202 protein-coding genes, 1 tRNA gene, 1 other RNA gene and 2 riboswitches (1 of these 206 running past the window's edge) are annotated in these 197077 nt (G+C 61.4%); of the genes, 141 read left to right on the top strand and 63 right to left on the bottom strand.

Annotated features, from left to right (window positions below; translation table 11 throughout):
- Positions 1–259: 259 nt before the first annotated feature.
- From H8S57_RS03030 to H8S57_RS02900, 27 genes are all read left to right on the top strand, one after another.
- A complete protein-coding gene (locus H8S57_RS03030; RefSeq protein WP_186906587.1) occupies positions 260–1273 on the top strand; it encodes a M23 family metallopeptidase in 1014 nt (337 codons plus the stop codon).
- Between the two features lie 2 nt (positions 1274–1275).
- Positions 1276–1887 (top strand): site-2 protease family protein, encoded by a 612-nt coding sequence (locus tag H8S57_RS03025; RefSeq protein ID WP_186906586.1) that lies wholly within the window; start codon positions 1276–1278, stop codon positions 1885–1887.
- 257 nt (positions 1888–2144) lie between these two features.
- Positions 2145–2486, top strand: a complete 342-nt coding sequence (rplS, locus tag H8S57_RS03020; RefSeq protein ID WP_186906585.1) for a 50S ribosomal protein L19 — start codon at positions 2145–2147, stop codon at positions 2484–2486.
- Positions 2487–2713: 227 nt separating this feature from the next.
- On the top strand, positions 2714–4708 hold the full coding sequence (locus H8S57_RS03015) for an amidohydrolase family protein (RefSeq protein ID WP_243204659.1): 1995 nt from the start codon (positions 2714–2716) through the stop codon (positions 4706–4708).
- A 114-nt stretch (positions 4709–4822) separates the two neighbouring features.
- Complete coding sequence (gene ylqF / locus H8S57_RS03010; RefSeq protein ID WP_186906584.1) at positions 4823–5677, top strand: ribosome biogenesis GTPase YlqF; 855 nt, start codon at positions 4823–4825, stop codon at positions 5675–5677.
- 10 nt (positions 5678–5687) lie between these two features.
- A complete protein-coding gene (gene rnhB / locus H8S57_RS03005; protein WP_186906583.1) occupies positions 5688–6293 on the top strand; it encodes a ribonuclease HII in 606 nt (201 codons plus the stop codon).
- Positions 6290–6661, top strand: a complete 372-nt coding sequence (locus tag H8S57_RS03000; RefSeq protein WP_186906582.1) for a YraN family protein — start codon at positions 6290–6292, stop codon at positions 6659–6661. Before rnhB ends, H8S57_RS03000 begins: the two co-directional genes overlap by 4 nt.
- Before the next feature lie 17 nt (positions 6662–6678).
- A complete protein-coding gene (locus tag H8S57_RS02995) occupies positions 6679–7641 on the top strand; it encodes a dipeptidase (RefSeq protein WP_186906581.1) in 963 nt (320 codons plus the stop codon).
- Complete coding sequence (gene thrC / locus H8S57_RS02990; RefSeq protein WP_186906580.1) at positions 7629–9116, top strand: threonine synthase; 1488 nt, start codon at positions 7629–7631, stop codon at positions 9114–9116. The genes H8S57_RS02995 and thrC overlap by 13 nt, the downstream gene beginning before the upstream one ends.
- Position 9117: 1 nt before the next feature.
- Entirely contained in the window at positions 9118–9795 is a 678-nt protein-coding gene (locus H8S57_RS02985) for a metallophosphoesterase (protein WP_186906579.1), read from the top strand.
- 118 nt (positions 9796–9913) lie between these two features.
- Positions 9914–11353, top strand: coding sequence for a trigger factor (gene tig, locus H8S57_RS02980; RefSeq protein WP_186906578.1), 1440 nt, complete (start codon positions 9914–9916; stop codon positions 11351–11353).
- Between the two features lie 51 nt (positions 11354–11404).
- Positions 11405–12040 carry an ATP-dependent Clp protease proteolytic subunit gene (locus H8S57_RS02975; protein ID WP_186906577.1) on the top strand — a complete coding sequence of 212 codons (636 nt, stop codon included), beginning with the start codon at positions 11405–11407 and terminating at the stop codon, positions 12038–12040.
- A 131-nt stretch (positions 12041–12171) separates the two neighbouring features.
- Positions 12172–13491: an ATP-dependent Clp protease ATP-binding subunit ClpX gene (gene clpX, locus H8S57_RS02970; protein ID WP_186906576.1), complete on the top strand. Its 1320-nt coding sequence runs from the start codon at positions 12172–12174 to the stop codon at positions 13489–13491.
- A gap of 84 nt (positions 13492–13575) precedes the next feature.
- Positions 13576–15987, top strand: a complete 2412-nt coding sequence (lon, locus tag H8S57_RS02965; RefSeq protein WP_369807588.1) for an endopeptidase La — start codon at positions 13576–13578, stop codon at positions 15985–15987.
- Between the two features lie 10 nt (positions 15988–15997).
- A complete protein-coding gene (yihA, locus tag H8S57_RS02960) occupies positions 15998–16597 on the top strand; it encodes a ribosome biogenesis GTP-binding protein YihA/YsxC (RefSeq protein ID WP_186906574.1) in 600 nt (199 codons plus the stop codon).
- Complete coding sequence (locus tag H8S57_RS02955; RefSeq protein ID WP_186906573.1) at positions 16594–17346, top strand: fumarylacetoacetate hydrolase family protein; 753 nt, start codon at positions 16594–16596, stop codon at positions 17344–17346. Before yihA ends, H8S57_RS02955 begins: the two co-directional genes overlap by 4 nt.
- A gap of 156 nt (positions 17347–17502) precedes the next feature.
- Positions 17503–18354, top strand: a complete 852-nt coding sequence (locus tag H8S57_RS02950) for an undecaprenyl-diphosphate phosphatase (RefSeq protein WP_243204657.1) — start codon at positions 17503–17505, stop codon at positions 18352–18354.
- 74 nt (positions 18355–18428) lie between these two features.
- Positions 18429–21101: an FtsK/SpoIIIE family DNA translocase gene (locus tag H8S57_RS02945; RefSeq protein ID WP_186906572.1), complete on the top strand. Its 2673-nt coding sequence runs from the start codon at positions 18429–18431 to the stop codon at positions 21099–21101.
- Between the two features lie 181 nt (positions 21102–21282).
- The gene (locus tag H8S57_RS02940) at positions 21283–22203 is read left to right on the top strand and encodes an AAA ATPase domain-containing protein (protein WP_243204656.1); all 921 of its coding nucleotides are present in this window, start codon (positions 21283–21285) and stop codon (positions 22201–22203) included.
- Complete coding sequence (gene spoIIIAB / locus H8S57_RS02935) at positions 22197–22709, top strand: stage III sporulation protein AB (protein ID WP_186906571.1); 513 nt, start codon at positions 22197–22199, stop codon at positions 22707–22709. The genes H8S57_RS02940 and spoIIIAB overlap by 7 nt, the downstream gene beginning before the upstream one ends.
- A gap of 39 nt (positions 22710–22748) precedes the next feature.
- A complete protein-coding gene (gene spoIIIAC, locus H8S57_RS02930; RefSeq protein WP_186906570.1) occupies positions 22749–22943 on the top strand; it encodes a stage III sporulation protein AC in 195 nt (64 codons plus the stop codon).
- A 4-nt stretch (positions 22944–22947) separates the two neighbouring features.
- A complete protein-coding gene (locus tag H8S57_RS02925) occupies positions 22948–23334 on the top strand; it encodes a SpoIIIAC/SpoIIIAD family protein (RefSeq protein WP_186906569.1) in 387 nt (128 codons plus the stop codon).
- Between the two features lie 103 nt (positions 23335–23437).
- Positions 23438–24541 carry a stage III sporulation protein AE gene (locus tag H8S57_RS02920; RefSeq protein WP_186906568.1) on the top strand — a complete coding sequence of 368 codons (1104 nt, stop codon included), beginning with the start codon at positions 23438–23440 and terminating at the stop codon, positions 24539–24541.
- A gap of 4 nt (positions 24542–24545) precedes the next feature.
- Positions 24546–25037, top strand: coding sequence for a stage III sporulation protein AF (locus H8S57_RS02915; RefSeq protein ID WP_186906567.1), 492 nt, complete (start codon positions 24546–24548; stop codon positions 25035–25037).
- Positions 25034–25558 (top strand): SpoIIIAG-related protein, encoded by a 525-nt coding sequence (locus tag H8S57_RS02910; RefSeq protein ID WP_186906566.1) that lies wholly within the window; start codon positions 25034–25036, stop codon positions 25556–25558. Before H8S57_RS02915 ends, H8S57_RS02910 begins: the two co-directional genes overlap by 4 nt.
- A gap of 10 nt (positions 25559–25568) precedes the next feature.
- Positions 25569–26162, top strand: coding sequence for a SpoIIIAH-like family protein (locus H8S57_RS02905; protein ID WP_186906565.1), 594 nt, complete (start codon positions 25569–25571; stop codon positions 26160–26162).
- Between the two features lie 107 nt (positions 26163–26269).
- A complete protein-coding gene (locus H8S57_RS02900) occupies positions 26270–26656 on the top strand; it encodes an Asp23/Gls24 family envelope stress response protein (RefSeq protein WP_186906564.1) in 387 nt (128 codons plus the stop codon).
- A 115-nt stretch (positions 26657–26771) separates the two neighbouring features.
- On the opposite strand, the gene H8S57_RS02895 is transcribed toward H8S57_RS02900, so the two are convergent.
- A complete protein-coding gene (locus H8S57_RS02895) occupies positions 26772–27731 on the bottom strand; it encodes an AEC family transporter (RefSeq protein WP_369807587.1) in 960 nt (319 codons plus the stop codon).
- Positions 27732–27874: 143 nt separating this feature from the next.
- Between H8S57_RS02895 and H8S57_RS02890 the strand changes: the two genes are divergently transcribed.
- From H8S57_RS02890 to H8S57_RS02795, 20 genes are all read left to right on the top strand, one after another.
- On the top strand, positions 27875–28141 hold the full coding sequence (locus H8S57_RS02890; protein WP_186906563.1) for a YlmC/YmxH family sporulation protein: 267 nt from the start codon (positions 27875–27877) through the stop codon (positions 28139–28141).
- A gap of 87 nt (positions 28142–28228) precedes the next feature.
- Positions 28229–30070, top strand: a complete 1842-nt coding sequence (glmS, locus tag H8S57_RS02885; RefSeq protein WP_186906562.1) for a glutamine--fructose-6-phosphate transaminase (isomerizing) — start codon at positions 28229–28231, stop codon at positions 30068–30070.
- Between the two features lie 170 nt (positions 30071–30240).
- Positions 30241–30939 carry a tyrosine-protein phosphatase gene (locus tag H8S57_RS02880; protein WP_186906561.1) on the top strand — a complete coding sequence of 233 codons (699 nt, stop codon included), beginning with the start codon at positions 30241–30243 and terminating at the stop codon, positions 30937–30939.
- A gap of 2 nt (positions 30940–30941) precedes the next feature.
- On the top strand, positions 30942–31652 hold the full coding sequence (locus tag H8S57_RS02875) for a site-2 protease family protein (protein ID WP_186906560.1): 711 nt from the start codon (positions 30942–30944) through the stop codon (positions 31650–31652).
- 1 nt (position 31653) lies between these two features.
- On the top strand, positions 31654–32460 hold the full coding sequence (locus H8S57_RS02870; protein WP_352408458.1) for a segregation and condensation protein A: 807 nt from the start codon (positions 31654–31656) through the stop codon (positions 32458–32460).
- A 110-nt stretch (positions 32461–32570) separates the two neighbouring features.
- The gene (gene scpB / locus H8S57_RS02865; RefSeq protein ID WP_186906559.1) at positions 32571–33233 is read left to right on the top strand and encodes an SMC-Scp complex subunit ScpB; all 663 of its coding nucleotides are present in this window, start codon (positions 32571–32573) and stop codon (positions 33231–33233) included.
- 5 nt (positions 33234–33238) lie between these two features.
- Complete coding sequence (locus H8S57_RS02860; RefSeq protein ID WP_186906558.1) at positions 33239–33868, top strand: DUF2953 domain-containing protein; 630 nt, start codon at positions 33239–33241, stop codon at positions 33866–33868.
- A gap of 164 nt (positions 33869–34032) precedes the next feature.
- Positions 34033–34440 carry a GerW family sporulation protein gene (gene ytfJ, locus H8S57_RS02855; protein ID WP_186906557.1) on the top strand — a complete coding sequence of 136 codons (408 nt, stop codon included), beginning with the start codon at positions 34033–34035 and terminating at the stop codon, positions 34438–34440.
- Positions 34441–34480: 40 nt separating this feature from the next.
- Positions 34481–35581 carry a D-alanyl-D-alanine carboxypeptidase family protein gene (locus H8S57_RS02850; protein WP_186906556.1) on the top strand — a complete coding sequence of 367 codons (1101 nt, stop codon included), beginning with the start codon at positions 34481–34483 and terminating at the stop codon, positions 35579–35581.
- 63 nt (positions 35582–35644) lie between these two features.
- The gene (locus tag H8S57_RS02845) at positions 35645–36352 is read left to right on the top strand and encodes a pseudouridine synthase (RefSeq protein WP_186906555.1); all 708 of its coding nucleotides are present in this window, start codon (positions 35645–35647) and stop codon (positions 36350–36352) included.
- Positions 36353–36458: 106 nt separating this feature from the next.
- On the top strand, positions 36459–37328 hold the full coding sequence (locus H8S57_RS02840) for a MurR/RpiR family transcriptional regulator (RefSeq protein ID WP_186906554.1): 870 nt from the start codon (positions 36459–36461) through the stop codon (positions 37326–37328).
- Positions 37325–38572 carry a BaiN/RdsA family NAD(P)/FAD-dependent oxidoreductase gene (locus H8S57_RS02835; protein ID WP_186906553.1) on the top strand — a complete coding sequence of 416 codons (1248 nt, stop codon included), beginning with the start codon at positions 37325–37327 and terminating at the stop codon, positions 38570–38572. The genes H8S57_RS02840 and H8S57_RS02835 overlap by 4 nt, the downstream gene beginning before the upstream one ends.
- Entirely contained in the window at positions 38569–39246 is a 678-nt protein-coding gene (gene cmk, locus H8S57_RS02830; RefSeq protein WP_186906552.1) for a (d)CMP kinase, read from the top strand. Before H8S57_RS02835 ends, cmk begins: the two co-directional genes overlap by 4 nt.
- Positions 39243–39839 carry a lysophospholipid acyltransferase family protein gene (locus H8S57_RS02825; protein WP_186906551.1) on the top strand — a complete coding sequence of 199 codons (597 nt, stop codon included), beginning with the start codon at positions 39243–39245 and terminating at the stop codon, positions 39837–39839. The genes cmk and H8S57_RS02825 overlap by 4 nt, the downstream gene beginning before the upstream one ends.
- Complete coding sequence (locus tag H8S57_RS02820; RefSeq protein WP_186906550.1) at positions 39836–41851, top strand: bifunctional 4-hydroxy-3-methylbut-2-enyl diphosphate reductase/30S ribosomal protein S1; 2016 nt, start codon at positions 39836–39838, stop codon at positions 41849–41851. The genes H8S57_RS02825 and H8S57_RS02820 overlap by 4 nt, the downstream gene beginning before the upstream one ends.
- 180 nt (positions 41852–42031) lie before the next feature.
- Complete coding sequence (locus H8S57_RS02815; RefSeq protein WP_186906549.1) at positions 42032–42508, top strand: CarD family transcriptional regulator; 477 nt, start codon at positions 42032–42034, stop codon at positions 42506–42508.
- Between the two features lie 81 nt (positions 42509–42589).
- Positions 42590–43324: a 2-C-methyl-D-erythritol 4-phosphate cytidylyltransferase gene (gene ispD / locus H8S57_RS02810; protein ID WP_186906548.1), complete on the top strand. Its 735-nt coding sequence runs from the start codon at positions 42590–42592 to the stop codon at positions 43322–43324.
- On the top strand, positions 43321–43794 hold the full coding sequence (gene ispF / locus H8S57_RS02805; protein ID WP_186906547.1) for a 2-C-methyl-D-erythritol 2,4-cyclodiphosphate synthase: 474 nt from the start codon (positions 43321–43323) through the stop codon (positions 43792–43794). Before ispD ends, ispF begins: the two co-directional genes overlap by 4 nt.
- Before the next feature lie 240 nt (positions 43795–44034).
- Positions 44035–44289: a putative Se/S carrier protein gene (locus H8S57_RS02800; RefSeq protein WP_186906546.1), complete on the top strand. Its 255-nt coding sequence runs from the start codon at positions 44035–44037 to the stop codon at positions 44287–44289.
- A complete protein-coding gene (locus tag H8S57_RS02795) occupies positions 44286–45407 on the top strand; it encodes an aminotransferase class V-fold PLP-dependent enzyme (protein WP_186906545.1) in 1122 nt (373 codons plus the stop codon). Before H8S57_RS02800 ends, H8S57_RS02795 begins: the two co-directional genes overlap by 4 nt.
- 54 nt (positions 45408–45461) lie before the next feature.
- Here H8S57_RS02795 and H8S57_RS02790 read toward each other — a convergent pair whose 3' ends face one another.
- On the bottom strand, positions 45462–47078 hold the full coding sequence (locus H8S57_RS02790) for a PucR family transcriptional regulator (protein WP_186906544.1): 1617 nt from the start codon (positions 47076–47078) through the stop codon (positions 45462–45464).
- 204 nt (positions 47079–47282) lie between these two features.
- On the opposite strand from H8S57_RS02790, the gene H8S57_RS02785 reads away from it, so the two are divergent.
- From H8S57_RS02785 to H8S57_RS02610, 36 genes are all read left to right on the top strand, one after another.
- Positions 47283–47942, top strand: a complete 660-nt coding sequence (locus H8S57_RS02785; RefSeq protein WP_186906543.1) for a hypothetical protein — start codon at positions 47283–47285, stop codon at positions 47940–47942.
- Positions 47943–47972: 30 nt separating this feature from the next.
- Positions 47973–49169 carry a thiolase family protein gene (locus tag H8S57_RS02780; protein ID WP_186906542.1) on the top strand — a complete coding sequence of 399 codons (1197 nt, stop codon included), beginning with the start codon at positions 47973–47975 and terminating at the stop codon, positions 49167–49169.
- A 14-nt stretch (positions 49170–49183) separates the two neighbouring features.
- A complete protein-coding gene (locus H8S57_RS02775) occupies positions 49184–49528 on the top strand; it encodes a Zn-ribbon domain-containing OB-fold protein (RefSeq protein WP_186906541.1) in 345 nt (114 codons plus the stop codon).
- Between the two features lie 4 nt (positions 49529–49532).
- Complete coding sequence (locus H8S57_RS17990) at positions 49533–50390, top strand: oxamate carbamoyltransferase subunit AllH family protein (protein WP_186906540.1); 858 nt, start codon at positions 49533–49535, stop codon at positions 50388–50390.
- Positions 50383–51939 (top strand): acyl-CoA synthetase FdrA, encoded by a 1557-nt coding sequence (fdrA, locus tag H8S57_RS02765; RefSeq protein WP_243204655.1) that lies wholly within the window; start codon positions 50383–50385, stop codon positions 51937–51939. Before H8S57_RS17990 ends, fdrA begins: the two co-directional genes overlap by 8 nt.
- Before the next feature lie 15 nt (positions 51940–51954).
- A complete protein-coding gene (locus H8S57_RS02760; protein WP_186906538.1) occupies positions 51955–53382 on the top strand; it encodes a YlbE family protein in 1428 nt (475 codons plus the stop codon).
- Positions 53383–53424: 42 nt separating this feature from the next.
- Positions 53425–54225, top strand: a complete 801-nt coding sequence (locus H8S57_RS02755) for a cyclase family protein (RefSeq protein WP_186906537.1) — start codon at positions 53425–53427, stop codon at positions 54223–54225.
- Between the two features lie 84 nt (positions 54226–54309).
- Positions 54310–54888 carry a hypothetical protein gene (locus H8S57_RS02750; protein WP_186906536.1) on the top strand — a complete coding sequence of 193 codons (579 nt, stop codon included), beginning with the start codon at positions 54310–54312 and terminating at the stop codon, positions 54886–54888.
- Positions 54885–55718, top strand: a complete 834-nt coding sequence (locus tag H8S57_RS02745; protein ID WP_186906535.1) for an FAD binding domain-containing protein — start codon at positions 54885–54887, stop codon at positions 55716–55718. Before H8S57_RS02750 ends, H8S57_RS02745 begins: the two co-directional genes overlap by 4 nt.
- 13 nt (positions 55719–55731) lie before the next feature.
- Complete coding sequence (locus H8S57_RS02740; RefSeq protein WP_186906534.1) at positions 55732–56208, top strand: (2Fe-2S)-binding protein; 477 nt, start codon at positions 55732–55734, stop codon at positions 56206–56208.
- Positions 56205–58526 carry a xanthine dehydrogenase family protein molybdopterin-binding subunit gene (locus tag H8S57_RS02735; RefSeq protein WP_186906533.1) on the top strand — a complete coding sequence of 774 codons (2322 nt, stop codon included), beginning with the start codon at positions 56205–56207 and terminating at the stop codon, positions 58524–58526. Before H8S57_RS02740 ends, H8S57_RS02735 begins: the two co-directional genes overlap by 4 nt.
- A 108-nt stretch (positions 58527–58634) precedes the next feature.
- On the top strand, positions 58635–59930 hold the full coding sequence (locus H8S57_RS02730; protein WP_186906532.1) for a uracil-xanthine permease family protein: 1296 nt from the start codon (positions 58635–58637) through the stop codon (positions 59928–59930).
- Between the two features lie 197 nt (positions 59931–60127).
- Entirely contained in the window at positions 60128–60604 is a 477-nt protein-coding gene (tnpA, locus tag H8S57_RS02725; protein ID WP_186906531.1) for an IS200/IS605 family transposase, read from the top strand.
- Positions 60605–60855: 251 nt separating this feature from the next.
- Complete coding sequence (gene cdaA, locus H8S57_RS02720) at positions 60856–61746, top strand: diadenylate cyclase CdaA (protein WP_186906530.1); 891 nt, start codon at positions 60856–60858, stop codon at positions 61744–61746.
- Entirely contained in the window at positions 61721–62965 is a 1245-nt protein-coding gene (locus H8S57_RS02715; RefSeq protein WP_186906529.1) for a CdaR family protein, read from the top strand. Before cdaA ends, H8S57_RS02715 begins: the two co-directional genes overlap by 26 nt.
- Positions 62966–63127: 162 nt before the next feature.
- Positions 63128–63529 (top strand): SoxR reducing system RseC family protein, encoded by a 402-nt coding sequence (locus H8S57_RS02710; RefSeq protein ID WP_243204654.1) that lies wholly within the window; start codon positions 63128–63130, stop codon positions 63527–63529.
- A complete protein-coding gene (locus H8S57_RS02705) occupies positions 63529–64407 on the top strand; it encodes a DUF5685 family protein (RefSeq protein WP_186906527.1) in 879 nt (292 codons plus the stop codon). The genes H8S57_RS02710 and H8S57_RS02705 overlap by 1 nt, the downstream gene beginning before the upstream one ends.
- On the top strand, positions 64404–65027 hold the full coding sequence (locus H8S57_RS02700; RefSeq protein WP_186906526.1) for a J domain-containing protein: 624 nt from the start codon (positions 64404–64406) through the stop codon (positions 65025–65027). The genes H8S57_RS02705 and H8S57_RS02700 overlap by 4 nt, the downstream gene beginning before the upstream one ends.
- A gap of 4 nt (positions 65028–65031) precedes the next feature.
- Positions 65032–65568 carry a hypothetical protein gene (locus tag H8S57_RS02695; RefSeq protein WP_186906525.1) on the top strand — a complete coding sequence of 179 codons (537 nt, stop codon included), beginning with the start codon at positions 65032–65034 and terminating at the stop codon, positions 65566–65568.
- 68 nt (positions 65569–65636) lie between these two features.
- Entirely contained in the window at positions 65637–66515 is an 879-nt protein-coding gene (locus H8S57_RS02690) for a YicC/YloC family endoribonuclease (RefSeq protein ID WP_243204653.1), read from the top strand.
- Between the two features lie 15 nt (positions 66516–66530).
- Positions 66531–66800 (top strand): extracellular matrix/biofilm regulator RemA, encoded by a 270-nt coding sequence (remA, locus tag H8S57_RS02685; RefSeq protein ID WP_186906524.1) that lies wholly within the window; start codon positions 66531–66533, stop codon positions 66798–66800.
- Positions 66797–67408 carry a guanylate kinase gene (gene gmk / locus H8S57_RS02680; RefSeq protein ID WP_186906523.1) on the top strand — a complete coding sequence of 204 codons (612 nt, stop codon included), beginning with the start codon at positions 66797–66799 and terminating at the stop codon, positions 67406–67408. The genes remA and gmk overlap by 4 nt, the downstream gene beginning before the upstream one ends.
- Before the next feature lie 6 nt (positions 67409–67414).
- Positions 67415–67612 (top strand): DNA-directed RNA polymerase subunit omega, encoded by a 198-nt coding sequence (rpoZ, locus tag H8S57_RS02675; RefSeq protein ID WP_186906522.1) that lies wholly within the window; start codon positions 67415–67417, stop codon positions 67610–67612.
- 74 nt (positions 67613–67686) lie between these two features.
- Complete coding sequence (gene priA / locus H8S57_RS02670) at positions 67687–70164, top strand: primosomal protein N' (protein ID WP_186906521.1); 2478 nt, start codon at positions 67687–67689, stop codon at positions 70162–70164.
- An 11-nt stretch (positions 70165–70175) separates the two neighbouring features.
- Positions 70176–70679, top strand: coding sequence for a peptide deformylase (gene def, locus H8S57_RS02665; RefSeq protein ID WP_186906520.1), 504 nt, complete (start codon positions 70176–70178; stop codon positions 70677–70679).
- Positions 70676–71596, top strand: a complete 921-nt coding sequence (fmt, locus tag H8S57_RS02660; RefSeq protein ID WP_186906519.1) for a methionyl-tRNA formyltransferase — start codon at positions 70676–70678, stop codon at positions 71594–71596. Before def ends, fmt begins: the two co-directional genes overlap by 4 nt.
- 3 nt (positions 71597–71599) lie before the next feature.
- Positions 71600–72847, top strand: a complete 1248-nt coding sequence (locus H8S57_RS02655; protein WP_186906518.1) for a glycosyltransferase family 39 protein — start codon at positions 71600–71602, stop codon at positions 72845–72847.
- A 12-nt stretch (positions 72848–72859) separates the two neighbouring features.
- The gene (locus tag H8S57_RS02650; RefSeq protein WP_186906517.1) at positions 72860–73558 is read left to right on the top strand and encodes a zinc metallopeptidase; all 699 of its coding nucleotides are present in this window, start codon (positions 72860–72862) and stop codon (positions 73556–73558) included.
- Position 73559: 1 nt separating this feature from the next.
- Entirely contained in the window at positions 73560–75530 is a 1971-nt protein-coding gene (rsmB, locus tag H8S57_RS02645) for a 16S rRNA (cytosine(967)-C(5))-methyltransferase RsmB (RefSeq protein WP_186906516.1), read from the top strand.
- Positions 75527–76558: a dual-specificity RNA methyltransferase RlmN gene (gene rlmN / locus H8S57_RS02640; RefSeq protein ID WP_186906515.1), complete on the top strand. Its 1032-nt coding sequence runs from the start codon at positions 75527–75529 to the stop codon at positions 76556–76558. Before rsmB ends, rlmN begins: the two co-directional genes overlap by 4 nt.
- A 75-nt stretch (positions 76559–76633) precedes the next feature.
- A complete protein-coding gene (locus H8S57_RS02635; protein WP_186906514.1) occupies positions 76634–77365 on the top strand; it encodes a Stp1/IreP family PP2C-type Ser/Thr phosphatase in 732 nt (243 codons plus the stop codon).
- Between the two features lie 16 nt (positions 77366–77381).
- Positions 77382–79508, top strand: coding sequence for a Stk1 family PASTA domain-containing Ser/Thr kinase (gene pknB, locus H8S57_RS02630; protein ID WP_186906513.1), 2127 nt, complete (start codon positions 77382–77384; stop codon positions 79506–79508).
- A 1-nt stretch (position 79509) separates the two neighbouring features.
- Entirely contained in the window at positions 79510–80391 is an 882-nt protein-coding gene (rsgA, locus tag H8S57_RS02625) for a ribosome small subunit-dependent GTPase A (RefSeq protein ID WP_186906512.1), read from the top strand.
- Entirely contained in the window at positions 80376–81038 is a 663-nt protein-coding gene (locus H8S57_RS02620; RefSeq protein ID WP_186906511.1) for a thiamine diphosphokinase, read from the top strand. Before rsgA ends, H8S57_RS02620 begins: the two co-directional genes overlap by 16 nt.
- Positions 81039–81119: 81 nt before the next feature.
- Positions 81120–81293, top strand: coding sequence for a hypothetical protein (locus H8S57_RS02615; protein ID WP_186906510.1), 174 nt, complete (start codon positions 81120–81122; stop codon positions 81291–81293).
- Positions 81294–81450: 157 nt separating this feature from the next.
- A complete protein-coding gene (locus H8S57_RS02610; protein ID WP_186906509.1) occupies positions 81451–82977 on the top strand; it encodes a DUF3794 and LysM peptidoglycan-binding domain-containing protein in 1527 nt (508 codons plus the stop codon).
- A gap of 52 nt (positions 82978–83029) precedes the next feature.
- Here the strand turns inward: H8S57_RS02610 and H8S57_RS02605 are convergent, their stop codons facing one another.
- Positions 83030–84151 carry a cysteine desulfurase family protein gene (locus H8S57_RS02605; protein WP_186906508.1) on the bottom strand — a complete coding sequence of 374 codons (1122 nt, stop codon included), beginning with the start codon at positions 84149–84151 and terminating at the stop codon, positions 83030–83032.
- Positions 84148–85239 (bottom strand): tRNA 2-thiouridine(34) synthase MnmA, encoded by a 1092-nt coding sequence (mnmA, locus tag H8S57_RS02600; protein ID WP_243204652.1) that lies wholly within the window; start codon positions 85237–85239, stop codon positions 84148–84150. The genes H8S57_RS02605 and mnmA overlap by 4 nt, the downstream gene beginning before the upstream one ends.
- A 266-nt stretch (positions 85240–85505) precedes the next feature.
- On the opposite strand from mnmA, the gene H8S57_RS02595 reads away from it, so the two are divergent.
- The 3 genes from H8S57_RS02595 to H8S57_RS02585 are packed head-to-tail and all read left to right on the top strand — an operon-like array spanning position 85506 to position 90283.
- Positions 85506–86162, top strand: a complete 657-nt coding sequence (locus tag H8S57_RS02595) for a vitamin B12 dependent-methionine synthase activation domain-containing protein (RefSeq protein ID WP_186906507.1) — start codon at positions 85506–85508, stop codon at positions 86160–86162.
- Entirely contained in the window at positions 86152–88518 is a 2367-nt protein-coding gene (locus H8S57_RS02590) for a homocysteine S-methyltransferase family protein (RefSeq protein WP_186906506.1), read from the top strand. The genes H8S57_RS02595 and H8S57_RS02590 overlap by 11 nt, the downstream gene beginning before the upstream one ends.
- Position 88519: 1 nt before the next feature.
- Positions 88520–90283, top strand: a complete 1764-nt coding sequence (locus tag H8S57_RS02585; RefSeq protein ID WP_186906505.1) for a bifunctional homocysteine S-methyltransferase/methylenetetrahydrofolate reductase — start codon at positions 88520–88522, stop codon at positions 90281–90283.
- 307 nt (positions 90284–90590) lie between these two features.
- Here H8S57_RS02585 and H8S57_RS02580 read toward each other — a convergent pair whose 3' ends face one another.
- Both H8S57_RS02580 and cysK read right to left on the bottom strand, forming a co-directional pair.
- Positions 90591–91880 (bottom strand): O-acetylhomoserine aminocarboxypropyltransferase/cysteine synthase family protein, encoded by a 1290-nt coding sequence (locus tag H8S57_RS02580; RefSeq protein WP_186906504.1) that lies wholly within the window; start codon positions 91878–91880, stop codon positions 90591–90593.
- A gap of 44 nt (positions 91881–91924) precedes the next feature.
- Complete coding sequence (cysK, locus tag H8S57_RS02575) at positions 91925–92857, bottom strand: cysteine synthase A (protein ID WP_186906503.1); 933 nt, start codon at positions 92855–92857, stop codon at positions 91925–91927.
- A gap of 154 nt (positions 92858–93011) precedes the next feature.
- Here cysK and H8S57_RS02570 point away from each other — a divergent pair, with 154 nt between their 5' ends.
- Positions 93012–93443 carry an RrF2 family transcriptional regulator gene (locus tag H8S57_RS02570; protein ID WP_186906502.1) on the top strand — a complete coding sequence of 144 codons (432 nt, stop codon included), beginning with the start codon at positions 93012–93014 and terminating at the stop codon, positions 93441–93443.
- A 217-nt stretch (positions 93444–93660) separates the two neighbouring features.
- On the opposite strand, the gene dapB is transcribed toward H8S57_RS02570, so the two are convergent.
- From dapB to asd, 3 genes are read right to left on the bottom strand one after another with little or no spacing between them, the layout of a single operon-like run.
- A complete protein-coding gene (gene dapB / locus H8S57_RS02565) occupies positions 93661–94425 on the bottom strand; it encodes a 4-hydroxy-tetrahydrodipicolinate reductase (RefSeq protein WP_186906501.1) in 765 nt (254 codons plus the stop codon).
- 19 nt (positions 94426–94444) lie between these two features.
- Positions 94445–95335: a 4-hydroxy-tetrahydrodipicolinate synthase gene (gene dapA / locus H8S57_RS02560; protein ID WP_186906500.1), complete on the bottom strand. Its 891-nt coding sequence runs from the start codon at positions 95333–95335 to the stop codon at positions 94445–94447.
- A 9-nt stretch (positions 95336–95344) separates the two neighbouring features.
- Positions 95345–96430: an aspartate-semialdehyde dehydrogenase gene (asd, locus tag H8S57_RS02555; RefSeq protein ID WP_186906499.1), complete on the bottom strand. Its 1086-nt coding sequence runs from the start codon at positions 96428–96430 to the stop codon at positions 95345–95347.
- Positions 96431–96589: 159 nt separating this feature from the next.
- Positions 96590–96769, bottom strand: a riboswitch (Lysine riboswitch).
- A 136-nt stretch (positions 96770–96905) separates the two neighbouring features.
- Here asd and H8S57_RS02545 point away from each other — a divergent pair.
- From H8S57_RS02545 to H8S57_RS02440, 22 genes are all read left to right on the top strand, one after another.
- A complete protein-coding gene (locus H8S57_RS02545; RefSeq protein WP_243204651.1) occupies positions 96906–98519 on the top strand; it encodes a SpoIID/LytB domain-containing protein in 1614 nt (537 codons plus the stop codon).
- Positions 98516–99571, top strand: a complete 1056-nt coding sequence (gene queA, locus H8S57_RS02540; protein ID WP_186906602.1) for a tRNA preQ1(34) S-adenosylmethionine ribosyltransferase-isomerase QueA — start codon at positions 98516–98518, stop codon at positions 99569–99571. The genes H8S57_RS02545 and queA overlap by 4 nt, the downstream gene beginning before the upstream one ends.
- Positions 99572–99617: 46 nt before the next feature.
- On the top strand, positions 99618–100190 hold the full coding sequence (locus tag H8S57_RS02535; RefSeq protein ID WP_186906496.1) for a TetR/AcrR family transcriptional regulator: 573 nt from the start codon (positions 99618–99620) through the stop codon (positions 100188–100190).
- 27 nt (positions 100191–100217) lie between these two features.
- Positions 100218–100475 carry a TfoX/Sxy family DNA transformation protein gene (locus H8S57_RS02530; protein ID WP_186906495.1) on the top strand — a complete coding sequence of 86 codons (258 nt, stop codon included), beginning with the start codon at positions 100218–100220 and terminating at the stop codon, positions 100473–100475.
- Positions 100476–100487: 12 nt separating this feature from the next.
- Entirely contained in the window at positions 100488–101618 is a 1131-nt protein-coding gene (tgt, locus tag H8S57_RS02525; protein ID WP_186906494.1) for a tRNA guanosine(34) transglycosylase Tgt, read from the top strand.
- Positions 101619–101789: 171 nt separating this feature from the next.
- Positions 101790–102086, top strand: coding sequence for a preprotein translocase subunit YajC (yajC, locus tag H8S57_RS02520; RefSeq protein WP_186906601.1), 297 nt, complete (start codon positions 101790–101792; stop codon positions 102084–102086).
- A gap of 58 nt (positions 102087–102144) precedes the next feature.
- The gene (locus H8S57_RS02515) at positions 102145–102570 is read left to right on the top strand and encodes a TIGR04086 family membrane protein (RefSeq protein ID WP_186906493.1); all 426 of its coding nucleotides are present in this window, start codon (positions 102145–102147) and stop codon (positions 102568–102570) included.
- A gap of 64 nt (positions 102571–102634) precedes the next feature.
- Entirely contained in the window at positions 102635–102775 is a 141-nt protein-coding gene (scfA, locus tag H8S57_RS02510; RefSeq protein ID WP_186906492.1) for a six-cysteine ranthipeptide SCIFF, read from the top strand.
- A 71-nt stretch (positions 102776–102846) separates the two neighbouring features.
- Positions 102847–104208, top strand: a complete 1362-nt coding sequence (gene scfB, locus H8S57_RS02505; RefSeq protein ID WP_186906491.1) for a thioether cross-link-forming SCIFF peptide maturase — start codon at positions 102847–102849, stop codon at positions 104206–104208.
- Positions 104209–104526: 318 nt separating this feature from the next.
- Positions 104527–105159, top strand: a complete 633-nt coding sequence (locus H8S57_RS02500; RefSeq protein ID WP_186906490.1) for a stage II sporulation protein M — start codon at positions 104527–104529, stop codon at positions 105157–105159.
- Between the two features lie 32 nt (positions 105160–105191).
- On the top strand, positions 105192–106070 hold the full coding sequence (gene xerD / locus H8S57_RS02495) for a site-specific tyrosine recombinase XerD (protein ID WP_186906600.1): 879 nt from the start codon (positions 105192–105194) through the stop codon (positions 106068–106070).
- Between the two features lie 157 nt (positions 106071–106227).
- Positions 106228–106761, top strand: a complete 534-nt coding sequence (gene ruvC, locus H8S57_RS02490; protein WP_186906489.1) for a crossover junction endodeoxyribonuclease RuvC — start codon at positions 106228–106230, stop codon at positions 106759–106761.
- A 173-nt stretch (positions 106762–106934) separates the two neighbouring features.
- Complete coding sequence (gene ruvA / locus H8S57_RS02485; RefSeq protein ID WP_186906488.1) at positions 106935–107537, top strand: Holliday junction branch migration protein RuvA; 603 nt, start codon at positions 106935–106937, stop codon at positions 107535–107537.
- Between the two features lie 11 nt (positions 107538–107548).
- A complete protein-coding gene (locus H8S57_RS02480) occupies positions 107549–107866 on the top strand; it encodes a DUF3784 domain-containing protein (protein WP_186906487.1) in 318 nt (105 codons plus the stop codon).
- 31 nt (positions 107867–107897) lie between these two features.
- Positions 107898–108953 carry a Holliday junction branch migration DNA helicase RuvB gene (ruvB, locus tag H8S57_RS02475; protein WP_186906486.1) on the top strand — a complete coding sequence of 352 codons (1056 nt, stop codon included), beginning with the start codon at positions 107898–107900 and terminating at the stop codon, positions 108951–108953.
- 30 nt (positions 108954–108983) lie between these two features.
- Positions 108984–110339, top strand: coding sequence for a phosphoglucosamine mutase (glmM, locus tag H8S57_RS02470; protein WP_186906485.1), 1356 nt, complete (start codon positions 108984–108986; stop codon positions 110337–110339).
- Between the two features lie 71 nt (positions 110340–110410).
- Positions 110411–111046: a sigma-70 family RNA polymerase sigma factor gene (locus H8S57_RS02465; RefSeq protein ID WP_186906484.1), complete on the top strand. Its 636-nt coding sequence runs from the start codon at positions 110411–110413 to the stop codon at positions 111044–111046.
- A gap of 73 nt (positions 111047–111119) precedes the next feature.
- Positions 111120–111398 (top strand): zinc-ribbon domain containing protein, encoded by a 279-nt coding sequence (locus H8S57_RS02460; RefSeq protein WP_007487901.1) that lies wholly within the window; start codon positions 111120–111122, stop codon positions 111396–111398.
- A gap of 311 nt (positions 111399–111709) precedes the next feature.
- Positions 111710–111916 (top strand): DUF1858 domain-containing protein, encoded by a 207-nt coding sequence (locus H8S57_RS02455; RefSeq protein WP_186906483.1) that lies wholly within the window; start codon positions 111710–111712, stop codon positions 111914–111916.
- Positions 111917–111990: 74 nt separating this feature from the next.
- Positions 111991–112695, top strand: a complete 705-nt coding sequence (locus H8S57_RS02450) for a tRNA (adenine(22)-N(1))-methyltransferase (RefSeq protein ID WP_186906482.1) — start codon at positions 111991–111993, stop codon at positions 112693–112695.
- Positions 112683–113480, top strand: coding sequence for a Nif3-like dinuclear metal center hexameric protein (locus tag H8S57_RS02445; RefSeq protein ID WP_186906481.1), 798 nt, complete (start codon positions 112683–112685; stop codon positions 113478–113480). Before H8S57_RS02450 ends, H8S57_RS02445 begins: the two co-directional genes overlap by 13 nt.
- Before the next feature lie 72 nt (positions 113481–113552).
- Positions 113553–114281 (top strand): YebC/PmpR family DNA-binding transcriptional regulator, encoded by a 729-nt coding sequence (locus tag H8S57_RS02440; protein ID WP_186906480.1) that lies wholly within the window; start codon positions 113553–113555, stop codon positions 114279–114281.
- A 288-nt stretch (positions 114282–114569) separates the two neighbouring features.
- On the opposite strand, the gene rnpB is transcribed toward H8S57_RS02440, so the two are convergent.
- An RNA gene (gene rnpB / locus H8S57_RS02435) (RNase P RNA component class A) lies at positions 114570–114959 on the bottom strand.
- 125 nt (positions 114960–115084) lie between these two features.
- On the opposite strand from rnpB, the gene murD reads away from it, so the two are divergent.
- From murD to ligA, 9 genes are all read left to right on the top strand, one after another.
- Positions 115085–116473, top strand: a complete 1389-nt coding sequence (gene murD / locus H8S57_RS02430) for a UDP-N-acetylmuramoyl-L-alanine--D-glutamate ligase (protein ID WP_186906479.1) — start codon at positions 115085–115087, stop codon at positions 116471–116473.
- A gap of 50 nt (positions 116474–116523) precedes the next feature.
- Positions 116524–117564, top strand: coding sequence for a M20/M25/M40 family metallo-hydrolase (locus H8S57_RS02425; protein ID WP_207723672.1), 1041 nt, complete (start codon positions 116524–116526; stop codon positions 117562–117564).
- Positions 117558–118580: a M42 family metallopeptidase gene (locus H8S57_RS02420; RefSeq protein ID WP_186906478.1), complete on the top strand. Its 1023-nt coding sequence runs from the start codon at positions 117558–117560 to the stop codon at positions 118578–118580. The genes H8S57_RS02425 and H8S57_RS02420 overlap by 7 nt, the downstream gene beginning before the upstream one ends.
- A gap of 11 nt (positions 118581–118591) precedes the next feature.
- Positions 118592–119587: a M42 family metallopeptidase gene (locus H8S57_RS02415; RefSeq protein WP_186906477.1), complete on the top strand. Its 996-nt coding sequence runs from the start codon at positions 118592–118594 to the stop codon at positions 119585–119587.
- Positions 119587–120174, top strand: a complete 588-nt coding sequence (locus tag H8S57_RS02410) for a GNAT family N-acetyltransferase (protein WP_186906476.1) — start codon at positions 119587–119589, stop codon at positions 120172–120174. Before H8S57_RS02415 ends, H8S57_RS02410 begins: the two co-directional genes overlap by 1 nt.
- A gap of 48 nt (positions 120175–120222) precedes the next feature.
- Positions 120223–121479, top strand: a complete 1257-nt coding sequence (locus H8S57_RS02405) for a methionine gamma-lyase family protein (RefSeq protein ID WP_186906475.1) — start codon at positions 120223–120225, stop codon at positions 121477–121479.
- Positions 121480–121609: 130 nt separating this feature from the next.
- Positions 121610–122227 carry a sporulation protein YunB gene (gene yunB / locus H8S57_RS02400; protein ID WP_243204650.1) on the top strand — a complete coding sequence of 206 codons (618 nt, stop codon included), beginning with the start codon at positions 121610–121612 and terminating at the stop codon, positions 122225–122227.
- A 22-nt stretch (positions 122228–122249) separates the two neighbouring features.
- Complete coding sequence (locus tag H8S57_RS02395; RefSeq protein WP_243204649.1) at positions 122250–123005, top strand: VanZ family protein; 756 nt, start codon at positions 122250–122252, stop codon at positions 123003–123005.
- Positions 122947–124929 carry an NAD-dependent DNA ligase LigA gene (gene ligA / locus H8S57_RS02390; RefSeq protein WP_186906473.1) on the top strand — a complete coding sequence of 661 codons (1983 nt, stop codon included), beginning with the start codon at positions 122947–122949 and terminating at the stop codon, positions 124927–124929. Before H8S57_RS02395 ends, ligA begins: the two co-directional genes overlap by 59 nt.
- Positions 124930–124983: 54 nt before the next feature.
- On the opposite strand, the gene H8S57_RS02385 is transcribed toward ligA, so the two are convergent.
- From H8S57_RS02385 to H8S57_RS02375, 3 genes are all read right to left on the bottom strand, one after another.
- The gene (locus tag H8S57_RS02385) at positions 124984–125580 is read right to left on the bottom strand and encodes a manganese catalase family protein (RefSeq protein ID WP_186906472.1); all 597 of its coding nucleotides are present in this window, start codon (positions 125578–125580) and stop codon (positions 124984–124986) included.
- Positions 125580–126044 carry a spore coat protein CotJB gene (locus tag H8S57_RS02380; RefSeq protein WP_243204648.1) on the bottom strand — a complete coding sequence of 155 codons (465 nt, stop codon included), beginning with the start codon at positions 126042–126044 and terminating at the stop codon, positions 125580–125582. The genes H8S57_RS02385 and H8S57_RS02380 overlap by 1 nt, the downstream gene beginning before the upstream one ends.
- Before the next feature lie 178 nt (positions 126045–126222).
- Entirely contained in the window at positions 126223–126687 is a 465-nt protein-coding gene (locus tag H8S57_RS02375) for a NanQ anomerase/TabA/YiaL family protein (protein WP_243204647.1), read from the bottom strand.
- A 170-nt stretch (positions 126688–126857) separates the two neighbouring features.
- On the opposite strand from H8S57_RS02375, the gene H8S57_RS02370 reads away from it, so the two are divergent.
- From H8S57_RS02370 to H8S57_RS02360, 3 genes are all read left to right on the top strand, one after another.
- On the top strand, positions 126858–127592 hold the full coding sequence (locus tag H8S57_RS02370) for an N-acetylmuramoyl-L-alanine amidase (RefSeq protein ID WP_186906470.1): 735 nt from the start codon (positions 126858–126860) through the stop codon (positions 127590–127592).
- A 6-nt stretch (positions 127593–127598) separates the two neighbouring features.
- Positions 127599–128966: a DNA repair protein RadA gene (gene radA, locus H8S57_RS02365; protein WP_186906469.1), complete on the top strand. Its 1368-nt coding sequence runs from the start codon at positions 127599–127601 to the stop codon at positions 128964–128966.
- 272 nt (positions 128967–129238) lie between these two features.
- Positions 129239–130267, top strand: coding sequence for a tyrosine recombinase XerC (locus tag H8S57_RS02360; protein WP_186906468.1), 1029 nt, complete (start codon positions 129239–129241; stop codon positions 130265–130267).
- Positions 130268–130293: 26 nt separating this feature from the next.
- Here the strand turns inward: H8S57_RS02360 and H8S57_RS17200 are convergent, their stop codons facing one another.
- The 3 genes from H8S57_RS17200 to fba form a co-directional block, all read right to left on the bottom strand.
- Positions 130294–130887: an amidase domain-containing protein gene (locus tag H8S57_RS17200; RefSeq protein ID WP_186906467.1), complete on the bottom strand. Its 594-nt coding sequence runs from the start codon at positions 130885–130887 to the stop codon at positions 130294–130296.
- Positions 130888–130919: 32 nt separating this feature from the next.
- Positions 130920–131462, bottom strand: coding sequence for a hypothetical protein (locus H8S57_RS17195; RefSeq protein ID WP_186906466.1), 543 nt, complete (start codon positions 131460–131462; stop codon positions 130920–130922).
- A gap of 61 nt (positions 131463–131523) precedes the next feature.
- Positions 131524–132459: a class II fructose-1,6-bisphosphate aldolase gene (gene fba / locus H8S57_RS02345; RefSeq protein ID WP_186906465.1), complete on the bottom strand. Its 936-nt coding sequence runs from the start codon at positions 132457–132459 to the stop codon at positions 131524–131526.
- A gap of 137 nt (positions 132460–132596) precedes the next feature.
- Between fba and H8S57_RS02340 the strand changes: the two genes are divergently transcribed.
- On the top strand, positions 132597–133832 hold the full coding sequence (locus H8S57_RS02340) for a 6-phosphofructokinase (RefSeq protein ID WP_186906464.1): 1236 nt from the start codon (positions 132597–132599) through the stop codon (positions 133830–133832).
- A gap of 57 nt (positions 133833–133889) precedes the next feature.
- Here the strand turns inward: H8S57_RS02340 and H8S57_RS02335 are convergent, their stop codons facing one another.
- From H8S57_RS02335 to leuC, 8 genes are all read right to left on the bottom strand, one after another.
- The gene (locus H8S57_RS02335) at positions 133890–134870 is read right to left on the bottom strand and encodes an ATP-dependent 6-phosphofructokinase (RefSeq protein WP_186906463.1); all 981 of its coding nucleotides are present in this window, start codon (positions 134868–134870) and stop codon (positions 133890–133892) included.
- 39 nt (positions 134871–134909) lie between these two features.
- A complete protein-coding gene (gene purB, locus H8S57_RS02330; protein WP_186906462.1) occupies positions 134910–136343 on the bottom strand; it encodes an adenylosuccinate lyase in 1434 nt (477 codons plus the stop codon).
- A gap of 206 nt (positions 136344–136549) precedes the next feature.
- A complete protein-coding gene (locus tag H8S57_RS02325; RefSeq protein WP_243204646.1) occupies positions 136550–137743 on the bottom strand; it encodes a pyridoxal phosphate-dependent aminotransferase in 1194 nt (397 codons plus the stop codon).
- Between the two features lie 170 nt (positions 137744–137913).
- Positions 137914–138498 carry an ECF transporter S component gene (locus H8S57_RS02320; protein WP_186906461.1) on the bottom strand — a complete coding sequence of 195 codons (585 nt, stop codon included), beginning with the start codon at positions 138496–138498 and terminating at the stop codon, positions 137914–137916.
- A gap of 89 nt (positions 138499–138587) precedes the next feature.
- Positions 138588–139376 (bottom strand): type III pantothenate kinase, encoded by a 789-nt coding sequence (locus H8S57_RS02315; RefSeq protein WP_186906460.1) that lies wholly within the window; start codon positions 139374–139376, stop codon positions 138588–138590.
- A 234-nt stretch (positions 139377–139610) separates the two neighbouring features.
- Complete coding sequence (leuB, locus tag H8S57_RS02310; protein ID WP_186906459.1) at positions 139611–140687, bottom strand: 3-isopropylmalate dehydrogenase; 1077 nt, start codon at positions 140685–140687, stop codon at positions 139611–139613.
- On the bottom strand, positions 140687–141172 hold the full coding sequence (locus tag H8S57_RS02305) for a 3-isopropylmalate dehydratase small subunit (RefSeq protein ID WP_186906458.1): 486 nt from the start codon (positions 141170–141172) through the stop codon (positions 140687–140689). The genes leuB and H8S57_RS02305 overlap by 1 nt, the downstream gene beginning before the upstream one ends.
- Positions 141173–141335: 163 nt before the next feature.
- Positions 141336–142595, bottom strand: coding sequence for a 3-isopropylmalate dehydratase large subunit (gene leuC, locus H8S57_RS02300; RefSeq protein WP_186906457.1), 1260 nt, complete (start codon positions 142593–142595; stop codon positions 141336–141338).
- Between the two features lie 97 nt (positions 142596–142692).
- Between leuC and H8S57_RS02295 the strand changes: the two genes are divergently transcribed.
- Positions 142693–143313 carry a Crp/Fnr family transcriptional regulator gene (locus tag H8S57_RS02295; protein WP_186906456.1) on the top strand — a complete coding sequence of 207 codons (621 nt, stop codon included), beginning with the start codon at positions 142693–142695 and terminating at the stop codon, positions 143311–143313.
- Positions 143314–143351: 38 nt separating this feature from the next.
- On the opposite strand, the gene H8S57_RS02290 is transcribed toward H8S57_RS02295, so the two are convergent.
- From H8S57_RS02290 to H8S57_RS02235, 12 genes are all read right to left on the bottom strand, one after another.
- On the bottom strand, positions 143352–144350 hold the full coding sequence (locus H8S57_RS02290; RefSeq protein WP_186906455.1) for a branched-chain amino acid ABC transporter permease: 999 nt from the start codon (positions 144348–144350) through the stop codon (positions 143352–143354).
- Between the two features lie 16 nt (positions 144351–144366).
- Entirely contained in the window at positions 144367–145200 is an 834-nt protein-coding gene (locus H8S57_RS02285) for a branched-chain amino acid ABC transporter permease (protein ID WP_186906454.1), read from the bottom strand.
- A gap of 15 nt (positions 145201–145215) precedes the next feature.
- A complete protein-coding gene (locus tag H8S57_RS02280) occupies positions 145216–145929 on the bottom strand; it encodes an ABC transporter ATP-binding protein (protein ID WP_186906453.1) in 714 nt (237 codons plus the stop codon).
- Complete coding sequence (locus tag H8S57_RS02275) at positions 145922–146656, bottom strand: ABC transporter ATP-binding protein (RefSeq protein WP_186906452.1); 735 nt, start codon at positions 146654–146656, stop codon at positions 145922–145924. Before H8S57_RS02275 ends, H8S57_RS02280 begins: the two co-directional genes overlap by 8 nt.
- Positions 146657–146748: 92 nt before the next feature.
- The gene (locus H8S57_RS02270; RefSeq protein ID WP_186906451.1) at positions 146749–148083 is read right to left on the bottom strand and encodes an ABC transporter substrate-binding protein; all 1335 of its coding nucleotides are present in this window, start codon (positions 148081–148083) and stop codon (positions 146749–146751) included.
- Positions 148084–148366: 283 nt separating this feature from the next.
- Entirely contained in the window at positions 148367–149665 is a 1299-nt protein-coding gene (locus H8S57_RS02265) for a sensor histidine kinase (RefSeq protein ID WP_186906450.1), read from the bottom strand.
- A complete protein-coding gene (locus H8S57_RS02260) occupies positions 149658–150350 on the bottom strand; it encodes a response regulator transcription factor (protein WP_186906449.1) in 693 nt (230 codons plus the stop codon). Before H8S57_RS02260 ends, H8S57_RS02265 begins: the two co-directional genes overlap by 8 nt.
- On the bottom strand, positions 150347–151654 hold the full coding sequence (locus H8S57_RS02255; protein WP_186906448.1) for an ABC transporter substrate-binding protein: 1308 nt from the start codon (positions 151652–151654) through the stop codon (positions 150347–150349). Before H8S57_RS02255 ends, H8S57_RS02260 begins: the two co-directional genes overlap by 4 nt.
- Positions 151655–151724: 70 nt before the next feature.
- The gene (locus H8S57_RS02250; protein ID WP_186906447.1) at positions 151725–153119 is read right to left on the bottom strand and encodes a B12-binding domain-containing radical SAM protein; all 1395 of its coding nucleotides are present in this window, start codon (positions 153117–153119) and stop codon (positions 151725–151727) included.
- A gap of 267 nt (positions 153120–153386) precedes the next feature.
- Entirely contained in the window at positions 153387–154865 is a 1479-nt protein-coding gene (spoIVA, locus tag H8S57_RS02245; protein WP_186906446.1) for a stage IV sporulation protein A, read from the bottom strand.
- 118 nt (positions 154866–154983) lie between these two features.
- The gene (locus H8S57_RS02240; protein WP_186906445.1) at positions 154984–155211 is read right to left on the bottom strand and encodes a hypothetical protein; all 228 of its coding nucleotides are present in this window, start codon (positions 155209–155211) and stop codon (positions 154984–154986) included.
- Between the two features lie 214 nt (positions 155212–155425).
- Positions 155426–156613, bottom strand: coding sequence for an AI-2E family transporter (locus H8S57_RS02235; RefSeq protein ID WP_186906444.1), 1188 nt, complete (start codon positions 156611–156613; stop codon positions 155426–155428).
- Positions 156614–156643: 30 nt separating this feature from the next.
- Between H8S57_RS02235 and H8S57_RS02230 the strand changes: the two genes are divergently transcribed.
- Positions 156644–156997, top strand: a complete 354-nt coding sequence (locus H8S57_RS02230; protein ID WP_186906443.1) for a hypothetical protein — start codon at positions 156644–156646, stop codon at positions 156995–156997.
- A gap of 133 nt (positions 156998–157130) precedes the next feature.
- Here the strand turns inward: H8S57_RS02230 and tyrS are convergent, their stop codons facing one another.
- From tyrS to H8S57_RS02150, 16 genes are all read right to left on the bottom strand, one after another.
- Positions 157131–158357, bottom strand: a complete 1227-nt coding sequence (gene tyrS / locus H8S57_RS02225) for a tyrosine--tRNA ligase (RefSeq protein ID WP_186906442.1) — start codon at positions 158355–158357, stop codon at positions 157131–157133.
- Positions 158344–158865 (bottom strand): GNAT family N-acetyltransferase, encoded by a 522-nt coding sequence (locus H8S57_RS02220; protein WP_186906441.1) that lies wholly within the window; start codon positions 158863–158865, stop codon positions 158344–158346. Before H8S57_RS02220 ends, tyrS begins: the two co-directional genes overlap by 14 nt.
- The gene (locus H8S57_RS02215; protein ID WP_186906440.1) at positions 158862–159155 is read right to left on the bottom strand and encodes a zinc ribbon domain-containing protein; all 294 of its coding nucleotides are present in this window, start codon (positions 159153–159155) and stop codon (positions 158862–158864) included. The genes H8S57_RS02220 and H8S57_RS02215 overlap by 4 nt, the downstream gene beginning before the upstream one ends.
- 327 nt (positions 159156–159482) lie before the next feature.
- A complete protein-coding gene (gene recN / locus H8S57_RS02210) occupies positions 159483–161177 on the bottom strand; it encodes a DNA repair protein RecN (protein WP_186906439.1) in 1695 nt (564 codons plus the stop codon).
- A 75-nt stretch (positions 161178–161252) separates the two neighbouring features.
- Positions 161253–161705 (bottom strand): arginine repressor, encoded by a 453-nt coding sequence (locus H8S57_RS02205; RefSeq protein WP_186906438.1) that lies wholly within the window; start codon positions 161703–161705, stop codon positions 161253–161255.
- Between the two features lie 2 nt (positions 161706–161707).
- Positions 161708–162571 (bottom strand): NAD(+)/NADH kinase, encoded by an 864-nt coding sequence (locus H8S57_RS02200; protein WP_186906437.1) that lies wholly within the window; start codon positions 162569–162571, stop codon positions 161708–161710.
- The gene (locus H8S57_RS02195) at positions 162568–163386 is read right to left on the bottom strand and encodes a TlyA family RNA methyltransferase (RefSeq protein ID WP_186906436.1); all 819 of its coding nucleotides are present in this window, start codon (positions 163384–163386) and stop codon (positions 162568–162570) included. Before H8S57_RS02195 ends, H8S57_RS02200 begins: the two co-directional genes overlap by 4 nt.
- Positions 163373–165220, bottom strand: coding sequence for a 1-deoxy-D-xylulose-5-phosphate synthase (gene dxs / locus H8S57_RS02190; RefSeq protein ID WP_186906435.1), 1848 nt, complete (start codon positions 165218–165220; stop codon positions 163373–163375). The genes H8S57_RS02195 and dxs overlap by 14 nt, the downstream gene beginning before the upstream one ends.
- 40 nt (positions 165221–165260) lie before the next feature.
- The gene (locus tag H8S57_RS02185) at positions 165261–165710 is read right to left on the bottom strand and encodes a divergent PAP2 family protein (RefSeq protein WP_369807584.1); all 450 of its coding nucleotides are present in this window, start codon (positions 165708–165710) and stop codon (positions 165261–165263) included.
- A 31-nt stretch (positions 165711–165741) separates the two neighbouring features.
- Positions 165742–166623 (bottom strand): polyprenyl synthetase family protein, encoded by an 882-nt coding sequence (locus H8S57_RS02180; protein ID WP_186906433.1) that lies wholly within the window; start codon positions 166621–166623, stop codon positions 165742–165744.
- Positions 166620–166859, bottom strand: coding sequence for an exodeoxyribonuclease VII small subunit (gene xseB, locus H8S57_RS02175; RefSeq protein ID WP_186906432.1), 240 nt, complete (start codon positions 166857–166859; stop codon positions 166620–166622). Before xseB ends, H8S57_RS02180 begins: the two co-directional genes overlap by 4 nt.
- A gap of 41 nt (positions 166860–166900) precedes the next feature.
- A complete protein-coding gene (xseA, locus tag H8S57_RS02170; RefSeq protein WP_186906431.1) occupies positions 166901–168094 on the bottom strand; it encodes an exodeoxyribonuclease VII large subunit in 1194 nt (397 codons plus the stop codon).
- Positions 168094–169020, bottom strand: coding sequence for a tRNA (adenosine(37)-N6)-threonylcarbamoyltransferase complex transferase subunit TsaD (locus H8S57_RS02165; protein ID WP_186906430.1), 927 nt, complete (start codon positions 169018–169020; stop codon positions 168094–168096). Before H8S57_RS02165 ends, xseA begins: the two co-directional genes overlap by 1 nt.
- Before the next feature lies 1 nt (position 169021).
- Positions 169022–169510 (bottom strand): transcription antitermination factor NusB, encoded by a 489-nt coding sequence (gene nusB, locus H8S57_RS02160; protein ID WP_186906429.1) that lies wholly within the window; start codon positions 169508–169510, stop codon positions 169022–169024.
- 337 nt (positions 169511–169847) lie between these two features.
- The gene (gene rbr, locus H8S57_RS02155) at positions 169848–170381 is read right to left on the bottom strand and encodes a rubrerythrin (RefSeq protein ID WP_186906428.1); all 534 of its coding nucleotides are present in this window, start codon (positions 170379–170381) and stop codon (positions 169848–169850) included.
- A 75-nt stretch (positions 170382–170456) separates the two neighbouring features.
- A complete protein-coding gene (locus H8S57_RS02150; RefSeq protein WP_186906427.1) occupies positions 170457–170840 on the bottom strand; it encodes a Fur family transcriptional regulator in 384 nt (127 codons plus the stop codon).
- A 198-nt stretch (positions 170841–171038) separates the two neighbouring features.
- Here H8S57_RS02150 and H8S57_RS02145 point away from each other — a divergent pair, with 198 nt between their 5' ends.
- The 4 genes from H8S57_RS02145 to vanT all read left to right on the top strand — a co-directional run bounded on the left by H8S57_RS02145 (position 171039) and on the right by vanT (position 175598).
- Positions 171039–171452 (top strand): hypothetical protein, encoded by a 414-nt coding sequence (locus H8S57_RS02145; RefSeq protein WP_243204645.1) that lies wholly within the window; start codon positions 171039–171041, stop codon positions 171450–171452.
- Positions 171453–171667: 215 nt separating this feature from the next.
- On the top strand, positions 171668–172720 hold the full coding sequence (vanG, locus tag H8S57_RS02140) for a D-alanine--D-serine ligase VanG (RefSeq protein WP_186906425.1): 1053 nt from the start codon (positions 171668–171670) through the stop codon (positions 172718–172720).
- A complete protein-coding gene (locus tag H8S57_RS02135; protein ID WP_186906424.1) occupies positions 172717–173472 on the top strand; it encodes a M15 family metallopeptidase in 756 nt (251 codons plus the stop codon). Before vanG ends, H8S57_RS02135 begins: the two co-directional genes overlap by 4 nt.
- Entirely contained in the window at positions 173469–175598 is a 2130-nt protein-coding gene (vanT, locus tag H8S57_RS02130) for a serine racemase VanT catalytic subunit (RefSeq protein ID WP_186906423.1), read from the top strand. Before H8S57_RS02135 ends, vanT begins: the two co-directional genes overlap by 4 nt.
- A gap of 41 nt (positions 175599–175639) precedes the next feature.
- Here the strand turns inward: vanT and H8S57_RS02125 are convergent, their stop codons facing one another.
- The 8 genes from H8S57_RS02125 to H8S57_RS02090 form a co-directional block, all read right to left on the bottom strand.
- Positions 175640–177634: a YgiQ family radical SAM protein gene (locus H8S57_RS02125; protein ID WP_207723668.1), complete on the bottom strand. Its 1995-nt coding sequence runs from the start codon at positions 177632–177634 to the stop codon at positions 175640–175642.
- The gene (locus H8S57_RS02120; RefSeq protein ID WP_186906422.1) at positions 177609–178775 is read right to left on the bottom strand and encodes a bifunctional histidine phosphatase family protein/GNAT family N-acetyltransferase; all 1167 of its coding nucleotides are present in this window, start codon (positions 178773–178775) and stop codon (positions 177609–177611) included. The genes H8S57_RS02125 and H8S57_RS02120 overlap by 26 nt, the downstream gene beginning before the upstream one ends.
- A gap of 32 nt (positions 178776–178807) precedes the next feature.
- Positions 178808–179131, bottom strand: coding sequence for a DUF6054 family protein (locus H8S57_RS02115; protein ID WP_186906421.1), 324 nt, complete (start codon positions 179129–179131; stop codon positions 178808–178810).
- 39 nt (positions 179132–179170) lie between these two features.
- Positions 179171–179515, bottom strand: a complete 345-nt coding sequence (locus tag H8S57_RS02110; RefSeq protein WP_186906420.1) for a DUF6054 family protein — start codon at positions 179513–179515, stop codon at positions 179171–179173.
- A 10-nt stretch (positions 179516–179525) separates the two neighbouring features.
- A complete protein-coding gene (locus H8S57_RS02105; protein WP_186906419.1) occupies positions 179526–180446 on the bottom strand; it encodes a dihydroorotate dehydrogenase in 921 nt (306 codons plus the stop codon).
- A complete protein-coding gene (locus H8S57_RS02100; protein ID WP_186906418.1) occupies positions 180439–181218 on the bottom strand; it encodes a dihydroorotate dehydrogenase electron transfer subunit in 780 nt (259 codons plus the stop codon). Before H8S57_RS02100 ends, H8S57_RS02105 begins: the two co-directional genes overlap by 8 nt.
- Before the next feature lie 123 nt (positions 181219–181341).
- Positions 181342–182265 carry an orotidine-5'-phosphate decarboxylase gene (gene pyrF / locus H8S57_RS02095; RefSeq protein ID WP_186906417.1) on the bottom strand — a complete coding sequence of 308 codons (924 nt, stop codon included), beginning with the start codon at positions 182263–182265 and terminating at the stop codon, positions 181342–181344.
- Positions 182266–182416: 151 nt separating this feature from the next.
- The gene (locus H8S57_RS02090) at positions 182417–183697 is read right to left on the bottom strand and encodes a dihydroorotase (protein WP_186906416.1); all 1281 of its coding nucleotides are present in this window, start codon (positions 183695–183697) and stop codon (positions 182417–182419) included.
- A gap of 175 nt (positions 183698–183872) precedes the next feature.
- Between H8S57_RS02090 and H8S57_RS02085 the strand changes: the two genes are divergently transcribed.
- From H8S57_RS02085 to H8S57_RS02075, 3 genes are all read left to right on the top strand, one after another.
- The gene (locus H8S57_RS02085; RefSeq protein WP_186906415.1) at positions 183873–184049 is read left to right on the top strand and encodes a hypothetical protein; all 177 of its coding nucleotides are present in this window, start codon (positions 183873–183875) and stop codon (positions 184047–184049) included.
- Positions 184050–184151: 102 nt separating this feature from the next.
- Entirely contained in the window at positions 184152–185552 is a 1401-nt protein-coding gene (gene pdxR / locus H8S57_RS02080; protein WP_186906414.1) for a MocR-like pyridoxine biosynthesis transcription factor PdxR, read from the top strand.
- A gap of 119 nt (positions 185553–185671) precedes the next feature.
- On the top strand, positions 185672–185896 hold the full coding sequence (locus H8S57_RS02075; protein WP_186906413.1) for a hypothetical protein: 225 nt from the start codon (positions 185672–185674) through the stop codon (positions 185894–185896).
- Between the two features lie 171 nt (positions 185897–186067).
- Here the strand turns inward: H8S57_RS02075 and H8S57_RS02070 are convergent, their stop codons facing one another.
- Positions 186068–187282, bottom strand: a complete 1215-nt coding sequence (locus H8S57_RS02070; protein WP_186906412.1) for an S-layer homology domain-containing protein — start codon at positions 187280–187282, stop codon at positions 186068–186070.
- Between the two features lie 226 nt (positions 187283–187508).
- Positions 187509–187754 (bottom strand): DUF3781 domain-containing protein, encoded by a 246-nt coding sequence (locus H8S57_RS02065; RefSeq protein ID WP_207723667.1) that lies wholly within the window; start codon positions 187752–187754, stop codon positions 187509–187511.
- Positions 187755–187952: 198 nt separating this feature from the next.
- Here H8S57_RS02065 and H8S57_RS02060 point away from each other — a divergent pair.
- The 5 genes from H8S57_RS02060 to H8S57_RS02040 all read left to right on the top strand — a co-directional run bounded on the left by H8S57_RS02060 (position 187953) and on the right by H8S57_RS02040 (position 192441).
- Positions 187953–188029, top strand: a tRNA-Pro gene (locus tag H8S57_RS02060).
- A 579-nt stretch (positions 188030–188608) separates the two neighbouring features.
- Positions 188609–188700, top strand: a riboswitch (ZMP/ZTP riboswitch).
- A gap of 53 nt (positions 188701–188753) precedes the next feature.
- The gene (locus H8S57_RS02055) at positions 188754–190424 is read left to right on the top strand and encodes a formate--tetrahydrofolate ligase (protein WP_186906411.1); all 1671 of its coding nucleotides are present in this window, start codon (positions 188754–188756) and stop codon (positions 190422–190424) included.
- Positions 190425–190446: 22 nt separating this feature from the next.
- Positions 190447–191064: a cyclodeaminase/cyclohydrolase family protein gene (locus H8S57_RS02050; protein ID WP_256175258.1), complete on the top strand. Its 618-nt coding sequence runs from the start codon at positions 190447–190449 to the stop codon at positions 191062–191064.
- Positions 191064–191924 carry a bifunctional 5,10-methylenetetrahydrofolate dehydrogenase/5,10-methenyltetrahydrofolate cyclohydrolase gene (locus H8S57_RS02045; RefSeq protein WP_186906409.1) on the top strand — a complete coding sequence of 287 codons (861 nt, stop codon included), beginning with the start codon at positions 191064–191066 and terminating at the stop codon, positions 191922–191924. The genes H8S57_RS02050 and H8S57_RS02045 overlap by 1 nt, the downstream gene beginning before the upstream one ends.
- A gap of 4 nt (positions 191925–191928) precedes the next feature.
- Positions 191929–192441 carry a GNAT family N-acetyltransferase gene (locus H8S57_RS02040; RefSeq protein ID WP_186906408.1) on the top strand — a complete coding sequence of 171 codons (513 nt, stop codon included), beginning with the start codon at positions 191929–191931 and terminating at the stop codon, positions 192439–192441.
- A gap of 129 nt (positions 192442–192570) precedes the next feature.
- Here the strand turns inward: H8S57_RS02040 and H8S57_RS02035 are convergent, their stop codons facing one another.
- Complete coding sequence (locus tag H8S57_RS02035; protein WP_186906407.1) at positions 192571–193428, bottom strand: acetyl-CoA hydrolase; 858 nt, start codon at positions 193426–193428, stop codon at positions 192571–192573.
- Positions 193429–193808: 380 nt separating this feature from the next.
- Between H8S57_RS02035 and H8S57_RS02030 the strand changes: the two genes are divergently transcribed.
- From H8S57_RS02030 to H8S57_RS02010, 5 genes are all read left to right on the top strand, one after another.
- Entirely contained in the window at positions 193809–194534 is a 726-nt protein-coding gene (locus H8S57_RS02030) for a hypothetical protein (RefSeq protein WP_186906406.1), read from the top strand.
- A gap of 71 nt (positions 194535–194605) precedes the next feature.
- A complete protein-coding gene (locus H8S57_RS02025; RefSeq protein WP_186906405.1) occupies positions 194606–194809 on the top strand; it encodes a 4Fe-4S dicluster domain-containing protein in 204 nt (67 codons plus the stop codon).
- 14 nt (positions 194810–194823) lie between these two features.
- A complete protein-coding gene (gene vorB / locus H8S57_RS02020; RefSeq protein WP_186906404.1) occupies positions 194824–195906 on the top strand; it encodes a 3-methyl-2-oxobutanoate dehydrogenase subunit VorB in 1083 nt (360 codons plus the stop codon).
- A 1-nt stretch (position 195907) separates the two neighbouring features.
- Complete coding sequence (locus H8S57_RS02015; protein WP_186906403.1) at positions 195908–196645, top strand: thiamine pyrophosphate-dependent enzyme; 738 nt, start codon at positions 195908–195910, stop codon at positions 196643–196645.
- 12 nt (positions 196646–196657) lie between these two features.
- Positions 196658–197077, top strand: the 5' portion of a protein-coding gene (locus tag H8S57_RS02010) for a 2-oxoacid:ferredoxin oxidoreductase subunit gamma family protein (RefSeq protein WP_186906402.1). 126 nt of this gene lie beyond the right edge of the window; 420 of the gene's 546 nt are visible here — the first part of the coding sequence; the start codon lies at positions 196658–196660; the stop codon falls past the right edge of the window.

The following is a 197077-nucleotide window of genomic DNA, read 5'->3' as shown; positions in this document are numbered from 1 at the left end:
ATGAGCACATTCAGCTAAAGACTGGAGAGGCGCCGCTTGCGCGTCGCCTCTCCACATAACACTCAATAGTTCCTGCCAGGGTCCCTTTTTGTACGGTCCGCACAACCTGGGGCAGTTCATGACAAGGCCGCTTTGGGCCGCTTCTTTTGTTTGGAGCGACGGAGGAGCGATTTCCTGCAGACCGATGGTATAGCGGGCGGCTTGGCCGCATATACATGTCCTGAACTCAAAAAGCGTTACAGAAGGGAAGGGCGCCGGTATGGAAACGACCTATCGGGAGTGGGAAAAGAAGCGGCAGGAGCAGAGCCGTGGACGCAGAGCGGCATCCCGGCGGAAAAGCGGCGGAAAAACGGTACTGGGCACGCGAGAGAGACGGAGGTTACTGCAGCTTGTGGTCTGCGTGGTACTGTTCCTCGTGGTCTTCATTGGAAAGGGCGTGTTTCCGGATAAGGTGGAGGCGGTGCGGGAGCAGCTTTTGAGCACGCTGCATTCGGACACGGATTTCCGGGCTGCCTTTGTCAGCTTGGGCCGCTCCATCTCAGAGGGGGAGCCGGTATTGGATACCCTGGGCGAGTTGTGGGTAGATGTGTTTGGCGGCGGGACGGTGACCGTCTCCGGCGGACTGACGCTGGAGCAGGCGCCTACGCTTCAGGCGCAGAATGCCTTTCTCAGCGGATATCCGCAGCGTGTCACGCCGGTATCCCACTGGCTGAACGGCGGCGGAATACAGTCGGAGCCGGGAGAGCCGGTGCCTATGCAGCCCTCCCCCAGTCCGGAGCCAACGCCCACCCCGGAGCCGGCGGTTGAGCACATGGCCTATGACGGCCCTGCGCTTCCGGACAATGCGACGATGGATAAATACAATTTAAAGGTACTCGGGGTGACCGAGACGGTCACCCCGGCACTGGGGTGGATCTCCTCTGATTTCGGCTGGAGGGAACACCCGGTGGATGGAGGCGAGAAGTTTCACAACGGCGTGGATCTGGGGGTGAACAGCGGAACGGATGTGCTGGCGTTTGCGGACGGGACGGTGGACTATATTGGGGAGAGCGAGATCTATGGCCAGTACCTCCAACTGAGGCATACGGGGGGACTGACCACCTTTTATGCCCATTGCAGCGAGCTTCTGGTACAGCAGGGCCAGACCGTGAAGGCCGGAGAGCGGGTGGCGCTCTCCGGCGCTACGGGCAATTCCACCGGGCCGCATCTCCATTTTGAGATGAAGCTCAACGGCGTGTTGCTCAATCCGGCCTATTATATCAATCCGGCCTGAGCATGCTGCGCTGGAGGCATGTGGAGATCAGCGGCGGGTTCCTGCTGGTTGCGGCGCTGCTGTTTTATCTGGATACGGAGAATCTGCTGTTCTGGGCCGCGGCGGCCTGCGCACTCCACGAGCTGGGGCACGGGCTGGCGATCCGCTGCCTGGGCGGACGGGTGGCGCTGCTGCGGCTGACCTGCGTGGGCGCGGAGCTGAAGCTGTCCGCTCGATACCCGATGGGCTATGGCAGGCAGCTCCTGGCTGCCCTGGGCGGTCCGGCAGCCAACCTTCTCTGCGCCGGCGCCGCCGTCCATATGGCAGGAGGAGGGGACGAGAGGGCCTATCTGTTTGCCGGACTCAATCTGGCGCTTGCCGGCTTTAATCTGCTGCCGGCGGCCCCGCTGGACGGCGGGCGGTGCTTGTGGTGCCTGCTGGCGTTGCTGGAAACGGAAGAGAAGGCGGAACGGATCGTGGCCGCGACCTCGTCTGCAGTATCCCTGGCCCTGACCCTGGGCAGTCTGCTGCTGACGCTGCGGGGACAGGCGAACCTGACGCTGCTGATCACGGCTTTGTGGCTGCTGCTCTCGCCTTGGACGGCGCGAAGAGGAGGCGCACGGGCAAGGGGATGAAGCGGCAGCGCACGATTGCGCCTGTGGCCGGTTCCGAATCGTTGGCCCCTTGGCGGGACGCAAGGTCTTCTGCAAATGCCCCCTGCCGGATCGCGCGGCGTTTTCCTTGCGATCTCTTTAAAATCTGCTTGCAATCCGATCCGCCGTATGGTAAACTATTACGGTCTCAATAAAGGGTGGTCCTCTGCGGCTGCCGCCCGGAACCGGGCGGCGTGAAAGAGCCGGCATGAACGCCTATAAACTAGGAGGAAACGACTATGGATCTCATGCAGGCATTCAGCAGCAAGTATCAGAAGGAAGCGCCCCCCGCGGCCAATGTGGGCGACACCGTTCGGGTGCACATCCGCGTCAAGGAAGGCAACCGCGAGCGTATCCAGGTCTTCGAGGGGACCGTTATCGCCAAGAAGCACGGCGGCATCGAGGAGACCATCACGGTCCGCCGCGTGTCTTACGGCGTCGGCGTGGAGAAGGTTTTCCCCATCCATGCGCCCACGATCGAAAAGATCGAGACCGTTCGCAAGGGCAAAGTCCGCCGAGCCAAGCTGTACTATCTGCGGGACCGTATGGGCAAGAGCGCCAAGGTCAAAGAGCGCATTTAAAACAGATCCGTCCCCCAAAAAGGAGAGGCATATGCCTCTCCTTTTTGGTTATATTGTAAATGTGACCAAAAACAGCGGGAGAAAACTGAAAAAAATTTAAAGTTATACTTGCCTAAACAACGGAAAGATGTTACGCTATAGTTACTAACCAAGAGGAAAGGAGGATTGGGGTCAGTCACGCGCAGACCAGGAAGACCAGAAAGAAGATTATAAAGGGAGGAACAACCATGTCACGCAAACGTTTCGGCAGGATTCTGGCAATGCTCTTGACTCTCACAATGCTTCTCTCCATGCTCCCTGCGATGGCGGCCGGGACGCAGGCCGCCGACAGTGTCTATCGCAACGGCAAAATTTATACTGTAGATGAAGAGTTTTCCATTGCCACCGCATTGGCAATCCAGGGCGACCGCCTGGTCTATGTGGGGGACGAGGCCGGTGTGGAGGCTTACATCGGCGCGAATACCAAGGTCGTGGATCTGGGCGGCAAGACTGTCATTCCCGGCCTGATCGAGGGCCATATGCACATCAACGGCCTGGGAGAGGACATGCTGGTTATCGACGCCTTCTGGAAGCCGAAGGACGTCATCCTGGCGGCCGTGAAGGCGGAGGCTGAGAAGGCCCAGCCCGGCGAGTGGATCCAGGGCAGCGGCTGGCTGAACACCGTGTGGGAGAACACCGACTATCCCACCAAGGAGGACCTGGACGCAGTGGCCCCCAACAACCCGGTCTACCTGAGCCGGGCAGACGGCCATATGTGCTGGGTCAACTCCATGGCCTTTGAGCTGGCCGGCATCACCAAGGACACCCCCAATCCCCAGGGCGGCGAATACCTGAAGACGGACAGCGGCGAGCTGCTGGGCTGCGTGACTGATACCGCCATGTACCCCATCAGCGGCCTGATCCCCGATTTCACTATCCAGCAGAAGAAGGATGCCCTGCTGATGGCCCAGGAGCAGCTGTTCTCCTACGGCCTGACCTCTGCCATGAACGCCGGTACCTCCGTGGAGTACCTGAACGAGGTTTACAGGCCGCTGTACGAGAGCGGACAGCTCAAACTGCGCTCCTATCTGCTGATGTCCCTGTCCTCCACAGAGGGCGAGCAGGCCGACTACCTGCGCACCACCGCGCCTCAGGGCGGCCTGTACAACAACCACATGGACGTGCGGGCGGTCAAGCTGTTCAGCGACGGCTCTCTGGGTGCCCGCTCCGCCGCCATGCTGGAGGATTACAGCGACCGGGCCGGTCATACCGGCAACAACCGCTATACCGATGACGAGATGTATGCTCTGGTGAAGCTGGCCTATGAGAACGGCTACCAGATGGGCAGCCACGCCATCGGCGACGCGGCCAACCACCAGCTTCTGGACTGCTATGAAAAGGTCTTGGCGGAGAACCCCAGAGAGGACCACCGCCTGCGGATCGAGCATTTCCAGATCCTGACCCTGGACGACATCCAGCGGGCCATCAATATGGGGGTTCTGCCCTCCATGCAGACCACCCACGCCACCTCTGACATGCTGATGGCCGAGGACCGCATCGGCACCGAGCGCATCAAGGGCGCCTATGCCTGGCGGACCATCATCGACAGCGGCAGCATTATCATCAACGGAACGGACGCCCCGGTGGAACTGGTCAACCCCTATCACAGCCTCTATGCGGCGGTGACCCGCAAGAGCCGCCTGGGCGAGCCCCCCGAGGGCTGGCACCCCGAGCAGTGCATGACCCGCGAGGAGGCCCTGCGCTCCTATACGAACTGGCCCGCCTACGGTGAGTTCAACGAGGACCTCAAGGGCTCCCTGGAGGTTGGCAAGCTGGCCGACTTCGTGGTCATCGACCGGGACTACATGACCTGCCCGGAGGAGGATATCAAGGACATCCAGGCGCTGCTGACCGTCTCCGGCGGCGAAGTGGTCTATCAGAAGGATACCTCTGTTCCCACCATCATGTGGAATGGCCTGCCCCTGACCTTTAACAGCGAGCTGATCGTAGAGCCGGGCAAGATCTATGTGCCGCTCAACGATGTGATCAACGGCATCAGCGCGGAGAAGCGCGCCGACGGCGCCAGCATGCTGGTCACCCTGAACGGCAAGTCCATCAAGCTGCCCGTCAAGACCGTAGACGGCGTGGATTATGTGGCGGTACGCGCCCTGTTCGAGGGCCTGGGCCGGAACGTGACCTGGTACGGCGACAGCCGGTGCGTCTCCATCGGTTGGCTCAAATAAGGATATTACAGCAAAAAAGCGGGGGGAGGCCCCCGCTTTTTTGCTGTTCTCCCCCTTTTCAAACCACCAGATATTGTGTATAATATTAAAATTAGCAAAAAAGGAGGCTGGAGCATGAACATCCAATGGTATCCCGGCCATATGACCAAGACCCGGCGGCAGATCCAGGCAGACCTGAAGCTGGTGGATCTGGTGGCCGAGGTCATTGATGCACGCATCCCCGTCTCCAGCCGGAACCCGGATCTGGACGAGCTGGTGGGGGAGAAGCCCCGCCTGATCGTACTCAATCGGGCCGATCAGGCCGATCCTGCGGGGACGAGGGCCTGGTGCGCCTGGTTTCGGGAGCGGGGATGGGCGGTACTGGAGACCAACGCCAGGGATGGAAAGGGTGTCAACCAGTTTTCCATTACCATAAAAAATGCAATGAAAGAGAAGCTGGAGCAGTGGAAGGCCAAAGGGATGGTAGGCCGCCCCATCCGGGTGATGGTAGTGGGGGTACCCAACGTGGGCAAGTCCACCTTCATCAATCAGGTGGCAAAGCGGAAATCCGCCAAGGCGGGGAACCGGCCCGGCGTCACCCGGGGCAGGCAGTGGGTCAGCGTGGATGCGGGACTGGATCTGTTGGATACTCCCGGAATCCTGTGGCCGAAGTTCGAGGATGAGGCCACCGGGCTGCACCTGGCCTTTACCGGTGCGGTGAAGGACGAGGTCATGGACGCGGAAACACTGGCCTGCCGCCTGCTGGAGCTGTTGGCGGCACGCTACCCCAATGCGCTGGAGCAGCGGTATCAGATCCCGGCGGACCTGTCCGGGCAGGGGTGGGAGCTGTTGGAAGCCTGCGGCCGTAAGCGTGGCTTCCTCATCTCCGGCGGCGAGGTGGATACGGAGCGCATGGCCAAGGTACTGCTGGACGAATACCGGTCTGGAACGTTAGGAAATATTACGCTGGAACTTCCGCCGGTGGAGTGAGGGAGACGCGATGGATCTGTGGGAACCGGAACGGGCCTGCTGGGCGGAAGGCGCAGCGCTGGTCTGCGGTGTGGATGAGGCCGGGGCCGGCCCTCTGGCCGGCGCGGTCTATGCCGCGGCGGTGATCCTGCCGCCGGAATGGAAGCTGGAGGGACTCAACGACTCCAAGCAGGTAAGCCCAAAGCGCCGGGAACGCCTCTTTGACCGCATCCGGGAACAGGCGTCGGCCTGGGCGGTGGCCTGGGCGGATGAACGGGAGATCGACGAGACCGATATCCTCAGCGCCCGGATACTGGCCATGCAGCGGGCCATCGACGGGCTTGCCCCGGCCGCAGACTTTGCCCTGATCGACGGAAACCGGGATCGCGGCAGGGCGGCGGCGATCACCACGCCCCACCGCGCGATTGTAAAGGGAGACAGCCTGTCGGCCTCCATCGCTGCGGCCTCGATCCTGGCCAAGGTCAGCCGGGACCGCTATATGGAGGAGATGGCCCGGCGCTATCCGGAATATGAGTTTGAGCGCCATAAAGGCTACCCAACCCGCCGTCATTATGAGCTGCTGCGGAAATACGGCCCCTGTCCCATCCACCGCAGGACTTTTTTAAAAAAGCTGTGAGCGGGGCAGAGGCAAAGCTGCTGGGCCGCTGGGGGGAGGCCCTGGTGGCGGAAGACCTGCGAAGGCGGGGCTGGCGTATCGTAGCTGCGGGCTATCGTTCCCGCTTCGGCGAGATCGACCTGATCGCGGAGGACGGGCGTTATTTGGCGTTTGTAGAGGTAAAGCTGCGGAAAAGCGGCGCCTTTGCCCCGGCGCGGGCTTTTGTGGACCGGCGGAAGCAGGAGAAGCTGCGTATCACGGCGGAGTGCTGGCTGGCAGAGCATCCGGCCGGCGGTCTCCAGCCCCGGTTTGATGTGGCGGAGGTCTACGCGCCCCGGGGCCTGGGCACGGAGCGCCCTCAAATACAATATGTCTTAAACGCCTTTTGAAAGGGGTGGCAGGGACCATGCACAGCACCATCGATCTGTTTGACGGGCACTGCGACACGATCCTTCAGCGTTACTTATACGGCGGGAGCCTGCGGAGGAACGAGGGCCATGTGGATCTGGAGCGCGCGGGCAAATACCGCCGCTACGCCCAGTTTTTTGCCCTCTTCGGCGCGGCGGAGGACTTCCCGGGCAGGGATCTGCGGCGCTTGCGGCTGGGGGAGCTGTTCCGGGAGGAGTACGCCGTGTTCCAGCGGGAGATGGCGGAGAACCGCGACCGGGTCGTCCACTGCCGCACGGCGGACCAGGCGGCGGACGCCTTTGCCGCCGGGAAGACCGCGGCCTTTTTGTCCGCCGAGGGCGGGGAACTGCTGGACTGCTCTCTGGAGCGGCTGGAGGAGGCCTGGCGTCTGGGCGTGCGGGCGGTGAACCTCACCTGGAACCACGCCAACGACCTCTCCGGGAGCAATGCCGAGGAGACGGACCGGGGCCTGTCCGCCCAGGGCCGCGCGTTTGTGGACCAAATGGGGCGGCTTGGTATGCTGGTAGACGTCTCCCACCTGTCCGACCCGGGCTTCTGGGACGTGGCGGAGCGGGTAGACGGCCCGTTTTTGGCCAGCCATTCCAATTCCAGAGCCGTATTTTCTCACCCCAGAAGCTTGACCGACGCGCAATTTACTGCCATAATAGACCACAACGGCGTGGCCGGGCTGAATTTGTATGCCCGCTTCCTGGGGGAACGGGCGGACGTGGATACGGTCGTGGCCCATCTGGAGCATTGGCTGGAACTGGGGGGCGAACAAAACGTCTGCCTGGGCGGCGATCTGGACGGCTGTTCCCTCCTGCCGGAAGGGATCAAAGGCATCCAGGACCTGGACCGGCTCTGGGAACGGCTTTTGCAGCGAAATTACAGCGAGGCGCTTTTGCGCGCTCTGTTTTTCGAGAATCTAATGAGGGTAGTGAGCGAAGTATGTACTATGTGAGCACGAGAAACAAGGAGGACCGGCGCACGGCCGCCCAGGCCATCGCCCAGGGACTGGCTGCAGACGGGGGACTGATGACCCCGGAGGTCTTCCCCAAGCTGTCCCAGAACGCCCTGGAGACCATGCGGGACATGTCCTATCAGCAGCGGGCCGTCTATGTCATGGGGAGCTTTTTGGATGATTTCACCTCTTCCGAGCTCTCGGCTTTTGCCTCCAGGGCGTATGGGCCGGATAAGTTCGATGTGAAGGCGGTGGCTCCGGTCCGGGACGTGGACGGGAACACCTACTGCCTGGAACTGTGGCACGGCCCCACCTGCGCGTTCAAGGATATGGCGCTGCAGATGCTGCCCCACCTGCTTTCCGCCGCGCTGGTGAAGAACCAGGAGGAGAAGACGGTGTGCATCCTGGTGGCGACCTCCGGCGACACGGGCAAGGCCGCGCTGGAGGGCTTCAAGGATGTGGAGAAGACCCGTATCCTTGTCTTCTATCCCAAGGACGGCGTGTCCGCCATCCAGCAGCTGCAGATGGTCACCCAGGAGGGCGAAAACGTGGGCGTGTGCTCCGTAGTGGGCAATTTCGACGACGCCCAGACCGGCGTGAAGCGTCTCTTCGCCGACCCCGCTCTGCGGGAGCAGCTGGCCGGGCGCGGCTTCTTTCTCTCCTCCGCCAATTCCATCAACTGGGGCCGCGTCCTGCCGCAGATCGTCTACTACATCTCCGCTTACTGCGACCTGATGCGGGATGGGAAGCTCCAGAAGGGCGAAGCGCTGAACGTATGCGTGCCCACCGGAAATTTCGGCAACATCTTGGCCGCCTATTATGCAAAGACCATGGGCGTGCCCATCGGAAAGCTGATCTGTGCCTCCAATTCCAACAATGTGCTGACCGATTTTCTGCGCACCGGCGTATATGACCGTAACCGCACCTTTTATAATACCATGTCCCCCTCCATGGACATCCTCATCTCCTCCAATCTGGAGCGGCTGCTCTTCGCCCTCACCGGCCATGACGACGCCGAGGTGCGGGATTATATGGCCCAATTGAACCAGGATGGCCGCTACGAGGTGAGTCCCGTCCTCAGGGATAAGCTGGGCAAGCTCTTTGCCGCCGGGTACTGCGACGACACGCGTACCCAGCAGGTCATCGGCCGCATGTGGAACGAGCATAAGTATCTGATCGACCCCCACACGGCCGTCGCCTTCGAGGTACTGGACCAGTACCGAAAGGAGACGGGGGATGCATCGCCGGCTCTGGTGGCCTCTACCGCCAGTCCGTTCAAGTTCTGCGACAGCGTGCTGGGCGCTCTGGGCGTTACGGAGCTGGAGCAGGGCACCGCCATTCTGGAACAGCTCTCCGCCCGGACGGGCGTGGCCGCCCCCGCGCCGCTGGCCGGATTGAAGGACAAGAGCGTACGCTTTGCACAGAACGTGGAGAAGGACCATATGGTGGACCAGGTCCTGGAGCTGCTGAAATAAGATGGCCCTGTACGCGATCGGGGATACCCACCTCTCTTTGGCCTCCGATAAGCCCATGGATGTGTTCGGCGGCGGCTGGGAAGGGTATGTGGATAAGCTGAGAGAGGGGTTCCGGGCAGTGCGGCCGGAGGACACGGTAGTGCTCTGCGGCGATCTGTCCTGGGCCATGGGCCTGGAGGAAGGGGCGCGGGATTTTGCCTTTCTGGACGCGCTGCCGGGCCGCAAGCTGCTGCTGAAGGGAAACCACGATTACTGGTGGAATACCTCCGCAAAAATGAACCGCTTTTTTGCGGAGCACGGCTGGAAAAGCCTGAATATCCTTCACAATAACTGCTATGAATACGGGGAATATGCCCTGTGCGGAACCCGGGGCTGGTTTTATGAGGAAAAGGGGGAACAGAAGGTCTTCAAGCGGGAACTGATCCGCCTGGAGGCCTCCCTGAAGGCGGCGGGGGAGCGGCCGAAGCTGTGCTTTCTCCACTACCCGCCCTGCTATCAGGGCTATACCTGTCCGGAGATCCTTGCCCTTCTGGAGCAGTACGGCGTGGAGCGCTGCTATTACGGCCATCTCCACGGCGGCAGCCATAAGCTGGCGGTGGAGGGGCGGTACGGCGCGGTGGAATATCATCTGGTTTCCGCCGACTACCTGGGCTTCCGCCCACAAAAAATCTGCGAATAATGCAAAAAAAGTATGGAAATTTTCCTGCATATCTGATAGTATAGAGCGGATAACGCGAAAGATGGCACCGTTGGCGCGAAAGCGGCGCTCCGGGGCCTGACAGGAGGAAGTAAACAACATGAATGTCAAGAGCGTCGAGAAACAGGAGAAGAGCACGGTCGAGTTGGTCATCGAGGTGGGCAAGGAGGAATTCGAAGCCGCCGTCGAGAAGGTCTACAAGAAGCAGCGCGGCAATATCAGCGTGCCCGGCTTCCGTAAGGGCCATGCCCCCCGAAAGATCATCGAGGGGATGTACGGCTCCGGCGTGTTCTATGAGGACGCTATCAACGAAATCTATCCTGAGGCCTATGCCCAGGCGATCGAGCAGGAGAAGCTGGACGCCGTTGCCTGGCCCAAGGTGGAGATTGTGGACGTGGGCAAGGAGGGGCTGACCTTCAAGGCTGTGGTCACCGTTCGTCCCGAGGTCAAGCTGGGCGACTATAAGGACCTGACGGCCGAGAAGAACGAGGTCACCATCTCCGACGAGGACATCGACAATGAGCTCAAGCCCTTTATCAGCCGCGCTACCCGTGTGGTCACCGTGGAGCGGGAGGCCCAAAACGGCGATACCGTGGTCATTGATTTCGAGGGCTTTCAGGACGGTGTGCCCTTTGAAGGCGGCAAGGCCGAGGGCCACAGCCTGGAGCTGGGCTCCGGTTCCTTCGTGCCCGGCTTCGAGGAGCAGCTGGTGGGCGCCAAGGCGGGCGACGAGAAGGAGCTGGATATCACCTTCCCCGAGGATTATCACGAGGATCTGGCCGGCAAGGCCGTGGTCTTCAAGGTGAAGGTCAACGAGGTCAAGGAGAAGCAGGAGCCTGCGGTGGACGACGAGTTTGCCAAGGACGTGTCCGAGTTCGATACCCTGGCCGACTTCAGGAAGGATCTGGCCGACAAGCTCAGGGAGCGCCGCCAGACCCAGGCCCAGCGGGACTTTGAGGAAGCGATCATGACCCAGGTCATGGACAATATGGAAGTGGAGATCCCCGACGCGATGGTGGACTTCCGCGCCGAGCAGCTCGTCAACGATATGGCTCAGCGCATCCAGGCCCAGGGCATCCCCTTTGAGCAGTATCTGGCCATGACCGGCATGAATATGGACATTATGCGCGAGCAGGCCAAGACCGCTGCCCTGGAGCGGGTCCGCCGTGAACTGGCGCTGAGCGCCGTAGCTGCGGCCGAGGCGCTGGAGATCACCGACGAGGAGCTGGATGCGGAGTACAAGCGCCTGGCCGAGCAGTACAAGGTCAGCGAGGAAGAGGCGAAGACCAACCTCTCCGCCGACGATGTCCGGAAGGAGCTGCTGGACCGGAAGGCGGAGCGCGTGATCCTGGACAGCGCCAAGCAGGGCAAGCCGGCTGCCAAGAAGAAGGCCGCCAAGAAGACCGCCAAGAAGGCGGAGGAAGAAGAGCCGGCCGGCGAGGACGAGGAGAAGCCCAAGAAGACCACGGCCCGGAAGAAGACCGCCAAGAAGGCGGAGGAAGAAGAGGCTTCTGTGGACGAGGGCAAGGCAGAGGAATAAGTTGCCGTACGGCGGGCATACTGTGGTGTGTGACTGCCCGCCGGTGGTGGGATGGTCAGAGCCGGGCAGCCGGCTCCGACATCAAATAAAAGGAGATCCAAAACCATGAGCTTAGTTCCCTATGTAGTAGAACAGACCAACCGGGGCGAGCGGTCTTATGATATTTTCTCCCGGCTGCTCAACGACCGCATTATCTTCCTGGGCGAGGAGGTCAACGCGACCACGGCCAGCCTGGTGGTGGCCCAGCTGCTGTATCTGGAAGCCCAGGACCCGGATAAGGATATCCAGTTCTACATCAACAGCCCCGGCGGCTCCGTCACCGACGGTATGGCCATCTACGACACCATGCAGTACGTCAAGTGTGACGTTTCCACCATCTGCATCGGTATGGCCGCCAGCATGGGCGCGTTTCTGCTGTCCTCCGGCGCCAAGGGCAAGCGTTTGGCGCTGCCCAACGCCGAGATCATGATCCATCAGCCTTCTGCCGGCACCCAGGGCCAGATCACCGATATGGCGATCCATCTGAAGCGCTTGGAGATCATCAAAAAGCGTATGAACCACATCCTGGCCGGCAACACCGGTAAAAGTGTGGAGGAGGTTACCGCCGCCTGCGAGCGGGACAACTTCATGTCTGCCGAGGAGGCCCAGGAATACGGCCTGATCGACAAGGTCATCTATCAGCGCTGATCGAATCATAGGGGAGCGGGGATGCCATCGGCCCCGCTCCCTTGCGGTCTTCTCCCGGAAACCGCCTCCGTCACCCTCCGCGCGCCGGTTGGAACGGGGGTTCCGGAACCTTTTTGAGTTGAGGTAACACAATGCCGAAAAACGACGAACGCAACAAATCGGTCCGCTGCTCTTTCTGCGGCAAGCATCAGGAGCAGGTGAACCGTATCATCGCAGGCCCGGGCGCCTACATCTGCAACGAGTGCGTCCATCTGTGCATGAGCATCCTGGACGACACCTACGACCCGGAGGAGCCGTTTTCTCCCGATATCCCGGACGTGATCCCCACGCCCCGGGAGATCCGTGATGTCCTGGACCAGTATATCATCGGACAGGAGGACGCCAAGGTCGCCCTGTCCGTTGCCGTGTACAACCACTACAAGCGCATTTACTTCGGCGGCGGGGAGGATGTGGAGCTGCAAAAGAGCAACATTCTGCTCATGGGGCCAACCGGCTGCGGCAAGACGCTCTTTGCCCAGACCCTGGCCCGCATCCTGAAGGTGCCCTTCGCCATCGCCGACGCCACCACGCTGACCGAGGCAGGCTACGTGGGCGACGACGTGGAAAACATCCTGCTGCGTCTGGTGCAGGCCGCCGACTATGATGTGGAGCTGGCGGAGCGGGGCATCATCTATGTAGACGAGATCGACAAGATTGCCCGCAAGAGCGAGAATACCTCCATCACCCGGGATGTATCCGGCGAGGGCGTGCAGCAGGCTCTGCTGAAGATCCTGGAGGGTACCGTGGCCAACGTCCCGCCCCAGGGCGGGCGCAAGCACCCCCATCAGGAATTCATTCAGATCAACACCAAAAATATCCTCTTTATCTGCGGCGGCGCGTTTGACGGGATGGAAAAGATCATCGAGCGGCGGCTGGATAAGAAGACCATCGGCTTCGGCGCGGAGATTCAGCGGAAGCGTGAGAAGGACAATACCGCTGTCTTCAAGCAGGTCCAGCCCCACGATCTGCTGAAGTTCGGTATCATCCCGGAACTGGTGGGCCGCCTGCCGGTCATCACGACCCTCAGCGCCCTGAACAAAGAGCAGCTGGTACGTATCCTCACACAGCCCAAAAATGCCCTGGTCAAGCAGTACCAGAAGCTGCTGGAGTACGATATGGTGGATCTGGAGTTCCAGCCCGCCGCGCTGGAAGCGGCTGCGGACCAGGCCATCGAGCGCGGGATCGGCGCCCGGGGACTGCGGGCCGTGTTGGAGGAGGTCATGACCCGGGTGATGTACGACGTACCTTCCGACCCCACCATTACCAAGGTCACCATCACGCCGGAGAGCGTAGCGGATCACGTGCCGCCCGCCGTCGAGCATGATCCTGAGCGCACCGAGCGGCCCCGCCTGGGCGGCGCTGCCCTGCGCGCCGAACAGGGCGGCACTGCGCTGCGGGGGAACGTATCGTAACGAAAGCCATCTGGATACCAGCGGGGCGGGGGAGGTTCCCTCGCCCCACTGTGGCATCTATTCCTGTTTTCCGAGAGGAAGTGAATGTTCATGGAATCGAATCTGCCGGTCACCATGCCTGCGCTTGCCTTGCGGGGCCTGACCGTATTCCCCAATATGCTGCTCCACTTCGACGTGGGGCGTGAGGCGTCGATCAAAGCGCTGGATGAGGCCATGACCACCGGGCAGCCGGTTTTCCTGGTCGCTCAGCGTGACCTCTCTGTGGAGAGCCCGCAGCTGAACGACCTTTACACCATTGGAACCATCTGTAACGTACGCCAGATCCTCCGCCTGCCCGGGGACAACGTGCGGGTGATGGTGGAGGGGGTCAGCCGGGGGCGGATGCACAGCCTGCCCCAAACCAGTCCCTATCTGATGGCGGAGGTGGAGGAGATCCGGCCCGAGGAACCGGTGAAGCGCTCCGCCCGGACTGAGGCGCTGATCCGCCAAACCTATGAGCTGTTTGAGCGCTATATCGAGCTGGCCCCCAAGATGACGCCGGATATCCTCCTGTCCGTATTGGCCAGCGAAGACCCGGGCTATATTGCCGATTATATTGCCCAGAACCTGGCAATGCGCACCGGCGACAAGCAGGCGGTGCTGGAGGAGCTGCGTCCCGTCCGGCGCCTGGAACTGCTCTGCCGCACGCTCCGCCGGGAGGTGGAGATCCTGGAGCTGGAGCAGGATATGCAGGGAAAGGTCCGGGACCAGCTCACCCGCAGCCAGCGGGACTATTTCCTGCGGGAGCAGATGAAGGTCATCCAGCAGGAGCTGGGGGAGGAGAATCCGGGCAGCGACAGCGAGCTGACGGAATATCGCCGGAAGATCGCCCATGCAAAGCTCCCCGGCGAGGTGGCGGAAAAGCTGCTGAAAGAAGTAGGGCGGCTGGAAAAACAGCCTTTCGGCTCTGCCGAGGCCACCGTCATCCGCAACTACCTGGACGTGTGCCTGGAGCTGCCCTGGGGCAAAAAGACCAGGGAGCGCGTCGATGTGGCCGCAGCCCGCAAGGTGCTGGACGCCGACCATTACGGCCTGGAAAAGGTAAAGGAGCGTATCCTTGAATTTCTGGCGGTCAAGCAGCTGGCGCCGGAACTGAAAGGGCAGATCATCTGCCTGGTAGGCCCTCCGGGCGTGGGCAAGACCTCCATCGCCATGAGCGTGGCACGGGCGCTGCACCGGAAGATGGCGCGGATTTCCCTGGGCGGCGTCCATGATGAGGCCGAGATCCGCGGCCACCGGAAGACCTATGTGGGCGCCATGCCGGGACGTATCATTGAGGCAGTGCGCCAGGCGGGCACATCCAATCCGCTCCTGCTGCTGGATGAGATCGACAAGCTGGGCAACGACCAGCGGGGCGATCCCTCCTCGGCCCTGCTGGAGGTATTGGATGCCGAGCAGAACAGTACCTTCCGGGATCATTTTCTGGAGGTCCCCTTCGATTTGTCCGACGTGCTTTTCCTGACTACGGCCAACACCACCGACACCATTCCGCGGCCCCTGCTGGACCGGATGGAGATCATCGAGCTGACCAGCTATACCGATGAGGAGAAGCTCCAGATCGCCAGGAACCATCTGCTGCCCAAAGAGCGCAGGCGCCACGGCCTTCGCCCCGCTCAGATGAAGGTGACCGACGACGCCATCCGGGAGATCATCCGGGGCTATACCCGCGAGTCCGGTGTGCGCGTGCTGGAGCGGCAGCTGGCCGCCCTGTGCCGCAAGGCCGCTATGCGTCTGGTCTCCAATGGTGTAAAGTCGGTTCGCGTTACAGGAGACACTTTGGAAGAATTCCTGGGCGTGCGCCGGTTCCACCCGGAGCGCCTGCCCCGTATGGAGCAGGTGGGGGTGGTCAACGGCCTGGCCTGGACCAGCGTGGGCGGCGAGATCCTGGAGGTGGAGGTCAACGTGGTCCCCGGATCCGGCAAGGTGGAGCTCACCGGCAACCTGGGCGATGTAATGAAGGAGTCCGCCCATGCGGCGCTCTCCTATATCCGCAGCCGGGCGGCCACGCTGGGCATTGAAGCCGATTTCTATAAGACCAAAGACCTGCACGTCCACTTCCCCGAGGGAGCGGTCCCCAAGGACGGCCCCTCCGCCGGCATCGCGATCACTACCGCCATGGTTTCCGCTCTCACCGGGGCTCCGGTGAAGCGTGAAATCGCGATGACGGGGGAAGTTACGCTGCGGGGGCGTGTGCTTCCCATCGGCGGCTTGAAGGAGAAGACCATGGCCGCCTACCGCAATGGGATCAAGACGGTGTTCTTACCCATGGATAACCAAAAGGACCTGGAGGAGATCGATCCGACCGTCCGCGCCGCCCTGCAGTTTATTCCCGTGGAGCAGGTGGACGCGGTGCTGGCCCAGGCGCTGGACCTGGGCGGGCGGGAGGAAGGACTGCTCCGGGCGCGGCCCGTGGAAAGCGCCGCTCAGGGGCAGAATCTCCCCAGCTTCAAGCAGTAAAGGAGCGAATATGAGCGTCAATCTGCAAAAGGCGGAGTTTGTCCGTTCTGCCGCCAAGGCGTCCGATTTCCCTCGGGACCGCCTGCCCCAGGTGGCTTTCGCGGGCCGCTCCAATGTGGGCAAGTCGTCGGTCATCAACCGGCTTTTGAATCGGAAGAATCTCGCGCGGGTCGGCGCGGCGCCGGGGAAGACCACCCACATCAACTATTTCCTCATCGATGAGAAATTCTATCTGGTGGATCTGCCCGGCTATGGCTATGCCAAGGTCTCCAAGGGGGAGCGTGAGCGCTGGGGACGCCTGATGGAGGAGTGGTTTTCCGACAATACGCTGATGACCCTGGGCATGATGATCGTGGACGCCCGGCACAAGCCAACCGCAGACGACCAGACCATGGCGGAGTGGTTCCAGGGCAGCGGCCGTCCCTTCGCGGTCGTGGCCAACAAGCTGGATAAGCTGAAAAAGAGCGAGATCGCGTCCAACCTGGCCCGGATCCGGGAGACGCTTGGCCTGGACGAAACGGTAAAGGTGATCCCCTTTTCAGCAGAAAAGGGAGACGGAAAGCAGGAGCTGCTGGAACTGATCCTGGCGCATGCGGGGGAGCATTTATGAAATACGTGAAGTTGGAGCGGGACGGCGGCAGCGTGTGGGGCGTGCTCCAGGGCGATCTGGTACGCACTCTGGCCGCGCCGCCCTTTGATGGGATCTGCTATGACGGGAAAAGCCTGCCTCTGGCGGACTGCCGTCTGATGGCCCCCTGCGCGCCCACCAAGATCGTCTGTGTAGGGAAAAACTATTATGATCATGCCGTCGAGATGGGGGACGGGGTGCCGGAACGTCCCATCCTGTTCCTCAAAGCCCCCAATACGCTCAACCGCCCGGAGGGGGAGGTCCACGCCCCTGCCTTTGTGGGGCGGCTGGACTACGAAGGGGAGTTGGCCTTTGTGATCCGGAAACAGGCGAAAGACGTGAAGGCGGAGGAGTATGCCCGGTACATCCTGGGCTATACCTGTCTCAACGACGTGACCGCCCGTGATGTGCAAAAGAGCGACGGACAGTGGACCCGAGGCAAGAGTATGGACGGCTTCGCCCCCGTGGGCCCGCTGGTCACCGATGAGGTAGACCCTTCGGCGCTGGAGCTGGAGACACGGCTCAACGGTACGGTGGTCCAGTCGGGGAACACATCCCAGTTTATGACCCGGATTCCGGAGCTGCTGGCCTTCATCACCGCGTCCATGACGCTGGAGCCCGGCGACGTGGTGACCACCGGCACCCCCGCGGGCATCGGGGCGATGAAGCCGGGCGACACGGTGGAGGTCGCGATCCAGGGGATCGGGGTTCTGCGCAGCCACGTCGTATAGAGCGCTTTGCAGCGCACGGTGCGTCCCTGACCGGACGCACCGTGCGCTTGTCTGTCTCCCGAACGGTGAAAAAGGATGGAAATATCCCGCGCCTTGTGTTAATATACTACTGTATGTCCAAAGCGGTCCGTATGCCTGATGATGGAGGTAACTGATTTGACTTATTTGATGTCGATCCTTATGGGGATCATCCAGGGGGTGGCTGAATTCCTGCCCATCTCCAGTTCTGGCCACCTGGCCCTGTTCCAGGCCTTTTTCGGCATGGAAAACGTGGAAGAAAGCCACCTGTTTTTCACCGTCCTGCTCCATTTCGGCACGCTGGTCTCCGTGTGTTTGGTCTACTGGCGGGACATCGTGGAGATGATCCGGGAATTCTTTCTCGGGATCGCCTCCCTGGCCGGGAAGAAGGGGACGGGCGCAACGCCGCCTCCGGCCCGGCGTTTGGTGATGCTCATCATCGTGGCCACGCTGCCGCTGTTCGTGATGGTCCTCTTTCAGGACGCATTGGAGTCCCTGTTCTCCAATGTGATCCTGGTTTCCTGCGCCCTGATCGCCACCGGCTTTATCCTCTTTTTCTCCGACCGGCTGGCCCATGGCCGCAAGAGTGCGAAAAATGCCACGGTGGCGGACGCGCTCATCGTGGGCTGCGGACAGGCCATCGCCGTCATTCCCGGGCTCTCCCGCTCCGGTACCACCATCTCCGTGGGCATGCTGCGGGGCTTTGACCGGAATTTTGCCGTGCGCTTTTCCTTTCTGATGTCCCTGCCCGCCGTGCTGGGGGCCAACATCCTCTCCCTGAAGAGCGCGCTGGAAACCGGTTTTGATCACAGCCTGCTGCCGGTCTACCTGGTGGGCGTTGTGGTGGCCGCGGTCGTGGGCTATTTCGCCATCCGGCTGGTGAAGCTGCTGGCCGACCAGGGCAAGTTCGGAAAGTTTGCCTATTACTGCTGGGGCGTGGGCCTTGGCAGCCTGATCGCCGGGATCGTGAAGATGGCGGTGCTCCACTGAGTTCAGCTGCGGCCCCGGCGGCCGGTATGCCGGGGCCGTTTTCGGCTCCAAATCCTCGAAAGGACTGATGCGCAATGGCCACAGCACAAAAGAAGACCACGGGCGGGAAGCGGACAAGCACTGCCGCCCGCAGTACGACCACGCGGAAAAAAGCGCCGCCGCCCCCGAAGCCCGTCCGGCGGGAGGTCGGGGCCGTGGTGTGCCTGCTGCTGGCCATTTTTGCCGCGTTCGGGTACGTTCCCATTGAGGCCATCTTCGTGGACTTTTTCTGCGGTACCGTCAAGGGACTGATTGGCTACGGCTATTGGCTGCTGTCCCCCATGCTTCTCATCGCCAGCGGTATCCTGGCGTTCCACCGGGGACGCCCGGTGCGCCTGCGGGTGTGGTGCGCACTGCTGACGCCGGTGCTGACGGGCTGTTTGCTGCACCTGATCCTGGCAAGGGGGGAATACGTCTGGAGCATGGCGCTGGTCAAGAGCCTGTGGACGCAGGGACAGGCCCTCCAGAGCGGCGGCCTGGTCAGCGGCGTCATTGCCCTGGCCCTGACGGCGGTGTTCAGCAAGCCGGGCGCGGGAGTCATTTTCGTACTGGCGGCCATCCTTATGGTGATGGCTGCCTTCCATGTGACGCCGGCGGACGTGGTGGACGCTGTGCGGTCCCGTCCCCGGGCCGAGTATGAGGAGGAAGAACTGCCTGAGCCCGTCCCCAGGGAGCGCCGCCGCCGGGTGAAAGAGACGGCCGCATCCGCTGCCGCGGGCGCCACGTCCCGGCGCAGGGCGGAGATCGATATTCCAGTGGACGACGGTCCGCTGGCAGGGAAGCCCGCTGAAGTGGAGCCGGTGGCCAAGAAGGAGCGGTTCTTCAACCGCAGGCCTTCCGTGCCGACGCCGGATCAGGTACTGGCCGGGGAGGCCTCCGTTCCGGCGGACGGGCCTGCCGCGCCCGCGGCGCCGGTCCCGCCCATGCCGCCTGCGGCGGCGGAGTTGGCTCCGGCGCAGGCGGAACCCGTGCCGGAGCATGGCCCCGCACCGGAACCGGTCCCCATGCCGCCCATGCCGGAGATCGAACGGGAGCCCGCCGTGGGCAAGGGAAAGAAGGGAGAGACCGCCCAGGCCGCCGCGGAGGTGGCCCAGGATATTGCAAAAAATCTGGAGAGCGGCCCCCCCGTCTATCAATATCCGCCGGTCTCCCTGCTGAAAGAGGGGAGCGGTCTCTCCGCCAGCGACGTAGCCGGGGAGCTGCGGGCCAACCAGGTCCGTCTGTCGGATACCATCCGCTCCTTCGGCATCGACGCCAACATTGCCAATGTGACCCGAGGACCCTCGGTGACCCGGTATGAGGTGGAGCTGGATCAGGGTGTGCGGCTGAACAAGCTGACCAATCTGGCCGACGATATCGCCCTGGCGCTGGGAGCCACCGGCGTGCGGATCGCCCCCATCCCGGACAAGATCTCCATGGTGGGCATCGAGGTGCCCAACAAGCTGGTCTCTCCGGTACACATCCACGAGGTCATCGATTCCCGGGCGTTCCGGGACACCCCCTCCAAGGTGGCCTTTGCCGTGGGCAAGGATATCGGGGGCAACTGCATCGTAGGCAACATTGCCAAACTGCCCCATCTGCTGATCGCGGGTACCACCGGTTCGGGTAAATCGGTATGCACCAACTCCCTGATCATTTCCCTGCTCTATAAAGCCACGCCGGAGGAGGTGCGCCTGATCATGGTGGACCCCAAGATGGTGGAGCTGGGCATCTACAACGGGATCCCGCACCTGCTGATCCCGGTGGTCACCGACCCGAAAAAGGCCGCCGGGGCGCTTCAGTGGGCCGTGGTGGAGATGATGAAGCGCTACCGTTCCTTCTCCGAGATCGGGGTGCGGGATCTGGCCAGCTACAACGCGCATGCCGCCAAGACCGAGGGCATGGAGAAGATGCCGCAGATCGTGGTGGTCATCGACGAGCTGGCCGATCTGATGCTGGTGGCGGCCAAGGAGGTGGAGGAATCCATCTGTCGGGTGGCCCAAATGGGCCGCGCCGCGGGGATGCACCTGATCATTGCCACCCAGCGGCCTTCCGCCGACGTGATTACCGGGCTGATGAAGGCGAATATCCCCAGCCGCATCGCTTTCGCGGTGGCCTCCAGTTTGGAGTCCCGCATCATCCTGGATACCACCGGCGCGGAAAAGCTGGTGGGCCGGGGCGACATGCTTTATTTTCCCCTGGGGACCGGAAAGCCCCAGCGGGTCCAGGGCTGCCTGATCTCCGACGAGGAGGTGGCCGCCGTGGTGGGCTTTATCAAGGAAAACAGCGGCAGCGCGGAATATTCGGATGAGATCATCCATGAGATCGAACAGCACGCCGCCGAGAAGGAGAAGGGAAGCAAGGGCGTGGGCGGCTCCGCACCCGAAGAGGTGGGGGACGATTACGACGAACTGCTCCCCGCCGCCATCGAGGTGGTGGTAGAGACCGGTATGGCCTCGGTCTCCATGCTCCAGCGGCGGCTCAAGCTCGGTTATTCCAGGGCCGCCCGTCTGGTGGATCAGATGGAGGAGAAGGGCGTCGTGGGGCCCTTTGAGGGCTCCAAGCCCCGGCAGGTGCTCATTACCAAGGAGCAGTGGCAGGAGATGCAGTTCAAGCAGGGGATGGTGGACGCTGCGCCCGAGGGCGTGCCCGACGAACTGGAGTTCGAGGGAGACGCCGTCCCCCAGGGCCGGGACCTGCCCCCCTTCGACCCGGGCGGAGACTTTTAAACCAACTGGAAGCGCCTTGAAGCCGGAGGGCGCAGACTCCTCGAAGGAGTCTGCGCCCTCCGGCTTTTGGTATACCGGCCGCCTCGCACCAGGCGGACCGGCTTGTTTTTTTGCGTGCCGGTCATAAAGTGGGACGAGCGTTCATAGGATGTGCCAGTACGAAAGAAGGACGTGAATGGTGATGTATGAGAAGGAAATCCTGCGGTTTCATCAGGCAGCGGCGCTGCTGCCGCCGGAACAGCGCCGTGCGCTGGAGCGGCTGGACGACGCCGTGAAGGCGCGGACGGAGGAAATCCGCCTGCGGGCGGGGCAGCCGGTCAGCCTGGTGCTGCCGGAGGGAGAGATCACCCTGCCCGGCTGGGAACGGCCCGTTCGGACGGCCGAACTGGCCCTGCTGCTGGAGATCGCCACCCAGGCCTCGGCCCACACGGCGCTCTCCCAGGTGCGAAGCGGCTTTTTTACCGTCCGGGGCGGGCACCGCCTGGGCATCTGCGGAAGCGGTGTGGTAAAGGACGGCGCGGTGTGGAACCTGCGGCAGGTCTCCTCGCTGGCTCTGCGGATCGCCCGGGAAGCGGTCGGGATCGCCGCTCCGATCCTGGACAGGCTTTGGGCGGGGGAGGAGCTGCTCAGCACACTGATCCTCTCGCCGCCCGGCTGGGGCAAGACCACGCTGCTGCGGGACCTGATCCGGGCGCTCTCCGATGGAGACGGGGTCCCCGCCCGGCGGGTGGGCGTGGCCGACGAACGGGGCGAGCTGGCCGGCGTATGCGAGGGTGTCCCACAATTCCGGGTGGGGCGGCGCACCGACGTCATGGACGGCTGTCCGAAAAGCGCGGGCCTTCTGATGCTCCTGCGGGGCATGAACCCCCAGGCGCTGGCGGCGGACGAGATCACCGCGCCGGAGGATATCGCGGCGCTGGAGATGGCGGCCAACTGCGGCGTGTCCCTTCTGTGTACCGCCCATGGGGCTTCGCTGGAGGATCTGCGCCGGCGTGTGCTGTACCGGCGTCTGCTGGAGGCTCAGATCTTCCGCCGGCTGGTGGTCATCCGGCGGCAGGGGAGCCGGCGGTGCTATTCGGTAGAGGAGCTGGAACGATGCTGAAGCTGCTGGGGGTGCTGCTGCTGGCTGGGGGGACCGCCGCTGCAGGCTTTTGCGCTGCGGGACAGCTGACAAAGCGGGCCCGTGCGCTTCAGGCGCTCCTGGGTGCGCTGGAGCTGATGGAGCGGGAGCTTTCCTTCCGTCTGACTCCAATGCCGGAACTGCTGGAACGGCTTTCCCGGCAGGCCGATCCTCCGGCCGACGGGCTGTTTGCCGGTTGCCGGGAGGGACTCTCCAGTCTGGGGGAGCGGTCCCTGGCCGAGCTCTGGAAGGCGGGGGTGCGTCAGCCCGCCCTGCTGCTGGAAGCGGAAGAGCTCGCCCTGCTGGACGGCCTGGGCCAGGTGCTGGGAAGCTACGATGGAGAGGGCCAGCTGGCCGCTCTGGCTCAGACCTGCGCGGCGCTGGAGCGGGCGCTGGCGGAGGCCCGGTCGGAGCGCAAACGCATGGGAAGGGTCTATCAGACCCTTGGCCTGGCGGCCGGGGCGTTCCTGGCGATCTTACTGGTGTGATACCCGGCGCAGCCGCCGGAAAGGAAAGGGTAACGGAATATGGATGTGGATTTGATTTTCAGGATCGCGGCCATCGGAATCCTGGTCTCGGTGCTCAATCAGGTGCTCTCCCGCTCGGGGCGGGACGAGCAGGCGACCATGACCACCTTGGCGGGACTGGTGGTGGTGCTGATGATGGTAGTACGGGAGATCAGCGATTTGTTCGAGCTGGTAAAGAACCTGTTCGGGCTGTAGCGGGATGGACGAGATCGGACGGGCCGCCGCCGTTGCCGTGGCCGCGGCGATCTGCGCGGTGGTGGTAAAAAAGAGCGCCGGGGAAGTGGCCGTGGTTCTTTCCCTGGCAGCGGGAGCGGCCATTCTCATCCTGACGCTGGGGGCGGTGGAGGGCGTACGGACGCTCATGGACGACCTGGCCGATGCGGCGGGGTTAGCCCCGGCGGTGCTGGCTCCTCTCATCAAGACGGTCGGCATCGCCATCCTGACCCGGGTCTGCGCCCAGGTCTGCCGGGATGCGGGGGAGGGGGGGATCGCCGCATTCCTGGAGACGGCGGGAGCGGCCATGGCGCTGTTCGTAGCGCTGCCGCTGCTGCGGGCGGTGCTGGATACGGTGATCGCTCTGCTGTAGCCATCCGCACGCACGGGCGCTGCCGCCCGCTCCGCAGCCCGGCAAGCCGTATTTCCCGGATCATCCTGCCTGTGAATCACAGGCGCTAAAACAGGAGATACCAATGAAAAAACGGATTTTGACCACAGCGGCGGCGCTGCTTTTGCTGGCCTGCCTTTGCCCGGCCCGGGCCGGCGACGTGCTCGCCGCCCAATCGGAGGCATTGGACCTGGATGGCCTGGAGGACGCGGCGGGAGATTACCTTCCGGGCACGGACAGCCCGGTGGACGCCAGCCTGGACGAGGGCATCCAGTACATATTGGACACCGGCAGCGGTCAGATCTTCGGCGTGGTGCGCAAGGCGCTGCGCAGCGGCATCCTGCTGCTGACGATCGTGCTGCTCTGCGCGCTGGCGGAGGGGGTGTACAGCGGTATCGGGGACGGCGCTACGGTAGACGTGGTGAGTCTGGTGGGCGCGCTGGCCATCACTGCAGTGGCGGTGGCGGACGCCCACTCCCTGATCGGCATGGGCCGGGAGGCCCTGGATCATATGGAGCTGTTCTCCAAAGCGCTGCTGCCTACCATCACGGCGGCGGCCGCCGCCAGCGGCTCTCCCGGCGGGGCAGTGGCCCGGCAAGTGGCGACCATGCTCTTCTCCGATGTGCTCATGACCCTCATCACGCGGCTGCTGATGCCGCTGGTGTACGCCTACATCGCCGCTAGCGTGGCCTATGCGGCAGTGGGGAACGAGGGCCTCAAGCGCATTGCAGGCGCCCTGAAGTGGGTGGTGACCAGCATCCTGACCGCCGTACTGCTGGTCTTCACCGGTTACCTGACGGTCAGCGGCGTCATCGCCGGAAGCGCCGATGCGGTGACCGTAAAGGCCGCTAAATTCGCCATGTCCGGCCTGGTGCCGGTGGTGGGCGGAATTCTTTCCGATGCGGCGGAGACGGTATTGGCCGGGGCCGGCATCCTGAAAAACGCGGTGGGCGTGTTCGGAATGCTGGTGGTCCTGTGTATGTGTATCGCCCCGTTTTTGCAGCTGGGCATCCACTACCTGGCCTACAAGCTGACCTCGGCGCTGAGCGCCACCGTCTCCGGAGGAAGGGTGGCCGGGCTCATCGACAGCATCGGCGGGGCCTTCGGACTGGTGCTGGGCATGACCGGCTCCTGCGCCCTGCTGCTGATTATTTCCATGGTGTCCGCCATTACGGCGGTTTCGGGGTGAGACTATGCTGGAACTGATACGGCAATGGCTGGTAGGCATTACCTGCGCGGCCATGGTGGTGGCCCTGGCCGAAGGGCTCACGCCGCCGGGGACCATCCGGAAGATCGGCAAGCTGACCGGCGGCCTGGTGCTGCTGGTGAGCATACTGCAGCCGGTGGTGGAGCTGGACCCCGCTGCGCTGACCCGGTCCCTGACGGAATATAAGCTGGAGCTGGGCGCCTACAGCGCTCAGCTGGAGGAGGAGAATGGGGAACTGATGAAAAGCATCATAGAGGAGCAATCCGCCGCATATATTCTGGACAAGGCGGCACAACAGGGCATCGCCTGCCAGGTGACGGTGCAGGCCGCCGGGGAAGGCGAGTGGCCCGTTCCGGAGACGGTGACCGTCCAGGGAACGCTCACCGGAGCGCAGCGGGAGGCGCTGGAGCGGCAAATCGAGGCGGACTTCGCCATCCCGGTCCAGCGGCAGTTTTACGAAAGCGGGGACGGGGCATGAAAACGGAAGCCTTGGGTGCATGGAGCAAACGGCTGCGCGGCGTGTTCGGCCGGTATAAGTTCGTGCTCCTGGTCATCCTGGCGGGGGCGGCGCTTCTTCTGCTGCCCTCGGTCGGGGAAAAGGAGACGGCGGCGGAGCAGACGGCGGAGCAGACCAGCCTGCTCCAGAGCGTGGACGCGCTGGAGCGCAGGCTGGAGGCGGCCCTTTCGCGCATGGACGGAGCGGGGGAGGTGACGGTGGTACTTACCGTGAAAAGCAGCGGCCGCCAGATCCTGGCGCAGGACGGCAAGACCACGGAGCGGGGCGAGACAACCGATACGCAGCTGACCACAGTGGTGGTGTCCCGGGGCTCCGGTTCGGAGGAGCCGGTGGCGCTCCAACAGCTTTCGCCCCAATATCAGGGCGCCCTTGTGGTATGCTCGGGCGGGGACGCGGATGCGGTACGGCTGAAAATCGTCGAGGCGGTCTCCGCCCTGACGGGGTTGGGCGCGGATAAAATATCAGTCTGTAAGGGAAAGTGAGGAAACGACGATGAAAGTTTGGAAACGCAATGCGGTGGTAGCCGCGATCGTGCTCTTCGTATGTGTGGCGGTGTACCTGAACTGGTCCTATCAGAAGGAGGGCGGCGACGCGGCGGAGACAGGCAAGACCTTGGGCGAGGCGGCCCTGGTAAGCGGTCAGACCGCCGACCCGCTTTTGGGCGGCACACAGACGGCCCAGCCGGGCGCCTCCGGGAGTCCTTCTCCCACCGGGGCGGCGCAGGCCAGCGGCAGCGATTATTTTGCCTCCGCCCGGCTCAACCGGCAGCAGGCCCGGGACAGTGCTCTGGCCATCCTTCAGGATGCTCTGGCCAATGAGGACCTGGATGAGACCATGCGCGCGGACAACAGTCAGGCCATCCAGACCCTGGCCAGCGCTACCGTGTCCGAAGCGCAGATCGAGAACCTGGTTACCGCCAAAGGATACAGCGACTGCGTGGCCTTTATCAGCGACGAGAGCGTCAGCGTGGTGGTCTCCGCCACGGAAAGCGGGCTGACCGACGCGGACGTAGCCAAGATCACCGAGATCGTCACCGACGAGACCGGCTGCGCCGCCAGCCAGGTCAAGATCATCGAGGCCTCCTGAGCCCGCCGTGCTCCGTTCAGCGGAAAATCTAGTTGTAATTTTTCGGTTTTGTGATACAATGATTACAACTGTGAAAGCAGAGTAAGCTGAGAAGGAGCGTGAAGCCGATGGCTGATGCGAAGGAGTACATTTCCCGCCCGGACGAGTTGGGAAATATCCATATATCCGAAGAGGTCCTGGCCGTGATCGCCGCCGCCGCCACCCTGGAGGTGGAGGGAGTGGGCAGTTTGTCCGCCAATCTGGGGACCGACCTGGCTGAGCTGCTGGGAAAAAAGAACCTGGCGAAAGGGATCCATATTACCGTCCAGGAAGAGAGCGTCCGGGTGGATGTCTCCATTCTCATCAAGTATGGTTATACCATCATCGATGTGGCCAAAGAGGTTCAGAATTGCGTATATAACGCCATCGAGAACACCAGCGGCCTGACGGTGGAATGCGTCAACGTCCATGTGGCCGGCGTCACCTTTGACCGCTCCGGTCCCAAAAATTCGTAACCGAACAAGCAAAAGCGCGCGCCGGCCGGCGCGCGCTTTTGCTCGTTTGAAAAAAGGCGGCTCGCCTCACGCCTCCGTACGCAGCCCGTTGAGACGTCTTCGAAGGCGGGGGCGCTCAGATCAGCGCCATGGTTTTTAAAAGATACAGCCAGGCGGTAAGGGTAAAGGCGCTGAAGAGGGTGGTGAGCATGATGATGCTGGAACTGAGGGTTCCGTCGTGCCCCAGGTTGCGGGCCATGACGAAGCCGCTCACCGTGGTGGGGCTGGCCAGCATGGCGACGGCGGCCACCAGCTTCTCACCCCGAAAACCCATGGCCACGCCCACGGGAAGAAAGGCGGCGGCGAAGATCACCAGCTTGAACACAGAGGCAGATACGGCGGGCTTCCAGCGCCCCAGGGCCTTTTTCAGATCAAAGGAGGCGCCCAGCGCCATCAGTCCCAGCGGCGTGGCGGTGGCGGATATGCTGCTGACCGTCTTTTGAAAAATGACCGGCTGGGGGATCTGCAGCAGGGACCAGGCCATGCCGATCACGATGCCGATGATGATGGGGTTGGTGACCAGCTTCCGCAGCGCGCCCAGGATGGCCGTTCCGTCCAATTTCTCCCCCGCCTCCCGGGTCGTCAGGGAGAGGGCGGCTACGGCCGCCACATTGTACAGGGGCACCGCGCCGATGATCATCAGCGTGGCCGCCTCTGAACTTCCATATAGATTTTCCAGGAAGGCCACGCCCAAAAGGGCGGTGCTGCTGCGGTAGCCGCCCTGGATGAATTCGCCCCGCAGCGGGCGCTGCTTGATGACCAGGCTGGCCACGGCCACCATCACGATGGAGAGCAGGGTGGCAAAAAAGCAGAAGAGCACAAAGGAACCGTCCCAGAAGGCAAAGAAATTCTGAGTGGACAGGTCCTTGAACAGCATGACGGGAAGGCCGATCGTGAACACAAAGCGGTTGAGCTTACCGGCGAAGGCGTCGTCAAACAGGCCGGCTTTCCGAAAAAACAGGCCAAACAGCATCAGTAAAAAAATGGGGATCGTAGCGTTCAAGCAATAAATCAGATTTTCCAGCATCTGCTCCATAGTGCGGTATCCCTCTTCCCGAAAAAGTTGGTAAGCTTGATTATAACGTCGAAATCCGGGAAGCACAAGTGAGTTACCAAATAGTAAGCCGCATAGAATGCGTCACCGGCCGCATAAAAATGAAACCATAGGGAGGGAGCGTTATGGAATGCCGGATATCCGAGCTGCGCTATAAGGAGATCATCAACGTACAGGACGGCAGCCGCTACGGCTATGTGGGGGACGTGGAAGTGGATCTGGACAGCGGGCAGGTCCTTGCTCTGGTGGTGCCGGGGCGGCTGCGCCTGTTCGGACTTTTGGGCCGGGAGGAGGATACGGTGTTTCCCTGGACGTCCGTGCGGCGCTTTGGGGCGGACACCATCCTGGTGGAGGCCGCACAGGTCCGGACCGGAACGGGGCGCAGGCGGTAATATTTGCATCTTTCCCCATTGCGGCGCGAAAGCGCCCGTGGTATACTGTGGAGGTTCCAATACCAAATACCACAGGAGGATACGCCTATGTGCGGCATCGTTGGTTTTATCGGCAGGGAGGAGGCCGCTCCGATCCTGCTGGACGGTCTGGCCCGGCTGGAATATCGGGGTTATGACTCCGCGGGCATCGCAGTCTATGGAGCGAAGGAGGGCCTGCAGGTGGTCAAGGCCAAGGGACGCCTGCGGGTGCTCGACGACATCGTGGCCGGCGGCAAGACCATCCACGGCCATATGGGACTGGGTCACACCCGTTGGGCCACCCATGGGGAGCCTTCCGACGTGAACTCCCACCCCCATGTCAGTGAGGACGGCCGGATCGCTGTAGTCCATAACGGTATTATCGAAAATTATGTGGAGATCAAGGAGTTTTTACAGGCACAGGGCGTACACTTTGCCTCCGAGACCGATACGGAGGTGGTGGCGCAGCTTCTGGAATACTACTATAAGGACGGCCAGGACGATTTGCTGGGCGCGGTGGTCAAGGTGCTCCACCGCATCCAGGGCGCCTATGCCTTCGGCATCATCTGCGCCGACCGGCCGGACGAGCTGATCGCCGCCCGGAAGGATAGTCCGCTGATCCTGGGCTACGGCAAGGGGTTCCACTTTCTGGCTTCCGATGTGACCGCCGTCATCAAGTACACCCGTGAGGTCTCCTATCTGGACGACGGGGATATCGCGGTTTTGACCGCCGACGGGATCCAGGTCTACGACGCGCTGCTCCAGCCGGTGGAGAAGGAGCGCTGCCACGTGGATTGGGAGATCTCCGCCGCCGAAAAGGGCGGTTACGAGCACTTTATGGCCAAGGAGATCATGGAGCAGCCCAAAGCCTTCCGGGATACGGTCTTTCCACGTATCCAGGATGGGCGGGTGGTCTTGGACGATTTGTCCCTTACGCCGGACTACCTGCGTGAAGTGGATAAGCTTTACATTATTGCCTGCGGCTCCTCTTACCATGTGGGGATGACGGCCAAGTACACGCTGGAGCGGCTGCTGCGCAAGCCGGTGGAGGTCACCCTGGCCTCGGAATTCCGCTACTGCGATCCCATTGTCACGGATAAGACCCTGGCCCTGGTCATCAGCCAGTCCGGCGAGACCATCGATACCCTGGCCGCCATGCGGGAGGCCAAGCGCCTCGGGGCGCGGGTACTTTCCATCGTCAATGTGGTTGGCTCCACCATTGCACGGGAGAGCGACGACGTGCTCTACACCTGGGCCGGACCGGAGATCGCCGTGGCCACCACGAAAGCCTACTCCACACAGCTGGCGTTGGTCTACCTGATCGGCCTGTACTGTGCCAGGGCGCTGGAGACCATCCGAGCGGCGGATTACGACGCTATTGTGGAGGAGCTGCTGCTCATCCCGACCAAGCTGGAGGCGATCTTGGAGAACCGGGAGGACATCCAGTACTTTGCCTCGCTGTATTTCAACCATCCGTCCATCTTTTTCATCGGGCGGAACATCGACTATGCCGTGGGACTGGAAGGTTCCCTGAAGCTGAAGGAGATTTCCTACATCCATTCGGAGGCCTACGCCGCCGGGGAATTGAAGCATGGTACGATCTCGCTCATCGAACCGGGTACGCTGGTGGTGGCTTTGGCCGGGTACCGTCCCCTGTTTGAAAAGACCATGAGCAACGTGGTGGAGGTCAAAAGCCGCGGCGCCGACGTACTGGGACTGACGACCCAATCCCGGGGCGACGAGATTCAAAAGACCGTAGACCATGCCATCCTGATCCCGGATACCCACCCCATGCTGCTGCCCTCCCTGGAGGTAGTGCCTCTGCAGCTGTTTGCCTATTACGTGGCGCTGATGCGCGGCTGCGACATCGACAAGCCCCGGAATCTGGCTAAGTCGGTCACGGTGGAGTAAAAAAACGCGCGGCCCCGGCGGTGTACTCCGCCGGGGCCGCGGCTGTTTCCGAGCGTATGCTGCCCTGCCGGGACGTCGGGCCGTGCCGGGACATCGGGCCGCCGCTTGTGTTTTGAAATGGAATTTGATATAATACTACAATCTGTATCAATCGTTGGAGTGAATTGCCTATGCTGCGCCGTATCCCTCTGGGGAATATGATGAATCTGCGGGATCTTGGAGGATATCCGCTGCCCGGCGGAGGACATACCGCCTGGGGCCGCCTGCTGCGGGGGGACAATCCCCTGGGGCTGTCGGAGGCGGACGCCGGATGGCTGCTGGAACGAGGCGTAAGGACCGTTATCGACCTGCGCAGCGATGGGGAGCTGGAGCGCAGGCCGGATGAGCTGAGCAGGATTCCCGGTTTTGCTTATCACCACGTTTCCATGGTCGGCGGAGAGAAGCTGCCCAACGAAGAGTCCGACATCGGGCGAGGCTATTTTGCGATGCTGGAACGGAGGGAAAATCCCGCCAGGGTCCTGCGGCTCATTGCACAGGCCGAGGGGGGCGTGTTGTTTCACTGTACGGCGGGCAAAGACCGCACGGGCTGCATCGCCGCATTGCTTTTGAGCCTGGCCGGCGTGGAGCGGAGCGATGTGTTGGCCGACTACCAGATGACGGAGCTGTACATACGGGAGACGGTCCGGCGCATCCGCCGGGAGCACCCGGAGGCGGCGGCGTTCATCGGCCGCTCCCGGCCGGAATATCTGGAGGAATGCCTGACCCTGCTGGAGACGCGGCACGGCACCGTTCTGGAGTATCTGCGCTGGCTGGACCTGACCGACGGAGAACTCGCGCGGCTGAAGGAAAAATTGACATTGGGGGCCTGAGCTTGAGCGCTTTCTCAGATTTTCGCAGCAATATGGACTGGTGGGGACTGGCGACTCTTCTGATCAGCGTGGCGGCGGCCCTGCTGAACATCACCCTCCACGAGCTCTCCCACGGCTTTGCGGCCTGGCGCCTGGGGGACCCCACCGCGAAAAACGCCGGACGGCTCACCCTCAACCCGATAAAACACCTGGACCCGGTAGGACTGATCATGATGGTGGTGGCCCGGGTGGGGTGGGCAAAGCCGGTTCCGGTGGACATGCGTTACTTTAAACACCCCAAACGCGGCATGGCGCTCACCGCCCTGGCGGGACCCGCCTGCAATTTTCTGCTGGCCTTCGCTGCGGTGGGGGGAAGCGCCCTGATTTATCGCTTTGCTCCGCTGAACCACGCCAGCCTGCTGGGACTGTGCGTTTTGTCCAATCTGGCGCTTCTGGGCACAGGCATGGGGCTTTTTAACCTGATCCCCATCTCCCCGCTGGACGGCTCGAAGATCCTGTTTGCCCTGCTGCCCGACCGGATCTACCACACCATTCTGCGTTATGAGCGCTATGTGATGATCGTGATGATCCTGCTGGTCGTCTCCGGCGTGTTCGATACGCCGCTGTCCTTCCTGATGACGCATGTGCTCCAGCTGTTCTGTTCGGCCACGGGCATGTCGCTGGACTGGCTGCTGGTCAGCCGGAATGCATCTGTGATTTTGAATCTGTTATGAGGTGAGCCCCATCGAAACGCCGATTTTTCATCTGGAAAAGGTGGTCCGGGCCAGGGACGAGGATCTGGAGGACTTCAACGGCCCGCTGGATCTGATCCTGCATCTGCTCTCCAAAAATAAGATGGAGATCAAGGATATCCAGATCTCCCTCATTCTGGACCAGTATCTGGCGTGGATGGACCAGCGCAAGGAGTTGGATCTGGAGGTGGCCAGCGAATTCGTCACCATGGCGGCCCATCTGGTTTTCATCAAGACCAGGATGCTCCTGTCCATCCACGACGAGGAGGCCCTGAGCGAGATGGAACAGCTCATCGCCTCGCTGGAGGAGCACCAGCGCCACGAGAATTTTGCACGGATCAAGGCGGTCATCCCGGAGCTGTCCGACCGCTACGCCATCGGCCGGGATTATATTGCCAAGGTGCCCGAGCCTATACCGGCGGACAAAAGCTACCGCTACGTCCACCAGAAGGATGATCTCCTGCGGGCGATGACGGCGGTGCTGGAGCGGGTAGACCATAAGATGCCGCCTCCCATGGCGGCCTTCGAGGGCATCGTGGGCCGGGAGCCCTATCCGGTGGCCGATAAGGCCGGAGAGATCCTCCGGCGGCTGGTCCAGTTCGGCGTGACCCGTTTTCGGACCTTGTTCCAGGGCAACCGCAGCCGTTCGGAGATCGTGGCCACCTTTATTGCCGTGCTGGAGCTGTGCCGGGCCAGGCGGCTGCGCCTGGCGGGCACAGCGTCCGACTGTACGGTTACCTGTATCGACGGGGAGGCCGACCGGACGTTGGAAGTTTCCACTGATCTTTGATCCGAATCTTCATGAAAAAGAGCTTCCGCTGTTTTTAGAGCGCAGAGCGTGTGGAATCCGTGATTTTGAAGGAAAAAAGCGTATCGAACACGCCGGATCGGGGGTAAGATATGGAATTGAAGGAGATCGAATCGGCCATTGAGGGCATCCTCTTTGCCGCCGGGGAGCCGGTGGGCGTGGAACGCATCTGCCTGGCGCTGGAGATCGACAAGGCCACGGCGGACGCCGTGTGCAAGCGCCTGGCCGACTACTACAGCTATGAGCGCCGGGGCATCCGCCTGCTGCGGATGGAGAACAGCTATCAGCTCTGTTCCGCGCCGGAGTTTGCAGCTCCCATCCGCCGGGCCTTTGAGAGCCGCAAGCCCGCCCGCCTGTCCCAGCCTGCGCTGGAGGTGCTTGCCGTCATCGCCTATTACCAGCCCGCTACGCGGGCTTATGTGGACCAGGTGCGCGGCGTGGATAGCTCCTACACGGTGGGACTGCTGTTGGAGCGGGAGCTGATCGAGGAATGCGGCCGTCTGGCAGTGCCGGGACGGCCCATTCAGTACCGCACCACCCAGAATTTCCTGCGCTGCTTCGGACTGTCCAGCCTGGAGGAGCTGCCCGAGCTGCCCAACGCCGGCCCGGAGGACGGGCAGATTACCCTGGAGATGCAGGCGGCGGTGGAGCGGCTGCGGGCCGGCCGGGCGGAAAATGCCGCCCAGACAGAGACCACGGAAGAAGAGCTGGCCCAGGCGGCTCAGGTGCTGGCACGGGCGGAGGAGGAGGCGTAAGACCGGTGAAGGCGCTGTTCATACTGGGAATCGTTCTGCTGGTACTGGTACTGCTGTCCTTCGTTCGATTGGGGGCGCAGGTGGAGTACGCCGCCTCCGGCGTGACGGTCCGTGTCAAGACGGGCCCCTTCCTGCTTACGGTCTTCCCCCGCAGAGGAAACGGGACAAAAGCCGGGTCCGCGCGAAAAAAAAGAAAAAAGAACGGCGCCGCAGCCAAGGAACCGGCCCCAAAGGGAGGCTCAGTGGCTCTGGTGAAAAAATTCTTGCCGCTGATTGCGGAGGCCGCGGGGCGCATGAAGCGCAAGATCCGCATCGACGTGCTCCGGCTGGATCTGACGGTGGCGGCGGCGGACCCGGCGGCGGCGGCCATGGCGTTCGGCGGAGCAAACGCATTCCTCGGTATGATTTGGCCTCTGATCGAGCAAAATTTCAATGTGCAGCAACGGTGTATCCGTACAAGGGTGGACTTTCAGGCGCAGCGCCCCACCGTTGTGCTGTTTGCGCAGCTCACCCTGAGCATCGGAACGGCGCTGCACATGGGGATACGACTGACGGTGCGGTTTTTGCGCCTGTTCGCAGAATATAAGGCGGAACATAAGACCGGCGCCGCGCCCCTCGCCAAGAGCGATTCCTGAGGACCGTTTGCGTCAGAAGAAGGCGCGGAACGTCCGGAATACGGAATGCGCTTCCGGCGTTCCCCATAAAGCTGCGGGGCAAGCGCCCGGCAAAGAGCCGCAGGCGGCCCGCTGCGGCGCGGCCTGTGAAAAACTTCAACCAATACAGAAAGAGGCGGTTAAACATGGAAAAGCAGCATCCCATCGGAGATTTGATGACCACCACCATGCAGAAGATCCGCGAGATCGCGGACGTAAACACCATCATCGGCCAGCCCATTCAGGCGGATGGGGTCACGATCATCCCCGTCTCCAAGCTCAGCGTGGGCTTTGCCTCCGGCGGCAGCGACTTTACGACCAAAAACCAGAAGCCGGAAGAGGACAACGCCTTCGGCGGCGGCGGCGGGGCGGGCATGAACCTGTCTCCTGTGGCCTTCCTGATCGTGAAGGGGGATACGGTCAAGCTCCTGCCCGTGGCGCCGCCGCCGGCCAGCACGGTGGACCGGGTGGTGGAGATGGTGCCCGACGTGATCGACAAGGTCACCGGCTTCCTTGAGAAGCAGCAGGACAAGGGGGATAAAGAGTCCTTCTGAGGCATATACTGACGGCATCGCTTGTTCGAGGTGATGCTTTTTGAAACGGATCCTGCCGCTCCTGCTGTCCCTGCTCCTGCTGTGCCCACCCGCCCGGGCGGCGGAGGCGGCGCCCTGCGTGTCGGCCTCCGCCGCCATCCTGGTGGACGGCGAGAGCGGGCGCGTACTTTACGCCAAGAACCCGGACGAGGAGCGGCTCATTGCCAGTATTACCAAGCTGATGACCGCCCTGGTGGCGGTCCAGGCCCAGCCGGAGCTGGGGCGGGTGGTGACCATCAAGCCGGAATGGACGGGGGCGGAAGGCTCCTCGCTCTACCTGCGTGCCGGAGAACAGATTACGATGGAAGCGCTGCTCTACGGCCTGCTGCTTCATTCGGGCAACGACGCGGCTCTGGCGGTGGCGGGCTTCTGCGGGGGAGATACGGAGACCTTCGTGGGCTGGATGAACGACAAAGCCGTCGCGCTGGGAATGGAACACACGCATTTTACCAATCCCAGCGGCCTGAACGAGGCAGGGCACTATTCCTCGGCTGCCGACATGGCGCTTCTGGCGCGGGCGGTGCTGGCGTCGGAACCGCTGGCCCGGATCGTGAGCACCCGCACCATTACCATCGGGGGGCGGAGCCTCACCAACCACAACCGGCTGCTTTGGCGCTACGAAGGCTGTACCGGGATGAAGACCGGCTACACAGAAAAGGCGGGGCGCACCCTGGTCTCCAGCGCGGAGCGGAATGGGCGGCAGCTCATTGCAGTCACCCTCAACGATCCGGACGACTGGAACGACCATGCGGCTCTGCTGGACTACGGCTTTACCGCTTATTCCAGACAGGTCCTGGTACAGGCGGGGCAGATCTGCGGCAGTCTTCCGGTACAGGGCAGTTTATGCCGCCTGGTATCGGTGCAGGCGGCCGAGGGCCTGGCCTATCCGCTGGCCAGGGGAGAGGAACTCCGGACGGAGCTCCAGCTGCCGCAGCAGGTGCAGGCCCCGGTGACCGCCGGTGCGGAGGCCGGCCGCCTGCGCGTTTATCTGGGCGGCGAACTGGTGGGAGACCTCCCGCTGTGCTACAGCCGGGACGTCCGGGACGACCGCTCGGGTCCGGCCGGTCTGATAAAACGGCTGTGGGATTGGTTCGGAAGGTGAGCGTTCGGATTCAAAGGCTCCATTTCGCGGAAGAAGGGGCCTTTACATAGAAAGGAACGGGCCATGGAGGAACGCCTGCAAAAAATTTTATCCGCCTGCGGGGCGGCCTCCCGCCGGACGGCAGAGTGCTATCTCTCCGCCGGCCGGGTGACCGTCAACGGAATGCCTGCCCGGGTGGGGGACAAGGCCGACCCGGAGCGGGACGATATCCGACTGGACGGACGGAGCCTGACGCGGCCTCAGGCGCGCACCTATCTGATGCTTCACAAGCCGCGGGGATACGTGACCACCCTCTCCGACGAGAAGGGGAGACGGACCGTAGCGGAGCTGGTGCGCTCCTGCGGGGCGCGGGTGTGGCCCGTGGGGCGGCTGGACCTGGACTCCGAGGGCCTGCTGCTGATGACCGACGACGGGGCGCTGACCCATAGGCTGACCCATCCCAGCCATGAGGTGGAAAAGGAATACCGGGTATGGGTAAACGGGGATACGGCGGCGGGGCTGCCCGTTCTGCGCGGCCCCATGTCTCTGGACGGCGTTCCCCTTCGTCCTGCAAGGGTGACGCTGCTGGAGCAGACGCCCCGGGGAGACGTTTTGTCCGTGGTGATCCACGAGGGGAAAAACCGTCAGGTCCGGCGTATGTGCGATGCGGCCGGGCTAACGGTGAAGCGCCTGGTGCGGGTCCGGGAGGGCGCGCTGGCGCTGGGCGCGCTCCCCAGCGGCCGCTGGCGGCGGCTGACCGGAGAAGAAATTGCACTTTTGCAGGAAAAGTGAAACAACTTGCAAAAAAGGATTGCATTTTGTCCCGTTTCCCGCTATCATATAATTTGAAACGCATTTCTGTTCCAAGGGCGGGCAGAGTACCGGGAGGTCGGACAGCATGACAAAAGATATCTTATCCCTGATCCAAACGAATATGAGCACCTTTTCCAAGGGACAGAAGCTCATTGCAAATTTCATCCTGGAGTCTTACGACAAGGCAGCCTTCATGACGGCCAGCAAGCTGGGCAAAACGGTGTGCGTCAGCGAGTCCACGGTGGTGCGCTTTGCCGCGGAGCTGGGCTACGACGGATATCCCGCCATGCAGAAGGCCCTGCAGGAGATGATCCGCAGCAAGCTCACTTCCGTGCAGCGCATCGAGGTCTCCAACGATCGTATCGGCAATCAGGACATCCTGTCCATGGTCATGCAGTCGGATATCGAGAAGATTCACCTCACGCTGGAGGAGACCGACCGGGCGCAGTTCGATCAGGCGGTGGACGCCATCGTCTCCGCCCGCCACATCTACATTCTGGGCGTGCGTTCCGCCGCCGCCATTGCAAGCTTTTTGGGCTTCTATTTTAACCTGATCTTTGATAATGTCACGGTCGTCCATGCGACCTCCACCAGCGAGGTGTTCGAACAGCTCCTGCGCATTGGGCCTCAGGATGTGATCGTCGGCATCAGCTTTCCCCGTTATTCCCGCCGCACGGTCAAGGCCATGCAGTTTGCCCATGACCGGGGCGCGGCCGTGCTCGCCCTGACCGACAGCGAGGCGTCCCCGCTGGCGCCCATCGCGACCCTGACGCTGCTGGCCAAGAGCGATATGGCTTCCTTTGTGGACTCTCTGGTGGCCCCCCTCAGCTTGGTCAACGCGCTGATCGTGGCCATCGGAAGGAAAAAGAACGACGATTTGTCCCATACCTTCGAGACTCTGGAGCAGATCTGGGACGAATATGAAGTCTATGAAAAGGTTGAAGAGCAGAATTGACTGACATCATCGTGATCGGCGGCGGGGCGGCCGGATGTATGGCCGCCCTTGCCGCCGCCCGCCGGGGCGCCCGTGTGACCCTGCTGGAGCGCAACCCGAAGCTGGGGCGCAAGCTTTATATCACCGGCAAGGGCCGCTGCAACGTGACCAACGACTGCGCCGTCCCGCAGGTGCTCCGGAACGTCCCCCATAACAGCCGTTTCCTGACCAGCGCCGTCACCCGATTCCCGCCGGAGTCGGTGAAGGCGTTTTTTGAGGGAGAGGGGGTCCCGCTGAAGACGGAGCGGGGGGGACGGGTATTTCCCTGTTCCGATCAGGCCGCCGATATCATCGACGCCCTGCTGCGCGCCCTGCGCCGGGCCCGCGTGGCGATCGTGCAGGACCGGGCCTGCGGGCTTTTGCTGGAGGCGGGCGCACTCGCCGGGGTAAAGGGAGCGCACGCAGACTATCCCTGCAGAGCCGTTGTCATCGCCACGGGAGGCGTATCCTATCCGCTGACCGGCTCGACCGGAGACGGATACGAGCTGGCCCGTGCGCTGGGGCATACCCTGCTGCCGCCCAGGCCCTCTCTGGTCCCGCTGGAGGCAGAGGGGGATCTCTGCGCCCGGATGCAGGGGCTCTCGCTTCGCAATGTGGGAGTGCAGGTAAAAAACAGTGGGAAAAAGACGGTCTATGCCGCTCAGGGCGAACTTTTATTTACCCATTTCGGCCTGTCCGGACCGCTGATCCTCAGCGCCAGCGCCCACATGCGGGACTTTGAGCGCGAACATTACACCATTCGCATCGATCTCAAACCGGCCCTGGAGGAGGAGACGCTGGACCGCCGCCTGCTGCGGGAATTTGAGGAGAATGCAAACCGGGATCTCCACAATGTGCTGGAGCATCTGGCGCCCCGCCTGATGGCGCCGGTCCTGGCCGAGCGCTCCGGAATCCCGGCGGACCGTAAGGTCCATTCCATTACGAAAGCGGAACGCCGGCGGCTGCTGGAAACCATGAAGGGGCTGCAGGTGGAAATCCGGGGGCCGCGCCCCATCGCAGAGGCCATCGTCACCTCCGGCGGCGTGAAGACCGCAGAGGTCGACCCGGGGACCCTGGCCTCCAAACGCCTGCCGGGTGTCTTTTTTGCCGGCGAGGTGCTGGATGTGGACGCTTATACGGGCGGCTTCAACCTCCAGATCGCCTGGTCCACCGGCCATGCCGCCGGAGAGGGCGCCGCTCAATACTGCCAGGGGGAAGACGCATGAATTATCACAGTATCGCCATCGACGGGCCCTCCGGGGCGGGGAAGTCCACCCTGGCCCGGATGCTGGCGCAGGAATTGGGCTATCTCTATGTGGATACCGGGGCGATCTACCGCACCGTCGGGCTGTGCGCGTTCCGGAAGGGCGTGGAGCCTACCGACGCCCGGGCGGTGACCGCGCTGTTGGACGGAATGGAGATCGATCTGCGGTATGAGCAGGACGGTGTGCAGCATATGTATCTGGACGGCGAGGACGTCACCCGGGAGATCCGCCGCCATGAGATTTCACGTTACGCCTCCGACGTATCCGCCATCCCCGCGGTGCGCGCGTTTTTGCTGGAGCGCCAGCGGGAACTGGCCCGGCGCGGCGATGTGATCATGGACGGACGGGACATCGGCACGGTGGTGCTGCCCGGGGCCGACGTGAAGCTGTTTCTCACCGCCTCGGCCCAGGACCGGGCCCGGCGCAGGTTTGCCGAGCTGCAGCAGCGGGGACAGGAGACCGATTATGAGACGGTGCTCCGCGATATTCGAAAGCGGGACGAAAACGACACCCGCCGTGCGGCGGCTCCGCTGCGGCAGGCGGAGGACGCCCTGCTGGTGGATACTACCGGGAATACCCTGGAGGAGAGCTTCCAGGTGCTTTTGCAGACCATTAAGGAGCGTTTACAGGCATGAATATCGTCTATATCCTGGCCTATCTTGTGATTTGGCCGGTGTTTCGCCTACTCAAGCCCACCAAAGCGATCCAGAAGCAGAATCTGCCGAAGGGCGGGGCGCTTTACTGTGCCAATCACACCCGTATGAGCGACCCGCTTTTTGTGGCCTATGCCATGGGATGGCCCAACCAGATTCATGTGATGGCCAAGGAGGAGGTCATGCATTGGCCCGTCCTGGGCTGGATCCTGAAGCACGGCGGGATCTTCGGCGTCAAGCGGGGACAGTCCGATGTAGCGGCCATCAAAACCGCCATGAAGTACCTGAAGGCGGGGGAGAAGCTGCTCATGTTCCCCGAGGGGACCCGTCATCAGGACGGGGAGTTTGGAGACGCCAAGACCGGAGCGGCCATGCTGGCGGTACGCACCGGGGTACCCATCGTTCCCATTTACATGCCGGCGGAAAAGAAATGGTTCCGGTTGAATCCCGTCGTTTTTGGGCAGCCCTATTATCCCAAGGTGGCCGGACGGAAAGGCACTGCGGAGGAGTATCGCGCCATCGCGGAAGACCTGATGCGGCGCATCGAGGCGCTGAAGCCTCTGGCGGGGCGATGAAGCTGGAGCTGGCCCGCTCCGCCGGATTTTGCTACGGGGTGCGCCGGGCGGTCGAGATGGCGGAGCAGGCGGCCCGTTCGGGCTGCCGCTGTGTGATGCTGGGGCCTGTGATCCACAACGGCAGCGTGATCGAGCGCCTGAAGGCCCAGGGGGTAGCGCTGGCGGAGACGCCCGAACAGGTCCCGGAGGGCGCGGCGGTCATCATCCGTTCCCATGGGGAGGGAAGGCCGGTCCATCAGGCGCTGGCGGCACGGGGCTGCCGCGTGATCGACGCCACCTGCCCCAACGTCGCGCGCATCCATCATCTGGTGGCCCGGGCCGAAGCGGAAGGGCGGCAGGTGCTTATCATCGGTATGCGCGCGCATCCGGAAGTGCAGGCCATTGCCGGCTGGTGCGGACACCCTGTGGTACTGGAGGGGGCGCAGGAGCTGGAGCAATGGCTGCAGGAAGGTCCGGAGCGGAAGTCGCTTCCGCTCACGATGGTCTCTCAGACCACCTCCACGCAGATGATTTGGGATTTGAGCGTAGAAAAAGCAAAAAAACAGTGTACAAACTTAAAAATTTTTGATACAATATGTAATGCTACGTATAAACGGCAGTCTGAGGCGCAGGCGCTGGCCGCCCGCTGTGGGGCTATGATCGTCATCGGCGGGCGGGACAGCTCCAATACCAAACGGCTGTGGGAATTATGCGCGGCGCTCTGCCCGGATACGGTTTGGATCGAACGTGCGGCGGAGCTGGAACCTTCCAACCTGTGTCGGAAGGCTTCTATTGGAATCACTGCGGGCGCGTCCACGCCTGGGTGGATTATAAAGGAGGTCTATGACAAAATGAGCGACGAAAACTTTGAGATCGAGGAATCCTTCGCTGAAATGCTGGAGAAGTCGATCAAAACTTTAAATACAGGGGAGAAGGTTACGGGCGTTGTCACTGGGATTGCACCCACGGAGATCTATGTGGATCTTGGCACCAAGCATGCCGGTTACATACCGGTGTCCGAGCTGACCGATGATCCCACTGTAAAGGTCGAGGACCTGGTAAAGGTCGGCGACGAGATCGAAACCTATGTCATGCGCGTCAACGACCAGGAGGGCGTTGTCACCCTGTCCAAGAAGCGCCTTGACACCGTGAAGAGCTGGGACGACATCGAGCAGGCCCGGGAGGAGCACACCACCGTCGAGGGTGTGGTCACCGAGGAAAACAAGGGCGGCGTTGTCGTCAACATCAAGGGCGTGCGGGTCTTCATCCCCGCGTCCCAGACCGGTCTGCCCCGGGATGCCGCCATGTCCGAGCTGCTCAAGAAGAAGGTGCGCCTGCGCATCACCGAGGTCAACCGCGCCCGCCGCCGCGTGGTGGGCTCCATCCGTGCCGTCGAGGCCGAGGAGCGCGCCGCCAAGGCTGCCGAGGTGTGGAACAACATTGAAGAGGGCAAGCGCTACAGCGGCACCGTTAAGAGCCTGACCTCCTACGGCGCTTTCGTGGACATCGGCGGCGTGGACGGCATGGTCCATATCTCTGAGCTGTCCTGGTCCCGCATCAAGCACCCCTCCGAGGTGGTCTCCGTAGGCGACAGCGTTGAGGTGTATGTCATCTCCTTTGACCCGGAGAAGAAGAAGATCTCTCTGGGGATGAAGGACCGCGGCCAAGATCCCTGGTCTGTGTTTACCGGCAAGTATAACATCGGCGACACCGCCAATGTCCGTGTGGTCAAGCTGATGACGTTCGGAGCCTTCGCCGAGATCGTTCCCGGCGTGGACGGCCTGATTCACATCTCCCAGATCGCGGACCACCGCATCGACAAGCCTGGCGACGTTCTGTCCGAGGGCCAGATGGTGGATGTGAAGATCACGGATATTGACTACGACCACAAGAAGGTCTCCCTGTCCATCCGCGCCCTGCTGGAGGATGCCCAGCGCACCCAGAGCGCCGGCGCGGCGGAGGGCGAGGACGCCGTGGTGGCTTCCTCCGACAGCGAGGGTACCGAGGTCGCAGCCGACTTCAACGAAGAGTAATTATTTCTTACCTGAAAAAGGGCGCCGTTTCCGGCCGGAAACGGCGCCCTTTTTCCCTTTTCTTTTTTTATACGGGAAATTTACTTGCAAAAGGTTGTGAAAACGGATATAATTAGTTTTGTTCAGGCAGAAAAGAGAAGCGATTACAGTTCGGAATGTTCCGCATTGGGAGGTGGGATCATGTTTCAGGTAGGCGACAAGATCGTTCATCCGATGCATGGTGCTGGTGTCATCGACAGCATCGTGCAGAAGAAGATCAACGGCGTGGTTCGGGATTACTATATCCTCAAGCTGCCGGTGGGCGGCATGATGGTCATGATCCCCACCGCGAACAGCGCGGAGATCGGGGTGCGTCCGGTGGTCAAAAAGGATGAGGCCGATCAGGTCATCGCCGCCATGCCCGACATCGAGGTGGACATGACCCAGAACTGGAACCGGCGCTATCGGGAAAATATGCTGCGGCTGAAGAGCGGCGATCTGATCGAGGTGGCCCGGGTGGTCAAGGGCCTGATGCTCCGGGACGGAGAGCGCGGCCTCTCGACCGGAGAGCGAAAGATGCTTCATTCCGCCAAGCAGATCCTCATATCGGAGATCGTGCTCTCGCAAAATGCCAGTTATGAGGATGTAGAGGCGCGGATCAATACCGCCTTGACATGACCGGACCTCTGCGCGCATAATATGGACAAAGCAGAAAAAGGAGCCATGTGGGCTCCTTTTTTGTGAAGGAGGGAGCGCTGTATGGCCGGTTGGTTGGGGCGCCTATTTCACCGGAAGAAGGACGAGCCGCTCCGCTGTACCGCGGTGGTGGCTGCAGCGGGCAGCTCCGCGCGGATGGAGGGACAGGATAAGCTCCTGCTGCTCCTGGGGGAACAGCCGGTGCTGGTCCATGCCCTTCGGGCGCTGGAGCTTTGCCCCTATATCACGGAGATCGTAATCGTCACACGGGAAGACCGGATCGTACCCGTTGGGCAGCTGTGCAGGGACTATGCCTTTTCCAAGGTGAGCAAGGTCATCGTGGGGGGCGATACCCGGACGGCTTCGGTGCTGGCCGGGGTACGGGAGGCGGAGGAGGGCGCGTCCCTCATTGCCGTTCATGACGGCGCCCGCCCTCTGGTGAGCCAGTCGGTGCTGGAGCAGGTCATTCTTCGTGCCCGGGAATGCGGCGCGGCTGCGCCGGCGGTGCCGGTGAAGGATACCCTCAAGCAGGCGAGGGACGGCGTTGTCACCGCGACCCCGGACCGGGCGTCTCTCTACGCTGTGCAGACGCCGCAGGTCTTTGAGGCGGCCCTGATCCGGACGGCGCTGACGAAGGCTCTGGAAGAGGGGGCATCCCTCACCGACGACTGTTCTGCCGTGGAACGGCTGGGCGTCGGGGTTGCCCTGACCCGGGGCGATTATCGGAACATCAAGATCACCACCCCTGAGGACCTGGCGATCGGGGAGGCACTTTTCGAATGGAGTGAAAGCCAATGAGAATCGGACACGGTTACGACGTGCACAAGCTGGAAAACGGCCGCAAGCTGATCCTGGGCGGGGTGGATATCCCCTATGAAAAGGGCCTGTTGGGCCATTCCGACGCAGATGTGCTGGTCCATGCGGTGATGGACGCCCTGCTGGGCGCCGCAGGACTTGGGGATATCGGGAAGGCCTTTCCGGATACCGACCCGGCCTATGAGGGGATCAGCAGCTTGCGGCTGCTGGATATGGTGATGGACTTGCTGCGGCAGGCCGGCCTCCGGGTAAGCAATGTGGACGCCACGATCCTGGCGCAGCGCCCACGGCTCTCGCCCTATATCCAGCGGATGCGGGAGAATCTGGCGATGCATATGGATATCTCGGCCGGGCGGATCAACGTAAAGGCGACGACGGAAGAAGGCCTGGGCTTTACCGGCGCACGGGAAGGGATGGCGGCCCATGCGGTGTGCCTGTTGGAGGAATTGTAGGCGACCGTCTTCTTAGACCGAATGTAGGCGCGCCCGTTTGTGCGGGTTCGATGCCTGCGATACGGGCTCCGAGTCCGACAGAGCAGGAAAAGACCGGGCCAAGGCACGCCCGCCGATGCGGACCAAACGCTCCTCTTGCGCATAGGATAGCGCGAGAGGAGCTTTTCTGTTGCCCTGTCCGCAATGTCCATTCCTCTCAACAGGCCATTTGGTAACAACCGGGAAAGGAATGGTCATTCAATGGTCTATTATCTGATCGTCTGCCGCTCGCTGACGTATGCGCAGCGCACCCACGCCGCTTTGGAACGGGCAGGCATCACATCCCACATCCTGCGTGCGCCCAAGGTGATCGACCAGGAGGGATGCAGCCATGCGGTGAAGGTCTCGGAACGCAGCCTGGCCGATGCGCTGCTGACGCTGGGGCGTGTGGGGCTCACCCCAAAGCGAATCTATATCATGGCCAGCGACGGCAGCTATAAAGAGGTGCTGCTATGATCTATCTGGACAATGCCGCGACCACGCTGCAAAAGCCGCCCGCGGTGCCGCGGGCGGCTTCTTATGCCATGTGCCATATGGCCACGCCGGGCCGGGGCGGACACGCGCCCGCCATGCTGGCGGCGGACACGGCCTTCGCCTGCCGGCAGGCCGCTGCGGAGCTTTTTCAGGTAGAGGGACCGGAGCAGGTGGTCTTCACCTTCAATGCGACCCACGCCCTCAATATTGCCATCAAATCCCTGGTCAAGCCGGGCGATACCGTGCTTATCTCCGGTTATGAGCACAATGCCGTCACCCGGCCGCTGCATGCACTGGGAGCAGACATACGCGTGGCGTCCGGCCCGCTGTTCGAGCCGGGGAAATTGATGGAGTCCTTCCGCAGCCAGCTCAAGGGCGTATCCTGTGTGATCTGCAACCATGTCTCCAACGTTTTTGGTTATATCCTGCCGGTGGAGCGTATGGCGGCTCTGTGCCGGGCAGGGGGGATTCCCTTGATTCTGGACGCATCTCAATCCGCAGGCTGCCTGCCGGTGTCCCTTGCGGAACTGGGTGCGGCCTTCATCGCCATGCCCGGGCATAAGGGACTCTACGGGCCTCAGGGAACCGGGCTGCTCCTGTGCGCCGCCCAGACGCGGCCCCTGCTGGAGGGCGGGACCGGCAGCGCTTCCGCCTGCCAGGAGATGCCGGATTTTCTGCCGGACCGTCTGGAGGCCGGCACTCATAATATTCCCGGCGTGGCCGGGCTGCTGGAGGGCCTGCGCTATGTGAAGGAGCGGGGGACCGGGAGCATTCTGGCACACGAACGGGCCATGACCTGCCTGGCCGCCCGCGGGCTGTCGGAGATACCGGGCGTGATGGTGTATACCGCCGCCGACAGGGTCCGGCAGGCGGGCGTGCTCTCCTTTCAGCTGGACGGAATGGACTGTGAGGCGGTAGGGGACGCCCTGGGCGCCCGCGGCGTGGCGGTCCGCGCCGGGCTGCACTGCGCCCCGCTGGCCCACCAGTCGGCCGGGACCTTTGAAACCGGGACCATTCGGGCCAGCTTTTCCAGCTTCAGCACCCGCAGAGAGGTAGACCAGTTCGTCCGCGAGGTCGCCGCGCTGCGCAGGGGCGCGTAAGAGAGGCCCGGGAGACCCCGCTTAGGGTCTCCCGGGCCTCTCTTACGATCTTTTTCACGTTGTCTGATGATACCAGCCGTTTTCGTAGAGATAGAGGGTCAGCTCCAGACGGAAGCGGTCGCTGGGCACGTGCAGGTCCAGCCCGGTGATCTCCTGGATGCTCTTAAGCCGGTAGACCACGGTGTTGTAATGGGTGTAAAGCTCTTCCGACATGCGGCGCAGATTGCCGAAGTTCCGGAAGTAGCTCTCCAGTGTGTTCATCAGTTCCGTACTGCGGGGCGGGCCGGCGCTCAGCAGCCTGCCCAGCGTCTCCTGGATGTAATCATGCACCTCCTGATCCGGGTCGCTGGCATAGATCAGCCGCAGCAATCCAAGATCATCGAGGCAGGTGAGGCCCCCGCCCTTGGCGGCAGAAGCCCGGAGCGCCACGCGCGCTTCCTGGTCGCTCTGAATCAGCCCGGCCACGCCGGTATGGGGGCGTCCGCATCCGGCGGTGATGTTCAGCGCGTCGTATCCTCGGTTCATCTGCTCCACGAGGGGCGGAAAGCGGCTTGCCAGAGCGGAAAAGCCGTGATCGTCCAGCGGGCTGCTGAGGATGAGCAGGTGTTCCTCTCCGCTGCGTACCCGGCGGACGGACAAGCCCAGGTTGGTCAGCGTGGAGTGGACCTCATTCGCCAGCAGGGTGCGCTGGAACACGCCGGCGTACGGATTTCCGGCGCCCTGCGATTCCGTCAGGCGGGCACGGACGATCAGATGATTTTCCGCAAGATCCATGCCATAGCTTTTGGCGCGGGTCAACTCGCGGGCTTCGTTGGTAATACGGTCCGAGAGAAGGTGGAGGATGAAGTCGTCGAACAACTGATCGCCGCTCTCCCGCACAGTACGCTCCCGGGCGATCTCCAGCGGGATGGTCTGGAGCACACGGGAGAGGATATCCGCATTTTGCTCCTCGATGGGATGCTCCATGTCGTATATGTACAAAAATCCGAAGGAGTGTCCGCCCACCTCCAGCACATACATCCGCGCTCCGGCAATAATGGCGCTGGATTGGGCGTCCCAGGCCAGCCCGGCGAACCGGACTGCGTCGGCCTCCGTAAGAGAAAGGGCGCGCCGGTCGTTGATGCAGTCCAGGATGAGTACGCTGCAGCCCGTCAAATCTGTGACCATCCGGGCGATTTCCTCCAGTCCCGCCCCCTCGACGATGGTGCGGGTGAGCATTTCATTGACGGTGATGGTGCTGTGGAGCAGAGCGGTCTGCCGGCGAAGCAGTTCGTCGGAAACCGCCTTGGTGATATCGGAGAAGCGCACGTCCTCCGGCAGAGCCACCAGAGGCAGGCCCAGCATCTCGGCCTGATTCACCATCGTCTGGGGCACCTGGCCCAGATACTGCCCGGGCTTGACGCAGAGGCCGGACATCCCGCCGGCGGCCAGGGTAGGGATAAACTGGGCCAGGGCGGCGGGATCGTCATGAATGGAGTAGCAGGTGGTGACCATCAGCTCTCCGGCACAGAGCCACTTGTAGTATTCCGGCGTGTCGCTCAGGTTGACGCCGGTCACGACCCGCTCCAGCCCGGTTTGACAGCCCAGCAGGCGGCTGCCCCGAAAAACGGGCAGCGTGAGCAGTTCGGAAAGGCAGGGGTAATAAGAAAGCGAAATACTGCTGCGTTCCATTAGGACACCTCCTGTTGATAATTAACATTATATTACATTTAATGGGAAAATCATCTCGACAATAGTATATAAGAATGTTTGTCGATAGTCAACATATAAAATAAGAAGGCCAAAAGATATAATGTGTAATGTAGACAAGAGATCCGCGGATTATAGCAAAGAATGCGGCAATGTCACATCGAATAAATAAAAGGAGGAATAAGCATGGCGATCATCGACAAAATGGAAGCTCAGCTGCGTCCCCCCACGATCGGGCTCAAACCTTATGAGGCAAAGGTGATCCCTCTGACCAGCGGAGAAGACATGCTGGTGCGGGAGGCCACCTGGGATGAGATCCCTCTGCTGATGGAGACCATTGAGCCGCTGATGAAACAGCCCAAGGATTTTTATGACATCGTCGCCTCCCGCATCTATGCGGAGCTGCTGGGCATGCTGCGCTACCGGGTGCAGGATGAGTATGTGTTCGTAGGCGCGGTGGACGGCGAGATCGCCGGCATCGTCAACGGGCGCCTGGTCAACGACAAGATCGGCATGAGCTACCACACCATCACGCTGAAGCGGGGAGCCCGGGTCGGCGCGCACCTGTTCGCGGCCAAGATGGAGTATCACCTGGACGTGATGGATCAGGACGAGGTCTGGATCGTGGCGGAGAGCCCCAACGGCTTCAAGCGCTGGATGATCGAGTATGAACTGGAGTCCCGTCCCGAGTGCCCCCATGAACTGGGCGGCGTGCCCACCTATGTGCTGACCAAACAGCTGTGGGAGAAGCACAAGGGCGCCAAGTGCACCGGTATCCGGCCCGCCTTCGAGGATGTGATCGAGGCCAATAAGATTCTGCGTAAGCCTGCGAAAATCAGCGTTTGACCGACGCGATGTGAAAGGATGGTGCCTGTTATGCGGCAGGTAGGAATCGTCGGCGTAGGCCACACAAAATTCGGCAAGTGGGAGGGCACGTTTCTGGAGCTGATCACTCAGGCCGCCCTCCAGGCCATGGACGATGCCGGCGCCAAGACCGGCAAGGACAACGTGATCGACCAGGTATTCGTGGCCTCCATGGGCGCCGGGATGCTCAACCGGATCAGCGGCTCGGCCTCCGCCCTGGTGGACACCCTGAATATCCGGCCCGCCATGGCCGAGTGCATTGAGAACGGTCCGGCCTCGGGGGCCTCTGCCATCAAGCTGGGGTATATGGCCATCGCCTCCGGCGTGTGCGACTGCGTGCTGGTGGTCGGCGGCGAGCAGATGCGGGTGGTATCCGGCTGGGAGGCCACCGATTTCGTGGCCACCATGCTCCACCCCACGGGCGAGTACCCCTACGGGCTGACCCTGCCCTCCTTCGCAGGCATGTTCACCCGCCTGCGCTTTGAGAAGTACGGCGAGACCAGCGAGGATCTCGCCCGCATCTCGGTGAAAAATCACGACAACGCCACCCATAACCCCTGCGCCCATATCCAGCGCAAGGTAAAGCTGGAGCGCATCAGCGACCCCCGGTACGTAGACGCCACCAGCCCCATGGTGGCCGATCCCCTGCGCCAGTTCGATATGTGCCCCGTCTCCGACGGCGCCGCCGCCGTGCTGCTGGTGGCCAAGGATAAGCAGGAGGAGCTGGGCTTCGGTCATAAGACCTTTGCCCGCATCGCCGGCATCGCCTCCGCCACCGACACCCACTATGTGGCAGACCGCGCCGATCCCACCGAGCTGCTGGCGGTGCGCACCGCCGCCGAGCGCGCCTATCAGATGGCGGGGATGGGACCCGAGGACATCGACTGCGCGGAGCTGCACGACGCCTTCCTCATCCTGGAACTGGCCGAGAGCGAGGAGTGCGGACTGTTTCCCAAGGGCGAGGCCCACCTGGCGGTCCGCCGGGGCGAGACCGAGATCGGCGGGAGGATCCCGATCAATACCTCCGGCGGCCTGAAGGCCAAGGGCCATCCGCTGGGCGCCACCGGCGTGTCCCAGGTGGTGGAGCTGGTCCGTCAGGTCCGGGGCGAGGCCGAGGGACGCCAGGTCGAGGGCGCCAGGACCGGCCTTGCGGTCAACTTCGGCGGCTTCGGCAACAACGTCGTCGCCACCATCGTCACAACGAAGTAAAGGAGGGGACCGGAATGCAAGAAATGTATGCGTATCGGTGCGACAAGTGCGGCAAGCTGCATCATCCGCGCTATGCCGTGTGCCAGAATCCCGAATGCGACGGCCGCTCCTTCACGCAGGAGCCTTTGGAGGGCCACTGTAAGCTATTGACCTGGACCCGGGTGTTCAACCTGCCGGAGGGGTACATGAAGGCATGGCTCAATTTCGGCATCGTGCAGTTCGACAACGGCGTCACCGCCACCGGTCAGCTCGGCTTTGACGAGCGTCCGGAGATCGGCATGGACCTGATTTCCACCGTGGGGGTCGTCAAGGAGGGCGTCGGGAAGGACTATTACGGCTTTATCTTCCAGAAACCCTGAGGACGTGACTACAGTACAGGCAGAGCGGATCTGTGCGGCGCTGCGGACAGCCCTGGAGGGACAGTGCTTTCCTGCGCGGCTCCACTCTCGTTTTCGGGAGGCGGCCAACCTGGATACCCCGCTGGGCCTGGTCACCCTGCTTTCGCCGCGCAAATGCCTGCAGCCCTATGCGGTCCGATTGGAAGAGGAGATGGATTACACGGTCCTGGAGCCGGGCGTGCTGTCGCTCGGCTCCAGGGGGATCGCCGTGGATGGGGCGGTTGCGGTGTCCTTCGGAGCCAGCCGCGCGGTGGACCTGCATCTGACGCCCGGGCCGGCGCCTGGCGCGGAGGGAGCACGGATGGTCCGGCAGTTTTTGGCGGCGGCGCCGGAGGAAGGCCTGGCCCGGCTGGCCCTGGGGCGGAGCGACGGCCTCTATGCCGGGTTGCTGGCGCCCCGGTTGGAGACGCTGCGCCGGGCGGTGCGGGCGGGGGAGACCGAGACCGCCGCCCGGGCGGCCCGCCGGATGGCGGGGTGCGGGCCGGGGCTGACCCCCTCATCGGACGATCTGATCTGCGGCTATCTGGCGCTGCTGCCGTCTGGAGGCGCGTGGGCCGGTATGGCGGAGGCAATCGCTGCCGCTGCGGCCCGGGGCACCAACGATATCAGCGCAGCCCTGCTCCTGCGGGCGGGGGAGGGGCATTTTTCGGAGGACGCGCTCGGCCTGATCGGCTGCCTGCGCCGGGGCGGTGAGCGCCGGGCGCTGCATACCTGGCTGCTGCGGGTGGCCAGCTTCGGCAGCAGTTCCGGCTATGATTTCCTCACCGGAGTCTATTTTGGCGTCCTGGATGCCTGTGCCATTGGAGGGATACGCATTGATTAAGCTAGAGGTACGGAAAAACGCGTATTACGATTCCGTCACCCTGATGATCATCTCCAAGGATGTGAAAAAGCTGCCCGGCGTCACCGAGGCGCTGGTGGGCATGGGGACGGATCTGAACCGCGAGATCGCGGCAAATATCGGCCTGGCGGGGGAGGGCTTCGACGCGGTCACCGCCAACGACTTTTTCGTGGCGGCCAGCTGTGAGAGCGAAGACGCTTTCAGCGCCGTAGTGGCAAAGGTGGATGAGCTGCTCAACAAAAAGGCCGACAAACGCAAGACGGATTACTTTCCGCCCACCCTGGAGGGTGCGCTCAAGCTGGAGAGCGGGCTGAACATGGCGGTCATCTCGGTGCCCGGCAAGTACGCCTACGAGGTGGCGCGCAGCTGCCTGGAGCACGAGATCAACGTGATGCTCTTCTCCGACAACGTGACCATGGAAGAGGAAAAGGACCTCAAGGAGTTTGCCGCATCCCGGGAGCTGCTGGTCATGGGTCCCGACTGCGGTACCGCCATCGTCAACAACACGCCCCTTGCCTTCGCCAATGTGGTAAAGAGCGGCGACATCGGTATGGTGTGCGCTTCGGGTACCGGCGCGCAGGAGGTCTCCTGCATCATCGATCAGCTGGGCTGCGGCATTTCGCAGCTGCTGGGCACCGGCGGGCGGGACCTGAAGCAGGAAATCGGCGGCATCATGATGAGGCTTGGACTGGATGCGCTGATCCACGATCCGAAGACAAAGGTGATCACGCTGGTCTCCAAGCCCCCCGCGCCGGAGATCGCCGCAAAGATCCTGGATCAGGCGGCGGCGGGCGGCAAGCCCACCGTGGTATGCTTTATCGGCGGCGAAGCCTCGGAGATCGAAAGACGGGGCCTGTACGCCGCCGTCTCCCTGGAAGACGCGGCCCACAAAGCCGCCGCGCTGGCCCGGGACGAGACGCCGGAAGACTTCACCGGCTTTGCCATGGGCCAGCTGAAAGCGGAAGAGCTGGCGGCGGCCGAGGCGGCCAAAATGGCGCCGGGCCAGAAGTATGTCCGGGGCCTTTACACCGGCGGTACGCTCTGTGATGAGGCGATGAAGCTGATGATCGCCTCGCTGGGCCATATTTACTCCAATATCCCGCTGAAGCCGGAGGACCGGCTGGCGGACGCCCGCGGCGGCGAAAGCCGGGAGCACACCTTCCTGGACTTCGGGGACGATGCGTTTACCGTGGGACGGCCGCACCCCATGATCGATCCCTCCCTGCGGGCGGAACGCGTGGTCACGGAGGCGGCGGACCCGGCGGCGGCGGTGGTACTGGTGGACTGCGTCATCGGTTACGGCTCTCATGAGGACCCGGCGCAGGATTTGTCTGAGGCCATCCGCAGCGCCAAGGCGCTGGCGGCCCAGGAGGGGCGTTATCTGGCGGTAGTGGCCTCGGTCTGCGGTACGGAAGCAGACCCCCAGAGCCTGTCCGGCTCCCGGATGAAGCTGGCCAACGCGGGCGCCATCGTTCTGCCCTCCAATGCCCAGGCCACTCGTTTCACCCAGCGCATCCTGGCGCATCTGTAGAGGGGGGAGGAAGAGATGAGCAAAGTCAACCAGTTGTTTGAACGCAAGCTTTCGGTGGTGAATTTCGGAATCGAGTCTTTTTACCAGGACTTGATCAAACAGGGCAAAAGCGCCGTCCACGTAGACTGGAAGCCGGTTGCCGGCGGGGACAAGAAGATCGCCGCCTGCCTGCGCAAACTGCGCCAGGCGCCGCTGAGCGAGACGATCGCCGCGGCCAACCAGGAGGCGCTGCGGCGCATTCTGGCGGCCCAGCCGGTGCTGGTGGGGATGTCCACCGCCGGGGAGGCGATCCCCGGTATGACCCCGACCACCATCCTCCACGCCGGGCCTCCGGTCACCTGGCAGCGTATGTGCGGTCCCGTCCGGGGTGCGGTGATGGGCGGTCTGATCTACGAGGGGCTGGCCAAGGACCTGGAGGAAGCGGAGGCCCTGGCCGCCAGCGGAAGGATCACCTTCGCTCCCTGCCACCACCACAGCGCCGTAGGGCCTATGGCGGGCGTGGTGACCTATTCCATGCCGGTGTGGCATCTCGTGAACAAGACCTTCGGCAACCACGCCTACTGCACGATGAACGAGGGCCTGGGCAAGGTCCTGCGCTTCGGCGCCTGCGACCAAGAGGTCTTCGACCGGCTCAGGCGCATGCGGGACGAGTACTATCCCGTACTGAAGGCGGCGCTGGAGCGCCATGGCGAAGTTGATATGAAGGTCATGATCGCCCAAGCGCTCCAGATGGGGGACGAGGCCCATAACCGCAACAAGGCGGGCACATCCCTGTTTCTCCGAGCGATCCTTCCGGACGTGCTGGGCACGGATTTCCCCAGAGAGCGGCAGATGGAGGCGCTGGCCTTCCTGAACAACAATGACCACACGTTCCTGAACCTGTCGATGCCCGCCTGCAAGTGCACCATGGACCCGGTCTTTGACGTGCCCTGCTCCACTGTGGTGGCCACCATGTGCCGCAACGGGACCGACTTCGGTATCCGCATCGCGGGCCTTGGGCCGGAAGCGTGGTTCACCGCTCCGGCGGAGATGGTCAAGGGGCTGTACTTCCCCGGATTTGACGATGCGGACGCCAATCCGGATCTGGGGGACAGCTGCATCACCGAGACGGCGGGGATCGGCGGCTTCTGCATGGCGGCGGCCCCGGCCATCGTCCAGTTTGTGGGCGGCCAGGTGCAGGACGCCATCAACTACTCCACCCAGATGTATGAGATCACGGTGGGGGAGGGCAGCGCCTACAAGATCCCCTCCCTGGATTTCCGGGGCAGCGCCACCGGTATCGACCTTCTGAAGGTCGTGGAGACCGGCATCCGGCCCATCATCAACACCGGCATCGCCCACAAGGACTACGGCGTGGGACAGGTGGGCGCGGGATTGGTGCACCCGCCGGCGGAGTGCTTCCGCAAGGCCATTGAGGCCTGCGCGCAGGCCTGGTGCGAATAGTACGCAGGAAACAGTACCGGCAAGACGATAGGAGGTTTCGTTATGAGCAAATGGTCCGACATCAAAATGTATGATCTGAGCATCCCCATCGGGATCAACACGCCCCCTTGGCCTACTTACGAACCGCTGCAGATGAAATTCTTCAAGCGTCTGGCCCCCAACGGCGCCAACGGCCAGCTGCTGACCCATTCCAACCACGTGGGCACCCATCTGGACGGCCCGCTGCATTTTGACACCGCCGGACGGGACATGGCCTCTCTGGAGCTGACCAAACTGTGCGCTCCCGGCGTGGTGGTGGACCTGTCCGACCAGGCCGAGGACTGGGGCATCTACACCCCTGAGGACATCGAGAAGCGGGTCGAAGTGAAGGAGGGCGACATCCTCATCATCAACACGGGCTATCACATCTATGGATGGGATTCTCCCACCGCCGACGAGCGGCGCTATATGCTCCGCCACCCGGGGCCCTCCCTGGACTTTATTCAGTGGGTGCGCGACAAGAAGATCCGCTGGATCGGCGTGGACTGCGGCTCCGCCGACCACCCCATGAACACCAAGATCCGCGACTGGGAGCCCATGGAGGCCGAGAAGTGCGACAAGGTCTTCCGGGAGCGCTACGGCAAGGCGCTCAACGAGGTATATCCCTGGCCGGACCGTTATCAGGCCATGCATATCGAGCTGTTCTGCAAGCCCTACGAGGCGATCCATGCCGAGTGCCTGGGCGGCGAGATCGAGCAGCTGTCCAACAAACGCGTGATCATCGGCTGCTTCCCGTGGAAGCTGGTGGACGGGGAAAGCTGCATCTCCCGCATCGTGGCCTTCGACGGCTTCGAAGACGTGTGATGTACCGCTGCCAGGGGCAGTTCCGCGCGGAACTGCCCCTGGTTGGGGATCGGTCCGGGATGGACAGCGGAAAGGGAGGAGAAGATGCAGCAGCTGCTGGCCTATGGGATGATGGCTCTGGTCATCGCCGCGCTCTGCCTGGTCTATTTCTGGAAAAACCGCTCCACCCATGCGATGGGGGACCGTTTCGGGCTGCTGTTTCTGGAGGCCAGGGATTACGCCGCGGGGAGAGAGGATCTTCTGCCGCGCGTCATGACCGACGCCTCCGGCCTGCGCCGGCTCCTGCCGATGGAGGAACAGCCGGAGGCGGTACGGAATGCGTTCCTGCTGGGCGGAAGCGGGGAGATGGCTCGTTATGACGCACAGCTGGACGAAACGCTGCGGGCGCTGTTTCAGTCCATTGGGCAAAGCGCCCATCTGAAAAAGCACTATTTCGACTATTACAACTCGTTGTTCCTGCTCCACAAGCTGTTCCTGCAGGTCTGTGCGGACCCGGCGGCTCCGCTTTCGGACGGAGCGTGGAAGGATCTGGCGCTCTATCTGGGCGATCGGACCCGGCTGAGCGGCCTGGTGGCCCAACGGCTGAGTTTCGGAGCGCGCAGGGCGTTCGCCGGACCGGCGCAGGAACGGCCCGTATCCCTGCGAAAGGAGGGAATGGGATGAAAGCATTTGAATATTACGCCCCTGCTGCCCTGGAGGAGGCGTTTGATCTGCTGGACCGGTTTGAAGCGGAGGGCAAGCTGCTCAACGGCGGCACAGACGTGGTCATCCAGCTGCGCGAAAAGCTCATCGCGCCCAAGGCGGTCATTGATATCAAACGGATCCCCGGGCTGAGAGGGATCGCCTATGATCCGGAGCACGGCCTCACCATAGGGGCCTGTGTCACGATGAACGAGCTGGGGAACGAGGCGCTGGTCTGCACCCACTACCCGACTCTGGCCAAGGCGGCGCTGAGCGTGGGTTCCAAGCAGGTGCGCAATCGGGCCACCTGCGCCGGCAACCTCATTAACGCCTCCCCTCTGGCGGATACCGCGACGCCGCTGCTGGCCTATGGGGCCAGCGTCGTGGCGGTCAGTCGCGAGGGAGAACGGGAGATCCCGCTGGACGAGTTCTTCGTCTTCGTGCGCAAGACCAGTCTGCGTCCCGGGGAGATCGTCACCGCCGTCCGGGTACCTGCCATCCCCGGTGCAAACGGGGTGTTCACCAAGATTTCACGCCGCCGGGAAGTGGATCTGTCCACCCTTTGCGCCACCGTGCTCAAAACGGGGGAAGGCTGGCGCGTGGCCTACGGGTCCGTGGCGCCGACGCCCATCCGCCTGAGGCAGACCGAGGCGCTGCTCGATGCCCAGCCTCTGACGGAAGAGCGCATCACCCGGGCGGTGGAACTGGCCCGCAGCGAGATCTCGCCCATCAGCGACGTGCGCGCTTCCCAGGAATACCGGCTGGAGGTCGCGGGCGTGGTGTTGGAGCGCAGTCTGCGCGCGTTGATGTGAGGGGGTGTGCCGCATGAAATACCGCGTCAATTTCTTTGTCAACGAGGAGCCGGTGGAACTCTACGTAGAGGCAAACAAGACCCTGCTGCGGGTGCTCCGGGAGGAGCTGGCCCTCACCGGCACCAAGGAAGGCTGCGGCGCAGGCGAGTGCGGGGCGTGTACCGTCATCGTGGACGGAAAGCCCGTCAACGCCTGCCTGGTGCTGGCTCCCGAGCTGGATGGGATGCACATCACCACCATAGAGGGACTTGCGAAGGATGGGGAACTGACGCCCATCCAGCAATCCTTTGTGGATCTGGCGGCTCTGCAATGCGGGTTCTGCACCCCGGGCTTCGTCATGTCGGCCACCGCTCTGCTGGAGGAAACGCCTCACCCCACCCGGGAGGAGATCATTGACGCCATCAGCGGCAATCTCTGCCGCTGCACTGGCTATGCCCGCATCGTGGAAGCCATCGAGCGGGCGGCAAATGGAGGAGGTGACCCGGCATGAGGGCGGTAGGCGAAAGCTTGCAGCGCGTAGACGCGATCAAAAAGGTCACCGGACAGGCTCAGTATGTGGACGATATCATCATGCCCCGCATGCTCTACGCTCAGGTGAAGCGCTCTCCCTATCCCCATGCCAGGATCCTGCGGATCGATACGTCGAAGGCCGAGGCCCTGCCCGGCGTGCGCAGCGTCATCACCGGGGACTGCTACACCAAGCGCTGCGGGCTCTATCTGGAGGATAAGAATTTCCTGGCGGTTGGAACGGCCAAATACCGGGGGGAAGCCGTGGCGGCCGTGGCGGCCGAGACCCCGGAGATCGCCGACGAAGCCGTGGAGCTGATCGAGGTGGAGTATGAGCAGCTGCCCGCCGTTACCAACGCCGTGGAGGGCATGAAGCCGGACGCGCCGCTGATCCATCCGGACCTGCATACCTACAAGGTGGCCCCGATCTTCCATCCGGTGCCCCACACCAACATCTCTCACCATTATAAGCTGCGCAAGGGGGACGTCGACAAGGCCTTCGAGGCGTGCGACGTCGTTACGGAGAATACCTATTACATCCCCCACGTGCAGCATGTGCCGCTGGAGCCCCACTGCGCCGTGGCGCAGTACGATCTGGACGGAAAGGTTACCGTCTGGGGGTCTATCCAGTCCCCCTACGCAGTGCGCCAGGCCCTGTCCGCCGCCTTTGACATTCCGCTGAACAAGCTGCGGGTCATCTCGCCCTATGTGGGGGGCGGCTTCGGCGCCAAAGCGGGCACGACTCTGGAGGGCATCATCATACCGTTGGCCCGGCGCAACCGCGGCCGGCCGGTGAAGCTGAACTACTCCCGGGAGGATGAGTTCGAGAATTCCTATGTCCGCCAGGGCCTGCACTGCAGGATCAAGACCGGGATCAACCGGGACGGAAAGATCCAGGCCGTCAAGAACGAGTTTGTATGGGACGGAGGAGCGTACACCGAGTACGGCGTTAACATTACCAAGGCAGGCGGCTGGGCCTCTGCGGGGCCCTACGACATCCCAAACGTCTGGACCGACAGCTACTGCGTCTATACCAACCATCCCGTGGGCGGCCCCTATCGCGGCTTCGGCATGTGCGAGATCCATTTCGCCATCGAGCAGAATATCGACGAGGTAGCCCTGAAGATCGGGATGGACCCGGCTCAGGTGCGGCGCATCAACGGCCTGCGCCCCGGCGGCGTTACCGGAACCGGAGAGGTGATGGAGGTCTCCGGCTTCCATGACTGCCTGGAGCAGGTGCTGGAAGACATCGAGTATGACAAAAAGCCGGTGGACCCGTCCCCCACCAGAAAGCGCGGGAAGGGCGTGGCCGCGGGCTGGAAATCCCCCTCGCAGCCCACCAACGCAGGCAGCTCTGCCATCATCCGCATGAACGAGGACGGAACCTTTATCCTGATGACCAGTGGGCAGGAGATCGGTCAGGGCTCCGAGACGGCCCTGACCCAGATCGCCGCCGAGACTCTGGACGTGGACCCAGCGCTCATTTCCTGCCGGTTTGGAGATACCGACCACACGCCCTATGAGTGGCAGACCGTGGCCAGCCGCACCACCTACTGCGCAGGCAACGCGATCAAGCTGGCCTGCGAGGATCTGAAGAACAAGATCCTGGATCTGGCCCAGATCAAGCTGGGGGCCTACAAGCGGGACCTGGAGTTCCGTGACGGTTTTGTGGCGCATAAACTCTACCCCGACCGGAAAGTGCCGCTGAGCGACTTTGCCTTGGGCCTCAGCTTCCCGGACGGTTCCGGTGTAGGCGGACCCGCGATCGGCGTGGGCTGCTTTACGCTGGAAAACAACCTGAATGTGGACCACGATACCGGCATGGGTTCCCATCCGGCGGCCTTCTGGACCATCGGCTGCAACGGGGCCGAGGTAGAGGTGGACACACAGACCGGCCATATCAAGGTCCTCAAAATGGTCTCCTGCTTCGACGCGGGCAAGGTTATCAATCCGCTGACCTATACCTGCCAGTCGGAGGGCGCGATGGTACAGTCTCTGGGCACCGCTCTGTTCGAAGAGCTCAAGCTCAAAGACGGAAAGGTACTCAACAAGAGCTTTGTGGACTATAAGATCCCAACGGCGGACGACGTGCCGGAGCTGGTGGTCAAGTATGTGGAGCATCCGGAGCCCACCGGCCCCTACGGCGCCCGGGGTGTGGGCGAGCCCTTGATGGTCCCGGGAGCGCCTGCCATCGCCAACGCGGTCTATCAGGCCATCGGCGTTCGGTTCCGCCGTATGCCCATCACACCGGACGATGTACTGAAAGCGTTGCGAGAGCAGCAGGAAAACGAGAAGGGCTGAAAAACGGTCTTGCAGCTGCGCAGGCAAGGAAGGAGGTAGCCCCGGAGCTGCGGCAAACACCAGAATTGAAGGCAAGAAGAAGGCAACCGTTTGGAGGGAGGTATTTCAGTGGCTAGAAACATCGACTACAGCAAAGGGATTTACCATGCAAGGGAGCAGCTCGGCTGGCCCCGTACCATCGTCCTTGGTTTCCAGCACATGTTCGCCATGTTCGGCGCGACGGTCCTCGTTCCCATCCTGACCGGTCTGAGCATTTCCGTCACGCTTCTGTGTGCGGGAGCAGGTACGCTGCTGTTTCATTTCGTTACCGGACGCAAGGTACCCGCATTCCTCGGTTCTTCTTTCGCATTTCTGGGCGGCTTCGGTGTGGTCTGCGGCGGTATGGCCGGCGAACCCGGCTTTGATCCCAGCCGCCTGCCTTACGCCTGCGGTGGCATCGTCATTGCCGGTCTGATCTATTTGGTGCTCTCTGGTTGTATCACAGCCTTTGGCATCAAGCGGGTCATGCGGCTCTTCCCGCCGGTGGTCACCGGCCCCATCATCATCCTGATCGGCCTGATCCTTGCGCCCTCGGCAATTGGTAACGTACAGCAGTGCTGGTGGCTAGGCGTCATCACTATGGCCATCATCATCGGCTGCGCGGTGTTCGGTAAGGGCATGATCGGCATCATTCCCATCCTTTTGGGCGTGGTGGGCGGCTATGCCATCGGAGCGATTACTGGACAGGTCAACTTTTCTATGCCCGAGCAAATTGTTGCTATCCCCAATTTTACCCTTGCAAAATTTGAGGTGGGCGCGATTTTGACCATGGCGCCCATTGCTCTGGCCACCATGATGGAGCACATCGGCGATATCTCCGCTATCGGCGCGACCTGCCACCGCAACTTCCTGGCCAACCCTGGCCTGCACCGAACCCTGATCGGCGACGGCGTGGCCACTTCCTTAGCCGGGCTGGTAGGCGGTCCGGCCAACACCACCTATGGTGAGAACACCGGCGTACTGGCACTGTCCAAGGTGTACGATCCTTTCGTCATCGAAATCGCGGCCCTTATCGCAATCATCCTTTCCTTCATCCCCTTCTTTGAAAACATCATCGGAGCTATGCCTGCGGCCGTCATCGGCGGCGCGTCCTTCATCCTGTACGGCATGATCTCGGCCATCGGCGTGCGCAATATGGTGGAGAACCATGTGGACCTGACCAAACAGCGCAACCTGATGATCTCGGCCATTATACTGGTTTCCGGACTGGGCATCAACAGTATCGGCGGCCTGCAATTGGGCCCCTACGTGAATCTGTCCGGACTGGCCTGCGCCGCCATTTTCGGCATCGTCCTCAATGCGGCCCTCCCCGGCAAGGACTATGAGTTCTCCATGGAGGAAATGGAGGAGAGCGCCGCCTCGTAAATGCGTTAACCAGGTCCATGACAAATAAGAAAGCCGGAGCGGCCAATCGGCCGCTCCGGCCTGTTTGTAAAGAGAAAACCACCGGCTGTGCCGGTGGTTCCAAAAAGCTTTAGCTATGCCAGGAAAAAATCCTCCTTTGGTATAATAGCAGAGGTCTGCCAACCGCCACAAAAAACCAAAGGAGGAATCAAGTCCGGATGAAACTTGATGTATCAAGTTTAGCACACACGAAGTGGGAATGTAAATATCATATCGTCTTTGCCCCCAAATATAGAAGACAGGTGATATACGGGAAGATCAAACAGGATATCGTGCAAATGCTACGGAAATTGTGTGAGTATAAGGGAGTGGAGATCATAGAAGCAGAAGCGTGCAAAGATCATATCCACATGCTCGTCAGTATTCCGCCCAAATACAGTATAGCGCAAAGCATGGGATATCTAAAGTGGAAGAGCAGTCTCATGATATATGAAAAATACGCTAATATGAAGTATAAATATGGGAACCGGCACTTTTGGTGCAGGGGATATTATGTGAGCACGGTAGGGCGAAATCGGCGCACGATCGAGCAGTATATCCGAAATCAGCTTCAGGAAGATATCACATCGGACCAAATGAGTATTTCAGAGTACATCGACCCGTTTACGGGTAAGCCGGTAAAAGAAGGCAAGTAAATAGGCCCCTTTAGGGGCAAGCCCGGGAAATCTGCGCGATTGGCAGACCTTTCGATGAGCCTATAGGCTCTGCCCGGGACATGCCCCAAGGGGGCCCGTGCAAACCACCGGCACGGCCGGTGGTTATGATTGCGTTCACGGAAAATTAATCTTCCCGTGCTTGCCAAGCGATTGGGAATACAGTATAATAACTAAATTAGGGAAAGAGGCGCAGTCGGCGTCAAGCGTATGGGAACCGGGGGACGTGGGAAATGGACACGATCATAAAACTCTTTGATGATGTCAAAAGCATGATATGGCCCATCGGCGTCGCCGACGTCATCGATATGCTCATCATGGCCTTTGTGATCTATAAGGTCATCCTGCTGATCCGCCGCACCAGTTCCGGCGGGGTGGCCAAGGGCATCCTGCTGCTGGTGGCGGCTCTTTGGGTCTCCAGCTTCCTGCGCCTGTATACGGTCAACTTTCTGCTGAGCAAGGTGGTGGAATGGGGCGTTCTGGCCCTGGTTATCCTGTTCCAGCCGGAAATCCGCCGCTTTTTGGAACAGGTGGGGCGCAGCAGTCTGGGAAAGGTCTTTGCCCAGCGGGAAGAGCGCAACGAACTGGACAGCGCCATCACGCAAACGGTAGAGGCCTATACGTCCCTGTCCCGGAGCAAGACCGGTGCGCTGATGGTCTTTGAGCGGAAGAATATGCTGGATGACGCCATCAAGACCGGTACCGCCCTGGACTGCACGGTGAACGCGGAGCTTTTGAAAAACATCTTCTGGAACAAAGCGCCGCTCCACGACGGAGCGGTTATTGTCCGTTCCGGCCGTATCGCTGGGGCGGGCTGTATGCTCCCCATGTCGGGCAACGTAAATCTGTCCCGGGATCTTGGCATGCGCCATCGGGCGGGGATCGGCGCAAGCGAACAGACCGACGCGGTGGTCGCCATCGTCTCTGAGGAGACCGGCTCCATCTCAGTGGCGGTGGGCGGTATGCTCAAGCGCCACTTGTCTCCGGATACCCTGGAGCGCCTGCTGCGCAACGAGCTGCTGCCGGAGCAGGAGCAGGAAGAGGAACCGAAATTCAAGCTTTCCAATCTGCTGCGTTCCAGGAAGGGGGAGAAGAACGATGTGGAAAAAGATCACAGACAGTAAGTGGTTTTATATCGTCGTCTCCCTGCTTTTGGCCTTCGTCCTCTGGCTCTATGTGGGGAAGGAGGCCAACCCCAGCGTGGCCGCCCCCGTCCGTGGGATCAAGGTGACCGTCGCCGGACTGGAAAAGCTGGAAGAGCGGGGACTGATGGTCTCCGAGGGCGCGGACCAGACGATCACACTGGATCTGCAGGCCAAACGCAATGTATTCAACCGTCTGGACAACGAAAATATTACCATTACGGTGGATGTGTCCAATATTAACGAGCCGGGCGAGGTCAGTCTGGACTACAAGATCACCTACCCGTTGTCGGTCTATGGCGAGGTGATCGAGGAGCGCGGAAAGCGCCCGGAAAAGATCGCCCTGACCATCTCGCGCTGGACCGAGAAAGAGGTGCCGGTGCGTGCCGTCCTGACCGGCAATGTGGCCGAAGATTATCAGCAGGGAGAATTTTCCCTGGCGCCGCAGACCGTAACGGTACGGGGCAGGGAAGAGCTGGTGGAGCAGATCGATTATGCCCAGGTGACCGTTTCCCAGGAGGGAATGACGGAAACCTACCGTCAGGAGATGCCGTTCGTCTTCATCGACCGGAACGGCAGCCCTCTGGAGGAAGAGGACGCTTCGCAGCTGGTGACCGAGGAGAGCACGATTCTGGTCACGCTTCCGGTCTATAAGCTCAAGGAGATCCCCCTGACGGTGGATCTGGTCCCCGGAGGAGGCGTCACTGATGTGGACAGCCAGGTGGAGGTCACCTTTAAACCGGTGGATTCCATTGTGGTGGCCGGCAGCGAGGATGATCTGGAGGGGCTCAACGAGCTGACGGTAGGCAGCGTGGATTTGTATCAGGTCTTTACCTCGGAAGATGTTACCTTCCCCGTACAGCTTTCGCCGGAACTGACGAATGTAAGCGGCGTTACGGAGGTTACGGTCACCGTAGCGATCAAGGGCCTGAGCACCAAAGTGCTGGAGGCCAACAAGATCGAGTTGATCAATGTCCCGGAGGGATATGCCGCCGAGGCCATTACCCAGACCTGCAGTATTCAGATCCGGGGCGCGCAGGAGGCGGTGGATGCTGTGCTGGCCTCTCAGCTGCGGATCGTGGCGGACCTGTCCGACCGTACCGCGGGCAGCCAGACCGTTCCCGTGAAGGTTTATCTGGACGGAAGCAGCGAGGTCGGCGTGGTCGGAGATTACAACATCGTAGTCTCCATTACCCAATAGCCGCGCGTGGATGTGCGCAGAGCGTCACGCAGCCAGTTTCGCCCCGCTTCCCGCCGCTGTGCAGCGAGCGCAGGAGATGCCTGCGCAGCAGGCCCCATACCGGTTTAAGCGCCAGGCGTGCGCATGGAGGTTACCATGGTTCAAACAGCCAAAGTTACAAAATTGTTGGAAGACGGCCGGGCCGAGGTAGCGGTGAAGCGCCAGTCGGCCTGCGGCCACGACTGTTCCAAATGCGGCGGCGGATGCAGCGAGCTGATGGTCAGTTCCACGGTGGCTGTCGTCGCGGAAAATCCGGTCCGGGCCATGCCGGGCGACCGGGTCACGGTGGAATCCTCTACGGGCGGGGTCCTGAAAGCGGCCGCCCTGGTGTATCTGGCGCCCTTTGTGCTCTTCTTCCTGGGCTACTTTCTGACCGCGGCACTGGGGATGACCGAGGGTGTCAGCGCGGCCTGCGGCGGCATCGGTTTTGCCGCCGGCGTGGTCTTGGCCATTTTTCTGGACCGGCACGTGCGAAAAAGCCGCGGCATCTCCTTCCGGATCACTGGGATCGAGCCTGCCGCCTGATGTTCGGCTACGTCCGGCCCAATCGGGAGGAACTGAAGGTCCGCGAGCAGCGGGACTACGACGCGCTCTACTGCGGCCTGTGCCAGGCCCTGGGGACGCGCCACGGTTTTTGGGCCCGAATGTTCCTGAACTATGATTTTACGTTTCTTGCAATGCTCTTGGACCGGGAGACAGGACGGACCCGGCCGGTACGGCGGCGCTGCCCGGCCCGGCTCTGGTGCCGCAAGAAGGATTGCCTGTGCCTGGACGGGGGCAGCGCCGCCGCCGACGCGGGTACGGTCCTGAGCTACTGGAAGCTGCGGGATACCGTGGCGGACGGGCGCTTTTGGGAGCGGCAGCTGGCGCGGCTGCTCAGTCTTCTGTTCCGCCCCGCTTACCGGCGGGCCGCCGCCCTCCGCCCGGAGTACGACCGGACGGTGCGGGAGTGCCTGGAGGAGCTGCAGGCGCTGGAGAGGGAGCGTTCCGCCTCGCTGGACCGCACGGCGGACACCTTTGCCCGAATCCTGCGCTCTGCCGCGCCTCCCAGCGGAGAGGCCGACCGTGACCGGGCGATGGAACAGCTTTTATATCACCTGGGGCGCTGGATCTACCTGGTGGATGCCTGGGACGATCTGGAGGAGGACGGGCGCACAGGGGCGTACAACCCGGTCTCGGCACGTTTTCCGGATCGCAGTGCGGAGGACGCGGCCTATCTGCGTACCACCCTGCGCCACTCCCTGAACCTGGCCCGCTCCGCCTATGCCCTGCTGGAGCCGGGCCGCTGGCAGGGGGTGCTGGAAAATATCCTGTACCTTGGACTGCCCCTGGTGGAGGAACTGGTGTTTACCGGCCGTTGGAAGGCCGTGAAAAAGAGAAATTCTAGGAGAACAGACGAATGAGCGATCCTTACAGCGTACTTGGGGTCAAACCCGACGCCAGCGACGATGCAATCAAGCGCGCCTATCGCGAGCTGGCCCGGAAATACCATCCGGACAACTATCAGAACAACCCCCTGGCCGACCTGGCGGAAGAAAAGATGAAGGAGATCAACCAGGCCTACGACACCATTACCAAAATGCGCAGCGGCGGAGGCTCCGCTTCCGGCGGCTACCAGAGCCAGGGTTCCTACCAGTATCAGGGCGGCTATCAGCAGCAGCGTCAGTACTCCGATTCCGCCTCCGGTTCCCTGTACAGCCAGGTCCGCCAGTGCATCAACCTGGGCGATATCGGCCGGGCGGAGCAATTGCTGCGCTCCGCGCCCGGTCAGGATGCGGAGTGGCATTTTCTCACCGGCTCCATCGCCTACCGGAAGGGCTGGCTGGACGAGGCGACCCAACACTTTCAGATGGCCTGCAATATGGATCCGTCCAACGCGGAGTACCGTCAGGCCATGGTGATGATGCGCCAGGGGGGGCAGGCTTACCGCCCTTACGGCTATGGCGCAGGGGGGATGGATACCTGCGATTGCTGCACCGCCTGCATGTGCGCCAACTGCCTGTGCGGCGGCTGCGGGAATTGACGTTATGGCGCGGAGTGGAGCGGGGAAGAGCGCGGGCCGGGCGGCCTTGGTGGGTGTGCTGAGCGCCCTCTCCCTGGTATTTTTGTACGCATCTGCGCTTGTGCCGACCGGACAGATGGGAGTGGTGGCCGTTGCGGGCCTGCTGGTGGCAGCGGCGGTGGTCTCCGGTGGACTGAGCGCCGGCTTTTTGTGCTATGGCGCCACGGGCCTGTTGGGCCTGCTGCTTCTGCCGGATAAGGCCAACGCTCTGCTGTATCTGCTTTTTTTCGGCCTGTGGCCCATTCTGAAGAGCCTGATTGAGCGCCTGCGCCGGATCATTCTGGAGTGGGTATGCAAGCTGGGGGTTTTCAACGCCGTGCTCACGCTGTTTTGGTTCAGCCTGCGCGCGGTGCTGCTGCCCTTCCTGCCTGGCGCGCTGCATCAGATAGGGATGGTATACCTTGCGGGCAACGCGGCCTTTGTAATCTATGATGTCGGATGTTCCAAGCTGATCGCCTTCTATGCCGGGCGGATCGACAAGGTGTTGCGAAAGGCTGGATAATTTGATATAATTCTTTATTAGTTCGATTTTAAAGACGCACCTACAAAGGAAAAAGGGAGGCATACCCCTTGGTAAAGAGTATGACGGGCTACGGCAGGGGAGAGGCCGTACTGCGCGGACGGACCATCACCGTGGAACTGCGCTCGGTCAATAACCGCTATCTGGACTGTACGGTAAAACTGCCGCGCATCTATGTATTCGCGGAGGATGCCATCAAGGCGACGGTACAACAGCATATTTCCCGGGGCAAGGTGGATGTGTTCGTGACCATCGGCCCCTCGGAGCGTGGGGATGTGGCCATCTCCGTCAACAAGCCCATGGCCGACGGCTATTATGCCGCCTTGTGCCAGCTGAGGGACGACTACGGTTTGAAGGACGATATCTCGGTGTCCCTGCTCTCCCGCTTTCAGGATGTCTTCCTGGTGGAGAAGACCCAGGAGGATCTGGAGGCCGTCTCCGCCGACCTATGCACGGTGCTGAAGCTGGCTCTGACGGACTTCGACGCCATGCGGGAGCGGGAAGGGGAGCGGTTGTGCCGGGATGTGCTGGACCGGGCCGCGACCATCGAGGGGCTCACAAAACAGGTGGCCGACCGGGCGCCCGGCATTGTGGCCGACTATCGCGCACGGCTGTGGAGCAAGATGTCCGAGGTGCTCCAGAACACCCAGCTGGACGAGTCCCGCATCCTGACCGAGGCGGCCATTTACGCTGACAAGGTAGCGGTGGACGAGGAACTGGTGCGTCTGCACAGCCACCTGTCCCAGCTGCGCCATATGCTCTCGGAGGGCGGCGCGGTAGGCCGTAAGCTGGACTTTTTGATCCAGGAGTTCAACCGGGAGGCCAATACCATCGGTTCCAAATGCAACGATATCGAGACCGCCGGTTACGTCGTGGATATCAAAGCCGAGATCGAAAAGATCCGGGAACAGATCCAGAATCTCGAGTAAGGCGGTGCGCAAGAGATGAAACTCATCAATATCGGTTTTGGCAATATGGTCTCGGCCGGGCGGCTCATTGCCATTGTCAGCCCTGAGTCGGCGCCCATCAAGCGTATGGTGCAGGAGGCACGGGACCGGGGCGTGCTCATTGACGCCACGTATGGACGGCGTACCCGGGCGGTGCTCATCATGGACAGCGACCACATCGTCCTCTCTGCGCTTCAGCCGGAAACGGTGGCCGGCCGCCTGGGCGGCAAGGAATCCGAGGGCGCGGGCGAGGAGGCGGAGGCATGACGCCGAAGAAACGGACCAGGGGCCAGCTCATTGTGTTGTCCGGCCCTTCCGGCGTGGGAAAAAGCACCGTGATCGCGGAGCTTCTGAGCGAACGTGAGAACATCTATTTTTCGGTATCGTTTACCACACGCGCCCCGCGGGTGGGAGAAGCGGACGGCGTCCATTATCATTTCGTCACCCGGGAACGGTTCGAAGCCATGATCGATGGCGATGAGCTTTTGGAATATGCCGAATATGTCCATAATTATTACGGGACCTCGCTGCGGTTGATCCGGGAAAAGCTGGACGCCGGTATCGACGTGCTTCTGGATATCGAAGTCCAGGGGGCGGCAAAGGTTCGGGCCAAATGTCCCGACGCGGTCTTTATTTTTATCGTCCCGCCCTCGTTCGAGGAGCTCTCCCGCCGCCTCCACCGACGGGCCACCGATCAGGAGGATGTGATCCGGGGCCGGCTCCAGAAGGCACGGGAGGAGTATCGGGAGATCCCCAACTATGATTATCTGGTGGTCAACGACAAGGTGTCGGCGGCGGCGGCCGAGATCATCGCCATCCTGACGGCAGAGGGGTGCCGCACCAAAAATCGTATGAATCTTGTAGAAGGAGTCTGATCCGTTATGATGCTCGAACCTCCCATGAATCAGCTGCTGGAGCAGGTCCCCAGCCGGTATATGCTGGTCAACGTTGTGGCTCAGCGGGCGCGCCAGATCGCCAGCGCCGCTGAGGATGCCGGTATCCCGCTGGACGAAAAGCCCGTGACCCTGGCCATCCATCAGGTGGCCGAAGGCCAGGTGGAGCTGCAGCAGGACGAGTAGGACCGTGTGAGAGGCAAGCGTCCGGGCCATGGATGGCCTGCCGCTTGCCTTTTCCGGGGTAAAGGGGGGATTGGATGGATACCGTTGCGGTGGCCAAGCTCGCGCTCAGCGCCGCTACCTACGCCATCGACAGGCCCTACGATTATCAAGTGCCTCGGGAGTTGGCGGATACGCTGCGCCCCGGTATGCGGGTGGTCGTTCCCTTCGGCGCGGGCAACCGCCGCACAGAGGGGATCGTGTTGGCATTCGAGGACGGACGGCCTCCGGACCCCAAACGCAAGACGATCCTGACGCTGCTGGACGAGGAGCCGGTATTGGATGCCGAGGCGCTCCAGCTGGCGCTCTGGATGCGGGAGCGCTGGTTCTGTACGGTCTATGACGCTGCGCGTGCCATGCTGCCGGCCGGGCTGTATTTTTCTCTTCAGGATCGTTATGCCGTGGCTCCGGGGATCGACCGGGAGACGGCCTATGCTTCCGCCGGGAAGTCGGAGCATGCCAGGCGTATCCTGGAGCTGATCTTTGCCTCCGGCGGCAGCGCCGAGCGGCGGCAGATCCGGGAAGCGTTTGGGATCAAGGACCCCAACCCGGCCCTGCGGCAGCTGACCGACCATGGCGTTCTGCAGCTGGAGACCAGCGCCGAGCGGGGCGTGGGGGACAAGACGGAACAGGTGGCCGTGCTGGCCGTCCCGGCGGAGGAGGCCATGGCCCAAGTGACGCCGAAGCGCCGCTCCGCCCCGCTGCGCTATGCGGTGATAGAGCTGCTCGCGGCCCTTGGCAGCGCGTCTTCCAAGGAGCTGTGTTATTTTACGGGCGCCTCCAGCGCCACGCTGCGCTCCCTGACCAAAAGCGGCCTGGTCCGTTTGGAGCGGCGGGAAGTATTCCGCCGCGTGCGCGTGCCGGAGGTGGAAAGCGCTCCGCCGCCGGAACTGAATGAACAGCAGCAGGCGGCCTTTGAAGGACTATCCGCCCTGGCCGCCGCCGGGAAGCCTGCCGCCGCCCTGTTGTACGGGGTCACCGGCAGCGGAAAGACCCAGGTCTATATTCGCCTCATCCGGCAGGTCCTGGACCGGGGCCGTACCGCGATCGTACTGGTGCCCGAAATTGCCCTGACCCCCCAATTGCTGCGCAGTTTCACCGCACAGTTCGGAGATGCGGTCGCGGTACTCCACTCGTCTTTACGGGCGGGGGAGCGCTACGACGAATGGAAGCGTCTGCGTACCGGAAAAGCCCGGGTGGCCATCGGCACCCGCTCCGCAGTCTTCGCGCCCCTGAAGGATCTGGGCCTGGTGATTCTGGATGAAGAGCAGGAAGCGACCTACAAGTCGGAGAATGTTCCCAAATATCATGCGCGGGACGTGGCAAAATACCGCTGTACCCAGAGCGGCGCGCTGCTGGTGCTGGGTTCGGCCACCCCGTCGGTGGAGAGTATGTATCTGGCCAGGACCGGCGTTTACCATTGTTTCACCCTCTCCCGGCGCTATAATGAACAGGCCCTCCCCGCTGTTTTTATCGCGGACATGAAGGAGGAACTGCGCGCCGGAAACGGGACTTCTCTGAGCCTGCCCCTCCGGCAGGCCCTGGAGGAGACCCTCAGGGCGGGGGAGCAGAGCATCCTGTTTCTCAACCGCCGGGGGGCAAGCCGCATGGTCTCCTGCGGGGAGTGCGGAGCGGTGCCCACCTGTCCCCGCTGTTCGGTGCATCTGACGTATCACTCCGCCAATGGACGGTTGATGTGCCATTATTGCGGCCATTCAGAGCGCCTGCCGGCGGCCTGTCCGGCATGCGGCGGCACGCTGAATTTTATCGGCGCCGGCACCCAGAAGGTCCAGGAGGAACTGGAAGCGGCCTTTCCCGGCATAACGGTATTGCGGATGGATACGGATACCGTCTCCGCCACCCAATCCCACGAAAAGCTGCTCTCACGCTTCGAAAAAGAGAAGATCCCCATCCTGGTGGGTACGCAGATGGTGGCGAAGGGGCTCGATTTTGAAAATGTAACGCTGGTAGGCGTAGTGTCGGCGGATCTGTCCCTGTATGTAGACGATTACCGGGCGGGGGAGCGGACCTTTTCCCTGCTGACCCAGGTGGTAGGCCGGGCGGGCCGGGGGAACAAAAAGGGGCGGGCCATCGTCCAGACCTATACGCCGGAAAACGATGTGATCCTCTGTGCCGCGCGGCAGGATTACGACCGGTTTTATGAACAGGAGATCGTCCTGCGCCGTCTGAGGGGTTGCCCGCCCTTCCGCGATTTGTTTGTGGTCACGGCCTCCGGCCTGTCAGAGAGCGCTGTGCTGAAGACCTGTATGCGCCTGCGCCGTTCGCTGGAGGATTGGCTGGAGCGCCCGGAATTTCGGGCGCTGGAAGCCCAGGTGCTTGGCCCCGCTCCGGCCAGCGTGGCCAAAGTCAACGACCGTTACCGCTACCGGCTGACCCTGGCCTGCCGGAATACCCGCGCCGTACGGGCCATGGTAGCTCACTTGGTGCGCTGCGCCCAGAAGGACAAGGAAAACAAGGGCGTGTCCGTCTCTGCGGATGTGGACCCATTGGATTAGGAGGAAGCAATATGGCTCTGAGAACAATTTTAGAGGATAGGGATCCGGCCCTGCACAAGGTCTGCCGCCCGGTCACCCGTTTTGACCAGAGGCTCTGGGACCTGCTGGACGACCTGAAGGAGACCCTGGCCGACGCCAATGGCGCGGGCCTGGCGGCGCCCCAGGTGGGCATCCTCCGCCGGGCGGTCATCGTGGTGGACGACCAGGACAACATGCTGGAGCTTGTTAACCCCGAAATCATTGACCAGGCGGGAGAGCAGGAGGGCTTTGAAGGCTGTCTTTCCGTGCCGGGGCGCTGGGGCGTCGTCAAGCGCCCCAAAACGGTCCGGGTGCGGGCGCAGGACCGCAATGGGATGCTATTTGAGGCGGAGGGAGCGGACATGGTAGCCCGCTGCTTCTGTCATGAGATTGAACACCTGGACGGCCGCCTGTTTACTGAGCACGCCCCCCGGCTTTATACGACCGAAGAGCTGGATCAACTGCTGGAGGAGCAGGCGGAGAAGGAGCGGAAATGAGAATCCTGTTCATGGGCACGCCGGAATTTGCCGTGCCCGCTCTGGAGGCGCTGGTGACGGCCGGACACGAGGTATGCGGCGTGTTCACCCAGCCGGATAAACCCAAAAACAGGGGAATGAAGCTGCAGCCCACCCCTGTGAAGGCGTGTGCCCAAGCGTATGACATCCCGGTGTACCAGCCGGTCAAGCTGCGGGACGGTACGGCGCTGGAGCTCATCCGCGGCCTGGCCCCGGAGCTGATCGTGGTAGCGGCCTATGGCCGCATCCTGCCGGACGAGATCCTGTCCGCTCCGGCTGGGGGCTGCATCAACGTGCACTCGTCGCTGCTGCCCAAGTACCGGGGCGCGGCGCCCATCCATTGGGCGGTGCTCAATGGAGAGCGCGAGACCGGCGTGACCATCATGCATATGGCATCTGAACTGGATGCGGGAGATGTGATCGACCAGGCGGTTACCCCCATTGGTCCCGACGAAAATGCCCAGGAGCTGTATGGCCGCCTGGCAAAACTGGGCGGCGCGCTGCTGGTGCAAGTGCTGGACTCCATTGCGGACGGCACTGCCAGACGCACGCCGCAGGACGCGGCCCAGGCCACCTTTGCCCCGATGCTGACCAGGGAGCTTTCCCCCATGGACTTTACCCACACGGCCCAGACGCTCCACAATCAGGTCCGGGGGCTGATCCCATGGCCCGCCGCAGCAACCTTTTTGGGCGGCACCCGGTGTAAGGTGTTTTCCACTGCGGTCTTGGAGGAGCGCACGGCGGAAGCGCCCGGCACCGTTCTGGCAGCGGGAAAGGATGGGATCAAACTGGCCTGCGGCGGCGGCACGGTGCTGCGCATCGACGAGCTCCAGGCCGACGGGGGCAAGCGCATGAAGGCTGCGGATTATTTGCGGGGCCATCCGCTGACCCTGGGGTAGGCCGTGCACCTGCTCTGGAGCGTTCTGATCTCCGCCCTGGTGGCACTGACCGGCCTGCTGCTTCTGCTCCGCTGGCTGGGCGACTGCGGCGCTCCGGTTCCTCTGGGGACGGATGTGCCGGCGGAGCGCGGCGTGTTGGTCGCTCCGCGGGAGTGTGCCGCCGTGTTCGGCACGGCGCTGCTGTTTCGTATCCTGATCTTTCTGGCCGCAGCCCTTCTGGCCGGCCGGCTGCTGGGAGGGGGAGGCGGCTCATCCTGGGCGCTGGATCTGTGGAAAAAATGGGACGCCTGGCACTATGTGAACCTGGCAGAGCTGGGTTATGAGGGGTATGTTGAGAACGGCCAGCACCTGTTCGTCGTGTTTTTTCCACTGTATGTATGGCTTGTGCGGTTGGCCGCCCGGGTGATCGGGAATACTATGGCGGCGGGACTTCTGGTCTCTTTCCTGAGCTTTGGCGGCGGCTGTGTGTATCTGTACCGGCTGGCGGCCTGGGAATACGGGCGCTCCGCCGCCCGGTGGACGCTGGTATTTTTGTCGGTGTTCCCCTACGCCTTCTTTTTTGGAGGCGTGATGACGGAGAGCCTGTTTCTGCTGACCACGGCGGCGTCGCTCTGGCACATTCGCCGCCATCACTGGCTCCCGGCAGGTGTGTGGGGGGCGCTGGCAGCCCTGACGCGGATGCACGGGGTGCTGCTCATTCTGGCGGCGGGCGCCGAGTTGGTACAGAGCTTGGGACGCTTTGACTGGAAACGGATCTTCCGGACGCTTCCGGCGCTGCTGCTGCCCCTGCTGGGCACACTGGTCTACCTGGGACTGAACTGGTCTGTCACCGGAACCCCCTTTGGCTTTACCGAGATGCAGAAGCACTGGAGCCAGGGCTTCTGCTGGATTTCAGAAACCCTTTGGTACGTGCTGCAAAACGCCGTATCTTACTATGACGAGACCATCCGGCTCCAGCTCTGGGTGCCCACGCTGGTCCTCTTTCCAGTGTTTTTCGGGGTCTTGCTGGCGGTCAACCGCCGCTGCCGCAGCATGTATACCCTGTATGCCTTTGCGACCCTGGTGCTGGACTATTCCCTCTCCTGGCTGCTGAGCGCCGGACGCTATCTGTCCTGTGCCGTGCCCTTTTTCCTGTTCGCCGCCGTACTGACCCAGCGGCACAGGGGGGCTTCCATTGCCCTTGCCGCAGGCGGGGCGGTACTGTTTGCCGTTACGCTGCTGGGTTACCTCGCCGGCGGACAAATCATGTAAGAGGATGCTGTTATGCCGTTTTTTTACTACTATGATCCCTATTACTGGATGATCCTGATCCCGGCCATGCTGATCGCCCTGGTGGCCCAGATCCGGGTATCCGCTACGTTTCGCCGCTATTCCCGTCTGCCCGCATCCCGGGGACTGACCGGAGCACAGGCGGCGGAGGCGGTGCTTCGTGCCCACGGCGTATACGACGTGGCCATAGAACGCGTGCGGGGCAATCTGACCGATCACTATGATCCCCGCGCCAACGTGATCCGCCTGTCCGACTCCGTTTACAGCGCCAATTCGGTAGCGGCCGTCGGGGTAGCCGCCCATGAAGCGGGCCATGCGGTACAATACGCCGAGGGATACGGCCCCATCAAGGTACGTTCCGCGCTGATCCCGCTGTGCAATATCGGCTCCCAGCTGTCTATCCTGTTCATCGTCATTGGACTGGTTTTGTATTCCGAGCCCTTGTTCGGCATCGGCGTCATTCTGTTCGGAGTGGCGGTGCTGGGCCAGTTGGTCACCCTTCCAGTGGAGTTCAACGCCTCGCGCAGGGCCATCGCCACACTGGAGAGCGGCAATCTGCTGGGGGATGGGGAGCTGCAGGGCGCGAAAAAGGTACTCTCTGCCGCCGCCATGACCTATGTGGCCGCCCTGCTGGTATCCCTGGCACAGCTGCTGCGCTTCCTGCTGGCCTTCGGCGGACGCCGGAGGGACTGACGTGGGAAACGCCAGAGAGGTCGCGCTGCTCGCGCTGTCCGCCTGTGCGCGGCAGGGGGCGTGGTCGGATGGATTTTTAAAAAGAGCGCTCCGGGATTCGGGTATGGACAGTCGGGACGCGGCGCTGGCTACCCGGCTGTGCTTCGGCGTACTGCAAAACCGGATCCTGCTGGATTTTTACCTTTCGGGCCTGTCCCGCCTTCCGCTGAGAAAGCTGGAAGAGCGGGTGCTGGAGTGCCTGCGGCTGGGGGCCTATCAGATCCTGTTTTTGGACCGGGTCCCCGACCGCGCAGCGGTGAACGAATCGGTGAATTTGGCCCGTAAGTACGCGAAAAACCCGCGCTCGGCCGGACTGGTCAACGGCGTACTGCGCGGCCTCGTCCGTCAAAAAGAATCCTTGCCCCCGCCCCCGGATGCCGCCGTACAGTATAGTCATCCTCAGTGGCTGGCAGACGAATTTGTCCGACGGCTGGGCAGGGAGGAGGCACAGGCGCTGATGGCTGCCGACAACGCCCAGCCTCCGACCATGGCCCAGGTGAACACCGGCAAGGCATCGACAGCGGCGGCGGCGGAACGGCTGCGGGACGAAGGAGTCGGCGTTGCACCCCATCCCTGGCTGCCCGACTGTCTGGAGCTGTCGGATACCGGCAGCCTGGAGCGGCTGGAGTCATTCCGGCAGGGCCTTTTTTACATTCAGGACCCTGCCGCCCGGCTGGCGGTGCTGGCCGCGGGACCGGAACCCGGGATGAAGGTACTGGACGCCTGCGCCGCTCCCGGCGGGAAATCCTTTGCAGCCGCCATCGCCATGAAGAATCATGGAAGCATCCTCGCCTGTGATATCCACCCCCACAAGCAGGCGTTGATCCAGGCTGGGGCGGAGCGCCTGGGTCTGGACTGCATTCAGACCCAGGTATTGGACGGGAAGTGCTGTAAGGAAGAATTCCTTGACAAGTTTGATCTGGTGATCGCGGATGTGCCCTGTTCAGGCCTGGGTATTATCCGCAAAAAGCCGGACATCCGCTACAAGGCCCCTGAGCCCCTGGAGAACCTGCCAAAGGTACAGGCCGCCATTCTGGACAATGTGGCCCGGTATGTCAGGCCGGGCAGCCTGGACCGCCACGGCTGCATCTGTCCGGGCGGCGTGCTCCTCTACGCCACCTGCACCCTGCTGGAGCGGGAGAATGAGGACGTGGTGCGGGCGTTTCTTGACAGGCATCCAAACTTTACATTGGAGGGCTTCCAGGTGCCCGGTCCCTTCGAGGGCACGGACACAGGTATGCTCACCTGCTGGCCCCACCGGCACAACACCGACGGCTTTTTCTTCGCCAAGCTGCGCCGGCTGCGGGCGGCCTATGAGATCCGTCCCCGGGAGGGCTTCGGCCCATTCCGCCTGGGCATGACGGAGGAGGAGGCGGAGGAAACCTGCCGCAGGCTGGGCCTGCCGCAGGCCCCCCAATCCTTTTATCTGGAGTATAGGGATGGGCGGCTGTCCCGCATCGGCCTGAACGCTGATGAGGACATCCGGATTCTGTATCGGGGCTTGGAGCTGACCCGCACCCACGCGGAGGATGTGGTCGCCGCCCTGTCAAGGGAGTCCGGTCTCGTGTGTGACTGTGTGGATTCTGAGCTGGCCGATACCTATGACTTCCCGGAGCTGGGCGTGGAGCTGTGGCGGGAGCGGGTGTACCACCCCAAGCTGCTGGACAGACCCGAGTTTCAGCAGCTGATTGCCGCCCTTCCGGAGAATCTGGCGTATGAGCAGTCCCACGGCTGGTACTTTGCCCAGATCTGGGTGCAGACCGACGACTTCCGGGCCGAATTTCCGCTGGAGCCGGGCCGCGCACCCTATGACGGCGGGCCCTGGCGGTCTGCGCCGCCCCACGGGCCGGTCCCTCCGGAGCAGATGGCGCGGGTGGCCCCAAAATATGGACTGGAGCCGCCGGCCGGACCGGGAGGAGATGAGAGAGCATGACCGACATCAAATCCATGAATCTGGGCGAGATGACCGACTTTTTCCAGGAGATCGGGGAACCGCCCTTCCGGGCCAAGCAGGTCTTCCAGTGGCTCCACCGGGGCGCGCGGTCGTTCGATGAGATGACCAACCTTTCCAAGGCGCTGCGGGAAAAGCTGGCCGGGCGCTGCAGGCTCTATGCGCCTGCGGTAGAACGGAAGCAGGTGGATCCCAAGGACGGCACCGTGAAATACCTCTGGCGGCTGTGGGACGGCAATTGCATTGAAACGGTTTTGATGCGTTATCATCATGGGAATACTGTGTGCATCTCTTCCCAGGTGGGCTGCCGGATGGGGTGCGCGTTCTGCGCCTCTACTCTGGGGGGCAAGGTGAGAGACCTGTCGCCGGCGGAGATGCTGGATCAGGTGCTTTTCACCCAGCTGGATTCCGGTGCGCCCATCAGCAATATCGTGCTTATGGGCATCGGGGAGCCGCTGGACAATTTCGACACGGTACTGCGCTTTTTGGAGCTGGTGAACAGCCCGGAGGGACTCAGGATCGGGATGCGGCATATTTCTCTGTCTACCTGCGGACTGACTGAAAAAATTGACAAGCTGGCGGAACATCGGTTACAATTGACCTTGTCGGTCTCACTCCACGCGCCGGATGATGAGACCCGTTCCCGGCTGATGCCGGTGAACCGGAGCGTGGGCGTGGAGAAGCTTCTGGAGACCTGCCGCCGCTATTTCGAACGTACCGGGCGGCGCATCTCCTACGAGTACGCCATGATTGACGGCGTGAACGACGCCGACTGGCAGGCCGACCTGCTGGCCCGGTATCTGAAGGGGACGGGCAGCCACGTGAACCTGATCCCGCTCAACGACGTGGAAGAAAGTCCGCTCAAACCCAGCCGCCGGGTGGCGGAATTCCAGAGACGTTTGGAGGCGCAGGGGGTGACGGCCACTGTCCGGCGGAAGCTGGGCGGGGAGATCGACGCCTCCTGCGGACAGCTCCGGCGCAAGGCGCTGCGGGAGCAGGACGGTATTTGATGGACGACAGAAACGCCCCACCCGGCCGCGCAGGGTACAGGGGTGGAATACAGGCGCGGGAAAGAGGCAGTTCATATGATACGTGTATGGGGCATCACCGATAAGGGTGCGGTCAGACCACAGAATCAGGACGGCTTTTACTTAGACAGCCCCTCGGAACATCTGGCCGTAGGCGTGGTATGCGACGGCATGGGCGGCGCCAGGGCGGGTAATATTGCCAGCCTGGTCGCGGTTGAGACCTTCGTGGACGCACTGCAAAACTGGCAGGAGGACGCAGACGCCAACCCGGCGGCGGTGCTCTCCCGCGCAGCGGAGCAGGCCAATGCCGCCGTTTATCATCGGGCGGCCACCGACCCGGACTGCCGGGGGATGGGCACCACCATGGTGGCAGCGCTGGTGGTGGAGCAAACGGCCTATCTTCTGAACATCGGAGACAGCCGGGCCTATCACATCTCCAGAGAGGGGATCCGTCGGGTCACCCGGGATCACTCAGTGGTGGAGGATATGGTGGCGCGGGGCGACATCACACCGGAGGAGGCCCGCAATCACCCCCGGAAAAACCTGATTACAAGGGCCCTGGGCTCTGAGGAGCGCATCCGGGCCGATCTGTATGAGCAGGCGCTGGCAGGGGGCGACTTCCTGCTGCTCTGCTCCGACGGACTGAGCAACATCGTAACCGATCAGGAGATGCTCTACGAGGCGCTCCATGGGGGCGCGCCGGAGGATTGCTGTCAACGCCTGCTGGACATTGCGATGTCCAGGGGCGCGCCGGACAATGTGACCGCCGTCCTCTTCGAAATCCAGTAAAAGGGGGTAATGAACTATGGATCAGTACATAGGGAAATTACTCGACAACCGATATGAGATCCTGGAGCGCATCGGCGTGGGCGGCATGGCCGTGGTCTATAAGGCCCGCTGCCATCGCCTCAACCGTCTGGTAGCGGTGAAGATCCTCAAAGAGGAACTGGCCCAGGATGCGGAATTCCGCCGCCGCTTCCACGACGAATCCCAGGCCGTCGCCATGCTGTCCCATCCCAATATCGTGGCGGTCTACGACGTGTCCCGCTCCTCCGAGCTGGACTATATCGTCATGGAGCTCATCGACGGTATCACCCTCAAGCAGTACATGCAGAAAAAGGGCGGCAAGCTGTCTTGGCGGGAGGCCCTGCACTTCATTACCCAGATCATGAAGGCGCTCTCTCACGCCCACGGCCGCGGTATCATCCACCGGGATATCAAGCCGCATAATATGATGGTCCTGCGGGACGGCAGCCTGAAAGTGGCCGATTTCGGCATTGCACGCCTCACCTCGGCCGCCCAGGCCACGCTGACCCAGGAGGCGCTGGGGTCGGTACACTATATCTCGCCGGAACAGGCTCGCGGCAGTCATATCGACGCCCGCAGCGATCTCTATTCCGCAGGTGTGGTGCTTTATGAGATGATTACCGGCCGCCTGCCCTATGAGGGAGATTCCCCGGTAGCCGTGGCGATCCAGCATATCAACTCCATCCCGCTCTCTCCCCGGGAGATCGATCCGGAGATCCCGGAGGCGCTGGAGGCCATCACCATGAAAGCCATGGCCTCCGACGTGAACCAGCGCTATATCTCCGCCGACGCCATGCTGGCCGATCTGGAGGAGTTCCGCAAGAATCCCAGCATCAATTTTGACTATACCTCGGCGGACCTGCTGGCAGGGGACGGAGACGAGCCCACGCAGGTGTTGGGCGCCAATACGCCGCACAGCGTAAAGCAGCAGCCCGCCCATGGGCGCTCGGGGGAGGAGGGGCCCGGCCAGCCCGTTCCCGACCGGCGCCGGCGGAGCCAGAGCCTCCGCCAGGACGACGATTTCGACTACGACGAAGAGGACGGACGCCGGGAAGGCAGCCGCCTGCCCGTCCTTTTGGCCATTGGCGCGATCATTGTCTTTCTGATCGGGATCGGCGTCTTCCTGTGGGTCTCCGTATTCAGCGGCATGCTGCATGGCGGTACCGAGCCGGGCTACCGCGTGCCGAATCTGACCGGCATGACGGTGGAGGCGGCCAGAGGGCAGGAAGATGTGGTGGCGGCCCAATTCATCATCACGCCGGAAGCGGAAACCGTGGCCAATAACCTGCCCGCAGGACAGATCGTGTCGCAGTCTCCGGACAGCGGCCTGAACGCCGCCGCAGGAAGTACCATCACCGTTACCATCAGCGGAGGCCCCACCGGAGACCCTCTCGCCGGAACAAAGATGCCGGACCTGAAAAATCAGGATAAGCGCTCGGCCATCAGTGTTTTGAAGGGCCTGGGCTTTGATGAGGAGAGCATTGCCATCGTGGAGGAGAACTCCGACGAATATACCAAGGACTATATCATGGACCAGACCCCTGCGGCGGGGGAAGACTTGGAACAGGTGGAGCAGGTTACCCTGGTGGTCAGCCTTGGGCCCAAAGTGGAACAGGTCTCTGTGATCTCCTTCCTGGATATGACGGAGGAGGCCGCCCGCAATACGGCCGAAAGCATGAAGCTGACCGTAGGAGCCGTGGATGAGGCCTATGATCCGAAAATTGCCGCGGGGCGGATCTGCTATCAGAGCATCCAGCCCAACACCTCGGTGGACGAGGGGACGACCATCCTGTTCCACGTCAGCCTTGGCCCCGATCCGGCGGCCACGCCGGAGCCGGGCGTGACTCCCACGCCGGGCTCCGAACCCGGTCCTTCCCCCAGTCCCAGCCCCACGCCGGATCAGGTCAGCCCGGTCTATCGCACCTATACGGTGCATTTGCCGGACGACGGACGTGAGACGGTGACGGTGGTCATTGTGGTGGGAGACACCGAGGTTTACCGGAATGTGGTCAATACGCAGCTGATGGTGGTGAACGCCCCCATTCTCGGCGACGGTGTTCAGGAGGTCAAGGTCTATATCGATGATGTTCTGACCGTGACGGACACGGTAGATTTTGGTTCCTGAGATGCAGGGGATCATCTTAAAGGCCCTCAGCGGCTTTTACTACGTGGACCGCGGGGACGGCGTGCCGGTCGCCTGCCGGGCCCGGGGTAAATTTCGGCATCAAAAGCTGAATCCTCTGGTCGGAGACCGGGTGGATTATACCCTCCTGGCGGACGGCGCCGGGGTGCTGGACGGCATCCTGCCCCGGAAGAATGAATTCCAGCGCCCGGCGGTCGCCAACATCGATCAGCTGGTGGTCATCGCATCCGGTGCGGTTCCGGTTACCGACCCCTTTCTCATCGACCGGGTCGTCTCACTCGCGGAGGGGCGGGACTGCCAATGCGTCGTCTGTATCAACAAATACGATCTGGACACGGCGCAGGCGCTCTACGAAACCTATCAGAAGGCGGGCTTTCCAACGCTGCGGGTGAGCGCTGAAACCGGGGTGGGAATCGCAGAATTGGCCGGACGGATTGCCGGAAAGGTGTCTGCCTTCACGGGGAATTCCGGAGTTGGGAAATCCAGTATCCTCAACGCGCTGGAGCCGGGGTTCCATCTGCAGACCGGCCAGGTTTCCGACAAACTGGGCCGCGGCCGGCATACCACCCGCCATGTGGAGCTGTTTCGTCTGAAAAACGGGGCCATCGTAGCGGATACGCCGGGTTTTTCCTCTTTCGACACCGACCGGATGGAGCTGCGGCGGCCGGAGGAGCTGCAATATACCTTTCGGGAGTTTGCGCCCTACCTGAATCGCTGCCGCTTTACCGGATGCGCCCATATCAAGGAGAAGGGCTGCGCGGTCCTGCAGGCGGTGGCGGATGGCGCGATCGCGCCCAGCCGCCATGCCAGTTATGTCCGGCTGTATGAACAGGCAAAGGAAGTGCCCGAATGGGAATTGAAATGACGCAGGCCCTGATCTTCGGCTCCGCCCCCTGCGGGGATCCTGCCGGTTTGCGCCCGTATCTCGAGCGTGGAGCATGGACGGTCTTCTGTGCCGACGGGGGGGTTCGGAATGCCAGAGCCGCCGGCCTGCAGCCGGATTTTCTCATCGGCGACTGGGATTCCGGCGGCGCTCCGGAGGAGGGGATACCCTGTATCAGCCTGCCCGTTGAGAAGGATAAGACCGATCTGCAGGCCGCCGCGGAGCAGGCCATGTCCATGGGTTGCCGGGAGCTGCTGCTGTGCGGCTGCACCGGCGGGCGGCTGGACCATACCGCATCCAATCTGGCGCTGCTGGAGTGGATCGCCCGGCGGGGCGGTCGGGCCATGATCGTGGACGAGGACAATGAGGCGCGCTATCTGGACAGCGAAGCCCTCTTGCTGGACAATGTACCGCCTTACCGGTATCTCTCCCTTGTCCCGCTGGATCGGAGCATTACGGGCGTGACGCTTCGGAACGTAAAATATCCCCTTGAAGACGCCGTGTTGACCCGCGGCGACACCTTTTCCGTCAGCAACGAGCCCGGAGGACCGCGGCAGGAGATCGTGATCGGTTCCGGTCGTGTGCTGCTTCTGCGCAGCGTCCGGTTGGACAGGCTGTCCGGCGCGTAAAAATCAATGCGGCATTGGAACCAACGGCCGCCTCCCGCGTATACTGGTTATGAGACCAGTTATGGAAGGGAGGCGGCCGTTTTGACGCAGCTGCTGAACAAGAAGACGCTGTATACCGCGGTCCTCTGCCTTGGCGGCGCGGCCGTTCTGCTCCATCCGGCCAGCCTGTTCACGCTGGGCCTGGGCGCCGTTCTGGGCTGTCGGGGCAAGGACTGGATCAAACGATTTTGGGATGACAGGGAGGCTATGCTATGAAGATCGTGGTGGTCAAATCCCCCAAGGCGCTGCGCGGCATTTTGAAGACCCTTTTTGGACTGCGCTGAGAAAAGGACAGACATAGTTGGCCGACCTTGTACATATAGTTCTGTAGCATGAAAAAGGGCCGCAGGGCCCGTACAAGGAGTGGAACGCTATGGAGCTGGAACTTGACCGGACCCAACTGAGCGGCTATGAAGCCGTACTGGATACCACCGTTTTCCACGAAGAGACCCTGGAGATGATCGTACCGGACGCCTGTCCGGATATCCTTCGGATCTGCGATACCGAGGGGAAAGTCTTCCTGAAGAGCAAGGAGGCCCAGGAGGGCAGGGTGGAGGTCTCCGGCACAGTGCGCGCCGCCATTCTCTATCTGCCGGACGGGGAGGAGGGGATGCGCCGGGTGGAAGCGACCCTCTCCTTTACCAGTACGGCGGACAGTGCGGCCGTCGGCCCTCAGTGCAGCGTGGTGGCCGTCCCCTGGGTGGAGATGGCCGAGACCCGAAGTCTCAATCCGCGCAAGGTGTTGGTGCGGGTCAATCTCGCAGTGCACGTTCAGGCCTATGCCGCCATGACGGAAAACATCTGCGCAGGCGTGCTGGCCCCGGAGGAGACCGGGGTGGAACAGCTGGCGGAACGCTGTGATACCTGCGTGGTGGCATGCGTACAGGAAAAGCCCTTTACATTTGCGGACGACGTGGCGATTCCCGGAAGCAAACCGGAGGCGGAAGAGCTGCTCAAGCACCGCGTTGCCCTGCGGTGCAGCGAGGCCAAGGTCATCGGCAGCAAGCTCATTTTCAAGGGCGAGGCCCAGCTTCAGGTGCTCTACCGTACTGTGGAGGGCGCGCTCTGCTCCGTGGAATACGAACTGCCGTTCTCTCAGATCATGGAGGTCAGCGGCGCAGGAGAGGAGTCCACCTGCCAGGTACAGGTGCTGCTGACCGGCGCTGAATGCAGCCTGGAGTCGGGCGACCGCCGCTCCATCTGTGTGGCCCTTGGCCTGTTGGCGCAGGCAGTCGTGCGGGAGGAACGGTCTCTGGAAGTGCTTACCGACGTGTACTCCACTGCCTACGATCTTCATCCGGAGGTACGGGTTTACAGTATGCCGCGCCTGTTGGATTGCGGCGTAAAGGAGCAGACCGTCCGGGAGATCCTGGAGACGGGAATGCTGGCCAAGGAAGTCTTTGACGCTTACGTCTGTGTTGGGGCCGTATCTCAAAACCGTGAGGGAGCGCGTCTGACGCTCAGCAGCCAGATCAATGTAACGGTGCTCTACCTGACGGAGGAGGGAAGCCGGGTCTCGGTCACAAGACCGATCCAGGCTTCCTGCACGTTGGACCTGCCTGAGGGAGCAGTATGCTCGGCGCGGTGTTCCTGCCCGTCCCCCGTGTTTGCCACGCCCACCACCGGCGGGATCGAGGTCCGTTTTCCGGTGGACTTCCAATATGTGGCCCTGGAGATTCGCCGCACGGCAGGGGTCGCGGCCATCCGCATGGACGAGACCGCCCGCCGGGATACCTCGGGCCAGCCCTCTATCGTACTGCGCATGGTCGGCCCGGGAGAGCGGCTCTGGGATCTGGCCAAGGCTTACGGTACTACACAGCAGGATATCATGCAGGCCAATGCCCTTGCAGAGGAAAACGCACCGAACGGTCAATTGCTGCTCATTCCACGAAAGCGGTAACAGCCTCAGGGGACGGCGTATTGCGCCGTCCCCTGAGGCTGTCCCGCGGAACTCAACCGGCTAGGTTCTCATAACAATCGTGAAAGGCGGATAAAAAGCTCTGAATTTCCTGGGCGGTGGTCAAATGACTCAGGCTGATCCGCCAAGCGCTGAGCGCACGTTTGCGGTCGCCGCTGAGGGCAAAGACCGCTCGGGAGGGAGCGCCGTCTTCCGAGCACGCCGATTGGACGGATACGCAGAAGCCGCGTTCATCCAGAGCGCGCTGAAACGCCGTGCCCTTGACTCCCGCTATGCTGAGATTCAGAATGTGAGGAACCGCCGTTTCCGGACTGTTAATCTGTACGTTGGGATAAGCGGAAAGGGCGCTTCGTAGGATCGTATTCCAGCGGCGGACGAGACCGGTACGTTCTTGCAGACCGGCCAGGGCGAGGCGCAGCGCGGCCTCCGCTGCACCGGCCAGTGCCAAAGCCGGCGTGCCGCTGCGGTAAGCCGTCATGCTGCCACCGCCGTGGATCAGCGGCATCAGTGGTATCCGCCTGCGTTTGAGGAGAATACCGCTTCCATTCAGACCATAAAACTTGTGGGGGGCAAAACTCATTGTGTCCGCACAGGAAAAGGACAGGTCCGTCCGGCCCACCGCTTGGGTGGCATCCACGTGGAAACGGCAGTTCGGATAGTTCTGAAGATGCGCCGCGATCGCTTCTATGGGCTGCTGAATACCAAGCTCGCTGTCCACGGCGCAGACGCTGACTAAAACGGTGTCGACCCGGAGCAGGGCGTCCAGATGAGCCAGATCAACGGTGCCGTCGCTGCGAAGGTTCAGCAAATCGACCGTGTAGCCTTGTGTGCGGAGAAATTCCAGGCAACCGTTGATCGATGCGTGCTCCAACGGCGTAGAAATCACATGCCTGCCAGCCGTTCCAGCGGCCTGTACAAGTCCCTTGACCGCCGTATTGTTGGCTTCGCTGGCGCCAGAGGTATACAGGATCTCAGACGGATGTACCCCCAGCAGGCTGGCAATGGAATCGGTAATGCGGGCCAGCTCTGCCCGTGCGGCCCGGCCCGCACGGTGAGAGGCGTTGGGATTTCCGACCCATTCATGCTCCAGCTGGCAGAAACGCTCCAGCACCGCCGGGTCCACCGGGGTATTTGCCGCATAGTCCAAGTAGATCACAGGGAAATCGCCTCCCGGATGGTCCCGCCGCCCAGTACTAGGTCGCCACGGTACAGAACCGCCGACTGCCCCGGAGTGACGGCCCGCTGGGGCGTATCAAACTCCAGCCGTGCCCAGGTTTCAGATGCCGCGGTAACGGTTGCCCATTGCTCCGCCTGACGGTATCGGATCTTTGCCTGGACCCGGAACGGCACGGACGGCGGGTCGATAATCCAGTTCATATCTTCCGCCAAGAGTCCGCGCGCGTAGAGGGCTGATTCGGGCCCGACGGTAACGGTATTGCACCGCATGCATTTGCCGCAGACATAGACCGGCGCGCCCATGGCCAGCCCAAGTCCCCGGCGCTGCCCCAGCGTATACCGTACCGCGCCATGATGGCGGCCTACTGTACGACCAGCCTGATCCAAAAGGTCGCCGTCCGGATACCGTATTCCAGTGTACTGTTCCAAAAAATGCGCATAATCGCCGTCCGGCACAAAGCAGATATCCTGGCTGTCATGCTTTCGGGCGTTGACGAAGCCAAGCCGCTCCGCAAGGGCCCGGACCTGCTCCTTTTGCAGCTCGCCCAGGGGGAACTGTGTATGGGCCAGCTGTTCCTGCGTCATTCTGTAGAGCACGTAGCTTTGATCTTTATGCGTATCCGCGGCTTTTTTGAGCAGATACCGGCCGGTCGACCGGTCATAAACGATACGGGCATAATGGCCGGTCGCCAGATAGACCAGACCTTCCTGCCGTGCGATATGCAGGAGCCGGTCAAATTTCAGATAGCGGTTGCAGTCAATGCAGGGATTCGGGGTGTCGCCACGCTCATAACCTTGGACAAACCGCTGGATGACCTGCTCCCGGAATTCTGCAGTAAGATCCAGCACCCTATGGGGGATATCCAATTGAAACGCCACTTCCGCTGCGTCTTCTATATCCTGCTGGGCACAGCAGGAATGGAAGCGCGGAAGGCCGATATCCTCATTGCGATACAGACGCATGGTTGCCCCTGCGCAATGGCGGCCCTGCTCCAACAGAAGGTAAGCCGCAACCGAGCTGTCCACCCCGCCGCTCATGGCGATGAGGACGCCTGCACCCGGTTCCATTGGCGTCGTCACTCCTTCCAAAAATAAACCAATTGATTTTGTGGGTTTTATGATAGCACAGGTATACACCGCAGTCAATGATCGAATGTACCAACGCAGGGCAACCATTTTTTCTATTTTTATTTCATATTGAGCCGATGGGTTTGGTTGACACACCGCAGCTGCGCAGGTTATAATAACAGCAAAGCAGAAGATCGGCCCGTCTTCCGTCGAACGAAGGCGGGCTTTTTTGCAACCGAAAGCGTACGGAAGGGAGGCGCGCGGCAGTGCTGAACGTGGAGGAAGCCCTGCGCTATTTGGGCGTGCGGGGCCCTGTACCGGACGGGCTGCGCGGTCAGGCGGAGGACGTGGCGGCGCAGCTGACGGCCCGGATCACGCCCAGGTTTGTCTACCGGGTGTTTCCGCTGCTGCGGGAAGGAGAAAGGCTTTCCCTGTCCGGGACGGGGATCGTCTTGCCGGGGCGGACGGCCGGGACGCTTCTGGCGCAATGCGACCAGGCCGTTTTGCTGGCCTGTACCCTGGGCAGCGGATTTGACGCCATGCTGCGCGCCGAGCAGGCCAGAGATATGGCGCGGGCGGTCCTTCTGGACGCCTGCGGCAGCGCCTGGGTCGAGTCCGGATGCGACGCGGCGGAAGCGCAGCTGCAGCGGCGTCTGCCCGGCCGCTATCGGACGGACCGCTTCAGCCCCGGCTATGGGGACCTGCCGCTGCAGGTGCAGCCGCAGGTCTGCGCCGCGCTGGACGCCGGGCGCCGGCTGGGACTGTCGGTCACGGAGAGCCTGCTGCTCAACCCGGCCAAATCGGTGACGGCGGTGATCGGCCTGTCCGACACGCCCCAGCGCGCCCGCATCCGGGGGTGCGCCTATTGTTCCATGCGGGAGAGCTGTACGCTGCGCAAGGGAGGAAACCACTGTGGAAGCTGAATTTTGGAAAAACGGGATCCTTCTGCTGGACGGCGCTATGGGCACCGTGCTCCAGCAGAAGGGGCTGCCCCCCGGCGGCCAGCCGGAGCTGCTCAACCGGAGCGCGCCGGAATGGATCGCTTCGGTCAGCCGGGAATACGCCCTGGCGGGCAGCCAGGTGGTCTACGCCAATACCTTCGGGGCAAACCGCCGGAAGCTGGCTCACACCGGTCACAGCGTACAGGAGATCGTCACGGCGGGGGTGACCCTGGCCAAGCAGGCCGTTGCTGGAACGCCGGCCCGGGTCGCCCTGGACATGGGGCCGCTGGGAGAGCTGCTGGAACCCATGGGAAGCCTCCGTTTTGAGGAGGCCTATGCGCTGTTTGGGGAAATGGCGCGCTGCGGCGCGGCGGCGGGGGCCGATCTGGTCGCGATCGAGACGATGACCGACCTCTATGAGGCCAAGGCCGCCCTGCTGGCCGTGAAGGAGCAGACCGATCTGCCGGTCTTTGTCACGATGTCCTTTGACGAGGGAGGGCGGACCTTCACCGGCTGCACCATCCCCTCGATGGCGCGTACGCTGGAGGGCCTCGGAGCCGACGCCATCGGCCTGAACTGCTCGCTGGGACCGGACCAGCTGCTGCCGCTGCTGCGTCAGCTGTGCCGGCACACCCGCCTGCCCGTCATCGCAAAGCCCAATGCGGGGCTTCCCGACCCGGTGGACGGACATTACCACATGGCCCCCGAGGCGTTTGCGGCGGCGCTGCTGCGCGGCCTGGAGGCCGGCGTGACCATTTTTGGAGGCTGCTGCGGCACGTCGCCGGAGTATATCCGCCGGCTGCGCGCCGCCTTGGCGGACAAGCACCCCGTTCCCCGGCGCTATGCGGGAAAGGCGTTCGTCTGCACCCCCACCCGGCCCCTCCGGCTGGACGGAGTACGCGTCATCGGAGAGCGCATCAATCCCACCGGAAAAAAGCGCTTTCAGCAGGCCCTGCTGGAGGAGGACCTGGACTATATCCTGGATGTGGCGGTGCAGCAGGAGGACGCCGGAGCCGATATCCTGGACGTGAATGTCGGCTACCCCGGCGTGGACGAAGTCGATATGCTGCCCCGGGTCGTCCGAAAATTGCAGAGCGCCGTGGCCCTGCCGCTTCAGCTGGATTCTTCCAATCCGGACGCGCTGGAGGCCGGCCTTCGGGTCTACAACGGCAAGGCGGCGGTCAACTCGGTGAACGGCGACCCCGAGGTGCTCGCCAGAATCCTGCCCATTGTGAAAAAATACGGCGCCAGCGTGGTGGGGCTCACGCTGGATGAGCACGGGCTTCCCCAGACGGCCCGGGCGCGCCTGGACATCGCCCGGCGTATTCTGGACGCGGTGCTGTCGTACGATATCCCGAGAGAAGATCTTTGGATCGACTGCCTGACCCTCACGGTCTCCGCCCAGCAATCCCAGGCGACGGAGACCCTGCGCGCGGTGCGCGCGGTACGGGAGGAGCTGGGGCTTGCGACCGTTCTGGGCGTGTCCAATATCTCCTTTGGCCTGCCGAACCGTGCGTTGATCACCCAAAGCTTTCTGATCCAGGCGCTGAATATGGGCCTGACGCTGCCCATCCTCAACCCCAATCAACGGGAAATGATGGATGCGGTAGCGGCTTTTCGGGTCCTCTCCGGCGAGGACAGGGCGTGCCGGGACTATGTGGAGCGCTTTGCCGGTACGGTCTCAGCAGCCCCGGCTGCCGCGCCGGGCGCCGGGCTGGAGTTGGAGGAGGCCGTGATGCGGGGGCTGCGCACCGAGGCGGGTCAGCTGGCCCGGCAGGCCCTGCAGCAGGGAAGGGAGAGCGAGCTGTCCCTGGTGGAGCGCCAGCTGATCCCGGCCCTGGACAAGGTGGGGGAGGGGTATGAGCGGGGCAGGGTGTTTCTGCCTCAGCTGCTGAGCGCGGCCCAGGCGGCGCAGGCCGTCTTTGAGGCCGTGCGCGCCTCCCTTGCCGCCAGGGGCGGCGAGCCGGTGCGAAAGGGCCGGCTGGTGGTGGCCACGGTCAAGGGGGATATCCATGACATCGGCAAGAACATCGTGAAAACGATGTTAGAAAACTATGGATACGAAGTCATTGACCAGGGCAGAGACGTGCCGCCGGAAGCAATTCTGGAGACGGTACAGGCCCGGGCGGTCCGTCTGGTGGGACTGTCGGCGCTGATGACCACCACGCTGCCCGCCATGGAGGAGACCATCCGGCTGCTCCACAGCCTGCCGGAGCCGCCGGTCATCTGGGTAGGCGGCGCGGTTGTTACGCCGGAGCATGCCCGGCGGATGGGGGCGGACTACTACGCGGGAGACGCCCGGGCGTCGGTGGAGATCGCGAGGAAGGTGTTGGGATGACATGGGAGTCAAAGCGTATTTGAAGCAGGGTAAGCCCCTGCTGTTCGACGGAGCAATGGGCACCTATTTTGCCGCCCGGCCCGGCCGGGCGGCGGAGCGGTGCGAGCTGGCCAATCTGGAGCACCCGGAGGAGGTATCCGCCATCCACCGTGCGTATCTGGAGGCTGGGTGCCGGGCGATCAAGACCAATACGTTTTCCGTAGGCGTGGACCTGGCGCAGGGGAAGCACGCTTTGGCCCGTCAGATCATCGCGGAGGGAGCCCGGCTGGCCCGGGAGGCGGCAGAGCCCTTCGGCGCCTTCGTTTTTGCCGACCTGGGCCCGGCGCCCCAGGACAAGGAACACAGCCCGGCGGAGCTCTACTGCCTTCAACTTGATCTCTTTCTGGAACAGGGACTGACCTGTTTTCTGGCAGAGACGCTGCCGACAGACGACGGAATACCGGAACTGGCCCGGTATCTGAAACGCCGCTGCCCGGACGCGTTTCTCCTGGTATCCTTTGCCGTTGGGGCCGACGGAGTCACCCGGGAGGGCGCGCTGGGCCGGGAGCTGTTCCGCCGTACGGCCGCCCTTACGGAGGTGGATGCGGCAGGCTTCAACTGCATCTCCGGCCCGCTCCATTTGCTGCGGTACATCGAGGGGCTGGAGCGCGGGGATACGCTTCTCTCCGTGATGCCCAACGCCGGATATCCCACCGTGGTGGGCCGCCGGACGCTTTACAAGGGCACGCCGGATTACTTTTCCCGGCGGATGGTCCAGATCGTGGGCGCGGGGGCGTCCATTGTGGGCGGCTGCTGCGGCACTACGCCGGAACACATTGCCTGCGCCGCCCGGGCGCTGGAAGGGACCAGCATACGCTGTCCCGCCGCCCCGGCCGAAAAGGCCCGCCTCCGGGTGGAGGCGGGCGATGTCAATCCTCTTTGGGAAAAGCTGCGCTCCGGTAAACGGGTGGTCGCCGTGGAGCTGGATCCACCGGCAGACGATGACCTCGCGCCGTTTTTGGAGGGGGTACGCACACTGCGGGAGGCCGGAGTGGACGCGGTGACCATCGCCGATTGCCCCGTGGGGCGTCCCCGGGCAGACAGCAGCCTTCTGGCCTGTAAGCTGAAACGGGAGCTGGGCGTGGAGCCGCTTCCCCACATGACGTGCCGGGACCGGAACCTGAACGCCACCAAGGCCCTGCTGCTGGGCCTGTCCATGGAGGGGGTCCACAACGTTCTGCTGATTACCGGAGACCCGATCCCATCCACCGACCGGGATGAGGTCAAAAGCGTATTCAACTTCAACTCCCGTAAGCTGGCCCGGTATGTCAGCGGCCTGAATGGAGAGAGCCTTTCCACCCCCTTCCAGATCTTTGCCGCGCTGAATCTGAACGCCCGGAATTTTTCGGTGCAGCTTCGGCTGGCGCAAGAGAAGGAGGAATGCGGCGTAGCCGGTTTTCTGACCCAGCCGGTACTGTCGCGGGAGGCGCTGGAACATCTTATACAGGCCCGGGCCGTGCTGAAAGGAAAGCTGCTGGGCGGTATCTTCCCGGTGGTCAGCCACCGCAACGCCTGCTTTCTGAACAATGAGATCTCAGGCATGTATGTTTGCGATGAGATCGTCTCGCAATACGTGGGCAAGGACCGGGCTGAGGCCGAGGAGCTGGCGCTGCGCATCTCCACCCGGATTGCCCGGGAAATCCAGCCCTATACCGACGGCATCTACCTGATGACGCCATTCCGCCGGGTCGAGCTGATCACGAAGATTCTGAAAGCGATTGGGTAATCATAACCACCGGCACGGCCGGTGGTTATGATTATGCGGGCAAAGTTCTGAAATACTAGCAGCGCCTATCCCTGTTGCATACGCTCTTTTGATTTTTCGTTTGCAGTTGCCAGACCGCAAACCTATTTTAAATCAAAAGGAGTTTTTGTCTTTATTCTGCTATAAGCTCTTACCCTCGGCACAGCCGAGGGGGTTCTTTGTACAAAAACGGCAGCCCCTCCCGCGTAGGAGGGGCTGCCGCCCGGTGTGCCGAAACCGCTCGGTACGCTTCTTGAAAAATACAGGTATCTTTCGGGGAGATCACTGATTACGAAAGGGCCGCAAAGGCCTGCTCCAGGTCAGCAATGATATCGTCTTTGTGCTCTGTACCGACGGACAGGCGGATGGTATTGGGCTTGATGCCCTGATCCAGCAGCTCCGCAGGAGAGAGCTGGGAATGGGTGGTGGTGGCCGGGTGGATGACCAGGCTCTTTACATCCGCCACATTGGCCAGCAGAGAAAAGAGCTCAAGATGGTCGATCCATTTGTGGGCTTCCGCCTGACCGCCCTTGATCTCAAACGTAAAGATGGAAGCGCCGCCGTGGGGGAAATACTTCTCATAAAGCGCGTGGTCGGGATGGTCGGGCAGCGAGGGGTGGTTGACATGCTCCACCAGGGGGTGCTTGGACAGATAGCCCACCACTGCCCTGGTATTCTCTGCGTGCCGGTCCAAGCGCAGCGAGAGGGTCTCCACGCCCTGGAGCAGCAGGAAAGCGTTGAAGGGGGAGAGGGTGGCCCCGGTGTCGCGCAGCAGGATGGCGCGGATGTAGGTGACAAAGGCGGCGGGACCTGCGGCATCCGTGAAGGAAACGCCATGGTAGCTGGGATTGGGAGCGGCGATAGGGGCATATTTTCCGTTGGCGGCCCAGTCAAACGTTCCGGAATCCACGATGATACCGCCTAACGTAGTGCCATGACCGCCGATGAATTTGGTGGCGGAGTGGACCACCAGGTCTGCGCCATGCTCAATGGGGCGGATCAGATAAGGCGTGCCGAAGGTATTGTCGATGACCAGGGGCAGGCCGTGCTTGTGGGCAAGGGCTGCAAGGGCGTCGATATCCGGAATATCGCTGTTGGGGTTCCCGAGGGTCTCCAGATAAATGGCTTTGGTATTCGCCTGAATGGCGCGCTCCACCTGCGCCAGGTCGTGGACGTCTACGAACGTAGCGGAGATGCCGTACTGGGGCAGGGTATGCGCCAGCAGGTTGTAGCTGCCGCCATAAATGGTCTTCTGCGCCACGATATGCTCTCCCGCCTGCGCAAGCGCCTGAATGGTATAGGCGATGGCCGCCGCACCGGAAGCCAGCGCCAGGGCGGCCACGCCGCCTTCCAGCGCCGCCAGACGCTTCTCCAGTACATCCTGCGTCGAGTTGGTCAGCCGGCCGTAGATGTTGCCGGGGTCCGCCAGCCCGAAACGGGCTGCCGCGTGAGCCGAGTTTTTGAACACGTAAGAGGTGGTCTGATAAATGGGCACCGCCCGGGCATCAGTGGCAGGATCGGGCTGCTCCTGGCCCACGTGAAGCTGGAGCGTCTCAAAATGATAAGGTTGCTTACGCATAAAGCGGCCTCTCTCTCTTTCTGTTTCTCATTTTTATGGCAGGGTCAGTCTGCAAACAGGGGGGTGGAAAGGTAGCGGTCGCCGGTATCGGGCAATAGGGCGACGATGGTCTTACCCTTGTTCTCCGGACGGCGGGCCAGCTGGATCGCCGCCCATACGGCTGCGCCGGAGGAGATACCCACCAAAATCCCCTCCGCGCGGCCGATCTGACGGCCGGTGGAAAAGGCGTCGTCGTTCTCCACGGCGATGATCTCGTCATAGACGTTGGTATCCAGCACCGCAGGGACAAATCCGGCGCCAATTCCTTGGATCTTATGGCTTCCGGCGGTACCCTTACTCAGCACCGGGGAGGCCGCCGGCTCCACCGCTACGATCCGAACCGCCGGGTTCTGGCTTTTCAGGTATTCGCCCACGCCGGTGATGGTGCCGCCGGTGCCGACGCCGGATACAAAGAGGTCTATCGTCCCATCCGTATCCGCCCAGAGCTCCGGGCCGGTGGTAGCCTTATGCACAGCGGGATTGGCCGGGTTGACAAACTGACCGGGAATAAAGCTGTCTGGAATCTCCCGCGCCAGTTCGTCGGCCTTGGCGATCGCCCCCTTCATCCCCAGAGCGCCCTCGGTCAACACCAGCTCGGCGCCATAGGCGCGCATCAGCTGGCGGCGCTCTATGCTCATGGTCTCCGGCATGACGATGAGGATGCGGTAGCCCCGGGCCGCCGCTACGGAGGCAAGGCCGATCCCGGTATTGCCCGATGTGGGTTCGATGATGACGGAACCGGGCTTCAAAAGCCCCTTTTGCTCCGCATCGTCGATCATGGCTTTGGCAATGCGGTCCTTGACGGAACCTGCGGGGTTAAAATACTCCAGCTTGGCCAGGATACGGGCCTCCAGGCCAAGGTCCCGTTCGATGTGAGTCAGCTCCAGCAGGGGGGTCTTGCCAATCAGTTGGTCTGCACGGGAATAGATTTTGCTCATATTTAATACCTACTTTCATACTAGGTTTATATGAATAATATACCTTGTCATCGACCTTGTCAATCCTTCTGCCACATTTTCTCTATCCGCCCATTGAAAACCTATTAAACCTATTGTATAATTGGTTAAACCAACGAAAGTGAGGATGTCCTCAATGATGATCTCGACCAAAGGCCGTTATGCGCTGCGGGTCATGATCGACCTGGCAGAACATCAAGCGGACGGCTATATTCCTTTAAAGGTGATCGCGGAGCGGCAGGATATCTCTGAAAAGTATCTGGAGAGCATTTTGAAAGCGCTGGTACGGGAAAAGATACTGACCGGTCTGCGTGGGAAGGGGGGAGGCTACCGTCTGGCCAAGCCGCCGGAGCGCTGTACCGTTGGCAGCATCCTGCGCCTGACCGAGGGAAGTCTCGCTCCGGTTGCCTGCCTGGAGGATGACGCATACCAGTGCCCCCGCATGGCGGACTGCCGCACGCTGCCCATGTGGCGAAAGCTGGATGCCATGATCCGTACGTTTTTCGACGGCATCACCATTGCGGACCTCATGGTATCAGGCCGACCGGGCAACGAATATATTATATGATGGGACAGCCTGGACGGAACCGACACAAAAAAGCCCCTCAGAGTACGCGCCTTCGGGCGCGTACTCTGAGGGGCTTTTTTGAAAAATGGAGCGGGTGCTGCCGTTATCTTTTTTCAGCCTGCAGTGCTTTTGCCCAAACGGCGTTTTCAAGCGGCTAAGCGGTCGTTTTTGCGCCCTGAAAAAGCGGGACCCGGAGAATCCCGGGCCCCGCTTCAGGTCACTTGAATTGTCCGACCAGGTCTGCCATGGAATAGAGACCGGGGGCGTCAATGCCGGCCAGGAAACGCGCCGCCTTCACCGCGCCGGAGGCAAAGACCTCGCGGCTCAGCGCGGAGTGACGCAATTCGATGACCTCGTCCCGCCCGGCAAAAAGGACCTCGTGATCCCCCACAATACCGCCGCCCCGTACGGAGGAGATCCCGATCTCGTGGGCCTGACGGGCCCTGCGGATGCTCTGGCGCTCATAGACGTACTCCGGCGTATCGGAAAGCCCATCCGCCGCCGCTTCCGCCAGCATCAGAGCCGTACCGCTGGGCGCATCCAATTTTTTGTTGTGATGGCGCTCCACGATCTCCACGTCATAGCGCTCGCCCAACACCGCCGCCGCCCTGCGCACCAGGTCCAAAAGCACGTTTACCCCAAACGACATGTTGGCGGAACGGAAAATGGGGATCTGCCGTGCGGCCGCGTCAATCGCGGACAGCTGCTCCGGAAGATATCCGGTGGTGCACAGTACCAGAGGTATCCGGCGGCTCCTTGCAAAGTGCAGCAGCGCGTTCAGCGCCGCCGGTGAGGAAAAATCCACGACCACATCGGCCTCGCCCCGGAAGTCGGCCGGGGAGGCGAAGACCGGAAACTCCCGCTCCCCCGCCCCAAGAAGGTCAAAGCCTGCGACGATCTCAACATCCGGTTCGGCGGTGCAGATCGCCTCCACCGCCCGGCCCATCCGGCCGTTACAGCCGGAAATGATCAGCCTTACCATGTTCCACATCCCTCCCGCGTCAAGAAAGGATCCCGGCGCTTATCATGGCCTGGCGCAGCGTTTCCAGATGCCCGTTGGACATATCGCACAGGGGCAGCCGCAAAGAGCCCACATCATAGCCGGCCAAATTCATAGCGGCCTTGATGGGGATGGGGTTGACTTCGAGGAAGAGCGCGTCGATAAAATCCATATACCGCAGCTGAAGCGCGCTGGCTTCCCCGAATCTGCCTTCCAGGCAGAGGTGGGTCATTTGGATCATGATCTCCGGCGCGATATTTGCCACCACGGAAATGACGCCCTTGGCGCCCAGACTCATCATGGGCACCACCTGATCGTCGTTGCCGGACCAGACGTAAAAATCGTCGCCGCAGATTGAGCGGGTGTGCGCCAGCAGGGAAAAGTTTCCGCTGGCTTCCTTGACGCCGTTGATCTTGGGATGCTGGGAGAGAACCTGATAGGTCTCCGCCGTGAAGGAAACGCCGGTCCGGGAGGGGACGTTATAGAGGATGATGGGCAGCTCCACCCGGTCGGCTATGTATTCATAATGCTTGATGAGACCAGTTTGAGACGCCTTGTTGTAATAGGGAGTCACATGCAGCAGAGCGTCGGCCCCGGAGTCCTGAGCGTGCTGGGACAGGTAAACGGCAGCGGATGTATCGTTGCTTCCCGCGCCGGCGATGACCTTGACCCGATGATTGACCCGCTTGACACAGTATTCCACGGCGGCAATATGCTCCCGAATGGAAAGGGTGGCGCACTCGCCGGTGGTGCCGCAGACGCAGATAGCGTCCAGGCCGCGTGCGATCTGCTCGTCGATCAGTCTGCCGAACCGATCGTAATTGACAGCGCCGCTCTGGTCAAATGGGGTCACAATGGCGGAGCAGGCTCCGGTAAAAACAGGTTCTCTCATGATAGGGGGTTACCTCCTTAGAATGTACCCCTCCGCGCACAGCAGTTCGGCCAGCAGGACGGCTCCGCCCGCTGCGCCGCGCAGGGTATTGTGGGAAAGACAGACAAACTTATAATCGTACTGGGTGTCGGGCCGCAGACGGCCCACGGATACGGCCATGCCCCCCTCCAGCGCGCGGTCGAGACGGGTCTGGGGGCGGTCTGGCTCCTCAAAATAATGCAGGAACTGTTTGGGCGCGGTGGGCAGGGCCAGCTCCTGGGCGCGGCCCTTGAAATTTGCCCAACTGTCTTTGATCTCCTCCGGGGAAGGGGTGTTTTGGAAGGTGGCGAAAACAGCGGCCATATGGCCGTTGGAGACGGGGACGCGCAGGCACTGCGCGGTGATGGCGGGCGACGCGGCGTTGACGATCACGCCGTTTTCCACCTTGCCCCAGAGCTTCAGCGGTTCACGCTCGCTCTTCTCCTCTTCGCCGCCGATGTAGGGGATGACATTATCCACCATTTCCGGCCAGGTCTGGAAGGTCTTGCCCGCACCGGAGATGGCCTGGTAGGTGCAGACGAGCACCTTTTCCAGACCAAAGCCGCGCAGGGGGTGCAGTGCGGGGACATAGCTCTGGAGGGAGCAGTTGGACTTGACGGCAATGAACCCGCGCTCCACCCCCAGTCGCTTTCGTTGGGCCTCTATGACCTGAATGTGTTCCGGATTGATCTCCGGCACCACCATGGGCACGTCGCTGGTCCAGCGGTGGGCGGAATTATTGGAGACCACGGGGCACTCATGGCGGGCATACGCTTCCTCCAGCGCCTGAATCTCCTCTTTCTTCATGTCCACGGCGGAGAAGACGAAATCCACTTGGGCGGCGATCCGTTCCACATCCTCGGCGGCATTCATGACGACGAGGTTTTTCGCCTCCTCAGGCATTGGGGTATCCATGGCCCAGCGGGTACCGATGGCTTCCTCATAGGTCTTGCCGGCCGAACGGCCGCTGGCCGCGATAACGGCGAGCTGGAACCAGGGGTGGTTTTCCAAAAGGGTCACAAACCGCTGACCGACCATACCGGTACCGCCAATGACGCCGACCTTGTACTTTTCCATAATCAATGACCTCCATCGTTCATGATGTATCCTATTCCATTGCCGGCTCGTTTGAGACCGGCAAAACCGGATCGAAGCAAAAAATAAATCAGCAGTTTACAGAACTGCTGATTTTGTACTATAATGTCAAAGACGATTTGCCTTTGACAAGATACCCCAAAAGCAGACAGCGCTCCACCGCGGCGCGCGGCGACAGTCGGACGGCTCTTCGCCGGGCGACCAGGAGCGGGGCTTCCGTGGACCGGGCTCCTTCGGCGGCGTCCCCTTTCGCAGCGGTTCCAGGGGCCACCGGAGCCCTCCCCGCGCTACTGTTGAACAGCCGCGACCTCTGTTATGCTAATAACGCCTATGGAATTGAAATTTTAAAAATTGTACCACAATTCGAAGAATCGTGTCAACAAAACCGGGATGTGAGAATTGACAAATGAAGCAAGGGAAATGTTTGAAATTTATACAACTTGCAGCCGCCCTCCTGATGGTTTCCCAATGGATGGGTGCAGCGCCTGCCCAGGCGGCCTCGGTACAGGTGAATCCGACCATCCGGGTGGGGCTCTTTTACGGCGGCAGCGCCCTGCCAGGGGCAAATCTGCTCAACGAAGTGGGTTCCGGGTACCGCTTCGGCTATTTTGACGGCAGCCTGCGCTTTGTTCCGCTGGGCAGCACGGCGAAAACTGCGATCTCCATGGTAAAGGATCAGACCGTGTATTACGGCACTGTGGGCGGCTGGGCTGGATATTACGACTCCATTTCTTCCGGCATTGCCGTGGGGGGCTATCATCTCCAGCTTCCGGAGCGCTATGCGGACTTCCAGTCGGCGTCTGCGGCGGCCTGCCGGTATGCCGGCGCCTTCCCGGCATGGATCGACGGAGCCTATTACGTCAGGCTCGGCGCCTACCTGGACAGCGCCTCGGCACAGAACGCACAGGCCGCGGTGCCCGGAGCGTCGGTGACGGCCCCGTCGGGCACGGGCGTTTCGGTGGTGGAGACGGGGACCGGAACGATCCTGTTCCAGTTCGACAGTGCCGACGGATGGGCCCTGGCGGTCCAGCCCGGTCTGGATGATACGGTCAAGACCCGGACTATTTTCCGGGGAAATACCTATTACGGCGCGTTCCAGTACCGGCGCAGCGGCGGCAATCTGTCGGTGAGCAACGTGCTTCCCATGGAGGATTATGTGCAAGGGGTCATTTTGTCCGAGATGAGCGCCTCCTGGCCCTTGGAGGCACTGAAGGCCCAGGCGGTATGCGCCCGGACTTACAGCTATGCCAAGCTGCTGGATCAGCGGCACAGCTCCGACGGCTTCGATATCTGCAACACGGTCCACTGTCAGGCTTACAGGGGGATCGCCGGCATGAGCGACGCCAGCCGCCAGGCGGTGGAGGCCACTTATGGCCAATATATCTGGTATAACGGCGGCTTGACCGAGCCAGTCTATTTTTCCTGCGATGGCGGAGCTACGGAAGACGCGGGGAACATCTGGTATGAGGACACGCCCTATTTGAAAGGGAAGACGGATCCCTATGAGGCCGCTGTATCCGATAAAATTGAACGCTACAGCTGGAGTGTGACCTATACCCGCCAGGAGCTGACTGATCTGCTCAACGGCAAGGGTTACGCCAATTCCGGCATCGTGGACGTTCAGGTCACAAAAACGTCGCCCACGGGGAATGTACTGGCAATTACCTTTACCGATTCGGCGGGAAAAAGCTTCACGAAGACGAAGGAAGACTGCCGGACATTTCTGGGACTGCGTTCCCAGCGCTACAGCATTTCGGGCGGAAGCGGAGGTTACGCGGTGAACGGGGAGGGGACGCTGCCCTCTGTGAGCGGCGTATACGCGGTGGACGGAAGCGGAACGGTATCCCAGCTGCCCTCCGGCCAACCCTATGTCATCGGCGGCGACGCCGCGGTGAAGCAGTTGGCCCCATCCGCCGCTTCGGGGGGCGATACCTTTACCATCGCCGGAACCGGCTGGGGCCATCACGTGGGTATGAGCCAATGGGGCGCGTATTCTATGGCACAGCAGGGCTATACTTATTGGGATATCCTGCAATTCTACTATACCGGAATCGAGGTGCGCCAGCCATAAAGACCGCTGATTTTGATTTTTACCTGCCGGAGGAACTGATTGCACAAACTCCGCTGGAGCGCCGGGATGCCTCCCGGCTCCTGGTGCTGGATAAGAACACGGGGGCGCGGCGGCATATGCATTTTTACGATTTGCCCGCCCTCTTGCGCCCGGGCGACTGCTTGGTGCTCAACGACTCCCGGGTCCTGCCCGCACGGCTTGTCGGCCACCGCGTGCCCGGCGGCGGCGCAGCGGAGGTGCTGCTGCTCATCGACCGGGGCGACAAGGTGTGGGAGTGCCTGGTCCGGCCGGGACGCAGGCTCAAGCCCGGCGCGCGCATTTCCTTCGGAGACGGCGCCCTCACCGCTGAGGTGCTGGAAGTCTGCGAGGGCGGCAACCGCCTGGTGCGCTTTGACTATGAGGGTATTTTTTTGGAAAAGCTGGAGCAGCTGGGCAAGATGCCCCTGCCGCCCTATATCAAGCAGGAGCTGGAGGACCCGGAGCGCTATCAGACGGTCTACTCCCGGGCGGTGGGCTCCGCCGCCGCGCCGACGGCGGGACTGCACTTTACCCGTGCGCTGCTGGAACAGGTGCGCGAAATGGGCGTAAAGGTATGCTACGTTACACTTCATGTGGGCCTGGGGACCTTCCGTCCGGTGAAAGAAGACGAGATCACCGACCATGAGATGCACGCGGAGTACTGCATGATTCCGGCTGAGACGGCCGAGACCATCAACCGCACGAAGCAGACCGGCGGACGGGTCATCTGTGTGGGCACCACTTCCTGCCGCACCATTGAGAGCTGGGCTTCGGAGGACGGCACGCTTCGGGAGAGCGCCGGATGGACCAATATTTTCATCTACCCGGGGTATCGCTTTAAGGCGTTGGACGGTCTGATTACCAACTTCCATCTGCCGGAGTCCACCCTCATCATGCTGGTCTCCGCACTGGCGGGACGGGAGCAGGTGCTGGCGGCATACCAGGAAGCGGTGGAACAGCGCTATCGCTTTTTCTCCTTCGGGGATGCGATGTTCATCACAGACCTTATCCCAAGGGACGATCAGCCGGACTGACGCCGTGCGGCACATTGGGGGAGATGCGGAGGAAGGAGGAGACGGTATGCACGCAGACCGGAGCGACCGGCGCACGCGGTATACACAGATGGTCCTGAAAAAGAGCCTGATCGAGTGGATGGAGCAAAAGCCGCTTGCAAAGATTACCATCAAAGAGCTCTGTGAGCGGGCGGACATCAACCGCTGTACCTTTTATGCCCATTACCGGGATCAATACGATCTGCTGCAGCAGATCGAGGACGAGATCATCTCCGAGATCCGGGAGCGGCTGTCCGCCTTCGATTTTCGCGCCGATATCGGCGAGGCCTTTCAAGTCGTGGAGCAGATTTTTCAGTATATCGCGGATAACCGCGACTTCTGCAGCCTGCTGCTGAGCGAGAAGGGCGATTTCAGCTTTCAAAAGCGGGTCACGGCTCTGTTTCAGGAGCAGTATGCCCAGCAATGGCAGGCGTCCCGCTCCACCGACCCGGAGACCGTGGAATATTTGTACCGTTATGTCATCACCGGCAGCATCGGCATCCTGCAGAATTGGCTGAAAAGCGGCATGCGCAAGTCGCCGGGTGAAATGGCGGGACTTTTGCTGCGGCTGACCAATCAGGGCCTGGCCGCTTTTTCCTGACGGTCCGCTCAAGGCAGGCGAATCGGAATGGAATCATTGACCCGTTTGCCCAATCTCGGCCCGGTGTTGGCGGAGCATCTTCACAGAATCGGCGTAGATACCCCGGAACCGCTGCGGGGCATGGGCAGCCGGGCGGCCCGGATACAGATCCGCGCCCAGGCGGACCCCAACGCCTGCCTGCACCAGCTGACGGCCCTGGAAGGGGCGATCCGGGGCGTACGCAAGAAGGAGCTGCCCGATACCTGCAGGACCGAGCTGCGTACCTTTTATCAAAGCCTGAAATAAAGGAGCGTTTGCGTGTTTAAACTCATCCAGACCGAAGGCCGTGCCCGGCGCGGCGAATTTACCTGTGCCCATGGCACGGTACAGACCCCGGTGTTCATGAATGTGGGAACCCAAGGCGCGATTAAGGGAGCTCTCTCCGCCCACGATCTGCGGGAGATCGGCTGCCAGGTGGAGCTGTCCAATACCTATCACCTGCACCTGCGCCCCGGAGACGACGTGGTGCGCGCGCTGGGCGGGCTGCACCGGTTCATGGACTGGGACGGCCCGATCCTCACCGATTCCGGAGGCTTCCAGGTCTTTTCTCTGGCTGGACTGCGGAAGATCCGGGAGGAGGGCGTCACCTTTGCCTCGCATATCGACGGGCGGCGGATCTTTATGGGGCCGGAGGAGTCCATGCGGATCCAGTCCAACCTCGGCAGCGACATTGCCATGGCTTTTGACGAATGCGTGGAAAATCCGGCCACCTATGAATATGCCAAGGCCTCCTGTGAACGCACGCTGCGGTGGCTGGAGCGGTGCAAAGCAGAGCATGACCGGCTCAACGCCCTTCCGGAGACGGTGAATCCGGGACAGATGCTCTTCGGCATCAATCAGGGGGCGACCTTTCCGGACTTGCGCATCTGGCACATGCAGCAAACCGCAAAGATCGACTGTGAGGGCTACGCCATCGGCGGTCTGGCGGTGGGAGAGCCGGCACAGGTCATGTACGATATCATCGACGTGATAGAGCCCTATATGCCCGTGGACAAGCCGCGCTATCTTATGGGCGTGGGCACCCCTTCCAACATCATTGAGGGCGTGGCGCGGGGCGTGGACTTCTTCGACTGTGTCATGCCTGCCCGCAACGCCCGACACGCCAAGCTTTTTACCTGGTCGGGCGCCATGAACATCAAGAATGAAAAATACAAGCTGGACGAGCGGCCCATCGACCCGGACTGCGCCTGCCCAGTGTGCCGCTCCTTTTCGCGCGCCTATCTGCGCCACCTCTTCGCGGCAGGGGAGATGCTTGCCATGCGCCTTGCGGTACTGCATAACCTGTATTTTTACAACGCCCTGGCCGGACGGATCCGGCAGGCCCTGGATGAGGGCTGTTTTGCGGACTTCCGGGCGGAATATTCCCCCAAATTGGCCGGACGCCTGTGAAGAATCTGTGAATCCTGCGAAAAAGGCTTGTCAAATCCTGCATTTCGTTTTATAATAGCTTTTACGTGATGAAGAGGTTCATCCAAGTATTTATCGGAGGGGATTGTTTTGCTGACACAGGTAACGAGTGCGATGCTGACGCAGGAGGGCGGCACCGGAAGCATGCTGAGTATGATCCTGCCCTTTGTCCTGCTGATCGCAGTCTTTTATTTCCTGCTGATCCGGCCCGAGAACAAAAAGAAGAAAGCGGCTGCCAAGATGCGCTCCGAACTGGCGGTGGGGGATGAGATCACCACCATCGGGGGAATCGTCGGCACCATCTGCGCAGTCAAGGAGGACACCATCGTCATTGAGACCGGCGCCGACCGCGTGCGCATGGAATTCACCAAGTGGGCGATTTCCACCAAGGGCACCCAGGCCACGGAAAACGGCGCGGGCGAGACCAAGGATTCCAAGGACAAGAAGTAATACGAAACGCCCTCCCGGCATATGTTCCAGTAGGAACGTGGCAAGGGAGGGTGTTTTTATGCGGAAAACAGAGGAGGATCAGGCCGCGAAGCTGCTGCGCTACGGGGTCGGGATCGTTTTGGGTGGGGCCGCGGCGCTGGCGGTATGCCTTTTGTTCCTGCTGGCTGCCTCGGTGCTCATCTCACGGGGGCTTTTGGCGGACGGTCTTACTTATCAGCTGAGTATCGTCGGCTGTGTGGTGGGGGCGTTCGCAGGCGGAATGCTGGCGGTTCGCCGCTGCGGCAGGCGTACGCTGATCGTAGGGCTGTGTACCGGAGCGGTGCTTTTTCTGCTGTTGCTTACGGTTGGCGTGCTGTTCTTTGAGACCATGTCGGTGGAGCAGGGCGGGATCGGACTGCTGTGCGGCGGTCTGTGCGGCGGCGCGGCCGCTGGGCTGCTGGGCGGCGGAAAGCGGAGCGGTGGAAAGAAAAAGCGCAGAAAATAATTGAAATCGGGCCGCGGCTATGCTATAATCCTCCTAAACCATTTGTTATGGGAGGGAAACCAGAATGAAGCATGTGAAGACGCTCAACGGCGCGACTCTGAAAAACAGCGCCGCCCACGGCGGCTGCGGCGAGTGCCAGACCTCCTGCCAGTCCGCCTGTAAGACCTCTTGCACCGTGGCAAACCAGAAGTGCGAGAATAAGTAAGAACCGCTGATTGGAGAGGGTGGGGTTTCCCACCCTTTTTCCATGGAATGCGCCAAGTGAGGATCAAATTTATGGTACATACCTTTCAAGCCCTCGGCGTCAATGTCGCCGTGGATGTCAACAGCGGCGCCGTCCATGTGCTGGACGAGCTGACGTATCACCTGCTGGAGCAGGTGAAGCCCCCCATGGCGGAACACTGTCCGGAGGAGGTCTGCCAGACATTGTCCCGGTATGCCCCCGCCGCGCTGGAGGAGGCGTGGCAGGAACTGCGCAGACTGACTGCGGAGGGGCTGCTCTTCGAGGAGGACGACTACATCGACCGGGAGAAGGCGGCCTCCATGCAGCAGCAGGCACTGGTGAAGGCGCTGTGCCTCCACGTCTCCCACGACTGCAATCTCCGGTGCAAATACTGCTTTGCCTCTACCGGAGACTTCGGCACCGGCCATCGCCTGACCATGGACGCCGAGACCGCCAAGCGGGCCATCGACTTTGTCATCGCCAAATCCGGCCATCGCCGGAACATCGAAGTGGACTTCTTCGGCGGCGAACCGCTGATGGCCATGGATACGGTGAAGCGGGCGGTGGAATATGCCCGCTCCATCGAGGAAGCACACGGAAAGTGTTTCCGCTTTACCATTACCACCAACGGCGTACTGCTTGACGACGAAACCATCGAATACATCAACCGTGAAATGTCCAATGCGGTGCTGTCTCTGGACGGACGCAAAGCGGTCAACGACGATCTGCGTCCCACAATCAACGGCAAAGGCAGCTACGACGTGATCGTACCGAAGTTTCGAAAGCTGATCGAAGGCCGTGGAACCAAGGACTATTATCTCCGCGGTACGTTTACCCGCTTCCACCAGGACTTTGCAGAGGATGTGAAGGCCCTGGCCGCAATCGGCAAAAACATCTCCGTGGAGCCGGTGGTGGGGAAGGAGACGGATCCCTATGCTCTCCAGGAGGCCGACCTGCCTGCGCTGAAGGCAGAGTATGAACGCCTGGCCGAATACCTGCGGGATCATCCGGAGACGAACTTTTTCCATTTCAACGTAGATCTGGCCCAGGGCCCCTGCGTGATCAAACGCCTGCGGGGCTGCGGCGCAGGCTGCGAATATGTGGCCATCACGCCGGAGGGGGATATCTACCCCTGCCACCAGTTTGTGGGCAACGAGGAATACAAGCTGGGCAGTCTGTACGATGGAAGCTTTGATCAGGCGTTGTCCGGAACATTTGCCGCCCTGAACATCTATACCAGAGAGGAGTGCCGGAGCTGCTGGGCCCGGTTTTACTGCTCCGGCGGCTGCAGCGCATCCAATCTGCTTGTCAACGGTGACATAAAACGCCCCCACCGTGTCGGATGTGAATTGGAGCGCAAGCGGCTGGAATGCGCCATCGCGCTGAAGGCCATCGCCGCCGGTATGGGAGCGTAGGGTATACAAATTGTAATTATACAGACTGTAATCGGCAGGATTGGCCCGCAAAAACGAATATCTTGCGTAAAAGCCTACGGACAATACCACATATAGAGCCTGTACGGCGCCGCACGCTGCGGCGCCGTACTCTTTTGATCACGAGGTTTACATAATTTAATTTACATAATGCATTGGCATAATATACAAAAATGCGATTTTTTGCAAAGATTTCTTGCACAAGCCGATCGAGTGGTCTATATTTGTATATACCGCTTCCACTTTTGCCGCTTCTACTTGTCCCGGCGCGCGCATATGCTCTCACGGAGGTGAGGCTGGATGCGCAGGGCGGTCGCAGGCGTTTGGGATGTGCCGGATGGCGGTTTTTTCCCCGCACTGGCCATAGTAGGGGCTTTTTTTCTGGCAGGCGGCCTGGCAGGCTGCATCCTCGCCTCTTGCGTGGACGGCGGCGGCGGCGAGAGCTTGAGCGCCTATCTTCAAAGCTTTTTAAGCGCTGCGCGTGCCGGCGCGGTGGACGCGCCGGCCGTATTGTCTCTGGTATGGAGTACGATCCGGTGGCCCCTGCTGGCACTGCTGCTTGGCTTCACCGCCTTGGGACTGCTGGGCCTGCCGATCCTCTTCGCGGCGCGCGGTTTTCTGCTCGCCTTTTCCATCGCCTCCTTTGTGCGCCTGTTTGGCAGCACCGGCTGCCTGCTGGCGTTTCTGGTCTTTGGGATCACCGGCGCCGTGGCGATCCCGGCGCTTTTTGTTCTGGGCGTGCAGAGTTTGCTGGCTGCGCGGGTCTTGGCCAGCCGCTTTTTGGGGGAGGGGAAACGTCCGTCTCCCTACGGAAAGGCCTATTTTCTGCGCTGCGGCGGGTGTGCCGCGGCGCTGTGTGTGTGTGTGCTGCTGGAGCAGCTGGTCGTACCTGCCCTGATTTCCGGGATGGCGGGTCTGCTGGCTGCCGCCTGAGCAAAACAGGAAGTAAGAGGGTGTTGGTGACAATGGAGTATCTGGAGGGTTATGAAGCGTATCTGGTCACAGAAAAAAAGGCATCCTCCAACACGCTCAGTTCCTACCTGCGGGATGTGAACCAGTTTGTCCGCTGGCTGGAAGGGGAGGGGCTTTCTCCGGAACAGGCTGCCCAGCCGGATGTGGAGAGCTACACCAAGCACTTGTCGTCCAAAGGGAAATCGGTGGCCACCGTCACACGGTCCCTGGCCTCCTTGAAATCCTTTTATACTTATATGTTGGGAGCGGGCCATGTGGCGCTTAACCCTGCCAGAGGAATCGCGCCCGCCAAGGTGGAACGCAAACTGCCCCAGATCCTCACTTCAAAAGAAGTCGAGCTTTTTCTGGAACAGCCTGATCCGGCCGACGCCAAGGGCTGCCGGGACAAGGCCATGCTGGAGCTGCTTTACGCCACCGGGATCCGCGTTTCCGAACTCATCAGTCTGGATCTGGCACACCTGAATCTCTCTGCCGGCTTCATCCGATGCCCCGGCCGTGGGAAGGAACGCATCATTCCATTGTACCAGACGGCGGTACGGGCGCTGGGTGATTATGTGGAGCATGTGCGGCCCCAGATGGTGGAGCGACCCGACACCAGCGCCTTGTTCGTGAATATGAGCGGAGAGCGCATGAGCCGCCAGGGCTTTTGGAAGATCATCAAGCACTATCAGGAGAAGGCTGGGATCCAGAAGGACATCACGCCCCATACGCTGCGCCATTCCTTTGCCGCTCACCTGCTGGAAAACGGCGCCGATCTGCGTTCGATCCAGGAGATGCTGGGGCACGCAGACATTTCCTCCACTCAAATTTACGCCCAGCTGGTAAACCAAAAGCTGAAGGATGTCTATAATAAAGCACATCCACGGGCATAGAATGATTGTGCCGGACTTCTCAACGGCAGATTCTTCTTTTGAACAAAGAGGGCCGCGGAAAACGCCGCGGCCCTCTTTGCACCCATTTGCTTATTGCGCAGGGTTTTCTGCTGTGATACAATATTCTGCGTATGGATTGAGGAAGGTGAGGTCCCCTATGATGATTTTGGGCATCGACCCGGGCTTCGCCATCGTGGGCTTTGGGGTAATAGAGGCCGAACGGGGACGGCAGCGGCTGGTCCAGTGCGGGGCCATCAACACTCCGGCGGGGGAACCGCTGCCCAAACGGCTTTTGCAGATCGCCAATGATATGGACCGGCTGTTCGAGCTGTTCCAGCCTGATGCCATGGCGGTGGAGGAGTTGTTTTTCAACAACAATATTACCACCGGTATCGGGGTGGCGCAGGCCCGCGGTGTGATCCTGACCGAGGCGGAGCGCTTCGGCGTGCCTATCTTTGAGTACGCTCCCTCTCAGGTCAAGCTGGCGGTGGCGGGCTATGGCAAGGCGGAAAAACGCCAGATAATGGATATGACGAAGCGCCTGCTGAGCCTGAGGACCGTGCCCAGGCCGGATGACGCCGCCGATGCGCTGGCCATTGCCCTGTGCCACGCCCGGTCGTACACCTCCCGCCTTCAAAGCCCGGATGCCGCCCGGCCGGGCAGCGGCCGGTACGCGGTGCGAAAGGATTAGGACCCGTACTTGCCGGGGCGGGGCATGGTCCGGGCGAGTGTTTGCCGTACAAGGCGATCTGACGCAAGCCATACGTTTGTGTATGGCAGGGAGAAGCAACGCGGCACGGCGGAAGCCGGCCCGCCCGGACGGTGCGCAATCCTTGCGAATACCGGTTCTGAGGAGACGATACGATGTTTTACTATGTCAAAGGCACCGTGGCCCACGTGGCTCCCTTTCTGGCCGTGATCGACTGCGGGGGGGTCGGCTATGCCTGCCGGACCACCAATACTACGCTCTCCCGCCTGGAAAAGGGAGCGCCCGCCACGCTCTATACCCACCTGAACGTGCGTGAGGACGCCATGGAGCTGTACGGTTTTTATTCAGAAAATGAACTCAACTGCTTTCGAATGCTCATCGGGGTATCCGGCGTGGGGCCCAAGGCGGCGCTGTCCATCCTCTCGGCCACCACGCCGGAGGGACTGGCCATGAGCATCATCACCGGGGATGAGAAGTCGCTCACGGTGGCCCAGGGCATCGGGAAAAAGATTGCCCAGCGCATTATTCTGGAGCTGAAAGACAAGCTGGCCAAGGGACAGCTTGCGGCATCCGGGGAGACTTACGGCGGCACCGGCGTGACCGTCATTCCGGAGAACAAATCCAGTGAGGCCGCCGCCGCGCTGGCCGTGCTGGGCTACAGTCAGAACGAAATCGCCGCCGCCCTCAAGGGCTTGGACATGGAGCAGCTCAAGCTGGAGGAGATCGTCAAGCACGCCTTGAAAAAGATGGTAAAGTAGGGGAGGGCGCCATGCTGTTAATCGTCCACGGAATCTTCATCCTGCTGTTTCTGACTCTGGCCGCCGTTTTTTTCCGCGGAAAGGGCGCGTTCCTGATCGCAGGGTACAACACCGCCAGTCCCGAAGAAAAGGCAAACTATGACGAGAGTGCCCTGTGCCGCTGCATGGGCCGGCTTATGCTGGCCCTGGCTGCCTGCTGGGCGGTCATCGCGCTGAGCGCGGTATTCGATGCGATGATACTTCTGTGGGTCGGGCTGGCGCTCTTCTTCCTTACGGTCGTGACCGGAGTCATCTATCGAAATACATCCAAAACGGTGAGGCGCAAATAGGTTCTCCAGCCGTTTCAAAGGAGTGGACCCATTGAGTATCGATTTTTCCGAGCAGGGCGGCTTTGAGACCCAGGAGCCGCTGGTCACCACCTCGCTGACCCGTGAGGACGAAGGGGAATACTCCCTGCGGCCCAAGGCGCTCAGCGAATACATCGGACAACAAAAGGCCAAGGAGAACCTGTCTGTTTTCATCCAGGCCGCAAAAATGCGTTCCGAGCCCCTGGACCACGTGCTGCTCCATGGCCCCCCGGGCCTGGGCAAGACCACGCTCAGCGGGATCATTGCCAACGAGATGGGGGTCAATATCCGCATTACCTCCGGCCCCGCCATCGAAAAGCCCGGCGACCTGGCCGCCCTGCTGACCAACCTGAATGAGAACGATATCCTTTTCGTAGATGAGATCCACCGGCTCAACCGCTCGGTGGAGGAGATCCTCTACCCGGCCATGGAGGACTACGCCATCGACATCATCATCGGCAAGGGCCCCTCCGCCAACTCCATCCGGCTGGACCTGCCGCATTTCACGCTGATTGGAGCTACCACCCGTGCCGGACAGCTCTCCGCGCCCCTGCGGGACCGTTTTGGCGTTACGCTGCGGCTGGAGCTGTACACCCCAGAGGAGCTTTCGCTCATCGTCAAGCGGTCGGCGGGCATCCTGAACGTGCCCATCGAAGAGGAGGGCGCCATGGAGATCGCCCGGCGCAGCCGGGGCACTCCGCGGATCGCCAACCGGATGCTCCGGCGGGTGCGGGACTTCGCCCAGGTAAAGGCCGGCGGCGTGATCACCCGGGGCGTGGCCGACCAGGCGCTCTCCGCGCTGGAGGTGGATTATCTGGGACTGGACGCCATTGACCGTCGGATGCTCACCAGTATCATTGAGCACTATTCCGGCGGGCCTGTGGGCCTGGAGACCCTGGCCGCTACCATCAACGAGGAGGCCGTGACTCTGGAGGACGTGTATGAGCCCTATCTGATGCAGATGGGCTTTCTGACCCGCACGCCCCGGGGACGCTGCGTCACCCGGCGGGCCTACGAACACTTGGGCCTGAGCGTCCCGGGCGGAGCACTGGACCAGCTTTCATTCTAATGTGTGATCGGACGGAAAGGAAGGATTTTTATGGGCAGATTATTTGGCACCGACGGGATCCGTGGTGTGGTCAACGCCGGGCTGGACGCCCGGCTGGCGTTCCAAGTGGGCATGGCGGCCGCCTATGTTATGGCCGAAGCGAAGGGCGGAGGACAGCCTCGTTTCACCATCGGCAAGGACACCCGCATCTCCTCAGACCTGCTGGAGGGGGCGCTGGTCGCGGGACTGTGCTCCGCCGGGGCGGACGTGCTCCATCTGGGGGTCATCCCAACGCCCGCCGTGGCCTGGATCACGGTGGACGCCAAGGCCGACGCGGGCATCGTGATCTCGGCTTCCCACAATCCCTTTGAACACAACGGCATCAAGATCTTCGACCATCGGGGCTTCAAGCTCTCCGACGCGCTGGAGGGAAAGATCGAGGAGATCGTCCTGAGCCGGACCGCCGTGCCGCTCAAGACCCACGGTGAGATCGGCCGGGTCATCTATGCCGACGAGAAGGAGGCGCAGGACTACATCGACTATCTGGTCTCCACGGTGGACACAGACCTTTCGGGCCTGCACATTCTGGTGGACTGCGCCAACGGCGCCGCTTCCGCCATCGCCGCGCGTCTGTTTGACCGTTTCCCCGACCTGCATACCGATGTGATCCATGCCGACCCGGATGGAGTGAACATCAATCACGGCTGCGGCTCCACCCATTTGGACAGCCTCAGGGCCATGGTGAAGGCGGGCGGCTATGATCTCGGCATCGCATTTGACGGCGACGCAGACCGTTGCCTGATGGTAGACGAAACCGGAGAGGAGATCGACGGCGATCAGGTCGTCGCCTCCTGCGGGCTGGCTCTGAAGCAGGAGGGAAAGCTTCCCGGAAACGCCCTGGTCGCTACCGTGATGAGCAATATGGGCCTGCGGGTCTTCTGCCGGGAAAACGGGATCGATCTCCACTGCACCGACGTAGGGGACCGCAACGTGCTGGAGAAGATGGAGGCGTGCGGTTATATGCTGGGCGGCGAGCAGTCCGGCCATACCATTTTCCGCAAGTATGCCACCACCGGCGACGGCCAGCTGACGGCGCTGCAGTTCCTGTCTCTGCTCCACAAATCGGGTAAGCGCGCTTCGGAGCTGGTGGCAGGCTGTCGGCGCTATCCTCAGGTGCTCATCAATGTCCCTGTGGCAGGTCAGGCGCAGAAGAGCGCGATTATGGCCGACCCATCGATCCGGGATGCGGTGACCGCCCAGGAAGACGCGATGGCCGGGACGGGGCGCGTGCTGGTGCGCCCTTCGGGCACGGAATCCCTGATCCGGGTCATGGTGGAGGCCCAAAGCGAGGGTGATGCACGAAACGCTGCAGAGGCTTTGGCAAATATCATAAAAATCTATGGATAAGCTCGAAATATTTTGCGCAAAAGCTTGACAAAGCCTTTTTTATCTGCGTATAATATGCAAGGAGATCCGGCATGAAAGCAGATCATACCCGGCAATCGGAACGCGCGGACGAAGCTCTGTGTACGTTGGCCGCATCAGGCGACCGCATCGCAGAAGAAGCCCTTGTGATGCGCTATCATCGCCTGGTGCGTATTTGTGCCCGCCCGTATTTTCTGGCGGGGGGGGACAGTGAGGACCTTATCCAGGAAGGAATGGTGGGCCTGCTGGCCGCGATTCGGGAATACGATTCCGGGAAAGCGGCTTCCTTTCGTACGTTTGCGGAGGTCTGCATCAAAAACCGTCTGATTTCCGTCATCAAAGCAGCAGCAAGAGATAAGCACATACCGCTGAACAACTATGTCTCGTTCGAAACCCCTCTTTTTAGCGGGAACGGCGACCATTATGCTTACGGCGCGGCGGATCAGCTCCAGGAAGACCCAGAGGCCATCCTGCTCGGCAGGGAGGCGTTTCAGGAGCGGATGCGGGCGCTGGAGGGCCAATTGTCCGGTTTCGAAGCAAGCATACTTCGGTTGTATCTGAACGGTCTGTCCTATTCCGAAATTGCAGCCGAGGTAAACAAGTCCCCGAAATCGGTGGACAACGCTGTCCAGCGCATCCGGCGCAAATTGGCACAGCACCATTCTTTTGGCGATTTCAGCGAGAGCTGAACGCAATATTACACTGTCCCAGCATAATCGGTTATTCCGGACCTGGGCAACAAAGCAAAGAGAGGGTAAAATCATGTACGAAGACAAGACTCTGGTATGTAAGGAATGTGGCCAGGAGTTCGTGTTCACCGCCGGTGAGCAGGAGTTCTATGCCGAGCGCGGCTTCCAGAACGAGCCCCAGCGCTGCAAGGCGTGCCGTGACGCCCGCAAGGCCGCTTCCCGCGGTCCTCGCGAGTACTTCACCGCGACCTGCGCTGCCTGCGGCGGTGAGGCCAAGGTGCCCTTCGAGCCCAAGTCCGATCGTCCCGTGTACTGCAGCGATTGCTTCGCTCGTATGCGTGAGCAGGGCTAACAGCCTGAAGAGAGAAAGGGACGCCCGCATGGGCGTCCCTTTTTTGCGTCTTTCTCTGACCGCTTGCCGAATGGGCGTGGATTCGGTTTCGGATGCATCCCCTGCGGCCTCCGGTTTAAATGGGGGGAAACGTGCAGCCACGGCGGAGGGAAAGAGCACAGGGGGATAACAGATCGGTTTGATGCGGCGGCGCGAGGGCCGTCAAGGAAGTTGGCTCTGCAGGGAAAACAAGAAAATTGATCTGTGTCTTGAAAAAAGACGAAAGATAGGATATACTACTAATATCCTAGAAATTTGGAGGTCTATCTGAAATGGCTCAGATCACGAAAGATACCATTATCGGCGATATTCTGGACATCGCTCCCGAGACCGCGCCCATCTTCCTGTCCATCGGTATGCATTGCTTGGGCTGCCCCTCTTCCCGCGGCGAAACCGTAGAGCAGGCCTGCATGGTGCACGGCGTGGACGTAGACGAGCTGCTGGCCAAAATCAACGCCAGCGTCGGCGCCGCGAAGTAAGAAACATCCGAAAAAAGAGCGGCCTTGGCCGCTCTTTTTTTATCCTGGGCAAGAGAAGAGAGGAGGATAGCCCCATGGAACTTTCTCCGCGCCTGCGCTCCGTTGCCGGACTGGTGCCCCCGGGGGCGCGTTTTGCCGACGTAGGCACTGACCACGCTTATTTGCCGGTCTGGCTGCTCCAGCAGGGGATCATCGAGCATGCGCTGGTTTCCGACCTGCGCCCCGGTCCGTTGGACCGAGCCCGAAGCACCGCCGCCCGGTACGGTCTGGCGGAGCGGATGGAATTCCGCCTGTGTGACGGTCTTTCCGGCATTGCGCCAGCCGAGGCGGATACCATTGCCATAGCCGGGATGGGCGGGGAGACCATCGCCGCTATTCTGGCGGCCGCCCCTTGGGTGCGGGAGCAGGGGTGTCTGCTGCTGCTCCAGCCCATGAGCGCCCAGAGCGCCCTGCGGCCGTGGCTGCAGCGGCAGGGTTATCGGATTGAGCGGGAGCATCTGAGCCGGGAAGGGGATACCCTTTATACCGCCCTTCAAGTCAGGGCGGGCTTCATGGAAGCGCTCACCCCCGCCGAGCAGTGGGCCGGACGGCAGAGCAGGGAAACGGCGGATCCGTTGCGGCTGGAATATTTGACCCGCTTGGAAGCCCGGGCTGCCCGGGCCGTAACGGGACTGCGCCGCTCCACGCAGGCTTCCGATGCGCCGCGGTTGGAGGCGCTGGAGGCCGTACATCGTGGTTTGGCGAAAATGAGAGAGGAGTGGAGTACATGGCAACCGTAAGAGAGATCTATCAGCTTCTGAATACCCTGGCCCCCTTTTCCATCCAGATGGAGTTTGACAATGCTGGTTTTCTGGTGGGCCGCGGGGATCAGGCGGTCGACAGGATTCTGGTGTCCCTGGATATCACCGAGCCGGTAGTCTCCGAAGCCGCGGAGCGCGGCGCCCAGCTGATCGTCTCCCATCACCCGGTGCTCTTTCACCCGGCGCGCAGCATCACAGACGGCGATCCCACCGGGCGTATCCTGCTCGCGCTTGTGGAACGCAAAATCGCCGCTATCTGCGCCCACACCAATCTGGACACAGTCGCGGGCGGCGTCAACGACGCGCTGGCCCACCGGCTGGATCTGGTACAGATCGAGCCGCTCAAGCAGGACGGCGTGGACGCCTCCGGGCGGCCCTACGGCATCGGCCGGATAGGCAACACCGTGGGTGCGCCCATGTATGCCCCGGCCTTCGCCGCCTTTGTCAAGCGGCAGCTGGGCGCCAACGGCGTGCGCTACGTGGATGCCCGCCGCCCTGTGCGGCGGGTGGCCGTGGGCGGCGGCGCCTGCGCGGATCTGCTTTCCGACGCGCTGGCTCTGGGCTGCGACACGTTTGTGACCGCCGATGTGAAGTATAACGGCTTTTTGGACGCCAAGGCCCTTGGCATCAATTTGATCGACGCTGGCCACTATCCTACGGAGCAGGTGGTGGTGCCCGTACTGGCAAAGTGGCTCTCCGATGCCTTCCCCAAGGTGGAGGTTTTTGCCACAGACCGGCACAAAGAGGCGTTTTCTTATGGATAAGGGGTTGCCAATGCTTTCGTAAAGTGATAAACTATTTGCGCTGATTTTCGACTAAGGAAGGGAACGAGTAGTATGTCAGGACATTCCAAATGGCATAATATCCAGAAAACGAAGGGCGCGGCTGACGCCAAGCGTTCTCAGATATTCACCAAAATTGCCCGCGAGATGATCGTGGCGGTCAAGACCGGCGGCAGCGGCGACCCCAACAACAACTCCCGCCTGGCTACGGTCGTAGCGAAAGCGAAGGCCGCCAATATGCCCAACGACAATATCAAGCGCACCATTGACAAGGCACTGGGTTCCGGCAATGCCGACGCCTATGAGAATGTGACCTATGAGGGCTACGGCCCCTCCGGTGTGGCCGTCATCGTGGACGCTTTGACCGACAATCGCAACCGCACCGCCCCCGAGGTGCGCCATCTGCTGGACAAGTACGGCAAGGGGCTGGGCGCTACCGGCTGCGTGTCCTGGTCTTTTGACCGCAAGGGCGTCATCGTCATTGAGAAGGAAGATTTGGACGAAGACACCGTCATGATGGACGCCCTGGACGCCGGCGCAGACGACATGCAGGCAGAGGGTGAGGTCTTTGAGATCTATACCGACCCCGATGCCTTTGGCGCCGTGCTGGCCACACTGGAGGATAAGGGCTATCTGTTTGTCCAGGCTGCCGTAGAAATGGTTCCCCAGAACTATGTCAAGCTGGAGAACGAGGACGACATCAAGAACATGGAAAAGCTCATCGACCTGCTGGAAGAAAACGACGACGTCCAGAACGTGTGGCACAACTGGGATCAGGATTGAGTCCATGCAAAAAAGTCCGCTTCCGAGACGGAAGCGGACTTTCAGGCGGTCGAAAAACCCTCCTGGAGAAGAGCCTGGCAGAGTTGAGTCGTCCGCAGACGACGGAAGGAAAGGAAGCTTCGCCATTTCTGGCGACACGTGCGTCGGAAATGACACCTCTCATGACGGACAGGGCGACTTTTCCGCAGGAATCGAGCCCTGGCCGTCATGCATCCCTCTGTCGAAAAAGGCCTTTGGCCTTTTTCGACAAGCTTAAGTCCGCTTCCGAGACGGAAGCGGACTTTTTAAGCTGCAAGCAAGCCTGTAAGCCGGGTTCTGTCATTTAAGACAGCCATCTATCTCGACGTACCGTTGCCGGTACGCTCCAGCCGCCTCCCTGGGACGGTCGGGCCGACCAAGTGTCCCTCCACGGCGTTGCTCCGGATAGAGTTTACAGCGACGGACGCTTGGCACGCCGTCGGGCGGGCTCTTACCTCCGCCTTTCCACCCTTACCTCGTCGGCGCAAAAACCAAGTTTTTGCGCCGGCCCCTTTTGGGGGGACGAGGCGGTTTATCTCTGTTGCACTTTTCCTAGGGTCGCCCCCGGCGGGTGTTACCCGTTATCCTTGCCCTGTGGAGCCCGGACTTTCCTCACAGGCGGGCCTTTCGCCCCGTCCGCGCGGCTGTCCAGCTTACTTGCGAAGGACATTGTACCTGATTTCACGCTTCTTGTCAAATCAATGGAGTGCTTTCGATTGAAATTTCTGCCTGGATGGGATATAATATTTTGTCTTGATTTGTAAACGGAAAAAGGAGGAAGCGCCATGCGTTCCACCATACAGGACTATCTGGCCGAACTGAAGGGCAAGCGAGTCGCTGTGATCGGGATCGGCGTGTCCAATACGCCGCTGATTAAAATGCTGCTGCGTGCGGGGATCCGGGTCACCGCCTGCGATAAACGGCAGAAACAGGAGTTCGGCGGGCAGGCCGAAGCACTGGAGAGCCTGGGCGCCGAACTGCGCCTGGGCCCGGACTATCTGGAGGGGCTGGACCACGATGTGATCTTCCGTACGCCCGGCCTGCGGCCCGACGTCCCACAGCTTCTGGCGGCGGTGGAGCGTGGAAGCGTGCTCACCTCCGAGATGGAGGTTTTCTTTCAGGTATGCCCCTGTAACATCATCGCCGTTACCGGCAGTGATGGGAAGACCACGACCACGACCATGATCGCGGAGCTTTTAAAGGCGGCAGGACGGAACGTGTATGTGGGCGGCAATATCGGCAAGCCGCTCCTGCCGGACGTGGACGGCATGGAAGCGGAGGATCTGGCCGTGCTGGAGCTGTCGTCCTTCCAGCTCATGACCATGGACCGAAGTCCCGATATCGCCGTGGTCACGAATCTGGCCCCCAACCACCTGGATGTCCACAAATCGATGAGCGAGTACATCGCCGCCAAGGAGAACATCTTTTCCCATCAAACGGCGGACGGTCTGGTGGTACTCAATCAGGACAACGACATTACCCGGGGCTTTGCCGTGGCTGCCCCCGGCCGGGTCGTCCTGTTTAGCCGCAGGGAAGCGTTGGCGCGCGGCGTCTTCCTGAAGGACGATGCCATCTGGAGCACCACCGACCTGCATTCCAGGCCGGTGCTTCCCTTGGATGGGATTCTGCTCCCCGGAGCGCATAATGTGGAGAACTACATGGCGGCCATCGCCGCAGTGGACGGTCTGGTCCCGGACGAGACCATCCGTGCCTTTGCCGGAACGTTTGCGGGAGTGGAGCACCGGATCGAGCTGGTGCGCACACGAAACGGTGTGCGTTATTACAACGATTCCATCGCCTCCAGCCCCTCCCGCACCACGGCCGGGCTGCGCTCCTTCCGGGAGAAGGTCATCCTCATTGCGGGCGGCTATGACAAGCATATCCCCTTCGACACGCTCGGTCCTGAGATCATTGCGCATGTGAAAGCCCTGGTACTCACCGGAGACACGGCGCCCAAGATTCGTGCCTGTGTGGAGGCCGCCCCCGGCTATCGCCCGGGACAGCCCTCCATCGAAACCTGCGAGGATTTTACCCAGGCGGTGCTGGAGGCCCACAAACTCGCCCGCCCCGGCGACGTGGTCCTCCTGTCCCCGGCCTGTGCTTCCTTTGATCGGTTTAAAAATTTCATGGAACGGGGCGCGGCCTTTAAAAAAATCATTTACGAGCTGCCGTAAAGCGGGACGGCCGTTTCCGCCGTTCCGACGGCAAATAAGGAGTTGAAACAATGGATATCCGACAAGCGCTGGAGCGCCTGTGTACCCAGACCGCGCCCTCCGGCTTCGAGGGACCGGCGGCCCGGATGGCCGCGGAGCTGCTGCGGCCCCTGGTGGACGAGGTCTCCATCAGCCGCAGCGGAAGCGTGGTGGGCGTGCGCCGCTGCGGCAGGCCGAACGCCAAGAAGCTGCTGCTGGACGCCCACCTGGATGAGATCGGGCTCATCACCATCGGCATTGAGGAGGGCTTTCTCCGCTTCCGATCCATCGGCGGAGTCGATCCCCGGATGCTGCCCGACCGGGAGGTGACGGTGCTCACCGATCCCCCGCGCTTCGGCGTGGTGGCTTGTCTGCCGCCTCATGTGCAGAAGGCGGAAGACAGCGGCAAATCCATCCCCATCCCGGAGCTGATGGTGGACATCGGCATGACGCAGGAGCAGGCGGTGCAGGCGGTTGCGCTTGGCACCCCTATCGTCTTTCGGGGCGGCTGCGCCCCATTGGGGGAACGGCAAATGTGCGGCAAGTCTATGGACGACCGCTCCTGCTTTGCGGCGCTTCTGCGGGCGGCGGAACTGCTGCTGGACAAAACGCTGGACGTCGATCTTTACCTTTTGGGCAGTACCGGAGAGGAGTTCTCCGGCGCAGGGGCCAAGACCGCGGCCTTTTCCATCGCACCGGATTTTTGTGTGGCGGTGGATGTGACCCATGGCGCCACGCCGGACGGCCAGAAGGACCGGACTTTCCCACTGGGCGGCGGCCCGGCCATCGGTGTGGGGCCCAACATGACCCATTGGATGACCCGGCGTATGGTATCCAAGGCCAAGGAGCTGGAGCTGGACTATCAGCTGGAGGTCATGGGCGGTCATACCGGCACCAACGGCTGGTATTTCCAGATCAGCCGGGAGGGGATCGCCACTTCGGTGCTTTCCGTACCGCTGAAGTATATGCACTCGCCCGTGGAGGTATTGGATCTGAGTGATCTGGAGGCGGCGGCCCGGCTGCTGGCCGCCTTCGCCCAGGGTCTTGGAAAGGAGGCTGAGGCGCTGTGCTGAATCAGATTCGTGAACTCTGTCTGCTGCCCGGCGTATCCAGCTTCGAAGCACCGGTGCGTTCCTTTCTCCGCGCCAGGGCGGAGCCCTACGCCGACGACATCCGCACCGACGCGATGGGAAACCTGATCGTCTTCAAGAAGGGGCGGAAGTCCACGGGCAGCAAGCTGCTCTTGGCTGCGCATATGGATGAGGTAGGGCTCATCATCCGCTCTGTGACCGATGAGGGCTATTTAAAATTCAGCGCCGTAGGCGGGATCGACCGCCGTGTGCTCCTTGGAAAGCCGGTCCGGATCGGAGAGAAGGGCGTCCCGGGCGTCATTGGCCTGAAGGCCTACCATCTGGTCTCCGCGGAAGAGGAAAAAACCGTCCCCAAGCTGGAGGAATTTTATATCGACATCGGTGCCAAAGACAAGGAGGAAGCCGAGTCCAAAGTGAATCTGGGCGACTGTGCCGTTTTTGACAGCGACGTAGTGGCGTTTGGGGACGGCTTTCTCAAGGCAAAGGCGCTGGATGACCGGGTCGGCTGCGCCATTCTGCTGGAGCTGCTGAAAGAGGAGCTTCCCATGGACGTGACGTTCGCCTTCACCGTTCAGGAGGAAGTGGGCACCCGCGGCGCGTTTGCCGCCGCGTTCTCGGTGACGCCCGAGATCGCGCTGGTGCTGGAGACCACCACTGCCGCCGACCTGGCGGGCGCGCCGGAGCACAAGAAGGTCTGTTCCCCGGGGAAAGGGCCGGTGATCCTCTATATGGACAACGGCTCCGTCGCAGACCGCGGGCTGTTCGAACGGATGCGCGCTCTGGCAGAGGACAACCACATCCCCTGGCAGACGAAACACTACCTGGCCGGGGGCAACGACGCCTCGGCCATCCAGCGAACCAAAGAAGGGGTGCGCACCCTGGTGCTGTCGGCGGCGGTGCGCTATCTGCATGCTCCGTCCAGTGTGGGTGCCATCCGGGATTTTGAAGATATGCTGCGCCTGGCCCGACTGTTCATCAGCAGCCTGGCGGAAGGCTGAGGGAGGATACCATGGATATTTTAAAGACGCTGCAGGCGCTCAACGCCTGCCACGGCCCTGCGGGAGACGAAGCTCAAGTGGCCGCCAAGCTCCGTGAGCTGGCCGCCCCCTATGTGGATGAGTGCAGAGTGGATACCCTGGGCAATCTGATCTGCCGCAAGAAAGGGAGCGGCCCGCGGGTGATGTTTGCCGCCCATATGGATTCCATTGGGTTTATCGTCACACACATCGACGAAAAGGGCTTTCTGCGCTTTGGAAAGCTGGGCGGGCTCTCCGCCCCGGATCTTCTGGGCACTCCCATCCGCTTCAAAAACGGCGTCCGGGGCGTGGTGGCCCTGGAGGGAAAGGTAGAGGCCAAAAACAGTAAGCTGGACGATCTCTATATCGACATTGGAGCCGCTGATCGTGCCCAGGCCAAAGCGATGGTGCAGATCGGCGATACCGCGGTCTATGATACGCCCGCCTTTCGTACCGGCGGCCGTATCTTCTCCCCCTATCTGGACGACCGTATCGCCTGCGTCGTGCTGCTGATGGCCATGGAGCGGCTGGTGAAGCGCGAAAACGACCTGTACTTCATCTTTACCGTTCAGGAGGAGCTGGGGCTGCGCGGCGCCCGTACCGCCGCCTATGGGGTGGATCCGGACTACGGCATCGCCGTGGACGTGACCGACTCCGACGATATCCCGGAGGCACCCCATGACTGCAGCAGCGTCGCCGGCGGAGGCGCCGCCATCAAGGTGATGGACAGCTCCGTCATCTGTCATCCTGCCATGGTGGCCAAGCTGGAGGCGCTGGCGAAGGCACAGCACATCCCCTTCCAGAGGGATGTGCTCCGGTTCGGCGGCACCGATGCGGGGGCCATCCATCAGACCCGCGGCGGCGTCTGCACCGGCGGCATCTCGATTTCCACCCGCTATGTCCACTCCCCAATGGAGATGGCGGATGTGGGTGATGTGGAGGCCTGCGCCGCCCTGGTCGCCGCCTATGCCCAGAGCAAGCTGGACTGATGGACCGCCTCTCGGACGCCAGGGCGCTGCTGCCCTGGCAGGCGGGGTGTATCCGACTGGATACCTTGACGGTTGAAGCGCTGCTTTGCCTGCGTCATCTGGAGGACGAGGAAGGATTTGAACGCCTGACCTGTCGGCCGGTGCATCTGCGCGGGGCCGACGAGCTGCGGATACGGTATCAAACGGCGCTGGAGGATCCGGCAACGCTGATTTGCGGGGTCTACTTGCAGGGAACGCTCCGCCCCGTGGGCAAACTCACCGCCTCGAACTACAACTCCCGCAACCGCAGCGCCGAGGTGGGATATTTTCTCGCTCCGCCGTGGAGAGGGAAGGGCCTCATGCGGCAGGCGCTCTCCGCCCTTTGCTCCATGCTCCTGCTGGAATTTGGACTGAATAAGCTCTATGCGCAGACCGGAGCCTTCAACGCCCCATCCATCCGGCTGCTGGAACGGGTGGGGTTCCGACAGGAAGGGGTTCTGCGTCAGCATCATGAGTTAAACGGCGTTCTATGGGACGACGCTATCTTCAGTTTGCTGCAGCAAGATTATACGCCGAACCCAAAGCGGCCCGCCGGTGCAGGACGATGATGGTACCGGATGGGCAAAACCATGGAATAGAATGGATGAACAAGGGAAATGACGTTTCAAATTAGCGCACGTGTTCTGGCGCTGGCCCGCCAGGCGCAGACAGAGGTGCGGGATCACTTTGACCGCATCGACTCCATTGCGGAGGCGAATACCCAAAAGGTTCTCGCCTCCTTTCAGCGGCATCGGGTCGCGGAGAGCTACTTTGCCGGGACCACCGGCTACGGCTACGACGATATCGGCCGGGACAAGCTGGACGAGATCTATGCCGACCTCTTTGACGCCGAGGACGCCCTGGTGCGGCTGCAGTTCGTCAACGGCACCCACGCCATCACCTGCGCCCTGTTTGGGGCATTGCAGTCCGGCGACGTGCTGGTTTCCGCCGTCGGCGCGCCCTATGACACCCTTTTGGGCGCCATCGGTGTGGTGGATAAGGGACCTGGGTCGCTCAAGGACTACGGAGTGGCGTACCGCCAGGTCGATTTGGTGGACGATGCGCCCGACCCGGCCGGGCTGGCTGAGGCCGTGGCCGATCCCAAGGTCAAGGCGGTGCTGATCCAGCGCTCCAAAGGTTACTCGACTCGTTCCTCGCTGTCAGTGGACGAGATCGGGGCGCTGTGTGCCGTCGTACGAAAGCACAACCCCCATGCCGCCATCCTGGTGGACAACTGCTACGGTGAGTTCGTGGAGACGCGCGAGCCGATTCAGGCGGGGGCCGACCTGGTGGTGGGCTCGCTCATCAAAAATCCGGGCGGCGGTCTGGCCCCCACCGGGGGGTATATTGCCGGACGGCGGGATCTGGTGGAGGGCGCGGCCATGCGCCTGACCACGCCGGGCATTGGGAAAGAATGCGGCTGTACGCTGGGCCATAACCGCAGCCTCTATCAAGGCCTTTTCCTTGCCCCACACACCACGGCTCAGGCGGTGAAGACCGCGGTATTTGCGGCAAAGATCATGGAGCTGCTGGGGTATCGTACCGAGCCCGCCTCCGATGCAGTGCGTCACGACATCATCCAGATGATCCACTTTGGCACGCCGGAGCCGTTGAAACAGTTTTGCAGGGGCATCCAGTTCGGTGCACCGGTGGACTCCTATGTAACGCCGGAGCCGTGGGATATGCCTGGTTATGATTGCCCGGTCATTATGGCCGCGGGCGCCTTCATCCAAGGCGCCTCGATCGAACTGTCCTGTGACGCGCCGATGCGCCCGCCCTATACCGCTTACCTTCAGGGCGGTTTGACCTATGAGTCGGGCAAAGCCGGCATCCTGCTGGCGGTAGAGGCGCTTTTGAACGGCAAACAGGATTGAAACAAGCCGGTCTGCGCATAGTATCTCACCATGGGGGGTGAGTGCCATGGGCAGACCAATCTGTCGGCCCTGGCCCCGGCGGCCGCGCCGCCGGCGCAGCAGAGGGGAAACCGGACGCCGCGCGCTGCTTTTGGCAGGTCTGGCGGGCATCGCTGCGGCGCTTCTGGTCATTTGCGCCGTCAACGCCAGAGTACGCCCGGTGGCGGAAGAGCTGGCCCTGGCCAAGCTGAACAACGCCGTAACCGCCATTGTCAATCAGGCGGTGGAGGAGGCCATGGCTTCCGGCGCAGTATCCTATTCGGATATCGTCACCCTTCAGACAGACCTTTCCGGCGGTATCACTGCGATCCTGACCGATCCCATCAAGCTGAACACACTGCGGACCCAGCTTTTGGGCGATCTCGTTGAGCAAGTGGATTCACTTGACAGCAAGGATCTGGGGATACCGCTGGGCAATCTGACCAGTCTGATCCCGCTGTCCGGCTACGGACCGCTGCTGCCGGTAAGGGTGCTGGCCGCGGCCGCGCCGAGGGCATCCTTCCGCAACGCATTTCAATCTGCTGGGATCAATCAGACCCTGCACCAGGTCATGCTGGACGTATCGGTAGAGGTCACGCTGCTGCTGCCCGGCGGCACGACCTCATCCGTCGTATCAGCACAGGTCTGTGTTGCGGAAACGGTCATCGTGGGCCAGGTCCCCGATGCGTACCTCCAATTCGGCGGGGATGGAATTCTGACAAAAGAGTGAAGATTTTTCCCCTTTCTTGCATTTGTCACTGATATTGATTACCATAATAACAATATCAATGCAAGAAGGTGCTTTTATGGGGCGGATTCTTTGGTATGCAGCCGTCACCTGGGATTATATCCGGCAGATGCTGCCCGGCATCCTGCTCGCCGCGGCGGTCTTTTTTGCGGTGCGTCCTTGGCGGAAAAAGCGATTGGTGCGGCTGGAGCTGACCAGCAGCCCCCGGCGTGAGGCGGCGCTGCTGCTGTTTGCGGCTTTCTGTGCGGGTCTTGCCGCTCTGACGCTGTTTCCCTCCGGCTTTTGGGAGACGTTTCTGCGCCTTGGGCTGTCTCCGGAAGGGGAGAAGCGTCTGGCTGTCCTTTTCCCTCGGGTGGGGTTTCTGGCGGCGATCCGGCGGATCAATTGGATCCCCTCTTTTTTGCTCGGAAAGACGCTCGGGGCGTGGAGCGCTTATATGGTCCTGGCCAATACCCTGATTTTTCTGCCGGTGGGTTTTTTTCCGGCGCTGCTCTGGCGGCAGGGCAGTTGCCGGCGATCGATACTGGCGGGACTTTTTGCTTCCGGCTCCATCGAGTTTCTCCAGCTCTTTGTCGGGCGCGCCACAGACGTTGACGATGTCATTTTAAATACTGCAGGAGCATTCCTGGGCTGGCTTTTTTACCTGCTGTCAGCACGCCTCGCCCCCCAATTCACCCGAACATTCCAAGTGGAGGTCCGCCATGGACGAGAAACAGGAGATCCAAAGCCTGCGCCGGGAACTGGAGCAGGCCAACTATGAATATTACGTGCTGGACAATCCCAGCATGTCCGATTATGACTTTGACCATAAACTCCGCCGTCTGGAGGAGCTGGAGCATGCGCACCCGGAGCTGATCGTCCCGGATTCCCCTACCCAGCGGGTAGGGGGGAAGGTGGCCGACGGCTTTCGGGAGGTCATCCATCGGGTGCCCTTAGAGAGCCTTCAGGACGTCTTCTCTGCAGAAGAGCTGAAGGAATTTGATCAGCGGGTGCGCGACGCCCTGGATGCGGACGTGGAGTACGACGTAGAGCCCAAAGTGGACGGCCTTTCCGTGGCCCTGGAGTATGAAAACGGCATCTTTGTCCGGGGCGCCACCCGTGGAGACGGCCGGATCGGGGAGGATGTGACGGAAAACCTCAAGACCATCCCCTCCATCCCGCTGCGTCTTCCGGAGGCCCTGCCCAGCCTGATCGTCCGGGGCGAGGTCTTTATGCCCAAACGAAGTTTCGAACGGCTCAACGAAGAACAGGAGCTGAAAGGCGAGAAGCTTTTTGCCAATCCCAGAAATGCGGCGGCGGGCTCTCTGCGGCAATTGGATCCAAAGGTGGCGGCCGCGCGCCGCCTGGATATCCGGGTATTTAATATTCAGGCGGCGTCTGGAAGAGAATTTCAGACCCATACAGAAACGTTGGAATACTTGGGACAACAGCGCTTTAAAGTGATTCCGCATTACACCTGTAAGACTATTGCGGAAGCCGCGGAGCGGATACGGGAAATGGGGGAAGGCCGTGACGCTTACAGCTTTGATATCGACGGCGCGGTTGTAAAGGTAAACAGCCTTTCAGAGCGGAACGTGCTGGGCAGCACTGCAAAATTTCCCCGCTGGGCGGCCGCATTCAAGTATCCTCCGGAGCAAAAGTGCTCCAAGGTGATGGACATTGTGGTTCAGGTGGGCCGCACAGGCGTACTCACACCCAAGGCGGTAGTGGAGCCGGTGCGCTTGGCCGGAACCACCGTTACCAATGCTACGCTCCACAATCAGGATTTTATTTCGGAAAAGGATATCCGCATCGGAGATACCGTACTGATCCAGAAAGCAGGGGAGATCATTCCGGAGATCGTCTCTGTCCAAAAGGAGCTCCGGCCGGCAGACAGTACTCCCTATCGACTGCCCGACCACTGCCCAGTCTGCGGCGCCCCGGTGGTTCGGGACGAGGATGGAGCCCATATCCGCTGTACCGGCGCGGAATGCCCTGCCCAGCGGCTGCGGCATCTGACCCACTTTGCATCCCGTGATGCCATGGATATCGAGGGCATGGGACCGGCGGTGGTGGAGGCGCTGGTAAGTGCCGGTCTGGTCACGGGACCGGGCGACTTGTATCATCTGGATGTGGAGTCGGTGGCAAAGCTGGAGCACATGGGGAAGAAGTCTGCGGAAAACCTGATTTCCGCCATTGAAACCTCGAAGGGGAACGATCTTTCCAAACTTTTATTTGCCTTTGGGATCCGCCAGGTGGGACAGAAGGCCGCCAAGGTGCTTGCCGCCCGGTTTGGCAGTTTGGATGCCTTGATGTCGGCTGCAGAGGAGGAACTGACCGCTGTTCCTGATATCGGTGCGATTACGGCGCGGAGCCTGATCGAATGGTTCCGGAGCCCGCAGAGCAGCCATCTGATCGAAACGCTGCGTGCGGCCGGCGTAAATCTGCAGAGCAAAGAAGCGCCTGCAGGCGATCAGCTGGTAGGGAAGACGTTCGTGCTTACCGGCTCGCTGGCGCAGTTTACCCGCGATGAAGCGGGCGCAAAAATTGAAGCATTGGGCGGTAAAGTATCCGGTTCCGTATCCAAAAAGACGTCTTACGTGGTGGCGGGTGAAGCGGCAGGCTCCAAGCTGCGCAAGGCCCGGGAGCTTGGCGTCCCGGTGCTCACCGAGGGCGAATTTTTGGCGCTGATCGCGAAAGAGTAAGTTTGATCGGACCGGCAGGGGTGCGGGGCAAAGTCCCGCACCCCTGTTTGACTGCTATTTGTCCAGAATGGGATTGGTGAAGTAGACATTTTTCTGGTCCATTTTTTCCTTGGCCAGGCGAACTGCCTCGCCGAAGCGCTGGAAGTGGACCACCTCACGTTCCCGCAGAAAGCGTATGACATCGCTCACATCCGGGTCGTCTGACTGGCGCAGAATATTATCGTAGGTAACCCTCGCTTTTTGTTCTGCTGCCATATCCTCGGTCAGGTCGCAGATTACGTCACCCTTGACGCCGATGTAGTCGGCGCTCCAGGGGCTTCCCGAGGCTGCGACTGGGTACACACCGACACCGTGGTCGGTAAAGTATGGCGCGAAATTTCCCATTCGGGGGTCGTCCGGGGAAAGCTTCCGGGTCAACTGGTGTACCAGGGTTCCGATCATCTCCAGATGCCCCAGTTCCTCTACGCCAATGTCGGTCAGTACGGCCTTGAGTTCCGGATAAGGCATGGCATAGCGCTGGGAGAGGTAGCGCAGGGAAGCTCCCAATTCTCCATCTGGTCCGCCATATTGGCTGATAATAAACGAGGCCAGCTGTGGATTGGTATTTTTGATGCGGATGGGATATTGCAGCTTCTTCTCGTATACAAACATCAGCGCTCCGCTCCTTCCTGATAATTCCAGGGCCATGGGTCGCTGAGCCATGCGTTCCAGGTCTTGCTGTTGGCGGTGGAGCGCTGGAAGAGCGGGCCGTTGGCAGCCTCATATTTCTCGCGCGCTTCTTTTTCAAGCGCGGCGTACTGTTTATAAAGCTCAAAGGCCTCCGCATCGCCGGAATGCGTATCCAGGTAGAGCCCCAGCTCTACCAGCACGAATTCCAGTGCCTGAAGCTCCGCCAAGGGGCTGTTGACCACATTGCGGGCATCTGCCTTCAGATGGAACGGAAGGTTCAGCCCGGGAAACAAGGTTCCGTTGTTCAGCGCCTCCTGCTGTGTATAGCGCTTGGAACCGGTCTGCTGAAAGGGCACATAAGGCACTGCCAGGGGGGCGCACTCCGGAAGCGTGCCGTAGTGATCCGCACAGGCGCCTGGTGCCTGACTGCCATTTTCGGGATACAAATGCATTTCCTCCTTGCATAGGAAGTAGAAGGGGAGAGGCACTCCTGCCCGTACCCCTTCGTTCCATTCTATGCCGGTCATGGAAAAGCGAAACCGCCCGCATTGCCCCGAGTGGGGGCAGATGCGGGCGGTTGGCTCCGTTTGCCGTAAAAAACAAGAAAGTAATCCTATTAACGCCTTATAATTTTACTTTTGCCACCAGGCGCGTTACCGGTCCCACACGGCCGCAGGCCATACGCGGAGCATGGAGATCCTGCGGCCAGACGATATAAAATGTGCCGGGCCGGATCGTAAGCGTATCCCAATCCCCAGTAAAAAACTGTACATCCGATTTGGCGTCATATTCGCCCAGCGGTTCCAGCGGAGTATCCGTCAAGGCATAGCCTGCCGCCTCCAGGCCGCTGACCAGACACTGGATGTCGGCGTAATTCTGATGCCCCTCCAGTTTGCAGTCTTCCGGCGCAAGCGTGTCCACCTGAAAGAGAAGTCCGTATACATTCTCTCCGTCGATCGGTACCTTTTCACCGGGGGACAGCGTGGACGGATCCACCGCGGCCAGCCACTCCAGGGCCTTGCGGAAGCGCTCACCCAGGCCATAGTAGAGCGGTGCGTTTTCGATCTTGTCGATCACCAATGAAATCATCTCCTTTTTCCTTCTGTTGATGTTATCCTACTCCAGTCCTTTGAAAAAAACAATAAGAATCTGTAAAAATGCCGTATCCTGTGGTATAATGGACACATAACAAAACGCTTTGCGTTTCTGGTATAATGCGCTTCCTTCTCCCGTAAACTGCGAGAGGGGGGATGTACTACATGAAACGGAAGCTCCTGAGCTGGGCCCTGCTTGGCGCATTGGCATCGGCAACCTGCTATTATCTGTTGTTCCAGCCTGGGCTGGAACAACGCAGCGTGTTCTCTGCCGTACGCTGCCCAGGCCAGACCGTGGTGATCGATGCCGGTCACGGCGGGGAGGACGGCGGAGCGGTATCTCTGTCCGGTGTGCCGGAGAGCGGCATCAATCTTTCCATTGCTCTGAAACTGGATCAGATTTTGGGCCTGTACGGCGTAGCGCCGGTACTTTTGCGGAGCGAGGACGTGTCCTTGCATGACAGTTCCGCCCAGACGCTCCGGGAAAAAAAGGTTTCCGACCTGCATAACCGGGTGGCCGTCATCGAAGCGGCGGAAAACGCCACGCTGATCAGCATTCACCAGAATACCTTTCAAGGGGCGCGCTATCACGGAGCCCAGGTCTTTTATGCCAATCCGGAGTTGAGTCTTCCTCTGGCGCAGCTGACGCAGGACCTGCTTCGGCAGACGCTGGACCCAGGAAACACCAGGGCGCCCAAGCCAATTCCGGACACGGTATATCTGATGAATCACATCACATGCCGGGCCATCCTGGTGGAGTGCGGCTTTCTTTCGAATCCAGAGGAGGATCTGCTGCTCCAGACGGCAGGTTATCAGACCAAACTGGCATCCACCCTGGCTGCGGCCTGGCTCCAGTTCCAGGAGCTGGAGCCCGTACCGACCACCAATGAGGAGGCATAGCCTCGTATGAAGGCAAAGACTGTTTTTTACTGTACCGAGTGCGGCAACGAAACTCCAAAATGGGCGGGGCAGTGTCCCGCCTGTAAGGCCTGGAACACCCTGGTGGAACAGCCGGCCGAACTCAGAAAAAAAGCCCCCGTATCGGCCGCCCCTTCCGGTACCCCTCGCGGCATCAACCGTCCGAAGCTCATCGCGGAGGTGAGCTCCACCTCGGAACTGCGGTTTGAGACCGGCATGAACGAGCTGGACCGGGTGCTGGGAGGAGGCGCGGTAAAAGGGTCCCTGGTCCTCGTGGGCGGCGCGCCCGGAATCGGGAAATCGACCCTAATGCTTCAGATCTGTGATCATCTGTGCCGCTTTGCCACCGTTTTGTATGTATCCGGCGAGGAGTCGGAGCGGCAGATCAAGCTGCGGGCCGAGCGGCTCCACGTGAGGGGAGCGGGGCTGTATCTGCTGGCAGAGACCAATCTGGAGGACGTGATCGAAGCCGTCAACGAGCGCAGGCCGGACGTACTCATCGTAGACTCCATCCAGACCCTCTACAACGGCGATCTGACGGCTGCACCCGGCAGCGTGGGTCAGGTAAAGGATTGTACCATGGCCCTGATGCAAATCGCAAAAGGGCAGGGGATCACCGTTTTCGTCATCGGCCATGTGAATAAGGAGGGCTCCATCGCAGGACCGAAGGTTCTGGAACATATGGTGGACTGCGTACTCTACTTTGAGGGGGAGCAGCAAAACTCGTACCGCATCCTGCGTGCCGCCAAAAACCGTTTCGGTGCGACCAATGAGATCGGCGTGTTCGATATGGGAGACAGCGGATTGACCGAAGTTCCCAATCCGTCGGAAATGCTCCTGTCCGGGCGCCCCCAGGACGCACCGGGCACCTGTGTGACCTGCGTGATGGAGGGCGTTCGTCCTGTCCTGGCCGAGGTGCAGGCTCTGTTGGCGCCCGCCAGCGCCAACGTCCCCCGCAGGACTTCAAACGGTTTTGACTATAATCGGGCCAATCTTCTGCTGGCTGTGCTGGAGAAGCGGGGCGGGCTGCGGGTAAGCGTCTGCGACGCCTACATCAATGTGATCGGCGGACTGTATCTGGATGAGCCTGCCGCCGATTTGGCCACGATCATGGCATTGGCCTCCAGCTTTCGGGACAAGCCCGTACCCGGCGACCTGGCCGCTGTGGGCGAAGTCGGATTGACCGGGGAGCTGCGCTCTGTAAACGCACTGGGGCAACGTCTGAGCGAAGTGCGGCGCCTGGGTTTTACCAAGTGCCTGGTACCGTTCCGCCTGGGGGCGCGTCTGGAGATCCCGGAGGGACTGCAGCTGATCAAGGTCCATAATATCCGGGAGGCTTTGGCTGCGCTTTTGTAGGCGCATCCTGCGGCCTATGCCGCGGCACAAAGTTGACACAGGGTGTTTCCACGCTGGGCAGGCCACAGGATGCGGCCCGTTCCAGGGAACAGTAACCGTCCTGCTGGTAGACACAATTGCTGGTACAGGCGATCAGGCTCAACGGAATCCATCCATTCCTCATTAGAATACCCAAACGAAGGGGGGGATCGGGTCTGCTCAGGCTTTGTTCCAACTCAACAAAATAAAAATTTTGTTGAGTTGGAGGGAGGAGAATTGAGCTGGCCCGCTCTATGGACTATCGTTCGGAAGCTCCAGCCATTTTACGGGATTTTCTGGTTTACCATGAGACGATCCAGGGTCACTCCCGCAAAACGGTCGATGAATACTATTTGGATCTGCGCAACTTTTTTCGTTTCATCAAACTGGAAAAAGGCCGGGCTCCGCGCACTGCGGAACTCGATGACATTCCCATTGACGACGTTGACCTTGCACTGGTCCGCGCGGTAACGCTTACGGACGTGTACGCCTATATGAGCTATCTCAGCCGGGACCGCGCCAAACACGCCAACAGTCCCAATACCGCCTATGGGCTGACGCCCGCCGCGCGGGCCAGAAAAATCGCTACCATCCGTTCTTTCTATAAGTATCTCACCAACAAGGCGAAATTAATCAGCGAAAATCCCATGCAGGATCTGGATGCTCCGCGTCAAAAGAAAGCATTGCCCCGGTATCTGGATCTGGAGGAAAGCATTCGGCTTCTGGAATCTGTGGACGAGCCGAATCGAGTCCGTGATTACTGCATTCTGACCCTGTTTTTAAACTGTGGCCTGCGTATTTCGGAGTTAGTCGGATTGAATCTAACAGATGTTCGAGATGATCAGCTGCGGGTACTCGGCAAGGGAAACAAAGAGCGGATCATCTTCCTCAACGACGCCTGCCGTCAGGCCATCGATGCGTGGCGGGACGAGCGCAGCCGCTTGGCGGCTGCGGACAAAAACGCATTGTTTTTGACGCGGAAGCATACCCGAATGACCACGGATGCGGTCCATTATATGGTCAAACAGCGTCTGAAAAAGGCCGGACTGGACGCCTCCCTCTATTCCAGTCACAAGCTGCGCCATACAGCGGCGACCCTGATGCTCCAAAACGGTGTGGACGTGCGTACGCTTCAGGAGGTGTTGGGGCACGAGCATTTAAATACGACGCAGATCTATACCCACGTGGATAATGACGATCTGCGCATCGCGGCCCGGGCCAATCCGCTTGGGAGCCTCAGACCGCAGCGAAAAGCGCCGAAAAGCGATCCCACAGATGAATAAAGCAGAGACCGCCCCGCCGCCAGACCTCAGGAAGGGCCTGGCGGACGGGGCGGCATTTGATTTTGCGGGAGGACCGGCGGTTTGGACTTCTCCCCTTCTTCCGGACCCGCCGCCCCCTCGGGCGGATAGGCGCCCAGCACGTGAAGAAAGCGGATCTCTTCAAAAAAGTAAGTACTCAGCGGCCGCCAATCCGCGTCATAAGAGTGAGCGGCGACAAGCGTATTTTCCAGCGTAGCGGGCTGGCCGATCTCCACGATGATAGGCGTATGGCTGAACACTTCCTTCTGAAAGCGGAACTGAACAAAGTCGCCCGGCTCCATCTGCTCCAACGTCGTGGAACTGCCGAACGGGCCGGGAGACTGCTCCTGGCGGGTCAAAAAACGGTAAAAGTATTCTACTCCCGTCCATGCGGGCGCCTTGTTATTGGCGTCAATGTAATACCAGCCGAAAACCGGTGTAAAGTTCATCACGCCGGTCCCTGCATAGAGACACTGGGAGGCAAAATTGGTACAGTCTCCCCCAATCTCTTCATAGTCATAAAAGGCCGGATTGCGGCTGTAAGCCCATTTGTGGGCATACGCCACAGCAGCCTGCCGGTTATAGGGGATCACACGGGTCACAGCGGTCAGTCCTTTCCTGATGCTGTGGCATCCTATGCGCCCCGGAGCAGCCTTGCTACCTCCCCCTCCGGCAGCGTACGGCCCAGGATAGCCCGCAACTCTTCCTCCGGATCTCGGGAGGGCGGCGGAGACACTGAACACGCCTCCCAAGCCTCCGCTGTGCCGTATTTCAGTGTCGACCAGTTTGGATTGAGGACCGACCCGTTTGCAAGCGCCGTTGCGTACCGTTGTTCCAGAAGAAACTGGAACGCTTTTTGATACCGCGTATGGTCCAGCAGGGACAATTGCTTCCATTCACCGGTCTCGAGGGGCGGGCTGTTCTCCAAAATTCTGTAAAGACTGGCGGCATCCGGCGGCATGGGTCTGCGTGGGCGGCATTGCCGCAACAGGAAGTAGACCCGAGGCGCCAAATACACGGTCCTGTGTCGGAAGAATTTACTCAAAAAGAGGGCTTTCCGGTCGATGAGCGCAGTCATCTCGCCCCAAGTGAATCCAAAGTCATCCAGCGACGGCAGGTAAGGATTTCGATTGCATGCAAGAATCCCCATGGCATCCAGGTATTCCGCCAGTGTCATTGCCAGCCTCCTTCCTTCCAAAAAGGAGAGGGGGCTCCCCTCTCCTTTTCTTTGGCGATCGTTACGCCTTGCCGTCGCAGCCCAGCACGTCGATGAGCTTGTGCTTGACCAGTTCCTTGATATTGGCGCGGGCGGGTTTCAGGTACTCCCGGGGGTCAAACTTGTCGGGATGCTCGGCAAAGAACTTGCGGATGGTGCCGGTCATGGCCAGGCGCAGGTCGGAGTCGATGTTGATCTTGCACACCGACAGAGAAGCCGCATGACGGAGCTGATCCTCCGGCACGCCGATCGCGCCCGGCATATTGCCGCCGTTCTCGTTGATCATCTGCACATATTCCTGGGGCACGCTGGAGGAACCGTGAAGCACAATCGGGAACCCCGGAAGACGCTTGGAGACCTCCTCCAGAATGTCAAAACGCAGCTGGGGCTTGGTGCCGGGCTTAAACTTGTACGCGCCGTGGCTGGTACCGATGGCGATAGCCAGGGAATCACAGCCGGTCTTGGTCACGAACTCCTCCACCTCGTCGGGGTGGGTGTAGGAGGAATCCTCGGCGGAGACTTTTACCTCGTCCTCCACCCCGGCCAGGGTGCCCAGTTCGGCCTCCACCACCACGCCATGGTCGTGCGCGTAGGCGACGACCTGCTTGGTGATCTCGATATTCTCGGCGAAGGGCTTGGAGCTGGCGTCGATCATAACGGAGGTAAAGCCGCCGTCGATGCAGGACTTGCACAGCTCGTAGGAATCGCCGTGATCCAAATGCAGGCAGATTGGCAGGCCGGTCTCGAGGATGGCGGCCTCTACCAGCTTCATCAGGTAGGTGTGGTTGGCATAAGCGCGGGCGCCCTTGGACACCTGGAGGATCAGGGGGGCGTTGACTTCCTTAGCAGCCTCGGTGATGCCCTGCACGATCTCCATGTTGTTCACGTTGAAAGCACCGATCGCATAACCGCCGTCATATGCCTTCTTAAACATTTCCTTAGTGGTAACCAATGGCATAGAAGCTCATCTCCTTTTTAGTTTGCTTCACAATTTTATCAGTTATCATTGATAATTGCAATAGGACATGGTATGATATTCACGCAAATCTTGCATTAAATACAAAAATTCTCGAGTTAACAGGAGGCATAGTATCCATGAGTGAATTGAGAGGCGCTTGCATTATCGGCCAGTCCGGCGGTCCTACCGCGGTGATTAACGCCAGTGCGCTGGGCGTCATCCGAACCGCGCTGGACACGGAATGCATCACCCGCGTGCTGGGGGCCGCCCACGGCATCAAAGGCGTGCTGGACGATCGGCTGTATGATATGAACCAGGAGGACGCCGCCGAGCTGGAGCTTCTGAAGTACACCCCCTCCTCTGCCCTCGGCTCATGCCGCTATAAGCTGGCGGACCCCGACAAGGACGACACCGACTACAAACGGATCCTGGAGATTTTCCGCAAATATGATGTGCGCTACTTCTTCTACAACGGCGGCAACGACTCCATGGACACCTGCAATAAGATCTCTAAATATATGCAGAAGGCCGGCTATGAATGCCGTATCATGGGCGTGCCCAAGACCATTGACAACGATCTCAACGGCACCGACCACTGCCCCGGCTTTGGTTCCGCCGCCAAGTTTATCGCTACCACCTGTATGGAGGTCCACCGGGACGCCCACGTGTATGATACCGGCATGGTGACCATCATCGAGATCATGGGCCGGCACGCCGGCTGGCTGGCCGGTTCCGCCGCCCTGGCCACCTGGGCGGGGTATGGCCCCGATCTGATCTATCTGCCCGAGACCGATTTTGATCTGACCGACTTCCTGGACGATGTGCACCGGGTGTATGACAAGACCGGCAAGTGCATGGTGGCTGTGTCCGAGGGCATCCATCGTGCCGACGGCACGTTTATTTCCGAGGCCAAGACCTCTGCTACCGACGGTTTTGGACATGCGCAGCTGGGCGGCCTGGCCGCCATGCTGGCTGACGCGGTAAAGCTGGAGACCGGGGCCAAGGTCCGCGGCATCGAACTCTCCCTGCTCCAGCGCTGCGGCTCCCACACTGCCTCCAAGACCGACATCGACGAGGCTTTCCTTGCGGGCAAGGCAGCCGTGGAGGCCGCCGTATCCGGCATCACCGATAAGATGGTGGCGTTCCGGTGCACCCGCGAAGGCGGCTATACGTGCCAGACCAGCCTGGAACCGCTGGAGATCGTAGCCAATGCAGAGAAAAAGGTCCCCCGTGAATGGATCAATGCAGTGGGCAACGGCGTGGAACAGCCCTTTATCGACTACGTGCTCCCCCTGATCCAGGGCGAGCCCGACGCCCCCAGAACCAACTCCCTTCCCCGCTTCGCCAAGCTCAAGAAGGTGCTGGCCCACTAAACCGCATAGACTGGAGAACTGGTCCGGCAAGGCGCCTGCCTTGCCGGACCAGTTCTGTTACTGCACGCCGGTCAGGGCGCGCATGACGGTATACGTCTGCTCATCCAGCCCCTTCTGCATCGCAAGGGCTTCGGTGATATCATAATCGACATAGGCGTCGCCCTGCATGGCGACCACCCGGCAGGTCTTTCCCTCCGCCAGAAGGCGGACTGCCTCATAACCCATATAGGTGGCGGCGGTCCGGTCGCGGGAGGTGGGCGCCCCGCCCCGCTGCACATGCCCCAGCACGGTGACCCTGGTATCCAAAGAGGTGGCGTCCTTGATCTTCTGCGCCACGTTATAGGCGCTGTCCACGCCTTCCGCCACGATGACCATGAAATGGGTACGCCCGCCCAAACGGGCCCGGCGGATGGGTTCGATCACATCCTGCTCATAGTCGGGGGTGCGTTCGGGCACCAATACGGCGGTAGCGCCGCAGGCTACGCCCACGTTCAGGGCCAGGTGGCCGGCATGGTGCCCCATGACCTCCACCACCGAACAGCGTTCGTGAGACTGCATGGTATCCCGCAGCTTGTCGATGCACTCCACGGCGGTGTTGCATGCGGTATCGTAGCCGATGGTATAAGTAGAGCAGGCGATGTCGTTGTCGATGGTGCCGGGGATGCCGATGACGCTCAGCCCCTGCTGCGCCAGGCAGAGCAGTCCGCGGAAGGTACCGTCGCCGCCGATGCCCACCAGCGCGTCCAGACCCAGCAGTTTGCAGGTGGCGGCCGCCTTCTCCTGGCCCAGCTTGGCCTTGAAGTCCTCGCTGCGGGCAGAGTAGAGCATCGTTCCGCCCCGGCGGGACAAGCCGCTGACGCTTTCAAAGGTCAGGGGCACAAAGTCACCGTTGATGAGGCCGTGATAGCCCCGGCGGACGCCGATGCACTCAATGCCCATGTGCAGGCAGGTGCGCACCACGGAGCGGATGGCGGCGTTCATACCCGGGGCGTCTCCGCCGCTGGTGAAAACGCCGATCCGGCGTACAGGCTGATCCATGAAAACTACCTCCTATCAATCATCTGGGGCCGAACCGGCTCAAACCTTCAGTTCGGTCTCCTTCCCATTCAGGGCGTCGGCATATCGTTCCAGCACCGGCTGTACGTCCTCCCGCAGGAAATCCTCCACCTGCTGAGGACAGCGGCCGATGTAGCGCTCGGGCTCCAGGTGAGCGGTCAGCTCTTCCCGGCTCATTCCGAACAGCGGATCCGCGGCGATCAGATCGATCAGATTGTTGGCCTCGCCCCGGTCCTTCACGTTGGCCCCGGCCTGCTGAGACAGAACCCGGATGCGCTCGTGGAGCTCCTGGCGGTTTCCGCCCCGTTTCACCGCGTCCATCATGATATTCTCGCTGGCCATGAAGGGCAGCTCCTCCAGCACGTGGCGCCGGATCACCTGCTCATGCACCACCAGTCCGGAGGCCACGTTGGCATAGATATTCAGGATGGCGTCTACCGCCAGGAACGCCTCCGGTACCGAGATGCGCTTGTTGGCGGAATCGTCCAGCGTACGCTCAAACCACTGGGAGGCGGCCGTGACGGCCGGGTTCATCGCGTCGCACATCACATAGCGTCCCAGCGCGCAGATGCGCTCACAGCGCATGGGATTGCGCTTGTAGGGCATGGCGGAGGAGCCGATCTGACTGGCTTCAAAAGGCTCTTCCACCTCCTTCAGGTGGCAGAGCAGACGCAGGTCCGTGGCAAATTTGCTGGCCGACTGCGCGATCCCGGACAGGGTGGCCAGCACCGCCGCGTCCACCTTCCGGGAATAGGTCTGGCCGGACACGGACGCCGTGGCGGCAAAGCCCATCTCGGCGGCGATCTTCCGATCCAGCTCCTTGCATTTCTCATGGTCTCCTTCAAAGAGCTCCAGAAAGCTGGCCTGGGTACCGGTGGTGCCCTTGCTTCCCAACAGCTTCAGGCTGTCGATCCGGTAGCTGACTTCGTCCAGATCCATCAACAGCTCGTTCATCCACAGCGTGGCCCGCTTGCCCACGGTAACCAGCTGGGCGGGCTGGAAGTGGGTAAAACCCAAGGTCGGCAGCGCCTGATAGCGCCCGGCAAAGTCGGCCAAGTGCTTCAGCACCCGCACCAGCTTTTCCCGGATCAGCAGCAGAGCCTCCCGCATCAGGATCACGTCGGTGTTATCCCCCACGTAACAGCTGGTGGCGCCCAGATGGATGATGGGCATCGCCTTGGGGCACACCTCACCAAAGGTGTGGACATGCGCCATGACGTCGTGGCGGAGTTTTTTTTCGTACGCGGCGGCCTTGTCGTAGTCGATGTCGGTGAGATGCGCCTCCATCTCGTCGATCTGCTCCTGCGTCACCGGCAGACCCAGCTCCATCTCGGCCCGGGCCAGGGCCACCCACAGGCGGCGCCAGGTGGAGAACTTTTTGTCCGGAGAGAAGATGAACTGCATCTCGTCGCTGGCGTAGCGGGAAGACAGGGGGCTTTCATAGCGATCGTTCATGCAAAGACCTCTTTTTTCTTGTTTTTTAACGGGAACATCATACCACAGGAACACGGCGGGGGCAAGCCCCCGCCGCAGCGGCGCCCGAAAAAGTACCAAGCCGCCTTGCGGCGGTGCTTGGCGCGGAGCGGGCGGCAGAGCTCGGCGGCGCTTTCCCGGCAGTCTGAACGGCGGGGGCAAGCCCCCGCCGTTCAGACTGTATTTCTCTACTCCCCCGCCAGGAACTTTTCCAGACGGTCCAGTCCCTCTTTGATGTTGCCCATAGAGGTGGCGTAGGACCAGCGGACAAAGTTGGGCGCACCAAAGCCGGAGCCCGGTACCACCGCGACCAGGCCGTATTTCAGGAATACGTCGGCAAACACGTCGTCGTTGGTGATCTCCACGCCATGGATGGTCCTGCCGATCAGCTGTTCCAGGTTCATCATCACATAGAAGGCGCCCTCCGGTTTGATACAGCTGACCCCCGGTATGGCGTTCATACGCTGAACGATGTAATCGCGCCGCTCCTCGAACGCCCGGCGCATCCGTTCGATCTTCTCCTGCGGGCCGGTCAGCGCCTGTACCGATGCCTTTTGGGACATGGTCACCGGAGAGCCGGTGGAGTGGCTGACGTAATTGGCCATGACCTTGGCGATCCTGGCGTTGGCACAGGCGTAGCCGATGCGCCAGCCGGTCATGGCATAGGACTTGGATACGCCGTTGACGAGAATCGTCTGTTCCTTGGCCTCGGGGCTCAGTGCGGCGAAGCTGGTGAAGGACTTGCCGTCATAGACCAGACCGTAGTAGATCTCATCGGAGATCACATAAAGCTCGTTCTCTACACAGACCTTGGCGATGGCCTCCAGCTCCTCCCTGCCGTACATCATGCCGGTGGGGTTGGAGGGATTGTTGAGGATGAGCGCTTTGGTCCTGGGGGTAATGGCCGCCGCCAGCTTTTCGGCGGAGAGCTTGAAATCCTCCGCCTCCGTAGCGGTGACCACAACGGGTACGCCGCCCGCCATGCGGATCAGCTCATAGTAGCTCACCCAGAAGGGCGCGGGCAGAATCACCTCGTCCCCGGGGTTGACCAGCACCCGCAGGGCCAGATATACGATATGTTTCGCGCCGCTGCTCACCACCACCTGGCTGGGCACATACTCCAGCCCACAGTCGATCTTCATGCGGTCGCACACCGCCTGACGCAGCTCCACAGTGCCTGCGGCCGGCGTATAACGGGTCAAATTGCTTTCAATCGCGGCGATCCCCGCCGCTTTGATCTCGTCCGGGGTGTCAAAATCAGGCTCGCCCGCGCCGAAGCCGATCACGTCGATCCCATCGGCTTTCATCTGTTTAAACATGGCGTCGATGGCCATCGTGGTGGAGGCCTGTACGGCCTCTGCGATCCTGGACAACTCTTTCAATGAAATCTCTCCCTTGAACTCAAAATCATGACATATTATATGCGCCAACTTGCAAAATTGCAAGTCCTTATTTCTGATTTTCCGCAAAATGTGAATGTTGATGATGTCTATAATGCAAAAAGGGGGACATCCATGGCAATCTGCCAATGGATGTCCCCCGCAGATGCGGTTCAGGCTGCCGTTCTGGCCTTGACGACCCGTACGATGACGGAGCTGAGCACCAGATTGATCGCCATCTCCAGAAGGAAGTTCAACCCCACCAGAACGGTGATGACATAGTAGACCAGCGCAGTCCCGCCTGCCCATGCCACCAGCGTGTCATAGTAGAACCCGGCCAGTCCCAGGCAGAAGATGCCGGTGTTCACCACCGGACACATAATGCCCGCAAGGATGGAACCGGCCATGGGGCTGCGCTGTGCCAGCGCACGGTAGACCGCCCCCGCGGCCAGCCCGGCCAGCGCGCCCTTGACGACGCAGAGGATCAATGTAACCAAAGGCCGGGCGGTAAACAGAATATTGCCGCCCATGTCCCAGCCGGCCACACAGGCGATGAACACCACGACGCCGAACACGCCGCCCAGATAGGCGCCCGCGCCCGCGCCGTACAGCGCCGCGCCGATGATAATGGGGGCCAGGGCCAGCGTAATGGTAAAGGGTCCGAACTTGATGAAGGATGCTACTATCTGCAGGACAATGATAATGCCCGTCATCAGGGCCAGTCCTGTCAGACGCTGGGTCTTTGCGCTTGCTTTCATAGGAAAATTACCTCCTGCTGCCGCTCTCTCTCCGAGATGCAGCGCAAATATTTACTCACGGCTTACGCCGTTGAGTACCGTTTTATGGGTCACGCCCTCCGGTGCTTCTCCGCATTTTTTTGATACAGCAGATAAAGCCCGTCCATGACCAGGTCCGCATCGTAAATGATATTGTGTGTGCAGTATTTCAGTACCTTGGCGGCGTTTCCGCCGGTAGCCACCACCGTGACCGGCTGTCCGGCCACTTCCTCCATACGCCCGATCATGCCGTCCACCATGCTGGCATGGCCGTAAAGCACGCCGGAACGCATGGCATCCTCGGTGGTGCGGCCCAGCAAGGGCACCGGCGCGGCCGTCTCCATGGAGATGGGCGGGAGGGCCGCCGCCCGCTCTGAGAGGGCTTCCAGCGCCAAGCGCAGGCCCGGCATAAGAATGCACCCCTCATATACGCTGCCCTTCAGCAGAGACATGGAGGTGGCCGTGCCCATATCGATGACCACAGAAGGGCTGGGATACTTATGGATGGCCGCCACGGAGGAAGCCACGATATCGCTGCCCAGCTGGTTGTGGATCTCCGCCTTAATGTTCAGACCGGTCTTGATGCCGGGTCCCACGACCATGGGGCTGCATCCAATCAAGCGTCCCACGGCAGCCGTCATCGTGGCCGTCAGGGAGGGGACCACGCTGGAGAGGATCGCGCCGTCCACCGAGCCGATCTCCGCCCCATAAAGGCCGAATACCCCCAGCAGGTCGATGGCGCAGCGGTCTTTCGTTTTGTCCTTGTCCGTCTCCAACGCGGAGAGGAAGGACAGCCTGCCCGCGGCGTCGAACAGGCCGACCGTGGTATTGGAGTTGCCTACATCTACCGCCAGGATCACGGACGCTCCCCCTCCCCTATCGTTTCGTCGTTCCAGCGCTTTTTGAGTGCACGTAAGGCAAAACCGCTGGGTGCGCGGCGCTGCCGCACGGAATCCGCCCTTCCCGGCCGGTCCGTCAGGCATCATTCTAGCAGAAAGACGGCGGCACGTCAAGAAAGCCGCGCCCCGCGCGGCAATTTTGTCCGCGGGGCACGGCCTTTCCGGCAGGCTTGCGCTTGTTTTGCAGTACTGCCTTTACAACTTCTGGCAGATCAGCTCGCCCATTTTACGGGTGCCGACGGGCGTTACGCCAGGCTCCGCGATGTCGGCGGTACGCCAGCCCTCCGCCAGGACTGCGTCCACCGCCGCTTCAATGGCGTCGGCCTCAGCGGCCCGCTGGAAGGAGTAACGGAACATCATGGCCGCCGACAGAATCGTGGCGATGGGGTTTGCCTTGTCCTGGCCGGCGATATCGGGAGCAGAGCCGTGGATGGGCTCATACAGGCCGGGCGCCCTGTCCCCGATGGACGCGGAAGGAAGCAGTCCGATGGAGCCGGTGACCATGCTGGCCTCGTCGGACAAAATGTCGCCGAACATGTTCTCGGTGACCAAAACATCGAACTGGCCGGGGTCCCGGACCAGCTGCATGGCACAGTTATCCACCAGAAAATCCTCGTAGGCTACGTCGGGATACTCCTGGGCCAGCCGGTGCATGACGCTGCGCCACAGGCGGCTGGTCTCCAGGACGTTGGCCTTGTCCACGCTGGTGACCTTCCTGCGGCGCAAGCGGGAAAGCTCAAAGGCGCGGCGTCCGATACGCTCGATCTCATGCTCGGAGTAAGCCATCCGGTCGGCACACTCCACGCCCCGATCGTCCGTCTCATACTTCTCCCGCCGGCCGAAGTAGATGCCGCCGGTGAGTTCCCGCACCATCATCAGGTCGATGCCCCTTTGGGCGGTCTCGGTTTTCAGGGGGCATGCGTCAATCATGGCGGGACGCAGCGTGGCGGGGCGCAGGTTGGCATACAGCCCCAAATCCTTCCGGATCGCCAGAAGGGCGGTCTCGGGCCGCTGCTCTGCGGGCTTGTCCGCGCCCCACCTGGGGCCGCCCACGGCGCCCAGCAGCACCGCGTCGCAGGCCCTGCATTTCTCCGCCGTGCCGTCGGGGTAGCTCTTCCCCACCGCATCGGTGGCGCAGCCGCCCAGCAGTACGTCCACGAATTCATAAGTGTGTCCAAACGTTTTCCCCACGCGCTCCAGTACCTTGACGGCCTCCCCCACCACTTCGGGGCCGATGCCGTCGCCGCGGATCAGTGCGATCCTGTAGTTCATTACCGTGCCACCCCCCGGTCCTTGAGCGATTTGAGCAGGCCGCCGCTTTCAATGATATTGCCGACGAATTCCGGGAAGGGCGCGGCCTGATAGGTCTTTCCGGTGGTCTCGTCGGTGATGCGCCCGGTGGCGAAGTCCACGCTCACCTGGTCCCCCGCCCGGATCTCCCGGGACGCCTGGGCGCACTCCAGGATGGGAAAACCGATGTTGATGGCATTGCGGTAGAAAATACGGGCAAACGACGGGGCGATGACGCACTTGACGCCGCAGGCCTTGAGGGCCAGGGGCGCATGCTCCCGGGAGGAGCCGCAGCCAAAGTTGGCCCCAGCCACCACGATATCGCCTTTCTCTACGGTGGAAGCAAAACCCGCGTCGATATCCTCCATACAATGGCAGGCCAGAGACTTCTCGTCGGGAGCGTTCAGATACCGGGCGGGGATGATCACGTCGGTATCCACGTTATCGCCATATTTGTAAACCTTCATGGTAACGATCCTTTCTTAACGCGGCGGGGAACGTTCCCGCCCGGTCATTTTGGACCCGTCGCAGACGGGACGCGCAAGCGGAGCGCAGCAAGCGGCCTGGACCGCAAGCGCCTGCCGCAGGGACAGGCTGACCCGCCCCAAGGGGTAACGGAAGCGGCGCCGTTTACAGCGTCCTAGGGTCGGCCACGCAGCCCGCCACGGCGGATGCGGCGGCCACCGCGGGATTGGCCAGAATGATCTCCGAGGTGACGGGACCCATGCGGCCCACGAAATTGCGGTTTGTGGTGGAGATGGCCCGCTCCCCGTCGGAGAGCACGCCCATATGGCCGCCCAGACAGGGGCCGCAGGTAGGCGTAGACACGGCGCAGCCGGCCTGGATAAAGGTCTGGATCAGCCCCTCGGCCATGGCGTCCAGAGTGATCTGCTGGGTGGCTGGGATGACGATGCAGCGCACGCCCTTGGCCACCCGGCGGCCTTTGAGTACCGCCGCCGCCTGGCGCAGGTCCTCCAGTCGGCCGTTGGTGCAGGAGCCGATGACCACCTGATCGATGTGGGTGCCCGCGACCTGGTCCACGGTGCGGGTATTGGAGGGCAGGTGGGGCAGCGCTACGGTGGGCTGGAGCTGGTCCAGGTCGATGACCACTTCCCGCTCATACTCCGCGTCCGGGTCGGCCTCCACGGCCTGCCAGGGGCGGGTCACGCGGCCCTCCAGATAGGCGCGGGTCCTGCCGTCCACTGGAAAGATGCCGTTCTTGGCGCCCGCTTCGATGGCCATGTTGGCGATGGTGAACCGGTCGTCCATGGACAGGGAGCCCACTCCCTCCCCTGCAAACTCCAAGGACTTGTACAGCGCGCCGTCCACACCGATGGTCCCGATCAGATGGAGGATCACGTCCTTGCCGGACACGCAGGGCTGCAGCTTCCCCTTCAGGGTGACTTTGACGGCGGCGGGGATGCGGAACCAGGCAAGGCCGGTCGCCATGCCGGCCGCCATATCGGTAGACCCCACACCGGTGGAGAACATTCCGACCGCGCCATAGGTGCAGGTATGGGAGTCCGCGCCGATCATACACTCTCCGGGGGCGGTCAGTCCCTTTTCCGGCAGAAGGGCGTGCTCCACCCCCATGCAGCCCACATCATAAAAATGGGTGATCTCATACTTCTGTGCAAATTCCCGTACCTGTGCACAGAGCTGAGCCGCCTTGATGTCCTTACAGGGGGTGTAATGATCCAGCACCAGAGCGATCTTTTCCCGGTCGAACACCCGGGTCAGACCCGCCTTATTGAATTCTGAGATAGCCACAGGGGTGGTGATATCATTGCCCAGCACCAGATCCAGCTTGCCTTCCACCAGCTGGCCGGGCACCACGTGATCCAGTCCGGCATGGCGGGCCAGGATCTTTTGGGTCATTGTCATTCCCATCTTTGGGCGCCTCCTTTATGATTTTCCTCCACAGCATAACATGGGGCTTGCTGAAAGAATGTAAAGCGTGTTACAATCAAAAAAAGAGGTGAACGGCATGACTTCCAGAGACATATGGGCCCCACTGGCGGAACAGCAGCAGCCCCAGTTCTACCCGCCCGGCCGCCTGATCTACCTTCAGGATACCGAGGCGCTCCAGTTCTACTATATCCGCTCCGGCACCGTGAAGTGCTTTATCAGCTCTCCGGAGGGGGACGAGCGTACCCTTACGCTCCACCACGCCGGCGACCTGATCGGGGAGGCCGCCTTTTTCGACCGCCAGCCCAGGGTCTCTTCCGCCGTAGCCGTCACGCGGTGTGAGCTGGTGGCCGTGGACCGCTCCCGGCTGGAGACGGTCTTTGCCCTGCATCCGGATCTGGCCGTCTCCATGCTGGAATATCTGGCCCGTACCATACGCCTGCTCTCCGTCCACGTGGACGGCGCCTTTCTCCAGGCCGACCGGCGCATCGCCCGGCACCTGCTCTCTCTCTCCCCCGACCCGCAGGGTCTGCTCCACTGCACCCATGAAGATATCGGTTCCACCGTCGGGGTAAGCCGGGTCACGGTGAGCCGGGTCCTGGGGGAATTTGACCGTCAGGGCTGGATCGAGACCGGATATAAAAGCATCAAGATTCGGGATCCAGGCGCTCTGACCGAGCTGCTCTCCGGTGAAACATAACGACCGCGCGGCAGGCGTACGCCTGCCGCGCGGTCGCTTTATTCTTTTGAAAAGCGTTTCTGAGAGAGAATCTCAAAGTGGAACTTTTTCTGGAGGGTCCCCAGAATGCCGTCCGGCAGGAACAGGATCACCAAAATGGCGATCAGGCCCAGAATGATATTGGAGTAACCGGGATAACTGGCCAGCATCTCTTCCAGCACCGTGTAAATGATGGCGCCCAGGATGGGGCCGCCCATGGTGCCGATGCCGCCGATAATGACGATGAACACGATGGATACCGTCCAGTTGATGCCGAAGCCTCCGCTGGGATAGATGCTGCCCTTGTTCAGATAGAACACCCCGCCGGCCAGAGCGGTAAAAAAGCCGCAGATGACAAAGCACAACAGCTTAGACTGGAAGATGTTCACACCCACGCTGGAAGCCGCGTCCGCGTCGTCCCGCATGGCGGTGAGGCCCAGGCCGATCTTGGAGCGCAGCAGCAGGTAGATGACCACCAGGGAGACGACGCACAGCACCAGAGCGATCATATAGATCTCGGTCGTGCTGGGATAAGGCTTGGCCTTGATCGTCATGCCCGCACCCTGCTTGACGAAGGTCCAGCTGGTGAAAAAGGTCTTGAGGGCCTCGGCCACGACCCAGGTGGCGATGGCGAAATACATGCCGCGCATCCGGAACAGGAGCACGGACAGCCCCAGGGCCAGGGCCGCGCCCAGCACGCCGCCTACGGCAAAGCCCGCCCAGTAGGAGGCGCCGTAGGTGAAGGTCATGACCGCCAGGGAATATCCGGCGATCCCGATAAAGGACTGCTGGCCCAGACTTGTCATGCCGGTGTAACCGCTCATCAGGTTCCACATGGAGCCCAGGCAGCAGTACAAAAAGATCTTGAGCAGGTAGCGCTGGGTGTTGCTGGAGAGCACTCCGGTCAGGGGCAGGATCACCAGCAGCGCCACAATGACCACGGCGGTGATGAGCATGGGCAGGCCGCCGAACACACGGACCTGCTTGTGGGCGGAGGCTTCTAAGGTTTTCGTCTTCATTTCGTTTCCTCCTCCCTTACTTTGAGAACAGGCCCTGGGGCCGGACCGCCAGCATGACCAGCAGGACGATGTAGCTGATAAACATGCCGTAGTTGGCGCCGCCGATGACCTGGGCCAGGCCGAAGACCAGGCCGGCCACCAGAGTGCCGGGAATACTGCCCATGCCGCCGATGACCACCACGCCGAAGGCGATGAGCAGATATTCGCCGCCGGAGCTGGGATAGAAGGTCCAGCGCATGCCGACGCACAATCCGGCAATGGCCGCGGTGGCCATTGCAATGCCCATGGCCACGCCGTAGGTCTTCTTGACGCTGACCCCCATCAGGGATGCCGCCACCGTATCATCCGAGGTGGCGCGGATGGCACGGCCCATATACGTCTTGCGCAGGAACAGCGTCAGCACCAGGATGGTGATGAGGCTGATGGCGAAAACCACCAGATTGAGCACTGAGATGGAGATACCGCCGAGGTTCAGGCTGGCGGTGGCATAGCTGACGCCGATCTTTTGGGCATCCGCGGTAAACAGCAGCAGCATGGCGTCCTTCAGGATGATGGACAGGCCGAAGGTGACCAGCAGCGCGGGTTCCGCCCCCCGCAGCATGACCCGGTTGATGAGTACGCTCTGGAGCACCATGCCCAAAAGGAACATAACGGGGACGGTGACGACCAGTGTCAGAATGGGGTTGATCCCCAGTGCGCTGGACAGGATGGTGGAGCCAAAGGCGCCCATAATGATGAACTCCCCGTGGGCCAGGTTCGTCAGCTTGACGATACCGAACATCATGCTCATACCGACGCCGAGGAGGGCATAGATCGCGCCCAGCAGGATACCGTTGATCAGGATTTGCATTCTTCCCCCTCCTCCTTACAGGCCGAAATAGGCCTTTTTGATTTCTTCTTCACCCAGCTCCGCAGAACGGCCGGACAGGACCACCTTGCCCTTGAGCATGACGTGACTGATCTCGCCGGTCTTGATCGCCCGCTTGGTGTCCTGTTCCACCAGCACCACGGTCATGCCCTCGCCGCTGATCTGCTTGATGCGGGCATAAATATCCTTGATAATGGTGGGGGCCAGGCCCAGGGAGATCTCGTCAAAGAGCACCAGCTCCGGGTTGGTCATCAGCGCCCGGCCGATGGCCACCATCTGCCGCTGGCCGCCGGAGAGGCTGCCGGAGAGATCGTTGCGCTTCTCCTTGAGCACCGGGAAGAGCTCGTACACCCGCTCCAGAGAGTCCTTAACCTTGGCCCGTGCGGCCTTGGGGTAGCTGCCCATGACCAGGTTGTCCTCCACAGTCATGCGGATGAAGCAGCGGCTGCCCTGGGGCACCAGCGAGAGGCCCCGCAGCACGACCTTTTCCGCCGGCATTCCGGTAATGTCTTCCCCCTTGAAGGTGATCGTTCCGGCAGTCGGCTTATGTACCCCGGCTATGGTGTCCATCAGGGTGGATTTGCCCGCGCCGTTGGCGCCGATGACCGAGACGATGATCCCCTGCGGCACGTCCAGCGTGGCCTCCTCCACGGCGACAAAGTCGCCGTATTTGGCCTGGACGCCCTCTACTTTCAGGATAGGCTCACTCATCTTCTTCCACCCCCAGATAAACTTCTTCCACCAGCTTGGAGTTCATGACCTCCAGGGGCTCCCCCACCAGCAGGTTGTGGCCCTCGGACATACACATCAAGGTGTCCGTGGACTCCACCATGGTCTGGATGACGTGTTCGATCCAGATAATGGAGTAACCGGCGGCCTTCAGGTTGGCCACCATTTTCATGACATCCTGGACCTCCGCCTCGGTCAGGCCAGCGGCCACCTCGTCCAGCAGCAGCAGCTTGGGCTCGGTACCCAGGGCCCGTGCGATCTCCAGCCGCTTGCGGTCCAGCAGCGTCAGCTCCCCCGCCCGGATCTCGCGCTTTTCATACAGCTCGGTGAGCTTCAGCGCCTCCAGGGCCACCCTGCGCCCGTCTTTCTCCGAATGGCCCGCGCCGTGGACGGAGGCCACCAGGACGTTTTCAAATACGCTCATGCCCTCGAAGGGACGGGGCACCTGATAGGTGCGCCCGATACCCAGCTTGCAGCGGGCGGCGGCGTTCGTTTTCGTTACATCATGCCCGTCATAGGCGATCTTTCCCTTGGTCGGGATGATCAGGCCGATCAGGGCGTTGAACATGGTGGTCTTGCCGCATCCGTTGGGGCCGATGACGCCGTAGACCTCGCCACGTTTCATTTCAAAGCTCAGGTCATTCAGGATCTGAACCCGGCCGTAGCCGGCGTTCACGTGTTCGAACGACAGAATGGTATCCGTATCCATGTTTCCCTCCCGTATTGCGAAGCTGGGGCGGACGGAGAGCCGAGACTCCCCCGCCCGCCCCGGTCAGATCCGTTGCGCTTGGGTTTTCGCTCTTACTTGTTGGAAGCGTTTCCGGCGATGTACGCGCCAGTGGTGGAAACCTCGGGGAACACGCTGTTGTCGATGATGACCAGCTCCATCGTGCCGTCCTCCGCGCGCTGCCACTGACCGCCGCAGACTACGGTGTCGGAGTAGTGCAGGCCGCCCATGGTGTTCTCATACTTGATGGGGCCGACAATGGTGGTCACGTCCAACTGGGACAGGGCGTCGCGGACCGCCGTCTTGTCCGTGGTGCCCGCAGCCTGGAAGGCCTCGACGGCCAGCTCCATGGCGGCATAACCATAGCCGGCGGGCTGGGGCATGGGACGGCCGCTGTTGGCGGCGGAGTAGGCCTCGCCCAGCTGTGCGCAGGTCACGCCGGTCAGATCGGAGGTATAGGGGTGATCGGGGCTCCACCACACCTCGGTCATGACGCCTTCCATGATGTCCTCGCCGATGGCTTCCATGTCGCCCAGCAGCAGGCAGCACTTGCCCATGGTGACGCAGCCGACTTCAAGGCCGCTCTGCAGGGCCTGGCTCCACAGATTGGAAAAATCGGGAGGCGTGTTGGTACCGGCCAAGACGTCGATCTCGGCGCTCTTGAACTGGCTGATCACGTTGGAGAAGTCGGTCGTCCCGGCGGGGTACTGGCCGGGGTCCACCAGTTCGTAGCCGTCTTCGGCCACCTTCTGGGTAAAGACCTCGTACCAGGCGGTGCCGTCCGCATCGTTGGCGAACGCCACGCCCACCTTGTGGCCCTGGCCGGGGCCGTAACCGGCCGCCGTCCACAGGGCCTTGTACTGCTCGTAAACATTCTCGATCGTCCAGAAGGCGTGATAGGTCCACTCATACTCATCGGCGGCGCCGGCCACGGCATTGACAGGCGCCTGGATGGCCACGCAGGGCACGCCGTAGCGCTCGGCCACGGAACTGACGGGGATGACGGTCTCGGGAGTCTGGATCGCGACGATCAGGTCCACCTTGTCCTCTTCACACAGCTTCTGCGCCATCTCGGTACAGGTAGTGGTGTCGGACTTGGAGTCATACAGAACAACTTCGACGTTCTTCTTTTCGCCGTCCACCTCAATGCCGCCCAGGGTGTCGTTGACATAGGAGGTGATCTGGTCGATGACCCACTGGCCGCCTTCGCCGTTTCCGGCCAGAGCGCCGGTGGAGGGGTTCACATAACCGATCTTGATGGTACCGCCGCTGGAGCCGCCGGAGGAACCGCCAGAGGAGCCGCCGCCCTCGTTGCCGGAGCCGCTGCCTCCGTTGCCGCCGCAGCCGGCCAGCAGGCCGGCTGCCATGACCACGCAGAGCAAGAGCGCGAGGATAGGTTTCTTCTTCATCGTTCGATCTCCTTTCATTGCTTCAGCCGGGCGTCAAGGGCTTTTCCCCTGTCTGTCAAGGCTGAGCTTCTGACCGAATTCTATCAGTTTTTCCCTTAAGCAAACCTTAAGCGCCCCCTTATGCAACCTTAAGTTTTTATGCAACACACGTTTTTGCGGCCAAACTTTTTGCTCCGTTTTTGTTCAATATGACCAGCCCCCTGTTGGGGGCGCCGATTTTGGAAGCGGTGTTTGCAGGAAAAAATGCGGAAGGCCCCGCCTTGGCAGGTCCCTCCGCATACGTTCAGGCTTTTCCCTTTTCCCGTACCGGGAGCGTTACCGCAAATGTCGTTCCCTTCGGCCGGTTGTGCGCCGCTGTGATTCGCCCGCCATGGCGCGTTACGATCAGGCTGGCGATGTAAAGCCCCAGGCCGCTGCCGTCCGCCTTGGACTGCTGGCGCTCCTCCCGGTAAAAGCGGGTAAAGATCTTGCCCAGCGCCTCATCCTTGATTCCCACCCCGGTATCGGATACGGCCAGCACCGCTTTCCCATCGGCCATCTGCGCGGAAACCCGGATGCTGTCTCCCGGTTCGGTATACTTCAGCGCGTTTTCCAGCAGGATGGCCAGAAGCTCGGTGAGCAGCTGACGATCGGCCTGGATATCCAGACCGTGCTGAAGCGTACACGCCATCGTCTTGCCCGCCGCTTCGGCCTGGTAGCGAAACGGCTCGATAAAATCCCCCACCATCTGATCCAGATGGATGTTTTCCCGGTGGATGGTCATCTCCGCAGCCTGAAGCTGTACCATCTCCAGCAGATTGGAGGCCATCTTGCGCAGACGGCTGGTCTCAGTCAGCGAATTCATGATAAGGTCGCTTCGCTCGATGATCCGCGCCCCCGGCGTATCCAGCAGCAGCTCCAGGGAGCTGTGGATGACCGCCAGAGGGGACCGCAGCTCATGCGAGGCATAGCTGATGAATTCATCCTGCCGTTCCCACGCCTCGGTCACGCCCTGGACCAGCGTTTTGCTCAAAAACCACCCCACTATCAGTACCAGCAGCATCGCCGCCAGGGTGCACTGCACCAGTACCCGCAGGATGATGGCCAGAGAGGCTTCGATCTCCGTGGAGTCGGTGGTCATCTGGACATAAAAGGTCTCCCCCGCCGAAGTGGTCACAGCAAGCGTGTAGGTGCGGTAATAGAGCACAAAGCTGTTGCGCTCCACCGATTCGGTCTGCATGCCGTGCGCCCCGGCCTGAAAGCCGACGTTGAGCATGTAATCAAAGCTGGACAGATACTCCGCGTTGAGAATATTTCCCTGACGATCCCGCAGCAGCAGGAAAATGCGGTAGGTGATCACATAGCTGCCCCGGTCGGTATAGACAATGTTCTTGCCGTTTTGAAAGTTCTCCACGGCGCCGTCCACATTGGACTCAATGGCCTGGGCGGCATGCTCCATCTGACGGTCCACATCCTCATAGAGGGCGCCCTCCGCCACCGCGTATACGATCAGATCGAAAATACCGAACAACGCCAGAAATACCACGAACAAAAGCAGCATATACCGCAGGCGGCGCTGCAGCAAGAAGGCTTTTCTATCCATAGAGCTCGCTGTCGTCGGTGAGGATATAACCGATCCCCCGCACGGTCTTCAGATACTTTTCATAGTCGTACTGCCGCAGAAGCTTCCGGATCTGACTGGCATAGACTTCCACCACGGAAAAATCCGTAGCGGAATAGAAGCCCCATACGCGCTGGAACAGGCGTTCCTTATGTACGATCACGTTCTTGTTTTCCACCAGATAGTAAAGAAAATCGAACTGCTTGCCGTGCAGGTCCAGTTTCCCGTCCCCGATACGGGCGGTGCGGGTATTGGTCCACAGCGTCAGCTCCAAAAAGCGCAGGCCTTCGCGCTGAGCGCTCTCATCCCGCCGGGTGCGGCGCACCAGTGCGTCCAGCCGGGCCTGAAAGATATCCAGATCAAAGGGCTTGGACAGGTAGTCGTCCGCCCCCGCCCGCAGGCCCTTCACCTGGTCGGAAGCCTGTCCCAGGGCGGTCAGCATAAGCACCGGCGTGGTGATGCCTCCGCCGCGCATCTGCTCCAGCACTTCATAGCCGTTGAGCCGGGGCATCATCACGTCCAGAATGATCACATCGAAGCTCTCCCGGGCTAGACGCTCCAACCCCTCTTCTCCATCGAACGCCTGGGTCATGTCGAATTTGTGCTTGAGGCTCTCACAGATGTTGTTGGACAGGATCCTGTCATCCTCTACGATCAGCGCTTTCATGAAGCCGCTCCCTCCTCCCCCGTCCCGGCCGGGCCGGGTATGGGGATGATATCTGCTGTAACCGGGATCTCCGGGATCAGATAATTGCCCACGATCTCCTGACGGTAGGTGCCGTCCGCCCCCATGACCCACTGTCCGGTCACACAGGGCATCACGGACACATGCTCTTCATTGAAGGAGACATAGCCCACCACGGTGTCCAGTCCGGTCTCCTCCGCTGCGGCATTGATGGCGTCCAGCTCCAGAGAACCGGCCCGCTTTAGGATATCATACAAGATCTCCACATTGGCGTGCTTATATCCAACGGTGGGCGGCGCGTCCGTCAGCGCGGGATCAAACCGCGTCCGGTAATCCTCCGCCAGTTCCTGACAGCTCCAGCCGTTGATGGAGGAGGTATAGGGAAAATCGGAACGCCACCACACCTCGGTGATCAGGCCGTTGGCCGCTTCCCCCATGGCCTCCACGTCGGCGGCGAACAGGCAGGACTTCGCAACCGTGCACATCTTGGGCCGGTAACCGGCGGACAGGCATTCCGACCAGAAGGCGGAAAAGTCAGCCGTAGTCATCACGCCCAAAATGATGTCGCATGGGGCGGCGGCAAAGGCCTCCACGGTGGCGCTGTAGTCTTCCATACCGATGGCATAGCGCCCCGGGTCCACGATGGTATAGCCTTTGGCCGCGGCAAATTCCGTAATGAAAGTGGTGATCTCGATCCCCTCGCTGTCGTTCGCCGTGAGCAGGCCGACCGTCTTGTTGCTGTCGATCTGCTCCCAGGCATCCAAAAAGCAGAGCATCTCCCGTTCGTTGTCAAAAAAGGTGTGCCAGGAGTTCTGGTAAGGCCCCCCCAGTACCCAGGCGGACGCCGGTGCGTCTACCGAAATGCAGGCGATCCCTGCGCGCTCGCATACGGCGGACACCGGAGAGACCGTATCCGCCGTATGCGAGACGATCATGATATCCGCCCCCCGTTCGATGAGCTCCAGGGCGGCCGCGCCGGCTCCCGCCACATCCGATCCGGAGTCGGCATAGATCAGCTCCAGCCGGCAGCGCTTCCCATCCAGCACCACGCCGCCCTGTTCGTTGACCGCGTCGATGGCCGTCTGCTCCACATAGGGGGTCCCCTGTCCGAAGGAGGCCAGCGTACCGGTCAGCGGGACCACACGGCCCACCAGCACCGTATCGTCAAAGATCCAGCTTCCGTCCTCCGCCTTCCCTGAGGGCGCCGGTTCCGGCCCACGCGGACGGCACGCGGACAGTGTGAAGGCCAGAGCCAGGCATAACAGCACGGCCGCCCCTCGTCTCATTCGCCACGCCTCCCCCTTTGGCTGTCGTTTTCTCTATTCTATCGGATTGTCAAACGGATTGCAAGGTGATTCAGAGTCCCTCCGCTTTCTGTGCTCCAGCCGTACCGGTCTCTCCATGCTTGAGGCTGTAATAATAGCTTCCCCTTCCCAGCTCGGCCGCCACCCCTTCCGCGAAGGTCCCCAGCTTGGCCGCCGCGGCCAGGCCCAGGCGGCGCAGTCCGTAGGCCGGTCCGAACCGCGCCATGATTTGAAACGAGGAGCGGATATCGTAAAAGGTCCGGCTGGAGCGCATAAATTCCTCCTGGAGTTCCCAGGCGGTCATGTGCTTGGGCTGAAACGTCACGTTCATCATGTCGAACTGTTCCCAATCGCGGGTCAGTATCCGCCCCTCCTCCCGGTACTGCTCATAAACGGCGGTGCCCGGGAAGGGCGTCAGAATGGCCGGTTGGAGCTGATACGCTCCGATTTGCCTGGCAAACGCCACGGAGCGGCGGATATCCTCCGGCGTATCGGCGTCGATCCCCAGCACCAGACTGGCGATCAACCGGATCTTGTGCCGTGCCAGAGCCGCGCCGCAGGCTTCGATATCAGCCACCCGCTGATGTTTTTCGACCTGATCCAGCGCCTGCTGATTCAGGGATTCAATGCCGACCAGGACCCGGTTCAGATGCGCCTGCTCCAGCAAATCAAGGAGCTGCTCATCCCGGTAGAGGTCGGTACGTCCAAAAAAGAAGGTCTCCCGGAACACCAGATCCTCTGCAATCATCCGGCGGCAGATTTCTTTAGCGTAGTCCGGGTCGGCCGTAAAATTGTCGTCTTCAAAGTTCATATAGCGAAAGCCCAAACGCTTGTAGCAGCGCAATTCCGCGATCACGCTCTCCACGCTGCGCCTCCGGTAAGGCCGGAACATCCGGGAGGTGGTGCAGAAGGAACAGCAATAGGGGCAGCCCCGGCTGGACATCACGTTAGCCGTGTCGCAGCGGGTCTTCAAAATGGAGTAATCCGGAATGGGAACGCAATCCAGGTCTTCCACACAGGGCGCACGGACGACGGCGTCCCGGATGCGGCCCTCCACCACGTCCAGGATGACCCGCTCCCCTTCTCCGACGATGACCTGATCGGCGTGCTCCGCCGCCTCCTCCGGCAGGGTGCTGGGGTGGATGCCGCCCAGGATCACCCGCGCTCCGGTCTCCCGACGGAAGCGGTCGGCCAGCTCGTAGGCCCGCGGCGCGGTGGATGTCATGGCGTTCAGACAGAATACGTCCACGCCTTTGGTCAGCCGCTTGTAATTCAGGGTGGTATAGAGCTCCTCATAGACCTCCACCTGATGCCCCGCCGTCTTCAGAATGTGGCCCAGGATCAGCGGACCCGTGATGGCGTTTGTGTGCCCGTAAAAAGAGCCGCCCAGCCGGTAGAAGCGCTGGCGCCGCAGCCAGCTGGCGGGCGTGATGAATACAATTTTCATAAGGGGCCTCTCTTTCTTGGTTCGCGCGCGGCAGCCCTGCCCCCGGCCCGGGCCTGGTATCGGTCTGTCAGGCGCTCCTATTCTTCTCTATTCTGCCCCCACCTCCGATGACCCAAACAGCAGCGGACAAGGCGGTCAAAACAGACCCAAAGGCCTGTTTCGACCCAGCCTGTCCCAAGATGAAGGAACTCTGCAAGGCGCTCCTGCGGGATGGTTTTTCAACCGTCTGAGACGGCGGCGCGCCCTTTTGGGCGCGCCGCCGTCTCGTTACAGGATAATACAGATCAGTCCGCCGGAGCCCTCGTTGATAATACGCTGCAGGGTCTCCTGAAGCTTGCCCCGGGCGTCGTCCGGCATGCGCTTGAGCTTGGTGTTCAGGTCCTCGCTCACCAGTTCATGGAAGGACTTTCCGAAAATATTGGACTGCCAGATGGCCTTGGTGTCCCCCTCAAATTCCTGCAGCAGGAAGTTGACCATCTCTTCGGATTGCTTCTCGTTGCCCACGATGGGCGACACCTCAGTCTCGATATCCGCCCGGATCATATGGATGGAAGGTGCGGATGCCTTCAGGCGTACGCCGTATCGTCCGCCCTGGCGGACGATCTCCGGCTCTTCCAACACCAGCTCATCGGTGCCGGGCACTACGATGCCGTAGCCGGTGCGCCTGACCTCCTCCAGGGCTCCCGCAACTTTGTCGTATTCCCATTTGACATGGGAGAGCTCCGACAAAAGTCCCAGCAGATCCCCATCGTCGTGGACGGCAAAGCCGGACTGCTGGGACAAGGTCTCGTAGAACAGGCTCCGCGGCAGATCCATCTGGGCTGCGGCCAGACCGGTTCCCAGACTGATGGACGTGATGCGGGCGCTGCTGACCGTATCGCACGCCCCGATGGCGGCGACCGCGCCTTCCACATCGCGGATGCGGTGCATGCCGCCGCAGCCCTCCCGGATGGCGGCGTACAGTCCGCTCTTGATGGGATGGTCGTAGGGCAGCGCGTCCACCCAGGGGGGCAGAAACAGATCCAGCTCCTTGACCGGGAACTCATAGAGCACACCCTTGATGATGTCGGTGACCGCCCGCTCATCCAGCTCCAGACAATCGGCGCACACACAGGTGACGTCATACCGTGAAATAAGATCGGCCCGGATGGATTGGGCCCGGTCCGAGTTTGGGTAGGCGGAATTCAGTACCACCAAAAAAGGCTTTCCCAGCTCCTTGAGCTCGGTAATGACCCGCTCCTCCGCCTCCAGATAATCCTCCCGCGGGATATCGGTGATGGTCCCGTCGGTGGTCACCACGATACCGATGGTAGAGTGCTCCGCAATGACCTTGCGGGTCCCGATTTCGGCGGCTTCGGTCATGGGAATTTCGTAATCGAACCAGGGGGTGGTGACCATGCGCGGGCTTCCGTCCTCCAGAGAGCCTACGGCGCCGGGCACCATGTAACCTACACAGTCGATGAGCCGCACCGAAAAGGCGGCCCCGTTCTCCAGCGTGACTTCCACAGCTTCCTCGGGGACAAATTTGGGTTCCGCAGTCATGATGGTGCGGCCGGAACCGCTCTGGGGCAGCTCGTCGCGGGAGCGCTCTCTCCGGTAGACGTTATCGATGTTCGGAATGACCATGGTCTCCATGAAGCGTTTGATAAAGGTCGACTTCCCCGTCCGCACCGGCCCCACCACGCCGATATAGATATCTCCCTCGGTACGCAGGGCGATATCCTCGTAGATCTTGCGCTGTTCCACTTGCAATTCCTCCTTCGGCCCCACGAGCCGGTCGTTTTCTCTACATAGGTATGGGGATAAGCCATGAAATATGCTTCCTCTCCCACACTCGGCCGGAGGAATTGCAGGGCATGCCGTTCTATGAGATCCTACGCCCGATATGGGCGCCGACCGCTTCCAGCGTATCCGCATCCGCAATACCCGCGTAGGCCCGGCGCGTAAAATCAGGCCGCCGTCCCCCGCCCCAAAGGCATACCGGCTGCCACCCCCGGTAGACCCGCTCCGCCCGAATCTCCGCAATGGCACGGCAGGCCCGCTCACCGCGGAAGCTCAGCTCGCTCTTTTTCAGGTTTGCGGCGGCGCCCATCGCATCTGGATCCGCCGATTTCCCACGGTCCGTTCGCTGCGCTCCAAAAGCGCGTCATCCACGCCGCCAATGGCGCGGAACAGCTGAATATTTGTCACAGCGCATAGCCCTCCGCAGAATAGGCTTTCTCTCTTCTTAGTATAGACGAAGATCCGCCGCGTTTCCAACGCCTGACGGAAAAAAGTTCCCCCGGCGCGGCCGGGGGAACAGCGTTCTATTCTTCTTCGGTTGGTTCTGCCGGCTTTGTGCGGGGCGTCCCGTTTCCATCGATCCCCTTGGCGTCCAGGCGGTGGTTCACCCACTCCCGCACCAGAGCGTAGAGCACCGCGAACGTAGGCACGCCCAGCACCATACCCGGGAACCCGAACAGTCCGCCGCCTACCACGATGGCCACCAGGACCCAGATGGCGGACAGGCCCGTGCTGTCGCCCAGAATCTTCGGCCCCAGGATGTTCCCGTCGAACTGCTGCAGGGCGATGACCAGAACCAGGAAACGCAGCGCCGCCCAGGGATCCACAATGACCAGGATCATCAGGCAGGGGATCGCACCCAGGATGGGGCCAAAAAAGGGAATGATGTTGGTCACCCCGATCACAACGCTGATCAGCATGGGGTACGGGATACGCAGGATCAGGCACAGGAGGAAGCACAATACGCCGATAATGGCGGAGTCGATCAGCTTGCCGTTGATGAAACCCACGAACACCTTGTTGGCGTGGCTGCAGATCTGCAGAAATTTGTCGGCCCTCCGCTTTGGAACGACAGCATAGAGCATTTTTTTCAGCTGAGGCACCAGCCGCCCCTTTCCAGCCAGCATATAGATGGAGGAAATGACCGCAGTGATGCCGGAGATGATGCCGCTGCCCACCGCCATCCCGAAATCCAGCAGCTGCGGCAGGGAGCTGGCCACTGTTTCCGTCAGCTTGCTGGTCAAGTTTTTGATAAATTCCAGGCTTTCCTCGATCCCGGCCCCTTCCAGCTGGAACTGCTCCGTCACCTGCTGGACCAAACGTTCCAGTCCGTTCAGGTAGTACTGCATGTTCGTGGCCAGATCCATGATGCTCTGGACCACCTGCGGCAAAATCATCTGCAGCAGAATCACCACCAGGGCCAGGGCCAGCAGATAGACGGTCAGGATGGATAATCCGCGCTTAAACCTTAATTTGCGGTAAACCTTCCGTTCAAAAAAGCACATGGGCGTATTGAGCAGATAGGCAATGGCAAACCCGGCGATGAAAGGCGATACCACCCCCATAAACAGGCTCAGCCGGGTCTGGATCACGTCGAAATGGGTCAGCGCCACATAGAACAAAATCGCAATCAGCAGGACCAGCAGCAGTGAAATGGATCTCCCATCCAAAATATACCATTTTCGTTTGTCCTTGTTTTCCTTATCCGGCACGCATCCTGTCCCCCTTCGGTTGCTACGGTTATGGATCACAGTACGGTCGATCCGGTCGTGCGTCTTGCTGCGGCAGGGCCGCACGAATCAGCCGCAGAACGGTTTCCCCTTATTCCGTATCATAGCACGGCCGCCGGTATTGCGCAACCGGAAACGGTCCTGCCGCAGTCTGATTGGAATATGGTCATGAAATCCGCGCTTCTTTCCGTTCTTTTCTTAAGGCATCACCGCACAATTCCCCACGCGCGTCTTGGCGGCCAATTTGTCCCACAAATGCGTTGCAAAACCTTGCAATACACAAAGTATTCCTGCGGTTTTGCGCCTTTTTGCGGCACAAATTTTTGCGCCAATCCACACGCGCTGAATGATGCGGTAATGCCTTAATCTTACCATACCCAACGGTTGGACCGATAAACTATTTTTTAAGGTTCTTTTGTTTTTTTCGAAAAAACAGCGGCGGGACCCGTCCTGATACAAGAAACAGACCCCGCCGCTGTTCTGTTTTACCGTCTGTTTTTCAAATCAGGCTTACCCGGTGGAATACCTTCTTGCCCTTTTTGAGCATCACGCCCTCGCCGGAGAGCTGCTGCTCCGTGAGCGCGGCTGCAATATCGGTGATCTTGACGCCGTCCACCTCCACGCCGCCCTGCTGCACCAGGCGGCGGGCTTCCGAGCGGGAGGGCGTCAGGCCGCACTTGACCATCAAATCCAGCAGCGCGATTTTTCCGTCGGTCAAGTCGTCGGAGGCGAGTCCGGTGGCGGGCACATTGGACTTATCTCCGCCCTGGGCAAAGAGGGCGCGGGCAGCCTGCTGGGCCTTCCCGGCCTCCTCCTCCCCATGGACCAGTTTGGTCAGCTCAAAGGCCAGGATCTCTTTGGCAGTGTTGAGCTGGGCCCCCTCCCAATGATCCATCTCGTCGATCTGCTCCAGCGGCAGGAAGGTGAGCATGCGCAAACACTTGAGCACATCGGCATCGCCGACGTTGCGCCAGTATTGATAGAACTCATACGGAGCGGTCTTATTGGGGTCCAGCCATACGGCCCCGGACTGGGTCTTGCCCATCTTCTTGCCCTCGGAATTGAGCAGCAGCGTGATGGTCATGGCGTGGGCGTCCTTCCCCAGCTTGCGGCGGATCAGCTCGGTACCGCCCAGCATGTTGGACCACTGATCGTCTCCGCCGAACTGCATATTGCATCCGTAGTGCTGGAACATGTGGTAAAAGTCGTAGGACTGCATGATCATATAGTTGAATTCCAGAAAGCTCAGGCCCTTTTCCATGCGCTGCTTGTAGCACTCGGCCCGCAGCATGTTGTTGACGGAGAAGCAGGCGCCCACCTCCCGCAGCAATTCCACGTAGTTCAGCTTCAGCAGCCAATCCGCATTGTTGAGCATCCTGGCCTTCCCCTCGCCGAATTCGATAAAGCGCTCCATCTGCTTTTTGAAGCAATCGCAGTTGTGCTGGATGGTCTCGGGCGTCATCATGGTGCGCATATCGCTTCGGCCGGAGGGGTCTCCAATCATTCCGGTACCGCCGCCGATCAGGGCGATGGGCCGGTTGCCCGCCATCTGCAGCCGCTTCATCAGGCACAGGGCCATGAAGTGGCCTACGTGAAGGGAATCCGCAGTGGGATCGAAGCCGATATAGAATACCGCCTTGCCCGCATTGATCATTTTAGAGATCTCTTCCTCATTGGTGACTTGGGCAATCAGCCCCCGGGCCTTGAGTTCTTCATAACAAGTCATGTTCATTTCTTTCCTCTCGTTTGATGTTCCGCAAATATTCCATGTGATAGCTCTTCACCTGAAACCCCAGTCCCTCATACAGCGACCGGACGGAATTGTTGAAGGCGTAGACCGATAACTCCACGCTGTCCAGCCCAAGCGCCGCCGCCCGCTCCGCTACCCAGCGCATCAGCGATGTCCCGATCCCCTGTCCCCGACAGGACTGCGCCACACACAAGGCTTCCACACAGGCGATGCTACGCCCCGCCAGGATCGTCTGCCCTTTCGCCTGCGTCTTGACGCTGACCAGACAGGCCCCCACTGGAACCCCATCCCGCTCTGCTACCGCAGACAACCGCTCCCCTTCCGCCAACTCGTCCCGATAGTATGCCGCAAGCGTCTCCGGGGATGCCGCCCGGAACAGATCGGGCCGATTCTGGACATGGAGCGCGTGGAACTGGGCCATCAGCTCTTTGCAGCGTCCGTAATCCGCCCGGCAGAGCGGTCGTATGCACAGCGTCCTTTTCATTCCAGCAGCCTCTTTCCGCAGTGGGGACACTTCGGGTCGTCCAGGTCGTGGGACTGTCCGCAGGCGGGACAAGGGACCTGCGCGATACCGCTGCCCGCATCCCCGGGTAATTCCACGGCATAAAATTCCAGCCTCCTGCACGAACTGCAACAATAGAGGTCTATGGTCAACGCGCCGGACAAGAGATGGTCCAAATTGCCGAACAGCCAGCTGGCTTTCCCTTTTTGCAGCGTTTCCTGTCCGACCCAGCCCATCGCTCCGCCGCAGCGCAGGCAGATCTCCCGTTTCACCCAAGTCCACACCCTTTCCGATCAAAAAACGCCCCCTGTCCGTTCGGACAGAGGGCGTAAAGACGCGGTACCACCTCTGGTTCGCCGTCTCCTCGCAGACAACGGCCTCATCGGGTGCAGTCACACCCCAGACGCGGTAACGGGCGCACCCGACACAGCCCTACTAGGTCAAAACCGTTCCGGCGGCTGCTCCAAGGCGTATTCCCAGGCGGCCCCTCTCCCCCTCGCACCATTTCGGGGGTTCTCTGGGCAGGCGCCTTCCTGGTACTCTTCCCTGTCATCGCAGTTTGATATTGCCTTGCATTATAGTATAACCCGTTTTGTTTGTCAACGACTTTCTTTTTTATAGCGCTGCGCCGCGTCCAGCAGTTCCCCCGCGCTCTCCAGCGCCGCGGGGGTGATCTGCGCTCCGGCGGTCAGCCGGGCCAGCTCCGCCTTGCGTCGCTCCCGGTCCAAAACCTCCACCTGCGTAAAGGTCCGCCCCTTGCGCTCTCCTTTTTCCACTGAAAAATGTACATCCGCCATCGCCGCCAGCTGGGGCAAATGGGTCACGCAGAGCACCTGCTTGCGCCCGGCCACATCGGCCAGTTTTTCCGCCACCTTCTGGGCCGCACGGCCGGACACGCCGGTGTCCACCTCATCAAAGACCAGGGTGCCCACGTCGTCGTTTTCCGCCAGCACGTTTTTCAGGGCCAGCATGATGCGGGCCAGCTCGCCGCCGGAGGCGATCTTCTGGATCGGCTTCAGATCCTCTCCCACGTTGGCGGACAGGAGGAACTGCACCTCATCCATCCCCGTCTCATCCAGACCGTACTCTCCGCCCTTCTCCCGGAATTCCGCCTGAAAACGCACCTTGGGCATGTCCAGCTGGGCCAGCTCGGACTGGATGCGCTTCTGGAGCGTTTCGCCCGCCTGACGCCGCGCATCGGAGAGCCGTTTGGCGCTCTCACGCGTCTCTTCCAGCGCCTTGTCCCGTTTCTTCTCCAGCCGCGCCAGCGTGTCGCTGGAAAACTGGATCTCATCCAGCTCCTTCCGGCAGCGGTCCAGATAGGCCAGCATCTCCTCCACCGTGTCGCCGTATTTCTTTTTCAAACGGTAGATCACGTCCAGCCTGCCCTCGATCTCATCCAATTCACCAGGCTCGAACTCAAAGCCGCAACGCAGCTCTCGGACCTGCTCGGCCAGATCGTCGGCATCGGAGCGCAGCCCCGACAGCCGCTGAGCCAATTCGGCCACTGGAGCGCTCATGCGCCCGGCGGCGCGCAGCGCCCCCTCCGCCTGTGCGATCAGAGCCGCGGCGCCCTCCAGTTCGTCGCTGCCGGACAGAGCCGCGTGGGCGATCTCCACCGCCTCGATGAGCCGGCCCGCATTGCGCAGCAACACACGCCGTTCGCTCAGCGCCTCATCCTCGCCCGGTTTCAGACCGGCCCGCTCCAGCTCGCTGATCTGAAAACTCAGGCTGTCGATCCGCCGGGCCTTTTCCGCCTCGTCCATCTCCAGCGCGGCCATTTCATGCCGTATGGCCTGGAACCGGTCAAAGGCCGCCTGATAGGCCGCGCAAAGCGCCTGGGTACCGCCGAAGCGGTCCAGGTAGCCCAGGTGGCAGCTCTCATCCAAAAGCTGCTGCCCGTCGTGCTGGCCATGGATGTTCAACAGCTGCCGTCCCAGCGCCCGAAGCTGGGATACCGTGATCAGCCGACCGTTCAGACGACAGACATTCTTCCCATCGCTTTGGATCTCACGCTGAAGCAGAAGCGTTCCGTCCTCATCCGGCCCCATGCCGTTTTCCCGAAACCAAGGCAGTTCCGGCAAGCCCTGAAACACCGCGTTCACCAACGCAGACCTGGCCCCGGTGCGGATCAGGTCGCGGCTGGTACGCTCGCCCATGACCGCTCCGATGGCGTCCACCACGATGGACTTGCCCGCGCCGGTCTCGCCGGTCAGCGCGTTGAAGCCCCGGTCAAACTGGATATCCGCCGATTCGATCACCGCAATATTTTCGATATGGAGCAAAGAAAGCATCGTCTCACCACCAGTCTTACAGACGTTCCGCCGCCCCGGATCCGGCGCCGGGCGTGGCAGCGTCCCTCTCCGGGCTTATTTCAGCATCTTATGGATTTCGTTGCAGAATTCCGCCGCATCCTCATTGGTGCGCAGGATCAGAATAGCGGTGTCGTCTCCGGCCAGGCTGCCGACCAGATTCTGGATCTCCATCCCGTCGATGGCGGAGCAGGCGGCGGAGGCCAGGCCGGGCATGGTTTTCAATACCACGATATTCTGCGCCAGATCGAAGGAAATGACCCCCTCCTTGAAAATGGTGCGCAGCCTCCCGGCAAAGTTCAGGGAGGTCTTGCGCTCCGATACGGCGTATTTGTACGTGCCGTACCCCGTCAATTCCTTGACCAGATGCAGTTCCTTGATGTCCCGGGAAATCGTGGCCTGGGTGGATTGGACCCCACGCGCCTTCAGCTCCGAGAGCAATTGATCCTGGGTCTCCACATCCCGCTCCTCAATGATACGTAAGATCTCCTGCTGCCGTTTTGACTTCATGGTTACGCTCCTCCCAACTTTTGGTTCAAAATATCATAAAAGGACCGGTTCGTCAGCCGAACCAGATGGGTTTTGGAGGCGGACATCTTCAATTCCACCACATCCCCGCCGTTGAGTTTGAACGCCTTTCCGCCATCCACGGAGAGATAGGTCGTCTTCCGGGCGGCACGTCCCATTTTGACGGAGACCGTCCGCTCCTTTCCCAGCACAAAGGAACGGGCGGACAGCGCGTGGGGGCAGATCGGAGTAATAATGATATTTTCCGCCGTCGGTTCGACGATGGGACCGCCGGCCGACATGGAATAGGCGGTGGAGCCGGTCGGCGTGCTGACGATGACGCCGTCGGAGGAAAAGCTGAAGATCCGCATCTGGTCGGCGCAGACCTCAAGGTCCACCATGCGGGCCACCGCGCCCTTGGTCAGAGCCGCGTCGTTGAGCGCAATATCGGTATAAACGCTTTTACCTTCCCGGCGGACCGTCACATCCAGCATCATGCGGGACTCCACGGTATACCGGCCGGCAGCAATTTTGGAGAGATGGGAAAGCTCGCTCTGCTCCAGTTCCGCCATAAAGCCCACACTGCCCAAATTGACCCCCAGGATGGGCACGCCGCAGGCATTGGCGTCCTTGGCCGCGTGGAGGATGGTCCCATCCCCGCCAAAGCAGATGAGCATGTCCGCGTCCTTCAATTCCTGCTGGGTGTCCAGAAAGCGGATGTGTCTGGGCAGCTCCACATTGGTGCCCTCCACTTGAAACGGCAGACACATGGCGGTCTCCACCCCGGCGTTTTTCAAAATGCGCTCGGCGGATTGGGCCGCCTTGATCCCACGATCCCGGTAGGGGTTGGGGCTGAGTACCACTTTCATGCTCTCTCTCCCTCCAGCGCGTCGTGAGAGGCTTCCACCAAGGCCTTCAGGTCTCCGTTCCACGGCGTTCCGGCTCCGGCGGTCAGATGTCCCAGATATTCGATATTTCCCTCCGGCCCGCGGATGGGCGAAAAGCTTATTTCCTTTACGGAAAAGTCCGCTTCCGCCGCGTTGCGCAGGAATTGCTCCAGCACCTCCAGGTGGACTGCCGGGTCCCGGACCACCCCCTTTTTTCCCACCTTCTCACGGCCCGCTTCAAACTGCGGCTTGACAAGGCATACCACTTGCCCATCCTCTTTCAGGATGCCGCGCAGGGCGGGCAGGATCAGGCGCAGAGAGATGAAGGACACGTCCACGGTGCCAAAGTCCAGGGACTCTGAAATCTGTTCCGCCGTGAGGTAGCGTACATTGGTCCGTTCCATACACACGACCCTTGGGTCGCTGCGCAGGCTCCACGCCAACTGACCGTAGCCCACGTCCACAGCGTACACCTTCTCCGCACCGTTCTGAAGCATACAGTCGGTAAAACCGCCGGTGGAAGCGCCTGCGTCAATCGCATGGGCTCCTGTCAAATCAATGCCGGTAAATACCTTCAGCGCCTTTTCCAGCTTGAGCCCGCCGCGGCTCACATAGGGAAGGGTCTGTCCACGCACCTCGATCGGCGCGTTTTCTTCGACCGGGGCGCCTGCCTTCTCTACCTTCCGGTCCTTCACATAGACCTGACCGCTCATGATCACCGCCTGGGCCCGCTGGCGGCTTTCCGCCAGTCCCCGTTCCACCAGCAGCAGATCCAGCCGCTTTTTAACCGTTGCCATGTCCGCAGACCTCCAACGCCTTTCTGCACAGACTCTCACCGTCCAGGCCGCAATAATGCCGCAGCTGCTGTACGGTCCCATGCGTCACAAACCCCGGCCCGGTATCCGCCAGAGCCAGTCCTTTGAGCGGAATACCGGCGCGTGCGGCGGCGGCGGCCAGCCGGTTCCCCACGCTGTTGGAGGGAGCGCTGTCCTCCGCTGCCAGAAGCCGTCCGGTCCTGCGCAGAGATTCCAACAGAATATCCGACGCTATGGGTGTAATGCAATTTAACTTTACGACTTCAGCCTGAACGCCATAGCGCTCCAGCCGCCGGGCACAGTCCAGCAGCGGATCGATCATGCTCCCGTAGCCGGCCAATGTGATGTCGCTCCCCCGCCGCAGGATGCACGCGGGCGCGGGCGCAGAATCGGCGGTATACGTCCCTTCCCCGCCGCGCGGATAGCGCACCGCTACAGGGCCATTGACCTGATAGACGGCATAGGAGAGCATGGAGCGCAGTTCCGCAAAGCTGCTGGGGCACAAAACGGTCATGCCGGGTACCGTGTCCAGAAAGGCCGGATCGAATACCCCGTGATGGGTCTCTCCGTCTTCCCCCACCAGACCGGCCCGGTCCACCGCCAGCACCACGTGGAGCTGCTGGAGGGCCACGTCATGGATCAGCATGTCATAGGCGCGCTGCAAAAAGGAGGAATATACGGCAAAGACCGGACGTATCCCCTGCTTTGCCATACCGGCCGCCATCGTTACGGCATGGCCCTCCGCTATGCTCACATCGAAAAAGCGCTGGGGAAAGCGCCGGGCAAATTCGTCCAGACCGGTACCTCCCTGCATGGCCGCAGTAATGGCGACCAACCGTTCATCCTGCTGGGCCAGTGCGCACATGGTCTGCCCAAACACTGCGGAAAAGTTCGGCTTCGGCGGCTGTACCGGCTCCCCGTTCCCCACGCAGAACCGGCCCACGCCGTGAAAGCGGTCCGGATTGCGCTCCGCTGGTGGATAGCCCTTTCCCTTTACAGTTCTGACGTGGAGCAGAACAGGGCTTTTTAATTCCTTGGCGTAGCCCAGCAGCCGGGTCAATCCCTTCACGTCATGACCATCCACCGGACCCAGATAGGTAAAGCCCATATCTTCAAAGAGGCTGCACGGAAGCAGCGTCTCTTTGACCGCTGTTTTGATTTTGTGTGTCACATTATAAATGTGTCCGCCCAACGGCAGCACGCTCATGACCTTGCGATAGCCCTTTTTGAATTGCAGATATTGGGGCTTGAGGCGCTGGCGTGCCAGGTGGTCTGCCACACCGCCCACGCTTTTGGTGATTGACATGCCGTTGTCGTTGAGTATGACGATCAGCGGCTCGCCGCTGTCGCCTGCGTCAGACAATCCCTCGTAAGCCAGGCCGCCGGACAGCGCTCCGTCCCCAATCAACGCCAAAACATGATAGTCCTGCTTCTGTAAGGTCCTTGCCCTTGCCATTCCAACCGCCACGGATACGGAGTTGGAGGCATGCCCCGCTACAAAAGCGTCGCAGACGCTTTCCGCCGGTTTGGGAAACCCGGCGATCCCGCCAAAGGTGCGCAGCGTTTCCATCGCGTCGTTGCGTCCGGTCAGAATCTTGTGCGCATAGCACTGATGTCCCACATCAAAGACCAGCCGGTCCCGCCCGGTATCGAATACCCGGTGAATGGCCACGATGAGTTCCACCGCCCCCAGACTGGAGGCAAGGTGTCCGCCGGTACGGGAGACCGTATCGATCAGCCGCGCCCGCAGCAGGGCGCAGACCTGCGCCGCTTCGCTGTCGTTCAGGCCGCTGAGGTCGTTTGTCAATGTATCCAAGCTAAGAATGGTATCACCTCCAGGCCTTCCTTGGCCTGTTTCATGCAAACCACCAGGCGCCCAGCAGCCCCACGCCGATCCCCAGCAGGCCGCCCATGAGCACCTGGAACGGGGTATGGCCGAGCAGCTCCTTAAGCTCCTTGCCAAAGAGGGCGGGCTTCATCTCCGTCCAGTGTTCCATAATATAATTGAGAATTTTGGCCTGTTCCCCCGCCGCCTTGCGTACGTTGGCCGCATCGTACATGACCACGATGGCCACCACCGCCGCCAGCGTAAAGGTGGGAGACGTCCAGCCATACATAGCGCCCATCGCTGAAGCGCAGGCGCATACAAAGGCGGAATGGGAGCTGGGCATGCCGCCGCTGGAGAGGATATTGCGAAAATCAAGCTTATGCTTAGTGATCAGAGTAATCACAAACTTGATCACCTGCGCCAGCGCCCAGGCCAAAATCGCCAGATTCAAAATCAGATTGCCGGTTAAAAAGTCCACTGCGTTTTTTAACATCCGACTGCCCCTTCCCTCATTTCTCCCGTCCGGCCAGCTGTTCCGCCAGCCAGCACAGGGCGCCGCCCTCGCCGCCGAAGGGGGCAAGAGCCTCTATCGCCTCGCCGGTCAGGCGCTTTACCAGCGTCCGGCAGGCATCCAGGCCCTTGAGGGTCACAAACGTCGTTTTTTCACTTCTGGCGTCGGAACCGATGGGCTTTCCGAGGGTAGCCTCGTCTCCCACTACATCCAGAATATCGTCCCGGACCTGGAAGGCCAGACCCAGACGCTCCGCATAATGCCGCACGGCCTGACGCTGCTCCTGTGTGCCGCCGGCCACGATACAGCCCATTTCCGCCGCCGCGGCAATGAGCGCGCCGGTCTTGAGCCGCTGCAGTTCTTCTACCTCGGCCAGGCTGAGCGAGTGTCCCTCCCCCGCCATATCCAGCACCTGCCCGCCCACCATGCCTCTGCCGCCGGCCGCACGGGCCAGTAGGCCTGCCGCCGCGAGCGCACGCTCCGGCGGCAGCTCCGGCGGCAGCTCCAGCATGGTCTCAAAAGCAGCCGTGAGCAAGCCGTCGCCCGCCAGCACCGCCGTGGCCTCGCCGTATACCTTATGGTTGGTGGGACGGCCCCGGCGCAGATCGTCATCGTCCATGCAGGGCAGATCGTCATGGATCAGAGAGTAGGTGTGGATCATCTCGACGGCGCCCGCAAAAGGCAGCGCGGCCGCCGGGTCGCCGCCGCACATCCGGCAGGTCTCCAGCACCAGCACAGGCCGGATCCGTTTGCCCCCCGCCAAAAGGCTGTAATACATCGCGTCGTACAGATCGCCCCTTGGTTCCCGCTCCTGAAAGCACTCGTTCAGCCAGGTTTCGATCTGTGCCCGGTGTCCGTCCAGCCGCTGCTGATGGGTCATTCCCGTCCCTCCCCGTCAAAGGGCTGCTTGACCGGGCCGCCGTCAGGCCCGGCCAGCAGCTTGCTGACCTTCTGCTCCGCCTTGTCCAGCATGCCGGAGCATTTCTTCATCAGAGCGGTTCCCTCCTCAAACAGCGTGAGGGCCTCTTCCAGCGTGGCGTCCCCCTGTTCCAGCCTGGTCACAATTTCCTCCAGGCGGGCCATGGCCTGCTCAAAATTCAGCTTTTTCTCTGCCATATGATCTCTCCCTTTCCCAGCGGCGCGGGAAACGCCCGCCCCTACAGAACCTTGCAATCGATGCTGCCGTCCGCCATGCGCAGTTCCAGCTTGTCGCCGGGATGTGCTTCCCGGATGGAGCGGACGACATGCCCGTCTTCGTTCCTGGGGATCGCATAGCCCCGGCCCAGGACCTTCAGCGGACTGATGGCGTCCAGTGTGGCTGCCCGCCGCGCAAAGCGTTCCCGTTCCCGGCCCAACGTGCCCCGCAGCCCATGGGCCAGCTTTTCCCGCTGATAATCCAACAGGACGCGCCGGTCATCCACATAACTCATGGGGTCCTGAAGCGTACGGCAGCGCCGGGCCCGCTCCAGCAGGAAGCGCGCCCCATCCAGCCGCCGGGACACAGCGCGGCCCAGCCGCCGGGACAGCTGATCCAGCGCGGCATACTGCTCGTTCTGGTCGGGGACGGCCAGCTCGGCCGCGTTGGAGGGGGTGGCCGCCCGCAAGTCGGCCACAAAGTCGGAAATGGTCACGTCCGGCTCATGGCCCACGGCGGAGATCACGGGAATACGGGAGGCGTAGATGGCGCGGGCCACGTTCTCGTCGTTGAAGGCCCACAGATCCTCCATGGAGCCGCCGCCCCGGCCGGTAATGATTAAATCCGCCGCCTGATGGCGGTTGGCCCAGGCAATGGCGGCGCAAAGTTCCCCAGGGGCCTCCGCCCCCTGCACCCGCACCGGCAGTACCAGCACCTCCGCCATGGGCCAGCGGGCGCCCAGGATGCGGATCATATCCCGCACCGCCGCACCGGCGGAGGAGGTGATGAGGGCGATACGCTCCGGAAACCGGGGAATCTTTTTTTTATGAGCCTGGTCAAACAGCCCCTCCTGATAAAGCTTTTCCTTGAGCTGTTCGAAGGCCGCATGCAGATCGCCCATCCCATCCGGGGAGAGGGCGCTGCAATAAAGCTGATACTGGCCGTCCCTGGGAAACACGGTGACCCGGCCGAAGGCAACCACCTTTTTGCCGTTTTCCGGGCGAAAGCGCAGCGACATGGCTTCGCGCCGGAACATGACGCAGCGGATGGCCCCCTCCCCATCCTTCAGGGAAAAATAGTGGTGACCGGAGGGATAGGCCTTATAATTGGAGATCTCGCCCCGTACGAAAAGGCCGGACAGGGCGCTGTCGCCGTCCAGCAGGCCCTTGATATATTGATTGACCTGGGTAACGCTGTAAACAGGCGCCGTGCTCATCAAGCGCGCCCCCCTTCCAGGCTCCGCCGGGCCAGGATGGCCACGCCCATGGCGTTGTCGGCAGAATATTCCGGACGGGCGAAGACCGCGCCGTCCAACACGCTGCGCAGCAGACGGTTGGAGGATACACCGCCGGAGCAGAGCACCGGCAGGCCGGGATACCGCTCCAGCGCGGCATCGGTACACCGGCGCACAACGTCCGCCAGCGTCTCCAGCACGAAGCGTGCGATCCGGCCCGCCGCCTCCCCCCGCGCCGCCAACTGTTTCACCTGATTTTCCATTCCGGAAAGGGAAAAGGTCAGATCGTTGCGCCGGACGGGAAAGCCGCGGCAGGGCGGAGCCTCCGCCGCCAGGGCATCCAACGCCTTCCCCGCCGGGAAATCCAGGCCCAGCAGCAGGCCGGTACGGTCGATCAGCTGTCCGGCGGAGAGATCGCTGGTGCCGCCGATGCGCGCCGCGCAGACGTTGGTTCCCTGTGGATGCACATACAAAAGCTCGGTCGTGCCGCCGGACAGATGCCAGGCCAGCAGGGGCGCATCCAGCAGCTCCGGCCGTCCCGCCGACCAGGCTGCGGCTGCAATATGACCCTGCTGGTGGGAGACGGGACAGAACGGGACGTGCAAAACCCCGGCCAGTACGCGCCCTTGGTTCTCCCCCGCCAAAAAGCAGGGCATATAGGAGCCCTCCACCGCCCTGGGGCGGGTAGAGGCCCCTACCACAGAGATCCCCTCCAGCCAGCCCTCCGCCTCCAGCTCGGCGAAGCGGTCGGGCAGATGCTTGACATGCTGAAAAAGGGCGTCGGACTGACGCAGCCCCAGTTCGCCGGGCCGCACGTCCAGCAGCCGTCCGGCGTTCCTTCCCGCCGTTCCGTCAAAAACAGCGGCGGAAGTGGTGTAGTTGCTGGTATCGATCCCAAGCGCGCGCATGTCAGGGCGCATCCTTGGGCGTGGTGGGAAGCCCCACCGGATCCGGCGGGCACTCGCTGCGCACAAAGGAGCCCAGGATACCGTTTACGAAGGAGACCACCTCCGGTTCCTCGTAGTGCTTGGTCAGTTCCACCGCCTCATTGATCGCGGCGGCATTGGGGATGTCCTGCATATACAGGATCTCATACATGGCGACCCGCATGATCGCCACCGCCACCCGGTTGAGCCGCGCAAAATTCCAGCCGATCGCGTAACGGGAGATATACTCATCCAATTCCGGCGCGTGTTCATACACCCCCTTCACCAGCGCGCTGATATAGGCGCGCTGGGTCTCGTTGGGGTACTCGCTGTAAAGGGGCTCCTCCTCCCCGATGGAGGCGAAGGTGGTACGATTCATAGCCTGCGCCAGCAGCGCTTCGGCAGTCTGTCCGGTAAAGCCCAATTCAAACGTGAAGTGGACGGCGATCTCTCGGGCGGCAGTTCTGGTCATTCGGATTCCTCCAGGCAATCAATAATACACATAGATAATTATATTATACACCAGTTATGCATAAAAAGAAAAGAGCAATTTACAGCATGCGACAAAAATGTGCGGCCAAAACATGATCCGCATGCGTTTAAAGCCGGAAAAACGGCATGGCGTTATGCCATGCCGTTCCGTCGCTCGAGACAGGCCGAAGGCCTTTTGCAGCAGAGAGGGATGTATGCCGGTCCGGGCTTGAGCGCTTACACGCGATCGCCGCCCGATCCGTCTCGTCTTTTCCTGCGCCTGCAGGCGCGTCACAGATCTGCCCGCGCCTCAGCGCCGGGGTCCGGGCGGAACTTTCTCAGTAATTTTGGGCCCGCAGCTCAAAATAAGCGCGGGGATGCGCGCACACCGGGCAAACCTCGGGCGCCTCTTTGCCAATGTGGATATGACCGCAGTTGCGGCACTTCCACATGTACTCGTCGCCGCGCTTGAAGACCACGCCTTCTTCCAGATTCTTCAGCAGGGTCAGGTAACGCTCCTCGTGCTCCTTTTCGATCTTTCCGACGCCTTCGAACAGGAAGGCAAGTTTTTCAAAGCCCTCCTCTTTGGCAGTCTCGGCCATCTCCCGGTACATCTGGGTCCATTCTTCCTTTTCGCCCGCAGCGGCAGCCTTCAGATTCGCCGGGGTATCGCCGATCCCGCCCAGCTCCTTGAACCAGAGTTTGGCGTGCTCCTTTTCATTGCCCGCAGTCTCCTGAAAAATAGCCGCAATCTGCTCGTAGCCCTCTTTCTTGGCCTTGCTGGCAAAATAGTCATACTTATTGCGGGCCATACTCTCCCCCGCAAAAGCTTTCCAGAGATTGGCTTCCGTTTTGCTGCCCTTCAGTTCCATACTTCATGACACTCCTTCTACTATATTTTTGTTCGGTCCGCTGTTTTTGGTTCGCGATCAATTGAGGAAAATAAGTCAATGCACCCGCTTGCAGCCGACACAGATCCCATGAAAAAGGACCTCATGACCATGCACGTCGTGGCCGCTGTGCAAAAGCGCCTGTTCATCCAGTCCCCGGTCATAGGGCAGGCCCAAATCATATACCGCGCCGCAGGCGGAACACCTGAAATGGGGATGAGGCATGGTATTGGCATCATACCGCTCCACCGGAAACGCCATGCGCACGATGGCGCCCTCGTCTGCCAGCAGATTCAAATTGCGATAGACCGTCCCCAGACTCAGATTTGGATTCTCCGGCTTGAGCCATTGATACATCATCTCCGCCGTCGGATGTTCATGGCTGGCTTTCAATGCCTCAAAAATCAACTCCCGCTGCCGTGAGTATCGTTTGCCCTTCATTGCTCATCTCCTCTTTCAAGATCAGTAACTATTACTGTTATTAATATAACAGTTCTTCCCACCTTTTGCAAGCGCAATTTATAAAAAAACAAAAATTTTACCGGGCGTAAAGCGACTGGCGCCGTGCATACTAAACTGCGGATGGAGATCATCTAAAAAACTGCGTAATCAGCAGGAGGATACGGAATGAAACGGATTTTGACAATTCTGTGCCTGGGGCTGGCTCTGACGCTCACTACGGCCGGCTGTACCCGGGACAAGGCGCCCAATGTGACCCCGACCCCCACGACACCGGCCGCTACCGCTACGCCCAGTACGAGTCCGGTCACGACCCCAGGGAGCAATGACGGCGCCGTTAATGATAGCGACGGCATCATTGGCAATGAGTCGACCAATGGCGCGGACGCCACCGGTACTCCCGGCACCACAGGGACCGGAGGCGCGGCCGGCACCACCATCCGCCCCACTCCGCGTACCGGAACCGGCCGTGATATCGGCAATGCGGCCGGCGATATCGTCGGCGGAGTCGGCAATGCCGCCGGTGATATCGTCAATGGAGTCGGCAATGCCGCCCGTGACATCGGCACCGGAGTAAAAGACGCCTTGCACTGACCAAAGGACAGACTGCGGCATGGGTTTTCCATGCCGCAGTCTGTTTGAAGCGGCGAAAAAGCGGTCGCGCCCGCAGCATAGGATTCTATGCTGCGGGATGTTTGTCTTTTTTAAGAATCGCGTTCTGATTTCTTAAGTCTTTGGACGGCTTGTTTTCATATCTCCAGGTCCCTTTTTTGTTATGCTTTGGACAAACAAAACAGGGAGGTATGGTTATGTCCCGACGAAAGTTGGCCGTTCTGTTCGGCGGCTGCTCCAGCGAATACTCCGTTTCGCTTCAATCCGCTCACGCGGTGCTCTCCCACCTGGACCCGGAAAAATATGAACCGGTACTGCTGGGGATCACCCGGGAGGGCCGATGGCTGCTGTATACCGGCCCGTTGGAAGCTCTGCTGGACGATACCTGGCACCAAGACACACGCCGCACCATCCCGGCTGTCATCTCTCCGGACCGCGGCCTGCATGGTCTGCTGGTGATCGCCCCCGCCGGAATAACCGCCGTCCGCCTGGATGCGGCCTTTCCAGTGCTCCATGGAAAAAACGGCGAGGACGGAACCGTACAGGGTCTGCTGGAGCTTGCCGGAATCCCGATAGTCGGATGCGGAACATGTGCCAGCGCGATCTGTATGGATAAAGACCTGGCCCATCGCCTGGCCGGCCAGTCCGGCGTGGCTGTGCCGCGTTCGGTGGTGTTCCGCGCCGGCGAGGATCGAGCCATGCTGCCGTCCCAGGCTGCACGACTGGGCTATCCGCTGTTCGTCAAGCCTGCCCGGGCGGGCTCCTCCTTCGGCGTCAGCCGGGTGGAGCGCCCCGACGCGCTGGACGCGGCGGTGACCGCCGCGCTGGAGCATGACAGCAAGATCCTTTTAGAGGAAGCGGTGTCCGGCTTTGAGGTGGGCTGCGCTGTGTTGGGCAATCTGGGGCTGACCGTAGGCGAAGTGGACGAAATCGAGCTGACGCAGGGATTTTTTGACTACACGGAAAAATACAACCTGATGACCGCTCGGATCCATATGCCCGCCCGGATTTCCCGGGAAAAGGCGGAGTCCGTCAAGGCGGCGGCCTGTAAGGTCTACTGGGCGCTGAACTGCTCGGGCTTTGCCCGCGTGGACCTGTTTTTAACGCCGGAGGGCCGTGTGGTATTCAATGAAGTCAATACCATCCCCGGCTTCACCAGTCACAGCCGTTACCCCAACATGATGCACGGCATCGGCCTGGAATTCGGGGCGCTTCTGGACCGTGCGATCGAATTGGCGGTGGGCGCATGAAATCTGCTCCTCCGTGGCCTGCCGCCGGGACGCTTCTGCTGGTCAACCGGGAGCACCCGCTTCTCCGGGCGCCGGAGTCCGAAGAACTGACGGCGGTGGATCGCCGGCATCCGGACATTCTGCTTCACCGCCGCGCCAAGGTCATGTTGGATGAACTGCTGCAGGCCGCCGGGGCAAAGGGAAGCGTGATTCCGGTGAGCGGTTACCGCTCCCAGCGGGAGCAGCGGCAGATCTGGGACGATACGGTACGGGAACGGGGGCTCCGGTTCACACGGACCTATGTGGCCGCGCCGGGGTGCAGTGAACACCAGACCGGTCTGGCCGTGGATCTGGGCGAGAATGTGCCTGATCTGGATTTCATATGCCCCTGCTTCCCCGACTCGGGCCCCTGCCGTGCTCTGCGGGAAAAGGCGGCGGATTACGGCTTCGTGCTCCGTTACCCAAAGGGAAAGGAAGCGATCACCGGGATCGGCTGGGAGCCCTGGCATTTCCGCTATGTGGGCTGGCCCCATGCCCGGATCATGACGGAGCGGAATCTGGTGCTGGAAGAATATCTGGCATGGCTGCGGACGTTTCCGGCAGAGGGCGCTCCTCTGCGTTATCGGGCCGCAGGCCGCTCGTTCGAGGTATGTTACGCACCGGACGGACATCTGGACGCTCTGGAAGCGCTGCTTTCCTCCGGCATGCCCTGCCAGTGTTCGGACACCAATACCGGCGGCATGGTGTTCACTTTGTGGAGGGACGCAGGATGAAGCAATGCCGATTGGGCGGACTGGATCGCTTCCGGCCCGTCGCGGCGCTTCTGGTGGTGGCCATACACACAGGGCCGCTGCTCTCCTGGAGCCGCGACGTCAACTACCTGCTCTGTGATATTCTGGCCCGGCTGGCCGTTCCCTTTTTCTTCGCCGTCAGCGGATATTTCCTCGTGCCGGAGCTGCGGGCTCGGGGCGTGAGCGCCCTGCTCCCCTTTTTAAAAAAGGGCCTTCTCCTCTACGGCCTCTCCGCTTTGCTGTACGCTCCCATTAACCTCTACAGCGGTTATTTTTCTCAACCCGGGCTTCCTTTGGAGCTGCTGCGCGACGCCTGTTTCAACGGTCTTTTTTATCACCTGTGGTACTTTCCCGCCGTGCTGCTGGGCGGATGCATCGTCTGCCTGCTGGTCCGGCGGCTTCGTTTGGCCACCGCCGCGGCAGTCTGTGCTGTCCTTTACGTCCTGGGCCTGCTCGGTGACAGCTATTATGCCTTTACAAATGCGATACCACCGTTGAAGGCATTTTATGAAGCTCTGTTCCAGTGCTTTGACTATACCCGCAACGGCCTGTTCTTCGCGCCCCTGTTTCTACTGTTGGGCGGCTGGCTTGCCGGTAGGGGAAACCGGCGCGCTGATGGCCGGTATGCCGCCGGGCTGCTGCTCTCTCTGGGGCTTCTGCTGGCCGAAGGACTTCTTGTAAAGCAATTTCACCTTGCACGCTTTGACGCACTCTACCTCTCGCTGCCGCTTTGTATTTTCTTTCTGCTCTGCTGGCTGCGCGGTCTGGATCTGCCGGCCCGTCCCCAACTGCGCCGTTGGTCTGCCGCGGTGTATCTGCTCCATCCGCTCTGCATTCTGCTCGTCCGCGGCGTGGCCAAGGCGCTTGGCCTGAGCGCGCTGCTCATTGAAAACCGCCTGCTCCACTATCTGGCGGTGGTCTTTCTTTCCGGTCTGCTGGCGGCTCCCTTTGCGTTGGTCCCCCGAAAGCGCCCGGAGCCGGAACGGGGCCGGGCCTGGATCGAGTTGGACGCCGCCGCCCTGCGGCACAATGTCAACGTTCTGTCCGGCCTGCTGCCGGAGGGATGCGCACTCACGGCGGTGCTGAAGGCCAACGCCTACGGACACGGCGACCTGGAATGCGCCCGCATCTGTCAAAAGGCCGGCATCCGGTCCTTCGCCGTGGCCACCGCCGCAGAAGGAGCCCGTCTGCGCCGGGCCGGCGTCCGGGGAGACATTCTGGTGCTGGGCTGGTCCGGTGCCGGGGCGGTCCCGCTGCTGCGACGCTATCGCCTGACCCAGACGGTGGTGAGTCCGGAACACGCCCGGCTCCTGGACCGCTGCGGGAAGCGCCTGCGGGTTCATATCAAGATAGACACCGGGATGCACCGCCTCGGTACCGGGTGGGATGACGCGGCTTCTCTGCGCGAACTCTACGCCTGCTCCCATTTGCAGGTAAAGGGGCTGTTTACCCATCTGGCCGCCAGTGAGACCTGTTCTCCCTCCGATCAAGCCTGCACCCAGGCGCAGATACGCCGCTTCTGGCACGCGGTGGAAACCCTGAGCGGCGCCGGTCTGCCCATCGGAGCGCTCCATATACAAAGCAGCTATGGTCTGCTCAACTACGGCCCCCTGGAGGGCTGCGGCTGGGTACGCACCGGCATCGCGCTGTATGGTCTGCTCAGCGCTCCCCAGGATCATCCCCGCATCTGCCCCGACCTGCGCCCGGTCCTTGCGCTCCGGGCCCGGGTAGCCCAAATCCACACTTTGGAGCCGGGCGAGCACGCCGGATACGACGGGGCGTTCACCGCATCCCGCCCGACCCGGTTGGCCCTGATCACAATCGGTTATGCCGACGGCTGGCCCCGCGCCCTTTCCTGCGGCAGAGGCCGGGTACTGCTCCACGGCCAGCCGGCCCCGATTGCGGGTCTGATCTGTATGGATCAGCTTCTGGCGGATGTGACGGAGATCCCCGATGTCCGCCCTGGAGATACCGCCACGCTCATCGGCCGGGATGGCGACGCCGTGCTCACCGCCGAAGCAGCAGCTGAGGCGGCGGGCACCATCACCAATGAGCTTCTCTCCCGTCTGGGCCCGCGGCTGCCCCGCATCGTTGGGAGCGAAGCATAAAAAGACCCCGCCGCAGTTCAAAGCTGCGGCGGGGCGGCTTTTTATCGCTTTGCTTTGGGCCTGGCATTTTTCTTGGGCTTTGCCGCCGCCCAACCCGCCTTTTTGGCGGGGCGCCGGCGGGGCTTCTCTTCTGCCGGCGACTTTGGATCCGGCCTTCCCTGGTCTTGGATGCGGCGGCCTTGCTCATGTCCGGCGGGTTTCCCGCCCGCCTTGGCCGGAGCGGAGGGGCGCAGCAGACACCCCTTGCCATAGCCGATCAGGTCCTCCCGGTGGGCGGCGTGCAGCGCCTCCCGCACCAAAGCGCGCTTTTCCGGGCGCTTCCACTGCATCAGCGCTCGCTGCATGGCCTTTTCGTGGGGGTCCTTCGGCACATAGACCGGCTTCATGGTGCGGGGGTCGATACCGGTATAATACATACAGGTGGACAGCGTTCCCGGCGTGGGGTAAAAATCCTGCACCTGCTCCGGCTGGCGTCCGGTGCGGTTGAGCCATTCCGCCAGACGCACCGCGTCGTCCATCGTGCATCCGGGGTGGGAAGACATCAGGTAGGGCACCAGATACTGCTGCTTGCCGTATCGCTGGTTCAGACGGTCGTATTTTTGCTTGAAGCGCTCATAAACAGCGATGTGGGGCTTGCCCATATAGTCCAGCACCCCGTCCACACAGTGCTCGGGCGCCACTTTCAGCTGGCCGGAGACATGATGCTGGACCAGTTCAGCAAAAAATTCTCCGCTCTTGTCCTGGAGCAGATAATCAAACCGGATCCCCGAACGGATGAAGACCTTCTTCACCCCCGGAACGGCCCGCACCTGGCGCAGCAGCGTCAGATAGTCGGTGTGGTCGGCGTCCAGATTGGGACAGGGCGTGGGGGCCAGACAGGCGCGGTTCTTACACACCCCCGCCTTGCGCTGCTTGGCGCAGGCCGGACGGCGGAAATTGGCGGTTGGGCCGCCCACGTCGTGGATATAGCCCTTGAAGCCGGGGTGCTTCGTCAGCGCCTCCACCTCCCGCAGCACGCTGGCATGGCTGCGGGCGGAAATGATCCGCCCCTGATGGAAGGCCAGGGAGCAGAAGTTGCACGCCCCGAAGCACCCGCGGTTGTGGGCCACCGAAAAGCGTACCTCCTCGATGGCGGGCACGCCGCCCATCGCGTCATACATGGGGTGGGGTTCCCGCACGTAGGGCAGCTCCGCCACAAAGTCCAGCTCCGCCGTGGTCAGCGGCATGGCGGGCGGGTTGACCACCAGCAGGCGCGCTCCGTGGCGCTGGAGGATGGCGCGGCCCCGGATCGGATCGTGCTCCTCATACTGAATCTGGTTGGCCTGCGCATAGGCGCGCTTGTCGCCGCTCACCTGTTCAAAAGAAGGGCACTCCACCTTGGGATAGACACACGCCTCCGGGCTTTTTGCAATAAAGGCAGTTCCCTTTACATCTGTGATCTCTTCCACCGGAGTGCCTGAGGCCAGACGGGCGGCGATCTCCTTTGTGGCGGTCTCTCCCATACCGTAGACCAGCAGGTCCGCCTGACTGTCGAAAAGAATGGCGCGGCGCACCTTGTCCTCCCAATAATCATAGTGCGCAAAGCGGCGCAGGCTGGCCTCCAGCCCGCCCACAATCAACGGCAGGTCTCCTCCAAATGCCTCCCGCGCCTTATTGGCATAGACGATGGCAGCCCGGTCGGGCCGCAGGCCCGCCCGGTTTCCCGGGGAATAGGCGTCGTCGTGACGGCGTTTTTTCGCCACGGTGTAGTGGGCGACCATCGAGTCGATATTCCCGCTGGAAAGGAACACCCCAAAGCGTGGCCGCCCCAGCTGTGTAAAGGCAGATACCCTTCGCCAGTCCGGCTGTGCCAGGATGGCTACCCGGTAGCCCTCAGACTCCAGCAGACGGGAGATGATGGCCGGGCCAAAGGTAGGGTGATCCACATAGGCATCCCCGGTGATCACCAGAAAATCGTATTCATCCCAGCCGCGCTCCGCCAGATCCTCCCGGCTGACCGGCAGAAAGCGGTCACGCTTGATTCGGTTCGTATCCAATATATTTCTCCAATAGATCTAAAGTGATACGGGCGCCCTTGTCCTCGCCCACTTTGATAAAACCGTATTTCCGATAGAACCGCTGGGCGACGGCGTTATCCGGCGCACAGCGCAGACGCAGATACCGCCGGCCCAGAGGCCGGTATACGGACACCGCCTGACCAATCAGCTGTACGCCCAGCCCCTGTTTGCGGTGCTGAGGCGTCATGTAGACAAACGGGATATAACCTACATCCTGTCCGGCATGCCGTTCCAGGTCCAGCTGGAGCACCCCGACGGTCTCATCGCCCCGCATCGCGCACACGACCGCCTGCGCCGGGTCCTGCCGCCAGCAGCGCAGGGCGTCGTTCACAAAGCCCTCCCCGTCAAAGGGAATCCGGGGACCGTGGATATCCAGCCACGCGTCCTGCCGGGCGGCACGGTACCACGCCGCCTCGTTCTGCATGTCCAGCGGGCGAAACCACAAATTGGCGTCAGCCGCCCGGCCGCCCTGCTCCTTCCACCACTTTTGCCGGGCCAGCGTGGAGATTTCCTCCGGCAGGTGGGAATTGTCGTTTTCAAAGAGAATACGGGCTTGTCCGTCCTCCACCTCCAAGCAGGTGACGGCGGTGTTGTCGCTGTGGCCCAGCGCATCCATTTCCCCCGGTCCCAGGCCGCGAAGGGCCCCCTGAAGACACCGGATAGCCGTGCCATGGGAAAAGACCGCCACCGTCTGTTCCGGATGCAGCCGCGCCAGGTCCAGCAGCGCACGTTTCATGCGCGTTTGCACCTGATCGAAGGTCTCCGCCCCCTCCACCCGGAACTCCGGGACGCTATGGTTGAAGCGGAGCAGTTCCTGTGCGTCGTGCCGCTCCAGATCCCCCCAAGTCCGGTCCTCCCAGGCGCCCACGCCGATCTCGCGCAGGTCGCTGCGGGTATGTAGCGCCAGAGCCCGGGGCTTCCAAATGGCTCCGGCAGTGGTACGGGTACGAAAGAGATCGCTGGAATACACCGCGTCGATGGGGACGTCCTGGAAGCGTCCGGCCAGAGCGGCGATCTGCCGGTAACCGTTGTCGGTGATCAGGCTGTCATACCAGCCGTGGACACGCCGGTACAGGTTTCCTTCCGCCTCTGCATGGCGGATGATATAAAATCGGGTCATAAATGATTACACACTCTCTTGTTTGGTATCCGTCAGCCGGCCGGAAGGGCCTTTTCCAGCCATTCCAACAGCTTTTTCTCCGCGCCGGTCCCCTCATTGGCGCCTGCAATGATCAGATGCGCCCGGACCGCGCCGCCTTCCGCAGTGTCCAGTACCGCCGTCAGGGTCAAATTTCCCCGCTGCCACAGGAAGTACTTTTCAAATACCAGCACCAGGATTGTGCCGCTTGCGGTCTCCACCGTATAGCGGTCCGCCTCCCGCCCCTGGCTGAAGCCCTTGCCGAGCATCGTTTCGGTTATGCAGCGCGCGCATTCCTCCGCCGTTCCGGCAGGATAGAGGGTCTTAACGACCGCCATGCCATCGCTTCCTTTCCGCCGCTCCGGGACACTGCCCGGTCACAGCCGGTAGGGGCGCAGGGCTTCGGCGGCCACGGCGGCAAAATCCTCCGCCGCGCCCCAGTCGAACCGAAACAGCCCCTCTCCCCCGCCGCCGCCTACCAGATGGACCCGGGTCACTCCGCTCAGGTCGTCCAGCAGGGCGGTCAACGTCAGGCGGTTTCCCGCCCGGTAATAGTGCTTTTCAAAGACCAGCGCCAGGCAGCTGCGTCCGTCGGGGCCGCCGGCCCGGTAGCGGTCGATGCATTCGCCGGTAACGCTGCCGTCCACAACGGCGCGGCAGATCCGCTCCGCGCACTCCTCCAGCGCGCAGGAGACGGTAAAGGTGACGCCCTGTCCTTCCATCTGGCTCTCCTTACCAGGGGCGGACGCCGCCGGTGAGCTCGGACACCCTGTCAAGCCCCTGTCCCGCAGCAAGGGCGGCCAGCTCGTCCCGCACCCTGAGCGGGGCGAAGGGATCGTCGAAGCAGGCGGTGCCCACCGCCACGGCAGCAGCGCCCGCCAGCATCAGCTGGGCCGCATCCGCTCCCCTGGAAACGCCGCCCATCCCCAAAATCGGGATCTTGACGGCGCCCGCCACCTCCCAAACCATCCGCACCGCCACAGGCAGCACGGCAGGTCCCGACAGGCCGCCGGTATTCATTTTTAAAATGGGGCGGCGGGTATGCACATCAATGCGCATGCCCCGCAGGGTGTTGATGAGGCTCAGCGCGTCCGCCCCCGCGCCCTCCACCGCCCGGGCAATCTCGGTAATATCCGTGACGTTGGGCGAAAGCTTGACCATCACCGGAACGGATGCGTGCTTTTTGGCGATCGCAGTGACCTCCGCGGCCAGTTCAGGCCGGGTGCCGTAGGCCAGGCCGCCCGCCTTTACGTTGGGGCAGGAGATGTTCACCTCGATCATATCCACCCCTGCCGCCGAGAGTTTTTCGCACATAACGCCGTAGTCTTCCGGGGTATTGCCGGAGATATTTGCGATAATGGCCAGGTCGTGGCGCTTCAGCTCCGGCAGTTCCTGCGCGATAAAGGCGTCTACGCCGGGATTCTGGAGCCCGACGGAATTGAGAATACCCATGGGAGTCTCCGCGATGCGGGGGGGCGGATTCCCCTCCCGGCGGGCCGGAGTGAGTCCTTTGCAGCAGATGCCGCCCAGCTCGGACAGATCGTAAAAGGCGCCGTACTCCTTGCCGAAGCCGAAGGTGCCGGAGGCCACCACCACAGGGTTTTTGAGATGCACGCCCGCCAGATCGACGGACAGCTCCACCGGGTTAGACATTCCAATCCACCTCCTCCGCTTCGAACACCGGGCCGTCCTTGCATACATGCTTCATGGTCCCATCCGCCATCCGGATCGCGCAGCCCAGGCAGGCCCCGATCCCGCAGGCCATGCGCTCTTCCAGGGAGACCTGGCAGCGCACCCCGTATTCCGCCGCCGCCGCCGCCACCGCGCGCAGCATGGGCTTGGGTCCACAGGCCAGGACAGACGCAACCGTCTGATCCTTTGCGAGGATCCGCCGCACCTGCTCATCCACAAAGCCGTGATGCCCCAGACTTCCGTCGTCGCTGCACAAAACGACCTGAGTGCATTTTTCCCGGAAGTCCTCCACCAGCATCGCCCGCTCCGCGCAGCGAAAGCCCAGCACGGCAACGGAACGCCCCCAGGTATAGGCGGCCTGTCCCAGCAGCGGCGGCACGCCGATGCCGCCGCCCACCAGCAGCAGGCGGTCCTTTTCGCCGCATTCAAAGCCGTTGCCCAGTGGAGCCAGCACACTCAGCCGGTCTCCCGCTTTTCGGCGGGAGAGCCATGCGGTGCCCTCGCCCCGCACCTCAAAGACGATGCGCACCAGATCCACCGGCTCGTCCGCCTGGGCCAGGCACACCGAGATGGGGCGGCGGAGCAAATGCTCCGCCCCGCATTTGACATGGAGGAATTGTCCGGCCCGCAGGCCTTCCCGCTTCACCAGGTCCCCCGCCTCCAGGGTAAAGGACCAGGCAAATTCATTCAGTTTTTCTGCGCTGACAATGGTACAAATCTGCTCAATGGGCATAGGCTTTTCTCCCTCTCGTTGCTCGTTTTCCGTGCGGGACGGCGCATCCCGGGGCGGCTGCGGCCCGCAGGAGATCCCGATTCTGCACCGCGCCCGGGCCGCCGGCCAATTCCCGCCGCAGCGCTACACGATGGTTACGAACTGTTTGATATCGTCCCGCATGGCGACGGCGGCGTCCCGGGCGGCCTGCTGATAATCGGAGCCGCCCCGGCCTGTTTTCTGCCAGGCGCACATGATGCCGCGGGAGGAATTGACGATGGCGCCGTGGCCGTACTTGTTGAACGCATACTGCACATCCTCCGCGGTGCCGCCCTGGGCGCCGTAGCCGGGCACCAGGAAAAACGTGTGCTCCAGGCGGCGGCGCAGTTCGCGCAGGTCGGAGGGATAGGTTGCTCCCACCACTGCTCCGGTGAGGTGGAAGCCATGTCTGCCCGCAGTGCCCCGGCCAAGGCGCTCGGTCAGATCGCCCATGACCTTATAGACTACCCGGTCCCCCGCCACCATGTCCTGGAGCTCGCCGGAGCTGGGATTGGAGGTCTTTACCAGTACAAAAAGGCACTTGTCCTCCGCCTTGCAGGTCTCGATAAAAGGCTGAATGGCGTCAGACCCCATGTAACCGTTGATGGTGACGCAGTCGGCGTCAAACGCGGTCCGCTCGGCAGAGCCCACCTTCGTCTTTCCCAGCCAGCCGTCGCTGTAGGCCTGGGCAGTGGAACCGATATCGCCCCGCTTGATATCCGCAATGACGAAAAAGCCCTTTTCCCGGGCATAGCGGATGGTGCGCTCCAGCGCCTCCATCCCCCGCCAGCCCAGCCGCTCATAATAAGCGGCCTGGGGTTTCACCGCCGGCACGATGTCGCACAGCGCATCCATCAGGCCGCAGTTGAACCGGTAGATGGCCTCGGCCGCGCCCTCCAGGGTCTCCCCGTATTGGTCGTAGCATTCCTTTCTCATCTGGGGGGGCACATACTCCGGTTTCGGATCCAACCCGACCACAGTGGGGTTTTTCATCGCCCGGATCTTGTCTTGCAGTACGTCAAACGACATTTCCTTCTCCTCCTGATTGATACGGCACCGCCGACGGCGGCATCCTTTGGCCCGGCACGGTTTACCGCGCCGGGCAGTCTGTCTCGCGCTCCGCTTTCGTCAAAGGCGGCTCCGGGCGGAGCACCCCGCTCCCGCCTGTTTTCTATGTTTTCTATTGCGCCTGGTATATGACCTCGCCGCCCACGACGGTATACTTCACTCTGCCCTTCAGCGTCCTTCCGGCAAACGGGGTGTTGCGGCCCTTGGAGGCAAACCGCTCCGGGTCTACCGTCCACTCCTCCTCCGGATCGAAGATCACCACGTCGCCATCCGCCCCGATGGACAGGCGGCCCTTGGTGGGCAGACGCAGGATACAGGCCGGGTTGATGGTCATCTTCCGCAGGATATCGGACAGGCCCAGCTCTCCGGTATGATAGAGATAGGTCAGCGTCACCGCCAGGGCGGTCTCCAGCCCCACCATGCCGCTGGGGGCTTCGGTCAGGGGGCGTGCCTTCTCCTCGGCGGAGTGGGGGGCGTGGTCGGTGGCGATGGCGTCGATGGTGCCATCCTTCAGCCCTTCGATCACGGCATCCACGTCCGCGCGGGTCCGCAGGGGCGGATTCACCCGTGCCAGAGAACCCTGCGCCAATATCTCATCCTCGGTCAGGCTGAAATACTGGGGGCAGGTCTCACAGGTGATCTGCACCCCTTTGCGTTTATAGCGGCGCACCAGTCCCACCGACTTTGCGGTGGAGATATGGCAGATATGCACCGCGCCGCCGGTCTCTTCGGCCAGCATGGCGTCCCGCGCCACCATGATCTCCTCCGCGATGGCAGGCCGTCCCTCCAGCCGCAGCTGGCGGGATACCCGTCCCTCGTTTACCGCATAATTCTTTACCATGTCCGCGTCCTCGCAGTGGGACAGGACGGTCAGCTCCTGCCGGTGGGCCAGGATCAGCGCGTCCCGCATGAGGTTGGCGTTCTGTACCGGCACGCCGTCGTCCGACAGCGCCACCGCACCCGCGGCCTTCAGCGCCTCAAAATCCGTCAGCGCCTGTCCCTTCTGCCCGCGGGTCACCGCGCCGATCGGCCAGACGTGTACGCCGCAGGCCGCAGCCGCCTTCCCTTTCAAAAAGTCGATCTGCTCCGGGCTGTCCACCGCCGGGCGGGTATTGGGCATGCAGGCGATCGAAGAGAAGCCCCCCCGCGCCGCGGCCAGAGCGCCCGTCTCCACCGTCTCTTTATACTCGAAGCCGGGCTCCCGCAGGTGGACGTGCATATCTACCAGGCCCGCGCACACCACCATACCGCTGGCGTCGATGAGCTTCGCCCCCGGCTCGTTGATATTGCTCCCGATCACGGCCACCTTGCCGTCCTCGATCAGAATGTCCATCACGCCGCCGATCCCGCCCACGGGATCCACCAGCCGTCCTTGGCGTATAAGCAGCTTCACTTGACCACTCCTTTCGCACATGGAAAAAGGGTCCAGGTCCACCCCCGTCCCCTTACCGCAGCAACATCTTATTTCTCGTTTTTATTATATATGGAATCGCATATTTTAGCAACGCATTTTTCTGGATTTCCGGGCACAATATCAGAGGGCATCAGCAAAGGAGGAATCGGGAATAATGACGAAACATGCGTTTCTGGAAGGCATGGGCCTTGGCGTGGTGGCCGGCGCGGCGATCGGCATCGCCGTGGCCTCCAGGTCCGGCTATGGTCACGACATGCGCCGCATGGCCCGAAAGGCCGCCCGGCGGATGGACCGCATGAAAGACCAGCTGGAGGACCGGATGGGGTTCTAAGCCAGCAAGCGGCGCGGCCTGGCCGCGCCGCTTGCTTTTGCGGGACGCTGCGTTTATAATCAATCTGACCCGGTTAATTCTATCATTTCAGGAGGCTTGCCTATGATCACGCCCATTCTGGACCCCGGCGGACGGCGTCCGCTCTATGAGCAGCTTTACCGGCACATCCGCGGGGAGATCGAAGCGGGGCGCATGAGCGCCGGAGAACGGCTGCCCTCCAAACGGGCCCTGGCCGCCCATTTGAAGATCAGCGTCGTCACAGTGGAGGGCGCCTATGGGCAGCTGCTGGCCGAGGGCTATCTTCGCTCCGAGCCCAAACGCGGTTTTTTCGTCCAAGCGCTTCCGGACCGCCCCGCTCCAGCGGCTGCGCCGCCCGTCTCCATACCGGCGGAGGAGGGGGCGCGCAAGCGGTTTCGCTACGACTTTTCCACCAGCGGGGTCGATACCGCGCTCTTCCCCTTTTCCACCTGGGCCCGCCTCATGCGCGAGGTGCTGAACGGACAGGAGGCGGAGCTTCTTTCCGCATCTCATCCGCAGGGCGCCGTCGGGCTGCGCCGGGCGATCGCGGAACACCTGTACCGTTTCCGGGGCATCCGGGCCGATCCGGAGCAGATCGTTGTGGGGGCCGGGTCGGAATATCTGACCGGCCTTCTGATCCAGCTGCTGGGCCGTGAGGGCCTCTATGGCGTGGAGAACCCCGGTTATGGCAAGACCCATCGGATTCTCACCAGCAATGGGGCGCGGGTGACGCCCCTGCCGTTGGACGAACAGGGCCTGCGGGTGGATACGCTGGCCTCCTCCGGCGTGCGGGTCGTCCACGTGACGCCCTCTCACCACTTTCCGCTGGGCATCATTATGCCGGTGAGCCGGCGCAGCGCCCTTCTATCCTGGGCGGCCGGCGCTTCCGACCGATACATCCTGGAGGACGATTATGACAGTGAGTTTCGTTTTTCCGGCCGCCCCATTCCCGCGCTCCAGAGTCTGGACCGGAACGAAAGGGTCATCTACCTGAATACCTTTGCCAAAACCCTGGCCCCTTCCCTGCGGATCAGCTACATGGTGCTGCCGCCCCACCTGCTGGAACGATGGCGGCGGGAACTCTGGTTCTACTCCTCCACGGTCCCCTCCTTTGAGCAGGATACCCTGGCTCTGTTTATGCAGCGGGGTCATTTTGAGCGGCACCTTGCCCGCGCCCGCAATCGCTACAAGGCCCGGCGGGAAGCGCTGCGCGCCGCCGCCAAGGAAACCGGGCTGCTGGACATCGGCCGGTTTTCCGGCGGGGATGCCGGGCTGCACCTCCTCCTATGGCTGGAGGGACGCAACGAGGCGGAACTCGTGCGCCGGGCCGCCGAAGCCGGCGTCGGGCTCTCACCGCTTTCCGCCTATGATCTGGCCTCTGCTCCCGCTGGGCGGGAGGCTGCGCTGATCCTGGGCTACACCCATATCGCGGCGGAGGATATGACCGGCGCGCTGCTGCGCCTGAAAGCCGCCTGGGGCTTTTAACGTGCCCTTGCACAGCGGCGCGGCTCCGTTTCGCCTTCCGCGTAGGTTCAGGCGAACGCGCAATCATTTCCTGCGTAAAGGGCGCTGGAGCGGCGCATACTGATCCGGAGGTGATTCGTATGCGTCAGCCCTATCGGGATCTTTACGCCCTGTTCCGCCATGAGCCGGAGGCCGAGGCCTACTTCAATTCCCTGCCTTCCTATGCGCAGGAACAGCTCAGCGCAAGCTATCAGGCGGTAGATTCCATGGAACGTCTGCGTGATTACGCACAGCGCATGTCCCGTTCGTATCCGGCGGAGGTCATCGGCGGACGCGCTTATCTGCCTGCGCCCACCTGGTATTAGCTCTTATCGGGACCTGGGGAATCGGCCCGGCTGCGCGAACGTTTGGCGCCCGGCGCCCCCTTGTTCCGCACGCACGCGTGGGCGGCCGGACATCCCTCCGCTCAGGTATCTCCACTATTTTAGCAAAAGCGGACGGTCCTGCATTCCTGGGGCAGGGCCGTCCGCTTTGCCTCATACGCCCATATAGGAAAAGTGCATATAGTCCTTGTTCGTGGGCCAGGCGTCGCCGCCCCAGCTGTAACCGTGGGCCTTGAAACTGCGCACCACGCTTCCCTCGGCAGGGATGGACCAGGGGTCTTTGCCCGGCCGCCAGTAGGCGCCTGCACCCACCGTGCCGTTTGGATATACCTGATAGTTTTCATTCCAGTTGATGTCGATCGCGGTACCGCAGTTGTGTTCTCCTTTGGCGCCGTCCGTCCAGCGAAAACCGCCGATATCTTTCACGGGGAACTGTTCCGGATCATTGAAAATCTCGGTAAAGATTTCCGTCATATCGGCAGCCAGAGCCTTGTGGATCATAAAGGTGACCTCTCCCGCCGTTTTCTCCCCTGTGCTCTCATTCAGCCGCCATACGGGCACGGTAACCTCCGTCATATTGGTCCGGGCCTCCGCTTGGTCGGTAAAACGGCGCTTTTCCGCACTGCCAAAAAGCCGTTCTCGTTTGGCACCGTTCTCCCCCAGCGTCCGCAGTTCGACCGGATGCGCCTGGGCAGAATCCGTCTGCGTTTGGGCGGGGGCCAGATCTTTCTCCGCTGTTTCCTGCTCCAACACCGCCCCGCTGCTCAGATCCAGCGTCCTCAGCAGCAGCGTTGCGCCCTGGGCCCGGCTCAGGACTGCGCTCCCCCGGAACGTGCCATCCGGATAACCGGTCATCAGTCCCAGCACATAAGAACGCGCTACAAAAGCCTGATAGGATGCGGGCAGCTGCTGAAAATCCGCCACGGCCGGCTCCGCCGCCGGAAGCGGCTCTCCTTCCAGCACCCGAAGCGCCAGCGTTACCGCATCCCGGCGTGTTACCGGCTCGCCCAACGTGGCTCCATTTACCGTAACAAAGTCCCCTCCGCAAAGTACGCCTGCCGACAGGGCCGCCTCATAGGCCGGAAACGCCCAGTGCGTTCCCGGCAGCCGTTCACCGGAGCCATACTGCTCCGGATAAAAGGTCCGGGCCAGCATGGTCAGATATTCGCCCCAGCTCAGCGTCCCCTCCGGAGCCATGGTCCCATCCGGAAGGCCGCCCAGTACCCCCAGCGCTTCCGCCCGTGCCATGGTCTCATATGCCCAGTGTTCCTCTGTCAGATCGGTCCATCCAGCCGCACGGGCAGGCGAGGCAATCAGCCAAGCCGCCAATATCAGCAGACCAACGCCCCTTAATACGCCGTTTTTCATGCTTCCACCCCTCTGTTTTCGACATTATATCACAAAAACAGTTCAGGGGGAACACTGTAATCACCCGAAAGCCCGCGCTTGTCTATTTTCCCAGCCGCTTCCTACCCGTACCGGGAATCTCCCTGTTCCCGTTTGTGTTGCTGCGAGCTTCATCCATAAATCATTTGTCGGAATATACGAAAAAGGCAGCCGCCTTAAACATAGCAGCTGCCCGATAGATCCGGGTTTACTGGATCGTATGTGCTGTAATAATCGTATAACTATAAGCATTGATCGTTATCTTTTTATCGTCGATCTCGCAATACCAGTTCTTTCCTCTCCGGTATATATTACAGTTTCTATCCAAAATCCTATTTTTACAATATTCAACTACATCAGCGGTATCTAACTTCAAGTTTCTTCTAATCCTGTCAACCCCCATTTGAGTAGTATGAATTTTATCAAGATGATCAAGCAATACTCTTTCTTCCATGATCGGTCCTCCGGCAAATCCGATTTGATCAATCTCATTTTACGATACGATTGAATGGTCCGCAATGGGGCTTTCGGTAAAATCGACGGATTTTGATTCCAGCAACAGCTGCAATGGAAGGGAGCCGATAGAAGGGAGTCGATAATTCTCTGCTTGACAATTTCTTTTGAAATCACTATAATATCTAACAGTGTCCATCGGGGTGTGGCGAAGTTTGGTATCGCGCTTGGTTCGGGTCCAAGAGGCCCGGGGTTCGAATCCCCGCACTCCGACCAAATCCTTCATGTGAAAACATGAAGGATTTTTCTATTTGTCAACATCTTGTTTTTGGAACGCTTTTAGGCGGCCCTCTAATTGAACACATGACGAACACCCCAAGAAAATGTATGTTGAGATGTCATCCTTTAGAAGGATGCCCTTGCATAAAACAGTTCAGTCACACTACATAGAATATGATTTTATGGTATATGGTTCGTCACATTACGCAAGTTTCGTTTGGTATCATGAAATCCGTCAGAGAAATCTGTGGATTGAAATTATGTCGTGCGGCTGAATTGCGGCAGCAGCTTGAAACCGTTGGAGCTTTTGTTTCCAACGGTTTTCAAGTTCCATAACTACACTACGCGCATCGGGGCGTCCAGTTTGCCGGATGCATGTCCTGTGTTATACTCTTGCTCATGAGGGATAGGGCCTCCTCTCGTCAAGTTGTTGTGTGGTAACTCAACTTTAACCGATGAGGCCTTATCTTTCATCCTTTTTTATTCATCTGTCCAACATGTATTGTAGTCCTACACAAATTTACCAAGCCGTCCGCTCGTCCTCTTGACGCGGGCGGGCGGGCCGTGATACACTACAAACGACCATACGACTGACGGAAGTGGAGCAACCACATGGAGTGTGGCCGGACGTAGACCGCGTCCTCTTGCCGACCGTCTGGGCACACTGATGATTGAGTGTGCCCTTTTTTGTATTTTGGGCACATGGAAAAGAGGGAATGCTATGAAGACCGACATCGAAATCGCACAGTCCTGCCGGATGAAGCACATCCGGGACGTCGCGGAACTGGCGGGCGTGGACGAGGATTATCTGGAGTATTACGGCAAATACAAAGCCAAAATCGACCTGAAGCTGCTTTCCGACCGTGCCGGAGCGCCCGACGGCAAGCTGGTACTGGTCACCGCCATCAACCCGACGCCCGCAGGTGAGGGCAAGACCACCACCACCGTGGGACTGGCCGACGGCATGCGCCGCCTGGGAAAGAACACCGTGGTCGCTTTGCGGGAGCCCAGTTTGGGCCCGGTTTTCGGCGTCAAAGGCGGCGCGGCCGGGGGCGGATATGCCCAGGTGGTCCCCATGGAGGATATCAACCTCCATTTTACAGGAGACTTTCACGCCATCGGCGCGGCCAACAACCTGCTGGCCGCCATGCTGGACAACCATATCCAACAGGGCAATGAGCTTGCTGTCGACGTGCGGCGCATCACCTGGAAACGCTGCGTAGACATGAACGACCGTCAGCTGCGCAGCATCGTCTGCGGCTTGGGCGGCAAGGCCAACGGCATGCCCCGGGAGGACGGCTTTGACATTACTGTGGCCTCTGAAATCATGGCGGTGCTCTGTCTGGCCGACGGCCTGACTGATCTGAAAGCGCGTCTTGGCCGTATGGTGGTCGGCTATACCAGCACCGGCGCCCCTGTCACCGCCCATGACCTAAAGGCTGAGGGCGCCATGGCTGCCCTGCTCAAAGACGCGCTGAAGCCCAACCTGGTTCAGACGCTGGAGGGTACCCCCGCATTTATCCACGGCGGTCCATTCGCCAATATCGCCCACGGCTGCAACTCCGTCATGGCTACCCGCGTGGCCCTCAAAATGGGAGATTACGTCATCACCGAGGCTGGCTTCGGCGCCGACCTGGGGGCGGAAAAGTTTTTGGACATCAAGTGCCGCCTGGCGGGCCTGACCCCGTCCGCCGTGGTCATGGTGGCCACGGTCCGGGCCCTCAAGCATCACGGCGGCTGTCCCAAGGGGGCTTTGGGCACGGAAGACCTTGCCGCGCTGGAGCGCGGCCTTCCCAACCTGCTGCGGCACGTGGAGAACATCACCGCCGTCTACGGCCTGCCCTGCGTGGTGGCCATCAACCGCTTCCCCACCGATACAGAGGCCGAGCTGCGGCTGGTAGAGGACAAGTGCCGCTCCCTGGGCGTCAACGTGGCTCTGTCCGAGGTATGGGCCAAGGGCGGCGAGGGCGGCATGTCCCTTGCCCGCGAGGTGGTCCGGCTGTGTGAAACGCCGGGCAGTTTCACCTGCTCCTATGCGTTGGATCAACCCATTGAGCGGAAGCTGGAGCAGATCGTCACCAGGGTTTACCACGGTGACGGCGTGGATCTGACCCCAGCGGCCAAAAAGCAGGCTGCGGAACTGACCGCCCTGGGCTTTGGCGCGCTGCCCATCTGCATGGCAAAGACCCAGTATTCCTTCTCCGACGATCCGTCCCTGCTGGGTGCTCCGGAGGGATTCCGGGTGACGGTGCGCAGTCTGAAGGTCTCCGCCGGGGCCGGATTCATCGTTGCACTGACCGGCGATATCATGACCATGCCCGGCCTGCCCAAAGTCCCTGCGGCCGAGACGGTCGATGTGGATGAGAACGGCCGAATCTCCGGCCTGTTTTGATGGAGAGAGGGGGAGCAGCACAGTGAACACGGCGGAACAGACCTGCGGCGGCTTTCTGGATGCACTGGCCTCCAAGGCCCCTGTGCCGGGCGGCGGAGGTGCCTCCGCGCTGGTGGGGGCGCTGGGCGCCGCCCTGTGCACCATGGTAGGAAACTATACCGTTGGAAAGAAAAAGTATGCCGCAGTGGAGGCGGACGTCAGGGTCCTTATGGAGAAGGCCGAGGACCTGCGCGGACGGCTGCTGGCGCTGGTGGACCAGGACGCCGCCGCCTTTGAGCCGCTTTCAAAGGCTTATTCAATCCCCAAGGACGATCCGCAGCGGGACGCCGTCCTGGAGCGCTGTCTGCGGGATGCCGCCGCCGCGCCCATGGAGATCCTGCGTCTTAGCTGTGAAGTGATCGGCCTTCACAAAGAGATGCTGGAAAAAGGAAGTCTTCTGATGCTCTCCGACGTTGGCACAGGGGTCATCTTCTGCCGGAGCGCCCTCTACGGCGCATGGCTCAATGTGAAGGTGAACACCAAAAGCATAGCCGACCAGGCCTTTGCACGGGCTATGAATCAGGAAGCGGACGATTTGGTCAGCCAATATGGGAACGTCGCCGATCAGGTCTATCAATCCGTGATGAGGAGGTTTTCCTGATGGCCCGGCTTTGGAAGGGCGCGCCGGTAGCGGCTGCCCTGAGCGAGCGGGTGGCCGCCCAGGTCGAGCGCTTGAAGCAGCGCGGGGTCTCCCCCGCACTGGCCATCGTTCGGGTCGGCCAACGCCCTGAAGACCTGTCCTATGAGCGCGGGGCGCTCAAACGCTGTGAAATGGTCGGCATTACTGTAAAGCAGTTTATCCTGCCTGATACAGTGGAGCTGACGGAGCTGCTGCACATCGTCGAAGCGATCAACCAGGACGCCGCGATCCATGGTTGTCTGCTGTTTCGCCCTCTGCCCCGGCATCTGGACGAAGCCGCCGTCTGTGCCGCGCTCGCCCCTTCCAAGGATGTAGACGGGATCACCGCCGGTTCCCTGGCCGGAGTGTTTGCTGGCAGCGGCAGCGGCTTTCCCCCCTGTACTGCACAGGCCTGCCTGGAGATCCTGGATTACTACGGCTATGAGCTGACCGGCAAGCGGGCGGTGGTGGTGGGACGCAGTCTGGTCATTGGGAAACCAGCGGCCATGCTGCTGCTGCAGCGAAACGCCACGGTCACGCTCTGCCACACCCGTACGGCCGATCTGGCGGCTGAGTGCCGCCGGGCCGACGTGCTCATCGCGGCGGCCGGGAAAGCCGGGATGCTGGGCGTATCCCATATCGCCCCCGGTCAGGCGGTCATCGACGTTGGCATCAACCTGGATGCGGATGGGATGCTGGTGGGCGACGTGGACTTTGCTGCTGCAGAACCGGTGGCGGACGCCGTCACGCCTGTCCCCGGCGGCGTTGGCGCGGTGACCACCTCGGTGCTGGCCCGTCACGTGGCGGAGGCCGCTGCGCGGCTGCATGGCCTTGGGGGGTAATTTTATGATCACATTACGCTCCCCCGCGCCGTCCGACCGGGAGCGGATCTGGGCGTATCGAGCGGAGTTCCTCCGGGCCGGGGACAGTCTGGACGGTACCGCCGCGCTGGACCGTGCGGAATCCTTTGCGGAGTGGTTCTCCGCCGTGGAGGACAATCGCCGTGCGGAAAGCGTGCGTTCCGGAATGGTCCCTGCCACCTCTTTTTTGGCGGAGGATGCCGCCAGCTCATTGGTCGGTATGATCCAGCTCCGCCACTGCCTCAACGACTATTTGCTTCACTTCGGCGGGCACATCGGCTACAGCGTACGCCCTTCCCAGCGCAGGAAGGGCTACGCCACGGAGATGCTGCGTCTGGTGCTGGAGGAGGCCCGCCGCCTGGGTCTGAAACAAGTCCTGGTCACCTGCGACGCCGCAAACGAGGCCTCCCGTCGTACCATTCGGACAAACGGCGGCGTACTGGATGGCGCGATTGCGGAAGGCGGACGTCTCACCCAGCGGTATTGGATTGCCTTATAAGAACAGGAGGAGGGCGGATATGCAGTGCATATCCGCCCTCCTCACGGTTTTTAAAATGTTTGAGATCAGATGCAGCCCGCTGCGCACACTGCGGGATCGTTTCGACAAGCCGACGCGGGGCCGCCCGGCTCAGCGCATGGTAAAGTTGCCGCGGAACTGGGTCATATTGTCGCTGGCGGCGTAATCCGTCAGGAACATGCCCACAATGCCGAAGTTGGACTTAAGGAAGGGAAACTGGGCCTGGGGCGCGGCCTCAGGGGCCTCCTTGGCCCACTCAGGCTGAGCCAATTCCTGTTTGGCCGCCTCAATGGCGGTGCACCACTCGTCAGGGCCCTCAAACCACAGCTCCACCAGGCGGTGGAACTGGCACCCCACCACGTCGTGGTAGATCCTGCTGGACAGGAAGCGGGTGACCTCAGGGCGATTCTGGAAATAGGGCGCCATCACATCATGGAACCACTTCTCACCGGTCTTCTCGCAGGGCCAGCGCAGGACAAACTGCCAGCGGTAGTTGGGGCCGTCCTTTACGGTGCGGCCGGCGCCCTTGAAATCCTCCTCCCAGTTGATGGGCACATGGGCAAATACAAAGGGCGGGCAGCCGTTATCGCCGCCGGAGGAGCGGTGCTCCTCTCCGGTCATATTGGCCATTTGCGCGATCGCTTCGTCCGAATCGGGCAGCATGCCCTGCCAGCGCAGCACTTCCGGCGGCATAACCTCACCAAAGGCATTATTGCGCATCTCAGGCAGCATTTCGTTGATGAGCCAGTAATGCTCGGTCATCTGCATCCGGCGGGTGCCGAAACGTTCGCCGCCCGGCGGCACCGGAAGCGCGTTATAAAAGGCGTACTTCACACAGTAAGGGGTAAACTTGGAGATGCTGTCCGGGATGTGGGTGTTGTACAGCCAGTGCTGCAGGCGATGGCGATACTCCTCACGGACGCAGTCTACAAAAATCAGGCTGCGCATGGGACGAAACTCAAACGACATGTCACTCGCTCCTTTATTTTCCTCTTTTCACGATAACCGTTTTGTTATGGGTCCGCGCACCGAACCGAACGGCGATCCCCGACCGCCCCGGCCCCATCTGCGTACACACTTGCGGGAAGGCGGCAATCTGGCCATGAACCGCGGGCCTGCCCTCATGAGTTAAGCATAGCATCCCCCTCGCCGTTTGTAAAATAGTTCTTTTGATATGCTTCCCGGACCGCTGACCCCTGACCCGGCTGCGGGTCAGGGGGAGTTCCCAGCCAAAGCAGAATTTTTCGATTTTGCTCTTGCAATCATGGGAAAGAACGTTTACAATATCTTATATCCTGCAAGACTTCCCGGAGGGACGGGAAGGAGCACGGAATCCGGGAGGGATGCCGATGGAAAAAAGCAGCAGCCTGCGCCCCCTCAGGCTGGGGGAACAGACGAAAAACTTCGTTTTTCTGGGGGAAGCCGGAAGCGGCAAGAGCGAGATCGCCATCAATTTTGCCCTGTCCCTGCACCAGCAGGGCGGTAAAGAGGTCCACCTCTTCGATCTGGACATGACCAAGCCCCTGTTCCGCAGCCGGGATCAGGGAGAAGCGCTTGCGGCGATGGGCATCCGTTTTCACTGTGAGCAGCAGTTTATGGACGCCCCCACAGTGACCGGCGGCGTCACCCGTCTTCTGCGGGAGGAGCGCTGCTACACGGTCCTGGACGTGGGCGGCGACTACATCGGGGCCCGCTCCATCGGCGGCTACGCTCCCCTGCTCAACGATAGCCGTACCGCCGTCTACTACGTGATGAATCCCTTCCGCCCCTGGTCCATGACCATCGACCACATCGACCGGGTCCTGGGCGAGACTCTGGGCGTCTCCCACGTCCAGCTGGATCACCTGAAGCTGATCGGCAATCCCAATCTGGGCATCCACACCACCCGGGAGGATGTGTTGGACGGGATCCGTACCTTGACCGAACTGGTCGCCCCCTACAAGCCCCTGGACTTTTTCTGTGTTTGGGAACCCCTGTACGAGCAAGTGAAGGGCGCAGTTTCCGCCCCGCTCCTCCCCATCCGCCTGTACCTCACCTATCCCTGGAACAGGATGCCGGAAGACGGCTCGTACTGAGTTCCAAAAATTTTTTTGTTCAATATTTGCAAGATGCAAGATTATAATTGAAGGTAGAAGGAGATGTCATTATGGCAAAGGTCCAAATCGTGGCGGAGCGCTGCAAAAGCTGCGGCTATTGCATCAAGTTCTGTCCCAAGCATGTGTTGGCCATCGGCGACAAGGTCAACTCCAAAGGGTACGAATACGTCGTACCTGTGAACCCGGACGACTGCATCGGCTGCTGCATCTGCGGCCGCATGTGTCCCGACGGGGCCATCGAAATCTACAAATAAGGGAGGGCACTGAAATGGCAAGAGTATTTATGAAGGGCTGCGAGGCCATCGCGGAAGCGGCCGTGCGGGCCGGCTGCCGGTTCTTTGCCGGATACCCCATCACCCCGCAGAACGAGATTCCCGAATATTTTTCCCGCCGTCTGCCCGAGGTGGGCGGCACCTTCGTCCAGGGCGAGTCTGAGGTCGCTTCCGTAAACATGGTCTACGGCGCCGCCTCTGCTGGCACCCGGTCCATGACCTCCTCCTCCAGCCCCGGCATCGCCCTGAAGAGCGAGGGCATCTCCTACTGCGCTTCTGCCCGCATCCCCATGGTGTACGCCAACATCTCCCGGGGCGGTCCCGGCGTGGGCTCCATCCAGCCCGCCCAGATGGACTATTACCAGGCCACTAAGGCCAGCGGCAACGGCGGCTTCGAGATGATGGTCTTCGCCCCCGCCACCGTGCAGGAGGCCGTTGATATGACCTACAAGGCCTTTGATTACGCCGACCGGGACCGCAACCCGGTGCTGATCCTGGCCGACGGCGTCATCGGCACCATGATGGAGCCGGTGGTGCTGCCCGAGATGAAGAGCGACGAGGAGGTCGCCGCCATCAAGGCGTCCAAGCAGTCCTGGGCCTGCGTGGGCCACGCGCTGGACTACGCCCATCGCTCCTGGATCCAGCCGGGCCAGTGGTCCACGGTACGGATGCAGGAAGCCAACGAGGACGCCGCCGCCCTGTATGCCTCCTGGGAGAAGGAGGTACAGGTAGAGGAATACCGGCTGGAGGACGCGGAGCTGGTCATGACCGCCTACGGCATTTCCGCACGCATCTGCAAGTCTTCCGTGGATCTTCTGCGCGCGCAGGGCATCAAGGCCGGCCTGATCCGCCCCATCACACTGCATCCCTTCCCCTACAAGGCCTATGACCACATCGACTACAGCCGCGTCAAGGCAGTGCTGGATGTGGAGATGTCCATCCCCGCCCAGTTCGTCACCGACGTGGCCGCAGGCGTGAAAGACCGCTGCCCCATCGAGACGTGCCTGTGCTCCGGCGGCAATATTATGAGCCGCGACAAGGTCCTCGACGCGGCCAAGAAGATCATGGAGGGGAAATAAGATGGAAAAGATCTATGGAAGAACGACCACCATCCAGGAGGACAAGGTCTCCGGCTTCTGCCCCGGCTGCATGCATTCCACCGTCATCAAGCTGATCGGCGAGGTCCTGGACGAAATGAAGCTGGTCGACAAGGCCGCCTGCGTGCTGGGCATCGGCTGCTGCGGGCTGCATATGGATTACATCGCCTACGACAACACCACCGCCCCCCACGGCCGTGCCTGTGCCGTGGCCACCGGCATGAAGCGTACCAATCCCGACAGTCTGGTCTTTACTTATCAGGGAGACGGCGATTTTGCCTCCATCGGCCTGGCGGAATCCATCTCCGCCGCAAACCGGGGTGAAAACATCACCGTGATCTTCATCAACAACGGCATCTACGGCATGACCGGCGGCCAGATGGCCCCCACCACGCTGGTCGGTATGAAGGCCTCCACCGCGCCCCGCGGCCGCGATCCCAAGGAGCACGGCTACCCCATGCATATGTGCGAGATCCTCAACCAGCTCACCGCGCCCGCTTATCTGGTGCGCACCAGCTGCAATACCCCCGCCAACGTGAACAAGACCAAGCAGGCCATTCGCAAGGCCTTCCAGAACCAGCTGGACGGCAAGGGCTTCTCCATGGTAGAGATCGTCACCAGCTGCCCGACCAACTGGGGTGTGGACGCGCTGAAGGCGCTGGACTTCATTGAGGAAAAAATGCTGCCCGAGTTCCCGCTTGGCGTGATTCGGGACCGGTAAGGAGGAGCGGAAATGGAAACCAATCTGTGTGTAGCCGGCTTCGGCGGCCAGGGCGTCATGACCCTGGGCAAATTTCTGGCGGACGCCACCTGCAATTCCACCGATAAGAATGTGACCTTCTTCCCCTCCTACGGCGCCGAGCAGCGCGGCGGCACCGCCAACTGCTTCGTCGTCATCTCCGACGAGGCCATCGGCGCTCCTTTGGGCGACGTGATGGACGACCTGATCGTCATGAACGGGCCTTCGCTGGCTAAGTTTCTGCCCACGCTGAAGCAGGGCGGCAATCTGTTCATCAACAGCTCCATCGTCTCCGACGACATCGGCCGCAGCGACGTGAAGCTGGTCAAGGCCCCGGTCACGGAACTGGCCCTGGAGATGGGCAACGCCAAGGTGCTCAACGTCATCATGCTGGGCGTATACGTAGGTTATACC

Source organism: Lawsonibacter hominis (assembly GCF_014287895.1).
Taxonomy (GTDB): Bacteria; Bacillota; Clostridia; order Oscillospirales; family Oscillospiraceae; genus Lawsonibacter_A; species Lawsonibacter_A hominis.
Note: the sequence above shows the minus strand (reverse complement) of the source record. Positions and strands in the feature narration are given on the sequence as shown.

Coding starts and splice junctions, on each gene's coding strand:
- H8S57_RS03030 (WP_186906587.1), top strand. CDS start 260: ATGGAAACGACCTATCGGGAGTGGGAAAAGAAGCGGCAGGAGCAGAGC.
- H8S57_RS03025 (WP_186906586.1), top strand. CDS start 1,276: ATGCTGCGCTGGAGGCATGTGGAGATCAGCGGCGGGTTCCTGCTGGTT.
- rplS (WP_186906585.1), top strand. CDS start 2,145: ATGGATCTCATGCAGGCATTCAGCAGCAAGTATCAGAAGGAAGCGCCC.
- H8S57_RS03015 (WP_243204659.1), top strand. CDS start 2,714: ATGTCACGCAAACGTTTCGGCAGGATTCTGGCAATGCTCTTGACTCTC.
- ylqF (WP_186906584.1), top strand. CDS start 4,823: ATGAACATCCAATGGTATCCCGGCCATATGACCAAGACCCGGCGGCAG.
- rnhB (WP_186906583.1), top strand. CDS start 5,688: ATGGATCTGTGGGAACCGGAACGGGCCTGCTGGGCGGAAGGCGCAGCG.
- H8S57_RS02995 (WP_186906581.1), top strand. CDS start 6,679: ATGCACAGCACCATCGATCTGTTTGACGGGCACTGCGACACGATCCTT.
- thrC (WP_186906580.1), top strand. CDS start 7,629: ATGTACTATGTGAGCACGAGAAACAAGGAGGACCGGCGCACGGCCGCC.
- H8S57_RS02985 (WP_186906579.1), top strand. CDS start 9,118: ATGGCCCTGTACGCGATCGGGGATACCCACCTCTCTTTGGCCTCCGAT.
- tig (WP_186906578.1), top strand. CDS start 9,914: ATGAATGTCAAGAGCGTCGAGAAACAGGAGAAGAGCACGGTCGAGTTG.
- H8S57_RS02975 (WP_186906577.1), top strand. CDS start 11,405: ATGGTCAGAGCCGGGCAGCCGGCTCCGACATCAAATAAAAGGAGATCC.
- clpX (WP_186906576.1), top strand. CDS start 12,172: ATGCCGAAAAACGACGAACGCAACAAATCGGTCCGCTGCTCTTTCTGC.
- lon (WP_369807588.1), top strand. CDS start 13,576: ATGTTCATGGAATCGAATCTGCCGGTCACCATGCCTGCGCTTGCCTTG.
- yihA (WP_186906574.1), top strand. CDS start 15,998: ATGAGCGTCAATCTGCAAAAGGCGGAGTTTGTCCGTTCTGCCGCCAAG.
- H8S57_RS02955 (WP_186906573.1), top strand. CDS start 16,594: ATGAAATACGTGAAGTTGGAGCGGGACGGCGGCAGCGTGTGGGGCGTG.
- H8S57_RS02945 (WP_186906572.1), top strand. CDS start 18,429: ATGGCCACAGCACAAAAGAAGACCACGGGCGGGAAGCGGACAAGCACT.
- H8S57_RS02940 (WP_243204656.1), top strand. CDS start 21,283: ATGTATGAGAAGGAAATCCTGCGGTTTCATCAGGCAGCGGCGCTGCTG.
- spoIIIAB (WP_186906571.1), top strand. CDS start 22,197: ATGCTGAAGCTGCTGGGGGTGCTGCTGCTGGCTGGGGGGACCGCCGCT.
- spoIIIAC (WP_186906570.1), top strand. CDS start 22,749: ATGGATGTGGATTTGATTTTCAGGATCGCGGCCATCGGAATCCTGGTC.
- H8S57_RS02925 (WP_186906569.1), top strand. CDS start 22,948: ATGGACGAGATCGGACGGGCCGCCGCCGTTGCCGTGGCCGCGGCGATC.
- H8S57_RS02920 (WP_186906568.1), top strand. CDS start 23,438: ATGAAAAAACGGATTTTGACCACAGCGGCGGCGCTGCTTTTGCTGGCC.
- H8S57_RS02915 (WP_186906567.1), top strand. CDS start 24,546: ATGCTGGAACTGATACGGCAATGGCTGGTAGGCATTACCTGCGCGGCC.
- H8S57_RS02910 (WP_186906566.1), top strand. CDS start 25,034: ATGAAAACGGAAGCCTTGGGTGCATGGAGCAAACGGCTGCGCGGCGTG.
- H8S57_RS02905 (WP_186906565.1), top strand. CDS start 25,569: ATGAAAGTTTGGAAACGCAATGCGGTGGTAGCCGCGATCGTGCTCTTC.
- H8S57_RS02900 (WP_186906564.1), top strand. CDS start 26,270: ATGGCTGATGCGAAGGAGTACATTTCCCGCCCGGACGAGTTGGGAAAT.
- H8S57_RS02895 (WP_369807587.1), bottom strand. CDS start 27,731: ATGGAGCAGATGCTGGAAAATCTGATTTATTGCTTGAACGCTACGATC.
- H8S57_RS02890 (WP_186906563.1), top strand. CDS start 27,875: ATGGAATGCCGGATATCCGAGCTGCGCTATAAGGAGATCATCAACGTA.
- glmS (WP_186906562.1), top strand. CDS start 28,229: ATGTGCGGCATCGTTGGTTTTATCGGCAGGGAGGAGGCCGCTCCGATC.
- H8S57_RS02880 (WP_186906561.1), top strand. CDS start 30,241: ATGCTGCGCCGTATCCCTCTGGGGAATATGATGAATCTGCGGGATCTT.
- scpB (WP_186906559.1), top strand. CDS start 32,571: ATGGAATTGAAGGAGATCGAATCGGCCATTGAGGGCATCCTCTTTGCC.
- ytfJ (WP_186906557.1), top strand. CDS start 34,033: ATGGAAAAGCAGCATCCCATCGGAGATTTGATGACCACCACCATGCAG.
- H8S57_RS02845 (WP_186906555.1), top strand. CDS start 35,645: ATGGAGGAACGCCTGCAAAAAATTTTATCCGCCTGCGGGGCGGCCTCC.
- H8S57_RS02840 (WP_186906554.1), top strand. CDS start 36,459: ATGACAAAAGATATCTTATCCCTGATCCAAACGAATATGAGCACCTTT.
- cmk (WP_186906552.1), top strand. CDS start 38,569: ATGAATTATCACAGTATCGCCATCGACGGGCCCTCCGGGGCGGGGAAG.
- H8S57_RS02825 (WP_186906551.1), top strand. CDS start 39,243: ATGAATATCGTCTATATCCTGGCCTATCTTGTGATTTGGCCGGTGTTT.
- H8S57_RS02820 (WP_186906550.1), top strand. CDS start 39,836: ATGAAGCTGGAGCTGGCCCGCTCCGCCGGATTTTGCTACGGGGTGCGC.
- H8S57_RS02815 (WP_186906549.1), top strand. CDS start 42,032: ATGTTTCAGGTAGGCGACAAGATCGTTCATCCGATGCATGGTGCTGGT.
- ispD (WP_186906548.1), top strand. CDS start 42,590: ATGGCCGGTTGGTTGGGGCGCCTATTTCACCGGAAGAAGGACGAGCCG.
- ispF (WP_186906547.1), top strand. CDS start 43,321: ATGAGAATCGGACACGGTTACGACGTGCACAAGCTGGAAAACGGCCGC.
- H8S57_RS02800 (WP_186906546.1), top strand. CDS start 44,035: ATGGTCTATTATCTGATCGTCTGCCGCTCGCTGACGTATGCGCAGCGC.
- H8S57_RS02795 (WP_186906545.1), top strand. CDS start 44,286: ATGATCTATCTGGACAATGCCGCGACCACGCTGCAAAAGCCGCCCGCG.
- H8S57_RS02790 (WP_186906544.1), bottom strand. CDS start 47,078: ATGGAACGCAGCAGTATTTCGCTTTCTTATTACCCCTGCCTTTCCGAA.
- H8S57_RS02785 (WP_186906543.1), top strand. CDS start 47,283: ATGGCGATCATCGACAAAATGGAAGCTCAGCTGCGTCCCCCCACGATC.
- H8S57_RS02780 (WP_186906542.1), top strand. CDS start 47,973: ATGCGGCAGGTAGGAATCGTCGGCGTAGGCCACACAAAATTCGGCAAG.
- H8S57_RS02775 (WP_186906541.1), top strand. CDS start 49,184: ATGCAAGAAATGTATGCGTATCGGTGCGACAAGTGCGGCAAGCTGCAT.
- H8S57_RS02760 (WP_186906538.1), top strand. CDS start 51,955: ATGAGCAAAGTCAACCAGTTGTTTGAACGCAAGCTTTCGGTGGTGAAT.
- H8S57_RS02755 (WP_186906537.1), top strand. CDS start 53,425: ATGAGCAAATGGTCCGACATCAAAATGTATGATCTGAGCATCCCCATC.
- H8S57_RS02750 (WP_186906536.1), top strand. CDS start 54,310: ATGCAGCAGCTGCTGGCCTATGGGATGATGGCTCTGGTCATCGCCGCG.
- H8S57_RS02745 (WP_186906535.1), top strand. CDS start 54,885: ATGAAAGCATTTGAATATTACGCCCCTGCTGCCCTGGAGGAGGCGTTT.
- H8S57_RS02740 (WP_186906534.1), top strand. CDS start 55,732: ATGAAATACCGCGTCAATTTCTTTGTCAACGAGGAGCCGGTGGAACTC.
- H8S57_RS02735 (WP_186906533.1), top strand. CDS start 56,205: ATGAGGGCGGTAGGCGAAAGCTTGCAGCGCGTAGACGCGATCAAAAAG.
- tnpA (WP_186906531.1), top strand. CDS start 60,128: ATGAAACTTGATGTATCAAGTTTAGCACACACGAAGTGGGAATGTAAA.
- cdaA (WP_186906530.1), top strand. CDS start 60,856: ATGGACACGATCATAAAACTCTTTGATGATGTCAAAAGCATGATATGG.
- H8S57_RS02715 (WP_186906529.1), top strand. CDS start 61,721: ATGTGGAAAAAGATCACAGACAGTAAGTGGTTTTATATCGTCGTCTCC.
- H8S57_RS02705 (WP_186906527.1), top strand. CDS start 63,529: ATGTTCGGCTACGTCCGGCCCAATCGGGAGGAACTGAAGGTCCGCGAG.
- H8S57_RS02700 (WP_186906526.1), top strand. CDS start 64,404: ATGAGCGATCCTTACAGCGTACTTGGGGTCAAACCCGACGCCAGCGAC.
- H8S57_RS02695 (WP_186906525.1), top strand. CDS start 65,032: ATGGCGCGGAGTGGAGCGGGGAAGAGCGCGGGCCGGGCGGCCTTGGTG.
- remA (WP_186906524.1), top strand. CDS start 66,531: ATGAAACTCATCAATATCGGTTTTGGCAATATGGTCTCGGCCGGGCGG.
- gmk (WP_186906523.1), top strand. CDS start 66,797: ATGACGCCGAAGAAACGGACCAGGGGCCAGCTCATTGTGTTGTCCGGC.
- rpoZ (WP_186906522.1), top strand. CDS start 67,415: ATGATGCTCGAACCTCCCATGAATCAGCTGCTGGAGCAGGTCCCCAGC.
- priA (WP_186906521.1), top strand. CDS start 67,687: ATGGATACCGTTGCGGTGGCCAAGCTCGCGCTCAGCGCCGCTACCTAC.
- def (WP_186906520.1), top strand. CDS start 70,176: ATGGCTCTGAGAACAATTTTAGAGGATAGGGATCCGGCCCTGCACAAG.
- fmt (WP_186906519.1), top strand. CDS start 70,676: ATGAGAATCCTGTTCATGGGCACGCCGGAATTTGCCGTGCCCGCTCTG.
- H8S57_RS02650 (WP_186906517.1), top strand. CDS start 72,860: ATGCCGTTTTTTTACTACTATGATCCCTATTACTGGATGATCCTGATC.
- rlmN (WP_186906515.1), top strand. CDS start 75,527: ATGACCGACATCAAATCCATGAATCTGGGCGAGATGACCGACTTTTTC.
- H8S57_RS02635 (WP_186906514.1), top strand. CDS start 76,634: ATGATACGTGTATGGGGCATCACCGATAAGGGTGCGGTCAGACCACAG.
- pknB (WP_186906513.1), top strand. CDS start 77,382: ATGGATCAGTACATAGGGAAATTACTCGACAACCGATATGAGATCCTG.
- rsgA (WP_186906512.1), top strand. CDS start 79,510: ATGCAGGGGATCATCTTAAAGGCCCTCAGCGGCTTTTACTACGTGGAC.
- H8S57_RS02620 (WP_186906511.1), top strand. CDS start 80,376: ATGGGAATTGAAATGACGCAGGCCCTGATCTTCGGCTCCGCCCCCTGC.
- H8S57_RS02610 (WP_186906509.1), top strand. CDS start 81,451: ATGGAGCTGGAACTTGACCGGACCCAACTGAGCGGCTATGAAGCCGTA.
- mnmA (WP_243204652.1), bottom strand. CDS start 85,239: ATGGAACCGGGTGCAGGCGTCCTCATCGCCATGAGCGGCGGGGTGGAC.
- H8S57_RS02585 (WP_186906505.1), top strand. CDS start 88,520: ATGGGAGTCAAAGCGTATTTGAAGCAGGGTAAGCCCCTGCTGTTCGAC.
- H8S57_RS02580 (WP_186906504.1), bottom strand. CDS start 91,880: ATGCGTAAGCAACCTTATCATTTTGAGACGCTCCAGCTTCACGTGGGC.
- cysK (WP_186906503.1), bottom strand. CDS start 92,857: ATGAGCAAAATCTATTCCCGTGCAGACCAACTGATTGGCAAGACCCCC.
- H8S57_RS02570 (WP_186906502.1), top strand. CDS start 93,012: ATGATGATCTCGACCAAAGGCCGTTATGCGCTGCGGGTCATGATCGAC.
- dapB (WP_186906501.1), bottom strand. CDS start 94,425: ATGGTAAGGCTGATCATTTCCGGCTGTAACGGCCGGATGGGCCGGGCG.
- dapA (WP_186906500.1), bottom strand. CDS start 95,335: ATGAGAGAACCTGTTTTTACCGGAGCCTGCTCCGCCATTGTGACCCCA.
- asd (WP_186906499.1), bottom strand. CDS start 96,430: ATGGAAAAGTACAAGGTCGGCGTCATTGGCGGTACCGGTATGGTCGGT.
- H8S57_RS02545 (WP_243204651.1), top strand. CDS start 96,906: ATGGTTTCCCAATGGATGGGTGCAGCGCCTGCCCAGGCGGCCTCGGTA.
- H8S57_RS02535 (WP_186906496.1), top strand. CDS start 99,618: ATGCACGCAGACCGGAGCGACCGGCGCACGCGGTATACACAGATGGTC.
- H8S57_RS02530 (WP_186906495.1), top strand. CDS start 100,218: ATGGAATCATTGACCCGTTTGCCCAATCTCGGCCCGGTGTTGGCGGAG.
- yajC (WP_186906601.1), top strand. CDS start 101,790: ATGATCCTGCCCTTTGTCCTGCTGATCGCAGTCTTTTATTTCCTGCTG.
- H8S57_RS02515 (WP_186906493.1), top strand. CDS start 102,145: ATGCGGAAAACAGAGGAGGATCAGGCCGCGAAGCTGCTGCGCTACGGG.
- scfA (WP_186906492.1), top strand. CDS start 102,635: ATGAAGCATGTGAAGACGCTCAACGGCGCGACTCTGAAAAACAGCGCC.
- scfB (WP_186906491.1), top strand. CDS start 102,847: ATGGTACATACCTTTCAAGCCCTCGGCGTCAATGTCGCCGTGGATGTC.
- H8S57_RS02500 (WP_186906490.1), top strand. CDS start 104,527: ATGCGCAGGGCGGTCGCAGGCGTTTGGGATGTGCCGGATGGCGGTTTT.
- xerD (WP_186906600.1), top strand. CDS start 105,192: ATGGAGTATCTGGAGGGTTATGAAGCGTATCTGGTCACAGAAAAAAAG.
- ruvC (WP_186906489.1), top strand. CDS start 106,228: ATGATGATTTTGGGCATCGACCCGGGCTTCGCCATCGTGGGCTTTGGG.
- ruvA (WP_186906488.1), top strand. CDS start 106,935: ATGTTTTACTATGTCAAAGGCACCGTGGCCCACGTGGCTCCCTTTCTG.
- H8S57_RS02480 (WP_186906487.1), top strand. CDS start 107,549: ATGCTGTTAATCGTCCACGGAATCTTCATCCTGCTGTTTCTGACTCTG.
- glmM (WP_186906485.1), top strand. CDS start 108,984: ATGGGCAGATTATTTGGCACCGACGGGATCCGTGGTGTGGTCAACGCC.
- H8S57_RS02465 (WP_186906484.1), top strand. CDS start 110,411: ATGAAAGCAGATCATACCCGGCAATCGGAACGCGCGGACGAAGCTCTG.
- H8S57_RS02460 (WP_007487901.1), top strand. CDS start 111,120: ATGTACGAAGACAAGACTCTGGTATGTAAGGAATGTGGCCAGGAGTTC.
- H8S57_RS02455 (WP_186906483.1), top strand. CDS start 111,710: ATGGCTCAGATCACGAAAGATACCATTATCGGCGATATTCTGGACATC.
- H8S57_RS02450 (WP_186906482.1), top strand. CDS start 111,991: ATGGAACTTTCTCCGCGCCTGCGCTCCGTTGCCGGACTGGTGCCCCCG.
- H8S57_RS02445 (WP_186906481.1), top strand. CDS start 112,683: ATGGCAACCGTAAGAGAGATCTATCAGCTTCTGAATACCCTGGCCCCC.
- H8S57_RS02440 (WP_186906480.1), top strand. CDS start 113,553: ATGTCAGGACATTCCAAATGGCATAATATCCAGAAAACGAAGGGCGCG.
- murD (WP_186906479.1), top strand. CDS start 115,085: ATGCGTTCCACCATACAGGACTATCTGGCCGAACTGAAGGGCAAGCGA.
- H8S57_RS02425 (WP_207723672.1), top strand. CDS start 116,524: ATGGATATCCGACAAGCGCTGGAGCGCCTGTGTACCCAGACCGCGCCC.
- H8S57_RS02415 (WP_186906477.1), top strand. CDS start 118,592: ATGGATATTTTAAAGACGCTGCAGGCGCTCAACGCCTGCCACGGCCCT.
- H8S57_RS02410 (WP_186906476.1), top strand. CDS start 119,587: ATGGACCGCCTCTCGGACGCCAGGGCGCTGCTGCCCTGGCAGGCGGGG.
- H8S57_RS02405 (WP_186906475.1), top strand. CDS start 120,223: ATGACGTTTCAAATTAGCGCACGTGTTCTGGCGCTGGCCCGCCAGGCG.
- ligA (WP_186906473.1), top strand. CDS start 122,947: ATGGACGAGAAACAGGAGATCCAAAGCCTGCGCCGGGAACTGGAGCAG.
- H8S57_RS02385 (WP_186906472.1), bottom strand. CDS start 125,580: ATGTTTGTATACGAGAAGAAGCTGCAATATCCCATCCGCATCAAAAAT.
- H8S57_RS02375 (WP_243204647.1), bottom strand. CDS start 126,687: ATGATTTCATTGGTGATCGACAAGATCGAAAACGCACCGCTCTACTAT.
- H8S57_RS02370 (WP_186906470.1), top strand. CDS start 126,858: ATGAAACGGAAGCTCCTGAGCTGGGCCCTGCTTGGCGCATTGGCATCG.
- radA (WP_186906469.1), top strand. CDS start 127,599: ATGAAGGCAAAGACTGTTTTTTACTGTACCGAGTGCGGCAACGAAACT.
- H8S57_RS02360 (WP_186906468.1), top strand. CDS start 129,239: ATGGACTATCGTTCGGAAGCTCCAGCCATTTTACGGGATTTTCTGGTT.
- H8S57_RS17195 (WP_186906466.1), bottom strand. CDS start 131,462: ATGACACTGGCGGAATACCTGGATGCCATGGGGATTCTTGCATGCAAT.
- fba (WP_186906465.1), bottom strand. CDS start 132,459: ATGCCATTGGTTACCACTAAGGAAATGTTTAAGAAGGCATATGACGGC.
- H8S57_RS02340 (WP_186906464.1), top strand. CDS start 132,597: ATGAGTGAATTGAGAGGCGCTTGCATTATCGGCCAGTCCGGCGGTCCT.
- H8S57_RS02335 (WP_186906463.1), bottom strand. CDS start 134,870: ATGGATCAGCCTGTACGCCGGATCGGCGTTTTCACCAGCGGCGGAGAC.
- purB (WP_186906462.1), bottom strand. CDS start 136,343: ATGAACGATCGCTATGAAAGCCCCCTGTCTTCCCGCTACGCCAGCGAC.
- H8S57_RS02320 (WP_186906461.1), bottom strand. CDS start 138,498: ATGAAAGCAAGCGCAAAGACCCAGCGTCTGACAGGACTGGCCCTGATG.
- leuB (WP_186906459.1), bottom strand. CDS start 140,687: ATGAACTACAGGATCGCACTGATCCGCGGCGACGGCATCGGCCCCGAA.
- H8S57_RS02305 (WP_186906458.1), bottom strand. CDS start 141,172: ATGAAGGTTTACAAATATGGCGATAACGTGGATACCGACGTGATCATC.
- leuC (WP_186906457.1), bottom strand. CDS start 142,595: ATGGGAATGACAATGACCCAAAAGATCCTGGCCCGCCATGCCGGACTG.
- H8S57_RS02295 (WP_186906456.1), top strand. CDS start 142,693: ATGACTTCCAGAGACATATGGGCCCCACTGGCGGAACAGCAGCAGCCC.
- H8S57_RS02290 (WP_186906455.1), bottom strand. CDS start 144,350: ATGAAGACGAAAACCTTAGAAGCCTCCGCCCACAAGCAGGTCCGTGTG.
- H8S57_RS02285 (WP_186906454.1), bottom strand. CDS start 145,200: ATGCAAATCCTGATCAACGGTATCCTGCTGGGCGCGATCTATGCCCTC.
- H8S57_RS02280 (WP_186906453.1), bottom strand. CDS start 145,929: ATGAGTGAGCCTATCCTGAAAGTAGAGGGCGTCCAGGCCAAATACGGC.
- H8S57_RS02275 (WP_186906452.1), bottom strand. CDS start 146,656: ATGGATACGGATACCATTCTGTCGTTCGAACACGTGAACGCCGGCTAC.
- H8S57_RS02270 (WP_186906451.1), bottom strand. CDS start 148,083: ATGAAGAAGAAACCTATCCTCGCGCTCTTGCTCTGCGTGGTCATGGCA.
- H8S57_RS02265 (WP_186906450.1), bottom strand. CDS start 149,665: ATGGATAGAAAAGCCTTCTTGCTGCAGCGCCGCCTGCGGTATATGCTG.
- H8S57_RS02260 (WP_186906449.1), bottom strand. CDS start 150,350: ATGAAAGCGCTGATCGTAGAGGATGACAGGATCCTGTCCAACAACATC.
- H8S57_RS02255 (WP_186906448.1), bottom strand. CDS start 151,654: ATGAGACGAGGGGCGGCCGTGCTGTTATGCCTGGCTCTGGCCTTCACA.
- H8S57_RS02250 (WP_186906447.1), bottom strand. CDS start 153,119: ATGAAAATTGTATTCATCACGCCCGCCAGCTGGCTGCGGCGCCAGCGC.
- H8S57_RS02240 (WP_186906445.1), bottom strand. CDS start 155,211: ATGGGCGCCGCCGCAAACCTGAAAAAGAGCGAGCTGAGCTTCCGCGGT.
- H8S57_RS02230 (WP_186906443.1), top strand. CDS start 156,644: ATGGATCACAGTACGGTCGATCCGGTCGTGCGTCTTGCTGCGGCAGGG.
- tyrS (WP_186906442.1), bottom strand. CDS start 158,357: ATGACTTGTTATGAAGAACTCAAGGCCCGGGGGCTGATTGCCCAAGTC.
- H8S57_RS02220 (WP_186906441.1), bottom strand. CDS start 158,865: ATGAAAAGGACGCTGTGCATACGACCGCTCTGCCGGGCGGATTACGGA.
- recN (WP_186906439.1), bottom strand. CDS start 161,177: ATGCTTTCTTTGCTCCATATCGAAAATATTGCGGTGATCGAATCGGCG.
- H8S57_RS02205 (WP_186906438.1), bottom strand. CDS start 161,705: ATGAAGTCAAAACGGCAGCAGGAGATCTTACGTATCATTGAGGAGCGG.
- H8S57_RS02200 (WP_186906437.1), bottom strand. CDS start 162,571: ATGAAAGTGGTACTCAGCCCCAACCCCTACCGGGATCGTGGGATCAAG.
- H8S57_RS02195 (WP_186906436.1), bottom strand. CDS start 163,386: ATGGCAACGGTTAAAAAGCGGCTGGATCTGCTGCTGGTGGAACGGGGA.
- H8S57_RS02180 (WP_186906433.1), bottom strand. CDS start 166,623: ATGACCCATCAGCAGCGGCTGGACGGACACCGGGCACAGATCGAAACC.
- xseB (WP_186906432.1), bottom strand. CDS start 166,859: ATGGCAGAGAAAAAGCTGAATTTTGAGCAGGCCATGGCCCGCCTGGAG.
- xseA (WP_186906431.1), bottom strand. CDS start 168,094: ATGAGCACGGCGCCTGTTTACAGCGTTACCCAGGTCAATCAATATATC.
- H8S57_RS02165 (WP_186906430.1), bottom strand. CDS start 169,020: ATGCGCGCGCTTGGGATCGATACCAGCAACTACACCACTTCCGCCGCT.
- nusB (WP_186906429.1), bottom strand. CDS start 169,510: ATGACCAGAACTGCCGCCCGAGAGATCGCCGTCCACTTCACGTTTGAA.
- rbr (WP_186906428.1), bottom strand. CDS start 170,381: ATGGAACTGAAGGGCAGCAAAACGGAAGCCAATCTCTGGAAAGCTTTT.
- H8S57_RS02150 (WP_186906427.1), bottom strand. CDS start 170,840: ATGAAGGGCAAACGATACTCACGGCAGCGGGAGTTGATTTTTGAGGCA.
- vanG (WP_186906425.1), top strand. CDS start 171,668: ATGTCCCGACGAAAGTTGGCCGTTCTGTTCGGCGGCTGCTCCAGCGAA.
- H8S57_RS02135 (WP_186906424.1), top strand. CDS start 172,717: ATGAAATCTGCTCCTCCGTGGCCTGCCGCCGGGACGCTTCTGCTGGTC.
- vanT (WP_186906423.1), top strand. CDS start 173,469: ATGAAGCAATGCCGATTGGGCGGACTGGATCGCTTCCGGCCCGTCGCG.
- H8S57_RS02120 (WP_186906422.1), bottom strand. CDS start 178,775: ATGACCCGATTTTATATCATCCGCCATGCAGAGGCGGAAGGAAACCTG.
- H8S57_RS02115 (WP_186906421.1), bottom strand. CDS start 179,131: ATGGCGGTCGTTAAGACCCTCTATCCTGCCGGAACGGCGGAGGAATGC.
- H8S57_RS02110 (WP_186906420.1), bottom strand. CDS start 179,515: ATGGAAGGACAGGGCGTCACCTTTACCGTCTCCTGCGCGCTGGAGGAG.
- H8S57_RS02105 (WP_186906419.1), bottom strand. CDS start 180,446: ATGTCTAACCCGGTGGAGCTGTCCGTCGATCTGGCGGGCGTGCATCTC.
- H8S57_RS02100 (WP_186906418.1), bottom strand. CDS start 181,218: ATGCCCATTGAGCAGATTTGTACCATTGTCAGCGCAGAAAAACTGAAT.
- pyrF (WP_186906417.1), bottom strand. CDS start 182,265: ATGTCGTTTGACGTACTGCAAGACAAGATCCGGGCGATGAAAAACCCC.
- H8S57_RS02085 (WP_186906415.1), top strand. CDS start 183,873: ATGACGAAACATGCGTTTCTGGAAGGCATGGGCCTTGGCGTGGTGGCC.
- pdxR (WP_186906414.1), top strand. CDS start 184,152: ATGATCACGCCCATTCTGGACCCCGGCGGACGGCGTCCGCTCTATGAG.
- H8S57_RS02075 (WP_186906413.1), top strand. CDS start 185,672: ATGCGTCAGCCCTATCGGGATCTTTACGCCCTGTTCCGCCATGAGCCG.
- H8S57_RS02070 (WP_186906412.1), bottom strand. CDS start 187,282: ATGAAAAACGGCGTATTAAGGGGCGTTGGTCTGCTGATATTGGCGGCT.
- H8S57_RS02065 (WP_207723667.1), bottom strand. CDS start 187,754: ATGGAAGAAAGAGTATTGCTTGATCATCTTGATAAAATTCATACTACT.
- H8S57_RS02055 (WP_186906411.1), top strand. CDS start 188,754: ATGAAGACCGACATCGAAATCGCACAGTCCTGCCGGATGAAGCACATC.
- H8S57_RS02045 (WP_186906409.1), top strand. CDS start 191,064: ATGGCCCGGCTTTGGAAGGGCGCGCCGGTAGCGGCTGCCCTGAGCGAG.
- H8S57_RS02040 (WP_186906408.1), top strand. CDS start 191,929: ATGATCACATTACGCTCCCCCGCGCCGTCCGACCGGGAGCGGATCTGG.
- H8S57_RS02035 (WP_186906407.1), bottom strand. CDS start 193,428: ATGTCGTTTGAGTTTCGTCCCATGCGCAGCCTGATTTTTGTAGACTGC.
- H8S57_RS02030 (WP_186906406.1), top strand. CDS start 193,809: ATGGAAAAAAGCAGCAGCCTGCGCCCCCTCAGGCTGGGGGAACAGACG.
- H8S57_RS02025 (WP_186906405.1), top strand. CDS start 194,606: ATGGCAAAGGTCCAAATCGTGGCGGAGCGCTGCAAAAGCTGCGGCTAT.
- vorB (WP_186906404.1), top strand. CDS start 194,824: ATGGCAAGAGTATTTATGAAGGGCTGCGAGGCCATCGCGGAAGCGGCC.
- H8S57_RS02015 (WP_186906403.1), top strand. CDS start 195,908: ATGGAAAAGATCTATGGAAGAACGACCACCATCCAGGAGGACAAGGTC.